Genomic DNA, 230,686 nt, shown 5'->3' on the forward strand with positions numbered 1-230,686 from the left:
TGGAAATGGAAAGAATATAGCCAATGAAATAATGGATACATTAAATAAATAATACTGTAGAATAAATAAAAACTGTCCCTTCAGCAAAATGGAGGAACAGTTTTTATTTATTTTATTTGAATGGAAATTGTATTGTTTTTTGCATTGTTTTCTTTTATTGTTAATATTATTTCTCCAGACTCTTTAAATGAATACGGTGATAGTTGATAAATATCTTTTATATCAAGTTTTTCTTGTAATTTATTTACAGGTATTGATACGATATTTGGCTTCCATGTTTCTTGTTTTCCTGAAGGATATTCTATAAGTATTACCGGATTTTTTAACTTTATTGTTTTCCAAGAGACGAAATATAGTTGTACTTCTGTATCTTTTTTTAATAATTCTTCGGAGAAATAACCGAATTCGCCTACATTACCGAAAACAGTATAGTTTTGATTTTTTAATTTAATATCTAAATAACTAGGTTGATATGTTACTGCATGATAAGTTCCATATGAAAGTGAGAGTATGGCAGCGATTAAAATACCGATTGAAAATGTCTTAAAGCTATTGCCTTTAAAGCTAGTCATCATGAATGAGTTTGGTGTGAATTTTTTTGCGAATAAAAAAATAAGTAATATGAGTAAGAGGGATAAGCCGATGAATATATACATAGATTTTTACACCTCCATAGCGTAAAATGGATTAACTATATTTTACCATAAATGTATGGGTTAGGGTGGTTGTTTAGAAGGAAAAATGAAGGAACAAATTCTTTACAGTTCTTGATAATTTAAAATTTGATTTATGAAAATTATAGCGTCATGTTTGAGTCGCAATCAGAAGGTATCCAATTCGTGTATATAGAATAAAGAGGGAATGCGCCATTAGAAATGTTTGACTTATGGAACAATAAGGACTTTACTAATTATACATATTTTTTCTGATATAATGAATGAGTAGAGAGAAAGGAGTGATCCTATGGCATTTCCTATATTAGAAACAGAACGCTTACGTTTAGTTGAAATAGAACAATCTTATTGTCAAAAAATATATGAAATCTTTTCATTGGATGAAGTGACGTGTTATTACGGTATGAATTCTTTTACGGAGTTTGGACAAGCTTCACGTATGATCGAATCTTTTTCAAAAAATTACTTTGAGAAAAAGGCAATACGATGGGGAATTGTGTTAAAAGAAACGAACGTTTTAATAGGAACAATTGGACTAAACAATTTACAATTATGGAGTAAACGATCTGAGATTGGATATGATCTGCATCCTCGTTATTGGGGAAATGGTTACGCTTCGGAAGCAGCTCGAGAAATTATTGATTATGGATTTAAAGATTTAGGTTTGTTTAGAATTGGAGCTATTACATATCCTGAAAATGATACTTCTTGTAGAATGTTATCTAAAATTGGCTTCCAAAAGGAAGGTCTATTGCGTGGATATATTCATCAAGGAAATAAGCAACACGATGCATTATTGTATTCTATAGTACGAACTGATATTGAGGACATAAATTTATAATAAAAAAAACCTCTTAATTAAAAGAGGTTTTTTTTATTATAAATTAACCTAATTTAGGTAATAAACGTTCTCCGCTTTTCATGCTACTTTTACATAAAGGGCATTTAGGCTCTTCTTCAAATGAAAAGTTCTTTCTCATCCATCCTAAACAATCCTCTGATTCACATTCCCAAACAGGGGTTTGTTCTGGTGGTACTTCTGCTACATCGTTCTTTCGATTGCGATACATGTAACCACTCCTTTTATGTAAAAAATTTTAGTTATATATTAAAAAGGTTGTTAACCTTGCTGGTAACAACCTTTTTATTGTTTGAATTATAGCTTTACAACGTTTTTAGCTTGAGGTCCGCGGTTACCTTCTTCAACTTCGAAACTAACTTCTTGACCTTCGTCAAGAGACTTGAAGCCGTCGCCAGTGATAGCTGAGAAGTGAACGAATACATCGTTACCGTCTGCAACTTCGATGAAACCGAAACCTTTTTCGCTGTTAAACCATTTTACTTTACCTGTTAATGTCATGGTAATGCCTCCTAAAAGTAGAAAAATTACAATATGATCGGCCTTATTTGAATGAAAATAAAAGTTCACATATTATCAAAAACCCATAAGGAATACAAAATGTCCCTGATTGATACTTGATAATATGCAAAGAAAATATAGTGTTAAATTGACCTTAATTACTATCTTACAACAAATGGTTGGAAATAGCAAGTGCTGGTAATACCACTGAGTAATCTGGGTGATAATAGTAAAGGCACAAAGGCACCTCTTTTATTTATATATTATTCCTAATTTGGATTTATGCAAAATCATGTAAGAAAAACTTAGAGTAAATATTAATATTGCATTTTTTATGGTAAAATATGGTTGTTAACTGTTGGTAGTTAAATATTATAAAAGGAGAAAAGAAAGTGAAAAATAATTCATTTATAATAATTGAAGCAGCAAAAGCAGGGAGAAAAAAGGTGCATCCAGTCTTTGCTGTAATATTAGCCATTATATTTTTGACTTTAGGCGAACTTTTTATGTTATTTATGTTATTTTTACCAAAAGCTGAAACGATATTCATGAAAGGTATTTATGACAATGTTAGAATGGTGTTAACGTTTGGCGGAGCTATATTTATTTTATTTATATGGGTTCGTTTTGTAGAAAAAAGACCTTTTTCATCCATTGGCTTTTGGAAAGAGAAATGGATGAGAAAGTATTTAAAAGGTGCGTTAATAGGGTTTGTATTTATTTCAACGCCAGTTATTCTACTATTATTAATGGGGAGTGTGAAATTGCAAGTACAACATATTACCTCAACAGTAATAGTAGGAATAGTAGGATCTCTAGTTGCATTTTTAATACAAGGGGCAACGGAAGAAATTATTGTACGAGGTTGGTTATTTCCGGTTCTTTCTGTTAGAAGTCGTATATGGGTTGGAATAATTGTAACTTCATTTTTATTTGGATTTCTTCATCTACTTAATCCGGGAATTACAATATTATCTATATCGAATATAATATTAGTGGGTGTTTTCGCAGCTTTATACGTATTGAAAGAAGATGGTCTGTGGGGAATATGTGCATGGCACTCAATTTGGAACTGGGCTCAATATAATGTATATGGCTTTGCAGTTAGTGGCACAACTGTATATTCTACTCCAATTTTTAAGTCTATAACAAATGGACCAGAAACATTGCATGGAGGCTCGTTCGGAATTGAAGGTAGTATCATTACAACAATCATGCTCACTATCGCTTCAATTGTTTTATGGAGAAAGTTATGGGGAAGAAAAGCGAAACAACGAAATTTTAGTTAATGAAAGAGGGGGAAACTATGGGGATAATAGCATTTGAGGGAGCAAGCGCTGTTGGTAAAAGTACCACGTGCAGTGAATTAGAAAAGAATTATGGTGCTTATATAATACCTGAAGTGAATTCTTTATTTGAAAGGCCAAAAAATGAACATAGAACATGGTATTTTGAAAAACAAGTTGAGCGCTGGAATATAGCTGTTCAGAAGTCAGAGCAATATGAATTAGTAATACTCGATGGGGATATATATCAACCACTTAGTTATAATTGGTGCTTTCATTTTGGTATATTTAATCAGCCATTATCTTTAATAGAAAATTTTTATAAAGAAAAGATGATAAATAGGGAAATTGGTTTTCCGGATCAATATTTTTATTTATATACGAACGATGAAGAACTTAGAAAGCGGAAAGTATCTGATGAGACGAAAAGAAGAAGAAACTTTGAAAAACATTTACATATATCAAAATCGTTTCAGCGTTATTATGAAAATTTAAATACTGTTACAGATGGGTATTGTAAATTAATTGAGGCGAAAAGTGTAAGAAATAATGAATTAGAAATAGTGAGAAACTCAAAAAATTTGAATGTGTGTGAAGAAAGACGTTTTGATGTTTCGAGGTTAGATGCGATTACGAAGTGGTTAAAAGAAAATCGTGCATAAAGTAAAAACAACGAGTGTTGTAGAACGCGCTCGTTGTTTTTTTGTTTCTTTATAAATATAAAGGAAAAATTTGTAGAATATTTTCATTATTTAACAGAATAATCTTTCAATTTTAAAGAAAAAGAAATACAATATGAGGAAGTATATATAAATAATATGATAGGGGATGCGATATTTTGAATGAAGTAACAGTTTTTATATAAGAAATAATTAGGTAGTCAGAACAGAGATATTTGGGAGGAAACAAGCGAGATGAAAACATTTTTGAAAATAATAGGTGTTATAGCTGGTATGGCGGTAATCGGAGTAGGTTTAACATATGGTATGCTGCATTATTTAAATAATAGTAAACCAGCTGCGAAAAAGGCATCACCAGCTGCTCCAGCAGTAGAAGTATTAGCTGATAGTAACGTAAAAGCAGAAGATGCAAAGCTTTTAGAGAATGGCAATTATTCATTGCCAAATAGTGGTTTTAATAAAAATTTTAAATGGACAGATGAGAACATACAGACAGCATTACATGAAATGGCACATCAAAAAGCGAAAGCTGATCAAAAGTGGGGCTATATTTTTATTACACAAGAGCGGATTGAAAGCTTAATTGATATTGTAAAGAGTAATGATCTTGTACAGGGAAGTACATATGTAGAAATTTTAGAACGATGGAAACAAGGAAAATATGAAAAGGTTGATGGGGATCACAATAAGATTTGGAAATTACAAAGTGGGAATTTAGGAGAAGGAAAAGGAGTAATGTCGGAAGCTGAGCAAAAAGAATTAATTAATCAAGTGTTTATGAACAAAGGTACATATTCAGGTAGTAAATTAATTGCAGGTGGCGGACAGACTAATAAATAATATACTAATTAATGTAAGAGAGTAATTGCTTATTAGGCAATTACTCTTTTTAAATGTACTTCTTAATATCTTAATCTCGTTCAAGTAAGGAAAGAAACGACTGTAACACCGGGGAAATCCATCTGGATTTATGATAGATTACATGACTTTGAATAACGGATGGAGTTTCGATAGGCTGAAAACATAGTTGTTCTTTTTGACAACTTTCCTGTACAACGATATAAGGAAGAATTGAAATGCCTAACTCACACATGACGGATTGTTTAATGACTTCAACATTGGAAGTTTCAAATGTTTTAGCTGGAATATTTCCGCTTTGACGTAAAAAACGATCTACCATTGTCCTATAGCCGCAGCTTTGTTCTGTAAAAATGAACTGGGTTTCCTGTAATAACTGGAATGGATTTGTATGTGCAGCGGAATAAGCTGGTAAAATCCATCCAAATGTTTCATTACTAAAAGTATGCGTAATAAAATCATTATGTTCTATACTTTCTCCAATTATGAAGACAACGTCTGTTTCTCCTTCACGTAATTTTTGTAATGCTTGTTCATTTGTGTTTGTTTCAAGTACGATATTTACTTTCGGATTTTTCTGTTTGTAAGTACGTAATAATTGTGGTAATCGGTATACTGCTAATGATTCATTAGATGTAATACTTAATGTACCTTCTAAATAATCTGTATTTTGGGGGATTTCTTGCGCTTTTTCATATATTGAAAGTAATTCTAATGCATAAGGATGAAATTGATGACCGGCTTTTGTAAGTAGCACTTTTTTCCCTAACCGATCGAAAAGAGGAATATGTAAATCGTTCTCTAAAGCTTTCATATGTGCTGTAACAGTAGATTGCGTATAACCTAGCGCGTGCGCAGCTTTAGAAAAATTACCATACTTCACAATGGCGCAAAATGTTTTAACATGTCTCATTTCCATAAGCGATCCCTCTTTTATTATCATGATTTGTGAATGATTATATCATGTATTTTAATTTTCCAAATGATTAAATTCTGTATAAAATGAAATTGTAGAAATATTCATTCAGGTAATATTGGAGGAGAAAAGATGATCAAAAAGGGCTATCATGTAGCTGTTGTTGGGGCTACAGGTGCGGTAGGGCAAAAAATTATTGAACTGTTAGAGAATGAAATGAAGTTTAATATAGTTGAAGTTACATTGCTTTCGTCAAAACGATCCGCTGGTAAGAAAGTAAGATTCAAAGGACGAGAGATAATTATACAAGAGGCAAAAACAACTAGCTTTGAAGGTGTAGATATTGCCTTTTTTAGCGCTGGGGGAGAAGTATCTAGACAATTTGTAACTCATGCAGTTTCTAGTGGTGCGATTGTAATTGATAACACAAGTGAGTACCGAATGGCACAAGGTGTACCGCTCGTTGTTCCGGAAGTGAATGCGCACACTTTAAAACAGCATAAAGGTATCATTGCAGTTCCAAATTGTTCAGCACTACAGATGGTAACAGCACTTCAGCCGATTCGAAAATCATTTGGTTTAGAAAGAATTATCGTTTCAACATATCAAGCTGTATCGGGTTCTGGCATTCATGCGATTCATGAATTACGAGAGCAGGCTAAGTCTATACTTGCAGGTGAAGAAGTGAAGAGTGATATATTACCGGTGAAAAAAGATAAAAAACATTATCCAATAGCATTTAATGTACTGCCTCAAGTAGATATATTTACAGACAATGATTTTACTTTTGAAGAAGTCAAAATGATTCAAGAAACGAAGAAAATATTAGAAGATGAAAACTTGAAAATGGCAGCTACTTGTGTACGTGTTCCAGTTGTATCGGGGCATTCAGAATCGGTTTATATAGAACTGGAAAAAGAAGCAAGCGTTGCGGAAATCAAGGGAATACTAATGGATGCACCAGGTGTTATTTTGCAGGATAACCCTAGTGAACAGCTGTATCCAATGCCATTATATGCAGAAGGGAAAATAGATACATTTGTCGGAAGAATACGTAAAGATCCTGATACGCCAAACGGATTCCACCTCTGGATTGTTTCCGATAACCTATTAAAAGGTGCGGCTTGGAATTCAGTTCAAATTGCAGAGACTTTAGTGGAAAAGGGGATACTTTAATATAGTTTAAAAAACTGGGGAATCGTTAATGACTCCCCAGTTTGTATTTCATAATTGTTTTCTTTATTTCGGCCGACTTTAATTAAAATTAGTCGTTATTGAATTTTTATAAATGTCTACTTTATGTGCAGTGAAGCTTAAGGTTTTGGATTCTGCATGAATTGTAAGATTAATAATAATCGATAACGGCATTTCGACCGTTTTCACAATATCTTCTATAGCAATATACTCATTTTTTGCTTCCTTATAATAAACAACAGAACGAATTACGGCCTCGTCACCTTCAATATCAATTTCACACATCATAGGGAATTTTTCACCATTATGTAAGAATAATTCGCCTAGTACGATTGAACCGTTTAATTCTTCTGTAAAATTAGTAGTTGCCGCTGGTTTTACCCATGTTTCGTCATGTTCTTCGTTTTCCTCTTCATCTATTGCCCATTCCCAAATGGGGTTTTGTTTTAGGTCCTCAATAGTTAATTTATCAATTGGTTTGCAACTACTCATACATAAATTCTCCTTTTATTTTGATAAATAAGTTTTTTGATTTCATGAATTAGATGATTGCTTATAAGTGGGTTTAACAAAGTATTTTGCTCATTTGATATCCAAACTACTTTATTTTGAAATAAAGCTATTACAGCAATATTAACAAAACTTTAATTGTCTAGTAAATAATTATTAGTGGAGATATTAAAATGGGATGGTGTTAAAGAAAGATAGTAAAAAACATCAAGGATGAATGAAATCCATTTGGTACGATATGGATATATCCAATGTGAGGGGGAGTTTGATGTATCAAGTAAAGGGGTATTTTTCATCATTAAAAGGAAGTTATTATGAGATTGGAAAGCAACAAGGGGAATTCGTGAAACAAAATCCGTATCTCATCCCGCAATTTATACACGAAGAAAATGTAATATCTAATAACCATTGGACAGAATCGAGAAATATACTAAACAAACATTGTCCAGGCATAAATGAAGAAATTGAGGGGTTTTGTGAAGTGTTAAAAATTCCTTCAAAAAATATGATGTATTACTATCAAACACTATTGAAAGCAGGTTGTAGTCATTGTGCAGTATTACCTAAAAAGACCGATTTAGAGCACACATATGTATTAAGGAATTATGATTTGTCACCAGTAATAGATGATATGCGTTTTTGTTCAACTCATGTTGAAGGTGCGTATGCACATAGTGGCTTTTCTACTCAATATTTTGGCCGAACGGAAGGGATAAACGAGCATGGATTAGCTGTTACATTTTCAGCATGTGGTCAACCAGTAGGAAATATTGCAGGTTTAAGAAAGCCAATGGTGAGTGGTTTACAATGTTTTGCGGTAATTCGATTGTTGTTGGAGAAATGTAAAAATGTGCAGGAAGCTAAGTTACTAATAGAAGAAATCCCAATTGCTAGTAATATTAATTTAATAATAGCTGATCCTTTAAATGCAGCATATATTGAAATATTTGACGGTCATAAATCCACAATAATGATTGATGATGAAAAACAAGCTTTTATTGTATCAACAAACCATGCAGTTAGTTCATCAATTCAGAAATTAAATAATAGGAAATTAGAACAATCAACAAAGAGATATTACCTTTTACATGAGCATTTAAATAGATGTGAACAAGTAAGCATAGAGTCTTTAAAAAAGTTAGTAGAAGAAGAATATCCTGCTGGACTTACTGTGCATAACTATGAAGAATGGTTTGGAACTTTACATTCTGTATTATTCGATTTACATGATCGTACAATGAAGATTTGTTTCGGATCACCACTTTTAAACGACTGGTATTCATTGAAAGTTGGAGGAAGTATGCCGTTTTCTGAGGTGAACGTGAACTTTAAAAATAAAACTTATACTGACTTTTGGAAGGAAGATAAGAATGAATTGATACCTAAAAGATAAATGGGATAAGATGGTGATGTAAAGAGTGCATTTATACTGGAGGGATTATCAATACTAAAGGTTATGTTACCATTTGTTCTTATCTTTTTTCTTGTCATTGCGATGTATATTGCTTATCGAAAGAGAAAAAAGTCTGGGATAAAAGGATTGAAAAGTGCGGTAACTTCTATTTGCTTCTTTTCACTTGCAATCTTAAATATGTTTGCATATTGGTTTCATTTTGGCGGTGCTTTTACTTGGTTATTTTCAATTGTATTATTGCTAGTTGGTGCATATTTTACTAAATATATTCCAATATCTAAAAAGGTACATTAAAGTTTATAAGAGTTAAATATAATGTTTACTTTGTTTTGAAAAGAGATTATTCTACTAAATTGTTGTGAAACGGTTTCATAGGATAATCTCTTTTGTTTAGTTTTGGAAAGAACGTACTGTGATTTTTAGTTGCTCAATAAATTCTCGAGTTGCAGCACACATATATTTATCTTTTCTATAAATTAGCCCTATTTCAATTATTGGAGTAGGGTTTTCTATTTTAATAGCTTGAATGTTTTTATTTTGTAAAAAGTCTATATATGGTTTGGGTAACACTGTAATTCCCATTCCTTTGGAAACCATTTGGATTAAAGATTCCATCGTACTAATTTCTAAAATTGGCCTTGGTTTAAAGTTTAACTTTTGACAATGAGATGTAATTAGTTCGGTTAAAAAGAAATTTTTAGGTAAAAGAATTAAAGGGTAGTTCTGTAATTCAGCAATAGATACATGATTACGTTCAGCTAATCGATGACCAGTGGGCACGACCAATGTAAGATCGCTTTTGTATAGAGGGATGGAGATAATCTCTTTATCTTGCACCGGGAGAAATGTAATTCCAATATCTAGTTCGTTTTGTAATAATTTTTCACGAATATCTCCTGTACGAAGCCCTAATACAGAAAGCTCTATATTAGGATATAAATTATTAAAATTTAAAATAGCTGGTGGTAGTAAATAATTTACGACGGTTAACAAAGCCCCTATTGTTAAGGAACCTTGCTGTAATCCGTTTAGGTCTTGAATAGCTGAACGAGCTTGTTCGACTTCATGAAAAATTGTTTTACTATGTGATAATAAAACCTTCCCTGCTTCAGTTAAAGATATTTTTTTACCAATTCGATCGAAAAGTGGCATTCCTACTTCATGCTCTAATGCACGTATTTGTTGACTTAGTGAAGGCTGTGAAATATTTAATTTCTCAGCTGCTTTTGTGAAATGTAATTCTTTTGAAACAGCTAAAAAGTATTCAAGTTGTCGTAATTCGATTGGAATCACCTCAAGTATAATAATAGGTTATACCTATCATTATTATATAAATAATTGAATTGAACAATGATTTTAGAGGTTTTATAATCATCTTTATATAACAGAGAGGTTTGTAAAAATTAATCGAGAGAAAATACATATAACACCTTTAAAGGAGGAAATAGAATGGCTAATGAATATCAATTATTATCTTTAAATATAGGATTACCAAAAGAGGTTACATACGGCGGAAAAGTAATTCATACAGGCATAAATAAGAAACAAGTAAAGGAACCGGTATATTTATCCTTTGTAAAATTTAATGGGGATGGACAAGCTGACTTAGTTCATCATGGAGGAGTAGATAAAGCAGTTTGTGTTTATACTGGTGATCACTATCCATATTGGGAAAAAGAATTGAATCAAGATTTTGTATATGGGGCTTTCGGAGAAAATATAACAGTTAGTGGTATGCGCGAAGAGGATGTTTGTATTGGTGATACGTTTGAGCTAGGACAGGCAATCGTACAGGTAACACAACCAAGGCAACCTTGTTTTAAATTAGCAAAAAAATATAATATTCCAAAGTTACCACTATATTTTCAAGAAACAGGATATACAGGATTTTATTTTCGTGTATTAAAAGAAGGATGGGTATCATCAGTCGATACCTTAAAAAAACTACAGTCTGATCCAAAAGGTGTTTCAGTAGCGTTTGCTAATCGTATCATGCATAAGGAAAAACAAAATATTGAAGGGGTAAAAAGGATATTAGAAGTAAATGCACTTTCATGTAGTTGGAGAAAGTCTTTTGAAAAGCGTATAAGTGGAGAAGAAATTAATACGAAGGAAAGACTTGAAGGAATAAAAGACTAAAAATATTTTATTATAAATAGTGTATTTCTATTAGTAAAAGCTAATTAGAAAGCGCTATTTTTGTATAATAAACTAATTAATATCCAAAAATCTTAATATCGTTTTATTCGACTTATTTTCAAATAGTCAAAACATAAAATTAATTAGACTTTTTTTTTATGTTTTGTGATAGTATATTGATTGGTAAGACCTCTATTTTTAAGAGTAGGTCATATAAGTATATCTAATTTAATGGAATTTAACATTTGGAGGTACAACATGGGGAATGTTGAAAAATTGGCAAGTCTTCTAATAGAAGAACCGAAAAGAGAGCAGTTATTTCCTTTATTTGAAGAAGTGTTTGGAATTACAACTCAAACATTGAATGATTTTTCGGATAAAGGATATTGGGATGATACATATAAAGCTTTATCATTTTTACAAGAAGATAAAGTGATTGCAAATGTTGCGGCATTTTCACTCCCATTATTAATTAATGGTGAAAAAATAAATGCAGCGGGTATTCAATCAGTAATGACACACCCTAATTTTCGTAGACAAGGGTTAATGACACAATTAATGGGTAAAATGATAGAAGAAATCGATAAGAAATGTGAATGTGCATTATTGTTTACGGAAAACCCTGAACTATATACAGCATTTGGATTTAAAGTTGTGCAGGAATATTTGATGACTATACCATATGATAAAAATATTAATAATAACGATTCACTACTTAAAAAGTTAGATTACTATAATATAGAGAATAGACAGTTAATACATGAAACTATTGATAGTAGCCAAAGACTTTCAAATAGTTTTTCAACTTTAAACTTCCATCCTTCATTTTATTTGAATATGTATGATTCGGAATGGAATGAGAAATTGTATTATTCAGAGAAACTAGATGCTCTAATCGTTTATGAAGTAGAAAATGAAAAGTTGAAATTATTTGGAGTATTTGCGCCAGTACTTCCGGTTTTAGATGAATTATGTGGAGAAATCAATGAAAGGTTTACGGAAATCGAATTTTATTTTTCTCCGGATCAATTAGGGGTTGAGGAAGTACAGTTTACAGAAGTACAGTCTAGCAAGTATTTAATGGTTCGAAGTGATAAAGAGTTAGATTTTAAAGGTTATAAATTCCCAGTATTAGCGGAGTTTTAAATGTCTATATAAATGCTTTATTATGGAGGAGCTATGAATATATCGTATATACCAGAACATATTGAGCAACTCACTATAATGAATGTACCTGAATACTATAAAATTAATGATAATCATGCGTTTATTGTCCGTTCGAAAGCAGAAACTGATTTTTGGCTTAAAACACATTATGGTTTTGAAGTAATGAATGGTCATGTATTTTATAATGAGATGATGACAGACTTTCAAGCTGAAGTTCAGTTACGTATGAATCCAAATTCAAAATTCGATCAAGCAGGTCTTTTTGTTATGATTTCGGAGAACTGTTGGCTAAAAACATCTTTAGAATATATCCCCGAAGGGCCATCTCACTTAGGTGCTGTCGTAACGAATAATGGATATTCTGATTGGTCAACGCAAGATTATCCAACTGAAGCAGCTAAGCAACAACTTCGTTTTCGAATTATTCGAAAACGCGGTGATTATACAATATATGTGAAAAAGAGACATCAATGGGAACAAATAAGAATCGCTCATTTAATGGAGGATATAGGAAATGAGCCTATTAAAATAGGTTTTTACACGTGTAGTCCTTCTAAAAATAAGGGATTTGAGACTGAGTTTTTACATTTTACAATTGAAGAATTATAGATGAAAAACCGTATTCTTTTCATTAAGAATGCGGTTTTTGTATTTACATAATATAAAGCATATGTATTGACCAGAAAGTCATTAATACTTATCATTTAATAATGTTAAATATTAATTTACATAATATAATAGAAGTAATGAAGAAATTACAAAAAATATCGCTTAAATAAGGAGGGATATGAATTATTCAGTGGTAATTTCATGGGAAAAGGAGACTATGTATGAAATCATTTCGTAAGTTATTACAGTATTTAAAACCATACATGTTCTTCGCTATTATTGGACCGCTATTTATGGTACTTGAGGTTGCGATGGACTTAATTCAACCGACTATTATGCAACATATCATTGATGTTGGGATTGCAAATCGGGATTTAAATTATGTAATAAAAATGGGGCTTCTTATGATAGGAGCAGCAGCACTCGGTTTAGTTGGAGGGCTTGGGTGTATGATGTATTCTACAAAAGCAGCTGTTAATTTCGCTACTGACATACGAAAAGATGTGTTTGCGAAAATAGAAACATTTTCTAGTAATAATCGTGATTCATTTGGAACAGGTAAATTATTAACGATCGTGACGAATGATATCACTTCCATTCAATCAGCAATGACGATGACATTACGTGTTCTCGTTCGTGGTCCGCTGTTATTTATCGGAAGTATAATTATTGTTTTTGTAACAGCAAGAGAGTTATTTCCAATATTACTTGTAGTTGTTCCGATTTTATTACTTGCGATTATTTTAATTGCAAGTAAAGCAAGTGGTACATTTAAAAAGGTGCAAGAGGCATTGGACAAAGTGAATACAAAGTTACAAGAAAATTTATCTGGTGTACGTGTTATAAAAGCGTATGTAAGACAAAAATATGAAATCGCTCAATTTGGAAGTGTAAATACAAATTTAACGAAGATAAATATTCGAGCTGTGCAGCTTATTTCTTTAATGATGCCAATCATTATGCTAGTTGTAAGTGGCGGGATTGTCGCAACATTATGGATTGGTGGAGAAAAAGTATTCAATGGAACGCTTCAAGTAGGAGCGATTTTGGCATTTATTAATTACTTGAATATCATTTTAATGTCACTTATGTCGATTAGCATGGTATTTATTCAAATTGCGAGAGCTTTTCCATCTGCGGATCGTGTACAGCAAGTGTTAAATACCGAGGTTGATATAATAAGCGAAGCGAATGCAATCGAACCTGAGAAAATCGAGGGGAATATCGAATTTAAAAATGTTAGTTATAGCTATACGAAAAATAATGAATACGTTTTAAAAGATATTTCGTTTAACATACAAAAAGGTGAAAAAGTAGGGATTATTGGATCAACTGGAAGTGGTAAATCTACCTTAGCGAAACTGTTACCACGTCTATATGATGTGGATCAAGGTGAAATATGTATAGATGGAATAGATGTTAAAACATATGATTTGCAAAAACTCCGTGCTTCAATAGGGTTTGTACCTCAGAAGGCTTTGTTGTTCTCAGGTAGTATAGAAGAGAATTTACGTTATGGTAAAGAAAATGCAACACATGATGAGCTGGAAGTAGCAGCTGCATCAGCTTGTGCGACTGAGTTTATCAATAAGCTGGAAGAATCTTATCAATATAATTTAACACAAGGTGCGACAAATCTATCAGGTGGACAAAAACAACGTGTATCAATTGCAAGGGCACTTGTGAGAAAACCACCGATTCTCATATTAGATGATTCTACATCAGCAGTTGATGCAAAATCAGAGGCTACTATTCAAACAGCTTTAAAAACAAAATATAAAGGCACAACGACTTTATTAATCGCGTCCAAAATTTCTTCCATAATGGATGCGGATAAAATACTTGTATTAGATAATGGTGAATTAGTTGGCAATGGTACACATGAACAATTGTTAGAACGAAGTGAGGTTTATCAGGAAATTTATCTTTCCCAAGGTGGTAATTTGCATAAAGAAGGTGGGGAAGAACATGCGTAATTTTCAAGGGCAATTTGCTAATAAAGGTGGACGAAACACGCCAAAGATGGGGAAAGCTAAAAATGCTCAAGGAACTGTAATGCGGATATGGAACTATATGGGCTACCAAAAAGCTGCTCTTATGTTTGTTATATTTCTAGTCGTTGTTACTACTTTACTTGGATTATTAGGTCCCTATTTTATGGGGGTCATTATTGATCAATATATTGTACCGAAAGATTTAAGTGGTACAGCAAGAATGTGTATGTTACTTATCGCAATTTACGGTGTAACTGTACTTTTAACATGGTTACAAACATTTGTCATGATTAACGTTGCATTAAAAACAATTCAAAAAATACGACAAGATATTTTTGAGAAAATCCAAACGCTTTCTTTACGGTTCTTTGATGTGCGTACCCAAGGTGATTTAATGAGCCGTGTGACAAATGATATAGATAATTTGAATCAAGCTTTGACACAAAGTGTTGTACAAATTATTTCATCAGCGTTAACTTTTATAGGTGTAACGATTGCGATGTTCGCTTTAAATTGGATTTTAGCAATTGTAACTTTAATTACAGTACCTATTATGTTTTACGTTACAAAAAAACTAGTTGCATATAGTGGTAAAAACTTTGCGAAGCGTCAAAAAGATTTAGGTGAATTAAATGGATTTATTGAGGAAGCAATTACAGGTGCGGATGTTACAACGTTGTACGGAAAAGAAAAAGAAACTGTACAAAATTTCAATAAAATTAATGAACAGCTAAGAGTTTCAGCTACGAAGGCTGATACATTTTCAGCTTTTATTTTTCCAAGTATGAACTTTATTAATAATTTAGGTATGGGCCTTGTCATTGGGACTGGATCAGTTATGGTCTTAAACGGAATGACAACAGTAGGAGTTATTGCGGCTTTTATTAATTATTCTCGTCAATTCTCAAGACCGCTAAGTCAATTTGCGACTTTAATGAATACAATTCAAGCGGCAGTTGCTGGTGGAGAACGTGTTTTTGAAATTATGGATGAGGTACCAGAAATTCAAAATAAAAAAGACGCATTCGTTGTACAAAATTTACAAGGGCATGTTGCACTTGAGAATGTTTCATTTGGCTACGCAGAAAATAAAACGATTTTAAAAGAAGTGAGTCTTAAAGCGCAGCCAGGAGAGACAATTGCTTTAGTTGGTCCGACTGGATCAGGGAAAACAACAATCATTAATTTATTAACTCGCTTTTACGATATACAGCAAGGACAAATTCATATTGATGGAAAAGATATAAAAGATTATGATATTAATTCTTTACGAAGTAAAATAGGAGTAGTTTTACAGGATACGTATTTATTTGCTGGTTCGATTATGGATAATATCCGTTATGGACGCTTAGATGCTACTGATGAAGAAGTTATCACTGCAGCTAAGGCAGCATCTGCACATTCTTTTATTAAGCATTTGCCAAATCAATATGAAACAGAAATTACTTCAGAAGGATCGAATTTAAGTCAAGGACAAAAACAACTTCTAGCGATTGCACGAGCAATTTTAGCAGATGCAGATATATTAATTCTCGATGAAGCGACATCAAATATTGATACAAGAACAGAATTACAAATACAAGCAGGACTAAATAATTTAATGAGAGGTCGCACAAGTTTTGTGATCGCTCATCGACTTAAAACAATTGAAAAAGCAGATCAAATTCTTGTTATAAAAGATGGAAATATTTTAGAAAGAGGGAATCATGAATCTCTCATGGAAGATAGAGGGTTTTATTTTGATTTGTATACGAGTCAGTTTAAAATATAGTAAAAGCATTGATATGTTGCGGTTTCTCTTGAGAGGAGAAACCGCATTTTTTATATTTGCAAATATTACTATCCAAATGGTCTTTCACTACATATTTTAACAGCATCCACCTGCATTCCAGGCAAAACATGTGAATAGCGATTTAATGTTATGAACATATCTTTATAACTGAAGTGTTCACTTACAGTCTTTGGATGTATACCTTGTTTCAAAAGTAGCGTAGCATGTGTATAATAATGTAAATCATAAAATCGAACTTTAAAAATCGGAGTTTAAATAAAAAGAGCGCTGTTAAAAGCGCTCTGAGACAAACCATACATTTAGAGAGGAATCAAGATAATATATGGATATTGTGTGAGGATGTTGTAGGTTTTAATTAAAAATAAAGCACACATATAAGTGTGCTTTTATGAACGCTTTAGATTTGTATGACTATATAGTCATACAATAAAATATGCTTGTTTAATATAAATGTGTGTCAAATCTATAAAAAGATATTGTGTATAAGGAACAATAAATATTAATTAGCTAAGTCTTTTGTTTTTATCCTGCTATTTGCCGGACAGTAAGACCCCCACCTTAAAATTTAGCGGAAGCAAAGAAGTTAGGTGGGGGCTGGACTGCCCATAAAAGCCCATTGGTGAGGGCTGATTAAAGTTTCACTTTATTAACGAATTTGCACAACTGTTAACGCTGCAGAACGAATATCTACTGTACCTATTACTTCAACGGGGACAATTTGAATTAAATCACCAGGGTTTAAGTTAATTAGAATGACCCCACTTGATACATCGACTTCACCAGTTCCGATAATATTAGAACGGACTGCGGATCCGGATCCTGCAATAATATTAGTCGATGAATTTAATGTCAAGAAAAAGCGAGCTGCTTCCGGGGCTAATGGGACGTTATCAAGGCTAATCGTTAATGTATAGCTAATTTGATAAATACCAGCTACCTGAATTTTAATACCAGTTCCAGTACTAATTGTATCATTAATTACAGGGACAGTAATGTTAGGATTTGGGCCTGTACTAGGTAATAGTAGTGGTGTAAATAATGTTGCAAATTGAGGTGAAGTAGCATTGAAGGCAAAACCTAGGGCAGGTAGTGAACTAGGTGCTTGTGCTTCACAATTAAAATTAGCGAATTTACGAATGGATGAGCGCATATTTTCACTCCTTTCTTGTATTTAGATTTCGTGAGTATTAACTTCACATTTTGGACAAGCATAATACAATATATGAAAATTTATAGTAGATAGTGCACAAGCATTACTATTACGGATAAAGCTATGAATAATAATAAATACTATATGGAAAAAGCAGTTAGCTAATTTAACTAACTGCTTAGTCGGTTCTCCAAGAGCAAATAGGCGAAAAATTATTGCGCTATATAAAAGATCGCTATAGATAAGTGCTCTTTTTGAGAGTGAGTATAAAATTCTATCATTCTATCTAGTATGTGCACTGTATTATGTAGTTGCTACTAAAATTGATGTGAATTTTTAAAATTAGAGGTTTCTTTCAATGAAACCTCTAAAAAGACAACTAAATTTACGTTATAGTAAATTCAATTGCGATAGGAGTGCCTCCATCTAGGACTGCTCCTCCTACAATAGTAGCAGCTGTAGTAGTCACACCAGTAATAGTATCACCTGTTTGAATAACACCATTAATATAAAGTGTTAAAAAGGCATAAGAAGCAGGGAATGTTGTTACAGCACCAGTGTCATCAGTGAAGTCTGTGTTAGCAAAAGTTAAATCTGCTCCAGCAGCAGTTCCTGTTGCTGCTGTACTTACAAATCGTCTTCCTGCTATAAAAGGTTTAACGATAGGCATTTATATTCACCCCTTTTTGAGAATTAACTTAGACAAGTTTTTTGAAAGTTTTGTCCTGTATCGTATATTATGCTGTGCTTCTACTAAGAGATACGGCTTGTATACTAGTAAATAAATATAATTATTATGCGTTTTATAAGTTAGGTTCTTATAAGTAATTAAGTGGTTAAGGTTGGATTTTGTATATGGTATGTTTATGTTAAAAAAGAGAGCTCTTTTAGAAAGAGCTCTTAATCAAATTATTATCTTAGTGTTGGAGGGAACTGGCGGCCTCAGTGACAGATGGTAGAAATAATTTACGTGGTATTGTAATAAATTCAAGTGCAATTTGCTTTGGATAAAAAAGTATTTGAGTTAAATCTAGAGCATGTATTAATAGTATCATGAAGCTTGTAAGAATGATAAAACTACCCCAAAAGAAACTTTTTGAAGTGTTGCGGAAATCTTTTATTAAAGAAAAGAATGAAAAAAATGCGGTAACAATGAGAATAAAAAATTTATACTTATCAGCCATTGTGATCCTCCTAAAGAACAGTAATTTATATTATATCGTATTTTTCAATATTATTATAAAAAGATTTTAAAGTGAATAATAAGAAAAAAATAAAGCCATAACTTAAAATCTTAGTTTAGGTTCTATTGTTTGAATTCTTTGTTTTAGAAGGTATAAAATCTGAAATTGAAAATTTTCCAAATGAACTACCATTTTTTATTTCTGATCCAACATCAAGTGCTTAATGAAATGGTATGAAAGATTATAGGCTAGTGATACGAGATTAAATAAGAGGAATTTCCGTGCAGCAAGAGTTCTAGCTCAGATTTCTACTAGAGAAAAGTATTTAGTTGGAGTTGGTATGTTAATAAAAAACGGATGGATGTCGAAACTAAATATTCATGACATTAAGGACAAAGATCAGGAAATATAATTTGGTATTCTGGGAATAACCGGAGATCCGTAGTTAAGGTTGCATAGTATTTGTATTTTTTTTCTAATTTTTCAATTGTTGTTAAGTGATGAGAACCTAATCCGCGTCGTACACTATGTTGAGAAAGAGTAGGCCCGATTTGTAATTTTCGTTTTTTCATTGCATCGTTCCATGGACTATAAAAAAATTTAAAAATAAAAGCAGGTTCCATGTAAATGCTATAAGGATAATGCGAACCATGTCTCCCGACTCTATAGTTCCCGTGCGAATTATTGTGAATTAATCTACCGTTAAGATATAGTTGGTTTGGATTAGGTTGAATTATTATGCCGTGATAACGTTGTTTAACAAGCGGAGAGCTATATCTTGGATTAGTGTAGCCATGAGTCGGTTCATCAATCATCATAATCATTCTTATTGAAAACATATTGCCGCCCATAGTGTTAAGTGATTTGAAAAATTGTTCTTTATTATAACAGCACAGGAATTCTGTCGTATTCAATACCATTTTCCATCCTGTAATTTCTCTTTCAATTTCCATAACTTCTTGATCAACTAAATAAGCATCAAATTCGAATGATTTTGAGTTTCGTATTTCCCAATTAGGAGCGAATGTTTTACAGATTTCAACTGAACGATCAGTGGATCCACGGTTAATAAGAATGCCATGATCAAATAGCTTTGTATGGTGCATTAACCACCACGGAAGTAAATATTCTTCATTGTAAAAATGAGAAATTAAAGTAGTCTTAATCAAAATCACCTCCGTATTTAACCTGCTTCTTATTTAATATAATATGGAAGGAAACCTATTGTTAGAAGGTTTCCTCTTAAAAGTTTTAAACCACATAGGGTATGTGGATGGATTAGTATGTAAAGTAGTCTGAATGATAAAGAGTGGTATTAAAAAGTACAAAATCTAAAATGAGCATCGAATTAGTGTATAACGATTGAAACGGCACTGAAAACTAATAAAACAGCCATAATGATGTTAAATAATTGATTATGTTTTAATAAAAGTTTTTGGAACATGGAACCAAAAAGGCTCCAACTAAATGTACTCAGTAAACCGACTATACTTAGAAATAATGAGAAAAGTAGAAAACTTGAATATGAATTGTAGTAAGGGAGTATAAAAGTAGAGACTACTGTGAGTCCGAATAATATTCCTTTAGGGTTAATAAATTGAAGGAAAATACCCACTGTAAATAAGTTTTTATTATTTTTTTCATTGTGACCGGCACCGCCTTTACTAGTAATTATTTTAAAGGCTAAATATAGCATATACGCGACACCTAAAATTTTTAAAGGAAATTCAATTATAGGGATAATATTAATTAATACAATATTAAAGAAACTGCATAAAGAAGTGAGGATGAAAAAACCGAATGCCACTCCAAAGCAAAAGTTTATGCTTCTCTTTAATCCATGTTGATTTGCGTATGTCATAGCTAAGAAATTGTTGGGACCAGGTGTGAAGCTACTTATAAATACAAATAACAAAAAAGAAAATATAGGCATTTCAAAACCCCCTATTTTTTGTGTGTTATAATGACCGAAAAGAACAATATAACGTGTGCTTTTTATTATACATAACGGTCGTTATATTGTATACAGTGTAGGAGTGTTTTTTATGGAAGAAATTCAACTTATTCTGGCAAAAAATTTAAAATCAATACGTGAAAAAGAAAAATTAAGTTTAGAAAAGGTCTCTCAATTAACAGGTGTAAGTAAAACAATGATTGGACAGATAGAAAGAGGAGATTCAAGCCCGACACTAACAACAATATGGAAAATTGCTAATGGTTTGAAAGTATCATTTACCTCTTTAATTAATAATCCACAGCCTGATACGAAAGTAGTTTTACGAAATGATGTTCAAGTATTGTCTGAAGACAATGGGAGATATAAGGTGTATCCCTCATTTCCTTTCCAAGATAATAGGAATTTTGAAATCTATATGGTTGAAATTGATACAGAAGGGAAATTAAGTTCAGAAGCGCATAAAGAAGGAACAGAAGAGTTTATAACGGTATTTGAAGGGAAATTGACAATAGACATAAACGATTGTCAATATACGTTAAATAATGGAGACTCAATTCGCTTTAAGGCGGATAGACCGCATACTTATACTAATTCAGGAAGAACATTAACGCGGTTAAGTATGACTATTTATTATCCAGCTTTATAAGCTGGCAATAATATAAAGAGTAAATGTGTATTGTTAAAACCATCTATAAGAGATGGTTTTATTTTTTGAATATAAAAAAAGACACTCAATTGAGTGTCAATATAGTATTGCTCTCGCGTATAGGATTGGAGATGTTCCTCAAATACATATTGAGATGGTCTGTAAAGAAGAAACGATCTTCATCTTTAATGTAACACCGACATGGGGGAAGTGTAAATTGATAATATATATACGGAAAATTTAGTATAGATGTTTTCTACTATGGATATAGTACAATTTATTTTTATTACGTCATCACTCTCGTAATATTTACCAATTGAGTATTTAGATTGTTTATTATAAAAAGAATGAATCATTTTTTAATCAATTCGTATAATTGTAAGAGAGGCACCTGTTGATCCACCTCCAACTAAATTCACGACAGATAATATACCAAATAATTGTAGTGAAATTGTATTACCAGCATTTAAATTAGTAATTAAATTATTACTATAATTTGAAGTTGATAAAGCGGGAGAAAAAATAGAGCCAGGAATTGGCGTAGAAGCGTTTAATAGTAGTCTAGTTCCAGCAAGTAGAGCGGTTGTCGTATTAACTTGATAGGTTAAATGATATCTTCCAGTTACAGGAATTGTAAATACGTCATTTGAAGCGTTAACTGTAAAATTACCAAGACTTTGGTTATTTGAAAGTGGAATGTTTGTTCCTCCTAATATGACTGAAACAGGACCACCTGATGTATTATTAGCGAACATAGAGTTTGTTGTAACGATAGACCCAGTACTTCCGGTAGGCCCAGTACTTCCGGTAGGCCCAGTACTTCCGGTAGATCCAGTACTCCCGGTAAGCCCAGTACTTCCAGTAGGCCCCGTAGGTCCAGTAAGCCTGTAAGGGAAAATAATGTCAAGGGCCATTGACATTATTTCTTTTTTTCTAATTTCATTATTATCTTGAATATAAATCACCTCATCTTTTTAAATAAGAATGTAATAGATTTAGTACTTTTTAAATAGAATGATTAATTTATTATATTAATTAAAGCGGTTATAGCAACGGTAAAATGTTTAATATATGTAATAATTCTTTGGGAAGAAAAAAGAGAATAGTTATAAAGTTATTCTTTAATGATAGGGTCATAATGATGTGTATGAATTAAAAAACATGTGGAATGAGGTATTAAATTGAAACGCAATGACAATTTATCATTGAATAAGGGGATGATAGGCCCAGAAAATATTGGACCTACATTTCCGATTCTTCCACCAATTTATATTCCAACCGGAGCAACAGGCCCGACTGGAATAACGGGGCCGACCGGAGAAACGGGGCCGACCGGAATAACAGGCCCAACCGGAGTAACAGGCCCAACCGGAATAACGGGCCCGACCGGAGCAACAGGTCCAACTGGAGAAACGGGCCCGACTGGAATAACGGGACCAACCGGAGCAACAGGCCCAACCGGAATAGCGGGCCCGACCGGAGCAACAGGTCCAACTGGAGAAACGGGACCAACCGGAGAAACGGGGCCGACCGGAGTAACAGGCCCGACTGGAATAACAGGCCCAACCGGAGCAACAGGCTCGACTGGAATAACGGGCCCGACCGGAGCAACAGGCCCAACCGGAATAACGGGCCCGACCGGAGCAACAGGTCCAACTGGAGAAACGGGCCCGACTGGAATAACGGGACCAACCGGAGAAACGGGCCCGACCGGAGTAACAGGCCCGACTGGAATAACAGGCCCAACCGGAGCAACAGGCCCGACTGGAATAACGGGACTAACCGGAGTAACCGGGCTAACCGGAGAAACGGGACCAATTGGAATAACGGGACCAACCGGAGCAACAGGTCCTACCGGGGGGATTGGCCCTATAACAACCACCAATTTGTTATATTACACTTTTGCGGATGGAGAGAAGCTTATATATACAGATGCTGACGGGATACCTCAATATGGTACAACGAATATTTTGTCTCCTAGTGAAGTTTCTTATATTAATTTGTTTGTTAATGGAATACTGCAGCCACAACCATTATATGAAGTGAGTACTGGTAAATTAACTTTATTGGATACGCAACCACCATCGCAAGGATCTTCAATTATATTACAATTTATTATTATTAATTAAAAGGACAGATCCTTAATGAAAAGGAATCTGTCCTTTTTGTTTTATATTTAAATAGTTAAAATTAAGTGAAGGTACATTCAATTTCTAGCTGTCATAAATGGTTGAATGATAGGAATTTTAACTTCAATTCTTTTCATAGTGTATTGGAATAAAATATAAAATGAATTTTTCAATATAGTATATGAGAGTTCTCTATAATACAAAGGGCTTCATGTTAAAAAAGAGAACACAATCTTAGTAAAGAAATAATGTATATTTATATGAAAAAATGGCACTGTTAATTGTTGAGTATATTCAAATTAATATGTGTATTTAAACCTAAGAGATAAACGTGGAAAAATAAAATAAACCCGTAAGTTTAGGTATTTAATCTAAGCAGTCAATTATTAAAAACATATAATTAATATGTGAGTCATGAACATAATTAAATAACGTTTTTAAGTTTAATTATATTTCATGTTTCCTATTTTAAGTCAATATATAACACATACTCTTTTACAACTTTATGATCCTTATAATAGGAAAAACTCAAATATAAAACAAGTAAGGAGGACATAAATGACAAGTAATAATTGTTTCGGTCATAACCACTGCAATAATCCGATTGTTTTCACTCCAGATTGTTGTAACAATCCACAAACAGTTCCGATTACTAGTGAGCAATTAGGTAGATTAATTACTTTACTAAACTCTTTAATTTCGGCTATTGCAGCGTTTTTTGCAAATCCAAGTGATGCAAACAGATTAGCTTTACTCAATTTGTTTACTCAACTATTGAACTTACTAAATGAATTAGCACCTTCTCCAGAAGGGAATTTCTTAAAACAATTAATTCAAAGTATTATTAATTTACTACAATCTCCTAACCCAAATCTAAGTCAATTACTTTCTTTATTACAACAATTCTACAGTGCTCTTGCACCATTCTTCTTCTCTTTAATTATTGACCCTGCAAGTTTACAACTTTTATTAAACTTATTAACTCAATTAATTGGTGCTACTCCAGGAGGCGGAGCAACAGGTCCAACAGGTCCAACAGGTCCAGGAGGTGGAGCGACAGGTCCAACAGGTCCAACAGGTCCAGGAGGCGGAGCGACAGGTCCAACAGGAGCAACAGGTCCAACAGGAGCAACAGGAGCAACAGGCCCAACAGGAGCGACAGGTCCAGCAGGTACTGGTGGAGCAACAGGTTTAACAGGAGCAACAGGCCCAACGGGAGCAACAGGTTTAACAGGAGCAACAGGTTTAACAGGAGCAACAGGCTTAACAGGAGCGACAGGTCCAACAGGAGCAACAGGCCCAACGGGAGCAACAGGTTTAACAGGAGCAACAGGCTTAACAGGAGCAACGGGTGCAACTGGTGGCGGAGCTATTATTCCGTTTGCTTCAGGTACAACACCAGCAGCGTTAGTTAATGCGTTAGTAGCTAATACAGGAACTCTTCTTGGATTTGGATTTAGTCAGCCTGGTATAGCATTAACGGGTGGAACAAGTATCACATTAGCATTAGGTGTAGGTGATTATGCATTTGTAGCACCACGAGCAGGGGTTATTACGTCATTAGCAGGTTTCTTTAGTGCAACAGCTGCATTAGCTCCATTATCACCTGTTCAAGTGCAAATACAAATATTAACTGCACCTGCAGCAAGCAATACGTTTACAGTACAAGGCGCACCTCTATTATTAACACCAGCATTTGCTTTAATAGCAATTGGTTCTACAGCATCAGGAATCATACCTGAAGCTATTCCAGTAGCGGCTGGGGACAAAATACTGTTATATGTTTCATTAACAGCAGCAAGTCCAATAGCTGCAGTTGCTGGATTTGTAAGTGCAGGTATTAATATCGTTTAATTTGTTACATTTAGTAGGAAATTAAACAGGGGTTTGTATATAGTCCTTCCTAATAAATTTAGGAAGGACTATATTTTTTTGAGAAATAAGTAATAAATCCATTGAACAATTACTCTTTGTTAAGTTCGTATAAAAAAGTATAATTTACCCTTTCTCATTTAAGGAATAAGTTATGTAACTTTAAAAGTTTCCGATCAGCAAAAAAAGATGAATTCTTTTAAAAGAATTCATCCATAAAATAAACTATTTATTTTTATTACAGTTACATCCTTTTTTCTTTACATAGCCTTGCTCGGCTAAGTCTCTTTGCGATTGAGAATTGGAAGATTGAGAGGATGCTGAAGAGCTACTATTTTTATTATAAGAGTAGTTTTTTCGATAGTTATAATTACTCATAGTACTATCACCTCCAATTTAATATATAAATATTATATGTATGTACACTATTAATTGTTACTATTTTTAATAGGAAGAGAAGATACAATAAAAAAATCTCCTTGGTATTTTCCTAGGAGATAAATGATGATTCTTTTGAAAATTTACAAATTAATAGCCCCAGTAAAGAGGAAAGTAATAAGAATCTTGGTGATACGGATTCTGTTGTTGAGCGAGGGGGTGGGTTGGATAATTTTTCATTTCACGGTTTTGATTGCAGTTTGCCGGAGGACCAATTACGGTAGTTGATTGGATAGGGGAAACCGCTTGTTTCCATTGTTGTTCATTGAGACAATAAGTATGGGCCATCATATGAGCTGGAGTTAACCTTAAAATGTCAGAACCGAAAATAACTTCTGGAGTTGGAGCATTGAAAATAGCTAATAAATGAGTATTATCTGCTGTAGCAATTTCATAATGCCACCACGCTTGTGGAATGTTGGCAACTTGCCCGGGTTTTATCGGTAAGTTTAATATTTGATTCGTAAATGGATTAAGTAAAGAAACAACAGCAGACCCTGAAATACAATAAACAAGTTCAGCTGCATTTTGATGAATATGTGGTTCTACAACATTTCCTGTACTTAAATAAATATCTAATAAAGAAGTATTTTCTAAAGTATTTAATTGTTTAATACCAAGTACATTTATATAATTTTGGGCATCTTTCCGAAAAAAATTACTTTTATTTACATCATAAGTAAAATTGGTTGAGGGGGAAGTATAGTCGATGTTGGCAGTCAATTGTATTACCCGCCTTTCTATAGGTAAGTTAGGTTACAAAATTAGGATATGTGTCTAGTCTTTGTTTTGTGCTGTTATCGGTAGCTTAATAAATTCACTTATTCCATAAAGAATAAGGTGTTAATACCAAACTATATTCGTATTCCCATTCATACTTTGGATTGATGGAAAAAAGTAATGAAAATGTTAATTTAAAATTACATCAATCATTTATAAGGAGTGAATGTTCATGTCATTTAGTGAAATGATTAGAAATGAAGTACTCAGCTGGGCGGGTGTTTCTGAAAAACCGCATCGATTTGGTGGTATTGAAATAAATTATGGTAAGAAAGAACTTGGGCATCTTCATGGTGATAGATTAGCTGATTTACCATTTCCGAAGTTAAAGCGAGATGAATTAGTGAAGCAAGGATTGGTAAAACCACATCACGTATTACCTGAATCAGGATGGATCAGTTATTATTTAAAGAGTGAAGAGGATATTCCATTTGCAATTGAGTTATTTCGTATGCAATATGATCGAATTAAAAAGTAAAGAAACAAAGTAGGATAATAAAGATTTATTTTTATGTCACATCCCTCCTTAATCGTTCGTCTTGTATGTAGAACGATTAAGGAGGGATTTTATTATGAATACATTTGATATAGCAATTGTTGGCGGTGGGCTTGCTGGATTAACAGCATCTATATATTTAGCGAAAGTTGGAAGGAAAGTGATTGTATTAGAAAAGTCCAGTCAATTCGGTGGCCGAGGGATGACTACAAATAAAAATGGAATCTGCATGAATCTTGGTGCACATGCTTTATATAGAGGCGGGGCAGCGTTTATAACTTTTAATGAGCTCGGTATGACTCTTCCAGGTGGAATACCATCTACAAAAGCACATGGAATATGGAAAGGGGATATATTCACCATCCCAACAGATTTTCGCTCAATTTTATCAACACCACTACTTTCTTGGTCTGCAAAAGTACAATTCTCACGTCTTATGATTCGTTTAGGAAATTTAGATGTAGGAGAAGTTCCGAAAATGAGTCTAACTACATGGGCAGAAAATGAAATAAAAGATCCAATGATTCGCAATATATTTTATGCGCTATGCCGGACAACAACATATACGTTTGCTCCTACAATACAATTAGCATCATCTGTACTAAAGCAAATACAGCTTTCTATAAAAGAAGGAGTGCTTTATGTAGATGGTGGTTGGAAGACGATAATAACAAAATTAAGAGCTATAGCAAATGATATCGGGGTGCAGTTTTTGGCTAAAAAGCATGTTGTGGAAATTGAGCATTCCGAAGGTAAACAAAGAATACATTGTGTTGATGATGAGGTTTTTGAAGTAGGTACAGTCATCGTGACGACTCCGCCGAAAGAGGCTTGTAAAATAATAAAAGGTGCAGAAGGAACAAGTTTGCATAAATGGGGTGAACAATCGGTACCGGTTACTGTTGGTGCATTAGATATTGGCTTGAGACAATTACCCAATCCTACACATCAATTTGTATTAGGATTAGATCAACCTATATTTTTCACAAATCAATCGAGAGCAGCTAAATTAAGTGAAGACGGATCAATTGCAGTGAGTCTAATTAAGTACCATAATCCTGTGCTAGAGATGAATCATATTCATGAAGATAAAGAACAGTTGGAAAGTACGATGGAGTTGTTACACCCAAATTGGAAAAGAGAAGTTGTTGCACAGCAATATTTACCGAAAATAACAGTAGTACATGATTTTCCTCATATTGACCGTGTTGAAAAGCCGGGTCCTAATATACCTGAAATGCCAGGTGTTTATGTTGCAGGAGATTGGGCAGGGCATGATGAAATATTAGCTGATGCTGCGGTAGCAAGCGGGAAACGTGCAGCGTTACACATTTTAAAGCAATATGAAAGTGAGGCAGTTCATCATGGAAACGGAGCAGTTATATGAAGCGTATCAACCATTATTATTTTCGTTATCATACAGAATCCTTGGGAGTGTTATGGATGCTGAGGATATCGTTCAGGATGTATTTATCTCGCTAAATAATATAGAAGATCCACAATCTATAGAAAATATGAAAGCATATTTATGTAAGATGGCGACAAATCGTTCAATTGATAAATTACGATCGGCAGCGCATAAACGTAACGTGTATGTAGGGATGTGGTTACCAGAGCCACTTGTAGAAGAGAGTGATGAGCCATCAAAGTCATTTATAATGAAAGAATCCCTTTCCACCGCATATTTATTACTTTTACAACAACTATCTGAGATAGAAAGGATTGTTTTCATATTAAGAGAGGTTTTCAGTTATGAATACGAAGAAATAGCTTCAATTGTTAATAAGAGTAGTGTGAACTGCAGGAAGATCTTTCAACGTGCACGAAAAAGTATGTTGGAGAAACCGAAGCAATCAAAATTAAGCACGGAGAAAATGGCTTCTTATGTTGAAAAGTTTGTATCATCATTACAGTGTGGGGATGCGGAAGGTATGTTAGAAGTATTAAAAACAGATGCTATACTCAAAGCTGATGGTGGCGGTAAAGTTACGACTGCGATCAATCCGATTTATTCTGCAGATCGAATTATACGTTTGTTCTTTGGGATTGCACAACGATTGACAGAAGAGTACACTGTTGATTTCAAAATGATAAATGGTATACCAGGAGTTATAGTTACAATAAATAATAAAGTAACTTATGTTCTTTCGTTTGCATTTGAGGATGAGAAGATTTCAAATATTTATATGATGGTTAATCCTGAAAAACTTATGCATTTAAATGTAAAAATATAAAAAAGCGCATTTCTTCAGAAATGCGTTTTTTATTATTTTTCTAACATTTCAAGAGGTACATCTTTTTCGCCAGCTACCTCAAATTTAATTTCCCCGTCTTCTTCATAAATACGTGTAATAATCGGTATAGTAATCATTAATTTTTTATGCTGCTTTCGTTTTCGAGCAGCATCTAAGCTAATCACGTTCATTTGTAAGCATCCTTTCTTCTGGAAATATATAAACAAAGAAAATGCGTCCGAAAAGGGCGCTTAATTGAATTTGAAATACCGATTCATTTAAATGGGGTTTATATAATTTAATAACTGCAATTTTTATATGAAATAATATGAATGGAATAATTGCACGTAGAAATTAACTTTACCAAAAAACGAAACAATATGCTATAAAAAATTATAAATCTTTGTCATATAACAGGAAAAAGGTTTTTGTTTCGCATATAATAAAAAGTAGACGGGCAGCAAGAGCTTTTTCATCATATTGCTTGGAAAGGCGATGAAAAGAATGGATACAGTAGATTCATTATTATTACAACTTGAACAATATGGAGAAGAGCATGATCGAAATAAAAAAACAAGGGAAGAAAAATTACGGAATGTTTCTCGTGAGATGGGGCAATTTTTATCAATTTTAGTAAAAGGGTGTAATGCAAAAAATATCTTAGAAATTGGAACTTCTAATGGTTATTCTACATTGTGGTTGGCTAATGCGGTAGAAGAAACAAATGGAAATGTAACAACTGTAGAGCTTTCTTCAGAACGAGTTGGAGAGGCACTTGTCAATTTTGAAAAGGCAAACCTTTTACAAAGGATTGATGTTCACAAGCAAGAAGCAGGGGCATTTTTAGATTCCCAATTAGATCATTCATTTGATTTTATTTTCCTAGATTCAGAGCGCACGCAATACATGTGGTGGTTTGAGCATATAAAACGTATGTTACAGCCAAAAGGTTTTCTTGTTGTTGATAATGCAACTTCTCATGCAAGTGAATTAGATGAGTTTATAAAAATGATTGAAGAAGATGATACGTTTGAAACAGTGTTATTAGCGTTTCAAAAGGGAGCATTTGTAGCTCGCAAAAATAAATAGAAGTGAGTGTAATAGAATTATCACATTGAAAACGGGTGAATGTCAAAAGATTGAGTGTAGCACGATTAAAAGAACGTAAATTATTTAGGAAATATATGAAGAATCCGCCTTCAGCATGTAGTTCTCTAGGTCTTAAGTCTGAGGAAAATTATGTTGATTACAGGTATACTTATAGTAAGAAACAGGGAATGACTGCATAAACAGACATTTCTAAAAAAATCGATTTCAAGCAATCAGAATGTGTATGAAATACGATATAATTGATGAAATATAGTGCATATAAATTCGCACATATAAATAAAGGAGCGATTTTGTTGACTGAACTCGAGAAAAAAGAACCTGTATCCATTGTGAAAGATAATAATGTAGAAGTAGTGGTTGATACAGTTATAAAAGATGAAGAACTTGATGAATTAAATAAAGAAGCCGATCTTTATGTACAAAAGTTAAATAGCGAGCAAAATACAGATTTATCGAAAGTATTGTCGCAGCTAGGAGATTTGGGGGATAAAGAACAACAAGCAGCAGGACAAACGTTATCAGCATTAAAACGTCCTGTCACAGCGATGATGAATGGAAAGAATGAAGAAATTCCAAATACATTGTTAGAATTACGCAAAGTAGTATCAGAGCTTGATCCGAATTCATTAAAAGCAAGTGGTATGAAGAAAATTATGTTTAAAGTATTTAAGAAAAATCCACTTGAAACATACGTGCATAAATATCAATCTATAGATAAGCAAATTGAGGAAATTATTAGATCCCTTCTAATTGGTCGTGATAACTTACAAGAGGATACAGTTGGTCTTGAAATGTTAAAAGAACAATCGCACGATAAAATTCATGCTCTTGATAAACAAGTATACTTAGGGAAAAAGCTTGCTGGCATGCTTGAAGCTGAGAAACAAAACCCAGAGCGTCAAAGGGATATTCCGTTAATTAACGATGCATTAGAAAAGATACTTGTACGTACACGTAATATGCAGCAAGCGAAAAGTGTATTATTACAATCTATAGCTTCTGTAGACATCATTAAGAAAAATAATGAAAAATTAACAGAGGCAATACGTAATGCAATTACGATGACGCAAAACGTTGTAACAGTTTCAGCTGCTATTCAGCTTGCATTAACGAATCAACGTAAAACAATTGATGCGGTAAATGCAACGAATGAAGCAATTGAATCGATGGTATTAAGTAATTCTCAAGCGTTAAAACAAAATACAGAAGAAACGACGAAATTGCTTGAAAACCCTGCTATTAGCATGGATAAATTACGTGAATCATTCCAAAATGTGTTCGCTGCAATTGAAGCATCTGAAAAATCGTCAGAACGTATTATTGAGTCAAGCAAGAAGTTCGTTATTGAACTAGACACATTTAATGATGAGATGAAGCAGAAACTCATTCAGCGTCCAAGGAAATAACGGATTATTAGAGGAGGTGAACAAATGAGTTTCATTCAAACAGTACTATTACTACTCGGTACATTGCTTTTAATAGCATTTACTGTCGTTGTTTTAGTCGTATACTTCGGGCGGAAACTGTATTTTTCATGGACGAAGCCATATAAAAGAGCGCAAGATTCTTTAGATAAGATATCAAACAAATCAATACCGTTTCTACAAGAATTTACACAACATCCACTGTTTTATCGCTGGATTCGCACCGAAGGAAAGAAAGAACAAAATACATTAAATACTCTATTTTGTGCATCAGGTCAACGTACGAGAGAGCAAGTCTTCTCGATGTTACCGAAAGAAAAGCAGAAAAAAGTGCATGTAATGGCAAAAACTACGAAAAAGCTTACGAATGAAGATATTGATGTGGCTACGATGAAAGTGAAAGATTTCTTAAGACAAGAAGCGCAGCAAACTGTAAAACCGACAGACTTATCATTTTACAAATTGTATTTTTATGACCGTTATCCAGACGCATTAAATACAATTCAAGCGTATAAACGCTCAATAAATCCTTCATTACAAAGAACGGTTGATGATATTACAATTTCAGTATTAAATGCACTTCCGTACTATCAAGAGCAACGCATGTTTGAACAACAACATAAACTTGAAACATTCTTAATGAAAGATTTAACGGCCATGTTATCGCTGGTAGTACAATTACCACCTTCACAAAGACCAGAGAAGGAAGAAGAACTGAAAATCTACTTGGAAAATTTCCAAAAAGAAATGGAAGTAGTAGAGCGAGATATTCGCGACTCAATTGATCACGATTTAAATGTGAAGATGAGAGCAGCGACTGAGAAGTTTAAGAATAAATAGAAGAGATCGCCTAAAAAGTTGAATGTTTCAGCTTTTAGGCGTTTTTTTTTTTGTAAATTGAGAGCGTTTAATCTTTTGTAAAATTGTATATGCAAACGTAAATAAATGGTAAAATATAGAGTGGTTTTTTGTACTTTGTGTAAATAATTATTATAAAAGGGGTATGGTATTGTGTTATTTGAGTTAGTCATCCTATTTGTAATTTTATTTTTATTTCTGGGCTATCCCATTAGTAAAGCTTGGGATAGTTTCCAATCGAAGAAGGAAAATTCCTCAAGTATACTAAAGTTCGAGCCACAGGAAATATTATCACTGGGTTTGAGTTATTTTATCTTTGGTTTAGGTATTATGTGGAATGCAAATGATGTAAGAGCAGGAATACCATTACATAAATTTGAAAAGAACGGAATGATGTCTGATCAATATGCTTCTTTAGCCCATGACCACATTACGATAGTAGTTCTCTTAGTTATTTTAGGTGGAGTTTCGTATTGGAAATTAACAACAGGCTTAATAAAACTTTCACCAATATTTTATATTTTTTATAGTACTTTAATGATAGTAAACATTGTATATACATTCATCTATATTACCCATACAGGCTTTGCCTTTTATACGGAACTCGGAGGATTGAGATACATTCCAGTCTTTTGTATTCAAGTTGGAATGGTTGCCTTTAGTCTATTATTCTTAGCTAAATTAAGAAATACATTAGGTTATTTCATACAATCTCAGAATGAGAAAGATTATACGCAGAGCAACAGAATTATATTATTGCTGTATCGTATTTCTTTTGGATATCAAAAAATGGCTACAGTCTGGATGATAAGTTTATTTCCTGTCTTGTTAATTGTTCAATTTATTTTAATACTGTTTGGCCAAAAACCAGATAGTTTTATAAGAGTGTTTATGGAAACAAGTAGTTTTAATTATTCTAAGATTCCTGCCCCAAGTCCTCAAATTGTCTCCGGGGATGGGCATTATTTATGTACAGTTTCTGTGAAAGGCCATAAAAACATCGTTAAGCCATTACGAGCAGGAATTAGGCATGGGGAAAGAATTACAGTTAATCGACAGTTATTAATTGCGAACGCTTTTGAAAATGTAATTGAGGAGCGGGTACCAAAATGTCATAAAGTGATTCGTAATTTTTATGATAAATACGGTTATCCAATTAGTAAACATATTAATACGAAATGGTCGGCTGATTTTGTTTATATTTTAATGAAGCCACTAGAATGGTTCTTCTTATTTGTACTTTACACAGTAGATAAAAATCCTGAGAATAGAATTCATATTCAATATAGTGAACTACGAAAATAAAAGTAAGAGCCCGCATTCAAAAAAATGGGGGCTCTTACTTTTATTTTGCTTGAATAGTAGATTTACTAGAAGCCACACTTTCATTATGCAATCGATCAACTGCAGTTACGACATAGGTATACGTTTCTCCGGAAATAGCGGTTTTATCTACATAAATTTCTCCAAGTTTTGTTTTTCTTACAGTAGTAAGTAAATTCTTGGGATTTTGTATATCCACTTCATTTTTCCCATTCACGCGGTAAATAGCGTAATAAGCAGAATCATTATCTCTATTGTCAATGATACCGATTGCAATACCTTCATCTCTTGGAATGGCGCCTTTTAAAGTCGGTTGTTTTGGTGGATCATGATCAAGCCAAGGCATAGGCGGGATTAATGCAGGATGTTTATATATGTTTTTTGAAAGTCTATCTTTAACTCCGAGTGGATTGTTATTAATATCTTTTAAGCTAAAATGCATACTACCTTTTATATCAGGATATAGCCGGTTTAATGCAATTTGTTTTGGATATTCTTCTGGATCAGACCAAGCAGGGACGGAGTTATTATTAATTTTATAGGCCGCTTGACCGATGTATAGGTGAAGCGGTTTGTTATTTGTTTCTTTAACCCACCAATCTACTAATATGTCATATGCAGCTGGGGTGAAACCTATATTCCAATATATTTGCGGTGTAATGTAGTCAATATATCCTTTTTGTATCCACTCACGTGTGTCAGCATAAAGGTCATCATAGTTTCTTTGGCCTGCGGTTGTGTTAGAGCCAGTGGGATCGTCAGCTATATTTCGCCATACGCCGAACGGACTAATGCCAAACTTTACATATGATTTTTCTTGTTTTATAGCAGTATTTAAATCTTTTACAAGTTCATTTACATTATTACGTCGCCAATCTTCTATATTTGTAAATCTACCATTATTATATGTTTCGTATGTTTTCTGATCTGGAAATTCTTCACCGGCTACTTTATATGGGTAAAAATAATCATCCATATGCAGCGCATCAATATCGTAATTTTGTACGATTTCTAAAGCGCCTTCTGTTATAAATTTTTTCACTTCCGGAATACCGGGATTGTAATATAACTTTCCGCCATAAGTGACAACCCAATCGGGATGTTGCCTTGCAGGGTGATTATTTGATAATCGATTTATATCGGTGTGATTCATCGTTATTCGGTATGGGTTAATCCAAGCGTGGAATTCTATATTTCTTTTATGAGTTTCTTCAATCATAAATGCGAGCGGGTCATAACCAGGATCTTTTCCTTGTGTTCCTGTAATGTATTCAGACCAAGGACCGTAATTTGAAGGATAGAAAGCATCAGCGGTTGGTTTAATTTGTACAACAACTGCATTCATACCAGTGCTTTTTACATCGTCTAATAATCTTATAAATTCTTGCTTCTGTTTTTCAATAGGTAAGCCAGTTTTTGAGGGCCAATCAATATTCAGAACTGATGCGATCCATACAGCACGTAATTCATGTTTTTTGTACGTAGTATTTACTTCAGCATAAGTAGAGTGAGGGGGAATGAAAGAGAAAGGGATGAACAAGATAACGATACAACATATCATTAATAAACGTTTAACGATCATTTATACGCCTCCCTATCATATGATTATTTAAAATAATATCTGAGGCGAGGTTGACCTTGCAATAGAGAAAATTGCATATTGAAACATTAATTTAATAGGAAAAATATTTTTAATGAAATTTACTTTCATTATAACTAAATTCATTTACTACTTCATATGCTTGTTAGTAAAGTGAAACTTCCTTTTATTTGAAGGGTAATAAATTATAAGTATAGGAGGATTAATAAATGAAAGTTTTGTTCGTCTGTTCTGGAGGAATGTCCAGTGCAATTGTTGTAAACGCTTTAAAAAAAGAAGCGGAGAAAAATGGTGTGAACATGGAAGTGCATGCAATTGGAACGAATGAGGTAGAGGAAGAAGTAAAGAATGGCTGGGATGTCGTAATGGTGGCACCTCAAATAAGACACCGATTTGACTCTGTAAAAAAATTTGCAGAGGAGGAATCTATTCCGTGTGGCATCATACCGCCGCAAGCATACACACCGCTTGGCGGCCCGACTTTATTAAAAACTGTAAATGAATTAATCAGTTAGGGGGAAACGTTATGAATAAGTTTGTCACGTTTCTTGATAAAAACTTATCTGGACCGATGGCAAGGCTTTCTGAGCAGAGACATTTACAAGCAATCCGTGATGGAGTTATTTCGGCGTTACCATTTATTATAGTAGGAAGCTTCTTTTTAATAGTAGCATTTCCACCACTGCCGAAAGATAGTTTTATATCAGTTTGGGCATTAAAGAATCAAACAAGTATATTGATACCATATCGTTTAACCATGTTTATTATGTCCTTATATATCGCATTTGGAATAGGATATAATTTAGCGAAAAGTTATAAATTAGATGCTTTATCAGGAGCACAGCTCGCGGTATGTTCACTACTTTTAACATTAACGCCTGAGTTAATTGATAAAAAAGGATTCATGCTTCCGATGACAAATCTCGGAGGTCATGGATTATTTGTGACGATGATTGTTTCTATTTTATCCGTAGAGATTTTAAGGTTTTGTAAGAAGAAAAATGTAATGATTAAAATGCCAGAACAAGTACCGCCATCTGTATCGCGTTCATTTGAAGCACTTATACCTGCAGCATTCGTTATTATTATAATGAGTCTAGTAACTGTCGTTTTTAGCATTGATTTACACCATGTTGTTGATAAATTAGCAGCACCATTGGTAAAAGCTGGGGATAGTTACTTCGGTGTAATGATTCCAGTGTTTTTAATTACGTTTTTTTGGTCATTCGGAATCCATGGTGTGTCGGTTGTTGGAACTGTTGCTCGGCCATTATGGGAAGTATACCTAGGGAAAAATGGTGAAGCAGTTGCTAGTGGAGCAGATCAGTTGCCATTTATTTCACCAGAGCCGTTATATCAATGGTTTATATGGATTGGCGGTTCTGGTGCGACGTTAGGGCTTGTATTAGCTATGATTGTATTTGGTCGATCGAAATATTCGAAAGCATTATCAAGAACTTGTATTGTTCCGGGTATTTTTAATATTAATGAACCAGTCATATTCGGATTACCGATTGTACTAAATCCAATTTTAATTATCCCATTTATCATTACACCACTTGTAACAGCAACTGTTGCATATTCAGCAACTGCGATGGGATTTGTAACACCAACGCATATTATGCCGCCATGGACATTACCTGCTCCAATTGGTGCATATTTAGCAACAGGTGGAGATTGGCGTGCGATTGTATTAGTTTTTATAAATATAGCAATATCGTTCCTTATTTATTTACCATTCTTTAAAATGTACGACAAAAATATGCTTGAAATTGAAAAAAATGGTGACGGGGAATCTGTTAATCCTTAATCTGCACGCTGTTATTTTGAGTGATAGACTTTTTGTCTATCACTTCTTTCACATTAAAACTAGAAAGGGGGAAATAGAATGAATATAAAATTTAGTTATAAAGGCGTATTTTTATTATTATTTGGAGTGATTTGTGCAAATTTACTTTTTGTCCCTTTATTAGGCATGCTAAATCTATCACAAATGCATAGTATCTGGCTTGTTACAAGTATTGCGGCAAGCGTTTTGCTTACGGTAGTTGTTTCTTTCATTGATGGATCGTTTGCATCGAAATCTCAGTTGTTTTTTAGATTTATATTGTTTTCGATTGGTTGTACGTTCGTTACTTACATGATTGTTTTTTAGTAAATAGGAGGTCATGCACGTTATGTATATTGCAGGGGTAATGTCTGGTACTTCATTAGATGGAATAGATGTAGCGCTCGTTCATATAGAAGGAAGTGGTGTAGATTCTAAAATCGAACTCATCCATTTTACTACTGTTCCATTTTGTAATGATATGAAAAATGAGATCCAACAAGCGTTATCAATTGAAACTTCGAATGTCCAACTTATATGTAGTTTAAATTTTAAACTTGGTTTATGCTTCGCCAATGCTGTAAAGGAAGTTTGTAAAGAGGCCAATTTTCCTTTGAGACAATTAGATTTAATAGGCTCTCACGGACAAACGATTTATCATCAGCCAAAGCAAGAAGGGAATATTATTTCTTCAACATTGCAAATTGGGGAACCAGCAGTAATAGCATATGAAACGAACACGACGGTTATCTCGAATTTCCGAACGATGGACATGGCGGCAGGGGGACAAGGTGCACCACTTGTACCATATTCAGAGATTATTTTATATCGGCATCAAACTAAAAATAGACTACTACAAAATATTGGTGGGATTGGTAATGTTACAGTGGTTCCAAGTAAACGAAGTAAAGAGAGTGTTATTGCTTTCGATACTGGACCAGGCAACATGGTAATCGATGAAGTATGTCAAAGATTATTTCATGTACCATATGATCAAAATGGTTGGATTGCAAAGCAGGGGGTAGTTGTAGATGAAATTTTAACATACTGTATGAACCATCCATTTTTGAACATGAAACCACCAAAATCAACAGGTAGAGAACAGTTTGGAGAAGCGTTTGTGACTGAATTATTGAATCGATTTAAAAAGCATAGTAAAGAAAATATATTGGCAACTGTCACGATGTTTACAGCATGTTCAATTGTTCATCATTATAAGGCGTTTATTTTGCCGTATTATGAAATTGATGAGGTGATTTTAGGTGGTGGTGGAAGTTATAATAATACACTTGTTGAAATGTTACGGAATGGATTAAGAGAAGAGAAATGTAGCATATGTATACAAGAAGATATTGGTCATTCTTCAGCAGCGAAAGAAGCAATTGCATTTGCTATTTTAGCAAACGAAACGTATCATCGTAATCCGAGTAATGTGCCGAGCGCAACAGGTGCTAAGAATTCCATAATTTTAGGGAATATAACATTCCCTCCATACGCAAATGAAAATGAGGCGAACATATGAAGTATATGATTGGAGTAGATGGCGGGGGAACGAAGACCGAGGCAATTGCATTTGATAAAGACGGAAATGAACTTGTAAGAGCTACCAGTGGTTTTGGAAACATATTAATAGATTTTGAAGAAGCTCTTGTGCATATTATGGAAGCAATTAATCAATGCCAGAAGAGTTTAATAAATGGGCATTGTGTTTGTGTTTGTTTAGGATTAGCTGGTATAAGCGGAGCGAATACAAATGAATTAACATTACGTTTAAAAAAGAAATACGGAACAAAAATTGAAATTTTTAATGATGCAATGATCGCACATGCAGCTGCTTTAAAAGGTAAGGATGGAATATTAACTATAGGTGGTACAGGTGCAATTTGTATAGGAAAAAAAGGAGAAGTATATCAGTATAGCGGTGGATGGGGACATATTTTAGGAGATGAGGGGAGCGGATATTGGATTGCATTACAAGCTTTAAAGAAAATGGCAATTCAGTTCGATCAAGGAATCAGTCTTTGTCCATTGAGTTTGAATATTCAAAGGCAGTTTCAACTTTTGATACCGTCTCATATAAAAAGCTTAGTATATACTTCTTCTAAAGATAAAATTGCAGCAATCGCCCCATTAGTTATTCAGGAAGCGAGAGATGGCAATGATGATGCGCATGAAATTATGATGCAAGCTGGAAAGGAATTAGCAAGGATTACAGTAAATGTTTATAACAAGTTGAACTTTAAGCACTCAACGCCAATTGCAGTAAGTGGCAGTATATTGCGTTTAGTTCCTGAAATATTTGCTGTATTTAAGAAATGGTGTGAAGAAAGTATGAAAGAAATTACATTCGTATCACAAGCAGAAATGGCAGTGAAAGGAACATATTATTTAATGAGGGATATATATTTTTAAAAATAGGTATGAGAATTTTTGTATGATTTGTAAAAATATGATGTTAAAATGTATAAAGGGATGTATGTTAAAAACGTACAATATACGTAGTAATTGAATATTGTATATGTATTCCCATGTAGAAAGTGAATGATTACATGATTAATAGTATGCAGTTTTTATATTTGGTGGCTTCTTATTTAATTGGAAACATATTGACCGCTTATATAGTAACAAAATTGAGACATAACGTTGATATTAGGGATGAAGGAAGCGGAAATCCTGGCGCAAGAAATATGGGGCGCGTATATGGAAAAGGGTATTTCATCGCTACATTTTTAGGTGATGCAATTAAAGGGGCAATCGTTGTTGCTGTAGCAAAATACCTTTTTGAAGATCCTACATTCGTAATGTTAACATTATTGACCGTTATTATTGGACATATTTATCCAGTTTTATTTAAAGGCAAGGGCGGTAAAGGTATTTCAACATTTATAGGAGGACTAATCGCATTTGATTATTTGATAGCGCTTACCCTCTTATGCATTTTTATTGTATTTTATTTAATATTTAAAGGGTTTACGAAGCCAGGACTAATTACGATTGCTTGTTTACCAATTTGTATGATTCTTTATTCTTATTCTATTGTTACCACTATATTAAGTGGAATAATTATTGTACTCATTCTATATGTAAATCGAGAATAAAATGAATGTTTAATAAGTGGGGATAATCTCCACTTATCATTTTTTATTAAATAGATAAAGGAGATAAGGCATGGGGTTAATTTATAAAGTTGCTGATCAAGATTGGGAATTTGAAAGTATACATAAATTGAATTATAAAACTTTTGTAGAAGAGATACCACAACATGAAGAAACGAAAGAACGGTTTCGTATAGATCGGTTTCATAAAGAAAATACATATTTAATTTGTTTAGATGAGGATAGATTAGTAGGTATGGTCGCAGTGCGGGGAAAACGACCATTCTCGTTAGATTATAAAATTTCAAATTTAGATATTTATTTGCAAGAGCATGGAGAAAAAGTGTATGAAATTCGTTTACTTTCAGTAGAACGTGAATATAGAAATGGAAGAGCGTTGTTAGGATTAATTCGTTTTCTACATCGTTATTTGCTTCTAAATGGATATGAATTAGCACTCATTTCTGCAACAACACGTGAACTAGCTTTATATGAGCAAATGGGATTCAAATCTTTCCATACGTTAGTTGGTACAAAAGAAGCAGCCTTCCAGCCAATGTATGTTACCCCTGCTATGTTTGAAGAGTCGAGTGTTGGGGGGATTATGACGAAAGAATATACGTTTTTACCTGGTCCAGTAGATATTGAAGAGAACGTTCGAAAGGCATTTTCTACGCGACCTATTTCCCATCGCTCTAAGTCATTTCAAGTGATGATGGACAATGTGAAAAAACGGTTACTTCACATGACAAAAGCAAAACATGTACAGCTTATGTTAGGAACAGGGACGTTAGCAAATGATGCGATTGCTTTACAGTTACGTTCTTTAAAAGGGAAAGGACTAGTATTAACAAATGGGGAATTTGGTAATAGATTAGTTGGACATGCAAAACGAGCACGGTTACATTTTGATACGTATAAAAAGGAAATGGGAGATCCATTTATTTATACCGAATTAGAAGAAATTATGACAACTGGAAATTATGAATGGATTTGGTTTGTTCATCATGAAACATCTACTGGAATGTTAAACGATTTAAACGAGCTAAATACTCTTTGTAACGAGAATCAAATGAAACTGTGTGTAGATTGCATAAGCTCAATTGGAGCAATACCATTAGACTTGAAGGATGTGTATTTTGCAAGTGGTGTTAGCGGTAAAGCGATTAAATCATATACAGGAATTTCTTTCGTTTTTCATAACCACATTGTAAAAATAAACGAGGCTGTGCCGGCCTATATGGACATTGGCATGTATGAAGAAAATGAAAGTATTCCATACTCACAATCATGGAATTTAATTTATGCATTGCAAGAAGCGTTGAAGAGATTTGAAGATGAAAAGGCATTTGTAAAAATTAAAGAGACATATGATTATGTTGAAGAAGTTATTACTGATATGGGTTTAAAGCTTGTTTCACCTAAAGAACATGCCGCGCCAATTATACTTACTATTGTATTGAGCGAAGATTATTCTTCTAAAGTAGTAGGCGATACATTAGCATTACAAGGATACATCGTTCATTATGAGTCATCTTATTTACAAAAGAATAATTGGATCCAAATTGCATGTTTAAATCATTATAAAGAACGCGATATGAAGAGGATGTTAAATTGTTTGCAAATGTGTTTATTTCAGAGTGGGGTACATATATAAAGACTTTTTCTTTTCGTATAAAGGAGCTACGACTTACGAAAACTTAGGAATAGAACATTGGAAGAGGTGTCAGTATGATAACTAGAAAACTACCATTACATATAGACGATATTAAAAAAGCTCACAAAATTCTAGATAGAAATGCTCGTAAAACGCCATTAGTAAAATCTTTTTACTTGACTAGTAAAACGGGTGGAGAAATTCATTTGAAATTAGAAAATATGCAATTAACGGGTTCTTTTAAATTTCGTGGCGCATTTAATAAAATGTCGCGGCTCACGGATCAAGAAAAAGAAAGAGGTGTAATTGCATGTTCAGCAGGTAATCATGCACAAGGAGTTGCATTATCTGCTCATTTACTCGGTATTAAGAGTAAAATTGTTATGCCAATTTCTGCACCTCAGGCAAAAGTTGAAGCAACTAAAGGATATGGATCTGAAGTGATTTTACATGGTGAAACCTTTGATGATGCAAAGGCAAAATGTGAAGAAATTATAAGAGAAACAGGTGAAACATACTTACATCCATATGATGATGTAGAGGTAATGGCTGGTCAAGGTACAATTGGATTAGACATTCTTGATGATATGTGGGATGTAGATACTGTCATTGTACCAATTGGTGGAGGCGGAATTATTTCTGGCATTTCTGTAGCATTGAAATCTTTTAATCCATCCATTAATATAATTGGTGTCCAAGCAGATAATGTTCATGGAATGAAGGCATCTTACGATAAAGGAGCAATCGTAGAACACTATGAGGCGCCTACTATTGCAGATGGTTGCGCAGTTAAAATACCAGGTGAATTAACATTTGAAATTGTAAAAGAATTAGTAGATGATATTGTAACTGTATCAGAAAAAGAGCTGGAAGTAGCGATGAAAGATTTATTACAACGTGGGAAAGCTGTTGTAGAAGGTGCAGGTGCATTAGCAACTGCTGCACTTCTTGCAGGAAAAGTTGATAGTTATATAAAAGGGAAAAAAGTAGTGGCTGTTATATCTGGTGGGAATGTGGACTTACAGCGCATATCAAGTGTATGTGAGCACTTTTTTGTCGCTAATGAAGTGAAATAGTTTTATGAAAGAAGAGCTAAGAGAAAGGATCTTAGCTCTTACTTTTTGTCTACCGTTTACTGTAAGTAGAAATAAACTTGCAAAATTTGCTGTTTAAAAATTATTTTATTTAAGCGCCTATTTTTACACATATCTTTAATGTTATAATAATTATTTCAATATTGTCGAAACGTAAGCAGAAATTTAATATAATAGTTTTAATGTGCTAATGAGCGGTGAGGAGGGCAGGGCATGAATAAAGAAGAACAGGTCATGAACGGTTTCAGGGAATTATATAATAAGCTGGTTTGGCTTAATAAAGATAAGATGGAAGAGGGTCTTAAAGGTTTTAAGTCTTCTGAAGTCCACTGCATTGAATATATTGAAAACAATGCAGATTCTAACGTGACACAACTCGCAGAGGCTTTTTATGTGACTCGCGGTGCTATAAGTAGAATGACTAAGAAGCTCATACAAAAAGGCCTTGTTGAAAGTTACCAAAAGTCAGAAAATAAGAAAGAAATTTATTTTAGGCTTACCGAACAAGGGAAAGAAATTTATAAAATCCATGAAAATTTGCATAAAGAGTTTCAAGAGCGAGATAAAGCTGTATTTGAACAAGTGACTGAAGAAGAATTCAACAGTATAATTAGCTTTGTGGAAAAGTATAGTAGACATTTGGATGCAGAAATAAAGAAACAAGGTATACATATTAAATCGTAATATATTTTAATAATAAAGTGAAACTTTAATCAGTGAGGGGCTTCATCTCCACTGATTATCAGTCCTCACCAATCGGGCTTTTACGGGCAGCCTTACTCTAATGAGAATAGGCTGCTTTTTTATTATTTTATTTTTGTTGACTAATCAACAAAATAGAGTTATTATTTTGTTGACAAAGCAACAATTTTTTTAGGAGAGAAGTTAAATGTCTATATTTAGATTGAAAAATGAAAGGGGAACTGAAAAAAGCATAGATAAACATGCTTTACTATTCGGACTTATTTCTGTATTTCTTTGTGGTATAGGTTTCAGTATCATCATGCCTGTAGTCCCATTCTTAGTACAGCCATATACAAGTAATCCGGAAGAACAAGCATTGGTTGTTACACTACTAACTTCCGTATATGCGGCCTGCGTGTTTTTAACTGCACCAGTACTCGGAGCTTTAAGCGATAAGTATGGCCGTCGTCCATTACTTTTAATATGCTTATTTGGTTCTGCAATTGGGTACTTAGTTTTGGGAATAGGAGGAGCTTTATGGGTACTATTTGCTGGACGCATAATAGAAGGTATAACAGGTGGGAGCATAAGTACTATCTTCGCATATTTTGCAGACATCATTCCAAAAGAGCAGAGAACGAAATACTTTGGATGGGTGAGTGCAGTTGTAGGTGCGGGAACTATCATTGGCCCAACCATTGGGGGGGTACTTGCCAAGTTTGGTGATACTGTACCTATGTATTTTGGTGCAATCATAACGTTAATAAATGTTGTATATGGGATCAAATATATGCCTGAGAGCCTTGACAAAAATAATAGGTTGAAAGAGATAACGTTTGTAAGGTTAAATCCTTTTGCGCAGCTAGCAAACATACTTTCCATGAAAAATTTAAAGTGGTTACTTGTCTCAGCGTTTTTACTTTGGATACCTAACGGATCTTTACAATCAATTTTCACGCAATTTACAATGGATACTTTCAGTTGGAAACCTGCATTAATCGGACTTATGTTTTCAATTTTGGGCTTTCAAGACATTGTTTCACAAAGTTTTATCATGCCAAAGCTTTTGATCAAGCTTAGTGATAAACAAATAGCAATTCTTGGGATAGTTTCGGAGATTATAGGATACAGTTTTATTGCGGCATCAGCTTTGTTTTCACTCTATCCACTACTTATCGTTGGGATGCTGATGTATGGTTTTGGGGATTCAATTTTCGGACCTTCATTCAACGGGATGCTTTCAAAGTCTGTCAGTTCTAGTGAACAAGGAAGGATTCAAGGTGGAAGCCAATCTATTCAAGCTTTAGCAAGAATGATTGGTCCTATTCTTGGAGGACAAATCTATGTATCACTTGGTCATGCCGCACCTGCTTTTATGGGTATGATTCTTATAGTAGCGGCAATAGCAGTTTTATATAAGGGAACGCATGAAACTGTATAACAGATAGATATAAGAATAAATAAAAGGGAGTCAGAACTTAGGAACAAGTGCTGATTCCCTATTTGTTTACGGTTTGAGGACTAAGAGAAATTCTTTTACTGTTTAGGAATTTATTCTGCAATGCTCTCATGGTAAATGACTAGATAGTTTCATTATGCTTGTGCTGAAGTAAATAATGACTCCATCTTTACTTTGCTCTTCTCTCGAATTTCAGCATCTACGTGTCTCATCACGTATTTATGCGCTACAGCGATTGCTAAAACATCATCTAATAAGCCGATCCCAATAATAGCAGCTATATCTGGAATGAAATCAATTGTTAATACGTAATAAGATAAAGCGGCTAATATTATGAATTTCGCTTTATTAGGTAATTCTTTCTTTTTCATTGTATAGAATAAAATAATACTTTCATATACGCTGGATTTACCGAGGTTTACAGAGCTTTTTTTGAACTTTTTCCAAAGGGTCTGTTTCTCCATATAAACACTCCTTTTACAAAAACATAGATTTTTTAAAAGGATGGACAAAGAAGAGAGAGATTAATCAATTTTATTGTTTTTCTTAATTATATATTTCCATAAAAATAGGGGAATACCTGTTCAAAATAATATAATGTGGATTATGTAACGATTCACAGTGTTCCGCTAAATAGTATATATATTGTAAGATGTATGTGGATGATTTAGTTATTATTATGCATTTTATAGCGGTATGGGGGAAGAAAAATGAAAATAATAGAACTACCAATTGAATTCGAATTTAACGGGCAAAAACAATGTATTTATCCAAGTTTAATTATATTACATAATGAATTAACGTTAGTCGATACAGGATATCCAAGTTTTTTACCTTTAATTGAAAATGCAATATTAAAACATGGATATGAGATGAAAAACTTAAAGAATATAATTATTACCCATTATGATGACGATCATATAGGGGCTGTATATGATTTTAAAGTGAAATACCCAAATATTAATGTTATTGCTAGTGAAATTGAATCTAACTATATTAGTGGTGATATAAAATCAGAGAGGTTAGTTCAAGCTGAAGAAATGTTAGAACGTATGCCAAATGAAGAAAAAGAATTTGGTAAATGGTTTATACAACAGTTAAAAAATATAAAACATATTTCCGTCGATGAAAAAGTGCATGATGGTCAAATGATTTTGAATAATGAATGTCAAATAGTAGCGACGCCAGGACATACTTCGGGGCATATTTCATTATATTTTCCGAATTTAGACTGTGTAATTACGGGAGATGCGGCTGTTCAAGAGAATCGTGAGTTAGTAATAGCTAATCCGAATTTTTGTTTGGATATAGAAAAAGCGAAACAGTCTTTAAATAGGATTAAAAGTTTTAAAGCAGCACAGTATTATTGCTATCATGGAGGAAAGCTTACTGTATAAATTAATGAAAACCGGTCTTTCCTAAATCGAAAAGATCGGTTTTTTAGTTCATATATTTTGCGATTTCAACCAAATCAGTAACATTATATTTCGGTAAAATTGAAATATATATGTAAAGAAGAATATATATAATTTGAGCAAGGGTATAGGGGGGAGAAAATGGGTTCGTTATTTGATGTAATAGCAGATATCATTTTATTTTATCCTCGAAATGACATGAAATTGAAACACTATATCGCAAAATTAAGTGAATTAGAGTGGTTTCGAAATCTAAATGAAGATCCGAAGTATACAAGTTTAATTTGGAGTAATAGAAAAATTAAAAAGTATATTTTGTCTTCTACTAACATGGAAGCATTAATAAAATCTGAGAAAAAGCAAAAAGAATTTGTTCATCTAGTACAGGATGAATATAAAAAAAGAAGATAAGAATTTTTTTATTTTTCATATTTGGCGAAACAAATGGTACAATGAAAGCTAATGTGAAAAATAAGGAAAAGAAGTGGTCTATTTGAAAAACTTTTTAGAATTAGGAATTAGTGAAACTTTTAATCATACATTACGTGAAAATGGAATTACAGAAGCAACACCAATTCAAGAGAAGGCAATTCCAGTTATTCTGTCAGGTAAAGATATTATTGGGCAGGCGAAAACAGGAACGGGTAAAACGTTAGCATTCGTGTTACCGATTTTAGAAAAAATCGATCCAGAATCTAGTGATGTTCAGGCCTTAATTGTTGCACCAACAAGGGAACTAGCTCTGCAAATTACAACTGAAATTAAAAAAATGCTTGTTCAAAGAGAAGATATTAATGTACTAGCGATTTATGGTGGGCAAGATGTAGCACAACAATTGAGAAAATTAAAAGGTAATACACATATTGTTGTTGCAACACCAGGACGATTATTAGATCATATACGACGTGAAACAATTGATTTAAGTAATCTTTCAACGATTGTACTAGATGAAGCGGATCAAATGCTTTATTTTGGTTTCTTATATGATATTGAAGATATTTTAGATGAGACACCAGGTAGTAAACAAACGATGTTATTCTCAGCAACGATGCCAAAAGATATTAAAAAATTGGCGAAGCGTTATATGGATGAACCGCAAATGATTCAAGTACAAAGTGAAGAAGTAACGGTTGATACAATTGAGCAGCGTGTCATTGAGACGACAGACCGTGCAAAGCCAGATGCACTTCGTTTTGTTATGGATCGTGATCAGCCATTTTTAGCTGTTATTTTCTGTCGTACAAAGGTTAGAGCAAGTAAGCTTTATGATAATTTAAAAGGACTAGGTTATAATTGTGCTGAACTTCATGGTGATATACCTCAAGCGAAACGTGAAAGAGTTATGAAGAGTTTCCGCGAAGCTAAAATTCAGTACTTAATCGCAACGGATGTAGCAGCTCGTGGACTTGATGTAGATGGTGTAACGCACGTATTTAACTATGATATCCCTGAAGATGTAGAAAGTTACATTCATCGCATTGGCCGAACAGGACGTGCAGGTGGATCAGGTCTTGCAATTACGTTCGTTGCAGCGAAAGATGAAAAACATTTAGAAGAAATTGAAAAAACGCTTGGTGCACCAATACAAAGAGAAATAATCGAACAACCGAAGATAAAACGTGTAGATGAAAATGGAAAACCGGTACCAAAGCCGGCTCCGAAGAAATCAGGTCAAAATCGTCAAAGAGATAGCCGCGAAGGTTCAAGAAGTGAATCAAGACGTGATTCGAGAAATAGCTCGAGAAGTGATTCAAGAAATAGTTCGAGAAATGAAAATAACCGATCATTTAATAAGCCAAGTAATAAAAAAGGTAGTACAAAGCAAGGTCAGCAAAGACGTGGTCGTTAAATAGTTATAATTGTAAAAGAGTCCCGAAATATTGTGGCTCTTTTTTTGTTTGTATACAACAAGGATGATGGCAAGAAAAAATTTCATTCACCGTATTTGAAATTTATAAAGGGAATTTTATAGTTCAAAACCAGTAGAGAAAGGGTATTACTGTCATTCAGCAGAACACTTTGGTTAAAAGAAAAGGTATTGAAGCGAGCGAGTATTTTCATTATACATTCCGCAATTATCGAAATAGAACAAGAGAAGTTTATGAAGGATTAAACTCGTATTGGTGTACGATCGTTGGAAACTGGAAAACTAATTTGTTAGTTTTTATCGATGAGGAACTCGAGAAGCACCACTGCCATCCTTATGGGGAAATTGCTTACGACGACGATGAAGGTAATGTAGTGATAATATGCGAAATAAGAAAAAAGGACTAGCAGTCGTACCTGCCGTCCTTTAATAGGAGAAAAAGTAATCTTGTTTAGAACTACGCATAAACAGAAAATCTGCTTGTAATTAGTTTTACCCTAAATATACGTGTCTATACAAAAAAGGGATAAGTAAAAAATACTTATCCCCGGAAGGGAAATCCCAAGTACCAAAATGGCTCGTATTGGTCTGCAGGTTCAAAAGTAGTATATGTAAAACGAAAAATCTCATACAAAAAGCAGACAACGATTTTGGTTGTCTGCCAGTGAGTTCAATGAGTTAGCTAATTGTGATAATTTGCATCCCCATTGCGAGAAGAGTGAAGCTGCTAGTTCAAACAGCTTGTTGGTATTATTTTCGATTTCTTAAAAAATATACATCAAAAGAAAGAGGTATTAGCCATGGACACGGCAGCTTGAAAGTAGTATGTATTTTTATTTGAAAAATATTCAAGGGGTGAAGAAACATGGAATGTTTAATAAAGGTGTTTGTTTTATTAATCAGTTAATTAATAAAACAAAATAGTTATTTGGGAGAAAGGGAAAATGAATATGAGATGAATTGAAGCTGTTGAAAAATTACTTGAAGTGATGAAAGAATGCTTTTGGAACGGAACATCTTTAAAGGGTGAAGCTAATGATTTTAATATTGTATCTTGGCTGATTGAAGAAGCGACGCGTAAAACAAAATAAAAATTTCATTTTGTAGCAAAGGGGAATAGATATGTGTACTTATTGGGGAAAAGTAGATAAAGAGTTCTTTAAGAGGCAAGAACCGGAACAAAATAAAAGAGCAGCTAGCAAAAGCTAACTGCTCAATACAAGGAGATACAGAGAAGACTACTTTAAATGAATGTTGGCATACAGCCCACATTCAGTATTGACCGAATATTTATTTTAAATTCAATTTATTTAAAGTAAACATCCCAACAGATAAAATGGTTGCGCCTGCTACAGAACCTAGCCAGTCTCTCCAGCCTAATATATTTAAAGATACATATGTTAAATCCGTAATTAAGAAGATAGCAAACATTAATACACCAAATGCTAAGCATCCCCAAAATGTTTGCAAATATTTAATCATCTTCTTTCGGAACTTGCTCATATAAATCACCCTTATTAATAATTTATATTTTTATAAATAAATTATTATATATAAAAATATAAAAGTACGAAATATGCAATATTACATATTGGAACTCAACAAAATACTCCATTGATAAGTACATAGATCGAACGGAGGCATCGTTCTTTTCCTAAAATGAAAGGTGACGATAAGAAACATGAGATACGTTTTAAACAAATTGAGCGGACGTTAAAAAATAAAAATTTATAAAGGAAATAGAAAGTATGGTGTTGTATATGTACGATAATAGGAAACTTTTTGCAAACTAAACATATAATTTTAATAGACCGACAGTCGGTCTGGTAGGAAGGAGAACTTGAATGCGAATTGTAAAGGAGTATGAGGAGCGTAGAAAGGAAATTTTAGAAACAGCTGAGCGTTTGTTTCTTACGAAAGGTTATACGAAAACAACCGTGAATGATATTTTAAAAGAAATTGGTATAGCAAAGGGGACGTTTTATCATTATTTTAAGTCGAAGGAGGAAGTAATGGATGAAATCATTATGAGGATTATTAAAGAGGATGTCACTAAGGCGAAAAGGATTGTCTCCAATCCCGATATCCACGTTTTAGATAAGTTATTTAAAATTTTAATGGAACAATCACCAAAATCAGGAGATGTCAAAGAAAAAATGATTGAACAATTCCATCAACCAAATAATGCAGAAATGCATCAGAAAAGTTTAGTGCAATCCATTATACATTTATCTCCTGTATTAACGGAAGTTTTAGAGCAAGGAATAGAAGAAGGCATATTTTATACTCCATACCCACAAGAAACAATTGAATTATTACTCTCTTCAGCACAAGTCATATTTGATGATGGTTTATTTCAGTGGAAACCGGAAGAAATGATGAGAAGAGCTAAGGCTTATATTAAAATGATGGAAGTATCTGTTGGAGCGAAAGAAGGGTCCTTTGATTATATGATCGAGGTTTTAATGAAACAGAAATAGCTTTTTTCTGTTTGGGTGTTATAGACCGGCAGTCGGTCTAGACTAAATGAAGGATGTGATGAGGATGCCAGCAAGTATTCAATCTTCCTTGAAAGATTTTCACTTAATGGTAAGTGGTCAAATTATTACTATTTTAGGTTCAACACTATTACGTTTTGCACTGTCTTTATATGTGCTAGATATAACAGGACGTGCCGATATATTTGCAGGGTTATATGCCATAACGAGTATCCCGTTTTTGTTAGCTCCTCTTGGCGGAGCGATAGCAGATCGTTTCAACCGCCGTAATGTAATGGTCATTTTGGATTTTATAAACGCTGCTATTGTATTAAGCTTTATAGTTTTGTTATTAACTGAATCGGTATCTATTTTATTGATTGGAACAATTATGTTTTTACTAGCAGTCGTTAGTGCAATGTACGCACCAGTTGTTATGTCAAGTATTCCGCAATTAGTTCCAGAGAAAAAGTTAGAACAAGCAAACGGTATCATAAATGGTGTGCAAGCATTATCTAATATAGTTGCACCTGTACTAGGAGGAATATTATATGGCATAATTGGTTTGAAAATGCTCGTCATAAAAAGTTGTCTTGCTTTCTTTTTATCTGCAATTTTAGAAATGTTTATTACAATACCTTTTATAAAAAGAGCGCAAGAAAGCCATATCATACCGACAATTATAAAAGATATGAAAGAAGGTTTTCTTTATGTTTTAAAGCAACCTTTTATTTTGAAGGCTATGTTACTTGCAGCTTTACTAAACTTAATTTTGACACCGTTATTTGTTGTTGGAGGACCTATTATATTACGAGTAACTATGCAGAGTAGCGATACGATGTATGGAATTGGAATGGGATTAATTGATTTTGCAACCATATTAGGGGCATTGTCAATCGGTTTCTTTGCTAAAAAGTTACAGATGAAAACATTATATAATTGGATGCTTATCATAGCTTTATTAGTTATACCAGTGGCACTATCAGTTACACCGTTTACTCTTAATTTAGGATACTATCCACCATTTATCCTCTTTATACTTTCTTCTCTTCTAATCGCAATGATTATGACAATTGTATCCATCTATGTGATTACTGTAGTCCAAAAGAAAACACCAAATGAAAATCTAGGAAAAGTAATGGCAATTATAACAGCGGTATCTCAATGTATGGCACCAATTGGGCAAGTCGTATATGGTTTTATGTTTGAAGGATTCAGTACGAAAATTTATTTACCTATATTAGCTATAAGTTTCATAATGATAATAATAGCGGTGGTGACGAAGAAAATATTAAGAAATGAAGGGAACTAGCTTCATATGCTTAGAGTATTAGCGAAACCCAATCCTAATCAATTCTTTATCATTTATTTCAATTACGAATCTATATTCTTTGTCTAATATCCAGTAATAAAAACTGACTGCATCAACGTCAACTAATGATTGGAATACTTTATCAAGATTTGTACTTACTACAGGGATTTCATAGTTATCCCATATTATAAAAATCTGTTCGTCAAAATCTAGTTGGTTTGCTCTAATCAGGGAAATTAGTTGTTCTTTGTTCGAAGCTATAAATTGGTTATCTATCTGTTCCCAATCTATTCTTCCCGAGACAGTTATAGGAAATGAATTCATTAAAATAATAGCAATCTGCTGGCTTTTTTCTTGGGAGAAAATGAGAGTTTCGTTTCCTAGGGATTCAAGGCATTCACTAAACAAAGGGTTTGTGTCATTGTTGTTTTTGGTTTTCAGTGCTCTTAACTTTTGTCGCAATTTCCATTGTCTTGACGATCTATCATCCATTTTTAACATTCCTTATACAATTATTTAATAATGAGTATAGCATATAAGGGAAGTCTTTATGAAAAGGAACTTTTTAAATATAAATTAAATAAAAGCGTTATTTGAAAAAAAGCCTTTTAAGGAAAGATAAGAGGCCATCAAAAAATATAACAACATGAAAATTTTATATTATGTATATACAATTTAAAGAGTTAGTGGAAATAATAAAATGTATAAAATTCTTATAAAAAAGCCCTAGGATTAGGGGATCTAGGGCTTCCTCTGTTGGTATATCTCACACGACATTATAAAAAGAAAAGAACTTAATGAAGGTAACACATGAATGTTTCGTAAATGTATCAAAAAAGTGAACAAAAGCGTTATTTTATTAGAAAAGTATGATTGTATGAAATAACATGTATGAAAGAAGAGGCGTTAGCAAAAATATCCCTTAACGAAATCGGCTTTATTTTTCAGCAAAGTAACCTTCTTAAGTGACTCATGTTGTATAGGTAGCAGAGAAAACAGAAAGAGTTCTTTTTATGGAGGACGGAGAAGTTGTTAGTGAAATACAACTAGGCAAGTTTAGGAATGATGATTTAAAAGCGCGAGAAGAGAAATTGTTAAAATGGTTAGCTGTACTCGGATTTTAAAGACAAAAACTCCTATTGAATATAGGAGTTTTTTCTTTGTTTGAAAGTTCGAAAAGATATATAATAATTTTCTGACTATTAATTTGTGGAGGGGTATTAATGAAAACTGAAACGTTACACACACAAGAAGACATTTTAAAAATGCTTGATTCATTATTAAGACCTGCAGAACCATTTTGGAATGATTTTTATGAGAATAGAGAAAAGGATGTTCCGTTTTTTGAAAATGTTCCAGATGAGAATCTAGTTTCGTATATACAAAAAGAGAGAGTTTCAAAAGGGAAGGTATTAGAACTTGGATGTGGTCCAGGTAGAAATGCCATTTATTTAGCGACTCAAGGATTTGATGTAACAGCAGTGGATTTATCTGTAGAAGGCATTAATTGGGCTAAAGAAAGGGCATTGGCAAAAGGGGTAGCAATTCATTTTATTTGTGATTCAATTTTTAATTTAGAGGTTCAAAACGAATTTGATTTTGTATACGATTCGGGCTGTTTGCATCACATTCCACCGCATAGAAGAATAAATTATGTGGATTTAATTAAAAACTCATTAAAATCGGGTGGTTATTTCGGATTAACATGTTTTGCGGCAGGCGATTTAGATGAGCGAAATGGATCGGAAATAACAGATTGGGATGTATATAGAGGATGGAGTCTACAAGGTGGTCTTGCATACTCGGAAGAAAAGTTAAGAGAGATATTTAAAGAATTTGAGGTAATTGAGATTAGAAGGATGAAACAAATGAAACAACCGAAAGAAATGTTTGGAGAATCATTTCTTTGGACAGCATTATTTAAGAAGAAATAATAAAGTAGATAATTGACAAACTCATCGTTTTTATAGACAATACACTTATAGGAATGTACGTTCGGTTTTTTGCCGACTTATGTTTTACATAAATATATAACAAGGGGCTGTCTCCATATGAGTAACACAAATCAAAAAATTACTACGTTTTTAATGTTTGAAGGCAAAGCTGAGGAAGCAATGAATTTTTATACGTCGCTATTTGATCAATCGGAAATTGTAAGTATTTCTCGCTACGATGAAAATGGACCTGGTAAAGAGGGAACTGTAATTCATGCAACTTTTACGCTAAATGGCCAAGAGTTTATGTGTATTGATAGTTATGTAAATCATAATTTTACATTCACTCCAGCTATGTCTCTTTATGTAACTTGTGAGACAGAAGAAGAAATTGAAACGGTCTTTCATAAACTAGCGCAGGATGGAGCAATTCTCATGCCTTTAGGTTCTTATCCGTTTAGTAAAAAGTTTGGCTGGTTAAATGATAAGTATGGTGTATCTTGGCAGTTAACTCTTGCTGAATAAAAAAGAAAAAGCATAGCTTATTTGTTTAATGGATTTAGTTAAAAGCTTGAAAAATGAAATAACATAAAAAAGCGTTCCAACTGTCAACAGATTTGGAATGCTTTTTTTGTGTCTTTTTAGAATTTTTAGTAATTATTAGTGTTTATCTGTTAATATAAATATAGACAACTATGTATGAACTATCAGGCCGGTTAATAGAAAAAGGAAAGCATAAATAGTTAATAAGTTTACACTTAAAATCCAACTAGATCGTTAGGAGGACTAATCGCAATGGATATTACACAACAAAACAGTAATGCATGGGATAAGAAGGTTGAAGAAGGTTCTAGATACACGCAGCCTGTAAGTAGCGAGGTTATTGAGAAAAGCAAATCAGGTGAATGGGAGATTACAGTCACTACGGAAAAATCAGTTCCTAGAAAGTGGTTTCCAAAGTCATTAGATGGATTAAAGATACTTTGCTTAGCATCAGGTGGCGGACAACAAGCACCTGTTCTAGCTGCTGCTGGAGCAGATGTAACAGTTACTGATATATCTAAGAAGCAATTGGAACAAGATGAAAAGGTAGCAAAACGGGATGGTTTGACTTTGAAAACAGTACAAGGAGATATGTCAGACCTTGGTGATTTTGAGGATGAATATTTTGATATTGTTATAAATCCTGTTTCTAATTTGTTTGTAAAAGATGTTCATCTTGTATGGAATGAAGTTTCTAGGATTTTAAAGAATAAAGGTATTCTTATTGCTGGATTTACAAATCCGTTACTATGGATTTTTGATGATAACCAAGAGCAAAAAGGTATTCTTGATGTTAAACATTCAATTCCTTCATCAACATTGGATTATTTACCAGAGGATGAAGTTCAAGATTACATCGATTCAAATCAAACAATAGAATATGCGCATACTTTAGAAGACCAAATCCAAGGCCAAATTGAAGCTGGTTTTGCTATAACAGGTTTTTATGAGGATGATTTTGGTGGGACAAGGATATTAGATAAGCATATTAAAACATTTATTGCGACAAAAGCTATAAAGTTAAAGATGGATTAAGAATTTTTGCTTGTCATACGGGGCGTCAGTCGAAGAATGCTCTTAAAATAGAAAAGGATGGTGCTTTCCATCCTTTTCCTTATGTATTTTGAGTGTCGAAACTATTCTCAAAACAAGTTTTACACTACCAATTGTATAATTAGGTTATGCTTTTATATTAAGAATTTTGCTGACCAAATCTTTTCCCGAGTTTAGCTAACAATTCAGGTTGATCGCTTTGGCTCATTATAACTTCAATAAAGATAAGTTGATTCTTATTAAAAGTTATATTTGTTAAGACTTCTGCTAATTCTGCTTCATTTTCTACTTTAAATGTTAGACTTTTTTCTTCTGACCCAAATACCATTGATAGTTTATTGTAATCCCACATTTGTATATCATTATAAGGTTGGTTTTGGCCGTGAATGGCACGTTCAACGGTGTATCCGTTGTTATTGATTAAAAATATAATCGGTTTTAAATTTTGACGTAGTATAGTTGATAACTCTTGGGCAGTTACTTGGAAAGAACCATCACCAATAATTAAAATGTTGCGCCGTGATAAATTGGCGAGCTGTGTACCAAGTAGAGCGGGCAGTGTATATCCGATAGATCCCCATAACGGTTGTCCTACATATGCAGTGTTATTAGGTAGAGGGATAGCAGCACTACCAAAGAAAGGTGTTCCTTGTTCTACAATTAAGATGTCGTTTTCTTGTAAGAAATGGTACATTTGCTGCCAAAAACGTTTTTGTGTGACCATTTGTGCTTTTGGATTGAACTCTTCAGTAAAAGGTGATGGTGCTGAAATAAATGGCTTAATTTCAAGAGTATCTTTATTACGATGCGCAATTGAATCACTTAAATGTTGTAAAACATCCTGCATTACAACTGGACCGTATTTTTTATCTATAATTTTCACAGTGTAGGGATGGATTTCTATAACTTGTTCTTTTGTAAAACCTTGTGTGAAGCCGCCTGTAATAGTATCAGTTAACTTCACACCAATACTAATAATACAATCAGATTCATCAATTCTTTTTCGCAAGTACGGAGAACTTACATCACCAGTATAAATCCCTATAAATTGAGGGTGTTTTTCTGGGAATATTCCTTTTCCCATACTTAACGTCGCGATGGGAAACCCAGTTTTTTCTACAAATTGATGTAAATTTTCTTTAGCGTGAAATCGATCTACTTCAAAATCAGCTAAAATTACAGGTTTTTTGGCGTTATTTATTATTGAAGTAGCATGTAGTAGCATTTTATCCAACGCTTCTTTATTACTTAAAATCGGTTTATATAAAATTGGTTCTGTAGGTTTATTAATTGGTTTATTATATACATCAATCGGCAAATTAATATGAACCGGGCGTTTTTCATTCCAACATGCACGTAAAACACGGTCAATTTCCTCAGCAGCATGCTCAGGTTTTACATTTGTTTGTGCCACAGTGATTTCTCGATACATATTGGAAAAGTGATCGAACTTTCCATCTCCTAACGTATGATGGACGATTGCTCCATTTTCCATTACTTTTGTTGGTGGCGTACCCGTGATTTTTATAACTGGCACGTTTTCCGCATATGAGCCAGCAATACCGTTAATAGCGCTTAATTCTCCAACTCCGAAAGTAGTAATAAGAGCAGCGATTCCTTTTATGCGAGCGTACCCATCTGCTGCATATGCAGCATTTAATTCGTTACAATTGCCAATCCACTTTAAATTTTCATGTGCTACCACATCATCTAAAAAGGCAAGATTATAATCACCAGGAACCCCAAATATATGTTCAATTCCTAATTCATGTAGTCTATCCAATAAATATGTACTTACAGTATATTGTTTTTTCAAATGAATCATCTCCTAATTATGCAATGAATGTTTCAATAGACTAAATAAGTTCTAATGCGTTGATTAAAATATTCATTACTAGATTGTGGTATAATTTACATACAGGGGGAAAGTAGATGACACAACATAAAGAAGAACAGATGAATGAGGCATTAGCATTATTTTATTTTGCATATAAAACATTTACTGAAAAGCCAGATGAAATTATAAAAGAATATGGCATTCAACGAGTACATCATCGAATTTTATTTTTTATCGCACGTTTTCCAGGGATAAGTGTAAATGAGTTATTATCACTATTAGAAATAAGTAAACAAGCTCTCCACGGACCGCTACGTCAACTTGTGGAAAAGGGCTTAATTGAGAGTAATGAAGCTATGCATGATCGACGTGTGAAACAGTTGTCTTTAACAGAAAAAGGTACAGATTTAGAGAAAAAACTGAGTGATGTACAAAGACAACAAATGGGTGCTATTTTTTCAAAATTTGGTGAATCATGTGAGGACAATTGGCACCAAGTTATGAATGAAATGGCAAATAGCCGATCAGGTTTTGATGCTTGGATAACGAAACGTGAACTACCAGTCGATCAAAAATAATGAAAAAACTTCTGTTTTTATCGTTTGAAAAAGAACAAATTTTATCCATACATTTGGCAACTATGATTTGGTCATAGAGTGAATGGATAAAAAGATACATTACTAGATACTTTATACGTGTACGCAATGGAACAATAAAATTCACATTTCCGAAAGGGGAATTATAATGATAAAACTTGTACTTATTCGTCACGGACAAAGTTTATGGAATCTTGAAAATCGCTTTACTGGATGGACAGATGTTGATCTATCAGAGAATGGATTAAGTGAAGCGAGAGAAGCAGGAGCAATATTAAAGAAAAACGGATATACTTTTGATGTGGCTTATACATCAGTATTAAAACGCGCAATTCGGACGTTATGGATTGTACTTCATGAGATGGATCTTACTTGGGTTCCAATACATAAATCTTGGAAGCTAAATGAAAGACATTATGGTGCATTGCAAGGGCTGAATAAAGATGAAACTGCACAAAAATATGGTGAGGAGCAAGTTCATATTTGGAGAAGAAGTGTTGATGTAAGACCACCGGCTCTCACTGAAGACGATCCTCGATATGAAGCGACCGATCCAAGATATAAAACACTCAAAAAAGGTGAATTTCCATTAACTGAATGTTTAGAGGATACGGAGAAGAGAGTACTTGCTTATTGGCATTCAGAAATTGCGCCGACATTAAAAAGTGGTAATAAAGTAATTATTTCATCACACGGTAACACAATTCGCTCGCTAGTAAAATATTTAGACAACCTTTCAAGTGATGGTGTAGTTTCATTAAATATTCCCACTAGCATTCCGCTTGTTTATGAATTAGACGAAAACTTACGTCCGATTCGTCATTATTATTTAAGTATGGATGGAGAAGTACCTGAAGGGGAAATTCCGAAACATATTTCTTTTTAATACGAAAATTTGAAATGAATGCTTGTCTACATATACAATATAGACTCATGGTAAAGTGAAATTTTAATCAGTGGGGGTCTTATTTCCCACAAATAACAGGATAAAAGACGTGGTACTTTCTAATATATATGCGATGTAGCTAATTTTAGAAGCTTGTCCACGTCTTTTGTCATAAAGAGAGCAGCTTGCGCATGTAATGATATCGTGAGTAGTTTTTGAATGGAGGGTGATGTGATTAATGATCTCTAACATTCGAATTGGCTTATTTGTTTTAGCGATTGTCTTTGTAGTCCTTGTTTTCTTTTATTGGAAAAATGAGGAGTTGTACGAGGAGAAAAAGCAACGTATTAGAAAGACTTGGTATGGTTTGTTTATCATATCTGTCACCGTGTATTTCATGATAAAAGGAATTGATTTAACCCTCTGGAAAAATCTTTTAATGTTTACTGCAATGGTTATTTTTGTTGATATTGCGTTCATTTTAACGCCTAATATTTCAGAAATATGGGGTGCGAAATTTAGCGATATTGGCAAGACAGTTCAATCAATAAAACGATCATTAATTGCATCTAAAGCGAGAGGGGAAATATACACGACAATTATTCAAAATGTTAATCCAGCAGTATTCGGTACGATGGAATGGCATACGGAAGAGGAATATACAAAGAGCTTAAATGCATTTTTAGATTCATATGGGGAAAAGATTGGCGCGAAAATTGTTGTTTTTGAAGCCGCGAAGGAATTAAATACAAACTTTCGTGGTATTCGCTCGCAATTTAGTATTATCGTTCCGTTAGAACATATCGAGCAATTGAATGAGCAGAAAGCGGTGCAAGTAGAAAATGTCGGGATTATACCAGCAAAAATAGTAAGTGACGTTTTCATTGTTATTGATGGAAAGAAAAATAACCTGCAAGATCGGGATTTTGAAAATGTATATAATTTAACAATACATCATAGTTATTTTAGTAAATAAGGACAGAATCTTTTTCTGTCCTTTTCTTCTATACATAAATTAAAAACAAAATCCGACAAAGTTGAATAAAATTGGACAATCATTCCTACACTAGCATGTAGAGGTGATTGTAGTGGTAAAAGATTATGACAATGATTTTTTTAAAGAAGGTAACGAAGATACAACAGATTTCTCTTTAATAAAAGGGGATACGTTGCAGCAAGTAGAAGAATTAGAAGAAGAATTAAAAAGAAAATCATAAGTGTACACTCTTTCTACATTTGCTATATAATATAAATAAAAGGTTGTATCTTTTTGAAAAGGGGGAGAAGAGATGGCTGAAGTCAATGTGCAAAAGTCTTCGTTTTTTAAAGAAAAAAAAGAAGAATCAAATACAGATTTCTCTCTTGTGAAAGGTGCATTAACGGAGAATATAAATCGGTTAGAGAAACTGATGAATAATAGTAGTTCAAAATATATACAGGTGAAAAGAACAAAAGAAAATGCATAGAGCATTTTCTTTTTTTTTTTTATTTAATAGTAAACTTTTCTCTTATTTTTTCAGGCAAATCTGCTTTCTGAATCTCTTCATAGGACTTTACTTCAATTGATGATATTTCATTTTTATTATTATCATCTTGATCTACATAAAGGCGTAAAAACGCGTCTGCATTTAATTTATGATTGTTTTCTTTTTTTGTACTTCTAAATGTAATTTGTTTTTTGACGCCATCTTCATCATATGCGGGCAGCGTATAGTTTCGTAAGTTTCTACCATCTACCTTTTCGATAGTTCCTTCGCCTTTTATCTGCATGTAATATACATCTTTACCAATTCTATTTAGTGACGCTCTCTCACAGCCAATAGTAAAACTAGAAAATAATAAACATAGTGTAATAATTGCTAAAAACTTTTTCATTTTCTTTATCTCCTTTAATGTGTTTCTTTAAAAAGTATACGGCTATTATTAAATGAGAAAAATCGATATAGATTACAATGCCCTTACAATGTTGTAAGAGTGTTTTACATAAAATGAACAATAAAAGTTAAAAGAAAGGTAAAATAATGAATCATGGTATAATGATATGAGACTTACATATTATTTTGTCATTTGGAGAGGAGCTTGAAAAATGTATTCTACCTTAGAACAATTAACAAAGCACCCTGTATTTTATCATTTTGCAGAAATTTCAAAGATTCCTAGAGGATCAGGTAATGAAAAGGAAATTAGTGATTATTTAGTGGGCTTTGCAAAAGAGCGTAACTTAGAAGTCATTCAAGATGAAGCATTAAATGTCATTATTAAAAAAGAAGCAACAGCTGGTTATGAAAATGTACCAGCTATTATTATTCAAGGTCATATGGATATGGTTTGCGAAAAAAATCAAGCAACAGTACATGATTTTGAAAAAGATCCAATTGAATTAAGAATCATTGGGGATATGTTATATGCAAATCAAACAACTTTAGGTGCTGATAATGGTATTGCAGTTGCGTATGCATTAGCTTTATTAGATTCAAAAGAAATTACGCATCCAGCACTTGAAGTCGTTATCACTACTGAAGAAGAAACGACAATGGGCGGGGCTTTTGCTATTGATCCAAATCATTTTGAAGGAAAGATATTTATAAATATTGATTCTGAAGAAGATCATAAATTACTTGTAAGTAGTGCAGGTGGTGCGAAAGCTGTTGAAACAATTCCCGTAATTTGGGATGAAACGCCAGCGAATATGGATGCATACCGTCTATATGTTGGTGGTCTAAAAGGCGGACATTCTGGTATGGAAATTGATAAACAACGCGGTAATGCGAACAAAGTATTAGGACGAGTATTACGTGATTTATCAGCACATACGGAGTTTAACATAAGTGAAGTTCACGGCGGATTAAAAACGAATGCAATTCCGCGTGAAAGTGTAGCTACAATTTTAATTCGTACAGAAGATGTAGGACAAGTAGAAGAAAAACTAGAATCATGGACACGTGTATTACAAGAAGAAATGCGTGCTGTTGATCCAGATGTTCATGTTACACTGACAAAATTGGATGAAACAGTTGAAAAAGTATTTGCTAAAGAGACACAAAAGCAGCTTATTTCATCATTATTCTTAATTCCAAATGGCATTCAAAGTATGAGCATGGATATTAAAGGTCTTGTAGAAAGCTCAACAAATTTAGGCGTTATTGAAACGTTGCAAGATGAAATTAAATTACGTAACGAAGTGCGAAGTTCTGTAAGTAGTTTAAAACAACATGTTGCAGAAGAAATAAAATATATTGCTGAATTAGTTGGTGCTACATTTGAAATAGAGTCAGAGTATCCAGAATGGCCATACAATCCAAACTCACAAATTCGTAATTTATTTGAAAAAGTGCATCAAGAAAAATACAATAAAGAAATTGAAATCTTCGCTGTGCATGCGGGGATTGAGTGTAGCGCATTCGTTCAAAAAATGCCTGAATTAGATGCAATTTCATTCGGACCAGATATTTTTAACGTCCACACTCCAGATGAACATATCAGTATCTCTTCTGTAGTGAATAACTGGGGATTCTTCATTGATGTAATGAAGGGTACAAAAGAATTAGCTAAGTAATAACGACGAAATAAAAAGGAGCCTATAAAAATTTATAGGCTCCTTTTTTGTATTGGAATTTATCCCGCTATTTGCAGAGCAGCCCGATTGGTTTAACTAACAATCAGTGGGGGATGAATAAAACCACTACTGATCAAAGTTTCACTTTATGAGAAGTCATTTTTCGTTAGTATGTAATATTAAGCTTGAACAATTAATAAGGATGAATTGTTGATGTTTTTTAGTACTGATGAAGGGGTGGAGAAATGAAGGGAAGAAAGCATTTTATTGTTTGTATGTTTTTATTGTTCTTCACATTTAGTTTTATTGGTGTTCAGAAAATAATAGCAGAGGAAGTTGAATTTACAGGAACAACAGCTCCATTGAATGTAAATGTTAGAGGGGCAAAAAGTTTGAATGCAAATATTGTAGATGTGATTCCCGGAAATACAACAGTATCTTTTAAAGGATGGGAGTATGGTGAAGCGGTTAAAGATTACTGGACAGGAAATTTAGATAATCGTTGGTTTTATTATTTTAAAGATGGAAAAAAAGTATATGTAACGTCAGCGTATATTAATGGAAATCCTCCAAATACATCAATAGATCGTAAATTATCTGTACCTAACATATTACAAGAAAGATCAAATTGGTGTTGGGCAGGCACTTCGGTTTCAGTTTTAAATTATTTTGGGAAAACTCCTTCACAAGATCAGTACGTTAGGTATGTTAAGGGTGGATCATATAATAATCCTGCAACTTCACGTGAAATACAATATGGATTATCAGGATATGGTGTTAGCTCAGCTATAAGTTCTGGAGCAAAATCATATGATTGGTTCAAAAGACAAATTAATAGTAATCAGCCGATGATTGCACTCATTATGTGGCAAAATGGAGCTAACATCGGACACTTTCTAGTACTTGATGGATTTTATAAAGGGACAAATGGAACAGATTATATAACGTACATGGACCCTTGGTATGGTGATCATTATAATCATAATTTCAGTACGTTCCATAACAATAATAATTTTTGGTGGAGTGAAACTGTTTATAATATCCATGCAAACTAATAATATTAAAAGCGGGGGTTCATAAATGGGAAAACTACTTAAGCTTGTGATACCGTGCATGTGCTTAATGACCGTTATTATTTTCGCTAGTAAAATTAGTTATGCATCAAAAAATAAAAGTGAATCAGTACAATCGATCGCATTAAAAGATTATCAATATAGTAAGGGAAGTTCTTCTGAAAATTTAAGTTTTGAAAAAATAACAACATCTCCATTTTCGTTACCAATCTATGCAACAATTCCAGCACAGCAAATTTTAAATAGCTCTGAATTTAAGAATTTACTATTACCAACAAATGAAAAGCTGTGGTTTATTATGAAGGGTGAGCAGCCAGAAGGACTAATTGTTGCGAATGATATTGAACCGATTCGAACGGGCGGAGAAAATAGAAGTAAAGATTTATATGGATTATATACAGCAATAAAGAATAATACAAATGAAACAAAAGATATTAGTTATTTCGAATTTGAAGGGCAAGGAATATTGGTAGTAAATCAAAATAATGATCAAGAAATATACCTTAGTAAAGGTGCCGCTGCCATATTAAAACTTCCTACTGGTCAAAAAGTATTGAGCAGTGAAGTATTACAGAAAATGAAAGAGAGAATTGTAACTGGTTTTGAATAGTGGTAATGTCTGATTCTTTTTTGTGTTTATACAGGGTTGAATAGGGAACAGGATCAATGGTAGCATTAGGGCATCTTTACTGTTTGAAACCTAATAGTGTATATAAAAAGGTTAGAGAAGTTAATTCTCTAACCTTTTTATATTAATGTATGAAATTTAAAAAGTGATGGAGTAAACCAAATAATAAAAATTTGTCTGCTCTTCTATTTTTATTTGCAATTTAAACTCGTTATATTCCGCTATCTATTGTACAACCTTTTTACATAGCTGAATTTTTTTATTTGAAAATAAGGGTGCATCTATAAAACCATAATGATAAACTAAAATACCTAATTCCACTCTAGAATTAATATGCCATTTTTCTTTAATATGATTAATTATCGTTGAAATTCTTCGAGGGGTAACATATATTTTTTTGGAAATTTCTGCATCTGTATATCCTTTTGCTACATAAATAGCTACTTCTAACTCTCTTTCGGTCAACATTCTTTTCATAAAATACGCTCCTTCGAAATTATTTATATAAAAATCAAAAGAAACTATTAAAAGAAATAAAGGTGAAAAATCATATTTATTTTAATCAGGCTATTTGCGGATAGTAAGACTCCCACCTCAAAATTTAGATGTGGCAAAGAAGTCGAACTCCCTGTAAAAGCCTGCCTGGAGTGGACTAATAATCAGTGGGGGGATAAAACTCCCATTAATTATTAGTGAACCATATTTTAATAATTTCTCGTATTGTAATACAAGTTTGTAAAAGAAACTATAAATCCATATAATTAGTAATTGTAACTATATTAATTTTACATTACATTAAAAGTTGGGAAATATTCTTATACTCATAAAGTGTTACATTTGAGGGAGGAAAGATGGAATTCTACAATCTTGGTATTATTATTAAAGAACTTAGAAAGAAAAAAAACATGTCACAATCTGAATTATGTCATGGAATATGTTCACAAAGTCAAATTAGTAAGATAGAAAAAGGTATTATTTATCCATCTAGCATATTGTTGTATCAATTATCTGAAAGACTTGGTATTGATCCAAATTATATATTCGCACTAACCAAAAATAAAAAAATAAAATATATTGAAAATGTAAAATGTGTAATGAGAGATTGTGTGAAACAAAAACAATATAATGAGCTTTACGAAATAGTAAAAAAAGAGAAAGATGAGAATAATTTTCAATCAAAAGAAGATAAACAATTTCTATTATGGCATGAAGCGATTGCTATATATTATGTAAATGGAGCAACAAGTAATGCCTTTGACATTTTAAATAGAGCACTAAAACAAACCTTAAGTAGTAGTAACTTTTTATCAGAAAAAGAAATAAGCATAATGAATTCAATTGCTATAATACATGCAGAAAATGAAGAGTATGAGAAAAGTATAAATATATTAAAACAAAGTTTAATTAATTTTAATAAGATAGAATTTCCTAGAGAAAAAGAAATCAAATTAAGACTCATTCATACGTTAACAAAATGTTTACACCTTGCAAATCAATATGAAGAAGCAATAAAGTATAGTGAAATAGGTATAAAATTAGCGATAAATATGAATACTTTATACTTATTAGGTGAATTATTTTTTGAAAAAGGTGCAATTTTATTGAAAGTTCAGCACTCTAATGAAGTTGGTTTAACAGACATAAAAAAAGCATTATTTATATTTGAACTAACTGAAAGAAAACAATATATAAAAATGATCAAGGAAAAATATATTAAAAATCAAGAATAAACAAGAAAGAATTCTAACATAAACTATTCCTAATTGTTATTTTTTTCTAAAAAAAGTACTGTAATACGAACTATTCCTAATTGTTGTTTATTGCTAAAATAAATACCGTAATATTAGATAAATATAAAGGGTGGCATTTTATGAAATCAAGAGGAATTACTCGTAAAGCAGATAGCATGGGGCGTATTGTTATTCCAATGGAAATAAGACGGAGTTTAGGAATTGTAGAAAAAGATTCTCTTGAAATTTTTATAGAAGAGGACCAGATTATTTTACGAAAATATCAATCTCCAAGAGCTTGTGCACTTACAGGGGATATTTCAGACAGCAATATTTCGTTAGCGAATGGAAAGATTATTGTAAGTCCAAACGGGATGGAACTGTTAATAAAGAAGTTACAGCAATATCTTTTAAAATAAAGTGAAACTTTAATCAGGGGGAGTTTTGTTCATCCCCACTGATTATCAGCCCTCACCAATCTTGCTTTTATGGGCAGCCCGAACCCCCACCTAACTTCTTTGCTTCCGCTGTATTTTAAGGTAGGGGTCTTACTGCCCGGCAAATAGCGGGGTAAAAGGTAAGTAAGAACTTTAAAATAGAATATACTTGAAAAAAATTCCTCTATCAATTTAGGGGTTTTTTTATTGTTATCAATAAAATTGAGGGGCCGTAGTTCGTTCAATGGAATACGAATTACTTCATAAATAGTCTGACTATTTTTTATAAAAAAACTATTCATTTACATTTTTTGGTTTCGTGTTATATTTTTAATGTTAACATATTTGTATTGAAAATTCTGATTTTAAAATTAGGAAAACTTTAGAAAATGAAAGAGATTTTTAAATTAAATTTACCAATTCAATAGAGGTTCGTCGGGGAAATGTACCTAAGAAGAAATCTCTTATAATCCACGTTTTTTATTTGTAAATCGGTAGTTCTAATAGCTCTGACGAAAAGCGAAGGAGCAAAAAAGAAATGGATAGTTTGTTTAATAGAAGATAGGGTATAAAAAATAAAACAACGGAGGTTTTATAATGAATAAAGGAATACTGCAGATTACAGAAATTGAAGAAATTAGCATTCCTAATGTATTGAAGGATAAAATGAAGAATCTGATAGAAAATGAATTGAAAACTCATAATCCTTATACTTGTGATCAAGAAATAGCAGCATATTTTTCAAAAGAGTGGCTTAATTGTTTGATTGACTATTCAAAGAAAAATCCGAATTCAGATATGAAAAACCTACTACATATAATAAAAATAGCGAATTGTGGCGGAAACGTACCACCTACTCTTATTAAAAATACTCCATGTGATCCTATGGAAACACTATTACCTGGGGAAAATCGCAGAGGTTTTAATTATGGCGAAGACGAACACGATAGAATGAAAAAATATTTTTATGCAGAATGGGTCACATGGCTTTTTGCCACACTTTTTAATTATGATGCTTTAATTCACCCATCCGAACATGCAGGGAAAAATAGATTTCATCTTATTTCACCTTTAAACAACGATGAAGTTTTGCGAAATGTCGGTGCAAGCACCGGTGGCGGGAACTTTTATCAACATAACGATGCCACAGTGTATACAGATATGAAAGACCAATCAGATATTGAAGCAAGATTGAAAACATTCAATACGAATTTAGAAATTGTATCAAATAGACTTAATAAATCCGTGGAACGAATAGTGTCTGAAATTACTTGTGGAAAATTTACTAGAGTTGATGCTCTTTTATTAAAAGGAGTGTTAAATTTAAAAACTCAAACTCATATTGGAACGCCAAAATTACTGCAAAAGCATCTTGAAGAAAATCACTTCAGTAAAGATGACATATTGGCGGTAAGTAAAATGCCTATTGCTCATATCTCAGGAATGGCTGATGGTGAAATATCGGGATTTGTAGGAGAAATAAACCAAATTATATTTTTAGATGATAATGGTGATATTATTGCAACTTGTTTGAATGGAGCGGAAAATAGATTAATTTATGTGGGAGAAAGTGAAGAAGAAAAATTGAAATTTGACATGTTTTTAGAACTCTTACGAACAACGCCTACTTATAAGGTTCCACTTACATCTGAAGATTTATTACTTATACCAAATTCATACTATGGTAAACAAACAAATGTAACTCATGGTAGGGAAAGGTTATCTGAGGAAGAATATAAAATCCCGATTGGAAACAATAAATATGGAAGAAGAATTGTTTGCAGACAATACGTTTCCAGTCGATTACGTGATCAAAAAGAAAGTTACTTTACAGATTTAATTAACTAGTTTAAAGAGAGGAGGGACGATGGGGAGGTTTGGGTTATAATAGCTCAAGCCTCCCCATATTCTTTGTATGGATTTTACTATTGAATTACTTATACTACTATTTTTAGTAGCTGTATTAGCAGGATGGATAGATACGATTGCTGGGGGCGGTGGTATGATAACTATCCCGATAATGTTATTAGTAGGTATGTCTCCTTCTGTAGCGATAGCGACTAATAAACTACAAGGGAGTAGCGGAACTCTCATGGCAACAGTGTTTTTTATTAAGAAGAAAGAAATTAATCTTAAAGAAATGCGTTTGTCCATCTTAATGACCTTTTTGGGATCAGTTTTGGGTGGATGGCTTGTTTTACAGATACGAGCAGAATATTTAATCATGATATTACCTTTTTTACTTATTATTATTGGTCTTTATTTTCTATTATCTCCAAATATAGCAAACGAAGATCGACCGAGAAAAATAAGTATGTTGTTGTTTGCGTTAACAGTGGCTCCATTCCTTGGATTTTATGATGGTTTCTTCGGCCCAGGAACAGGTAGTTTAATTGCTTTAGCGTTCATTCTTTTATGTGGATATAGTGCTACGAGAGCAACTGCAAATGCTAAAATCTTGAATTTTACAAGTAATTTCGCTGCTTTGTTATATTTTATTATTTTTGGCCAAATCGATTGGACAATTGGGTTGATTATGATGCTTGGTCAAATTATAGGATCGTATATTGGAGCGAAGATGGTGCTTACAAAAGGGACGTCATTAATACGACCAATAGTGGTTATTGTTTGCTTTGTCATGGCAATTAAAATTTTTTTACAAAATATAAACTAAATGTAATCAATATATTATTTGGATCAAAGTTAGAGTGTTTTCATGTTCTTATTGCAGTATTACGCTGTTTAAGATGTGTTCAAAATTACACAATTTGACTAGTGTAATATATTGCGTTATGCTTTTTTTAGTATAAAAGAAAGGCTTGAAGATAATGATTCGTCGTTTGAGAAAGCTAAAAAATGTAGCAGTCGTAGTAAGCTTCTAAGTAAATAGCAAAATATATAATACTTAGAAGCGAGGAATAAAGTTATGAAGTATCCATTATTTAATCATTGGTCAGAAACAAAGTATATAAAAGATATAGTAACAAATCCACTCATTGAAGTAGGAGAGTACTCCTATTATTCAGGCTATTATAGCCATCAAAATTTTGAAGATGGCTGTGTAAGGTATTTGTGGGGAGATGCTAAGTCTCAAGCACTTTTCAATCCAATTGAACAGATGGGATGGCATCTTGATAAACTCATTATTGGGAATTATGTTTGCATTGCAAGTGGGGTAGTCATTTTAATGGGTGGTAATCATAATCATCACTCAGAATGGATTACAGTATATCCATTCGCTGAGCAAATCAAACAATCATATGAACCAAAGGGCGATACAGTCATTCAAAGTGATGCTTGGATTGGAATGAATGCTATAATAATGCCTGGCGTTACTATTGGTGAAGGGGCAATTGTTGCTGCAGGATCTGTCGTAAGTAAAGATGTTCCGCCGTATACAATAGTTGGTGGAAATCCTGCTAAGGAAATAAAGAAACGATTCACTGATATAGAGACAAATATGTTAATGGAAATGCGTTGGTTTGATTGGGATAGGAAATTGATTGAGAAGGCAATTCCGCTGTTATCTAGTCCATCCATCGAACCATTATTTGCTTTTTATAAAAATGAAGTGAAAAATAAATAAATCAGTTAGAAAAACTACATCCAGTATAGGGTGTAGTTTTTTTATTACAAAAAACTAATAGTTTAGACTAAATAAAATTCATCTCTAATATAGGTCTAGCAAATAGCTGAATTGAATAATTAAAATCCTTGATAGCTAATAAAGCATTAACGGGCAGTAAGACTCCCACTGATTAAAGTTTCACTTTATTTTTTGTAAATATGGAACAAATGTAGCATCTAGATTGTCTATTAATTGTAATCCTAAAAAATATGAAAGTGCGAATCATTTTGAAAAATATAAGGGGATTAAAAATAGGGATATGTGTGGGAGTACAAAGTATCAGGGCACCTAAAAGTGTCGGATGAGATGGTCTATATGAAAGCGATCCTAACGTCTAATATGTATATATAATTTGAGAACACTGTCTATTTTTTTGAGATTATGTTAGAATAACGGTTTTTTTGAGTACAAAGGTATTGGAGGTAACAGAAGTGAAAGGTATGTTTTGCAAGAGATTTATTGCAATAGTAACAGTGCTTACACTATTTTTTAGCATGTTCGTTACATTTGGAAGAGCAGCAGCGGAAACAGTTTCTGCTATAGACGTTGAAGCGGGATCAGCAATTTTAATAGAAGCAAATTCCGGAAAAATTTTATATGAAAAAAATGCAGATGAATCATTGGCAATTGCTAGTATGACAAAAATGATGAGCGAATACTTAGTTCATGAAGCGGTGGATAAAGGAAAACTTAAATGGGATCAAAAAGTTAAAATCTCTGAATATGCACATAAGATTTCGCAAGATCGTTCATTATCAAACGTTCCATTAGAAAATGGTGGCTCTTATACGGTAAAAGAGTTATATGAGGCAATGGCAATTTACTCTGCAAATGGTGCAACAATTGCTTTAGTTGAACAGATTGCTGGTAAAGAAGTCAATTTTGTAAAAATGATGAACGATAAGTCGAAAGAGTTTGGAATGAAAGATTATAAATTTGTAAACTCTACAGGCTTAACAAATCAAGATTTAAAAGGATATCACCCAGAAGGGACAACTCTAGACGAGAAAAATAAAATGTCTGCAAGGGATTGTGCAATTTTAGCGCAACGTCTTATTCAAGATTTCCCCCAAATATTAAATACAGCAAAAATTCCTAAAAAAACATTCCAAGAGGGTGGTAAATATCCAATTGATATGGCGAACTTTAATTGGATGTTAAAAGGTTTAATTAAGCAATATGAAGGTGTAGATGGTTTGAAAACAGGAACGACTCCAGAAGCGGGAGATTGTTTCACTGGTACAGTAGAAAGAAATGATATGCGCCTAATTTCTGTAGTGATAAAAGCAAAATCTCATACGGCACGTTTTGATGAAACAAAGAAATTATACGATTATGGATTTGCGAATTTTGAAGTGAAGAATTTCTATGGAAAAGATTCAGTAATAAAAGGATATGAAACAGTTCGAGTGGCAAATGCAAAAGACAAAGATGTAGTAGTTCAAACGAAGCAAGCTGTTTCACTTCCAATGTCGAAGGGCAATAAAGACATTTATAAAAAAGAATTTAAAGTATTGAATAAAGAACAAGAAGCGCCTATTAAAAAAGGTGTAACAATTAGTAAAATGATTATCTCGCCTAAAGATAATACAGATCCTGGGTTCTTATCAGGTAAATCATTACAAATAGACCTTGTAACAAAATCTGATGTGGAACAAGCAAAGTGGTTTACACGTTTTATGCGTAAAACAGGATCTTTTTTTAGTGGTATGTGGGATAGTGCGATTGATATAATAAAAAGCTAATTTTATAGGATACAACTAAATGTTTCACTTTATAAAAATTTAATAAAATCTTTTCTTTGTATTAAATGTTTTGTTTTAAATTATGTATATAAAGAAATGGAGGTAAAATTAACTTTGTACTGCTTATATTAGAAATTTAAAGAAACAATATGTACAATTCTACACTACATTCTTATAGTGGCCTTTATGAACAGCAAGATTTATATTTTACAAGGAGAACATTTTATGAGTAAGAGAATAAAAGAATTAGATTCGATACGAGGGTTAGCGGCACTTACTGTGGTATTTGGACATTTTTGTTTAATGCTACCATCGTTGCCTAATTCTATTAAATTTTCCCCGCTTAGGTTTTTATGGGCGGGTGGGGAAGCTGTTATCGTTTTTTATGTACTAAGTGGTTTTGTGTTATCTATGGCACTTTATCATTCAAAAACAAATTATTGGGGATATTTAATTAAGAGATTTGTAAGAATCTATATTCCTTATTATTTTTGGATAATCGTTACCTTTGTTTTATTTATTTTATTTTCGTCGTATGAAGTGGTAGGATTACGGGATTGGTTCTATGATAGGTGGCAAGGGTCTATAACAAAATTAGATATTCTAAACCACTTTGTGCTTCTTAATAACTTTTTTACGGAAAATTATAATCCAGTTATTTGGTCATTGGCTCAAGAAATGCGTATATCTATTGTGTTTCCTTTGTTATTCCTTCTTTTTTATAAACTGAATTGGAAGAAAACGATACTATTTGCTTTGAGTTTTTCATTAATTAGTGTTGTTCTTAATATGTTGCATATTGGGAAAGCTGAAGGATTTTATAATGGTTATGCTGATACACTGCATTTTACATCTATGTTTATGGTTGGAATGTTACTTTTTAAGTATCAGGAAAAACTTATCTACTCATATAGGAATATGAAAAAATTTAAAAAAGGATTTCTTATTGCATTAGGGGTTATCCTATATTTATATTCCATTTTAATTTATGGTTTTTCCCGTAATGATACAACTTTCTTATTAAAAGATTGGGGTGTCGTAATGGGGGTTAGTATATTTATTATAATGGCTATGAGTAACCTAAAAGTAAAAGCATTTCTAAATAAGAGTGTATTTGTATATTTAGGAGAAATTTCATACAGTATCTATTTGTGTCATTTTCCAATCATGATGGTACTATTTAAACTATTGTATACAAAGATACCTATCTTTTTCCTTCTTACTTTGTGCATTGCAATGACACTACTTTTTTCTATAGTTTCATATCATTTAATCGAAAAGAAATGTATCAACTGGGCAAAACAAAGAACAATAAATTTTTTGAAAAAAGTATAATTTCTAGATAGATTTTATCTCTTTAGTAAATTTATGAATATGACCGATTCTTAAGTATACTTAGGAATCGGTCAATTTTGGATTCTAAATATAAATATAGTAAAGTGGAATATAATTGAAATCGAAAACCACTTAGAAATAACAATTACGGTGTGAGCTATTGTATAGTATAGATATGGTTAATAATAAAGGGGGAATACATATGTGGAAGCGATTTGTAGCAATTGGCGATAGTTTTACAGAGGGGATAGGGGATGAAGTTGAGGGAATTGCATTAAAAAGCTGGGTAGATTATTTTGTTCAACTGTGTGAAAACGATATAGAATATGCCAATTTTGCAAAGCGTGGGTTAGTAACTAAAGAAATTCGCTCGCAGCAATTGGAAAAAGCGCTAACTTTTAATCCAGATTTGGTTAGTCTCATTGCAGGGGCAAACGATGTTTTAAAAGGACGTTGGAATCACGATGCATATAAGAACGATATGGAATTTATAATAGATACATTAAGTAAAGCAGGGGCTGATATTATTATAGCAAACCTTCCAGATTTTACAGTTAGGCTTCCTTTTGCTTCTGAAAAAAAACAAGTAATAAAAGAACAATTATTAGAGGCAAATGAAGTTATACATTCACTGAGCAGAGAGTATAAGCTTCATCATGTTGATTTTTGGAATCATCATTTAGTTAATGACAATACGCTTTGGTCTAAGGATTTAATTCATCCAAACTCAAAAGGATATGTAAAAGTTGCTGAATTAATTTTTAGTAGTTTGCCTGTACAGAAGACAAAATAATAGTTTGCAATGTAACGAATATGATATTAAGTGTATGAAGCTATGTTTTTTAGTAAATGGAAAGAACTAAACATTTAGCAAACAAAGCGTTTCTACGATATATTTCTACAGTAGTGCACAAATACAGAATCACAAAGAAAGATCACTTATGGAAATAGGTGGTCTTTAAATGTTTTTATAACTAAATTAGTATATACTGTATTACTAACAGTTTCGTACTACATAAAAATTAAGTTCTCTTATAGAAAAACTGATTTTATATTATCTTAAAATATAATAAAACGTTCAAAACATATTTTGGGTATGTATCCTAATTGTGAATGATGTGTAATTTTTTGAAGTATAAATATCCAATAAATAAAATAGGTAGTAGGTGCAGAAGTATTAATACTATATTATTCAATTCTTGTTATGAGTACATTAGTGATTGGTAATATTATATTTTTATTATCAACTTTAGTTATTGGGATTAATTTGCATAGAAAATATGTAGGATAAGAAAAAAATATACTTTATTGTATATTTTTTTGTTTAGTAGGATTTACGGTCTCTTTAAACTATTATGTTAATAAAATTAAAAAACTTAATTCTTGATACCCTTATGGTTAAAGCTATCTATAAAATGAAAATATAAATAAATAATAGTTTGTTATGATTTGTGGATTTGGTTTTTTATCCGAATTTTCTGATTCAAATATTTCAACTTTATGAATATAGTAGGTGAAATATTTGTGTGATAGTATTTGAGATAGAAAAAAGCCAACTTTAAAAAGGATGTGAATTGAATGTGTAAACGACTGTAAAGGGTTATATTAAGGCAACGTTTAGCTGTTATTAGTGTAAGGTAAAGATATATTTTGTAACAGTTGATATAAAAATGAAGAAATAGGTACGCTTTCGTTTGTCTGACTATTTTAAATAAATGAAAAATAAGACCGGTTTGAGTTTTGGCGAAGTTAAATTCTAGGTGAGATGTCAATAATGATTAATTAGGTTTAATAAAGAGGTACCTTATACGCAAAAGCGTTTATATTAGTAACCTAAGGAGCTTGCTTTTATGAAAACTACTGATTCAAAAGGCCTATTAGGAAATAGGGTTTATTTACAAGTTTTCTCTGCCTATTCATTGCTTATGCTTGGTGTTTTTATTGATATGTTAGCGATTATGACTATAGTTGGGTTTGAATGGGAAGTAGATCCTACTATGATTGGATTGATTCCTGTTGCATATGCACTTCCTGGAATTATTTTTGGCTCATGGGCAGGTGTTATTGCAGATCGTTTTAGAAAAATTCCAATTATGATGTTCTGTAATCTAATGGTTGGTCTAATAACAATTGCTCTTTTATTTGTACAAGATATCCACTGGCTCTTAGTGGCATTAATGATTCGTTCCATTTTTATTGTTTTCTATTATCCTGCACAGCAAACACTAACAAGACAGATTGTATCCCCGGACTTGCTTACTAAAGCAGTAAGTATCAACGGAATAGTAGAGCAGGGTACCAAGATAGTAGGCCCCCTTATAGGGGGCATGTTGTTGAGCTGGTTTCAACCAGAGTTCTGCCTCATTATAAGAGCTATAAGTTGTTTATTAGCTACCTTAGTTCTGATACCCACAATAAAATTTAAAGAAACTATATCGAAAGAATTTGTTGAAAAGCAAAAACAAAGTACTTGGACCGCTTGGGTACAAGGGTGGGGTTATGTGTTATCTAATCGGATAATATTATCAACCATGATTTTCGTTACAATAGCCATGGCAGTATTACAATTAGTAGACTCACAATTCCCAACTTTATTTAAGAGCTTATTCCCACATGATAAAAGTAAAATGGGATATATCATTTCTATTATTGGTCTTGGCGGAATACTTGGTGCATTACTAACTCAGAAATTAAAACAATTTCAATATGGCTGGGTAGTATGTGGAGGTATGGTTTTAATGGGAATTGGTTTTGGGGGGATTGGTTTGATAACGCCCGGTACGGTCTTCGTTTTAGCTTATTTAATTAGTTTTATCGCTGGTATCGGAAGTGGGCTGATGCTTGTATCTAATCAAGTCATTTTACAAATAGAATCCGATCAAGATCAAGTAGGAAGAGTATTTGGTATACAAAGCAGTTTAACAAACGCAGTTCTAATTATTTCTCCTGCTATGAGTGGTCCATTAGTGCATTTGTTTGGAGTAACTCAACTCTATGTTTATGGAGGGATTGGGCTTGTTATTATTGGAGTAATTGGAGTTTCACTGCAGAAATATTTATGGGCTAAACATAAACACGAACCTATAAGAGCAAATAATTTTTGAAGGGAAGATTTTTATGACCAATGAGGAATGCTATCCATTAAGCCATCCGCAGCGAAGAATATGGTATACAGAAGTCGTTCATTCTGATAAAGGGATATGTAATTTAAGATTTTTATTTAAACTTCATCGAAAAATGAATTATTCAAAATTAAACCAAGTTGTGAATCGCGTTATCAGTGAAAATGACGGTCTGTGCATTAGGTTAAAAGAAAATGGGCATCAGGAACCGAAACAATATTTTACTAAACATGAAGAACAAGAATTTGAGTTTTTTGATTTCAGTAATGTGGAGAATACAAATTTGCTTGAGGAATGGATTGAGCAGAAAACAAAAGAAACGTTTACATTATTTAATTCAAATTTATACTATTTCGCTTTAATAAAATTAAACGATAATGAATGTGCAGTCTTTGGAAATGTTCATCATATTATTATGGATGGTTTATCAATTCAAATATTTACTGAGCAGATTGCAAAATATTATTATGACATGCATAACGAGAATGAGGAAGGCGAAATTAAAAATTCATATGTTCAATTTCTGACCAACGAACAAACATACTTGAATAGTAGTCGCTTTCAAAAAGATCAAAAATTTTGGTTAGAGGAATTTAAAACACTGCCATCTGTGACTGGATTGAAGCCTTATAATACGTACCAAGTTAGTACAAAAGCATCGCGTGAGACGTTTATATTAACGGAACATTTGAAGAGAAAGATAGAAAAATTTTCTGAAGATTACAAAAATAGTTTATATACTCTTTTTGTTGCTGCTTTTTCGTTGTCCATGTATCGGTGGACCTCATCGCTTGATATTGGTTTAGGAATGGCTTACGGCAACCGTATGACTAAAATGGAACGAAAATTGATTGGAATGATGGTGAGTACAGTTCCTTTAAGAATGGATATTGATCCAGAAGAAGAAGTACTTTCATTTATTAGTAGAGTGTCCAGAAAACAAAGTAAATCATTAAGACACCAGAAATATCCATTTGATTTGTTATTAAAGCAGATTAATAAAGAGAATAACAGTAATGTGAGACTTTTCGGAACTACGATTGATTATAGGGATCGTGATGAAAGTGGTGACTCACTATGGATTCCAAACCGTGAAGAAGTACAAGATTTTGCAGTTCATATTGAAAATCTAATTGATATAGACTCTTTACATGTACATATTGATTATCGTGAGGAGCTATTTTCTAAGGAAGAGATAGAACGATTCTTTAACGTTATGCTAGTGATACTGGAAAATATTTTTGAAAACCCAAAGCAGAAGGTGGCTGAAATAGAAATCATTTCTGAGGAAGATAAAAGAAAAAGTTTAGTTGAGTTCAACAATCCTAAACTGGATGTCCCACCTCAAGTAACTATTCATGAAATGTTCGAACGGCAAGCGATGATTTATCCAAATGCTATTGCAGTTACGTATGAAAAAGAAAAAATTACTTATAAGGAGCTTAATGAACGTGCAAACCAGTTAGCTCATTATCTGCAGAAAAAGGGAGTAGGACCTGATACTTTAGTTGGACTGTGCGTTGAACGTTCCCTCGAAATGATTGTAGGTATTTTAGGAATTTTGAAGGCTGGTGGGGCTTATGTTCCACTTGATCCAACATATCCAGAGCAGCGACTTCAATATATTTTAGAAGATGCTAGCATTCAGTTATTCGTAACGCAAGAAAGTTTAAAAGAATTGAACTGGTTACCAGAAAATGTTGAGTCGATTTGCCTGGATTGTGATCAAGATGAGATTGGGAAAGAAAGTAAGACTTTGCCGGTTTCTAGTGTCGGTCCCCAAAATCTGGCATATGTGATCTATACTTCGGGATCAACAGGAAATCCAAAAGGTGTTATGATAGAGCATCACAATGTTATACGGTTATTTAAATCGACGGATTGTTTGTATCAGTTTAATGAAAAAGATACTTGGACGCTTTTTCATTCGTATGCATTTGATTTCTCAGTATGGGAAATTTGGGGAGCGTTATTATATGGTGGAAAATTAGTTGTTGTTCCGTACTGGATTAGTCGATCACCTAAGGATTTTTATCAATTATTGGTGGAGGAAGAAGTCACAGTTCTAAATCAGACACCTTCCGCATTCCGCCAATTAATACGAGTGTGTGAACAAGAAGATAAGAATAAAAATTTGCAGCTGCGTTACGTGATATTTGGAGGAGAAGCGTTAGAACCTATTGGCTTGTTACCGTGGTTTCAAAGGTATGGGGAGAAAAAACCACAGTTAATTAATATGTATGGAATTACAGAAACTACAGTTCATGTTACATATTATCCAATTACTCTAGATGATGTGCAGCATGCTTCAAGAAGTAATATTGGAAAGCGGATTCCCGATTTAGAAGTGTATATACTAGACGCTTATCAACAACCTGTTCCTATAGGTGTTGATGGTGAACTTTATATTGGTGGAGCAGGATTGGCACGTGGATATTTAAATAGACCTGAATTAACAGCAGAGCGTTTTATATCTCATCCATTTAGTAGTAATCCGAAAGCAAGATTATACCGGACAGGAGACTTAGCTAGGTATTTGCCAGATGGGAATCTAGATTATCGTGGAAGAATTGATCATCAGGTTAAAATACGTGGTTTCAGAATTGAGATTGGGGAAATTGAGTCTACTTTAAATACATATGCATCTGTAACAGAGGCAGTTGTAATTGTAAGAGAAGATCAGCCGGGCGATAAAAGATTAGTAGCATATGTTGTAGGAGATGGAAATGTAGATGCGTGGAGAGAGTATCTTAAAGCGAAACTACCAAGTTATATGGTTCCTTCGGGATTTGTGGCGATGGAAGCTATTCCACTTACAGCTAACGGTAAAGTTGATCGTGAGGCCTTACCTATGCCAGAGGAAAAGCAGATTAATAGTGAATGTGTTGGCCCTCGGAATAGTAACGAACAGATACTGACTACCATTTGGAAGCGAGTATTAGGTGTTAAAAAGGTGGGAATCTATGATAATTTCTTTGAAATTGGTGGCGACTCGATTCTCAGTATTCAAATCATATCTCAAGCAAGTCAAGTGGGGTTAAAACTTACTCCAAAGCAAATGTTTGAATGCCCAACTATCGCTGAGCTGGCACAAGTGGCTATAGAAACGCAGGGAGTACAAGCGGAGCAGGGAATTGTGATAGGTGATGTGCCTCTTACTCCAATTCAGTGCTGGTTCTTCGAGCAAGAACATCCACATACAGAGCATTGGAATCAATCAATGCTTTTAAGAGTAAAAGAAAGATTGAATGTGAAATTACTAGAGGGAGCGATATTAAATTTACTGAAACATCATGATGCTTTACGTTTCCGGTACGAACAGTTACCAAACGGAACGTGGAGGCAGAGAAATGAAGGGACTGATGAGCTGTCAGTACTCCATGTTGTAAAACGTAATCAAGTTAATGAAAAAGAGTGGAATAAAATAATACAAGAAGAGATGAACATTAATCAAGCTAGTTTCAATTTAGTTACTGGTCCGTTAATGAGAGTAGTGTACTTTGAAGATAACTTGACTGGAAATGATCGAATATTCTGGGTGATTCATCATTTAGTAGTAGATGGAGTGTCATGGAGGATTCTATTGGAAGATTTACAGGTGGTATATAACCAGATGAAACAAGGTCAAGAAGTTCGCTTACCTGCGAAAAGTACATCTTTTAAAGAGTGGTCTGAACGACTCCAGACATACAGTGATTCGGGGATTTCAAAAGAAGTACAAAATTATTGGAATGAACAAGTAGAAAAAGAAACGATGAAAATTCCAATGGACTATCCAATACAAGAAACAACAGAAGAATCGATTGATCAAGTGAAGAGGACTTTAGGAATAGAAGAAACACAAACATTGTTACACGAAGTTCTAGTCACTCATAAGACAAGGATTGACGAGGTACTATTAACGGCATTAGGACAAGCTATCGTTGATTGTATAAATCAGCAAACCGTTTCTATTCATCTAGAAGGACACGGAAGAGAAGAGATGATTGAAGGTATTGATTTATCAAAAACAGTGGGCTGGTTCACGAGTATTTATCCCGTTCATCTCAATTTTCAAGGAACTCAGACACCTATTGAAGGGTTAAAGGCTGTCAAAGAACAATTACGTCGAATTCCAAATCGCGGAGTTGACTATGGTATTTTACGTTACTTGAATAAAGGATTACTTCCGTTTTATCAGCAAAAGCCTTCAATAAGCTTTAACTATTTGGGCCAATTTGATCAGGTGTTTTCAAGGGACTCTTTGTTTATGCAAGAGACAGGATTTACATTTTTAGATCATGCTCCAGATTCCAAACCATCTCATCTAATTGAAGTTATCGGAATGGTGAAAGATGAAAAGTTACATTTTATTTGGATGTATAGTAGGGAACAGTTTTCTAAATTAAAAATTCAAGTGATAGCAGATGGTATGTTAAGGCATCTCCGTCAACTTATAAATAAACCAACAACAGAGTCTGCTTTTACGGTATCAGATTTTGCTGATGCAGAGGATCTTACGGAAGAAGGCTTAAGCAAAGTATTACTTAAATTAACAAAGAAGAGGGTGTAAAAATGGGAGACGTTATTGATATATATGGTTTATCACCTTTGCAAAAAGGAATACTGTTTCATACTTTATACGATCAAGATGATGAACATTCTTTTTCCTATATTGTACAAGTAGGTTTCTTGCTCGGGGGGCAATTGGATGTTGCTACTTTTGAAAAAGCTTGGGAATATGTTATTCAACGACATGAGGTTCTGCGCTCAGTATTTGTTTGGGAAGAAGTAGAAAAACCTCTACAAGCAGTTTACGAACGTCTTCCTTTTACTATTCATCAAGAGGATTGGAGTACCTATTCGCATGAGGAGAAGGAGAAGAAATTACAACAGTTTTTGACTGCAGATCGTAGGAAAGGATTTTTATTGGATGAAGCACCATTGATGAGAGTCACTGCGATTAAAGAAGCAAAAGAGGAAACGAGAATTATCTGGACACATCATCATATTTTGCTAGATGGATGGAGTGTGTCATTGGTCTTTAGTGAAGTGATGGAAGTTTATCTCAAGATGATAAAGGGAGAATTGTTGAATCTTCCTAAATCTCTTCCTTATAAAAAATATATTCAATGGATAAATAAACAAGATCAAAGTCAAGCAGAGGAATTTTGGAAAGAAGAATTAAAAGGATTCTATGCACCTACTCCATTAGCAATGGAAAGAAAGGATCAAGGACAAGAGAAGGGTTATGGGGAGTGTGCTTATCAAGTATCTGAGGAACTTACTGAGAATTTACAAGAGTGGGTACGAAATAGTCGATTAACGTTGAATACGTTAGTACAAGGTGCATGGGCTTATTTGATGAGTAGGTATAGCGGTGACAGTGACGTCGTATTTGGCGTAACTAGCGCTGGACGTCCTACTGATTTAATGGGAGCAGAGAATATGGTGGGGCTATTTATTAACACATTACCTACCAGAATTCGATTAGCGGATAATACATCAGTAGTAGATTGGCTTCGTAAAATACAAATGAAAGAAATGGAACGAAGACAGTATGAGTATAATTCGTTGATAGATATTCAAGGCTGGAGTGAGGTTCCGCGAAATAGCTCCTTATTTCATACCTTGTATGTGTTTGAAAATTATCCAATTCAAGGTGAGAGAAATGATGATTTAAGATTACTAGATGTTACAAGCACGGAACAAACAAATTATCCTTTAACACTCATTGTAATGCCCGGTAAGAAAATTACTTTAAAGTTGATGTATGATCGAAGCTATTTTAATGAAGAAGCAATAAATCGGATTCAGAATCACTTATTGCAAATATTAATTCAGATGACGAAGAGCCTAGATTCAAAACTATTTGAAATTACTTATTTAACAGAAGAAGAACAGATACAGTTACTAGAGGAATGGAATCATACTCAAGTTAATTATTCGGCTGAAGGCATGATTCATACGATGTTTGAGGAGCAAGTTAAAAAAACACCGGAAGCAATCGCGGCTAGTTACGAAAATGAACAAATTACCTATAAAGAGTTGGAGAAGCGTGCAAATCAGCTAGCTCATTATTTACAAAAGCATGGTGTAGGCCCAGAGTCTCTAGTTGGGGTATATATGGAACGTTCATTACAAATGATGATAGCGTTATTAGGTATTCTAAAATCAGGAGCAGCGTATGTTCCACTTGACCCTACTTATCCAGAGAGTCGACTTCGATATATATTAGAGGATGCTGGAATCGAAGTACTAGTGACGGAAGAGAATTCTAAAAATTTGTTTGTATCTGAAAATATAGAAACGATTTGTATGAATAAAGATTACACTGCAATTGAAAAAGAAGAAACAACCCCATGTATAAGTGGTGTAACAGGAGAAAATTTAGCGTATGTTATGTATACTTCAGGATCTACAGGGAATCCAAAGGGAGTAATGATTGAGCATCATTCAGTAATTAATTATCTAGAATGGATGCAACATAAATATCCGCTTTCTGAAAAGGATGTGGTCTTGCAGAAAACGCCATTCTCATTTGATGTCTCTGTTTGGGAATTGTTTTGGGGCATTCACGTTGGTGCAAGTGTATCTTTCCTACCTCCAGGTGGAGAAAAAGATCCTTCTATTATAGCTGAAGTGATTAAACAACATCAGGTTACTATAGTTCAATTTGTACCTTCGATGTTATCTGTTTTCTTAGACCACTTCAATCATATTGAATTGAACATGAATTGTTCGTCCGTACGCCATGTATTTTCTGGTGGAGAAGAACTAAGTTCAGGGTTAGTTAGACGTTTTCAACAGAAATGGGATTATAGTGGACAAGTGAAATTAACCAACTTTTATGGGCCAACTGAAGCCACTATTTATGTGAATGCATTTGATATTCAGCCTAATCAAGAATTTGTTTCTATTGGGCAACCAATACAGAACACGCAATTATATGTATTAGACCAAAATCAACGCTTGCAATCAATAGGAATTGAGGGTGAGTTATATATTGGTGGTGCTGGTTTGGCACGTGGATACTTAAATCGTCCGAATCTTACTGCTGAAAAATTCGTTTCGCATCCATTCCAATTGGGAGAACGACTATATCGAACAGGAGATTCAGTAAGATATCTAACTGATGGAAATATAGAATTTATAGGTAGAATGGACCATCAAGTCAAAATACGTGGTTTTAGGATTGAATTAGGAGAAATTGAAGCCACTTTAGAAAAATGTTCGTTTATTAAAGAGGCTGTTGTATTAGTTAGAGAAGATCGTCCAGGTGATCAACGATTGGTTGCATATGTAATAAGCGATGGAAATACCCAAGAGTGGAGAGAGTATTTACAAAACCAATTACCGAATCATATGATTCCAGCGCACTTTATAGAGTTAGAACACTTCCCGCTTACTCCGAATGGGAAAATTGATCGAAAGGCCTTGCCAACACCTGATGAGCAAGCTATTGAAGATTTAAATGTGCTACCTCGGACGCCATCGGAAGAGCTTATTGCCTCGGTTTGGAGTCAAGTGTTAGGAACGGAAAATATTGGTATTCAGGATTCCTTCTTTGAACGTGGTGGGCACTCACTACTTGCTACTCAAATCGTCTCTAGATTGCAAGAACTGTTCCAAATTAAAATTCCATTACGTGAACTTTTCAAGCACGATACAGTGGAAGCATTGGCGAAACGAGTGGATCAGTTACGAAAAGAAGATAAAAAACGAGAGGTTGCTCCTCTTGTACCTATGAAACGAGAAGAAATTATCCCACTTTCCTATGCGCAGAAACGTCTATGGTTTATTGATCAATTAATGCCAAATAGTGCTATGTACAATATTCATGCAGCGTGTCGCTTAACAGGTAAATGGTCAATTGAAGCATTGGAGGTCGGATGGAATCAATTGTTGGAGCGTCATGAATCATTAAGGACGACAATTCTAGAACAAGAGGGTGAACCTTTTCAACAGGTTCAATCTCATGTGTTCAGACATATTCCTCAAACGAATCTAACAGATCTTTCTTTGGAAGATAGGGAAAAAGAAATGCAACGCCTTATTCAAAACGAGGCGGAGGAACCATTTCATTTTGGACAAGATCCTCTGATTCGAACACGAATATTGAAAGTGGACAGGGAAGAATGGGTTCTCATTTGTACGATGCATCATATTATTTCAGATGGATGGTCAATGGGAATCTTACTTGAAGAATGGATGGCTTTTTATGAAGGAGCACTAACCGGAAAACCAGTGGAATTGAAGGAGTTATCTATCCAATATGCAGATTTTGTCATGTGGCAGAAGGAATGGCAAAAAGAGGAGAATTTGAATCAGCATCTTCAATATTGGAAGGAAGAATTATCTGGGGAACTACCGGTTTTACAATTACCGATGGATCGTCCTCGACCTGCAGTTCAAACCCATCGTGGTGCAAGTCAGTCCTTAATAGTGGCGAATTCCCTACAGGAAAAGCTCAAAGATTTAAGTCTGCAAGAAGGATGCACTTTATTTATGACATTGATGGCAGCGTATCAAAGCTTCCTTTCTCGTTATACAGGACAGGACGACATTATAGTTGGAAGCCCAATCGCTAATCGAAATGTGAAAGAGATTGAGGGATTAATTGGATTCTTTGCAAATACGTTGGTTTATCGAGCTGATTTCAGTGAAAATCCGACGTTCCAAGAACTTTTGTCGCAGGTAAGAAAAAAAGCGCTAAAAGCATACGAGTATCAGGACATCCCATTTGAGAAAGTGGTAGAATCCGTAAAACCTGAACGGAATACAAGTCATTCACCAATATTCCAAACTATGTTTACTTTACAGAATACGAAACAAGAGTTTCTTCAGCTATCTGAAAGACAAATGGAACTCATGGAAAGCCATGCTTCTGTTGCCAAATTTGATTTGAGTTTATTTGCTTCTGAGACGGAAGAAGGATTATCACTAACCTTTGAATATAATACTGATTTGTTTAATGATACAACCATTGAGCGTATGGCAAGTCATTTTAAACATTGGTTAAATCAAATTGTCTCTCATCCAAAATGTGTACTATCAGAACTGAATATGTTATCGAAAGTAGAATATAAGCAACTACTAGAGGAATGGAATAAATCGCGTGTTATAGATATGGAAGAAAGTACGATTCATACAATGTTTGAAGAACAGGTGAAAAAAACACCAGAAGCAATTGCAGTAGTGTGCGAAGATGAAGAACTAACATATCGAGAGTTGGACGAACGCTCGAATCAGTTGGCACATTATTTACAGAAAAATGGTGTAGGTTGCGAATCATTGGTTGGGATTTGTGTTACACGTTCATCTGAGATGATTGTAGGCCTCTTAGGAATTATGAAGGCAGGAGGAGCATATGTCCCAATTGATCCAGCGTATCCGGAAAGTCGACTGCAATATATTTTAGAGGATACTCAAATAAAGGTACTGGTGACACAGGAAAAGTTACAACAAAAAATGGTTATACCTAAATTTGTTGACGTGATTTGTATTGATCGTAATCGAGCAGAAATAGAACAAGAAGTAACTACGGTATGTATGAGTGAAGTGACGGGCGATAACTTAGCCTATATTATCTATACTTCAGGTTCCACTGGAAATCCAAAGGGAGTAATGATTGAGCACAGGAATACAGTAACAATGATTCATTGGGCGCATCGCACGTATTCCCGAAAGGAATTAGCGGGAGTGTTAGCTTCAACTTCGCTATCTTTTGATTTATCCGTTTTTGAATTATTTGTTCCCTTAACGATGGGTGGTAAGGTGATTGTCACTGAAAATGCTCTACATCTAGAGAAGTTGTCTACCAAAGGTGTAACTTTGGTTAATACTGTGCCATCGGTAGCGAAGGAACTGGTTCGAGCAAAAACAATCCCTTCTTCGGTAAAGGTGATGAATTTGGCTGGAGAACCATTGCCATATTCGCTTGTTCAAGATTTATACGAGAGAAGTACAATCGAAAAGGTGTACAACCTATATGGACCGTCCGAAGATACTACGTATTCCACGTATATGGAATTAGAAAAGGGTGTCATGCATAGGGTACCACCAATTGGTAAACCAATATTCAATACAGAAGTATATGTACTAAGTGCCGAACAAAAAATGGTTCCAATTGGTGTAGTTGGTGAGCTATACATTGGTGGATCAGGGTTAGCACGTGGATATTTAAACCGCCCTGACTTAACGCAAAATCTTTTTATATCGCATCCGTTTAAAGAAGGAGAGCGAGTATACCGGACTGGAGATCTAGTAAGGTATTTACCAGATGGAAATTTGGAGTATGTTGGACGAATTGATCATCAAGTAAAAATTCGTGGGTTCCGGATTGAACTAGGAGAAATTGAAGCGGCATTACAAAGGCATATATTAGTTAACGAAGCTATTGTAATGGTGCGGGAAGATTATCCTGGCGATCCACGTTTGATCGCCTATGTTGTAGGAGACGGGGATGCTCAAAAGTGGCGTGATTATCTCAAGGATCAACTACCAAATTATATGATTCCATCCTATTTTGTTGGATTAAATGCATTTCCACTCACTCCTAATGGGAAAATTGATAGGAAGGCTTTACCAGCACCAGAGAAGCAGGAGATAGCGAGTTGTTATATTGCCCCTCGTACGTCTACGGAAAAAACAATTGTTTCGATATGGCATGAAGTTTTAGGTATGGAAAACATCGGAATTCAGGATTCGTTTTTTGAAATTGGTGGACATTCATTACTTGCTACGCAAGCTGTTTCCAATCTTAAAGAGGCTTTTGGAATCGAGATACCATTGCATGATTTATTTATATTTCATACGGTGCAGCAATTGGCAGAACAGATTGATCAATTGCTCTATAACAAAAATCAAGAAATGCAGAATGATAGTAAGGAGAATGTAAGTCTTCAAGACTATATTCAAAAAGAAGCAGAAGTCAGTAATGATGAAGAATTATTAGAACTGCTTAAGCAATTAGAAGAGCTATCAGAGGAAGAAGCACATGGGATATTCGAGAGTAATTTGATTGAGGAAGGGGTAAAAAAATGAGAAGTGATTTACTTGCAAAGCTGAGTTCACTTTCTCCTGAGAAGAGAGCATGGCTTCAGAAGCAAATGCAAAAAAAGGAGAATAAAGAAGCACTCCCGTTGTCTTATGCACAACAACGTTTGTGGTTTATGGACAGATTTAACCCAAACAGTTCTTTATATAATATTCCAACAGTATGGCATCTAAAAGGAAATTGGATACCTGAAGCATTAGAGAAGGGATTCAATCGACTCATTGAACGTCATGAATCATTACGAACTGTTTTTAAAGAAATAGGAGAACAGCCTGTGCAACAAATTGTCGAATTCCTTCCTAGCGCATTATCTGTAAGGGATTACTCTCAACTTCCTCTAGAAGTAAAAGAAAAAGAGGTAGATAGTTTAATTGCGAGAGAAGCGCAAGAACCATTTGATTTAATGAATGGTCCTTTAATTCGTAATCAGCTTGTTCAATTAGAGAAGGATGAATGGTTATTACTGTGTACGATGCATCATATTATTTCTGATGCTTGGTCCATTGGTATATTCATGAATGAATGCCTTGCTTTCTATGAAGAAGAAACAGGCGGAAATCCTGCTAAATTAAGTTCATTATCTATTCAATATGCAGACTTTGCGAAGTGGCAAAAGGAGTGGTTGCAAGGTGATGTGCTAAATCGTCAGCTTACGTATTGGCAGGAAGAATTGTCTGGTGAGCTTCCTATCTTACAACTGCCAGTGGATCGACCTCGACCGGTTAAGCAGACTTACTCTGGGGCTGCGCATCACGTGATTTTTCCTTATAAATTGCTCAGTCAATTGAAGGATATAAGTCGACAAGAAGGATCCACTTTATTTATGACTTTAATGGCCGCATACCAGAGCTTTCTCGCTCGTTATACGGGACAAAAAGATATTCTAGTTGGTAGCCCGATTGCAAATCGGAACCATAAGGGAGTAGAAGGATTAATTGGTTTCTTTGTTAATACATTGGTTTATCGATCAGATTTGAGTGGCACCCCTACTTTTCGGGAGATTTTGAACCAAACAAAGAAAAAGGCGTTAAAAGCTTACGAATATCAAGATATACCATTTGAAAAAATGGTAGAAGCTGTGCAACCTGAACGAAGCATGAGTCATTCCCCTATATTTCAGACCATGTTTACGCTACAGAATATAAAACAAGAACGACTAGATTTGCCTGATAGAAGTATTGAAATGGTAGAAAGTAATATGTCTATTGCTAAATTTGATTTGAGCTTAACTGCCTATGAAGTGGAAGAAGGTCTATTCGTCTCATTTGAATACAACACGGATTTATTTGATAGTAGTACCATTGCACGTATGGCAGGACATTTTGAGAACTGGCTAAATGAAATCACGTATCATCCAGATGAATCATATACAAAGCTGTCAATGTTATCGGATACTGAGCAAAAACAACTCTTAGAAGAATGGAATGATACGGACGTAGTTTATGGTCATGATTGTATGATTCATGAGCTATTTGAGCAACAAGTTGCACGGACACCTGATGCAGTGGCGGTAGTTTATGAGGGTGGAAAGCTAACGTATCAAGAACTAAATGAAAAATCGAATCAATTGGCACATTTTCTACAAAAACGAGGTATCGGACCTGAATCATTGGTTGGTATATGTATTGAACGTTCTCCTGATATGATTATCGGTCTCTTTGGGATTTTGAAGGCAGGTGGGGCTTATGTCCCACTGGACCCAAGTTATCCTGAAAACCGCCTGAGATATATTTTGGAGAATTCACAAATTCAAGTGCTGTTAACAAAAGAGGCACTACAGGACTGGTTACCTAAAGATATTCAAGCAATTTGTTTAGACCGGGATCAAGTGATGATTTCTAAAGAGAGTAATTTAGCTCCGGTAAGTGGAGTAACAGCAAATAACTTAGCCTATATTATATACACTTCGGGTTCGACGGGAAATCCAAAGGGGGTAATGATTGAACATCATTCCGTTATCAACCGCCTACAGTGGATGCAGAAAAAATACCCATTGTCCGGGGAGGATACAATCCTACAAAAGACACCGTTTTCATTTGATGTTTCTGTATGGGAATTATTTTGGTGGTCATTTGTAGGAGCACGTGTTTGTTTACTTCCACCAGGAGGAGAGAAAGATCCTGCGGTGATTGAGGAGTATATTGAACGATATCGCGTGTCCACCATGCACTTTGTTCCGTCGATGTTATCTACTTTCTTAGATTATATGGAACTATATAATTCGAAAAGGGATGTATCGTCTTTAATTCAAGTTTTTACTAGTGGAGAAGCGTTAAACACTGAGCAGGTTCGCCGGTTTAAGGGGATCTTTTACAATGTTCAGCAAACAAAGTTAATTAACTTGTATGGTCCTACTGAAGCAACTGTGGATGTGACTTATTACGATTGTGATTTAGAAAAAGAACCAATGCTTATTCCGATTGGTCGTCCGATTGATAATACAGAGTTGTATGTGTTAGATCAATATCAACAAGTCGTCCCGATTGGTGTGGCAGGGGAACTTTACCTTGGAGGAGTAGGATTAGCACGTGGCTACTTCAATCGACCGGATTTAACTACTGAACGTTTTATTCCGCATCCCTTTAAGGATGGGGAACGATTATATCGAACGGGTGACTTGGTGAGATATATGAATGATCGTAACTTAGAATATATTGGAAGAATAGATAACCAAGTTAAAATTAGAGGATTCCGAATTGAATTGGGAGAAATTGAAGCAGCTTTACATGATCACTCATCTGTAAAAGAGGCAGTCGTGTTGGTGAAGGAAGATCGACCAGGAGATAAGCAGTTAATAGCTTATGTAGTGGGTGAAGGCGATACTGGGGAGTGGCGTGAATATCTCAAGAAGCAACTGCCACATTATATGGTTCCGGCATACTTTTTCAAAATTGAAGTTATGCCACTCACTCCAAATGGTAAGGTGAATCGGAAAGCCTTACTGGAATTAGAAGAACAGTTCATAAGTGAAGATATTACTTCATCACGAACACCAGTGGAGGAGCTTATCGTTTCCGTTTGGAGCCAAGTGTTAGGAATAAAAAATATTAATGTTCAGGATTCCTTTTTTGAAATCGGTGGTCATTCACTACTAGCTACTCAAGTAGTTTCACGTTTACAGGGAATTTTTCAAATTGAATTACCAGTACGTGAACTATTTGAATATACAACGGTGGAGTCACTGGCAAAGCGATTAGATCAGTTACGTAAAGGAGATAAAAAACGAGAGATTCCGCCGCTGATACCAATGAAACGAGGAGAAGCTATCCCACTATCTTATGCCCAACAACGCTTATGGTTCATTGATCAATTTACACCTAATAGTGCCCTTTACAATATACCAATGGTATGCCGCCTTACAGGGAATTGGCTACTTGAAGCATTGGAAACGGGATGGAATCAACTAATAGAACGTCATGAATCACTGCGGACGGTCTTTCACGAAGTGAACGGTCAACCCGTACAGCAAATTGAACCGTATGCTTTTCAATCAATTCCGAAAACGGATTTAACTATGCTTTCTTCTGAAGACCAAGAAGAAGAAGTTAAACGTTTAATTCAACAAGAAACAGAAGTGCCATTTGATTTAACAGAGGGTTCATTAATCAGGACAAGTATTTTGCACGTGGGAGAGGAAGAATGGATACTCCTTTGTACTCTACATCATATCATTTCAGATGGATGGTCAATGGGAATCCTACTTGAAGAATGGATGGCATTTTATGAGAAAGCAACGGATGGAAAGGTAGCGGAACTTGAACCATTACCGGTTCAATATGCCGACTTTGCTCAGTGGCAAAAAGGATGGCTAAAGGAGGAGGTGCTTGATCAACAACTCCAATATTGGAGGGAAGAATTGTCTGGGGAGCTTCCTGTACTCCAACTTCCTGTGGATCGCCCGCGTCCCGCAATACAAACTCATCACGGGTCGATATACACTCTGGTTCTGCCAAGCACGCTACATGATAAATTGAATGAACTTAGTCGAAAAGAAGGGGCTACACTCTTCATGACGCTTTTAGCTGCATATCAAAGTTTTCTATCTCGTTATACGGGACAAGAAGATATCCTGGTCGGAAGCCCAATTGCGAATCGGAATTATAGAGAAATTGAAGGACTAATTGGTTTCTTCGTTAACACGCTGGTTTATCGAGCTAATTTAAGTGGTAGACCGACATTTCAAGATGTACTGTATCAGGTTCGTCAAAAGGCATTGAAGGCGTATGAATATCAAGATATTCCATTTGAAAAAATTGTAGAAGTTGTGCAACCGGAGCGAAGTACAAGTCATTCGCCAATCTTCCAGACTATGTTCATCTTGCAAAATATGAAACAAGAATTACCGGTGTTGTCTAGTAGAAGTATTGAAATGATAGAAAGCTATAGTCCAATTGCAAAGTTTGATTTAAGTGTAATGGCAGTTGAGACGGAAGAGGGATTACTTTTTACTTTTGAGTACAATAAGGATTTATTCAATGCTACTACTATTGAACGGATGGCAGGACACTTTGAGAAATGGCTACATGAAGTTTCTCATCGCCCACAAAATCCGTTGCATGACCTGAGCATGCTATCAGAACCCGAACGTACTTTGTTATTAGAAACATGGAATGACACTGTAATGGAAATGTCTCATCAGGGTCTTGTTTGCGACAAATTTGAGGAGCAAGTAGCAAGGCGTCCTGATGCGATTGCGGTAGTTGATCAAACAAAACAGTGGACTTATGGTGAACTGGATGCACAAGCAAATCAGTTGGCAAATGTTTTACAGCGAAAGGGAGTAGCCCCAGAGTCAGTGGTAGGAGTTTATCTTCCGAGGTCAGCTGAGCTGATGGCAAGTTTACTAGGCATTTTAAAAGCTGGTGGAGCTTATGTCGTTTTAGATCCGTTGTATCCAAAATCAAGGTTAGAATACATGATTGAAGATGCAGGAATTCAATTTGTAGTGACGGCGGAAGGGCAAGAAGGACATTTCGCACACGTCGAAATGGTGAGGCTAGAAGAATTAACGGTGGAAAGCGTAATCGCACCTACACGTCAAATAAATCCAGAGAACTTAGCCTATATTGTCTATACCTCTGGTTCTACAGGAAAACCGAAGGGTGTCATGGTTGAATATCGCTCATTAATGAATATGGTTTCTTGGCATCAGGAAGTTTATCATATTTCAGCAGAGGATCGTGCGACTCAGATTGCAGGGGTTGCTTTTGATTCGGCTGTCCAGGAGATTTGGCCGTATCTAACTGCTGGCGCAGCACTCTACTTGTCAACAGAGGAACTGAGAATTAATCCAGAAGCACTAAGGGACTGGCTCATCGATTCACGAATAACAGCTAGCTTTGCACCTACGCCTATTCTGGAAAGGCTCTTGAAATTATCTTGGCCAGATAAAACGGATCTTCGTTTTATCATTACTGGTGGGGATCAATTAACGCAGTACCCATCTAACGATATTCCTTTTGCGGTAATTAATCAGTATGGTCCATCGGAAAATACCGTTGTTACCACAGATTGTTATGTACCTGTAGGAGTGACAACAGGTACGCCATCGATTGGTCGACCGATTGCGAATACAGAAGTTTATGTGTTAGATCCTCATCTTCAGCTAGTACCAATTGGTGTAATTGGAGATCTCTATATTGGAGGGAAGAGTCTTGCACGTGGATATGCTAATCGTCCGGATCTTACAAAGGAAAAATTTATTCCACATCCTTTCAAGTCAGGAGAACGTCTCTATTATACAGGAGACAAAGCAAGTTATCTTTCTGATGGTAATCTCCAGTTCCATGGACGTATAGATGACCAAGTGAAAATTCGTGGTTTCCGGATTGAATTGGGAGAAATAGAAGCTGTTTTGCAGGCACATTCTTCTGTGAAGGAAGCAGTTGTATTGGTACGAGAGGATAATCAAGGTAACAAGAGATTAGTAGCTTATGTAGTTGGTGAAGGAAGTTTACATGAATGGCGAGAACATCTACAAACACATTTACCTAATTACATGGTTCCAACAAACTTTATTGAGATGGAATTTTTACCACTTACACCGAATGGAAAACTTGATTTGAAGGCATTGCCTATACTTAGTGAACAATCCGTCGAAAATACTGTATACCTACGAACTCCGCTGGAAGAACTTATCGCTTCAGTGTGGAGTCAAGTGCTAGGAATAAAAGAAATTGGTGTTCAGGATTCTTTCTTTGAGCTTGGTGGTCACTCTCTACTTGCTACACAAGTGGTCTCACGCTTACAGGAAGTCTTTCAAATCAAATTACCGGTACGTGAACTGTTCGAATATTCAACGGTCGAGGCATTATCGAAACGAATAGATCAGTTACGTAAGGGGAGCGAAAAACGAGAAATTCCACCATTGGTGCCGATGGAACGCGGAAATAATATTCCACTATCTTATGCCCAACAGCGCTTATGGTTTATTGATCAATTTGCACCTAATAGTGCACTTTATAATATGCCAATGGCATGCCGCCTTACAGGGAATTGGTTACCTGAAGCATTGGAGTTGGGATGGAATCAGTTGATAGAGCGTCACGAATCTTTGCGGACTGTATTTTATGAAGAGGATGGCTATCCTGTGCAGCAGATTCAACCGTACGTTTTCCGTCCGCTTCTCCAAATGGATTTAACTAAGCTTTCATTAGAGGAGCGAGAAAGAAAGTTGGAGCAATGGATTCAAACTGAAGTCGAATCTCCATTTGATTTAGAACAAGGGCCATTGTTCCGTGGGAAACTCATAAGAATTTCAGAAGAAGAATGGGTTCTTCTGTGTAATATGCATCATATTATCTCAGATGGATGGTCGATGGAAATCTTACTTCAAGAATGGATGGCATTTTATGAGAATGCGATTGGTGAAAAACAAGCAGAGCTGGAACCACTACCAGTTCAATATGCCGATTTTGCTCAGTGGCAAAGAGAATGGTTGAAAGATGAAGTACTATATCAACAACTTGCATATTGGAAGGAAGAATTATCTGGTGAGTTACCAGTCTTAATGTTGCCAATGGATCGTCCGCGTCCGCCAGTGCAAACCCATCATGGATTAACTCATAATGTTTTGTTGTCACGCTCATTACTGGATAAATTAAACGAACTAAGTCGTCAAGAAGGGGCCACACTTTTCATGACCTTATTGGCATCGTATCAAAGTTTCCTTGCTCGTTATACGGGACAAACGGATATTATTGTTGGCAGCCCAATTGCAAATCGAAATTATCGAGAAATTGAGGGGCTAATTGGTTTCTTTGTCAACACCTTGGTTTATCGAGCTGATTTAAGTAATGCACCGGCATTTCAAGAGTTGTTATCTCAAGTACGGATAAAAGCATTGAAGGCGTATGAGTATCAAGATGTTCCGTTTGAGAAAATTGTAGAGGTTATCCAACCTGAACGAAATACAAGCCATTCTCCGATTTTCCAAACCATGTTTACTTTGCAAAATACGGGACAGAAGCTACCAGAACTACATGGAAGAAATATAGAAGTAATGGAAAGTAATGCTCCAATCGCTAAGTTTGATTTAAGTTTAACAGCTGCAGAAGTGGAAGAGGGTTTATTACTTACTTTTGTTTATAGAACTGATTTATTTGACAGCTTAACTATTGAATCCATGGCTGAACATTTTGGAAACTGGTTGAATGTAATCGTGGAGAATCCTGATAAATCATTAGCTAAGTTGCCTATATTATCAGGATTACAGCAAAAACAGTTGGAAGAGTGGAATAATAATGCTGTAGCATATCTACGGGAAAGTACGATTCATCAGTTGTTTGAAGAGCAAGTAAATCGTACACCTGATGCGGTAGCAGTGGTAGATGAAAAACAGCAGTTAACATATCGAGAGCTGAATGAAAAAGCTAATCAATTGGCCCACTATCTTCAGCAATGTGGGATTGGGACTGAATCATTAGTTGGAATTTGCTTTGAGCGTTCAGTTGAGATGATTGTTAGTATTATGGGGATCTGGAAGGCTGGAGCAGCATATGTTCCATTGGACCCATCATATCCAGAAAGTCGCATACAATATATTTTGGAGGACACTGAAATTCAAGTATTAGTTACGAATGAGTCATTAGAAGGTTGGATCCCCAAAGAAGTCAAGGCAGTTTGTCTAGATAGGGATCAGGCAATGATTTCAAAAGAAAGCATTCTTTCACCAAAATGTGAAGTAACAGGAGAAAACCTAGCGTATGTTATCTATACTTCGGGATCGACGGGGAACCCAAAGGGTGTCTTGATACAGCATCATTCTGTAATAAACTTGTCGCATGGTTTACAAAAAGAGGTTTTCGAACATGAGATACCATCTAACATGCATGTCGGTTTAAATGCGTCAATTGCCTTTGATGCATCTATTCAGCAATTACAAATGCTGCTTTATGGTTCAAGTTTGTATATTATTCCAAGCGAAGTACGAAGTGATCCGGAGCAGTTTGTAGCTTATATTAGGGAGAACAAGTTAGAAATCTTTGATATAACACCTTCATTGCTTCAATTACTTATAGATGTCGGATTGTTAGAAACGTGCGATTGCGTTCATGTTCCAAGTAAGGTACTGGTTGGTGGTGAAGCAATTATGCCGTCATTATGGGAACAGCTAGTAGAGACTGATAAAATCCAGTTTTATAATGTATATGGTCCTACAGAATGTACGGTTGATGCAACATGCTATCATATCAAAAAAGATAGTAAGAGAGTAACAATTGGGCGTCCATTGCCTAACATCCAAACTTATGTATTAGATAGAAATAGGTTGCCAGTTCCAGTTGGTGTGATGGGGGAACTTTATATCGGAGGAGCAGGTCTAGCAAGGGGGTACTTGAATCGTCCAGAGTTAACATCCGAACGATTTATTTCTCATCCATTCAAAGAAGGCGAGAGGTTATATAGAACAGGTGATCTTGTGAGATATCTTCCTGATGGTAATATAGACTACTTGGGAAGAATGGATAATCAAGTGAAGATTAGAGGATTTCGAATTGAACTTGGAGAGATTGAGTCGACTTTACAAGAGCATGACTTGGTAAAAGAGGCAGTTGTAATGGTTAGGGAAAATCAGTCGGGAGATAAGAGGCTGGTAGCTTATGTAGTGGGCGAAGGCAATTTAGAAGAATGGCGAGAGTATCTTAAAACAAAGCTGCCAATCCATATGATACCTTCCTACTTTGTCGAAATGAAAGAATTACCGCTAACCATAAATGGAAAGATTGATCGGAAATCGTTACCTATACCAGATTATCAAGGAACACAAGAAGGATACGTGGCCCCAAGAAATGAACGTGAACATAAGCTTTCTATCATTTGGGAACGTGTGCTAGGTTCAAAACGTATTGGTATGAATGATAACTTCTTTGAAATTGGTGGAGATTCAATTCTTAGCATTCAGATTGTCGCGCGCGCGAAGCAAGCTGGTTTACAATTGACACCAAAACAAATATTTGAACACCAAACGATTGCTGAGTTGGCGCAAGTAGTCAAAGAAGAACAAGGTGTACAAGCTGAACAAGGAATTATAACTGGAGAGACGATACTTACACCTATTCAGCAAAGGTTTTTTGCACAAAATCATCCTAACCCACATCATTGGAATCAATCCATGTTCTTCAGAACGAAAGAGAAATTGGACATAGGATCACTGGAAAAGGCGGCAGGTAACCTTCTACTTCATCATGATGCTCTGCGTTTAAGATATGAACGTTTACCTAATGGGGTTTGGAAACAGTGGAATGAAGGAATAGAAGAACAATTGATGCTTACTGTCATTTCATTAGACGAAGTGCCGGAAGCGGATTGGCATCAGGTTATTCAAAAAGAGATTAATGTTGCACAAGAAAGTTTGAATTTACATGAGGGTCCGCTAATGAGAATGGTGTATTTTGATGAAGGTGAGCACGCTGGCCGATTATTTTGGACAATTCATCATTTAGCCGTGGATGGTGTTTCTTGGCGAATTTTATTGGAAGATTTGCAAACAGCATATACGCAAGTAGTCCAAGGTCAGAAAATTCAATTACCTATGAAGAGTACATCTTTTAAAGAATGGTCGGAGAAATTACATCATTACGCTGAAACTGGACTATCAAAAGAAGTGCTACATTACTGGGAGGAGCAGGCTGAACAAGACGTAGTTAAATTGCCGGTAGATGGTACTATAAGTAATCCAGTAAGCGCAGTAACTGAGGAAATTACTGTGGTGTTAAATGAGAATGAGACCCGTATGTTATTGCAAGAGACTTTAAGCATTCACCGTGTCCAAATCAATGAAGTATTATTAGCAGCATTAGTACAAGCTACGGCAGCATGTACGGGGCAGCCGATATTGAGCGTAGATTTAGAGGGACATGGTCGAGAAGAGATTATTGAAGATGTTGATTTATCGAGAACTGTGGGATGGTTTACAAGTATTTACCCAGTTCATTTAAATATTACTAGTGCTAATACCCCAATTGCAGCATTAAAAGCAGTTAAAGAACAAGTTCGCAAAATTCCTAATAAGGGTGTTGATTATGGGGTGTTGCGTTACATGAACACAACAATGTGTGAGCCATTAAGCTCCCAATATACACCGTCTATTAGTTTTAACTATCTTGGACAATTTGACCAAATGTTTTCTAGCGATGCAATGTTTATTCCGGAGAACGAATTTAAGCGTTTAGATCATGCTGCCGGTTCCAAGCGATCGCATGTAATTGATGTAATTGGGGTTGTAACGGATGGAAAACTTCAGTTCACTTGGGTATACAATGTTGGACAATTTGCCAAATCAACGATTCAAAGTATTGCACAGAATATGATATATCAACTGAGTACATTGATTCAATTTTCAGATAGAGAATCTGCACTGATCATTTCGGATTTTGCAATGGCTAATCTTAGCCAAGAAGGTTTGACAAATGTACTAAACAAAATGCATCGCGGAAAGAACAATCAGATTACTGATTTATATCCACTATCACCTTTGCAAGAAGGTATGATTTTCCACACATTGCATGACCAAGGGGATGAACATGTTGCACCGTATATAGTGCAATTGAGTTTTATGATTCGAGGAAAAATGAATATTTCTACATTTGAGCAGGCGTGGAAATCTGTAATTCAGCGGCATGAAATTTTTCGTACAGCATTTGTATGGGACGAAATTGAAGAACCTGTACAAGTGGTTTATGAAAATATCCCATTTAAAGTGAACAAAGAAGACTGGCGTACAATGACAAGTGAAGAGATAGAGGAAAAAAGAAAAGTCTTTTTGGCATTAGATCGAAAACAAGCCTTCCAATTTGATGAAGCACCATTGATGCGGGTAACAGTCATTCAAGAAGGTGAGGAAGAATATCGGATTGTTTGGACCCATCACCATATTTTACTGGATGGATGGAGTTTACCATTAGTATTTAATGAATTACTTACAGTCTATCAGAAGAGAATGAATGGAGAAGCTGTGAAGTTACCTAAGTCCTCACCATATAAGAAATATATCCAATGGTTAAGAGAGCAAGATAAGGAGCAGGCGGAACAATTCTGGAGAGAGAAGCTAAAAAGTTTTACTGCGCCAACTTTGCTGGGCTTAGAAAGTAAAGAGGAAGAAAAAGGTTACACAGAGAAGGTTACGTATTTATCAGAAGAGCAGACTCAAGCGTTACAAGGATGGGCGAAACGCAATAAACTTACTTTGAGTACAGTAATTCAAGGTGCATGGGCATATCTCATGAGCCGATATAGTGGAGAAAATGACATTGTTTTTGGTGTAACAAGCTCAGGGCGTTCTACGGAGATTATTGATGTTGAAAACATCGTAGGTCCTTTCATTACAACGTCACCGACGCGAATTCAATTGATGGATGATATAAAATTAATAGATTGGTTGCAGAAGATACAAGAGGAAGAGATAGAAAGAAGACAATATGAGTATGCTTCTTTGACAGAGATTCAGGGGTGGAGTGAAGTTCCTAGAGGAATACCGCTGTTCAATAGTTTATATGTGTTTGAAAATTATCCAGTGAAAGAGGAGTCTTCAGAAAATCTGGAAATTGGTGAATTGGAAGGGGTAGAACAAACCCACTACCCATTAGGGTTAGCTGTAGTTCCAGGAATCCAGTTATCGTTAAAGTTAATGTATGACCGTAGTAAGTTTAATAGAGTAACCATTGAACGAATGCTGGGTCATTTACACCAAGTGTTAATGCAAATGCTCAAAAACATTGATCAAAATCTATCGGAGCTAGTATATATTACGGAAGCTGAACAAAGAAAGCTATTGGAAGAATGGAATAATAATACTATATCCTATCCACGTGAGAATGCAATCCATCAACTATTCGAAGAGCAAGTAAATCGTACGCCTGACGCGTTGGCAGTGGTAGATGAAAAACAGCAACTAACATATCGAGAGCTGAATGAAAGAGCTAATCAATTAGCCCATCATTTACAGAAATGTGGAATTGGGACAGAGTCATTAGTTGGCCTTTGCTTTGAGCGTTCAGTTGAGATGGTTGTTGGTCTCATGGGAATTTGGAAGGCTGGAGCAGCCTATGTTCCATTAGATCCATCGAATCCGGAAAGCCGCCTGCAATATATTTTAGAAGACACGGGAATTAGAGTGTTAGTTACAAATGAGGTATTACTAGGATGGATACCTAAAGACATCAAGACAGTTTGCCTAGATAGGGACCAAGCAATGCTTTCTCAAGAAAGCAAACTTTCACCAATATGTGAGGTAACAGGGGAAAACTTAGCGTATGTTATCTATACTTCTGGTTCGACAGGGAATCCAAAGGGGGCTTTAGTACAGCACCATTCTGTAATAAACCTATCCTATGGTTTACAAAAAGAAGTTTTCTCACATGACATACCTAGTAATATGCGCGTCGGTTTGAATGCGTCAATTGCCTTTGATGTATCTATTCAGCAATTACAAATGCTGCTGTATGGTTCAAGTTTATATATTATCCCAAGTGAAGTTCGCACTAATCCGGAACGATTTGTGTCTTATATTAGGGAGAATAAATTGGAAATGTTTGATATGACACCTTCATTACTTCAATTACTTATAGATGGAGGATTACTAGAAACAAGTGCTGATGTTCATGTACCAAGTAAGATATTAGTCGGTGGTGAAGCAATCATGCCGTCATTATGGAAACAGCTAGTAGAGACTGAAAAAATTGATTTTTATAACGTATACGGTCCTACAGAATGTACGGTTGATGCAACGTGTTATCATATCGAAATAGATAGTAAGAGAGTTACAATTGGACGTCCGTTGCCGAACGTTCAAACTTATGTATTAGATAAAAATTTGTTACCTGTTCCAGTTGGTGTAACAGGTGAGCTATATATTGGTGGTGCAGGTATAGCGCGAGGATACTTGAATCGTCCAGAATTAACAACAGAGCGATTCATCCGTCATCCATTTAATGAAGAAGAGCGTTTATATCGTACGGGAGATTTGGTTCGTTATTTACCTGATGGTAATTTAGATTACTTGAGAAGAATTGATAATCAAGTGAAAATTAGGGGCTTTCGTATTGAACTTGAAGAGATTGAAGCGAGTATAGAGAGGCATCCATTGGTAAAAGAAGCAGTAGTTTTGGTAACAGAGGATAAATTAGGAGAGCAGAGATTGGTTGCTTATGTAGTTGGAGATGGAAGTATGCATGACTGGCGTGAATATCTCAAGACACAAGTACCGAATTATATGGTTCCCGCACACTTTATAAAGGTAGACAAGATTCCTCTTACACCGAATGGAAAAGTTGATCGAAAGGCATTGAACAGTTTAACAATTCAAAGAGAAAATAATTTGTCTACACCAATCATTCCAAGGGATGAAATTGAATATCAGTTGATTAAAATCTGGCAGGATGTGTTACAGATAGAAGATGTCTATGTAAATGATGATTTCTTTAATAGAGGGGGACATTCTCTCCTTGTAATTAAATTGATTTCAAAAATTAAGGAGAAGTTTGGAAAAGAGATTAAGGTGTCTACATTGATTAAGAATCCAACAGTGGAAGGAATCGCATGCCTTATTCGTGATAAGCATGATATGACGAAATCAGTAGTAGCGCTAGTTCCACTACAAGAATCAGAGAAAAGACCTTTCTTCTGCGTTCATCCGTTTATGGGGAATGTATTCTGTTACATTCAACTAGCAAGATTGCTTAAGAACCATTGTTCATTTTATGGTTTACAGAATCCTCTTATAGAAAAGAAAGAAATTGACGAGTTAACTTTGCCGGAAGTAATTCAACTTTACATCGAAGAAATCAAACGTGTTCAGCCAGAAGGTCCATATCGTCTTGGAGGATGGTCTTTAGGCGGTGCAATTGCTTATAAAATCGCAACTGTACTAAAGAATCAAGGTGAGGAAGTTGAGTTGTTGATACTAATGGATACTAAAGTACCTTCAGAGCAGGACTATAAAACAAGAGAAGAAATGCTCTCATATATATATGAGCATTTCATTCCTAGAGATTTTACTGAGCAGGAAGAAGGCCTCATCCATAAACAAGATATGCTTGTGGAGCGATTAATTATGGAGGGAGTACTCCCGCCTGATGCAAATCTTATGAATTTGAAGCAAGTTATCAATGCTCATAGGAAATGCCTGAACTTAATGGCAGAGCATGATTTAATACCATACTCTGGAGAAGTTCTCTACTTTAGTGCTGAGGAAGGAAAAGAGTTGTTTACAGATTGGGGACCTTTATTAAAAGGTAGAGTAAATAGGTATTCAGTCCCTGGATCACATGAGGAAATAGTAGATTCACCTGCAGTTGAAAAAATAGCTATGTATCTACTAAATGAATTTGAAGGAATAAAAGAGAAGTCCATTTTATTAACGGAAAAGTAGAGAGTATAAAAGATGCAAAGCAATGAACGAAAAGGGGAGACCAATACCTGCATATCAAGTGTAGGGAATAATGAATATATTAAGAGCATTACTTTTTAAGGGGATAATGTAAAAAGTAATTGGTAGAGACATAGAAATCTTTGTAATAGAAGCGAATGCCTGATGATATTACTGAGGGAAGGTGCATATTTTCATTGATATGTAAATATGCACCTTTTCTATTGTATATGCAATTTAATAAAGTTAATTTGAGTTTCTGTAACGTTCATATATGAAGCCATTCTTTAAAAAAGGACGTGATTTATCATACAAATTCACGCTGTGAAAATACCAAAGAATATTGAAAGTCATTTGTTTAAGAAACTTAGTAACTTGGTTTCAAACGGGAAGAAAGAGCGAATGAAGCGATTATTAAATTCATGCGACATTAATAGGACCCTGATAGGGGATTTACTAATCCGATCTCTAATCTGCCAAAAGTATAAAATTAATAATGAAGAAATTAGATTTATATATAATGAGTATGGAAAACCTTTTGTTGAAAACTTTTCTGACTTTCATTTTAATGTGTCTCATTCAGGAGAATGGGTGGTTTGTACTACTGCTAATTTTAATGTGGGTATTGATATAGAAAAAGTTTCAGAAATAGAGGCTTTTAAATTAGCAAAAGAATTTTTTTCAGCGGAAGAATTTTATGATATATCTAATATGAATTCTGATGAACAAATTAATTATTTTTATGATTTATGGACATTAAAAGAAAGCTATATAAAAACGATTGGAAAAGGGCTTTATACCCCATTAAATTCATTCTCTATAAAAAAAGAATCACGAACTTCAATTTCATACAAGCATATACCTAAAAACTTTTACTTTAAACAATATAACATTGATCCAAATTATAAGTTATCTGCTTGTGCAACAAGAGATGAATTTCCTCAAGAGATAATAATTAAAGACATTTATACAATTTGCCAAACTATATACAAATTTGAAAGTAAGGAGAAAATCAATGCAGAAGACTAAACTTTTTTGCTTTCCACATGCTGGGGGATCTGCGTTTAGTTACGCAAAATGGAAAAATCACTTTAATCCATATATTGAGGTAGTCCCGGTAGAGTTAGCTGGTAGAGGATATAGAATTGAAGAAAACTTGTACCAAAGTATGGAAGAGGCAGTAAATGATGTCTACAATAAAATAGTTATGCAGATAGATGATTCGCCCTACATTCTATTCGGGCATAGCATGGGAAGTTTGATCGCCTATGAAGTAGCCAGAAAAATAAAAGATTCTAAAAACGTATCGCCTGAATTTCTTGTTTTGTCCGGTAGAAATCATCCAAATAGTAAAATAAGAAATATCCGACATAATCTTTCTAATGAGCAATTTAAAAGAGAAGTTATTGCAATGGGAGGTACACCATCTGGGGTACTGCAATCAGAAGAATTAATGGAGATCTTTCTCCCTATTCTAAGAGCAGATTTTAAAATCGTTGAGACGTATATTCATGACAAAAATACACAACCATGTGATATTGATTTTCTTATATTTAATGGGGAAAATGATGAATTTACTACATATGATCAAGTAATAAAATGGGAACGATACACAAGTAAAACGTGTACTTTTCATTCTTTTGAAGGTAATCATTTCTTTCTAAATGAAAATATTGAAGAAATAGCAAATAGTATTAAAAGAAAGTTAGATTCTAAAAGATTATCAAATAGTTTTTAGAGTTTTATAAGTATGCTCATAGCTAAAAATATTAAAGGGTTTGAAGTATACACTTCTTGTGCAGATATGCATGGCAAAAAGACAATCGAGTACATTCGGTGGTCTTTTTCTATTTTTATGGAGTTTGTGGCGAAATGCTAGACTTGCTAGATTGTGGATCTAGTAGCCGTTGAATGTGCGGGTTCAAGTCCTGTCATTCCGACCACGAGGGGGTATAATTTAAGGGTAAAACAGGGGCCTCCAGAACCTCTGATGTGGGTTCAATTCCCGCCATCCACTTATACTTGTTCATTAAAAGGTTTCACAAACAATATGTAATATGTTATGGGTACTTACATAAATTTATTGATTTTCAGTTAAAAAGTATTGTGCGATTATACACGTTATGTTACAGTAATATTACTAAGTTGTTACAATATATCATAAATGTTTCGGTATTATTTCTTGTTATTTCCGTAATGTTACAAAAACTATAAATATTGTTATGTGTATAGGAGTGTGTGTAGTAAAAAGTCTGAGTTGAAAGTACGTGCACACTTTAAATTTCCTTTTTGTCTGAATGAAGAAGACTACCAACTAATTAAGGGCTTTAAAGTAACCACTTTAAATAAAATGTGCTTCCTTTCCCACACACAATTGAGTACATATTTAAAGTACAGTCTAATTGCTACACAGACTCTTGTACATATAAACATTAAGGCGAAATAGAGATAAGAATTCATTACATAAAAAGCATTACCAAGCTAAACGTACAAAATATCATCTGTGCATTTTGATGAAATGTTAAAATGCCTAGATGATATTTTTTTGAAGAATTCTTGGATATGTTTATGAATAACAATTCCTAATACTTAATGATTCTCTACTACTAAAACATCCGATAATTTATGTAATTAGATTTATAGGGTGTATGTACATTCACTTATATAGGGAAAATGAGGTTTTTCATATGAAGTATAGTTATAAAGTGTTTATATTTATTTGGACAATTATTTTATTGTTTTTTCTACTTTATTTTGGTTACAGTGAAATTTCCGAAAACGAGCAAATGCCAGTCATAACAATCAAACAATAAAAATAAGAAATACTACAAAAGCAAAACATAATAAAAATAGATACCCGAAAATGTTTAAGAACAGGAACAATTACATGCATAAACAACCTTACGATTTCCATGCATACCCCACGTCATTTGGGCAATAGGGGAAAAGTATTATTATTTGGCGTGCGCAATCTTCCATCACTAGTAGAAACGGAAAGTTCCGTATACCTGCTGAAGGAGGAAGATGTCTACCTGCCAGGGGGCGGATCTATTCAGCATCTAGAAATCTTGGAATTAAAAGTGTAGAAAACAAATAGTGAAAAGGGAACATATCTTGTGATTCCTTTTTTATTCTTGTAGATAAGTCTGGGGAGAAAACGGGGATTTCTGCACGCAACATAGATCTCATCGGTATACTAATTGTGTTTTACGTATAGCTGGGAGTTGGTGTGATGGTATTTGCAATGGATGTGAGATTCCGTCATTCTTTTCATGAAATTGAATCATTAGACATTCCAAATATATTGTTTCCGAGTCAGTGCAGGAAATTGTATCAAGTGATTGGAATCGGCATTCAAGAAGAATTCCGCAATCCCTATGTCATTATAAAAGAGCAACATGGTTCCGTTACATTCCGATTACCAGAAGAATTATCAACATGGGTGCAGAACAAATTATTACTTGTTAAAGGGGGCCAGTTTGTTTCCATACTGCATTTCAGTTAGCCATGCGAAGTTTTGTGCCATTTTTTGATCTCGGATATAAAAAGAATAGTCTGTCAGGTTAGGTGAGGAGATGCCACCTCTGACTTTCACATCATACGTAGGATGTGGTGTAACTTGAATCAATTCAGATTTATGATTCTGAATAAACATTCTAAACTTTTCAAACTTGTTAATTACGGGCTGTATCTCCATTTTAAACCGATCATAGGGATATGTTTTATTTTTATTGTAATACCTATCCAGTTCAATCAACTCTGACACTGCTGTATCAAATTCACTCTTTACTTCAGGATTTACTTTTTGCAACCATTCTTTTGCATAAGAGCGGAATGAAGATCTATAAAACAAATTCATATCAAAATCAGCTAATGTGAGTGGCTTTCCTTTTTCTTTTTGTTCTTTCATATAGGTAAATAATTGTTCAAGTTCCTCAGTTTTCCATACAGAGTATAAGGATTGTTTCATCGCTTCTGTAGCGGTTGAGTTATCAAAATTTTGCTGAACAGCTGCTGCTTCCCAAAGCCCTGTTTCAAATGCAATCACATTATATTCCAGGTGTAACAGCTTGAGAGGAAGTGCTGGAAGACGGGATCCCTAAGAAAGCAAAAAAACTAGGTGTGAAATAATCAGTTATTTGTGATGGTGGATTCTCCTAGGTGGAGGGTTCGCCGTTTTTTATTATATGTTATGTTGTGGTTTTTATATAAAGCATATTGAAAAGATGGATTAAATCTTCTGGAATGATGTCTCCATAATTAATAACTTGTACAATAACCTTTCAATTATCACTAAATCCATTCATATCAACAAGTTGTCCCATATATCCCTTTGTAGCAATATCTTTTAAAGTACGCTAAAAAATACCCTTTATTTTATCTTTATCTTATCTTTACCTTATCTTTAAATTTTTATATTAAACTTAAAACCTTAAAGTATTGATGTTTGAGTCTAAAAAGGGCGGGAGATAGATGTTCATTACATAGTTTGTAAATAACCAATTACCTTTGAAAAATTTAATTTTTTATACGAGGAGGAATATATGAAGGATACAAGTAAAAAACAAATTATAAAAGTGTTCCTTATTAGTATTTTAGGCTTAGTAATAATACTTGGAATGCTATATTTTAATCATAAAACCAATATTCAACAAAATAAAGCGCAAGCCACCGAAAAACGTGTATTGCAATATGAGTCTACCTTAAAAAAAGAATTAGAAAAATATAATTTAGGAGAGAAAACACCAATTTTATTAGGAATTATGTATCAAGAGAGTAGAGGTGAGGGAAACGATCCTATGCAGTCATCTGAATCACTTGGATTAAAGCCAAATGAAATTCAAGAGACAAGCTTGAGCATTGAACAAGGGGTAAAACACTTTGCTAAAATGTACAAATATGGAACGGACAAGGATGTTAGCATGGATACAATTATTCAAAGCTATAATATGGGGCCAGGTTATATTGATTTTGTTGCTAGTCAAGAAGTTAAACAACACTCGGAGGATTCAGCCAAAAAGTTTTCTAAGATGAAAGTTGATCAAAATCCAGCGATGTATACTTGTGGTGGAAATAAAAATAATTTTAGGTATCCATATTGTTATGGTGATTTCACATATGCCACAAAGGTAAATGAAAAAACAAAACTTATTGAAGAACTTCTTCGAAATGTACATAGCTCTTCTAAATAAGTTGCAGAATAAAATATAATGATACCGTCAGTTAATAATAATAATAGCTAAGAAAAAACTACTTCCTTTCTTAATTCACATAATTTTCAAAAATAAATCCTGTGGATGTTAATATTTGTTATATAATATATTTGTCAAAGCATTACCCCTAAAGTTTCTACAGTCAATCTGTAAGATAGTTTGTTTGGCTCGTATATTCACCTTAAAACAAAAAGAACTTGTAGAGAGTCCTACAAGTTCTTTTTGTTTTAAGGGTTAAATGTGGATTTAAAATATAGTTGCAATTTTTTGAGGGGGAAAAGTAAATGTTTATAAAAACAGAAAGATTATTAATACGGAAATTTGAGTTCAAAGATTGGCAAGCTGTTCATGAGTATACATCAGATATCAATGTTATGAAATACATACCTGAAGGGGTTTTTACTGAAGAAAATACAAGAAACTTTGTGAATGAAAACATTGGTGAAAACGCTAAGAACTTTCCTGTAGTATTAATTCATAAAGATATTCTGATTGGTCATATAGTTTTTCATAAATATTTTGGTGAGCATACATATGAGATTGGTTGGGTGTTCAATCCTAAATATTTCAATAAAGGATATGCTTCTGAAGCAGCACAAGCTACATTGGAATATGGCTTTAAGGAAATGAAATTACATAGGATTATAGCTACATGTCAGCCACAAAATACCCCATCATATCGAGTAATGGAGAAGATTGGAATGAGAAGAGAAGGCTATTTCAGGAAGTGTATACCACATGGGAATGAATGGTGGGATGAATATTATTACGCTATTTTAGAAGAAGAGTAGTGTTTCAGAATGCATTATTTAAATTGACACTCTTATTCCTAAATAGGCAAGTTGACTATCTTTATTGGGGATTCTTGCTACTAAAGGCGAAGTTTATTTCCGGTATCGCTGACGTGCAAAACTTTGTATAATCCGATCTTATCTCTAAATCACAACTGTTACCCCATCACAATCAAGTTAAAGTTTCGTTTTATTTTGCTAACTTGATGGTGATGTGACGTAACCTTAATTATTTAAAAATTTTAAAAAGGCCCATTAGTCATGTTAAAGGGACCTTGATCACGCAAATGATCTGTAAACCAATTCATTTTTGATATACAGATCATTTGTATAATAATTTTTATAAATAATTGCTAAATAGTGAATTTACATAAATGCTTTTAGTAGTTCTTGAATTAATGGGATTGCTCCACCTATAAATTTTAAAACTGCCATTGCGATTTCCATATTATTCTCTCCTCTTTTTCGTATTAAGATGTAATAAATCTTTATAACCTTATTATAGTAAGCGCTTACAATTATAACAATACATTTTCGTATGCAATATTGCATATTTATACATTAGATCTCTATTATTCATTTTTTAATGGTACTATAGCGAGGTGAGAGTCTTTAAGGGTTCTGCTTAATAGGAGGAAATATGGAAAGAGTGCAAGCGATTTACAGTAATCAAAAATTTAAGAGTTGGGTAAAACAGGTATTAGCTGTAGGAGGAGTAATAGGGTGCTGTTATTTGGTGTTATATGTTTTCTGTTTCTTAGTTATCATGTAAATAGTATACAACTAAACTAGTAGAGTCTTGCCTAGAAAGGTAAGGCTCTTTTATTGTAGTACCTGGAGATGAGCAAACTACATACAATATCTCTCAGGTTTTTCAGATCACTTTGTACGGTTTCTTGTTTAGAACACTAATTCCTATCATTGAAAACAGAATTCTATGGATAAAAAATATGTTTTTACTAAATACATATTAAAAAGACAAGCATAAATTATATTAGATTTTGACAAAGTCTTTTTGATTTCGAAAAGGATTTAAATCTTACTTATAGATTTGATTCCTTTTTATATAATATAATCCTTATATTGATACGTAAATATAATACAGTAATAATGATTTAAAAGCAAGAATTTTAGTAGCGGTACGTTCACACATCCATCAACTTAAGATTTTAAAGTAGCTCTTAAACAAAAAAAATTCTTTTTTTAATTGATTAATAGTAAACAAGAAAGATTGGCAAATTAACAAATAAAGAGATTTATTCAGGTAAAATCTATCAAAAGGTCCTTTACAAAATTTATACATAATTCAATTACAAAATAATGTAAAAATTATGCATTTTTGTAAAAGAAATTCATTGACACTTGTGTATATAAGTAACTATACTCGTTACATTAAATTGAATGCGTGATAATACGATTTTATTATTATTACAAACATGTAAATATAAAAATAGAAAATTTCAATTTGATAAATACAATGGTAGAGGTGTTTATTTTAATGAAGCATAAATTAATTGCAACAGGTATCCTTGCAGGAGTTATATTATCCTATTCTTCTAATATTTTAGCAGATACTCATAAATTCCCTGATGTTCCTACATGGGCTGATAAATCCGTTAACTATTTAGTTGATAAACAGGTATTAAATGGTTATCCAGATGGAACTTTTGGTTCAAATGATTCCTTAGACAGAGCTTCGGCTACAAAGATTATGACAAAAGTTTTAGGGATACAAATTGACCCTAATGCAAAACCATCTTTTACAGATTCACAAAATCACTGGGCTACTCCTTATATTGCTGCTGCTGAAAAAGCTGGGATTGTTAAAGGTGAAGGTAATGGAATCTTCAATCCATCCGGAAAAGTAACTCGCGCTGCTATGGCTACGATGCTAGTAAATGCATATAAACTACAAAGCACACCAAATCATAATGATCAGGTTAGATTTGAAGATTTAAAAGGGCATTGGGGAGAAAAATATGCCAATATTTTAATAGATTTAAAAATCTCTAATGGTACCGAGAACGGTTGGCAACCAAATAGATTTATAACACGTGCTGAAGCTGCTCAACTTACTGCAAAAACAGATATGTTACAACAAAATTTAAACGATGAAAAAGAGATTACTACTGCTACCTCATATGAAGATTTAAATTTAACAGTGGCTTCGAAAATTACAGCTCAAGAGATTGATAGTTTTATTGCAAAATATCATTCAGATAGTCCCTTAGTTGGACATGGACAAGATTTTATCAATGCGCAAAATCAATATGGCGTGAGTGCTCATTATTTAGCGGCGCATGCGATTTTAGAATCTGGATACGGAAAATCAGAAATTGCATATCAAAAACATAATTTATTCGGTCTACGTGCATATGATGGAGACCCGTTTAAATATGCGAAATATTTACCAAGCTACGGCGATAGCATTGCTTATAACGCTAATTATGTACGAGAAAGATATTTAGAAGAAAGTGGTATGTATTATAACGGGTCAACATTAACTGGCATGAACGTGAAATATGCATCAGATAAAGGCTGGGCTAAGAAAATTGCGGGTATTATGGAACGTATTAAACCGTTTCGTGTAGAAGACTATACATATGCAAAAAAATTACCAAAGAATCCTGAAACATTAGATGTCGACGCGTTATCTAATGAAATTCCATATAAAATGTATGCAGGCGGTTCAAGCTCAAATGTTGTATCATCAGCTACTTACTATCAGGTACCTTATCCATTTAAATTAAAAATTAAAAGTAGACCAGATGTAGCTGTCGAGGAGAATAAAGTTGGTACAGTAACTCCTGGAACAACCATCTTTATTTATCGTGAAGATCCGAATGGATGGGTAGAATTCTCTTTTGAAGCTAATGGAGAAAAATATTGGACATTAAAAAATAAATTAAGTATGTAATTAAAAAGATCTATTTCACTAGTTTTAAAAGTATGGGATTGGACAATTGATTCTCTAGATTGGAAATACAATAAATTACCCGTTGATGTAGCAGCTGCAAAGATTATTCAAAATGTCTTAGCAGGTGCGACATCCGCATACTTTTTCGGGAAAATGTTGCGCAAAGTAGGTTCATTTTCAACACTATCTCCTGGTTCACCGTAATCTTCAATGATGTAATATTCCTTATCTTTAATGTATATATTGAATATACAAATATATTGTGTTATGATGTGAATTAGAAACTCGCGTGTTTCAAATACAACATTTTTATCTTTTTGATGACCTCTTATCTTTCCGTAAGAGGTCCTTTTTTATCCCTCCGTATTGCATAGCCGCTAAAATACTATGAAAAGATACTAGAGACTACTACAATGTGATATTCTCTAGTATTTTTTCTTTATCCATATTATCTATTGTTGGGTAATTGATGAATTATTAATTTTTGTATAATTTTCACAAAATAACTTTGAACCATTATTTATTTCAATATAAAATAATAAAGGTATATATATGAATAGGTATGTCCTTTTTATGTGATGATAATGCGAATTGAAGCGTAATACTGAAACGGTAAACGAGAAGAATCAGGGCCGAAACAGATAGTAAGGAGCAGACAATACTTATAATGAAAACGTTCATAATGGACTGTCTATGGATGGAGAAAAAATACGAAAAGATAAAAGGGGCAAATGAATATGAACAGAGCCTTTAAAGGTACCGTATTAGCAGGGATAAGTGTGGGTTTCTTGCTAGCTGGTTGTACAATAGAAACATATGTCCTAACGCAGTCCAGAATATAAGCAAGTAGATTAAGTATTCTAAGCAGATAAATGAAGACTATAGCGATGAAGAAATTGAAAGACAACTAAGAGGTATAGCATCCTGACTTTCTAAATAACATGAGTGTTTCTATAGAATGAATCCTTAGGAGGGCTATTGTGGAACCTTTAATCAATGCTATTTTATACTTTGTATTTTTATTTGGAGCACTGTTTCTTATACTGGGTACTGCATTGGTTTTATTAATCGTGGCTGCATTACCAGTAATCTGGAAGAAAAATCTATCATTCCTAATGATTAGCTTAGGTATAAATATACTTGTCATTCCATTGTCTTTTTTTATTGGCGGGATGGCAACAGATTCCCCTGGTAGTACGATGCACGATTTTTGGGAAGTATTTTTGTTTATTCAGATATTTCCGTTTCCCCTAGTACTGCTATCTTTAGTTTGGTGGCTTGTGCGTCGAAAAAAAGAAAAAGTTCATGTGTAGCGTTTTTAATGCAAATAAGCTGTCCGTTTGGGCAGCTTATTATATTTATTACTAAGCGTGATTATTTCCAAAATGAATGCAATACCACTATACAGTTAAATTGAAGGTGAACCATATTGAAATCTTATCAAACTTTAGCCCACTTGTATGCATTAGGACTAGGCTGCGGACTTTGGAATAGAGAGGAGGTTATTTCATGGTGCGATAGGTTGATTGAAGCAAATGATCACCCGCCATATGAAATTATGGAGATATCTTTAATGTCTAAAGCAAAGCTGATATATATAGAATCGGCTTTACTGTCATATAGCCGCATAGTTGATGAAAACCCCTCGGTAAACATCCTTCTTTCAGTCTTAAATGAAAAGTTAGTAGCTCAGAAATGGAATATTAAACAAGCTATTACTTGCTCTACTCGATTACTAGTAAATAGAGGCCTGTATTGGGAAGAAGAATATTTTGATTTATACAGCCTTAATGATAGCTATGACTTAGCACAGGAAGGTATCCATTTTAATGAAAAAGATATGATTTCTGCTTATATCGATACATTAGGTGTTTTTCGCGTCCATTTTAACGAGTTTGAAGATCTCTATTTACAAGTCATGAAACAGAAGTGGCAAGGGTAGAAGGCAGGAAAAAGAATCATTGAATCGTAAGAGTTACTTCCTGTATTTATCACCAAATTTATCTAGCCAAGACAAATCTGTCTTCGTGTTGATGAATTTTTGTCTCTTAATAACTTAATGCTATCGTTTTTATTTTTTCCGACAGCAAGCTAAGTTAGCATGTTTAATGCATAATGAGACGCCTGTAAATGAGCATTACTATTTAAATTTTTACCAGAGAGTAATTTAGTTAATTAGTAGAAAAAGGAAGGGGCCTATTTGGCTCCTTCCTTTTTCTCATACATACATAACGCTTGTTGACAACTTATGAAATAATAGCATTCATCGCTATTAAAATATAACATTAAAAGCAATTAATTAGATATGTAATTTTGCATATATTGTACTATTTCATGAATAGGAACAAAACTATTTATCTCTTTCTGTATGGAGACAAATAGATTTAGGTTTACTTAAGTTAAGAAGATCTGATCATTGATTACTGGTTAAACCATATTTCTACGTATTTGAAAAAAATTATATTTGATGACGGATCTATTGTCTTTAAGACGGGAGATAAAGTAACAGAAGAAAAAATTAAGAGATTATATTGGGCAGCCAAGGAAGTAAAAGCACAATATCACCGTGTAATTGGAAATGATAAAGCACTAGAACCGGGTAATGCTGATGATGTACTAACAATAGTAATTTATAATAATCCAGATGAATATCAATTAAATAGACAATTATATGGATATGAAACAAACAACGGTGGAATTTATATTGAAGAGAAGGGGACTTTCTTTACATATGAGCGTACGCCAAAGCAGAGTATTTATAGTTTAGAAGAGTTGTTCCGTCATGAATTCACTCATTATTTACAAGGAAGATATGAGGTTCCTGGTTTATTTGGAAGCGGAGAAATGTATCAAAATGAACGGTTAACTTGGTTCCAAGAAGGGAATGCAGAATTTTTTGCAGGATCTACACGTACAAACAATGTTGTTCCACGTAAAAGTATAATAAGTGGCTTATCATCTGATCCAGCAAGCCGTTAACTTTGTTCGCCAAATATGGATCTTGGGACTTTTATAAGTATTCCTTTGCACTACAGTCTTATTTGTATAATCATCAATTTGATACATTTGATAAGCTTCAAGATTTAATCCGTGCAAACGATGTGAAAAATTATGATGCGTATCGTGAATTATTAAGCAAAAATACACAATTGAATACACAATTGAATGCAGAATATCAAGCATATATGCAGCAGTTGACTGATAATCAAGATAAATATAATGTACCTCAAGTAACAAATGATTATTTAATTCAACACGCACCAAAGCCGTTAGCTGAAGTGAAAAACGAAATTGTAGATGTAGCAAATATAAAAGATGCAAAAATTACAAAACATGAGTCGCAATTCTTTAACACATTTAGCGTGGAAGGCACGTACGTTGGTGGGATATCAAAAGGTGAGTCTGAAGATTGGAAAACGATGAGTAAACAAGTAAATCAAACTTTAGAGCAGTTATCCCAAAAAGGGTGGAGCGGTTATAAAACAGTTACATCCTATTTTGTAAACTATCGTGTGAATGCAGCTAATCAATTTGAATATGATATTGTTTTCCATGGTGTTGCGACAGAGGAAAAAGAAAAAACGACTACTATAGTAAATATGAATGGACCATACAGCGGGATAGTAAATGAAGAAATTCAATTCCATAGCAATGGTACAACAAGTGAAAATGGAAAAGTTATTTCTTATCTATGGAACTTTGGGGATGGTATAACAAGTACAAAAGCGAATCCTACCCACATATATGGAGAAAAAGGAACATATACTGTGGAACTAACTGTGAAAGATAGTAGAGGAAAAGAAAGTATAGAACAGACAAAAGTTACTGTAAAACAAGATCCGCAAACAGGCGGGTCCCTTGAAGAAGAGAAGATACTCCCGTTTAATACGCTTGTAAAAGGAAATCTGGTTACTCCTGATCAAACAGATGTTTATACGTTTAATGTTACAGATCCAAAAGAAGTAGAGATTTCTGTGGTAAATGAACAAAATATTGGGATGACATGGGTACTTTATCATGAATCAGATATGCAAAATTATGTAGCTTGTGGTGAAGATGAAGGAAATACTATAAAGGGAAAATTCGTAGCGAAACCAGGGAAATATTATCTGAATGTGTATAAATTTGATGATAAAAATGGTGAATATTCACTATTAGTAAAATAAATTCATTTCCGATATGTATACGAGAGTTGTATTTTAGGAGGAGTCTGTCACGATAGGCTCCCCCTATTTTTTTATTTATAAGGATGAAACTAAGCTTCCAACCTGTGTTCCGATTGGGAGGCATACAGGTGACACTCCAGGATTTAGTACTTTTGCTGAAGTACACTTGACGGAGAACGCATGCTTGTTATCAGGTTTGAGTAATACGAAAAGCGCTAACAGTCAGGATTCTTCTTCCATTTGGTGAAAAAGAAAAAATTTCCACGGAACAATAATTTCTCAAGTAGAATATTTTGTTATGTGGAAAATAAATTAAAATGAATATTTACGTTATAGAAGAAGCGCTGTAAAATATTGTTTATATTAAGATTTTTTGTATATTTCAATAATTAATTCTATTGGCTTTCATTCCAATCAAAAAACTGTCATAAAAAAAGAGGGGGAAGACATTGTTTGCTAAAATTTGTTTGTAAAAGCTTTTAACCTGTTAAGAGCAATCCTAAGGTAGACTATTAATTTCTTTAATAATTTTTGCTTTCCTTTAGTACTTGGCATAATGCATTAAAAAGTTTAAATTTTGAAAGGAGAATTTGACATTTTATATATATAGTATTTTTTATTGTATTCCTAACCATTCAAAGAGAAGGGGATGTGATTAAGGTGAATAATACATATAATGAAAAGACGCATACATTGATTAAACAATTATTAAAAAAGTTTTCACCAAAAGTTCCTGGCTTTGCATATATGGCCAGTTTTGATAGCGGAGTAACGTATAAAGGTGCAGTTGGCTTAGCTTCTATAGAGGAAAATCTACCGATAACCACAAAGAGCGTTTTTAATATCGCCTCAGTTTCTAAACAATTTACAGCGTTTTCTATATTACTCTTAGAACAAGAGGGAAGATTGAGTTTAGATGATTCAATTGTAAAGTTTGTCCCTTCTATAGGAACATATGCTGAACCAGTAACATTGAGGCATCTAATTCATCATACTGGCGGACTAGTTGATTATATGGAATTGGCTCATGCAGAAAATATTAAATTTACTGATATATTAACTGTGGAACAATCGCTAAAACACCTTAATGGTCATCAAATTGCAAGGTTCCCTGTTGGCACAAAATTTGAGTATAGCAATACAGGATATTTTTTATTGTCATTGGTGGTAGAGAAGGTAAGCGGGAAGTCTTTACGTCAGTTTGCAAAAGAACGTATTTTTGATTCTTTAAATATGAAAGACACAACAATTGTAGATTGCTACCCAACTACTATATCAATTGCTAGGGGGTATTCAAAGAATGAACAAGGAGCATATATGGTCTATGAAAGCCCTTGGGAACATACAGGTGATGGGGTAGTTCATGCAACAGTCGAAGACCTGGTAAAGTGGGAGAAAATTTAACTACAGGTACCGTTGGCGGAAAAGAACTTGTTAAAAGAATGAGCGAAATAGGTCCGGAAATTTCTCCAACTGGGGAAACGATTATTGACAATGAAGATTATGCTTTTGGGCTAAGGCTTGCAGAAATTTTTTAACTGTCGATACTTGGAACATTCAGGTAGCTGGGCAGGTTATCGTTCATACTTCATGCGGTTTCCAAAAGAATATTTGACTGTTGTAGTACTAAGTAACTATGATGGATTTGACTCTAAAAAATATGCTAATGAAATAGCAGGAATTATTTTAGAAAAGTAAAAAATAGGGTGTAGAAGAGTATCTGGATTTGGTTAACCACACGTTGTTTTAGGGTGTAATTGATTTTGGGAACGGAAGGCAGGCATATATTTATGCCTGCCTTTTTTGTATTAAAATGAACATAGATATTAATTTTTTTGTAAATATGGAACAATGTCATTACTTACACTGTCTATTAAGCGTTAAAACATTTTTTATTAAATAAATTACGAAAGGAATCATCATTTTTAACTAAGGGAGAAGATTGAATTGAAAAAATTATGGATGCTGCTTTTCGTTTGTTTCGCAGTTTTGTTGGTAGGATGTAATAAAAACGAACCACCAAAACAAGCATTTGAAGAATATATCAATTTATGGAATGATAGAAAATTTGCAAATATGTATGATCATTTATCAGACCATGCCAAAAAATCGATTTCTAAAAAAGAATTCACAGAAAAATATCAAAAAATCTATGAGGGGATTGGAGCTAATAATTTAAAAGTTAAAATGAAAGGAGAGAATACGAAAGATAAAGAGCTTTTTCTTTTTGAAGTTAAGATGGATACGGATGTAGGACCAGTTTCATTCATCCATGAAGCAAAACTTGTGAAAGATAAAGAGTCTTGGGAAATAGATTGGACACCAGACTTCATCTTCCCAGGTATGAAAAAAGATTACAAAGTACGTATGCAAATAGAGCAAGGAAAACGCGGAGAAATATATGATCGAAATGGAAAAGGGCTTGCAACGAATGGTAAAGCGACTGAGGTTGGAATTATTCCAGAGAAACTAGGCGAAACAGCAGCGCAAACGAAAGAAATAGTAGCACAATTACTTGATATGTCTATAGAAGAGGTCGAACAAAAGCTCACAGCGAAATGGATAAAACCAGACTCCTTTGTACCAATTGGCATTTTAAAAGAGGGAACTAGACAGAATGATTATATTGAATTAGAAGGAGTTTCATCTCACCCAGTAAATATTCGTACGTATCCATTAGGTGAAGCAGCGGCACACTTAACTGGATATATAGGAAAGGTGAATGCGGAGGAGTTAAAATCACTTCAAAAACAAGGTTATCAAGCAGATGATTTAGTAGGTAAGACTGGTTTAGAGAAAGTGTTAGAAAATAAATTGCGTGGTGAAAAGGGTGGACGCGTATTTATAGAAGATGAGAAGGGGAAAGAGATTAAAAACGTAGCAAAAAAAGAAGCAAAAGAAGGAGAAAATGTTACGTTAACAATTGATGCTGCAATTCAAGAAAAAATCTTTAATGAGATGAAAACTGAAGCAGGGTCTAGTGCAGCGGTCAATCCTAAAACAGGTGAAACAATCGCACTTGTAAGTAGCCCTGCTTATAATCCAAATATAATAGTTAGAGGAGCATCGAAAGCCCAACGAGAAGCATGGAGTAACGACTCGAAACTACCAATGACGAATCGCTTTACACAAGCATTTGTACCAGGTTCCGTATTTAAAACGATCACAGGTGCAATTGGTTTGGAAACAAACACAATAAATCCGAAGGAAGAATTTAAAATTCAAGGATTGAAGTGGACAAAAGATTCATCTTGGGGAAATTACTATGTAACGCGTGTAAAGGATGCAAGTCCAATTGATTTTGATAAGGCAATGAAGTATTCTGATAATATTTATTTTGCTCAACAAGCTTTGAAAATGGGAAAAGATCAGTATGTAAAGGAATTTAAAAAGTACGGATTTTATGAAAAATTACCAATCGAATACGAATTTCCTATTTCAATCATTGCAAAAGATAGGATAAAAAACGATATTCAACTAGCAGACACGGGCTATGGACAAGGACAAGTATTAATGACGCCACTTCATTTAGCATTAACATATGCACCGATTGTGAATGAAGGGAATATTCCGTCGCCACATCTTTTAAAAGAAGCAAAAGTAGCAGGGAATTGGAAAGAAAATGTGGTTTCTAAAAAGAATCAAGAAATATTAAAGAGTGCATTAATCAAAGTCATTAATGACCCTGATGGTGCAGGGAGAATTGCAAAGGTTGATGGTGTAACGCTTGCTGGTAAAACTGGTACAGCAGAACTGAAAGAGTCGAAAGAAGCAGACGGAAAAGAACTGGGATGGTTCGCAGCTTTCGATGCAAATGCGCCAGACATGATTGTTACAATGATGATTGAAGATGTAAAAGGAAGAGGGGGAAGTAACGTTCCAGGTGAAAAAGTAAAACATGTATTTCAGAAATAATACTTAATTATAAGGTGAATTTTTTGACTACATTTATTACATGTTTGCTTAACTCAAAGATATAAATTGGGGAAAATATAGAGCAATGAAATTTCAAAAAAGCATTCTTTCTAATCGAGAATGCTTTTTTGTTGCGACTCTAGAAAGTTAATACCTTATCTTAATTTTCATTTCTGAAAAGTTGGCATTGCTAATGATAAATAGAAGAGTATAGCAAGTTGAAATGGACAAGTGGAGTGTTACGTTAAATTCAAAAAACAGATTTTCATGAGTAGAATTTTATCATTGTATGCTTTACTTGTTTTTTAGTAGTATTATTCTGCTTGAAAAAAGATAAACAATGGAACAAATGAAACTTGTATCTTGTCTATATATTGAAACCATAATAAAAGTGAGGGCAGTTTTTATGTTTATTCAAATAAGTTTGAGGTGTGGAAATGGAACAGACGTTTATTGAAAAGTGTAATCATGATGAGCTGGACTATGTTATAAAAGACTATTGGCAAGATGTATGGAATTATTCATTTATTATTACGAAAGATCCACACTTATCAGATGATATCACGCAAGATGTATTTATAAAGGTGTTTAAAAATTGGAATTCATTTCGAAAGGAGTCATCTATTAAAACGTGGATTTTAAAAATCACAAGAAATACGGCAATAAACTATTTGAAATCCTCCTATTTTAAAAGGATATCTTTAATAGGATTTTTTAGTGACGATAAGCAATCCCTGTCAGCAGAACAAGAATTTTTTAACCAAGAAGAGATGAATGAGGTGTGGAAGGTTGTATTAAAACTACCTAAAAAGCACCGTGAAATAATTATATTGGACGCAAAATATGAATTATCATATGAAGAAATGGCTGAAACATTAGGAGTATCCATTGGAACTGTAAAATCGAGATTAAGTAGAGCGAGAAGTAAGGTTTCAAAATTAATAGGGGAGGGTAGTAGTGATGAACAATAAACAAAATCCTGACTGGTATAGAAAAATAAAAAAAGGTCCAATGGAGAATCGTAAAGATGAAGAAGAATTTATTTCTAAAATAAAGCAATCGGTATATCAAAATAGTGAAGTGGATTCTGTAACAAATAAGAGACCATTTCGTAAAAAAGTATTGCCTGTTGTAGTTGTGTTGATTTGTACAATGTTATTTTTTATTGTTCAACAACCTTGGCCTGATGATAATAAATCACCAGTACAAAGTAGTACTCAAATTAAGCCTAAAACAAAAGATGAGTCTGCTCAAGATCCATCACTAAAACAATTTATGAATGAACTATATCAAAGTACGAACTCAAAAAATGAAAATGACTTGTACAAAGCGTTAAATGATGAAGTTCTATTTAAAGGGAAGAGTTATAAGAAGGATGAATTGAAGCTTGATGAAGATATTTTTCATGAGTTGCAAGTCGCCCTTGCAATGGGGGGAGAATTTGTAAATGATAAGAAGAAAGTTTACAAAGTGCCAAGTGGAATGACAGAAAGTAATCAATTAAAGCAAGAACACTTTATATATGCAACTGTTACTGGAAACAAAACGAAAATTTTAGCTGAACCAAACCGAGAATCAAAAGTTTTATATGAAGTATCTAATGAAATGGTAAAAGCTTGGATCCCGGAAAAAGTGCAGAATGATGGATATATAAAAATATCGACTATTAACGGTGATACTACTGGATATGTACAAAAAAAGTATATTTTAACTGATATTAAATATTCTTTCATGTTCGAAAAGAATCATGAAGGTATATGGGAAATAACGAATATAGAATCTATATGGTAAAAGAGGAAGGTTCACTTTAATGAACCTTCCTCTTTATCTTTATCCTTCTTTTGAAGTATATTCCAAGACTTTAAAACTTCTGATGTAACGAGAGCAGCGATGTTTTTTTCTGAATTACTACCAGGAATAACGACAGAAACGGCAATTTGTGGATCTTCGGTAGGAGCATATGCAATGAAAAGAGAATGATTTATCATTCTTTCTTGCTCATTCGGAAAACCTGTAATACCTGTTTTACCTGCGACGTCAAAGGGCAACTTTTTAATTTCCTCTATATTTTGACTCATTCCACCTTGTACGACACTCCAAAAGTTCATCGGGTAACGATTTGAACTTTCTAAAATTGGTTTAAACTTTTTTGTTTCCTTACCGTCCGGACTAATAATTGCACTTACAGTTTGAGGTTTATATTTATCACCTTTATTTGCCAAAGTTGCTGCATATTGAGCGAGTTGAAGAGGGGTATGAACTTCATTTCCTCCCCAAGAGGCGTTTAATAAAGCGGAGATTCCATTTTCAAACTTATTAGATGGATGGAATTCATATTGTCCGTCTTCTTCAAAGGGTAAATCAATCCCGGTTTTAGAACGTAGGCCGAATTGCATTAAATAATCTGTCCATATATGTGCCACTTTTTCTATATTCCCATTATTTTGGTTGAATAGGGGCAGAGCTACTTTTGCTGTCATAAATGTGTTAGATGAATTAATGATAGCCTGCCTCGGTGTAATCTCACCTGTTGGCGTTCCAGGTGCATTCGTAATGTTATTTTGATTATCATACTGAAAAGTCCCTTTATCTAAATAAGTATCTTCGGGTTGGAAAAGCTTTTCGTTTAATCCAATTAAAATAGTGAGTGGTTTTATAGTAGAAGCCATATTTACATAAGATTCACCATACTTTAATTTTTGAATTGCTTTATTTTGCGAAAGAGAGTTAATGTTTTCTTTTCTAGAAGATACACGTGTATTTAATATATTTGGATCAAAAACTGCCGTGTTGGCCATAGTTAAAATTGCGCCAGTTTTTGCATCGCTTACTACAGCATAACCAGCTTTAGCATCAGGTGTTTTCTTAATTTGAGATCTTAATGCTTCTTCTGCCTTTTGCTGCAACTCAGAGTCTAAAGCTAGCCGTACATCTTTACCTTTTTGTACTTTTTGAATATTCCATAAGAATTTTTTATTATTCAATTTAAAAATAAGAGTTTTACCTGGTTTTCCTTTTAAATCATTTTCATATTGCAGCTCAATCCCGCTTTTTCCAACAGCCTTATGCTTTGAATTAAGGTCATTTTCTACATACCCAATTACTTGTGAACCAATTTCGTGTTTAGGATAATATCGAATCCATTCATCTTTAATTATTACATTATTGGGTTTGTTTTTGTTTATGAATGCAAGTTCATTCTCAGTTATATCAGAGTATAACGGTATATCATTCATAGTCTGCTTTTTACAAGATTGTTGTAATTGAGATTTTATGTTCTCTGTAGAAATATCATGTTGAAACTGGCTTGAAAATTGATTAAAAAAAGCTAATGTGTTTGATGTATCTTGTTTCGATAGCTTTTCGTCATTAGAAGTGCAATATAGAGACTTAACTTTTTTATTTGTAGCTAGTATTACACCATTTTGATCAAAAATCTTTCCTCTTTCAGCTGAAGAAGTTGCGATAGTAATTGAAATGAAGTTGATTTTTAATAAAATTAGTAAAATCAAACCTACGATAGAAAAAACCGCAAAAAATCTCCATCTTTTTGTATGTAACATATAACCCTCCCTTATGTAGCCTATTTCATCTTATATTTAATTATTTTTTTTGTAAATGTGGAACAACTGTATTGTTTAGGTTGTCTATTAAGTATTACAGCATGAAGAAAGGAATAATTAGCATGAAAATTTACTAGCAAGTTTATATGTAAGTTTAATAAGAGTCATTATACAGTTTAGCACTTCTCATGCAAGTGGCAAAAAAATAGAGAGAAAACAGGAAGGGAGAGTTATTAATTCCGTAGCTAAACGAAAAGGAATGGTTGCTTACAAGGATTAAGCAAAAAATTGAGGCGATATTTATAACCGATTATCGGTATCTAATATAGAAGGAATGCTTTTAGTATTTGTAGCAATTTCTGAAAGGATTAAATGGAGGATTTATGAAAGAACAAAAAGGCAAGAAGCAGAAGACATATATATCTATTCGATTAAATATAATGTTCCTTTGCATATTTGTACTATTCTCAGCTATTATTATGCAGCTAGGAAAGGTACAAATCGTTGAGGGAGAGGCTTATAAGAACCAAGTGGAAAGTAGTCAAAATGCAATAACTAGTATTCCAGTTCCACGTGGACAAATTTTAGATCGAGAAGGGAAAACAGTTGTTAATAATAAATCTCTTCGCACAATTACGTATACAAGGGTGAAGGGAATTACGAGTGAAGATATTTTAAAAACAGCAAAAGACTTGGCGAAAGTACTTGAAATGCCTGAACAAGATATAAATAAATTAACAGATATCGATAAAAAAGATTTTTGGATGCAGTTGAATTCGAAACGTGCGGAGACAAAGATTACTAAGAAAGATATAGAAAAGTTTAAAGAAAAGGGTATAGAGGGAAAAGAGTTAGATAAAAAAATAGAAGACTTAAGACGAGGTCGTGTTACAGAGGTAGAATTAGCAGAATTAACAGCACAAGATTTAAAGGTGTTAGCTATTAAAAGTAAAATGAGTTCAGGTTATCAACTAACACCACAAATCATTAAAAAAGATGTAACAGATGAAGAGTATGCGCGGATAAGCGAAAATCTTGCGGATTTTCCAGGAGTAGATGCAACTGTTGATTGGGAACGTAATTATATAAACGGTAATTTATTTCGTTCTGTATTAGGAAATATTACGAGTAGTGAAGAAGGATTACCGAAAGAAAATTTAGATTCTTATTTAGTACGTGGATATAACCGTAATGATCGTGTTGGAAAAAGTTATATTGAACAACGATATGAAGATGTATTACACGGCACAAAAGAAGAAGTGAAAAATATTACTGATAAATCAGGAAACATTGTTAGCACAGAAATAATCTCTAAAGGAAAAAGTGGTAATAGTTTAACATTAACGATTGATATGGAATTACAAAAGAAAGTGGAAGAAAGTATAGAGAAAAACTTGAGAGCTTTTAAGAGTTCAGAGCCACTGCTCGATCGAGCTTTTGTTGTCATGACGAATCCAAATAACGGACAAATTTTATCAATGGCAGGCAAAAAGATTGTAGAAAAAGAAGGGAAAATAGAGGTTGAGGATTTGGCATTAGGAAACATGACAACTTCGTATGAGCTAGGGTCAGCTGTAAAAGGTGCTACTTTATTAACTGGATATGAGACAGGCGCAATACATCCAGGAGATCAATTTTATGACGCGCCGATGAAATTTAAAGGTACACAAGCTAAGAAATCGTGGAATGTATCCGGATTTGGTAATATTAATGATTTACGGGCTTTACAAGTATCTTCAAATGTATACATGTTCCAGACAGCTTTAAAAATTGCGGGAGTTAATTACGTACCAAATGGCTCATTGGATATTAAACAAGGAGCATTTGATACGATGCGCTATTATTTCAAGCAATTTGGTTTAGGTGTCCCAACAGGTATTGATTTACCGAATGAAATAATTGGACAAACGAGAAAAGTAGATAGTCAACCTGGGTTTTTACTAGATTTTTCTATCGGTCAGTATGATACGTATACGCCGTTGCAATTAGCGCAATATATTTCAACGATTGCGAATGGTGGTTATAGAATGCAACCTCAAATTGTACAAGAAATACGAGAACAATCAATAAAAGAAGAGGTTGGCAAAGTTATACGTTCCATAGAGCCTGTCGTATTAAATCGAATTGATATGAAGAAAGAACATATTGATCGGATAAAAGAAGGGTTTAGATGGGTATTCCAAGAAGGTGATGGAACTGGCGTGAAATATTTCAAAAACGCGCCATATAAACCAGCAGGAAAGACAGGAACAGCCCAAACTGTATATGGTGGAGATGACCCGATTGGTAGAAATGCAAAAGGAGAACGTATGGAATGTTACAACTTAACGTTAGTTGGATATGCTCCATATGATAATCCAGAAGTAGCATTTTCTGTAGTAGTTCCATGGCTTCATGATGATAAAAATGGAATTAATTCTATAATTGGAAAGGAAGTTTTAGATGTATACTTTGATTTGAAACAGCAACGTATACATGGTGAAGCTACTAGTACAGGTAGTTCTAAGCAAAATTAGAGTACTTTTCTCAGGGAAAGACCCTGTTCATATAAAGCCATTTATAAGTAAAAAAATGAAATATGAAATAGGAGATAGAGGCGTCGTAGCTACTATCTCTTATTTTGTTAATAACTCTCATACTAGCTATAATTTTTTTAGTTTATGGAACAAATTTGGTTAGGTGATTGTCTATTATGTGTACGTATAAAAAGGTGCTAAAAATTTGGAAGGAATGATGATTTTGAAAAATAAGAGGATGCTAAAAATAGGAATATGCGTTGGTATATTAGGTTTAAGTATTACAAGCCTAGAAGCTTTTACAGGAGGGGCACTGCAAGTTGAAGCGAAAGAAAAGACTGGACAAGTGAAACATACAAATCAGGCGACGCATAAAGAGTTCTCTCAACTTGAGAAAAAATTTGATGCTCGGGTAGGTGTATATGCGATTGATACTGGTACAAATCAAACAATTTCTTATCGATCTAACGAAAGATTCGCCTTCGCATCAACCTACAAGGCTTTAGCAGCAGGAGTATTACTACAGCAAAACTCAATTGATACATTAAATGAAGTAATCACATTTACGAAAGAAGACTTAGTGGATTATTCACCTGTTACAGAGAAACATGTAGATACTGGAATGAAACTAGGAGAAATTGCTGAGGCTGCTGTTCGTTCAAGTGATAATACTGCAGGGAACATTTTATTTAATAAAATAGGCGGACCTAAAGGATATGAAAAAGCGCTTAGAAAGATGGGGGATCGGGTTACTATGTCTGATCGCTTTGAAACAGAATTAAACGAAGCTATTCCAGGAGACATTCGTGACACTAGTACAGCGAAAGCAATTGCTACGAATCTTAAAGCTTTTACGCTCGGAAATGCACTTCCAGCTGAAAAACGTAAAATTCTTACAGAGTGGATGAAAGGAAATGCTACAGGGGACAAACTTATTCGTGCAGGCGTACCAACTGACTGGGTAGTTGGAGATAAATCAGGTGCTGGCAGTTACGGGACAAGAAATGATATTGCTATCGTTTGGCCTCCAAATAGAGCACCAATTATCATCGCAATTTTATCTAGTAAAGATGAGAAAGAGGCTACCTATGATAATCAACTCATTGCAGAGGCAACGGAAGTTATAGTTAAGGCTCTTAAGTAATAATCTTTCAATTCTTTATGTAATATAATTAAAAATAAGAACTTGGAAAGCGATTCTTTTTAATGTGAAAAGAATCGCTTTTTTTATAAGCATGTAAACTATTTATACCTATTTATACCTATGTATTATAAAGATATAATTAATGTAGAAAAGAGGGTGAATAGCTATGGAGAATGACAATCAAGTCTTTGGGAGAACAGATTGTCTTGTTTTGAGAAGGTTTAGTATGGATGACACTAACTACTTTCATTTTTATCGTTCTAATCCAGAAGTGGCTAAATTTCAGTCATGGGTTAATTATCAATATCATGAGGCTAAAACGTTTGTAAATGAACAAGTTAAAAATAATCCTAATCTACCAGGTACTTGGTTCCAGTTCGCAATTGCTTTAACTGAAAATAACAAAATAATTGGAGATTGTGCACTTCACACACTTGTAAATGAACCTCGCATCGTAGAAATCGGATTTACTCTTTCTCCAGAATATCAGGGAAAAGGCTATGCAACTGAAGCTGTTTGTGCCTTATTGAGTTACATATTTCATTCATTAGGAAAACATAAGGTGATTGCATTTTCGGACGTTCGAAATAATAAGTCTATTTCTGTACTAGAACGAGTGGGGATGAGGAGAGAAGGTCATTTATTGCAGAATTACATGCTAAAAGGCCAGTGGATTGATGAATATCAATATTCAATATTGAAGTCTGAATGGAAGGACGCTACATAATTATAAAATTTAGAAACAATGAAGGAACTTATTCATGAAATTGATGAAAATGCCTTTGTCAATGTATATGATGTTGCGGAAGTACAAGGCGGAAACTTTAAAAAGCATGATATCCATTAAGGGTATTAACTAACTTAAATATTTTATACATAGTTGATTATTGAAAAAGATAAAAACCTCACCACATATAGATATTCAACTGATATGTACTAAGTTGTATAACTGCAAGGTACATAGAACTAAAACTAAGATATTCATACGAACTCAAAAAGCTGAAATTCCTTAACTTGGGAATTTCGGCTTTAATGTTATATGATAGAGTTACGATTAGAACAGAACCGGGCATGTTTACTTCAACAGAGTGATATAAGTTCTTCAGTTCCTAAAATTAGAAACTTGTACTTGATTATCGTAGTTAAATCGATTTCACTTTAAAAGAGAACCGTTAGATAAAAAGAATAATCTATTGAAATGTTTTTGAGAATTGTAGTATTGATGAAGATTTTAGGAGGGAATATGAGCAAGAAGATTAAAAGAAGTATATTACTTATTGCTACATTAGTAGGTTGTAGTATCTTTTTATTTTTACAGAACAATTTAATAAGTATAACTGAGATTAAAATAACCTCTAGTAAAATACCATCCTCTTTTAAAGTGTATAAAATTCTACAAATTTCAGACTTACACAATAAAAAATTTGGCGATAATCAAGATGTGTTAATTCAAAAAATGAAAAGTATAGACCCAGATATTATTGCAATTACGGGTGATTTAATTGACAGTAAATCATACGATGCAGAAGTTAGTATGCAATTAATACGAGAAATGGTAAAGAAGTATCCTGTATATTTTGTGACAGGAAACCATGAACAATGGTCTGGAAAGTATAACAGTTTAGAAAAAGAGTTGAAGAAATATGGTGTCAATGTTTTAAGGAATGAACATGTAGTCATTCGAAAGGGTGAGCAAGAGATAAACTTGCTAGGTATTGATGATCCAGAGTTTGGTACTGGAAACCGTGATGAAGGAAATATTATAATAGATGAAATTAAAAAAGCAAAAATTGAAATGCAGCCAGATAGATATAATGTATTATTATCCCAAAGGCCTGAATTTATAAAGGAATATACGAATGAGCGGTTGGATTTGGTTTTATCGGGACATGCTCATGGAGGGCAAGTTAGATTGCCATTTATCGGTGGATTAGTTGCTCCAAATCAAGGTGTTTTACCTAAATATACAGCGGGTTTATATGTAGAACAAAATACATCAATGGTAGTGAGTAGAGGATTAGGAAATAGTATCATTCCGCAAAGGATTTTGAATAGGCCAGAAATTGTAGTCGTGCAGCTAAATTAAGCTGTACGATTTTTTTTATACAAAAATGAGTAAAGGGGCTTTCTGTATTTTGCAGGAGTAAACATTACAATTTTGTTAAAAATTTTCTACGTTACATAAAGTAACAAAATTTGACCCTCAGTGTTTGTTATAGTGTAAATAATCAAAAAACTTAAAATTTGTCGAGTGAAAATTGTGATAAGTAATTCATATAAAAAACTTAAAGGGGTGTACACATGCATAAAGAATATGAAATTGAAGAATACACGGCGATTGAGGAACAAATCCATTATTATTGTAAATGTTTATTAGTAAGTCATCCTGATCAAATAATAAAGTATTTAGAAAAAAGGTTAGAAAAATATGCAGAAACATTACAATATGCACATTTATATCCTGACACAGTTATTTTACCGTTACAGCAATTAGTTATCGAATATTCTTTAGACGTTGCTAGAATTCGGAAGTATATGAATTTAAAAACGTAAAGTGAAATTTATAGTTTAAATGAAACAGAGTCGACTTTAGGAAATGAAATTCTAATGTCGACTCTGTTTCATTGTTTAATATCGGTGATTGAACATACATACTAATCAACGAAGTTTGACATATAATTAAGCAAGAGTAAAATAAAAGTGAGTACTCACTCATTTTTATTAGAAAAGGAGGATGAAACGTGCAACAACCTTCAATTATTTTACGGACTGTATCAAAAAGTTTTGGAAAAAAAGAAGTGTTACACAATCTTTCATTGCAAGTTGAAAAAGCAGAGATTTTTGGTTTTGTTGGACCTTCTGGATCGGGTAAAACAACGCTCATTAAAATGATTGCAGGTATTAATGAGGCAACGAAAGGTGAAGTGCTTGTTAATAATACTAATATGCCTAATTTAAATGAGATGAAACGAATTGGTTATATGGCCCAGGCGGATGCATTATACGAAGAATTATCAGCATATGAAAATGCAGATTTTATAGCAACGATGTATGGACTAAAGGGAAAACGTAAAAAGACAAGAATTGCAGAGGTTTTTGAACTTGTACAATTGTCACAGTATATGAAAAAGCAAGTACAACAATTTTCAGGTGGAATGAAAAAACGCTTATCATTAGCAATAGCGCTCCTTCACGAACCAGAAATATTAATTTTAGATGAGCCTACAGTGGGGATAGATCCGCTTCTTAGAAAAACGATTTGGGAAAAATTTTATGATCTTAAAAAGAAAGGCACAACGATTATTGTAACGACGCACATTATGGATGAAGCTGAATTTTGTGAGCGTCTAGGGTTAATTAGAGAAGGGAAACTAGTTGCGGTTGGAACAACTGAAGAATTGAAAAAACGCGTGTCATCTGGACGGATTGAAGATGTCTTTTTGCTAGAAGAGGTGGTGCCATCATGAGAGTTACTGGTGTAATCATACGTATTATTCGTCAATTTTTTCGAGATAAGCGTTCGTTAGCAATGATGTTTGGAGCACCGATGTTATTACTTTGGCTTTTGTCACTAGTGTTTACACAGAAAGACTATATACCGCAAATTGCTGTTGTTGATATGCCCGCTCAAATAGTAAAAGTGATGAAAAATCAAGAAGCGTCAATTTATGAATACAGTAAGGAAAAGGCGATTTCTGAGTTGGAAAAACAAAAGGTAGATGCAGTATTTCGAATAGAGAATGGAAAAATGAAACTTCTGTTGGAAGGTAGTGATTCGTCAAAAAATCGTGCTGTACTTCAAGTATTGCAAAAAAGCACAGAGAAGAATGATGTATCGATTATGAAACCTGAAGTAAATTATTTACATGGCTCTAAAGACTTTACGATGTTTGATGGGCTTGGTCCTGTATTAATTGGTTTCTTTACATTTTTCTTTGTATTTATATTATCAGGTGTATCTTTCGTAAGAGAACGTTTAAGTGGTACGCTAGAAAGGTTATTATCCACCCCAGTAAGAAGATGGGAAATAGTCGCAGGTTATATTATTGGTTTTGGAATCTTTGCCTTTATACAATCCATTATTATCGTAAGTTTTTCCGTTTATATTTTAGATTTATACGTAGCTGGCTCCATATGGCTAACGTTACTTATTACATGTATGCTCTCTTTAACTGCACTAACATTAGGTACGTTTTTATCGGCATACGCAAATAATGAGTTTCAAATGATTCAATTTATACCGCTTGTTATTGTGCCACAAATCTTCTTTTCTGGATTGTTTCCAATGGAATCTATGAACAAGTGGCTACAAATGTTAGGGAAAGTATTTCCACTCACATACGGCGCTGACGCAATGAGACAAGTGATGATTCGGAATCAAGGGTTTACAGAGATTGTATTAGATCTTACTGTATTATTACTTTTTTCACTATTATTTGCAGTAGGAAATGTATTTGCTTTAAAGAAACATCGCAAAATATAATAATGACAAAAAGGAGCTTTATAAATGCAGAAGGATTGGCTGGAGGAATTAATAGCTGCAACTAATACGGATAAACGAAATGAACGTCAAATGCGAATATTAGAGGCGGCTGTTGATATGTTTGGAGAAAAAGGATACGCTTCAACTTCAACAAGTGAAATTGCAAAGCGTGCTGGTGTAGCGGAAGGAACCATCTTCCGCTACTATAAAACAAAAAAAGATTTATTACTAGCGGTCGTAATGCCAACTTTAACTAAGTTCGCTGCACCATTTTTCGTACAAACCTTTGCAAAAGAAATATTTAAATCGGATTATGAATCATACGAAGGACTTTTAAGGGTTGTAATTCATAATAGGTTTAAATTTGCTCAAAAACACTTTCCTATGATAAAAATATTAATTCAAGAGGTGCCATTCCAACCAGAACTGAAAAATGAAATACAGCAATTAGTAGAAACAGAACTGTTTTCACATTTCAAAAAGTTGATTGTGAAATTTCAAGAAGAAGGGGAAATTATTGAGATACCACCATCTTCCGTACTACGTCTTACTTTATCAGCTGTATTAGGTTTATTATTAACACGATTTTTATTATTGCCTGAAGAAAAATGGAATGATGAAGCGGAAATTGAAAATACGATTCAATTTATATTGTATGGATTAACTCCACGATTTTAATCGTTGAAGTGTGAATTACATACATTACTTTTTAGTAAAAATAAATCGCCTTTAAAAAGGCGATTTATTTTCATTATATATTTTTGATAAATAAGTACTTGTTTACTAAAAACATTCTAAATCAGCGTGTTTCTTTGTCTCTTCTTCTAAGACCTAATAATCCTGCTAGTCCTAATAAACCAAGCCAAGCCCAATTATTATTTTTATCACGATTATCATTTAAATCATTTGTTGTATTTACATTTCGAGTTCTTACATCATTATTAACTCTGTCTAAGTTATTGTCATTTACTCGAGTTGAAATATCAGTGTTATTAACTCTATTCATATTATTTCCATCGTATTCAGCTTGCGTAGATGTACCTAAAAACATAATAGATAGTGCTAAAACACTTAAAATAGATGATAATTTCTTTTTCATAACAATCCCTCCTTTCTTAATCATTAATTTCTCCGAAGCATGTGTGTATTATTCATTTCACAATATCTAAACCCTCATTAATAGGGCGCACATTTATAGAAAATAGAGTTGAATGATTGTTAATATATCATTGGATATATATTTCTCATAAAAATAACTGAATCAAACTTTGCTTAAAATGTTAATCTTAGTACAATTTATATTATACGGGCTAGCAATAAGGAGGTAATAAGATGCGACAATTTGCAAAACCTACAATCGTCGTAAGTAAGTGTTTAGAATTTGATGCTTGTCGTTATAATGGAGAGATGATTCCAGATGTAACAATACGAAATTTGCAGCCATTTGTTACATTTATACCTGTTTGTCCAGAAGTGGAGATTGGATTGGGGACTCCTCGTGAAACGATACGAATTGTAGAAGAAAATGGTGAGAATAGACTTGTGCAAACGTCGACACGAGAAGATGTAACTGAAAAAATGGAGCAGTTTTCAAATGACTTTTTACAAACGATACCGGATGTGGATGGTTTTATTTTAAAGAATCGTTCACCAAGTTGTGGTACGCGTGATGTGAAAATTTATTCTGGTTTTGAAAAAGCGCCAGCAAAGGGAAAAGGAGCTGGCTTATTTGGCGGAGCAGTAGTAAAAAAATTTTCGCATCTTCCTATTGAAGAGGAAGGTAGATTGTCGAATTTTATTATTAGAGAGCATTTCTTTACAAGGTTATTTACAATCGCATATTACAAAATGATTAAACACAATAAAAATATGAAAGAACTTGTATCGTTTCAGTCGGACAATAAATATTTATTTATGGCATATAATCAGGTGAAACAAAAGGAATTAGGGCGTATAATTGCAAATCACAAAAATGAAAAGATTGAAGTGGTATTTGAAAACTATGAGAAGACTTTATATGAATTATTTATGCGTGCGCCCCGTTATACATCGAATGTAAATGTATGCGAGCACATTTTTGGATATTTTAAAACAAAGTTAAAAAAACAAGAAAAAGATCATTTTATAGAACTGTTACAAAAGTATGCAGAAAAGAAAATACCACTTAGTAGTTTACTTACAATATTAAAATCATGGGCTATTCGATTTGATGAAAAGTATTTATTAAGACAAACGTATTTCGAACCATACCCTGAAGCATTAGTAGAAATTTCTGATTCGGGAAAAGGTAGAGATTATTAAACAATAAATTACATAATTCGACACAAAATCTCCTATGTTGTTGTAGAACAATGTAGGAATTTTTTTGTGCATTAGTACAGAATCTGTTTTAAAATTAAGTTATGACAGAATTGTAGCAATTGTCTAACTAATATTCTTGTCTTTTAAGTTGTTATGTTTGTAGTAGAAACTCGCACGCTGTCGAAACTCAATATTCGATAAGGGGTGTGTAGCGGAATGGAATTTACTCTAACTCGCGAAAAACAAATGATTAAAGAAATGGTACGTGACTTTGCTGAAAAGGAAATCGCACCGAAAGCTGTATATTATGACAAAACTGCAGAGTTTCCATATGAAACATTTCAAAAAATGGGCGAACTAGGATTATTAGGCATCCCATTCCCAGAAGAGTATGGAGGTTCAGGTGGCGATACGGTATCGTATGCGTTAGCAGTTGAAGAAATTGGTCGCGCTTGTGGTGGCACCGGTTTAAGCTATGCTGCAACAATTTCATTAGGTGCTTCTCCAATTTATTATTTCGGTACAGAAGAACAAAAACAAAAGTATTTAGTTCCAATGGCGTCAGGTAAAACATTAGGTGCCTTCGGATTAACGGAGCCGAATGCTGGATCAGATGCAGGTGGTACTCAAACGAAAGCGGTATTAGATGGTGATGAGTATGTAATCAGTGGTGAGAAGTGTTGGATTACAAACGCAGAGTATGCAAATACAATTATTGTAACCGCTGTCAACGGTATTGAAGAGAATGGTAGAAAACGTATTTCTGCATTTATCGTGCCTACTACGAGTGAAGGATTAACGATTTCAAGTCCTTACGATAAGATGGGTGTTCGCGCTTCTAATACTTGTGAAATCGTACTTGATGGCGTTCGTGTACCGAAAGAAAATATTCTTGGTGATGTAAATAAAGGCTTTAAACAATTTTTATATACACTTGATGGAGGGCGTATTTCAATCGCAGCATTGGCAGTTGGTATTGCGCAATCAGCCTTTGAACGTGCATTACAATATGCGAAAGAACGTCAACAATTTGGAAAGTCAATCTCTAATTTCCAAGCGATTCAATTTAAATTAGCTGATATGGCGACTGAAGTAGAGCTAGCACGCAATTTAGTACATAAAGCAGCTTGGTTAAAAGATAACGATAAACCTTTCGGCAAAGAAGCGGCAATGGCAAAACTATTTGCATCGGAAGCAGCAAGCCGTATTGCGAATCAAGCAGTACAGATTCATGGTGGATATGGTTATATGCGTGAATATGAAGTTGAACGACATATTCGTGATGCGAAACTATTAGAAATTGGTGAAGGAACTTCTGAAATTCAACGTCTCGTAATTGCTAGACATTTAGGATGTAGATAAAAGGGAGGAATCACTATGTTTCAAAAAATATTAATTGCGAATCGCGGGGAAATCGCTGTTCGTATTATGAAAACTTGTCAAAAACTTGGCATTCGCACTGTTGCTATTTATTCTGAAGCAGATGAAAATGCCCTTCATGTGAAAATGGCAAATGAAGCTTACTTAGTAGGTGGACCGCGTGTTCAAGAAAGCTATTTAAACCTTGAAAAAATTATTGAAATAGCTAAGAAGACAAATGCAGAAGCCATTCATCCGGGTTATGGTTTATTATCAGAGAATCCGTCTTTTCCGGTTCGCTGCAAAGAAGAAGGAATCGTATTTATCGGTCCTTCAGAAGAAATCATTACGAAGATGGGAAGTAAAATTGAATCACGTATCGCAATGCAAGCAGCAGATGTCCCAGTAGTCCCAGGTATTACTACAAATATTGAAACTGCTGAAGAAGCAATTGAAATTGCAAAACAAATTGGTTATCCATTAATGCTTAAGGCATCCGCAGGCGGCGGAGGCATTGGTATGCAGTTGATGGAAACTGAGCAAACGCTCACCAAAGCGTTTGAAAGTAATAAAACAAGAGCGCAAAACTTCTTCGGTAACGGAGAAATGTATTTAGAGCGATATATAGCAGATGCGCATCATATTGAAATTCAGCTTTTAGCAGATACACATGGTAACACAGTGTATTTATGGGAGCGTGAATGTTCGGTACAGCGCCGAAATCAAAAAGTAATCGAAGAAGCACCTTCACCATTTTTAGATGAAGGTACACGAAAGGCGATGGGAGAAGTTGCTGTACAAGCTGCCAAAGCACTTGGCTATACAAATGCAGGTACAGTTGAGTTTCTTGTAGATAATCAGAAAAATTTCTATTTCTTAGAAATGAATACGAGATTACAAGTAGAGCATCCAGTGACAGAAGAAATTACGGGATTAGACCTTGTAGAACAGCAACTCCGTATCGCAAGTGGAGAGAAACTATCATTTACTCAGGATGATGTAAAACGTAGTGGTCATGCCATTGAAGCTCGTATTTATGCAGAGGATCCGAAAACATTCTTCCCGTCACCTGGGAAAATTACAGATTTAACATTACCGTCAAATGTACGAATTGATCACTTCTTAGAAAATCATGTAACGATTACACCTTTCTATGATCCAATGATTGCGAAAGTCATTGCACATGGCGAGACTCGTGAAGAAGCAATTTCGAAATTACATGATGCTCTAGAAGAATTAAAAGTAGAAGGTATTAAAACGAACACGCCAATGCTACTGCAAGTTTTGGAAGACGAAGTGTTCAAAGCGGGTATTTATACAACGGGTTTTGTAACGAAACAACTCGTTAAAAAATAAGATCTAACAATATTAAGGGGGAAAAAATGATGACGAAAGTATACGCATCGATGGCAGGAAACGTTTGGAAGATTGTTGTAGGAGTAGGAGATACAGTAGAGGAAGAGCAGGATGTCGTCATTTTAGAATCTATGAAAATGGAAATTCCAATCATTTCAGAAGAAGCCGGCACAGTTATGAAAATTAATGTGCAAGAAGGCGATTTTGTAAATGAAGGAGATGTATTATTAGAAATTGAATAGGGAGATATAGGGGGAAGCGAATTGAAACTACCTAATTTTGCTGTCATTAAAGAAGTAGGACCACGTGATGGTTTACAAAATGAAAAAAAGATTGTTGGCACAAAAGATAAAGTAAAATGGATTCAACTACTTACAGAAGCAGGATTGTCGTATGTTGAAGTTTCCTCATTCGTTCACCCAAAATGGGTCCCAGCATTAGCGGATGCAAATGATGTGTTTTCTGAGCTGAAAAGGGATCCAAATGTTACATATGCTGCGCTTGTTCCGAACCAAAATGGTTTGGAACGAGCTTTTTTGAAAAATGTAGATGAGGTGAATGTTTTTTTATCAGCAAGTGAATCTCATAATAAAAGTAATATTAATAAATCGATTAAAGAAGCGTTAGTAGTAATCGAAGATATAACAAAACAGGCATTATTCGAAGGGAAAAAGGTAAGAGGTTATGTTTCTACTGTATTTGGATGTCCTTATGAAGGGGATATAAGTGTCACAGCAGTTGACGAATTATGTAATCAACTATTTTCATACGGCATTTATGAAGTTTCTCTTGGGGATACAATCGGTGTAGCGAATCCATTACAAGTAGAACAAGTATTAGAACATCTATTAAAGAAGTATGATGCTTCGCAGTTTGCCATGCATTTTCATAATACGTATGGAATGGCTCTAGCAAATGTAGTTAAATCATTAGAATACGGTATTACAACATTTGATAGTTCTTGTGGTGGACTCGGGGGCTGCCCTTATGCACCAGGAGCATCAGGTAATGTTGCTACTGATGACCTAGTACATATGCTCCATAAATTAGGAGTTCAAACGAATATAGACGAAGAAAAGTTATTGCGAGCTAGTCAATTTATTCAAAGTAAGCTAAATATCCAATTACCGAGTCATGTGTATAGAGCGCTTCAACATAAAACGATAAGTAGGTGAGAAGATGCTACAATTACAAAACATTTCAGTTGATTATGTAACACCTCACGTTGTAAAGATTTCGTTATATCGTGAAAGACAAGCAAACTCATTATCTTTAGCGTTATTAGAAGAGTTACAAAACATATTAACTCAAATAAGTGAAGAGTCCAATACGCGTGTAGTTATTCTAACAGGTGCTGGTGAAAAAGCATTTTGTGCTGGTGCTGATTTAAAAGAACGTGCTGGTATGAATGAGGAACAAGTTCGCCATGCTGTTAGTATGATTCGCACGACTATGGAGATGGTTGAACAATTACCACAGCCAGTTATTGCTGCTATAAATGGAATCGCACTTGGTGGTGGTACGGAATTAAGTTTAGCTTGTGATTTTAGAATTGCTGCTGAATCTGCAAGTCTTGGTCTTACTGAAACGACACTTGCAATTATACCAGGAGCGGGTGGTACACAGCGCTTACCGAGATTAATTGGTGTTGGTAGAGCGAAAGAATTAATTTATACAGGTAGACGTATTTCAGCGCAAGAAGCAAAAGAATATGGTTTAGTAGAATTTGTTGTACCAGCTAATTTACTTGAAGAGAAAGCGATTGAAATAGCAGAGAAAATTGCTAGTAATGGACCTATTGCTGTTCGATTAGCAAAAGAGGCAATTTCAAATGGTATTCAAGTTGATTTACATACCGGATTACAAATGGAAAAACAAGCGTATGAAGGTGTAATCCATACGAAAGATAGATTAGAAGGATTACAAGCATTTAAGGAAAAACGCACACCAACGTATAAGGGGGAGTAAATATGTTAGATCAAAAACAACAATCTAATTCATTTGAAGAACGAGTTGAAACGATTAAACAAGGCGGCGCACCAAAGTATCATGAACAAAATAAAGCAAAAGGAAAATTATTTGTTCGAGATCGTTTAGCGCTTCTATTTGATAATGGCGAATATGTAGAAGATGCATTATTTGCTAACTGTGAACAAACAGGCTTACCTGCGGACGGCGTTGTAACGGCAACGGGTAAAATACATGGTCGTACTGCATGTGTAATGGCCAATGATTCTACTGTAAAAGCTGGATCATGGGGATCACGCACAGTTGAAAAGATTTTACGTATTCAAGAAACAGCTGAAAAACTACGTGTTCCGTTATTTTATTTAGTCGACTCTGCTGGAGCGCGCATTACAGATCAAGTAGAAATGTTCCCAGGGCGCCGTGGTGCAGGAAGAATCTTCTATAATCAAGTGAAATTATCAGGTAAAGTTCCTCAAGTATGCTTATTATTTGGACCTTCTGCAGCTGGTGGTGCCTATATTCCAGCCTTTTGCGACGTTGTAATGATGGTAGAAGGAAATGCATCTATGTATTTAGGATCTCCTCGTATGGCTGAGATGGTTATCGGTGAGAAGGTAACTTTAGAAGAGATGGGCGGAGCTCGTATGCATTGCTCTGTATCAGGATGCGGAGATGTTTTATGCAAGACAGAAGAAGATGCGATTACACAAGCAAGACAATACATTTCATATTTTCCAAATAACTACTTAGAAAAGACTCCATTGGTTACACCTCAAGAACCGAAACAATTCGATAAAACGTTAGAACAAATCATTCCAGAAAATCAAAATGCTCCTTTCAATATGAAAGATCTCATTAATAGAGTTATTGATGAAGGTTCATTCTATGAAGTGAAAAAATTATTTGCTCAAGAGCTAATTACAGGCTTAGCACGTATTGATGGTAAGCCTGTTGGTATTATTGCAAATCAGCCGCGTATGAAGGGCGGCGTATTATTCCATGATTCAGCTGATAAAGCTGCTAAGTTTATTAATTTATGTGATGCATATCATATTCCATTATTATTCCTTGCGGATGTACCAGGATTTATGATTGGAACAAAAGTAGAGCGTGCTGGTATTATTCGCCATGGTGCAAAAATGATTTCTGCAATGAGTGAAGCAACTGTACCGAAGATTTCTATCGTTGTTCGTAAAGCATATGGTGCTGGTTTATATGCGATGGCAGGTCCAGCATTTGAACCAGATTGTTGCCTGGCATTACCGACAGCCTCTATTGCGGTAATGGGTCCAGAAGCTGCGGTTAATGCTGTATATGCAAATAAAATTGCAGCTTTACCAGAAGAAGAGCGTGCTAGCTTCATTGCTGAAAAACGTGAAGAGTATAAGAAAGATATTGATATTTATCATTTAGCATCAGAGATGGTGATTGATGGTATTGTTCATCCAAACAATTTACGTGAAGAATTAAAAGGACGTTTCGAAATGTATATGAGTAAATATCAAGTATTCACGGATCGTAAACATCCTGTATATCCAGTTTAAAAGCCCTATTTAGGGCTTTCTTGCTCAAAAAGTTAAGGAGGGGAAAACATTGAAACAAGCAGTTTGGTTTCCAACAGAAGAGTACAAGGAAAAAACACGTTTATATGGTTGGATGAAATCATTGGGATATGAAGATTATGGAACTTTTTATAATAAATCTATCGAGGAAACAGCTTGGTTTTGGGGAGAGGCAGAAAAGGCAGTAGGCTATCAATGGATGAAACCTTATACAGACGTGTTAGATTTAGAAAATGGTACACCGTTTGCACAGTGGTATAATGGCGGAACATGTAACGTTGTAGAATCAGCTTTATCCCGCTGGCTTGCGGATGAAGACACGAGAATACAGCCAGCACTTCAGTACGAAGGGGAAAATGGAACTTCAAAATCATTTACATATGAAGAGCTTGACAACTGGGTAAGTCGTGTTGCAAATGGTTTGAAACACGCGGGTATTGAGAAAGGTGACCGTGTAACAATTTATATGCCGATGATTCCAGAAACAGTTGTTGCGATGCTAGCTGTAATGAAAATCGGAGCAATTATTTCACCAATATTCTCAGGCTTTGCGTCTGATGCAGTCATGACACGTGTGCAAGCGGCAGGTTCAAAAATGATTATTACCGCAGATGGATTTTCACGCCGCGGTAAAATTGTTTCTTTAAAAGATGAAGTAGATAAAGCTTGTGAGTATTGCCCAACTGTTGAACAAGTTGTTATCGTTCGTCATGCAGGAAATGATTTTACACCACATAACTATGATTTTTCGTGGAGTACGCTAGAAAAAGAAAAACCATTCATACATGCCGAGGAAATGCAAAGTGATGATCCATTAATGCTTATTTATACATCAGGAACGACTGGTAAGCCGAAAGGAACAGTACACACGCATGCAGGATTTCCTTTGAAAGCAGCTTTTGATGCAGGATTTGGAATGAATATTAAACAAGGTGATCGTGTATTATGGGTAACTGATATGGGCTGGATGATGGGGCCGTTTCTATTATTCGGTTCACTCATTAATGGAGCAACGATGGTTATGTACGAAGGTGTTCCAGACTTCCCAGAAGCAGACCGGTTATGGGAGACAGTTGATAAATATGAGATTACTCATCTAGGTATTTCGCCAACGTTAATCCGAGCATTGATGGCAAAAGGTGATGAGTATGTCAATAAACATTCTTTAAAGAGTTTGGAAGTATTCGCATCAACAGGAGAACCTTGGAATCCTGATCCATGGATGTGGCTGTTTGAAACAGTTGGAAAAGGAAATGTCCCAATCTGTAACTACTCAGGTGGAACTGAAATCTCTGGTGGGATTTTCGGTAATGTTCTTATTAAGCCAATAGCACCGATTAGTTTTAACGCATCTTTACCAGGAATGGCAGCTGTCGTACTGGATGATCAAGGTAAACCAATTCGAGATGAAGTCGGAGAATTATGCTTAGAGAAACCTTGGGTAGGTATGACGAAAAGCTTCTGGGAAGATGATGAACGTTACGTAAACACATATTGGTCGCGTTTTGAAAATAAATGGGTCCACGGTGACTGGGTCATTTACGATGGTGAACAATATATCATCACAGGGCGTTCAGACGATACGTTAAATATTGCAGGTAAACGTATTGGACCTGCTGAATATGAATCTATTCTTGTGAAACATAACGATGTAATCGAAGCTGCTGCAATTGGTGTACCTGACGAAGTAAAAGGTGAAGTTTGTCATTGTTTTGTAGTGTTAAGAGATCATGTAACATTCACAGGAGAATTAAAGAAAGAATTAATGAGTTTAGTAAACTCTCATATTGGAAAAGCGTTGTGTCCTAAAGACATCCACGTTGTAGAAGATTTACCGAAAACACGTAATTCTAAAGTAATGCGCCGTGTTATTAAAGCAGCTTACTTAGGAAAAGAATTAGGTGATTTATCATCGCTTGTAAATCCTGAGGTAGTTCCGTTTATTCAGGGGTTACAGTCTAGTAAATTATAAAGTTAGAAAGGATCTCTATATAAATAGAGATCCTTTTTTTTATGTTTATAAAAAGAAAAGAAGTGAATTTGATGAAGAAGAAAAATTTTACTATTAGTGTTAAGTATGTTTTTTAGTTTTAATCAAAATACGATATTATGGAATGTCTATTCAATGTAGAAATACTAATTTACAACAACAAGGTGATGACAAAGCGTGACTGCTTATATGTCTGTTTAAACCTTTACGTGTTAATATATAAAAAGCTGACTATAAGCAGTCAGCTTTTTATATATTACATTCTAGTATTTGCCGGGCAGTAATGCCCCCATCTAAAAATTCAGCAAAAGCAAGGAAGTAGGTGAGGGATCAACTTTCCGGAAAAGTCCGATTGGTTCCAAAAGACATATTCTTTCCTTTACGTTGACATTAAAAATATTACCAATTTTTTCTTTTACAATGGCAACAAATAAAGAAACATTTACAACGACACTTATTTCGTTTAGAACTCCAATCATCATCACGATGACACTTTTCTTTAGATTTCCACCAATCATCATTACAATGTTTTTCCTGAGAACTCCAATCGTCATCACAATGACACTTTTCTTTAGATTTCCACCAATCATCATTACAATGCTTTTTCTGAGAACTCCAATTATCATCACAATGATGCTTTTCTTTAGATTTCCACCAATCATCACAACAATGCTTTTTCTGAGAACTCCAGCAATCATTTTTCCAGGACATTTATTTCTACCTCCTTTCAATAGTGTTCATATTATTCTATGTTTTAATAAAAAAATGGCTTGTTTATTAACCTACTATTTTATCTTTATATGATAGAGTGTCTTCTACTCGATATAGAATTCATACAAACTATGCTAATTTTTAAGAGAAAGTGGAGAGAACTACTACTAGTTATGGTATTTTTCAATAAACACTTGTTGAAGAAAATGTTCTGATTACAAATAATATCTTATTTTCGAGTACGCTTTTTAAATGTATATTTCACAATGAAAAATGGGAAATCCACAAATAAAGTCTATGTATATGTGAGTTAATGGGGAAATCTAGTGTGTTTTTAAGGGGCGTCTTATTTAAAAGAAAAAAGGTTTGTTTTAGAAAGTGGTGTCTAAACATTAAATGGAGTAGGACTAAATTCACGGCCGCTCATTAAAAAGCTTTTAATTAGGAGAAGTCTGTTTTTATAATGAATAATGAAAAGAAAGTTTGGTACAATTGTTTGTTTTTTTCTTTTTATGTGTTTGCCTCGTACCCTTTTAAGCTAGTGGACATACTTTACTAATAGAAAGGATTAGGGGGTGAGGTATTGGGTTCTCGATTTAATAATTGTAAAAAGAAGTGTACATGTAAACAAGATGATTGTTGGGAAGTATTCGAAGAGTGTAAAAAAGAACAGCATGAGAAATGTGATAATTCTTGTGTACAAGGAATTAGAGATGAACTTAAGAAATTAATTAATCGAACAGTTCAAATTAATACAGAGGGACGTACTTATGTAGGTACTGTTTCGTCTGTAAGTTGTGATGTAGTTAGGCTTGCGGCTATTCCTGGATCGGTTGGAGTAATTATTTCCATTTGCAAAATTGAAGCAATTTTCCCACCGGTTACAACGGTTACTGCTGACTTTGATTTTAATGGTATTGATGTAGCAAACAAAGCATAATTATGCTGCTTTTTTGTAAAGCCATTCACATGAATGGCTTTATTTTAATTTTATATAAAAGGAGAATATATTCTTTATATAGAAATAAGTTTGAGGTTATAAAGCATGATGTACGAAAGGAGCAAGGAAGTGATTAAACTAGAAAGCTTTAAGAAATCTGATTTTAAACAATTAATAAATTGGATTAATTCCGAAGAATTTCTAATACAATGGTCAGGAAATGCATTCACATTTCCTTTAGACGAACAGCAATTAGAGAAGTATATAGAAAGTGCAAATACACTCGCTTTCAAAGTGGTAGATGAAGAGACTTCAGACGTTATTGGACATATTTCGCTTGGGCAAATAGATAATATTAATAAGTCCGCTAGAATTGGAAAAGTATTAGTTGGTAATACGAAGATGAGAGGACGTTCTATAGGAAAACATATGATGAAAGCAGTACTTCATATTGCTTTTGACGAATTAAAACTACATAGAGTAACTCTTGGTGTGTATGATTTTAATACATCGGCCATTTCATGTTACGAAAAAATAGGGTTTGTAAAAGAAGGCTTATTAAGAGAGTCAAAAAGAGTAGGAGAAACGTATTGGAATTTATGGGAAATGAGTATGTTAGAATATGAATGGAAGAAGTAGCAACGATAGTAATTTATAATTATATTATGTTAATAAAGGGGTTTGGTGGGTATAGTGGATAATAAAACAAAAATAATTTCAATTGCAGCTGTTTCGGGAGGAGGTAAAACTACAATTACAGAAAGATTAAAGCATAAGTTTAAAAACTCAAAAGCTCTATATTTTGATAGTTATACATTTGATAACTCTCCTGCTGATATTTGTAAATGGATTGATGATGGGGCGAATTACGACGAGTGGGTATTAACACCATTAATTCATGATATTGAGCAACTTATACAAAATAATACCTTAGACTATATTATTGTAGATTATCCTTTTGCATACTTAAATAGTGAGATGCGAAAATTCATTGATGTAACTATATTTATTGATACGCCTTTAGATATTGCGATGGCTAGAAGGATTTTGCGAGATTTTAAGGAAGGTACAATAGATGAAATACATAATGATTTGGAACATTACATGACATATGCGAGAAAAGCTTATTTAGAGGCAATTCATACTGTTAAGCCGAATTCAGATATCATATTGGATGGTTCTTTATCTGTAAGTGAAATAATTAATCACGCTGTAGAGGAACTTGGCCGAAGAGAAGTGATTGTTAATGGTTAAATGTATAACAGATGCTGTTAGGTGGATAATTGAAGTAAGAGAGAGATAAATGTGTACACTTTATTTCAATATAATTGGCAAGTAAGAGATGATTGGTTTAAGTGGTGTGAACAACTTTCAGAGGAAGATTTACTTTGCAAACTGGGGGTATGTTAGAAACATTATTTCATATTGTAGATGTAGAGTATAGTTGGATTAGTGCTCTTCAAGGATAAGAAGATAGAGAACCGCAATTTAAAGATTATCAATCGATTCAAAAAGTGAAAGCGTTATCTGATTTATATAAACGAGAACTTGAAGTTTTTTTTGCAGTCATGATCATCTAGCCTAGAATGCTAGCACACTTAAAATAAGCCGTATAAAAAGTTAATCATTGTGTGCTTTGATTATATAACGTCGGCGAAATAAATAGTGTGAGGGACAGCTATTCTAACAAGTATTTTATGTAACGTTCGTATATTTAAATTTTCTTGTAATTAATCGAATTCTAATTTTTTAGAAACGGATAATGAGGTATGGGTGGAGCTCTTTTTTATTGAATAAAATGGGTTAATTTTTCGGATTTTCATTACAATATAAAAAATAAAATTTAAATTTTGTTTGTTTTTAAGAAAAGGTGAGAAGAAAATAAAAAAAGAGGGCTAATGCCCTCTTTTTTTATTAATTTGGTAATTAATCACAGATTGGTATCCCAAGCACTCTTAGAGCTAATGCTACTTGAAGGGAAATCTCTAATCTAGCAATTTCAATACCAGCTACTGAAAGAACTAAAAAAGGTTGTCCGTTTACAAATACAACGCAACTATCCATAGTTAAGCCTCCTTTCTAGTAATCTACTATAGTATATGAGTAGAACTTTAAAGTGTAATAGTTCAATTGTTGGATTTAATAGAATTAATAGATTAACCCATTTAAACTAAACAAACGAACACAACGAAAGGAAACAGAGATGGATGTATGCCTCAAAAAACATAGGTTTTAAGACATGTAATGGGATATTAAATTTATCATATTGGTCAGCTATCTATATGGGCGAGAGAGTTAAACTTGCAACCAGTTTCAGCAAATTTGCTTGGAAGAGGATGATAGAATTAAAAACCGACTTGCATCTCAAGCGCAAGTCGGTTCTATATATAAGAAGATTTCTTAATTGAAATCCTCGGATTTTTTCTGACGTATATGTAAAAACATTAAGGTGGTAATGATTAAAAAAATCATTATAGTTTGTATAATTAAATTTTTAAACTGAAGCAATATTGTCCAAGATGTAAGGGCGTCTTTAAAAGCTTGGAGTGCAGAGTACGAGGAAGGATCAAAACCATACTGTAGCAACTTTTTTGTTTCAATAAATGAAATGTTTTCTTCATCTGCATCTAATATTACTGAAATTAGTCTAGTATCTCCAAGTTTTGCTGTACTGACAAAACTATAATTACCGTTAGTTGAAAAACTAGTTTGTAAGCCATCAACACCTTGAAGTTTAATGTTTTCATTAAGGGAATATATCATTTTATTCGTATTGAAAACCTGGGAATCTTTGAAGGTAAATTGGTAAGAGGTTAGTTTCGTAATATTCAATACATCTGGAAAATCTTTTACTAATCGTGCTGCTAGTTTAGCTGCGTCTATCGCTGTTGTAGTTGATTGTTTATTTGTATTATTATTAATTCCAGTAGAGTTTAGAAATGGAGATGGTTGTAATAACTTTAGTTCTTTTGCTTTTTTATTCATTAATACTGTAAAGTTATCTTCATTTCCAGCAATGTGTTCTGCTAGAGCGAGTGCAGAACGATTATTCCCTGCCAGTAGCAATGCATGAAGTAAATCACGAACCGTTGTTTTATCATTCGATGTTACTTGTATAGGGCTTGTTTCTACTCGGAAAACTTCGTTACTTATTTGTACGAAGTCATCTAACTGTATCTTTTTATCATTTAGTTGCTCCAATACGATATATTCTGTCATTAATTTAGATAAAGCAGCTGATTGTACTGGGGTTTCTTCATTTTTTTTATAAACAATTTCACCTGAATTAGCATTTATTAAAATAGCTGATTTAGCTTGAATAATCGGACCATTTACATAAAGATAAAAATATAAAACGATAAGTGCAGTAATAAAAAAAGATAATAATAAAATAGCGAATTTCTTTAAGAATTGCATAAGCGATCCTCCTATTATGACATCAATAATAGTATTGTAAAAAGGAATGCTTAATTAGGAAGAAAGAAAAGGTAAAGAATTTCTAAAGAATTATAAAGGATTATTAAATTTAGGGTAATTATGGAAAAAGTTCAATTTCTTATATGGTAAGAAATTGAACTTTTTATTTGTAACATTAACATTTGTATGGGAGTAGTTTTACAGTGAATGTTGTTTTTTCGTCATCACTATATACTTCAATTGTTCCTTTATGCAATTCGACTATACTTTTTGCAATTGCTAATCCAAGTCCAGATCCACCAGTGTTTGTAGAGCGAGATTTCTCAACGCGATAAAAACGTTCAAAAATATGAGGTAAATCCGTACTAGGAATAGGTTGTCCGTAATTTGTTATATCAATTGTAATCATATTATTACTTTCATAAGCAGTAAGGTCAATATAGCGACCTTCGCTTCCATAAGCGATAGCGTTTATAATAAGATTTTCAAACACACGCACTAATTTGTCACCATCAGCTAATACCATGAGCTTTTGAGACGGGAAAGAAGGCCGACATTCTATATTAGCTTCTTGAACCTGTATGCGGAATTGAACAGTTAATTGTCCAAGTAACTCTACAATATCAATAGGAACAGAATACAAGCTTAATTCTTTATTTTGAACACGTGTATATTCGAACAAGTCATTCATTAATGCATTAAGACGAGTTACTTTATCGTAAATGACTTGAATATAGTATCGCAATTCCACTTCATCTCTATAATTATCATGATGGATTAAATTTACGTATCCAACTATAGAAGTAAGGGGAGTGCGTAAGTCATGTGATACATTTGTAATAAGTTCACTTTTTGCTTGTTCCGCTTGTCTTTCTTCATCAATTGAGACTTTTAATTGTTCAACAATTTCATTGACCCCGATTGCTAATTCTTCTAGATAATTATGATTTACAATAGAAACTTTATGATTGAAGTTTCCATTTGCAATATAACGAATTTCTTCTATCATTTTTTTTATACAAGTTTCATAATAAAGTTTTTTCTCGTGACGATAAAAAATGTAAAGATAGGATGAAAAAATAGAAAATAAAAACAAATAAGATACAATCATCATCCATAAAGACTCTTTAATCCCTTTATACTTTTCATAACCAAAAATTCGAATGAATTCTTTACCGAGTTCGGTTAGAGTAAGTGAACTTTCAATTACACTCGTAACGAGGCGATAAATAATTAGTTCAGTAATAGGAGTGAGTGTGATAGCTAATAAAAGCCAAAAAATAAGTTTCCATTTAGGAATATCTTTTAATATATCAAATGCTTCATTTCTCAATTTTATAGCCAACTCCCCAAACAGTATGAATAAATTTTTCTCCATTTATTACTGTTTCAAGTTTATCTCGTAAGTTGCTAATATGGACCATTACCGTCTTATTTGAACCATAACCATCTTCATTCCAAACGCGTTCGAAAATTTCTTCTGAACTAAATACTCTTCCTGTATTACTCGCAAGTAAATATAAAATATCGAATTCAATAGAGGTTAGTTTAATGTACTCTCCATTTACTTTAACTGTATGATTATGTTTGTGTATTTCAACAGAGCGAATACGAATAATACCATCTTCATTCTTTTGCGAAGTAGCATTTTGGAAAGAGGATCTTCGTAATAAAGCTTTCACTCTAGCTACTAATTCTAATGGATTGAATGGTTTGATCATATAATCATCAGCACCTGTCATAAGGCCTAATATTTTATCCATATCTTCTGCTTTTGCACTAAGCATTAGAATTGGTACAGTATTATTTTCACGCACTTCCTGACAAACTTCTAATCCGTTTCGTTTTGGCATCATAATATCCAAAATCATAAGGTCAACTTCATATGTAGAAACCTTTTGCAATGCTTCATCGCCATCATAAGCTTTATAAATGTTATAGCCTTCATTTCGCAAATAAACAGCAAGTAATTCAACAATTTCTTTATCATCATCAATAATTAATATATTTTTATTCATTGTGTAGTTCCTTTCCTTACAAATCATCAACATTACTATAATATCAAACATTTATGTACTTGTAGCGATGATTCTGTATAAAATTTCATGTAACGTATTAAAAAGGAGTAAAAAGATTAATAACGAATATAAAATAACAAGGATATTTAGATTCTACATTATAATGAAAGTTAGTTATAAGGGGGATTTTCTATGTTATGTAATGATATATATTCATTTACTCCAACTGGAAAAATAGACAATGATATTAAAGCTTTTCTACTAAAATATAATAAAGAGTTTACATATAAACATTCAATTCGTGTGGCAAATGAGGCAAAAAAGATTGCAGAAAAGTTTCACGTAGATAAAGAAAAAGCAGCAATTGCAGGATATTTACATGATATTAGTGGCATTTTTCCAAACGAGGAGCGGATTGCAGTTGCTGAAGAATTTGGTGTAGCAATAGTGGAAGCGGAAAGAAAGTTTCCTATGATTATTCATCAAAAATTATCGAGGGTAATCGCAAAAGAAATATTTAAAGTCGAAGATGAAGAGATTTTAAATGCAATTTGTTGCCATACAACGTTGCGTAAACATGCAACGAAGATGGATTTAGTATTATTTGTTGCAGATAAAATAGAATGGGATCAAAAAGGGACACCACCATATTTAATAGAAATAAAAAAAGAATTGGGAAAATCTTTGGAAAAAGCAGCTTTTGTATATATTTCATATTTGTGGGAAAGGAAAGATACATTGAAAGTTATACATCCGTGGCTAGAAGAAGCATATTGGGATTTAAAAAGAATTGTACAGTAGAAAGGACAAGGAAATGCAGTTAAAAGAATATATGAATCAAACATTTCCAGGAGTTACATTAGGATCCTACTTATATTCTCAGTGGGAAAATCATTTACATTTTGATTTCGGAAAAGATAAATATCAAATTGTAGAAGGAACCGACGATTTAAATATGGAATACTTTTCTCAACTTTGAAGACATATTTTCAAAAGAAAATGTAGTGTTTGTAGTGACAAATGTTTATAGATTTAAAAAGGAAAACATAAAAACTCCACAGAAAATAAATATATACAATAAATATATTAAGAAAAGAGATTTAAGATTTCATATAAGATAAGAAACGTTACCGTTTTTATTTGAAGATGAAGAAGCAGATTTATCCCGCTATTTGCCGGGCAGTAAGAGCACCACTGATTAAAGTTTCACTTTATATTGTACATATCAATTTTCTTTTAAATGTCTTGCGAAAGATATTAAATATGAACCGCTGATACAAGCTGCTAATCATGAGGATTTTTCTGATCTGTATCTTCGATTTGGACGAAAAAAAGAAATCTCTTATCCAGATGTATTTCTCATAAATGCAAAGAAAGATATTGTGATGTTTATGTATGATGATAGAGGATGTGAAGTAATTGCGAAGAATAAAGAAATAATACGAGATTCATATAAGAAATACAAAGAATGGATTCCAGATTATGAACGAGAAAGTATAGATAACTTATTTAAATGACAATAGGGGAAGTGAAGCGTGTAATGAAACGTATTGCAATTGTATCTGCATGGGAACCAGAACTGACGTATTTGCATCAACATTATCCGAGTGAACGTGTTGAAAAAAGAGCAGCTTGGGAATTTCATTTTCATACTATTAATGAGCTGGAAATTATATCAGTTGTTACTGGTGTCGGTAAAGTAAGCTGCGCTAGTTGTGTACAATTGTTAATTAGTGAGTTTCAGCCAGATGAGTTGTTTATGACAGGAATATGCGGAAGTTTATCAAACAAGGTGAAAAACGGTCATATTGTAGTGGCACTAAACGCAATACAACACGATGTTACTGCAGCTGGCTCAGGGGAAGATGTTTTTAATTTATATAACGGTAGAACAGCACCTATTGAAACAACAAAATCACTTGTAAGAAGAATAAAAAAAATACGATCATATGATCCAATACATTTCGGTACATTTTTATCCGGAGATCAACGTATTCGTAGTTCAGAAATGAGATATTTACTCCATACCGTATATGGAGCATTGGCAGTTGATCAAGAGGTAGCAGCTTTCGCCTATGTGTGTCAAATAAATAAAAAACCATTTCTCTGTTTAAAAGCTGCTTCAGATCAAGCAAATGATAAAACGAAAGAAGAACAAAAAATCTTTAAAATGCTAGCATGCGAAAGAGCATGTGAGCATTTAATTGCCTTTTTACGTGTTTATGAGATTAATGTAGTAAATAATAGATAGTTAGAGGGTTTTAACATAAGTAATTGGAGGCATAATTATATTATGATTCAATATAAAAGGTGTAGTGATGTAAATATTGATTTAGTATATGAAGCTTTTAAAGTTGGATTTTCAGATTACATTATTAAAAAGGAAGTTTCAAAAGGGGATTTTATACAACGTTTTTTGGGACCAGAAGGTAATTTGCTAGAACATTCTTTTCTTGCTTTAGAAGAAGGCAAACCTGTTGGCGTAATACTAGGTGGTATAAAGGATTATGAAAGTATTAAGACTATGCGCTGTGGAACATTAGCGGTTCATCCTAATTACCGCGGTATTGGTGTGAGTCAAAAATTATTTGAACTGCATAAAGAAGAGGCGATTCAACATGGATGTAAGCAACTTTTTCTCGAAGTCATTGTAGGAAATGACCGAGCGATTCATTTTTATAATAAGTTGGGCTATGAAAAAGTGTACGATCTTTCTTATTATAATTTAAATGATTTGACTAAAATAATGAATAAAGATTGTAAGGATATTGAAGTAAAACAATTAGAATTTCCAACTTTTAAAGATGAAATTCAGAAATGGTTAAACTTCCATATAAATTGGCAAAATGATATTGATTATATCAAAAAAACAAATAATGTATTTTATGGTGCATATGTCGATAATGACTTAAAGGGCTCTCTATGTGTAAATAAACAAGGTAAAATTAGTTTTATTTTCGTAGACAAAGATTATAGAAATATTGGTGTTGGGATGAAATTATTACAAGTAGCAAGAGAAGAATTAAATTTATCAAGTTTATCAATTGGGTTTCCTAACAATAATTTACTGGAAGGTTTTCTTAAGAAATGTGGATTTGAAAAGAATTCTTTAGCGCAATATGAAATGTATTTATTACTCTAAGAGCGGAAAGATTTATTCTTTTCGCTTTTTATTTTGCTGTTATGTTGGTAAATGCTCCGCAACTATAATTTATAATGAGAGGGATTTTGTTTATCCTTAAGTTATTTTTTAAATTGTCAATTTCATGCTAATAATTTTCTTTGTATAATATTCTAATTTTATGTAGAATAGATACGATGGGAGGGGATGAAATGAATAATGGATTAAAGTTTAAGATTTTTGAATTGCATTGTCTCGTTCAAAAGACTTATTCTGATATTAAAATAGCGTGTGATATTGCTATTTATCAAGAAAACACTTCTAAATATTTAATTTCATTAGGATTTTTAAATAAATCATATATGACTTATATAGAAGCAAAAAGATTCTATCGCGAAAATGAAGAGCTTGTAAGTGTAGAATTTGATAATTTCTTTGATATGTATGAAAAATTAGAAAACGAATTAAAACAAGTTATTTCAACTGAAGATAAAAATCCTTCATTGCTACATAGCAGACTTGATCAGTTTCAGCAAAAAGTTGAAAATATAAATGACCTAATAAAAGTATTGCAAAATGCTCGTTAATGAATGCTTTTTTCTTTTTTGTATAGAAATTATGTATTAAAAACATTTTAGGGATATTACATATTAAAGAGGTGGCTTTTGTTGATTACAAAAGTCATCTTTTTATGTTAGGAATAGATTGTATACATTTTAGCAGTTTTATATAAATAATAGAAATTTATACGAGGTAAATATCATGGGAAATAAAAAAGAAATAGCTATAGTTGCATTAACTACAGGATTCGTTTTAACAAGTGTAACACCATATGGAGTAGGTCATGCAGAGGAACCTGGTCAAATGCAAGTTGAAATTCAAGAGGATTCGTTCCGTACAGGTAATCTGACACAACCATCAAAAAAGGTACCAGAGAATGTAGTGAAAGATGCACTTAAGGAAAATACGGAGCATGCTTTGTCTCCAAAACAAGTTAGTGCAGAAACAGGAGTAGATTACAAGGTTCTTCAAAAACGTGGTTCTTATGATGGAACTACACTTGTGCGCATGCAACAAATATATGAAGGAAAAGAAGTATATGGCCACCAGTTGACTGCTCACGTAGATAAAAAAGGTATTATTAAAAGCATTTCAGGAGCTAGCGCACAAAATTTAACACAAGAAGATTTAAAGAAACCTATTAATTTATCAAAAGAAGAAGCAAAACAATATATTTATAAAAAGTACGGAAACGATACTAAATTTATTTCTGAGCCAGAAGTTAAGGCAGTTATTTTTGTTGATGAAAATCATGGGCAGGCTAGCAATGCATATCAAGTTACATTTGCTGCTACAACACCAAATTATGTATCTGGAACTTATTTAGTGAATGCTCATAATGGTGAAATGTTAAAAGATATGGTACAAGAATCAAGTTTGAAAATAAGTGAAGAGTATGTTGAATCCGTTAAGGAAAATAAAACTAGCAATTTTACATCATTAACTGGAACAGGAAAAGATGATTTAGGCGTAACTCGTACATTTGGTATTTCTAAACAGACCAGTGGGAATTATGCGCTTGCTGATTACACAAGAGGACAAGGAATTGAGACATATGATGTAAATTATAGAGATATTACAAATGAAGAAAGTTATTATCCTGGTATACTAGCAACTAGTGTTTCAACAACATTTAATGATCCAAAGGCGGTAAGCGCTCATTTCTTAGCAACAAAGGTATACGATTTTTATAAAGAAAAATATAAGCGTAATAGTTTTGATAATAAAGGAAAAAAAGTAGTTTCAGTTGTACATGCATGGGATTCTGGAGGAACAAATGATCCTGAAAATTGGGAGAATGCATTTAGTACTAATATTAATAACATTAGTATGCTTTTATATGGAGATCCCATGGTAAAAGCGTTCGATATAGCCGGTCATGAATTTACACACGCAGTTACATCAAGTGAATCTAACCTTGAATTTTCAGGAGAATCTGGGGCAATTAACGAGGCATTATCTGATATTATGGGAACGGCTATAGAGAAATACATAAATAATGGGGAATTTAACTGGACAATAGGAGAACAAACTGGATCGACTTTTCGTAATATGAAAAATCCAACTGCAATTAATTTTTCAGAAGGACTACCGTATCCGGATGATTATAGTAAATATAATGATTTAAATGGAGAGGATTATGGAGGCGTTCATTTTAACTCAAGTATTATTAATAAAGTTGCGTATTTAATGGCACAAGGTGGTACTCATAACGGTGTAAATGTAAATGGTATTGGTGAAGATAGAATGTTTGATATTTTCTATTATGCAAATACTGATGAATTAAATATGACTTCTAATTTCTCTGAATTGAAATTGGCATGCCTTAAAGTGGCAACTAATAAATATGGAGCGAACTCAATTGAAGTTCAAGCAGTCCAAAATGCTTTTGATGCGGCAAAAATTACAGGAACGGTGAAAGAGAACGAAAAAACAGCAGAAAACCAAGCTCCAGAGTTAACTGTACCGTTTACGATTACACTACGTGTAGGTGATACGTTTGATCCAATGAGAAATGTAAAAGCTGTTGATAAAGAAGATGGTGATTTAACAAATAAAGTAAAGCATAAAGGCGATGTAGATACTTCAAAACCAGGTACATACATTGTGGAATACATGGTTGTTGATTCTCAAGGGCGGAATGCAACGGCAACACAGACTGTAATTGTAGAGGGAAATGGAGAAACATCAGATTTAGAACCTAAATTAACAGTGCCTGTTGGAGCGACAATTCATGTAGGAGATTCATTTGTTCCAATGGCAGAAGTATTAGCTATCGATAAAGAAGACGGTGATCTCACTTCTAAAATCAAAGTTGATGGTGAAGTAGATACAACTAAAGCCGGTACTTACGTATTAACGTACACGGTTACAGATTCTAAAGGTCATGAAGTAACGGCGAAGCAAACTGTAACGGTCAAAGTTAGAGAAGAAGTTAAAAATGATAAACCAATACTAAAAGTACCTGCTACAACTTCAATTACAGAGGGTGATCAATTTGATCCATTGGTAGGGGTATCAGCTACGGATAAAGAGGACGGTGACCTTATTTCTAAAGTAGCGTATGAAGGAACTATAGATACAACTAAAGCTGGTACTTATGAAATAATATATAGTGTTAGAGATTCCGTGGGTAATGAGGTAAATGCAATACAAAAAGTATTAGTGAAAGATAAAGAAACTAGCAAAGCTAATGGCCTTGCTAATAAGGAAAATAAGAGTAATATCTCAAACAACAGTAATAGCGATAAAAAAGAATATACATATAAGGAGCTGCCAAAGACGGGTGTAAGTACAACTAACAGTGCAGCAATCGGCATATTGATGATTATTACAGGCACAGTACTCACTTTTGTTCGCAAATTTAGAAAGATACAAAAATAATAGTAGGGATCATTCGTTTGAAGAAAAGAGTTCATTATTCAAAAGAAATAAAGTAGAAAGTAAGTAAAACAAAATATGGATTTTTTACTTAATAAGATTTTAGTAGTTAAGCGGTGCATTTGGCTTCTATAAAAATTTGTAGTTGGATCATGTTCTGTCTACAAAACTACATTACATAAAAAAACACGTTACTATTCTCATTAAAATAAAAGAATAGTAACGTGTTTTTTGGTTTGGAAAAAGCATAAATCCTATAGTTCATGAATCTGGGAGTGCTTCTAATCTGCCATTGATGAGTTACTGAAAACATTTTGTTTTAATGGAAGTTTCACTCTAAATGACAACATGAGATTTCCGATATTTACCAGGTGTTTCATTGGTGAATTTTTTAAAAATTTTAGTGAAATAACTTTGATCGCTAAAATTAAGCGAAGCGCATATGTCTGATAAAGGATAGGTGGTGAAAGTTAATAATTTCTTTGCTTCTTCGATTCGTTCACGTTGAATGTACTCAATTAATGAAATACCGACTTCTTTTTTAAATAATATAGATAAATAATCTGAATTCACATTTGCAAATTTAGCAAGTTGTTTAACAGATATTGGATTGTAAATATTTTTAAAAATGTAGTTTTTGCAAATAGCGATAGTCTGTGAATGTTGCTGTGTTTTTTGTGCCTTTACACGGTCTGCAAAGGTACAAAAAGCATTTTTTAATAAATCCCAAACAGATTCTTTGTCTTTTAAATCTTCTGTTCTTTGAATATGTAAATCATAAATTTTGTAAGCAATCCCAGATGGAAGTCCCCCTTTTATCGCATATCTAGTAGCGAGCGTGATGGATGAAATACAAATGTTTTTATGACGTCTTAATTGATGGAATGAAGATAAAGATGAAAGAGTCTCTTGTTGGAATTCGTAATAATATTTGAGTACGGTTTCTTTATCCCCGTTTTCTATAGAACCAAGCAGTTGCTGCTCTATATATAAATTATGATAAACGGATTCGTCTTTTTGCATTGAAATATATACATCTTCGTTTAAGATTCTGCTATGACTTATATGAAGTGAGTCACTGTTATTTGAAAAGGTGCTTACATCTGAAATTTTTTTATAGAAAATGTTATAGAACAATATTGCCATATTTACAAAGAAATTTTGATCTTTGACTGACAATGAAAAATAATGGTTTCTTGTTCTTTTATAATTTGGAATGAAATTAAGGTTACTATCCGTTTTACTTGTAGAAAAATTTACATGTGCCAAGGGCCCAATAATAACAGTACCGTTCACCATATAATCGCTCTTTATGTGAATTAAAATGAAGTGCCCTAGATGTTCGTGAGTTCTGAAGATGGGGAAATTATATGTATCATTTCTCTGAAAAAGCACATGTAACTGTTCTATTTTTGATGTATACAACGAATGTGAATCACTTTTTGATGTGAATTCTAAAAGAATATTTTTGTTACAATCTAAAAAACAAACTGGAATTTCAAAATATTGGAAAAACATATTGCAAATGTACTCTATCTCAACTAGACTGAGCTTTTTAGTCATATTCTTCCTCCTTACAGTTATGCGTAATAGTTAAATAAACATATATTCCTTTTTTCATAAGTAGAAACGGAAAATCTTTATTAATAAAAAATATAAATAAAAGTTATAAACTTCTAAGAATAATACCATAATTTAACATGAATAGCACATATTATTTGAATATACAGGTAATAGTTTTGGACAGTAGCGTAAAATATGAATCGTCACACTTATTTGTTGGTTATTACTTATATGTATTAAAAATGATTAAGGTTGGATTTTAAATAGGGATAGGAAGTGAGAAATGAATAGATTGACAGTAAGTGACTAGTCGAAATTAGCAGTGAAAGCTATTATGTAACAAATGTAATGATTTTTGAAGTAGAGATATACGTGTAATTTAGGGGAGAAAATTACATATATCATGTGGAGAGACAACGTAATAATAGAAGATAAGAAAAGTGAATAAGTGATTGTAAACAATGGATTGTTGGACGACTATGTTTTATGTTATTCGTTTAAATCTGATACTTGGCACACTATTGCTTTTAAGAAGGTAATAGTAATAAAGAGATTTTTAAAATGATAGAAGTAGTAAAGGGGATAAGAGAAATGAAAAAAATATTTAGTGTGCTTTTAGTGTTATTCTTAACATTTTCTACATGGTCTAGTGTATTAGTAAAGGCAGATTCACCATCTAAAGGTACTTTAACGATTCATAAGTATGAACAAGAAAAAGATGGAGCGCAGGGACCAGAAGGTGACGATTCTGCAAATCAAGAGGTGCCAAAAGATGCGAAACCATTAAAAGGTGTAACGTTTGAAGTGAAAAGGGTTGCTTCTTTTGAAAAAATTTCAAACGATGGGAAAATCGTGAAAGAAGATGTGAAACCTGTAATGGGAGCCACTCCAAATCAAGTAGTAACAGATGATAACGGACAAGCTGTATTAAAAGATCTTCCGCTAGGACGTTATGAGGTGAAAGAAGTGGCAGGACCTCCACATGTTAATCTAAATCCCAATACGTATACAGTGGATATCCCATTAACGAATAAAGAGGGTAAGGTGCTAAACTATGATGTTCACATGTATCCTAAAAATGAGGTTAAACGTGGTGCAGTGGATTTAATAAAAACTGGTGTAAATGAAAAAGCATTAGCAGGTGCAGTATTCTCTTTATTTAAAAAAGACGGTACAGAAGTGAAAAAAGAGTTAGTAACAGATGCTAATGGTCATATTCGCGTGCAAGGATTGGTGTATGGAGAATACTATTTCCAAGAAACAAAAGCTCCGAAAGGCTATGTAATAGATCCAACTAAACGTGAGTTTTTTGTTAAGAACTCCGGAACAATTAATGAAGATGGAACTTTTACTTCTGGTACAGTAGTTAAATTAGAAGTGAAAAACTATGAAGAACCAATAATTGATAAAAAGATTAACGGAAAATTGGAAGCGTTACCAATCAATCCGTTAACTAATTATAATTATGATATTAAAACATTAATTCCAGAAGACATTAAGGAATACAAAAAATATGTGGTAACAGATACTTTGGATAATCGTTTAGTGATTCAAGGAAAGCCAATCGTGAAAATTGATGGAGCAGAAGTAAATGCAAGCATTGTAGAGGTAGCTATAGAAGGTCAAAAAGTAACAGCTACAGTAAAAGATTTCACAAAATTAGATGGTAAAAACGAATTTCATTTGCAAATTAAATCTCAAGTAAAAGAAGGAGTACCATCTGGTTCGGAAATTTTAAATACAGCAAAAATTGATTTTACAAATAAAAATGATGTAATTGGAGAAAAGGAATCTAAACCTGTAGTTGTTGTTCCGACAACTGGAATAATTGAGTTAACAAAAATTGACGGTGCTAATAAGAATAAATTAAAAGGTGCAGAGTATGTACTTAAAGATAAAAATGGAAAAATAGTTGTTGTAGCAGGAAAAGAAGTAACAGGTGTATCAGATGAAAATGGTGTTATTAAATGGTCTAACATTCCATATGGAGACTATCAAATTTTTGAAACGAAAGCACCAACATATACAAAAGAAGATGGTACAAAAGCTTCTTATCAATTATTAAAAGATCCCATTGATGTAAAGATTAGCGAAAATAATCAAACGGTTAAATTAACGATTGAAAATAATAAAAGTGGATGGGTTCTTCCGGTAACGGGTGGCATAGGAACGACTCTTTTTACTGTAATAGGCCTTACGTTAATGGTTACAGCGGCATTTGTTTTCTTTAGAAAAAAGTTTGCTAATAATTAAGATTTTAGGAACATGTAACTATGGGAAAAGGGGAGAAGCAAAATGCTTCCCTCTTTTCGATATTTAAGCATATACAGAGGTGGAAATATGAAACGAAATCTTGTTTTGGGAGGTATTTTTTTATTTGGATTAGGTGTTTTTTTATATCCTACTATTAGTAATTGGTTGGCGACTCGTGCACATTATTCTGAGATTAGCTCTTACGATAAGAAGATCAAAGCGCTACAAAAGAAAGAAGTCGAACGTAGGGAAAAAGAAGCAGCCGAATATAATAAACAAGTTCACACTTCCACGAAAACATTTACTGATCCATTTTCTGAAAAAAAAAGTAATCATCAAGCATATGCTGATGCGTTAAATTTAGGAGATGTAATGGGGTATATTGAAATATCGAAAATTAATATAAAACTGCCAATCTATCAAGGGACATCTGAGGAAGTATTGAGCCGCGGGATAGGTCATTTAGATTTTTCTTCGCTCCCGATAGGTGGAGAAAATACGCACACTATTTTAACAGGGCATCGTGGTTTACCATCAGCAAAATTATTTACAGATTTAGATAAGTTGAGCGAAGGAGATCTCTTTTATATTCATTCTTTAGACAAAGTTCTTGCTTATAAAGTAGATCAAATTAAAGTAGTATTACCACACGAAACGGACGATCTACAAATTGTAGAAAATAAAGATTATACAACTTTAATTACGTGTACGCCTTATGGAGTAAACACCAATAGATTGCTAGTTCGAGGTGTGCGTGTGGAGTTAAACGAGAAAGAAAAACAAAAAATGACTACAGAGATATTTATATTTAATAAGTGGACTGTAATAGTTCCAATCCTATTGTTATGTGTGTTTCTAGTCGTAATTTATAAGAAAAGGTTAACTCGATAGAATGTATTTATTTATCCTGCATTAATGGACATTGGGACCGGAAATTCAGAGATAAGTAAAGAAGGTATATAGGGAATGAAGTAAATCCTCATTGATAAACATGTCATTTTATTCGACTATAGAAAAAATACGGTAAAGGTGGGAACAAAGGAATTGAGGCTACGATTAAAGCTGGTAAGTATTCATTTTATTGTTTTGTTAATGTTAAGTGTAAGTTTTGTCGTATATGTACCACAAGAAGCATATGGATCCACGACAAACTTAGAAGGTCTAGGTGATATATCGCGTTATAATGCAGTTGTCTTTGGTAACCATAAAGCAATAGGTGGCGACATTGAAGGAGCAATTGCAGTTCAAGGTGATATGGATGCATCGGGGTATACAATTGTAGGTGCTGCAGCGGGAACATCTAATATAGTAGGTGAAAAATGGGTTGATGAGGGATATCCGTCCTTGTTATTGTCTGGAAAATTTAAGAAATCAAGAGAAGAATCTTTTATCATTCAAAACGGAATAGTAGTAATGACAAAAGAGAGTGATCCAGATCGCATCATACAATCCTCTTATGATCGTATCGTTTATAAAGAAAAACTAGAAATTGACGCGAAATTTAATGAATTTCGCAATATAGTGAACCAAGTCAGTAAAAATGCAGGTCAATATCAAACAAATACCCCAATTCCAAATATGAGTCATGGAATCGGAAAAGATATAAACAATCCTAATATTTATGTTTCATCAGAATTGACAGGGAAAATTAATTTAGATATAAGAGATGTATTTTTACCAAATGCTAAGGACAAAGATTTTATTGTTATGTATTCGGATGCAACAGAGGTTACATTTAAAAATGGATCTATTCTATATGACACGAACAATATTGGAAGGGCTACAGATATAGTTCCTACATCACAACCATATTCTCCTAATTCCTCGTTTACTGAGCTATACGGGAAAGTGATTTGGGTTTTTCCAAATGCGAAAAAAATTACAACAGAGGGATATGGTGTCGTTGGGAGTGTGTTTGCCCCAAATGCTGTATTAGAAACAAAAGGCGGCTCGATTAATGGACAAGCATTTGTCGGCGCGGTACAACAAACTGGTGGATTTGAATTTCACAATTTCAAATTTAACTGGCAACATTGGAACAAGCCTAGTACTGGAAAAGTAAAAATAAAAAAAGTTGATAGTAATAATGATAATAAAAAATTGGTGGGAGCAAAGTTTCATATAGAAGATTCAAATAAAAAAGTAGTTGGAGAACTAGTAACAAATGAAGAAGGAGAAGCGATATCAAAAGACTTACCAAAAGGAAACTATACCCTTGTAGAAATAGAAGCGCCAAAAGACTATGAATTATTAAAAGATAAAATAGCTGTAAAAGTAGAAAAAGATGCAGTAGTAGAAATTAAAATAGGAAATAAGAAATTGCCAGATCCAATGGGAAAAATGAAGTTAGTGAAAGTAGACATAAGTGATAAAAATAAAAAGCTAGCAGGGGCAAAGTTTCATATAGAAGATTCAAAAGGAAAAATAGTTGGAGAACTAGTAACAAATGAAGAAGGAGAAGTAATATCAAAAGACTTACCAATAGGAAACTATACCTTAGTGGAAGTAGAAGCACCTAAAGGTTACGAATTATTAAAAGAAAAAATAACTGTAAAAATAGAAAAAGATGCAGTAGTAGAAATTAAAATAGGAAATAAGAAATTGCCAGATCCAATGGGGAAAATGAAGCTTGTGAAAGTAGACATAAGTGATAAAAATAAAAAACTAGCAGGGGCAAAGTTTCATATAGAAGATTCAAAAGGAAAAATAGTTGGAGAACTAGTAACAAATGAAGAAGGAGAAGTAGTATCAAAAGACTTACCAATAGGAAACTATACCTTAGTGGAAGTAGAAGCACCTAAAGGTTACGAATTATTAAAAGAAAAAATAACTGTAAAAGTAGAAAAAGATGCAGTAGTAGAAATTAAAATAGGAAATAAGAAATTACCAGATCCGACTGGACAATTTGAAATTGAGAAAGTTGATGATAAGGATATCAATTTAAAACTACAAGGCGCTATATTTCAAGTCTTAGATAAAGAGGGTAAAGAAGTGGCTAGATTAACAACGGATGAAAAAGGAAAGGTGATTTCCAGTCAATTAGTACTTGGAAAATATACGATAAAAGAAATAAAAGCGCCAAACGGATATATGTTACTTAGGGATCCAATAGAAATAGAAATTACAGAAGCAGTAAAGACACAAAAAATAACAGTGAAAAATGCGAAGAATAATTGGGTAATTCCTAATACTGGTGGGAGCGGAACAACAATTTTTTACGTAATTGGTATTATGCTAATGTTTGGTGTGCTATATTTCTGTAAGAAAAATCGTATATTATGAACTAATTTTATAGAGTTAGACAGATCGTTACGTTAGAGAGTTTTTAGGACATGAGTTCGGTATTGTACTGGACTCATGGTACTAAATTTGTTAAAGGAGGAAGGATAATAGTAAACATAGAATATATTAATGAATTAAAATATTTAAGAGGTGAACATGGTGGCAATAAAACAAGACGAAATTAAAGTAGTTGTCGGAGCTGGAGTGTTTAATAATAATCCAGGTTGGATTCAAACGCAAGAAGATGAACTTAACTTACTAGATAAAGCTACGTGGGAAGAAAGATTTGAATACAACTCTATTTCAGCTATTTTAGCTGAGCATGTATGGGAACACCTTACTTTTGAAGAAGGTGTAAGAGCAGCTGAAATTTGTTATGAATTTTTAAAACCATCTGGTCATATTCGGTGCGGAGTCCCTGATGCATTCTTTCAGGATGAGGCATATCAAAATATAGTTCAAATAGGGGGCCCCGGTCCGAAAGATCATCCAGCAGCAAGTCATAAAATCGTTCATAATTATATAACATTAACGAAAATGTTTGAAACTGCTGGATTCGAGGTAGTTTTACTTGAATATTGTGATGAAAATGGTCGGTTTTATTACAACGAATGGGATGCAAACGACGGTGTTATTTTCCGTTCGAAAAGGTATGATTCTAGAAATAAAGGCGATAAACTTGGTTTTCCATCGCTAATTGTCGATGCGATTAAGCGCTAATCATTCAACAAAAAAAGGAGTTAATCCTATGATTTCATAAGTCGCAAATGCGGCTTTTTTATTTGTACATAAATCTATATTTAATTTTCAATATTATATAATTCGATTTAGAAAATATTTAAGTTTTTCTCAGCACCATTCACTTTAAATTAACACTTCGTTGACATAAATATTTATTTTATATTTATATTCGTGTAAAATGAAATGGGAACATATATTCTATATAAGGAGACAATCAAAATGATAGCTGAAATTAGGAAACTAACTGATGGATATATTGTAAAATTTGAACGCCAATTTCCATATACGGCAGAAGAAGTTTGGTCTGTATTAACAGAAAACAGTAAGCTGAAAAAATGGATGCCCAATTTACAGATTGAAAGCCTTAAAACTGCTGGAATAATAAAGTTCGACATGATGGACGGTTCATTCATAAATATTGATATTTTAGAGTGTCAACTAAACTCAGTACTTGAATTTACTTGGGATAAAGACCGTGTCAGATTTGAAATACATAATGAGGAAAATGGTACTCTTTTACTTCTTAAAGAGTACATTCATGAATTAACAGATCATACACCGAGAGATGTAGCTGGTTGGCATATTTGTTTAAATCTTTTTTCTTTCGTTTTAGAAGGAGAAGAGAAAGAATTTTCTAAAGATGAATGGCAACTGTGGTTTGAAATATACAAGGATAAGATTCATGAAGTGAGAGGATAATTGCATAATAGGTAATATTCATTATGTAATTATTATATTGTAAAAATGCTTTTGTGAATAAATAAGAATAGAGGTTAATATGAAAGTAAATCAATTAATTGCTAATAACATAAATAAATTAGATGCAACTATACCGTTTAATAAATCGTTTGGAATTGCTGGTTTATCTGGATCGGGTAAAACAACTTTTTGCCAAACAATTGGTGAAGAATCAAAAAAACGATTAGTTTCTTTATTACCAAAGGCTGAATATCAATATTTATTTCCTAACATTATGGAAACAAATTTTAGTGCCATTAAGATGGAAGAAATGCCTTTAGTACTTTTTCTAGGAAAATCATCGATTTCGTCTAATCCGCGTTCAACGATTGGTACTCATACTGGTGTTTTTACAGAGATTCGGGAAAAACTTGCTGAAGTTTTTAATCTTTCTCCAGAGGTCTTTTCATTTAATAATCAATTAGGCTGGTGTACTGGTTGTAAAGGCCGTGGTACTACAAAAAATGTTGAGTGTAAAAAATGTAAGGGAAAACGTTATAGTGAAGAAATTGAACAATATGAAATTGATTTGTTGGCCAAGCCACATTCAATTTCAAATATTAATGATTTAAGTGTTGAATCTATTCTTTCACTAGCAAAAGAGTTAAATATTAGTGAAGAAAAACAGCATATACTGCAAAATATTATTAATATGAACATTGGTTATTTAACATTAAATCGAATTATGGGTACGTTATCAGGTGGAGAGTTAACACGACTTTATTTGGCCGAATTCATGGCAGTAAGTGAAAATGCTGTAATTATTATTGATGAGATTTCAGTTGGACTTGATCATGAAACTTTATTACAAATTTTAGAAGAGATTAAACGATTAGGGTGTAAAAATCAAATTTGGCTTATTGATCATTCAGATACAGTACTAGATACATCTGATGAGCAATTGTTCTTTGGACCTGGTAGCGGAAAATATGGCGGGAAAATTGTGGAAGAATCACCAAGACCAAAGTCAATACTGTGGGATCGAAATAAAGAAATACCAACAGAATTTTATACATTCTATGATTTATATTGCCGTAATATCCAAATGGAGGAGTTTCAAATTCCTAAAAACAGGCTTGTAACAGTTACAGGAGAATCAGGATGTGGGAAATCTACACTTGTCAACGAATGTCTAGCTACAGATTTTTTGAAACGATATCCAAAAGATAAATTAGTTATGGTAGGACAAGACCGAAATCAATCAATTACAAGTCGATCAACTGTAGCAACTTTCCTAGATATTAAAAAGAAACTGACAAAGTATAGTGAAGACATTGATGATATTTTTGAGCGCTCGATTGAGGATATTATTGATGAACTTCCAAATGAAGATATCGCTTATAAACGTTTGAGCCTACTAATTAAATTAGGACTTGGCTATTTAACATTAGAGAGAAAAACACAAACATTATCGACAGGTGAGTTTCAATGTGTTCATTTAGTTTCGGAATTATTTGCAAACACTAGAAATCCACATACATTATTCATTTTTGATGAGCCTTCAAAAGGTTTATCACAAAATATTTTAAATCAATTTATCGATAGTATTAGAGGTATTCTGCAAGATGAATCAGTTTCTATCATTATGATTGAGCATAATCGTTACATGTTAGAAAGCTCTGATTATATAGTTGATTTTGGAAAAAGGCAGAATGAATCTGTAGAGCATTTGGATGTTGTTAATCATGAGGATTACTATCGTCAAAAAAGTAATGTGAATAGCACAAAGAAAATAAATATCTCTTCAATGCTTAAGCAGAAAAAAGGAGTTCACTATTTAGAAGAAAATCATATTAACTATTTTAAAAATGCCGAAAATGTTTATAAGGGCGGTATTTTAAAAAGTTTATCATCAATGGCTAGGTTAATTTATGGTGAATATGAATCTGATACAATCGCACCTGTTATTGCTATTGATCTTGAAAGACATTTATATAGTCAATATAGTTTCTTATATGAGATTGGTGGATTAATTAATCATATTGTAGCTGCTCATCCAATTAATAAAGATACGAGAAGTTTTGATTTCTATTCACAGGACAATCATTGTCTATCTTGTTCTGGACGTCTTCAAATTGAAGTTTTTGATAAAGATATTGCCATTCAAGATAAAAGTGTTCCATTTTGGGATGGGCTATTCGATCCAGAAATCATGAAGGTATTAAAATTTTATCAGCATGAAAAAATAGAATTTCTATTCGAAGAAATAAAAAATGAGCTTGGTCACGATTTGTCAAAGAGCTATAATGATATGTCAGAAGAAGAAAAGCATACGTTTTGGTACGGATATTTTGAAAAATCATTTTATGATAAAAAAGGAAAGACACGCAGAACATGGGTAGGATTTAATACAATTATTGGTGGATATATTGTTATTTCAAAAGCACCTATTAAAGAAGAAATTAAGAGTTCAAAAAAAATGATGAAATGTCCAATTTGTGAGGGGACGGTTTTAAATCATCATAAGCCACTTAAATTTGGTAACGTAGATATTCGTGAAATAATCAATCAGCCTATTAATAAAGTATTGAAAACAGTTGGTGATTTACCGGCACTTGTTACATTGAAGTCTATTGTTGGTGGCGATATGGTATTGACGGAAGATGTTTCTTTATTGCCAAGAAAAGCACAAGTTGCATTGAAAATGTTTGAATTAGAACAAGCAAGCTTTTCAAACTATGAAATGGTGTTACAAAATGTCTTACCATTCTGGAGCGAAATAAAAGGAAATATCGAATCCATTAGTGTTAATAATCAGGTAACTGTTTGTGATTTCCCTAATGTTTATGAAACGAGAGAAGCCATTATAGATAAGTATTTCACAAATGGTAAATATAAAAAACTTACGTATGTATACGAAGCGTTTGGATACAAAAAATTAGTTACTCAAATTAATAAAATTAAAAAAAGTAATCCATGTCCATTTTGTAAAGGTAAGAAAGTGATAACCGAAGATAATCTACATGATGGTGTCTTTAAACTAACAATTCCATGTGTAACTTGTAATGCAAGTGGTATTAATGACGAAGGGTTAAAAGAAGTTGTTGAGGGCGTGGATGTACAAACGTGGTTAACTGGAAAAGTAAGTGATGTTGTGGATGAAAGCTTATTAACAGAAGCTGTTGCGCAAATATCAATTTTTAATCGCATACGTGAGTTGGATAAACGAGATATGATGGCGGTTTATGAATGTCTGGAGAAAAATAACTAGTGATGGATTGTCAATTGCAGTAGTCATAAAAACAGGAATATAGGTTTTTAATTATATAAATATAACATGTTAAATTGTTATTTAAATCGTTAAAAATAGTTGACCCTCACATAATGTCATTGTTTATGATGAAGTTGAGCTTCAAAGTAGATGTAACTTATAGGAGGAAATCATGTTTAAAATAGGGGATTTTTCGAAACTATCTTCCATTAGTATACGTATGTTGAGACACTACGATAAAGTGGAATTATTACAACCAGTAAAAGTCGATGAGCAGAGTGGATATCGATTTTATTCAGCTGACCAATTAAAAAAGGTAAATCAAATTCAAACATTAAAAGCTATGGGGTTTAATATTGCTACCATCAAAGAAATAATAGAATGCGATAATATAGATAGCATAAAAGAGCAATTTTTAAATCGTAGTGCTCAAATTAAAGAAGACATGAATAACCTCCAAAAACAATTACGTCTCCTCGAAGACTCAATGAAAACGATGAGAGAGGATGTTGTTGAGATGAATTATCATGTTTCAATAAAAGAAATTCCAGAAAGAACTGTAGCTAGTGTTAGAAAGATTATTCCATCGTATAATTGCGAAGGTGATTTATGGAGTGTATTAATGCAAGAAATTCAAATGAAAAATATTAGTATTGCCCAACCGAGTTATAGTATTGCAGTTTTCCATGATCGTGAATACAAAGAAAATGATGTAGATATAGAAATACAGCTAAGTATTCTAGGTAAGCACGAAAATACAAAAGACGTTACATTTAAAAATATGGAATCGACTAATGTAGCTTCTATAACAGTTAATGGAAGTTATGAACAGATGACAGCTGTAAATGAGGCTGCGGCAAAGTGGATTGAGACAGAAGGTTACAAATTAGCAGGCCCGATGTTTAATATTTATCATGTGAGCCCAGCGATGGAATCGGATCCTAATAAGTGGGTTACAGAAGTTTGTTATCCAGTTAAATGAAGATAAAGAAAAAAGGCATTATTTATATGTCTTTTTTCTTTATAAACTTATCCATAAATATCAAGATAAATTACTTCTTGATTTGATTCGTCAACTACTAGCACGATTGAATTTGCAAATGTACAAAATGAGCGGATTATAATGGATTCCTTTAATGAATCTTCTAAAAACCAACCTGTTGGTAATAAAGAAATGCAACCATCTTTTTGGAAATTTCAGCAATGTTTACATTAGCAACAAAATCCACCGGAATAAGGGGCTTTTCTCTTAAATAATTTAATGGTATGTGTACCCTCCATCAGGAAATAATACATTACCCGTAGTAAAACTATTTTGCATTAAATATAGGACAGTATGTGCAATTTCATCATTATATCCAGCTCGCTGTACAAGTGAAAGAGATTTATAAGCTTCGTAAGCAACTAGTCTATTTTCATTTTGTTCATTTTCTCTTTGTATTGTTCCAGGAGAAACAACATTAACTCTTAAAGGAGCTAATTCAACAGCTAAAGCTTTCCCTAAACTTTCAATAGCACCATTGCAAGCGCCATAAGCAGGTGCGCCTTTAAGTGGTCTTTGACTAAATGCACCGGACATTAACACGATTGATCCAGATTCTGAAAGAAAAGGAATTGCATATTTTACGGCATAATATTGAGGCCAAAACTTTCCGATGAAGCTACTTTCAGCAATTTCCTCTGTAGAGGTAATTGGTCCAAGTGTGTAAGAGGCTCCCGGTGTGAATAAATGATCAAAGTTCCCAACTGTCTTGAAAAAATTTTGTAATTGCTCTTTATTTTGATTATCCAATACGTAAGTTTGGAGACGATTGCTATTTATTAATTTTTTAGCAATCTTTAATTTTTCTTTCGAACGCCCTGCAATAATAACATGTGCTCCTTGTTCAATTGCTTGTTTTGCCGTTGCAAATCCAATACCAGAACTCCCACCAATGATAACAATACGATTGTCTTTTAATGTAGTAATAGACATATTTTAGCCACTCCTTTAATAAAAAACTTTAGAATATAACTGTGCTATGCTTTTATTATTCGCTAAAAGGGAGCAAGTGAAAAGTACGCACTTTATATGTACATAGTCGCAAATTTCGTACTAATTGCTATTTATGCGGATAAGTAATACGAAAAATTTCTAAATATGGTTTATCCCGCATTAACGGGCAGTAAAACTCTCAGCTCAAAGTTAGGAAAATGCAAGGAAGTTAGGTAAGAGATCAACTGCCCGTAAAAGCTCGATTGGTTCAACTAATAATCAGTGTGGGATGAACAAAACCCCCACTGATTAAAGTTTCACTTTATGATATCTGAGGAGAGGTGAGAAAAATGGATTTACAAGAACCGAAGTTAAAAGGGGTAATAGCAACATTACAAATAATCGGTGGGAAATGGAAGTCACTCATTTTGTTTATTTTGCTAACAGATGGAATGAAACGTTTTGGTGAATTAAAGCGATTGATACCAGATATATCTCAAGGGACGTTAGCGAAGCAATTACGTGAATTAGAGCAAGATCAACTAATAAAACGCGAAATTTATCAAGAAATACCACCTAAAGTAGAATATAGCTTAACTGAACATGGAAAAACAGTCAGTACTGTTTTGGATAGTATGTGTAGTTGGGGAAGAGGGCATTTAGAATATATAGATAAAGATAAACCATAAAAATGTTATGTAAACTTATTGTGGTGTGAAGGGAAATGTTGTTTTAATAATTTGTATTTTATAATATATAATTAAGGAGTGTCGTAGGTTATTATACATATTTAATTTATTTTTACAAAGGGGAAGTAATAAGATGAACGAATTAGAGTATAAAAGCTTCTATGATAAAGTAGGAAGATTAAATGGATGGGATTTTAGCAAAATAAAATGTGAAACTGTAGGAGATACATGGGACTTTTATAGTGAGGTAAAAGAAAGGTGTAAACCATCACATATTTTACTTGATGTTGGTACAGGCGGAGGAGAAAATGTACTATAGCATCATCAGCTAAATTGTTGATTGGAATTGATAATTCTAACGGCATGATTGCAACGGCACATTCTAACTTGAAAAAATCAGGTGTACAAAATGTTGAGTTTCTTCAAATGGGTTCTGAAGCTTTAACATTTCCACATGCACATTTTGATATTGCTTCAAGTTGTCATGCCCCGTTTCTGGCATCTGAGTTAGCGAAAGTAATGAAAAAGGGTGCCTTTTTCTTAACACAACAAGTAAGTGAGAATGATAAATTAAACCTGAAAGAAGCATTTGGTAGAGGACAATGCTTAGGTGAACGGGATGGTACTTTAAAAGAAAATTATATGAATGAACTTATTAGTGCAGGATTTGATCTCGTGCAAGTACGTGAATATGATGTTACTGATTATTACAGTAGGTCTGAAGATCTCATTTTCTTATTAAAACATACCCCTATTATTCCTAGATTCGGAGAACAGGAAGAGGATTTTACTATTTTACAAAAGTTCATTGATACGTATAGTTCTGAAAAAGGGATTCGTACTAATTCAAAAAGAATTATGATTATTGCTGTTAAATTATAATGTATTTTAGTGTAAAAGCTGCTTTTCATTTAAAGAAAAGCAGCTTTTTGTGTGGAAAAGAATACAGGAAATACTTGAAAATAATAGAAATAAATAAAGTGTAAATTAAAAAATCAAAATATGGAGGATAAATGTTTTGAAACGTTACTATATTAGCAATGAAAAAATAAATGTACATATTACTGAATGGGGGAATAATGAGAAGCCCGTTATCTTTTGTTTACATGGATTAGGTAGTACGAGTTTAAGTTTTATAGAAATTGCTGAGGAATTAAAAGAAGAGTATAGATTTATCTCCGTTGATGCACCTGGACATGGTAAAACCCCCCCATTTGAAAGAACAGAAGATTATGAGATGCACAATTTAGCAAATTGGTTAAATGAAATAATAAATGAATTGAGAATCGAATACTTCTATTTTCTATCACATTCATGGGGAAGTTTTGTAGCGTTATTTTATTTGTTAAATCATCCAGAAAAAGTACAAGGAAGTATTCTTATTGATGGTGGATATCAAACAAAAAGGCTTAAAGAAGAAACGTTGGAAGAAGAAATTGCTTATTATGAAAAGGACTTTGATGAATACGTTTTTAATAATTGGGACGAATTTTTCAAAAGTGAAAAAGCAGCTTATACTAGGTGGTCTTCATTGTTAGAAGTTGCTGTAAAGGATCTAGGGATCGAAATGGATAATAAAGTATGGTGGCATGCCAGGGGAAATACAGCTAGTAATATAATAAGAGGTATGCATAAAGATGAAACAATAGATATATATGAGAAGCTACCGGCTAATATTGTATTACTTCGAGCTACAGTCCCACAAGTTTGGGCGGATTATAGAGATAAGACAGCAAATGTTTTTAAAGAGAAAACGGACAGTATAGTAAAAGTAATTCCTGATACTACACACATGTTGCACTGGGATAAACCAGAAATTGTTATAGCGGAAATAAAAAATAATTGGAGCTAACATATTCATACTAAAGTTGTAGTTTCTATATGAAAAATCCATCCTTCCGTTTGATTTTATCTATTTATAAGTGTAATACAATACGAATAGATAATAAGAAATGAGGGGGAATGTAAAGTGATTACACATATATCAGATATAAAACTACAAACGGTTTCCATAGAAGGGGTAAAACAAGTTTATAAGGACATATTATCTTTTCCAATAAAAAAAGAAACAGCATCCTTCATTCAATTTGAAGTAACACCTTATACAACAATTAGTTTTCAAGAAGTGTATGAACCAATTGCACCTGCACATTTTCCTTTTGAAATCCCATATTCAAAATTTCATGAAACAGCAATATGGCTTGAGGAGTCTGGATTACTCATTGTGAAATGGAAAGATGGTCATATAATTGATGAAGAGGATGAGCGATTCAATTTATACTTTAAAGACGGAGATGGAAATCTACTCGAAATTATCGCGCATAGTTATGTTAAAGAAGATGTATTAGTACCGCAGTCACCTTTAAACATTTTATATGTAAGGGAAATTGGTCTTCCTGTTAAAAGTGTACCTATTTTTAGGGAATGGCTGAAATCAAATCTAAATATGAAAACGATGGAAGACGGGGATATTTTTAACTTTGTAGTTGGTGGCACTGCTTATGTCGTCGCAACTTGGTGGCAGCGACCTTGGATTCCAATCGCGATGAAAGCTCTATCACCGAAAGTACACGTTTCTTTCGGAACACCAGACGTCGCATTTTTACAGCGAATCCAAAATAACTTTAAGAAAAATAGTGTATCATTTGAATGTAAACGTAATGAAGTATCATTTATTGAGCAAGGATATACATTTTCAATTGTGCATACATCAGAGTTTCATTCTGATATTCCTAAACAATTAAACTTACCGCTTTCTATTTAAGGATGAAAAGCGGTAAGTTTTTTGTATATTCGTGAAGAAGGTTTTAGCTAGGGTTACAGTGAATTTAAAGAGAAGTACAAGGTGTTATTTTAATTTATGTTAAGGGGAGAAATGAAGTGGTTTTAGGTAATCCAATTGCAAAAGGGAATACTGCAGAAATTTATTTAACTGATGATAAGGTTGTAAAATTATTTAAAGATTACCTCCCAGATACAGAGTCTATGAATGAAGCAAAAAAACAAAAATATGCGTATTCATGCGGGCTGCCAGTTCCAAACGTATTTGAAGTAATAAAGATACAAAATAGACAGGCAATTATTATGGAACATGTAAAAGGGGACAACATTGGTGATCTTCTGCTTAATAATTTAAATGAGGCAGAGCGTTATATCGGCCTTTGTGTTAATGAGCAAAAAAAAATCCATGCTATACATGTAAATACAGATGAAATGGAGTTAATGAGGGAAAGGTTAGAGAGTCAAATTAAATCTGTACATAAATTGGATGAAAACAAAAAGAAAAACATATTACTAAAATTAGATTCTATTACATTTGATTTTAGGCTATGTCATGGAGATTTCCATCCATTTAATTTAATTTTGAGTAAGGAAGAGAAAGTGAAAGTTATAGACTGGGTAGATGCTAGTTCAGGGGATATTCGCGCAGATGTATTTCGAACATATTTGTTGTACTCACAATCTTCGGTAGAATTAGCTGAGATGTATTTACATATATATTGCAGTCGTACCGGCATATCAAGAGATGAAGTTTTTCAATGGGCTCCTATTATTATTGCAGCTAGATTTTCTGAAAAAGTATCACCGCAAAATGAAGTGTATTTGAGAAGATTATTGAATCAGTATTTATAAGTCATAAAAAAGGTTGTCAGCTAATTAATAAATGCTGTTGTTTAACCAAAGTTTCCTTGCAGTTAAACAACGGCATTCTTAAATATTGATATAGGTATTCTTATTTTCGATCTTCATCCTATAAAGGTTCATAATCCGTACTTGTTCCTCCGTTAATTCTTCTTTATCCCAATACATATGCATTAAGCTATATTCAAAAATCTCCTTTAATTTAATAAATAACGGAAACTTGTCTTTCATCTCTTTTGGTAGCTCATTTTCCTCTTGGTAGCCTTCAAATAGTGCTTTTGTAATAGAATACTCATAGTCAACGATATTCCCATTTCCAGCAAATGAATATTCTATCGCACTATAAATAGGAACGGCTAAATCGAATATGTAAAAATGTTTTTCGCAGTCTTGAAAATCTATCATTGTTAAGTTTGAATTATTTTCGACTAAAATGTTTTCTAACCATAAATCTCCGTGTATTAAGCCGTAATTTGAAGGGGATTTTGGTAGCTCTTTTATGGAAGTTAAAACGTCAGATGCAATTTCTCTTATTGTATTTTCTTCTTTAGGGATATATTTAAGAAAATTATATTCTTCATTTTCATACCAATCGTTTATATGTTTTACTGGTTTAATCTTTTCAAAGCTTTTAGATATACGATGTAATTTTCCAATTTGTTTACCAAGTTTTTTAAATATATTAGAATTCCATTCAGACCTTGGTAAATGTATACCAGGAGCAGCTTTATATAATACAGCAAAAATCTCCTTGTCTAATGTGAATTTTTCTACAAAATTCCCTTGTAATGAAGGGATTATTGGTGGAACACCTAAACCATTTTGATATGAAAAATTTGTATATAAAACTTCCTCTATCTGTTCTTCATATGTTTTGTAGTTTGTAATTCTACTGAAGTATGTACCTTGTTCTGTAAGACATTCATACATCTCATTTGTTATTGGCTTAATGTTAATAAAATTCAACGGATACTGTTCATTTATGAATTGAAGTATTTCTTTTTCTAGCTTGTTCATTGAAACGTCCTTTCCAAACCTTAATTTTTTAACTTGGGAATTAAAAGAATTTTATTTTATAAAATTCGTGTTTAATTTTTGAAATCCTTTAAAATGAAATATGATGTAAATTGACCTTTAATAATTAGTAAGGTGTTGCCAACATACTCATTAACGCTAAATTGAAAAATGAATAGAAGGTATGACAAAATAAGATAGATGAAAAAATATAAAATTAATACTTATATATAGATTATAAAGATTTTAGAGAAAGGCTCATGTTATAAAACACAAGAAATATCAAAAGAAAGAAACGCACTTCTCCTATACTTTTAAATAAGGAGTGAAGGAAATGAATGAACATATACAGCAGATGATTAATTGGATTGAGAGCAATTTAAAAAAGAGATTTTCATTAGATGAATTATCTCGTTACATGGGGTATTCTCCTTATTATTGCTCTTTTAAATTTCATCAAGTAACGGGTTTCAGTATTAGACGTTATATTCTTCTTAGAAGGTTGTATTTATCTACAGAAGATTTAAAGAATGGTAGGAAGATAATTGAGGTAGCGTTGGATTACGATTACTCTTCCCAAGAGGCTTATAGTAGAGCTTTCAAAAATGTTTTTGGAATGAATCCAAGAGAATACCAACTTAACAAAATGCCTATTCAATCATTTGTTAAACTAAATTTAAATAAAGAAGGGGCGTTTAAAATGAATATTTCTAGAAAAATAGAGGTTGAACAGTTACGAGATAGGAAGAGTGAGCTATTTGATAAAGAGGTACTTAACATATTAAATGGTCAAGTTATGTATGAAGAATTTAAAAACGAAAAGCTAATGGGTGATTCTGATTATGCACCATTTAATGAGGCAATGTGTGTGAACTCGGCTACTACTCAAGTTTTTAATGAAGAGTTTATTAAAACAAGAGCGAAAGGACATAACAGTTCAGTAGAAAGTTATATAAAAAAGGTTATAGATCCGTTAGAAAACCTTTTTACGAAAAAGTATAAATGTATTGTTCTATGGTTTGGTGAAGATATGTTTTGCCAAATGAACCTACTTACCATACTTTCTCACCTTGAACAGTCTGCTTATGAAGGGAAGGTATACTTAAATAGCTTTAGAGAGGATGAATTTAAAGTAAATCAAATTGAACTTGAATTGGGGAATTATTCTTCTATATACAATGAAGTATTAGTAAACCATAAAAAGACCTCTCATAAGGTACCACCTGTAATGTATCAGGCTATAGACTTATTTTTAGAAATGTTAACAGAAGATAATGCAGTAATGAAATTCATCTCTAAAAATAAAGATTTATCAACTCGTGAATTATTAATAAAGTTGTTTTATCTTTTTCCAACAATCGGATATGGAGATACTCAGTACATAGAGCTGATTAATAAAATAAAGAAGAAAGCTACACCAAAAATATAGGTGCAGCTTTCTTCTTATAATTGCTCAAGTAATTCTAATTCTTTTTCTACAAATAGCATTAGTTCTTTAATTGTTTCACCAGAAAAATCAAAACGAATATCGGCTGCATCATACACTTCTTTTATAGATTGCGAGCTTCCTAGTGATAATGACTTTTTATAATTTTCTAGTGCTTGCTTAGGTTCCTCTTTATATTGTTTATACATTTGTAAAGCGCCAAGTTGGGCGATCGCATATTCAATATAATAAAATGGTACTTCAAAAATATGGAGTACAGGTAACCAACTCGTTGCTATCCAGTTTTCGTAGCCATCAATATGTATGACGCTAGACTGATAATGTTTTTGAAGTTGTAAGTATTTTTCATTTCTTTCTTCAGAAGTATGGCTTGGATTTTCATACAGCCAGTGTTGAAATTGATCGACAATAAGCATAACAGGTAAATATGAAATAACATCTTTAAAGAAGTTAATTTTTGCTTGTTTTAAATCTTTTTTGTCTGTATAGAAGGTATCCCAATAATTAAGCGAGAATAATTCCATTGTCATACTGGCTAGTTCAGCTGTTTCAGCTGGAATTTCTATATACTGTCGTAATTTTAATGGTTTTATGAGTTCGTTATGAATGCTATGCCCCATTTCGTGTATAAAAGTTATAATATCATCTTGTGTATAATTTAAGTTCATAAAAATATAAGATAATTGTGAAGCGGGTAAGTACTCACAAAAGCCACCAGCTGCTTTTCCTTTGCGGCTTGTTAAATCAAGACAATTGTGTTTATACATTCGGTTTAAAAGTGCTGAAAATTCAACATCTAGTTTATTAAAGATATGAGTGCTTTTTTCAATTAAATCATTTTCATTTGCAATTGGTTTAAGTACTTTTTGATCTGGAGTTACAGCTGATACATCCCACGGGCAAAGCGTATCCACTTGCAGTTTCTCTTTTTTCTCTAGTAATATTTTATCTTTAAGAGGCACAACATACTTACGTATAGATTCAGCTAGTTCATAGCAATCTTTCGCTGAATAATCAAAACGCTCGTATTTTTTGAACATATAATCGCGATAATTCTCTAGTTGAATATTTTTTGCTTTTTGATGGCGAATTTCAATTAATTGATTTAATATGTTTTGGAGTTCTTTTTCAACAGATAAAAACTGTTCAGAAATAATGGTTTTTGCCTTTTTACGGATGTCACGATTCGAATCTTGTAAATAGGATTGTAATTCTGTTATCGTTTTTTCTTCTCCGTCCCAAATGGCACTTAATCCTCCAGTGATTTCAAAGTACTCTGTGACTAATTTGTCTTCCTTTATTTCTAATTCGATATTGTCCTCACAAAATAACTTTTGAGCATTTTTTATTTTTGTATCTAATAAACCATATACGTTAGAATCTAATTCCATTCGAAAAGGTGACTCTAAATATTTATTATCCAATAAATTTTGGTACCGTTTTAAAAGTGGCTTTACAAATTGTTGATCATGTTCAAAAGTATCCTTTATTTTTTCATCATCCGTATTACATTGAAAGGCGATATAATGTAATCTTAATTGTTCTTCGATGTCCCAAATTACTTTTGATTGCTCATTTAACCAGTTTTCAAGGTCTAGCCTTGAAGAAATCTTTTTATTTAATAAAGTCGAAAGTGTTTTTTCCAATTGTAGTACATTACTAATATCAATCGTATTTACACGTTGCATTATATATCCCTCACTTTTTATGTATTCATGGAGATATTCTATTTATTAATTGTAATTCCCTTTTTAAGAGGAGAAAATGTGAAATAATGTTAAATTATAGAAGGTATTTATATGTGAAAGTAAAGTTTATCGTAAATGAAAATTTACGGAGGGAAGTGCAATGAAAGGAGGAAAGAAGTTGATTGTATTTTTATTTTCAATTGCTTTATTGTGTGCTTGTGAGCCTGAAATGGAAGAATCTAAAAGTGAAGATTCTATAGTGATGGATATTGCTACAGCAGCTGTAAAGGAGGAATCTTTTTTTAGTGCTGCTATAAGAGATGAAAAAGCAAGAATAGTAGATTTAGAGATTGCTGATAGCGAAAATGCTAACGAAATAAAAAAAGAAATTAATAAAAGATTGCAAATTCAAGGCGTTATGTCCTATAAAGTAAATATATCGCAAAGAAACAAGGAGATTGTAAATGCAGAACATAGATGGGAGTTAGTTTTTGGACATATATTTGATGACGTATTCAGAAAAAATGGAAATGAAGGGTTTGGTATTCAGCAAATAAATTATAAAAAGAATCAACCTGTTACCATTGATATAAAAACTAAGATTAGCGATGATGAAGTAGGGGCGAGAGAACTTGGACAGAAAATAGAAAAAGAAGTTGAAGTTGTACTTAAAACAGAAGCAGTAAAGAAATGGATTGAAAATGATTCATATGCTATTGGGATTTACGATATAGATGATCGGAAAATTAACTAATTGAGGAATGAATGCTATATGAATAGAAAACCGATGGAATCAAATATAGAATTGCTGGAGGAGGTGTAATATGTATAAGTATTTACATATTTTAAATGACATTGAAAATAAGATTCAAAATGGAGATATAAAAGAAGGAAAGAAATTACCGTCTATACGGTCACTCGTTACGCAATATGAATGTAATAAGGCAACAGTTATACGTGCGCTTCATGAATTAGAAAAGCGTCACATTATATATTCTGTCCCTCAAAGTGGATACTACGTTGTTAAAAAATCAGAGAGTACTATAGAAAATAACGAGATAATTGATTTTGCCTCCTCAGCACCAGATCCAGATGTTTTTCCGTATTTAGATTTTCAACATTGTATTAATAAGGCTATTGATACGTATAAAAATGATTTGTTTGTATATGGAACGCCGAAAGGCTTACCATCTTTAATACCAGTTATTCAAAAACAACTAGCAAATTATCAAGTCTTTACAAAAGAAGAAAATATTTTTATAACATCAGGTGTTCAGCAGGCACTTGCTATATTAACTTCTATACCATTTCCGAATGGAAATGAAACTGTATTAATTGAACAACCAACATATCATCTATATATTGATTATCTAGAAATAAATAAAGTTCCTGTAATCGGTATTAAACGTACGAATGAAGGTATCGATTTGAATGAATTGGAGCAAATATTTCAAACCGGAAAAATAAAATTCTTCTATACGATACCGAGATATCATCATCCGCTTGGAACGTCTTATTCTAAAGATGAGAAAGAAAAAATCAAACTATTGGCTAAGAGATACAATGTATTTATAGTGGAAGATGATTATTTAGCAGATTTAGAAACTGATTCAAAAGCAGATCCATTATATAGCTTGGATAATTGTAGTCATGTCATATATTTGAAAAGTTATTCGAAGATTATTTTTCCAGGTTTACGGGTTGGAGTTGCGGTCATTCCACCATCCATTGCAAATGCGTTCTATACATACAAAAAGATACTAGATATTGATAGTCCGATGATTTCTCAAGCGGCTTTAGAAATTTATATAAAGAGCGGTATGTTTGAACGTCATAAAAGTAAAATTAATTCTTCCTACTATAATAGATCAATAAAACTAGCAGAAACATTAGAAAAAGTGCAAAATGAAGATCCATCATTATTTACATATAATAGACAAAACACATTTGGAATACACACTTGTTTAGAAATGCAGAAAAACACAGTTACAGAAACACTTATACAAAAATTAGGTGACAGGCAAATAAGTGTCGATACTATTGATAAGAATTATATGAGGAATTTTCCTAAAGAAAAACTGTTAAAGTTAAATGTTTCGAATGTAAAAGAAGATAAGATTGAAGAAGGTATTCGTAAAGTAATTGAGGAAATCAAGCAATTAAGACAGTTTAATTTTCAGTTTAGAAAAGAATAATTTGAATTAGGAGGTTCGTTGTGAGGCGCAAAATCATTCTCTTGTTTGTATGTAGCGCTATAGTGGCAGGTGCAATTGTTGTGATTACATATTATAAAAAAAGAGGATTAATGCATAGCAGTTGCAAAGTATTCAAGAGGTATTATCGTAGATTAAAATAACGAACCTATAACTAATGTGAAAATTTATGAAGATTCAATTGAAAGTAAGATGCGTAGTATTTCAAATGCACAAGGTGAATTTGAAATACCACATGGAGTTTGTGGTGAAATTGCATTAAAATTAGTTACTCAGAATGGGGAAGTCTATACGAGAAAATATGATAAGAATCATGTGTAAGAAGAAAACTAAAGGTGAATAAAATGAAACCATTACAGAGAAAAGTAGCAGTTGTGGACGGAGCAACTATATATGTAACTGAATAACTATATGTTTTTTAAGAGCGCTCTTAGAAAAGAGTGCTCTTTTTCATTAATGTAAATATTTACATAGCATCTTTTTAAAATGATTTTTATCATAATTTACATATTGCGTAGCTGTATTTCGTATTGGATCTCCGGCATAAAATCTTTCATACAATTCGTGTCTAGATCCTAATGGACTTCCAATGATATCCCAGGCTAACTTAAATAATTTTGTGCGTTGTTCGGCATCTATATTCGTTCCTTTAAAGTGCTTTTTCAATAAATTAGCTATCGGACTTTGGAAGTCATTCGAGCTCGAAGGAAGTTGAATGAACCCACCTGCTCCAATTAATTGTAAAATTTCTATTGCACGGGGATAATATTTGGAACCAAGATTCTTTGCAGTTTCGATATATTTAAAATTCGGCAAATAAGTTTTCGTTTCATTTGTAGTACCTTCAACTTCTGCAGCAATTAAAAGTGCGCGAATTGTTTCGATTTGCATAATTAATTCCCCAAGCTTCTCTTGAACATGCAAATAAGTAGTAGCACCGATCGCTTCAGCAATTTCACAAGCAATTGCAGTTATAAATTCTAGCTTTACTACTAATCGTACAATTGCTTGGTGATAAGCTAAACTACTAGAAGCTACATCTGACTTTATTGCCCATAACGCTTCAGGGTTGTTATATAGTAAGACTCGTTCCCATGGTACAAATACATTATCAAAGATTAATAGTGCATCCATTTCATCGTACTGTGAGCTAAGAGGGGAATCAACTGTAATTGAATGTGTATTCGCAAATGGTTCTCTACAAACCATATGTAATCCAGGGGAATTGGCTGCCACGATGAGAAAGTGAGCTAAATCTTTTTGAGTATCAGTCAGTTTTGCTAATGGATAGATTAATAAATCATTTGAATAAGGAGAAGCAGTACCAATCATTTTAGCACCACTTAAATAAATTCCATCAGAAGTTTTTTTCGTAACTCTTAGTAATCCTAAGTCGTTTGTATTCAACATTGATTCTGTAGATCGATTTATTTGTGGATCACGTTGAACTACGCTTAAGAATAAGTGATTATCTCTTGCTTCTTCATAATAAGATGTAATTTTATCTGGAAACTGTGCATCGAATTTTTTATAAAAATATTTTGATACGTACCAGCCAGTAAGTCTCGATCTTGCGTAATCAGATAGTCTACTCATTACACCGTCTGTAGCATAACTCCACGTTTCAAAAGCGGTTCTCCTCATTAATAATTCGTTATAGGAATTCGGAACTAAAAAGGCTGTATGGACAAATTCTTTCGTTTTTGGACTAACATATCCAACAGAATCTCTTCGTATTGGATCATCAAACAATGTAAATAAATTAGAAATGGTACTTAATGTTCCTGCAAAATGTTTGTCTGTAGTTACATCTACTTTTTGTCCATAGAGCCAAACGTTACGACCATCTTGTAAGCTCTTTATATAGTAATCTTTCAAATTTTGCATATTTCCTCCTTCTAAAGACTATTCATATATTTGGACATCTTTTAATGGTGGGGAATATACGTGGAAAGTTATTACTGCTGAATCTGTTATACATTTTATGCACAGTATCTTTTTTTACTGTGAAAATATTTCCCTCTGTAAACTCTTCAATCCGCTCGCTATTATTTTCGTACGTTATATTTTGTAACGTACCATTGACTATTAGTATACATCCTACAGATATTCCATGATCGTGCACAAAGGTCTTTGCTTTGCTGGGGAAATTTAATACTAAAATCTCTACGAATTCAGACTGATAGATAACGTTCCTTCCGTATTCAAGATTAACTGGTGAAGTAATAAAAGGAGCTATTTTATGAAGTGAAATATTTAATGATTGAATAGTGTGTATTAAATTGAACGTATCGTAGTTACATAGGTTATTAAATGCCTTTCTTATGTTATGAATCAATTGCATGTACAACTTCCTCCTAAGCATTTGCAGTGAAAGAAAGTAATCTCCTATTATATCGTGTGTAGTTGATTACATAACATTGTATTGAATAAATTCAAAAAGGTGACTGGTTTTAATTGGGTAATATTTGCTCTGGACTACATGGTAATTAATTCCTTTTTTATGGTATGCTTGAACTATAGCCCGCTTTCTATTGGAAAGGTGATGAAATAAATGGCAGTTCTTTTAGTGGATAATCTATATCAAATGTCTATTGTTTTACTGATCTTATGTTCATTTTGTTTTTATAGATATTTAAAGAAAATAAAAAGGGAAAGAAAGCTTACAGGTTTTGAAATTACGATGTATATCGTGACGCAACTTGCGTATTTCATTTGGGCGGCAACGACTTTTCTTAAAATGTTATCAGAATAGTAATCTTGAAGTATTAGACGCTGAACAGAAAGGTACAGGAGCATTAAAGGTATAAACGTGGGCAAGGGTAATCTATCATCTATTAGGTAAATAAATTTAGTCGAAATTTAGATGGATAACAATATTACTTATAACATCTTTATAAAAAGAGAGGATATAAATGGAACAATATAAGTTAATTGTAAAAGGGCCTAAACAACTTGAGTGGGAAACAAATGAAATTAAGGACATACAGGACGATGAAATTATCGTTAAAACAATCGCAGGATCGATAAGCATTGGGGCCGAGTTACCACAGTATAATGGATCCGATGTTACAGATCCGCATCCTTTTTATCCAAGAAAAACTGGATATGAAAGTTATGGTGAAGTGATTGAAGTTGGTAATCAAGTAACACATGTAAACGTAGGTGATAAAGTAGTTTCTTTTTATGGACATGAAACGATAGGGATAGTTAAGGCGCATAAAGTAATTCGAGTGCCTAGTTCTATACAACCTAAAATTGCTTTATTATCTATTCTTTCATGTGATGCCGCTAAAGGAGTATTGAAACTAAACCCGCGACAGGATGAAAAAGTACTTATAATTGGAATGGGAGTTATTGGTTTACTCGCTTGTTATTTCTTAAAATACTATGTAGGCATTGAGCACGTGGATGTTGTTGAGCCTAATAAAAATAGAAGAGATTTTGCAAAGAAGTTTGGTACGAAAAACATATATGATTCAGAAGAGAAAATAATAGAAACATATGATTATGGTTTCGAATGTTCTGCTACAAATAGTGGGTTCCATACTTTGCAAAAAGCTCTTAAAACTAATGGTAAAATATGTATACTGTCTGATGGCAATATAGAAGAACTAACATTAACTGCTAACTTTTATCAGAAAGAATTGCAAATCATTGGATCAAGTGATGGATACGATTATCAAAAGCATGCAGATTGGTTTTTTGAAGAAATAGGAAAAACACCATTTATAGAAGAGATCTTTCAACATGAAATACATTATACTTCACTCATACAATGCTTTGATGAATTGAGTTTAGGGATAATTAAACCATTAAAAGTATATGTTTCATATGAATAACGAAAAAAATGAGAAAATATTTGTCACATACCTTACAAATGTTTCGTCACATTTATGATTACTAAATGAGGAGGAACATATATGAAAATATTTGTAGCAGGTGCAACGGGTGTAATAGGACGTTCTTTATTGCCAATGTTAATAAAAAATGGGCATACAGTTTTTGCGATGATCCGTAATACTTCGCAAGTAGAAGCAATGAAAAAGGTTGGTGCCATACCAGTAATAGCTGATGTATTTAATAGAAAGGCTGTATTTTCTGTATTAGAAGAAACAAATCCCGATGTAGTTATTCATCAATTAACGTCATTATCTTCATGGGATTTTGAGGATAATGCAAAAATTAGAACAAAAGGCACTCGTAACCTTGTCGATGCAGCTAAAAATGTAGGGGTACAGAAAATAATCGCTCAAAGTATTTCATGGGCGTATGAACCAGGGGATACATTTGCGACTGAAAAAGATTCACTACATATTACTGCTTCCATGCCTCGACAAGTCACTGTTAATGGCATATTGAAATTAGAAGAAGCTGTTACTGAATTACCTGAATCGGTAATACTTCGTTATGGCACATTATACGGACCAGGAACATGGTATGCGGAAAACGGATTAATAGCAAATCAAGTTCGTAATAATGAGATTATTGCATCAGACGGGATAATCTCGTTTATACATGTCGAAGATGCTGCAAGAGCTACTATGCTATCCCTTAATTGGCCTTCAGGAATCGTAAATATTGTAGATAATTATCCAGCAACTAGTAAAGAATGGTTACCAATATATGCAGCAGCGATAGGGGCACCTAAGCCTAAAGTTCAAGATGGGAAAAATAGTTGGGAAAGAGGAGCTTCCAATAATAAAGCACGTAAAGAGTATGGTTGGATACCTTTATTTCCATCATGGTCTGAAGGATTTAACAACTTAATAGGTAAGTAAAACACACCTTTAATGGGAATGATAGTAAAATACACCATTAAAGGATTGGGTTATTATGAATATAATTTGGGAAAGTATTATATTAACTTTTACTGGAATAATTGTTTTGAAAATGACAGGTAGTACATCTGTCAGCCAAATGACAAGAGCTGAAATCATTATAGTTGTATCAATTGGCCGTATTATTGTAGAACCTGTATTAAGTAGAAAAGTAGTCCCATCTATATTCGCGGCTATCATATTTGCAAGCATATTACTTATCATTCATTTCTTTGAATTGAAATTAAGGAAGGTGGAACAATTTTTAAATGGAAGTAGCATTATAATTGTTGAAAACGGAGAGATTGTAAAAGAGAATTTGATGCAGGCAAAAATGTCGGAACAACAACTTTATATGCAATTAAGAGAAAAAGGGATTCATGACGTAAAGAGTTTACAGCAAGTTACAGCGGAACCGAATGGTCGTATTGGTTATCAATTAATAAAAGAAGCAGAACCAATAACTTTAGAAATGTTAGAAAAATTATTAGATCGGTACAATATAAAAAGATAATTTCTCGTGAGAAAAAGCCAATACTATAACGGAAGTATTGGCTTTTTTATTTTTCTACAAACGTAAGGATTAATAAAATAGGGTGGATTTTAAACCAATCATTATAATAGATATAGGCTTATAATTGTGCTATATTCAATGGACTTATAGTGAATGTGGTAAAAAACTAATTTGGCATAGGTAGACGCAGCGTTAAAATTTATAAGTTTTTAATGTGATACTAAAAATGGATTGAAAATAAGGAGATAGATACATAATGGAATTTTGGGAATCAAGTTTTATCGAAAAACAAACGATGTGGGGATTTGAACCTACAGAATCTGCAATTTTGACAAAAGATTTTTTTCTTGAAAAGAACGTTAAGAATATATTAGTTCCGGGTATTGGATATGGAAGAAATGCAAAGGTTTTTATCGATAATGGTATAAATGTAACAGGTATTGAAATTTCGAAAACAGCGATCGATTTAGCAAGAGAAAACGGACTAGAAGATGTTAGTATGTATCACGGTTCAGTAAACGAAATGCCTTTTGATAATAAACTGTATGATGGGATATTTAGTCATGCACTTCTTCATTTGTTGAATGAACAGGAAAGAGAGAAATTTATTGAAGATTGTTATAATCAGTTAAAACCAGGCGGATATATGGTTTTTACAACTGTTTCTAAAAAAGCTCCCATGTACGGAAAAGGAAAACAGTTGGATAAAGATTATTATGAGATAATGGAAGGTGTAAAAATGTTCTTTTATGATTCTGAATCTATAAAAAAAGATTTTAATCAATATAGATTAGTAAAAGTTTCGGAAATTGATGAACCAAATAAGAACATGGCAAATAAACCTTCAATCAATTTCTTAATGATAAAATGTAAGAAAGAACGATAACTAAAAGTTATTAAGAATGATTAAAGATGTTTATATATTGATTATGCACAAATAAAAAGGACAAGCATATAATATAAATACCTTTTAACTTTAAGTAACCTTAACTTTCGTTAATAGGGTATCTCAAAATCCCCAAAAGAGCACTTGCGGAAACAAGTGCTCTTTTATTTTTTGTTTCATAAATATTTATAGTTGCAAATTTCGTGCAATAAAAATAAATCTGAGAGAAATAATCATATCTTTATTATACGATTATTTCTGAACTACAAACGATATAGCATTTGTTTTTAATTGAATGTGTCTTTCATTTCGAACAATATCATAAGCTAATTCTTTTATTTCAACTTTTAGTTCTTTCCATTCTTTATAAATGCTTTTTAAAGTACTTATCATTTCTTCGGTTGAAAGATTAATTTCAATTAAAGCTTCTAATTCTTCATTCGTTATTGAATCAATTTCTTGTATGTTAGAGTTAATAATTAAACAATTAATACCGCCGTTTTTTGTACCTCTTTTCATAGAGTGGAGTACATTTTTAAAATCTTCTTCTGATCTGATATGTTCTAAACTTGATACTGCAACGATATAATCATAAGCGTTAGAGTCAATATGATAGTTTTCAATTGCTGCTTCTTCTGTTTTTATAGCCTCGAATACATCATGTTCTTTGCTATAAATTTGTAGCTTTGTTAAAGCGGAATTAAGTAAATCAACACATGTAACGGTGCCGCTAGTATTTTTTATTTTTTTTTGCAATTGGAATGCTATTTCTCCCAACGCCAGAGCCAAGGTCAAGTACTTGCAAGTTGTTTTGTCCGTCAAAGTGGTTCATCAAGTCCATAACCGTTTTAACTGGTTTGAAAAGCCAAGAGCCAGCTTCAAACAGTTTATATTGTTCATAGCAAAGGTCGTGATATTTCTTTTCTTCTTGTCTTATGTAATCGATACGGTTCACATTGTTTCAGCTCCAATATTTTTATTGCAAAATGAATAGGTGGGACAGCCTTTAACATTTGTTTGAATTCGAAAAATACCACCAGCATGTGGATACTCTTTTAATTCGTTATCACTCATTCTTGTTCTGGCTGTTGTAACATATAAATCTGTTAAATTAGGCCCACCAAATGTACATGATGTTACATATAACGCGGGAATTGGAATGCTTAATATTTGTTTTCCAGTAGAGGGATTCCATCTAGTTATTTTTGAACCTCCCCAATGTGCAATCCATAAACAACCTTCTTCGTCAATTGTCATACCATCAGGTAGACCATCATTTTCAGAGAAATTGATTACATCACTTGGATTATGAATGTCTCCAGTACGTATATTATATTGATAGCGAACCACTTTTTTAGTAGGTGTATCTATAAAGTAAAAGTATGTATGATCAGGTGACCAAGCAATTCCATTTGATGTATTTACATGTGAAACTTTTTTCTCTACACTTAAATTATGATGTAAACAATACAAGGAACCTGCAGCATTCATACCGTATGTATCTGTAGAACCTGCCCAGAAACGACCAGCTGGATCACATTTTCCATGATTGAAACGATTTTCTATTAAATGTGGTTCAGGGTCAAAAATATGTGTTAGTTTTTCGGTATTTACATTAATAGAATAAAAGCCTTTTTCCATAGCTAAGAGTAGTACATCCTCTAAATATGGAACAACACAGCCAATTTGTTGATTGAGAGCAATTACTCGGTTCGTATTAGCGGTAGGATTGTATATGCATAATTTTCTCTCCATAATATCAACCCAATATAAAAGTTGCTTTTTTCCATTCCAACATGGTCCTTCAGCTAAACTTGCTTTAGCATCTAAAACTAATTCTATATTACTGAACAAGATGTTCACCTCGCGTTATAAGATATTAATATAATTCGATAAGAATAGAGGTAAACCTTTTAGTCAAAGGATATTAAAATTTATACTGTAGAAAAATGACCTTCTCACAAGTGATTAAAAAAGTGTATAAACAAGGAGAGGAAAATGCATATGATGTTTTATGAGATTGTTTGCTTTTCTTGTAAGAATATATTTCGTGTTTACGAAGGCAGTGAAAAATATAAGCGATTTAAAGAGAAACCAAACGGGGTATATTGTTGTGATGAGTGTAGTCATAAAATTCAATTAGAAGCGATAAAGAATTTTTTTAGGTAATTATATGTTTTTAATTCGGAAAAGTTTGACAATAAAAGTGTTATAAATTATCATATTAAAAAACTAATATTTAAAATGGCATGGAAGAGAAGAGTAGTTAAGAAAGAATACGTACAGAGAGCTCTGGTAGCTGAGAAAGAGCGGTATACATCTTAACGAAAAAAGACTTGGAGCTGCGCAAGGAACTAATTTATTTAGGGATGGTGTGACGGATTCTCCCGTTATAGAGATAGGGTATAAGCATATTTCGCCGTACCTGAAGAGGTTAATATGGTGACATATTAACAAACTGAGGTGGTACCGCGAAGCTAACAACTCTCGTCCTCAAGATGAATAATCTTGGGGGTGGGAGTTTTTTTATTGCATAAAACTGAAAATGCGAAAACAAAAAAATAATCGAGGTGAGTAATATATGCATTGGGCGTATGAAGTAGCACATGAATTAATTAGGAAACATCCAAATAAAGAAACGTTTGTTTGTGCATCAGGAATTAGTCCGTCAGGTTCTGTTCATATTGGGAATTTTCGTGAAATCGTAACGACTTATTTCGTAGTAAGAGCACTTCAAGATTTAGGGAAAAAGACTCGTTTTATATTTTCGTGGGATGATTATGATAGGTTTAGAAAAGTTCCCCAAAATATTGATCCTTCTTTTGCGAAGTATATTGGTATGCCATACTGTGATATTCCAGATCCGTATGGATGTTATAACTCGTATGCGGAGCATTTTGAAAAAGAGTTTGAAAAATCGCTTCAAGCATTTGGAATTGAAGTGGAATTTATTTATCAACATGATGAATATAGAAGCGGAAGGTATAACAAAAATATTTTAGAGGCTTTGTATAAACGAAAAGAAATATATGATATTTTAATGGACTTTAAAACTGGAGAGTGTAGTGAAGAAGAGCGAAACAATTTTTATCCAGCTGCATTATATTGTGAGAGGTGTGGAAAAGATACAACAACTATTACACATTTTGATGAAGTATTAAAAACAGTCCGGTATGAATGTGAATACGGAAATGAAAAAGAATTATCCGTATTAAATACAAATAAAATGAAACTAAACTGGAAAATCGATTGGCCGATGAGATGGATGATAGAGGATGTTATTTTTGAACCGGGTGGAAGAGATCATTCATCAGAAACGGGTAGTTATAATGTATCAAAAGAAATTGCAAGGAAAATATTCAATCGTGAAGCGCCTCATTACGTTGCTTACGATTTCATTGATATTAAAGGAAATCATGAAAAAATGTCTAGCTCTTCAGGGAATAGTATTACACCAAGTAATTTATTGAGAGTGTATATACCAGAAGTAATTCTCTTTATGTTTGCAAAATACAAACCAGGCGCTGCTTTTCATATTGGGTTAGATGAAGATGTGATTCGCAATTATACAGAGTATGAGCGATTGAAAGATAGCTATGAAAATAAAACGCTCAAAAATGAAGATTTATTTGATGCAATTAAAATCTCTAAAGTTGATAGCGAGTTTAAAGAATATCCGAAATTTAATCAAGTAGCAGGAACGTTACCATTATTAAATTTTGATTCTACTATTTTACAGGGGATATTAAAGAAAATAGATAAGAGCTATGCATTAGATGAAATGAGAGCGATAAGTAATCGCGCAGAGTAGTGGATAAGAAACTTTCAATCTGAAAAATTAATTGCGGTAAATCAGGAGAAACATAAAGAGTTTTACTATACATTAGATGAAAGGCAGAAAGAATGGCTAGTAGAAGTTTGTAAAATACTTCGTTCTAATAAAGATTACTCTAACTTAATAGAGCAATTGTATTCGATTTGTCATCACGAAAATAAAAAAATAATGAAAGAAAATCAAAAACAATTATTTATTATTATTTATAAGCTCATTATGAATCAGTCTAGTGGCCCACGTATATCGTTATTAATACATGTGGTGGGCATCGAAAAATTCATCTCATTACTAGATTTCTAAAATAAAGCTAAAAGAAACGCAAGTACTTAGAGGTCTAAGTACTTGCGTTTCAAATTTTGCTAGCGTGAATACATTTTTGGACATTCATCACCACTTGGCTCATAAAAACAATGGCTTTTAAACTGTCCTACAAATGGCTGATTATACCATTCAGGTGGACAAGCTCCAACTGGACGGAAATACCAAAGAGCCCATCGTGCAGGCCAGCGCCATTGACCTTGTAAAACTTTTCGTGCGATTTCTTTTTCTGATTCACGAGCGCGTTGATAAAAATATCCATATTGTACTGCTTCAAATCCGCCGGGGCTTTGATATACAGCGTCTCGTACGGTACGGAGTTGTTTAAAATCTAAGCAATCACAAAATACACGGTTTACTACAACGCATCCAACTAACTCCTCACCTTGGCGACCTTCGCCTTCAGCTTCAGCACGAATTAATCGAGCTAGTAAATCAACATCACTTTCGTTGTATGGAATAAGGGGCATAGTGATACCACCTTTCTGTTATAGTAAAGAGTGTATGTTATAAAACAATCTGCGTGCTTTTTTACATAAAAATAACATTTAATTTTAAGAGGAGCTTGTATAAAAAGAGCTAATTAGTAATAGTAGATAAATATAAAAGGGAGAGGTATTATGTATCGAATTCATAAAGACCATATTATTTACGCGATGTCATCAGAGAATAAACCATGTATGGTGTAGTTTTGAAATAAAGTTGCGATGCTGTATCTCTTTAATCAAAGAATTGTAAATATATGATCAAACTTTTTTATAAAACATAAACCTGCTGGATAAGAAACCATTTGGATTAAACTTTTTTCAAAATGGTTTCTTTTTATTCAACATAGAATACGGTTTAACACAATATTTTTAATCAAACTTTATTTTAAAGCCACACATTGCTTTTTCTTATGGTGAATTTGTTTCTTAGTTATTTCCTGCATTTTATATCATTCACCAATCATGTAATGTTAAGGGAGATGACAAAAGAAAGGAAGGATGTACAAATGAGTTTAGTAAAAAACGGAACATTGCAAGTAATTGGAGCAAGCATCTATTATGAGGTGCGTGGCTCGGGTCCAATTCTTCTTTTGATTCATGGTGGGGGTGGTGATGCCGACAAGTTCCATAATATTGCCGACCATCTTGCTAAATGGTATACCGTTGTTACTTACGATCGTCGTGGTCATTCCCGTAGCAATCTCGTCAATAAAACTGAGGATTACCTTGTGCAAACACATAGTGAAGACGCTCACCGGCTGCTAGCCAATTTGACCAATGAACCGGCTTATATATTCGGAAGTAGTTCTGGTGCTGTCATCGGACTTGATTTGTGTATACGCCATCCTGGGCAGGTACAGTTACTAATCCCACACGAACCGGTTTTATTACAACTTTTACCTGAAAATGAGTTGAAGCAGGCTATAAATTTCATGGAAGACCTTAAAGGGAATCATAAAAGTGAGGTCATGAAGTTATTGTCAAATATCGATGATAGCAATTCCGGACTATCGAAGGATATGCTAACAAAGCGACTACTCGGCAATTCGTTTTATTTCACTGAGTATGAAATCCCGGGAATTCTCAGCTATACTTTAAACATCGATGCATTAAAGCGCTCATTAAAACCTGCATCGATACAGGTACGTCCAGCCGGTGGAAGTATTTCACGAGAATTTTTTCCTTACCATTGCGCATTCAACTTGGCAGAACACCTCGGAACAGAATTCGCAGAGTTTCCAGGAAACCATGTGGGCTATAACACAGTGCATCATAAAGAGTTTGCTGAGAGGTTACACGAAATTCTTGAGAATTAATCCGGAAACGTATCAATCGGTAGTGTATGAGCACACCAAAGAGTTATAAGACACTTCGTAATTTAGGGTTTTGTCTTTATGTCTAAATTATAATACGATGCATGTTGTTCAAGAAAAGGGCGCGTTTGTTGAAGAATAAAGATAGAAAATGACCAAACTTTTTATAGTATAGAAACTTAAATTTGTTAGATAAGAATTCATTTTGATCAATCTTTTTTTCAAAATGAATTCTTCTTGTTTACCATAAATTACGAGTCTGTGAGGTATGTTTAATCAAAGTTTATTTCAAAGCAACATATGGAAGTAGAAATTGGGAGTCGTCTTATATTTGGAACATATGATTGCTTTGAGAATCAAATTGACTCTGAAGATGTTGCGTTTCAAGAATTTGATTGAAACCGAATTAATCCGACGACTGGACCTGTATATATCAGTGGTGCAGAACCTGGTGACATATTAGCTGTAACGATTGAAAAGATAAAAATTGCAGAGCAAGGTGTTTTAACTACAGGGGTGAACCTTGGCGTAATGGGTGAAGATCTACATGAAAATACAATAAAAATCGTCTTAATACATAATGAACATGTTTTGTTTTCAAATGAACTACAAATTCTGATTAATCAAATAATTGGTGTAATTGGTACTGCACCGAAAGAAGAGAGCATTTCATGTGCCACACATCAGCTGCCGGTGATTTAAAAGTTTGTCAAGTTGTGGATCCACTTAAAACGGCACGAATGGAACTAAGTATGGATTATGTGGAGAAGCTAGGTTTTAATTGCAGTAACTTTCATATTAAGTAAGAATAATAGAAGAAGGATACTTTTGTATAAAAGCATCCTTTTTTTAATTTACGGATTTTGTGAAAAGAGGTAGTATTTATTTTATATAAGTATATTTGAGATTGTGGATTAAAAAGGAGTTCAATAATGGTCAAAATTATGATTGTAGAAGACGATATGAAAATTGCAGAACTATTATCAACATATGTTGCGAAATATGGTTATCAAGGAGTTATTGTATCGGACTTTCAAAATGTATTAGACATTTTTTTAGATGAACAACCAGAGTTAGTTTTATTAGATATTAATTTACCGAGTTTTGATGGTTACTTTTGGTGTCGTCAAATTCGTAGTGTTTCTACATGTCCGATACTATTCATTTCGGCTCGTGAAGGTACGATGGATCAAGTTATGGCGTTAGAAAACGGTGGCGATGATTTTATTCCGAAGCCTTTTCATTATGAAGTTGTAGTGGCGAAAATTCGTAGTCATTTAAGACGTGCATATGGAGATTATGCACCGAAACTAGAAGAGCGAATGATTGAGCAACAAGGCCTTTGTTTATATCCTGAAAGACTTGTATTGAAACTTAGAAACGAAGAGATTGATATAACGAGAAACGAAGCTATTTTATTAGAGACATTAATGAAAAATTATCCGCGTGTTGTGAGTAGGGAAGTGTTGTTAAATAAATTATGGGATAGCGAATCTTATGTTGATGATAATACATTAAGTGTAAATACAACACGTGTGCGTAAAAAGTTACAAACGTTACATATAGAAGGTGCGATTGAAACGATTCGTAGTGTTGGATATAGATTGCATATTACTTGGGATACTGGTATAGAAAAATGATAAGGTTGTTTATACGTGATCATATACCACTTATTTGCTTTACTATAATTCAACTACTAGCTATATTTCTCGTATATTGGTTTGATGGGCATAATCATATTACAACGGCGTTATATGCAATGTTTCTAGGTGTTTTCTTTATGGGAAGTTATTTAGTGTTTCGTTATTTTACACATCGTTCTTTTTATGAGCGCTTAGCAAACCCGATGCAATCTTTGGATGAATCTGTTCAAAAATCTGATTTTGCAGCTGTATCGGCTGCTCTTCAAGAACTACTTGAAGTGCAATATCGACATTATCAAAATCAGCTGCAAATGCAAGAGAGAAAAAATAATGACCATTTAACCTTTATGAATCAGTGGATTCATCAAATGAAAACACCGTTATCTGTAATAGAATTAATTACACAGGATGAAGTAGATTCACGTTTTGAAAGTATAAATGAGGAAACTGATCGATTAAAAAAGGGATTAGAAATGGCTCTGTATGTCGCACGTTTAGAAGCATTTACACAAGATTTTTATGTAGAAAGAGTACAACTACATAAAATAGTGAATGATTCGGTACATGAGCATAAACGTTTCTTTATCCGGAATTTTGTATATCCAGAGCTTGAAATTGATAAGGACATTACTGTAGAAAGTGATGCGAAATGGTTACAATTTTTAATCGGACAAATACTATCGAATGCGATTAAATATTCATCAGGTAGTAGAGAGAAAATTAAAGTGAAAGCTTGTAAGGAAGGTAATAATGTTATACTTGAAATTGCTGATAATGGTGTAGGTATACCGAAGCAAGATTTACCAAGAGTATTCAAACCTTTCTTTACAGGAGAAAACGGTAGAGATTTTAAAGAATCAACTGGAATGGGGCTATATCTCGTATATGAAATTACGAAGCAATTAGGACATAGTGTAGAAATCTATTCAGAAGTTGGTAAAGGTACCGTTGTACGTATTATATTTTTTAATGTGTAAAATGACTCAGGCTAAAGAACTTTTGAAATAAGTTTTTTAGCCTTACTTTATATGGATTAAATGAAATGATATACAAGACTGGTATGATTCTAATAAAAGGTCGTGTAAGTATGTGTAATGACACAATAATAAATAAGGCTGTTAAATGAGAGGGATTTAATAATTTATTAATATATAAATAGTTTATTGTAAGAAAAAAGCTCGCCCTTTAAAAGAGCTAGCTTTATGAATTTTAATTAAGTAAACAAACTTAATAATTTATATCCAATTAATCCCAAAATAGTGATAGGAATCATCATTAAGAAAGAAGAAATTCGATGAGCATTAGAGCGTTCTAATACAAGAATCAAGATAATCCCGACTATGACTTCGGTATATCCAACAGGTAACATGTGACTATAGTCTTCAAAATTTAAAAGAATGTGAAGTCCATCCGTTACAAAAACTCCACTAATAAGTGAGCTTCCGAATTTATGAAGTGGATTTGTAGTATCTTTCCATAGAAAACCTGCAATTCCAAAGATAGTTCCTCCTATACATGCACATACAATCCATACAGATATAAAATAAATAGAGTGAGCTATATTTTTAATAACTATTGCATAACCATAGTAGCCTAATACCATTCCGAATAGTGCAAGGATACCAGAAAGTATAGCTGTACGCTTAGAATAACTAAAGCTAGCCACAAAAAAGGATGGAACTAACCAAACGCTTCCTAGATTAGCTAATGAATTCCAATGTCCAGGAAGTATACCTTGCCCCAATTTAGTTAGTATACCAACAATTATCCCTACTATAATCGGGACGAGAAAAATCCTTAAAAACATATTTAACTTTGTGATTTTTAATGTCCTGTCCATAAATTCAATCCTTACATTAATATTTTCTGTAAAAATATAATAGCTTATTACAAGGGAATAATCAATAAAAATTTATCGAAAAACAATAAGTGATTATTGGATAATGAATAACATTTTGTTTTTATACAAAATTTATCCCGCTTTAATGGGCAGTAAGACCCCCACCTCAAAATTCAGCGAAAGCAAAGAAATTAGGTGGGGGTCGGGCTGCCCATTAAAGTCCGATTGGTTCAACTAATAATCAGTGGGGATGAAGAAAACCCCCACTGATTAAAGTTTCACTTTATATAATAGAGAGTGCTTAGAAGTTTACTACTGGGGAAATCTAAAGGACGTATTACAATCAATGTAACTTGTGCTTATTCAACATGAAGTTAAGGAATGATAAATAAACCTAAAAGAAAGCAATCTTTTTAACAGCACATATAATTGCATTTACTCATACAGTACTAGTATGGTACAATATGGTTATTAACGACGGAAAGGAATGATGGGTGGACGATGATTAACTAATCTTATTTTTAAATGTTGAAATTCAATAAATTTCAATTTCTAAAAAATAGGATTAGTCTGCCCAATTTCCATACAACGGTATTGCTATTTATATTGCGCAATAGCTTATTTGGGTATAAATAATGTAATGACTAATCCTGCCAAATTTATTTGGGAGGATTTTTTATTCTCCCTTAATGAAAGGGATCGGTATTTATGAAAGAACTATTAAAATTAAATGATGTTTATGTTGAAATAAAAGAAAATATGTTGTTAGAGAAAATGAATGTGACAGTAAAACAAGGGGATGTTATCGGATTAATCGGTAAAAATGGTGCTGGTAAATCAACGTTACTTCAATTAATAAATGGGAAGATTGAACCTTCAAAAGGTACTGTTGAATGGATGCAAATGAATATGACAACAGCATATGTTGAGCAAGAAATAGAATCTTTTATTAGTAATGATGTAATTGCAAAAGAAGCAGAACTTCTTGCAAAATGGGGCGTGCCAACGAACGATTTTCATACTTTAAGTGGTGGTGAAAAGCTGAAAATTCGATTAGCAAAAGGATTTGCTGAAAATCCTAATGTCTTAATATTAGACGAACCGACAAATCATTTAGATGAGATCAGTACGGGATTTCTCATTAAACAAATAAAAAACATGAAAGGTACAGTTATCGTTGTATCGCATGATCGATATTTTTTAGATGTTGTCGCAACAAAAATATGGTCAATTGAGGACAAAAAATTAATTGAGCATAGTGGTAATTATACGAGCTACATGAAAGCACGTGAGCAAAAAAGAAAGTCGCAGCAGCGTGAATATGAAAAGCAGCAAAAAAAGATAGAACAAGTAGAAACACATATAAAAGAATTGAGTTCATGGTCACAAAAGGCACACGCGCAGTCTACAAAACAAGAAGGTGTGAAAGAATTCTATCGTGTAAAAGCGAAGCGAATGGATGCACAAGTGAAGTCAAAACGAAAACGACTTGAAAAAGAGCTGGAGAAAGCGAAAGTAGAACGTGTGAAAGAAGAGTATTCAGTTGAGTTTTCTATTCAAGCGAACAAAAAAGTAGGAAAACGTTTTTTAGAAGTGAAGCAATTAAAAAAAGACTTTCATGGGAAAGTATTATTTGAAAACGTTAATTTTACAATTCAGCACGGTGAGAAAGTTGCGATTGTTGGACCAAACGGTAGTGGGAAAACAACATTACTGAAGATGATTATGGGAATGGAAACTGCTGAAGGAGAAATATGGATTTCACCATCTGCGAACATCGGCTATTTAACACAAGAAGTTTTTGATTTACCGCTTGATAAAACACCAGAAAATTTATTTTTTAAAGAGACGTTTGAAGAAAGAGGAAAAGTCCAAAATTTAATGAAACATTTAGGGTTCCAAGCTTCTCAATGGAAAGAGCCGATTGAGCATATGAGTATGGGAGAAAGAGTAAAATGTAAGCTAATGGCTTATATTTTAGATGAAAAAGATGTACTCATTTTAGACGAACCGACGAATCACTTGGATCTACCTTCACGTGAACAACTTGAAAATACATTAGCTGAGTATAACGGAACATTAGTAATTGTATCTCACGATCGATATTTTTTGGAGAAAACAACTAACACAAAACTCGTGTTTTCAAACAATACGATACAAAAGCAGCTAGAAGAACCTACGAAAACAAGAGATGATATTGAAGAGCTACGTTTAACGTTAGAAACAGAGAGACAAGAAGTACTAGGGAAATTAAGCTTTTTAACTTCTAACGACAAAGAATATAAAGCACTGGATGAACGGTTTATGGAACTTACGAAGCAGATTAAGGAGCTTTAATGTAAGTAAGGGGGATTAACATGGATGAAGAGAGATTCACTAAGTTATTTAAAATAGATTGTGGAGATATATACCTACAAGAGTTTACGGTCAAAGATGCAGAGAGTATTTATAACATATCCAATCAACCGGAAATAGAAAAATTTTTACCGGACTGGAAATCGATGAAAGAACAAAGGGTTAATTGGGTTGTAAATTATGAAATACCAGAAAATAAAGCGTTTCTTCATGCAGTGAGAACTACGACTAACATAGATGATCACATATTAAGACTAGGAATATTTAAGAAAACCACAAATGAATTTATTGGATGGTGCTGCACAGGTATGAAAGAAGAACTCTCTTCACCAAACAGAGAGATAATGTATGCTATCTCAAATGAACATCAAAATCATGGCTATGCTACAAAAGCGACTAAAGGTTTAATTGACTTTTTGTTTAAAGAAACAAATTTAAATGTCCTTAACGCAATTGCTTTAATTAACAATGTAGCATCAAATAAAGTTATTGAAAAATGCGGGTTTATTTATAAGAGCCAACAGAGGATAGAAAATCAAATATATAATCATTATATATTGAGAAAATCTGAGTGGATAAAAATATAACGTTGGGTAGTAAAAGACCGTTAGCAATCGGTCTTTTACTCATTTATATAATAAAGATTTATTATACATTGTATTTCCTACTACTATACAATTATTATAAGATAGTTATGCGCTAATTTTAGTTTGAAAATAGTTTTATTATCAGTTTTTTTCAGAAAACTTACAAGCGTGTAAGATAAATGAAAGACGAATCAATATGAGCTGTAAGACAATTCATTTACACTCTGTTATGAGACGTGCAAATGAAGGGAGAATATACATGGAAATTTTACATGCAAAAAGTATTAGTAAAGTATATAAAGGGAAAGTACCTTATAAAGCATTAGTTGATATTGATTTATCAATTCAAGAAGGTGAATTTGTAGGGATTATGGGGCCATCTGGTAGTGGAAAAACAACGTTATTAAATATGGTATCTACTATTGATTCTCCATCATCGGGAGAAATTTTAATAAATGGTACAAATCCTTTCCAATTATCATCAGAAGATTTAGCGTTATTCCGCAGAAAACAATTAGGATTTGTTTTTCAATCATTTAATCTTCTTAGCACACTTACTGTAAAAGAAAACATCGTATTGCCGATGACTTTAGATGGTGTTTCCGTGCAAGAAATGAACAAGCGATTGGAAGAGATTGCAGAGAAGTTAAATATTACAGATATCTTGAATAAAAGAACATTTGAAATATCAGGGGGACAAGCTCAAAGAACAGCAATCGCTCGTGCGATCGTTCATAAGCCGCAATTATTACTTGCAGATGAACCAACAGGGAACTTGGACTCTAAATCTTCAAATGATGTAATGGAGATGCTTGATACTCTTAATAAAGAAGAAAAAGCAACGATGATGTTAGTTACACATGATCCGTATGCTGCGAGTTTTTGCAGTAGAGTAGTATTTATTAAAGATGGTCAACTATATAACGAAATTTATTGTGGTGAAAGCAGACAAGCCTTTTATCAAAAGATTATGGATGTTCTTTCTTTGTTAGGAGGGAAAAGGCATGACTTTTCGTCAGTTCGCATTTAATAATATTTTTCGTAATAAGCGTACATATGCTGCCCATTTTTTAAGTAGTACATTTTCTATTATGGTTTTCTTTACGTATGCTCTTTTATTATTTCATCCTGATTTACAAGGGGAATTAAAATCAACAAGTGCAACAATGAGTGCATATGGTACGATGGGATTTACAATTTCGCAAGGTTTGATTTTTGTATTTTCATTTTTCTTTATTTTATATTCAGTTAGTTCATTTTTAAAAACTCGTAAGAAAGAATTTGGCATATTAATGATGCAAGGTATGTCAATGAGACAGTTTAAGAAATTATTATTAATTGAAAATATGTTGATTGGACTTGGTTCAATTTGTATAGGGATTTTCATTGGACTCATATTTTCTAAACTAGTTTTATTGATAAGCGCAAGTGTATTAATGATTAATAATGGTTTGCCTTTTTATACACCAGTGAAGGCTGTATTATTAACAGTTATCACTTTTCTTTTCTTATTTTTCATTGTTTCACTATTTACATTTAAAATGGTAAAAATAACGGAACTTGTCGAACTTATTCGAGCAGAGGAAAAACCAAAACCTGAACCGAAATCTTCAATTTTATTATCACTGCTTTCTTTAATTAGTATAGGATATGGATATTTCTCAGTATTTCGCTTTATTTCAATTTCCAGTTTTACTACACTTGGAATGGGTGTCTTACTAGTAATTATAGGAACGTACTTTTTATATAAACAGTGTAGCGTTTATATATTACATCTTGCTAAAAGGAGAGAATCTTTCTTTTTAAAAAGAACAAATATATTAACGTTTTCTGAATTAATTTACCGTATGAAAGATAATGCAACGATGTTTTTTATTGTATCTATTATTTCAGCAGTTGCATTTACAGCTATTGGTACAACAGCTGCTATTGGTAATAGAAATTTAGTGTGGATGACAAACCCATATACATTTCTGTATGAAAGCTCTGAAAACAACAAATTGGTAGATAAACATCTCTCTATTATAAAAAAACATCTCTTGGATGCAAATATTCCGTATCGAATGGCTTCATCTTCAAGTAAATTTACAGAAAGTAACGTAAATGTATTGAAATTAAGTGAATATAACGAACTTACGAGAGCACTCGGGTACCAACATGAAACGATTGAAAAAGAAGATGAAATTTTACTAATCCCTGGGAGGGTGTCACAAAAGCAAGAATTTAAAAATGGTGACTACAAAAAAAATATTGAAGTCATTCAAGGAGATTGGACAAAGACATTTCGTGTGAAGAAAACTGTAGAGAATTTAGTTTTACCACATGATTCTAGTAGTATTTATATTGCTGTTCAAGATCATGTGTATGATGAAATTCCTCTGACGAGTAATCCAGAGGATGAAGATATTCAACATCGTACTTACGGATTTGTTGTAGATGATTGGATAAGAACGAAAGAGATTTCAAATCAATTAAAAAGTATATTCGATAAAGATCTTAGGGACAGTGATTTCTACTTTGAAGCTTTAACATTAAACTTGTTGGAGGCAAAGCAAAAAAATGGTTTATTACTTATGGCAAGTGTTTTAGTCGGAATCGTTTTCTTTACATTTGCTGCTAGCTTTATTTATTTCCGATTATATACAGATTTGGACCGTGATCAACAACAATATAAAATGATTTCGAAAATGGGATTAAGTAAACAAGAGTTAAAAAAAGTTGTAACGAGACAGTTATTATTAATGTTCTTCTTACCGATTGCTGTTGCGGTGATTCATACTGTAGTAGCGTATACGGCACTGCAACAATTAGTTAGTTTTTCTATTTTAAATAGCTCGATTTTTATTTTAATTTCATTTATATGTATACAAGTTTTATATTTCTTTATTACTCGTTGGCGTTACCTACAAAAGCTTTATAAGACTATGGAGCAATAAAGGATATCAACTAATAAAATTACAGAAAAGCATGTAAAAAATGATATGAATTATGAAAGGAACCGTGATGAAAAGAACTTTAACTATTTTTATGTTAGCTATAATACTTTTAATAAGCTTTAGTTCATGCTCTAAAAAGGATAACTCATTTCCTGCAAACGGTGTATTAATTATTGGAGATGAAAATAATATTTCACCAATTATTAATCGTTATAAGGAAATTACGAAAGAAAATGAAGTGTTTTCTGTGAAAAAAGGTGAAGTTGGAAATGGACATGTATTAATTTTAAATGAATCTACAGCACTAGCACTGATTAAAGAAAAAATTTTTCATAAACGAGGTAATGGCTCCAATTATATTTTAGATACGTTACCAAAATTCCCAAAAGAAGGATCACTATTGTTTACAAATGAAGACGAAAAGAATATGAAAAGTATTAAAATAGAAGGAAATGAGATTCCTGTTACATACGATAGTGACACTTGGATAGGAAACACTCGTAAATATCCAACGCAATCGTATGTGATTGTAGCAAAAAATAGCGTATATAAGGAAATAAAAGCAAATGAAACGAAAATGCACCTTCTTCAATTAAAGAAATCTCTAGGTGATGAAAGACCTAAAATGTCGACAGATAATACAATGGTTAATGAAAATGTCAAAGTAAAAAAGCTAATTAAAGGTTTGGAAGGAGAAGTATCTTTTCAATTTGTAACGATTGGCGAAAAACCTTAAAAAAGAGTTCGGAGTTGATAAAAATTTCATCAGCTTCGAACTCTTTTTAGTTTATAGACAAATCAATTATTATGCTTTACATTACTTCATTTAATCGAGTCTCGTTTGTTTCCTCAATCCCATTTGAATTTTGAACTGAATTATTTTGGGCTTCTTTTTCTTTACGAGCCTTTTGTAGCATTTCAAGGATGATCCATAAGGGAACACCTTTATCCTTTAACATCTTCCATAAATCTAATTCATTAAATTTATGCTCAGGCTGTTTCATTTCTTTTTCAGATAAACGAATATCAAACTTGATAGGATCACTTATTTTCTTACTTTCAAGTTTAGTAGAAGAGATAGTATTATGCTCAAGATTAGATGGAGTTATTTTAGTAGGTTGAGACAATGTATGAATATTTGATCCGATTTGCATGATTTTTCCTCCTTTTCAAGCAATGAGATTAGTTTTCTTATGGTTTTTAAATCTTTTTAACATGAGGAAACTATATCTAATTATAAATCTAAATAAATAGATTTACAAGTTATATTGTAAAAAGTAAATACTCACTTGAATTAATATTTATCAACATTTTTATATGTTTTCTATATATACAACGTATATAAAATACTTTACATTATGTTTAAGTTGTTAAATTATTCTGTTAATTTTTTAAAAAGAAAAATGTAAACGTTTTATTAGGGGGAGAAAGTATGGGGAAGTTATTTTTAAAAATATGTTTTTTTGCATTAGTGACCGTATGTTCATTCGCAGCGAAAATATCATACGCTGAAGAGAGGCAACAAAATAATTATCCTATCATATTGGTGAATGGATTTGCTGGATGGGGTAGAGAAGAAATGCTTGGCGTAAAATATTGGGGTGGTGTTCATGATATACAGGAAGATTTGAAACGAAATGGTTATACGGTACATACCGCAGCTGTTGGACCTGTTTCTAGTAACTGGGATCGTGCATGTGAATTGTATGCACAAATTAGCGGTGGGACAGTAGACTATGGTGCAGTCCATGCTGAGAAACATGGACATAATCGTTTTGGCAGAACTTATAGTGGTTTTGCGCCGAATTGGAGTGAAACAAATAAAGTTCATTTAGTTGGACATAGCATGGGTGGACAAACGATTAGAACATTAGTACAGCTATTAAAAGAAGGTAGTTTTGAAGAAAAGAATTATGTAAAAAATCACCCAGACACCAAAATATCACCACTATTTGAAGGCGGAAAATCATACGTTCATAGTGTTACAACATTAGCAACCCCTCACAACGGTACAACACTTGCGGATGGTAGTCTTCTACTGCCGTTCGTTAAAGATTTACTCATTACAGCTGCAAGCTTTGGAGGAAACAATAATTTATCATTATATGATTTTAAATTGGATCAATGGGGTATAAAGAAGAATGCTGGAGAGTCCTTTTTCCAATATAGTAATCGTATTCTAAATAGTTCACTTTGGAAAAATACAAAAGATATAAGTCAATGGGATTTAAGTACAGATGGTGCAAAGGAGTTAAATAATTGGGTAAAGACGCAACCAGATGTGTATTATTTATCCTATAGTGGACATGCATCACAAGCAGCACCTATAACAGGTTTACATTTGCCTCATATAACGATGAATAAAGTGTTAATGGGAAATGCATTTTTCTTAGGTTCTTATGCGAGATATGAAGAAAACCGTCCACTAGTTGATACTTCTTGGTGGCAAAATGATGGTGTAGTAAATACAAATTCTATGATTGCACCCTCTTCTAATGTTACTGTAAATAATAATGAGTCATTACAGATTGGAAAATGGAATCATATCGAAACGAAAGCGAATTGGGACCATCTCGACATGGTAGGGTTAAGTGTTTCAGACTCGTTAGGTTTTTCTAGCATTCAAGAGTTTTATAGAACAATTGCTGAAAAGCTATCACGTTTACCGAAATAGGTAATAATAAAGCGCTCTCGATGGAATTCGAGAGCGCTTTATATTATATTGAAAGAGGGATTTGGTAGAAAAATATGGGGGGATATTATGAAAATTCAAGTTGTATTATCAGGATACGGAACAGTAGGCAGAGAGTTTATAAAATTATTAAATGAAAAATATTCATATATATATGAAACATATGGGATTCAATTAGTTGTAAGCGGCGTATTAGGGAGAAATATTGCAATACATAATGAAGACGGCTTATCACTTCATCATTTATTAATGTATGGTGGCGGTACCGCTGCAATTGAAAAATATTTAGAGTATCATCCGAAGGAACGTGCAACAACTAGCATAAGTGGTACTGTATTGGTAGAATCAACAGTTACAAATCTTAAAGATGGAAATCCAGGGAAACAATATATGAAACAAGCGATTGAAAAACAGATGGATATAGTAGCAATTTCTAAAGGTGCGCTCGTTACAAATTGGAGAGAAATAAATGAAGCAGCAAAAGGCGCAAATATACGAATTCGATATAGCGGTGCAACAGCCGCTGCACTACCGACACTAGACATCGGACAATCTAGTTTAGCCGGTTGCAGTATTGAAAAAATAGAAGGAATATTAAATGGAACAACTAATTATATTCTTACGAAAATGTATGAGGAAGATATGACATTTGAAGAAGCACTGAAAGAAGCACAAAATAAAGGAATTGCTGAGACAAACCCTATATTAGATATAAGTGGTTCAGATAGTGCGTGTAAATTGTTACTTTTGACAAACAGCTTAATGGAAACAGAGAAAACACTTACTGATATACATATAAAAGGAATCGAGCACGTTACAAAACAGCAAATTCGAAATGCTAAGGAACAACATAAAATTATTAAATTAATAGCATCAACATATAAGGATGAGGGAGGCAATGTGAATTTAAATGTTGAACCGTGCCAAATAGAAAAAGATCATCCGTTAGCAAAAGTAAATGGAACCGAAAAAGGAATTACGTTCTTTACAGATACGATGGGACAAGTTACTACAATTGGTGGGGCTTCTAATCCAAGAGGCGCTGCAGCTGCAGCTTTAAAAGATGTAATAAACTTATATCGAAAAGATTTGTAAGACCGTACCGCCCTTTATAAAAAATACATATGCCGTGGACCTTTTGAGAATGAAATAAATATGCAAAAATGATTGCAGGGGGTAAGAAATTGTTTAAGGATTTTAAAGTTGTTAAAGAACGTCCCGTTTATATTCAATTGAAAGATTATTTGAAGAAAATGATTATGAAAGGGCATTTGCTCGGGGATCAAAAAATCCCATCAACAAGGGAACTAAGTGAATTACTAAGTGTGAGTAGAAACACTGTACTCGCTGCTTATGCAGATTTAGAGCAAGAAGGACTCATTTATGCAGTTAAAGGAAAAGGGAACTTTGTTGCCAAGGTGGATATATCTAACACTTCGTCTGTTGAAATAGATTGGAAAAATAAACTTAATACAGTGACCGCATTAGCGGACGAATTAGATTTAATGAAACATGGTGTTCGTTGGGAAAAGGGAATGATTGTTTTTAATAGTATAGCCCCGGATGAGAAGCTATTTGATGTTGAAAATTTCAAAAGAGCTTTTCTTACTCGTATGTCCATTGAAGGGGACATCGTATTGAACTACGGATATGCAAAGGGATATAGACCGTTAATGAATTATTTACTTCATTACATGGAAATGAAAGGTGTAGACATTTCGAATAAAGATATTCTAATTACAAATGGATTTACAGAAGGATTGGATATTGTACTCTCTTCTTTATCAAAAAAATCCGGTCGTGTCATTTGTGAGAATCCAACTCACCATGCTGCACTTAAGCTTTTCCGTTTACATGGACTTGAAGTTCATGGGATTGATATGCATGAGGATGGTATTGATACGAATGAAGTTGAAAAAAGTTTGCGTGAAAAAGATTTTGATTTTGCTTATTTAATTCCTTCTTATCATAATCCAACCGGTATTGTTACGAGTTCAGAGAAAAGAACGGAATTGATGAGGTTATTCTCAAAATACAACGTTCCTATTATAGAGGACGGATTTAATGAAGAATTACGTTATTCAGGTTCACATTTAGCTCCATTATTAACTTTTGCGGGAGCTGGCAATAATGTGATTTATATTAGTAGCTTTTCAAAGGTGCTTTTCCCTGGTTTACGTGTAGGCTGGATTATTGCAGATAAAGAGCTGATTCATTATTTAGAAAGCGTAAAAAGAGCAAGAACGATTCACACATCTACGCTAGATCAAGCTGTTCTGTTTCAATATTTACATGAGGGATATTTTGAAAAATATTTAAAAAAGGCAAGATCTGTTTATAAGAAAAAATATGAGTTAGCTGTCGGGGCATGTAACCAGTACATTCCTTTTAAAAGAATGACTGGAGATGGTGGACTTCATTTATTTATAGAGCTAGAAGAGCATATGAATGCCCGCACACTTTTACAAAAGTGTTATGAGAAAGGCGTTACGTTTTCACCTGGAGATGTTTTTTACTCTGATGGAGAAGGAGCAAACACTTTCCGATTAGGGTTTTCGCGCTTGAAAGAAGAAGAAATAGTTCGTGGAATTAAAATAATTGGTGATACATTAAAAAATGAAATTTGGAGTTGAGAAAATGAAAATCGGTGTTATTATGGGCGGGGTATCGTCTGAAAAACAAGTTTCAATTATGACGGGGAATGAAATGATTGCTCATTTAGATAAAAATAAGTATGAAATAGTTCCAATTACATTAAACGAAAAAATGGATTTAATTGAAAAAGCGAAAGACATTGACTTTGCATTGCTCGCATTACACGGAAAATACGGAGAAGATGGGACAGTTCAAGGAACACTGGAGAGTTTAGGGATTCCTTATAGCGGAAGTAATATGTTATCTAGCAGTATATGTATGGATAAAAATATTTCGAAAAAGATTTTACGTTATGAAGGTGTAGAAACACCAGATTGGATTGAACTTACAAAAATGGAGGATCTAAATCTTGATGAGTTAGATAAGTTAGGATTTCCATTAGTGGTAAAACCAAACTCTGGCGGATCGAGTGTCGGGGTGAAAATCGTTTACAATAAAAATGAATTGATTTCAATGCTAGAAACTGTATTCGAATGGGATTCTGAAGTAGTAATTGAGAAGTATATAAAAGGTGATGAAATTACATGTTCTATTCTGGATGGAAAACAGTTACCTATAGTTTCAATTCGACATGCAGCCGAGTTCTTTGATTACAATGCAAAATATGATGATACTAGTACGGTTGAGGAAGTTATCGAACTTCCAGCAGAAATTAAGGAACGTGTAAATAAAGCTTCACTGACTTGTTATAAAGCATTAAAATGTAGTGTTTATGCAAGAGTTGATATGATGATGAAGGACGGAATTCCATATGTAATGGAAATTAATACATTACCAGGGATGACACAATCAAGCCTATTGCCCAAAAGTGCAGAAGCAGCGGGAATTAGTTATAGCAAACTATTAGATATGATTATTGAAACATCATTAAAAGTTAGAAATGAAGAAGGGTTTTAAGGAGATTATATTACGAATTCTTTTGACAGTTTCACGAAGTATGCTATGATGAATACATTATAAAAACAAAATATTTATCCACTAGGGGGGCCTTTTATAGGCTGAGATCAAATGTGATTTTGAGACTCTTAGTACCTGATCTGGTTAATGCCAGCGTAGGGAAGTGGGAAAGACGTTGCTATTTAATGAGTAAATAAATACTGTCAATTTCACTTTCTTTACGCCTGTAAAGAAAGTTTTTTTATTTTACAGCTTTAATAATTGTGGATAAATACTTATATTTTATACATTATTGGAGGGATTTAAATGACTTTTTCACAATCATTACGTAAAGAAGTAGATTCAATTTGGGAAGCGAGTTTTAACCATCCTTTTGTAAAAAAACTTGGTGAAGGAACGTTAGATTTAGCTAGTTTTCGTTATTATGTGCTTCAAGATTCATATTATTTGAGTCATTTTGCTAGAGTACAAACTTTAGGAGCTGCAAAAGCTCTTGAATTAGAGACGACAGCTCGTATGGCACATCATGCTCAAAATACATATGAAGCAGAGTTATCTTTACATGAGAATTTTGCTAAAAAACTAGGGATAACGAAAGAAGAAAAAGATAATTTTATTCCTGCGCCAACTGCATATGCGTATACTTCACATATGTATCGTGCTGCGTATGAAGGGCATTTAGGAGATATCATTGCAGCAATTTTACCTTGCTATTGGTTGTATTATGAAATTGGCGAACGCTTAAAAGAGTGCCAGCCGGAAGAGCCAATTTATAACGAATGGATTTCTGCTTATGGATCTGATTGGTTCCGTACGCTAGTTGAAGAACAAATTACACGTTTAGATACTATCGCTGAAAAAGTAACAGAGGCAGACCGCAAACGTATGAAACAGCATTTTATTATTAGCAGTCAATATGAATATTCATTTTGGGAAATGGCTTATACATTAGAAAAGTGGCCAGTGGATACAGACGTAAAAGACGTAATTGGATAAAGAATAGAAGTAATGTTATAGATAGGTCTGGATCATACCTATCTATATATTTTTTCTTGTCAAATTTGCGTAAAGTCATTAGTGCTACGGATATGGCGAAATAGAATATCGATAATTTAGCTCATTTACTTGTCTACGCATTAACTGGATAAACTTCTGCCACATTTATTTTACAATTAAAGAACGTAAATGTTGGTGGTATGAAGTTAAATAAGAAAAGAAACCCGAGCTATTAGCTGTAACGGAGTTGTTTTTTCTTTGCAGGAATTTCTAAATTATCATGGAGTGTTGTTAATACGATATGCAAATATGCATATCGTATTTTTTTGAGCTCTTTATGTGTTAAAATCAGATATAGAGATATGGAAATATAAAGAAGCAAAAGCAGGAATATCCAATGAATTTTGAGAGGTGTTATATGTTTACAAATAAGAAATTAATTCGATTTGGTTTATCGTTATTTGTATTTTTAGGGATAATTAATTTTACAATCAGCTATTTCCAAGCATATCTTGAAACAGCGGCAGATATTAAATGGGTAATTCCAGAAATTTGGAAAACTATTTTGCTAGATGCTCCTCAAGGGATACTTGTTCTTTTAGGCGCAATTGCTTTATATGATTTCACAAAAGAGGCATCACAAAAAGACGCATCAATCTAAATGTGTCTTTTTTCAATTAGCAATTTCATAGAGAGTTTTGCTGGAGAAATAGAATGAAAAGCCCTAATTAGGGCTTTTTTTGTTGGAATTTCTTATCCGTCATAGAAACCGGTCACTTGGAGGTGTTATAGCGAAAGCCATTTACAGTACAGAAAAATCTAAGCAGCAGACGGAAATATATAGGATATGGCATCATAATTATTGAGAAATTAATTGAACTTAGTAAGTATGAAGATATGACGCTAGAATTCATATTTTTTAATTTTTATTTATCCCGCTATTTGCCGGGCAGTAAGCCCCCCACCTCAAAATTCAGCGGAAGCAAAGAAGTTAGGTAGGGGATGAACAAAACCCCACTGATTAAAGTTTCACTTTATAAAAATGAGCCCATAGTAAAAATAGGTATATGAACAAGGTGCATCATCTAGTGATAAGTCATACTTTGTTGGTGTACGTATTGAACTTAGTTTATAGCGTTATTTCTACTTAGATGTAACGAACAGGAATATAGGGAAGTATCGATGAGGTTGTATTTTATAAACGGAGGTTATGAAAATGAATCAGTTTCAACAAGAACTACAAGCGTTAAGCCTTAATGATTACCGGTCTGGAAATATTGTCTATTGGGACCAGCAAAACCAATATCCATATTACTATATTGAAGATGCTGCTCGTCGCTGTGGCGGTTGTGGTCGTTGTGGCGGTTGTGGTGGAGGTCGTTGTGGCGGCTTCCGTTGTGGTGGCTTCCGTTGTATTGGTTGCTTCGGTTGTTTTGGTTGCGGAGGCTGTGGCGGTTGTGGAGGCTGTGGTGGTTGCTCTAACTGTTTTGATGGTTTTACTGATACTACCGGTACTATTGTAACGTATGAATATTGATAACATCTATCTTGCTAGTTGCGGGCAGTAACATCCCCAAAAAAATTCAGCGAGAGCAAAGAGAAGTTAGGTGGCGGACTACCCATAAAAGCACAATTGGTGAGGGCTAATTAAAGTTTCACCTTATCAATTAAAAAACATTAGTTTTATATATGTACGTGCCGACAAAGAATATAGCCATTTTTAATGGATATATTCAATCATTCAAGTGAAAGAGTAACAATAAGATATATAGATGTAATCAAGATGTGATGGATAAAGCAATGACTAGATTTAAAATCTAATCATTGTTTTTTTCTTATGGTTTTGTTATTAAATATCTGTCTAGTTTAGGCATTGCTTCCTTCTAGCTAATGATTTTATTACAACCGTGTAAGGTTAATGTAATGTTAATCGATAGTAAATGAAGTTGCTTAAGTGTATTTTAAATAAGATTAAAAAGTACTGTTTATCTACAAAATAATAGGGTAAATACTATGTAATTAGGAAGTGTATGAATATGGTTGAACTAAAATCTATTTTCCATTCGTATAAACTAAAGAGAAAAATAGCTAAAGATTTATACGGAAAAAGAGATGAATTATCACTGTTATTAAATGAATTTAATAATATGAAATGTACAGTAACATCTGAAAAGAAGAAAAATAATATATTATCTCGTTTGCAACTAATTTATCAAAATATGAAATTAGATAAGCAGTATCCTCTATCAGTTGCTTTTGATAGTAAATTATTGGAGCGATTAGAAAAAGAACCTCTACATACTATTGAGGATGGTGTAACATGTTTACATCTAATGTTAGATGTGAATTATGAGAAAATAAAACAATATGGTTCGAGTACAAGTAGGTCATTTGTTCCATTATCGCAGTCTTCTATTTGTCTTGCTGATTGTATTTGTTTAACAGGAGTTGTAGTAGGTTTACTAGGAGCAATTTCATTTGGGGGATTACTGTTATCTATATGTTCAATTACATAAAGGTTGATATTTGTAAAAAGGGCACCGAATTAAGGTGTTCTTTTTTGGTTTTTTTGTAAAGATATTGTAAATGAAAAGTACAATGCATTAAGTATAATGTATAATTCGAATGTATTGAAATTCAAATATAATAGAGGTGTTATACATGATAATTACTTTGAATTTTTAAATGAGTCGGTTTGATAATAATTTATGTAGATAAACAGTTTTTACGTTTCTTTTAAATACTTGGTTTAAATGGATTAGATTAAGTAACTATTGTTCTAGCTTTTTGATAATCAAGACAACTGAAGAAAGGAAGCAATCATTTTATGAAAAAATTAAGGCTGCTAACATTTGAAAATATAGTAGAACCCCTTTTAAATGAAAAGGTATCATTTATATACTTTCCTATTGAATGGCTGGACATCGTAGAGATACATTATAAGACATTTTTATTAACGAGTAAGTTGAAACGTTTGAATGAAAGATTGTATGATATGTTTTCGGATATATTGTTTATTCAGCATAACCCGTACGTATTAAATGAAAATACACCATGGATTGTATCGAAAGAACCTATTAGACAAGAGCAGCTCGATTATATTTTTCAAAGTTGGTATGAGATTATTCATGATTGGAAACCAAATAGATTAGTAGAACCACCAAAATATGAATGGCAATCCGATTTGATTTCTCATTTGCCAGTACTACATGATAATGAAACGTATTCTAAGTGGGTGCCCGCTTTAATCTCACATATTTTTTGTGAGCGTCCTATATATTTAGAAAATACAAATGCAGAAGAAATCTATTTTTCCCCTCTTAGATCACAAAATATTTGTGAGGCGATGTCAGGGCCGATAAAAGATGAAAAAACACAAGATTTTTTCTCCTATGTATATCGATTCGAATGCATAACCCGCGGTGGTGAGAACGCTCCATTATTAAATATTTCAATAGGGATTCGGAGATTTTATCAAGAATATAAGATGATAGGTCAAACAAACCTTGATATGACAACGTTTGTTTGACTTTTTTTGATAAAATGCAAACATTTTGCAAACATAGGTTATCCAAAGATACTTTTACCGAAGTTTTTAACTGCTTCTTCCTGCATATTCGGTAAAACATGAGAATAGACACTTAATGTCATTGAAATATCTGTATGACCTAATCGCTCACTGATGATTTTAGGGTTAACTCCTTGTTTCAATAGTAGAGTGGCGTGTGTATGTCTTAAATCATGGAATTTAATTTCTTTTATACCTACTTTGTGTGTCATCCTAATGAAACTTTTTCTGAAATGTGCTCTTTTTATGATTTTTCCAAACTCATTACAATTTATTAAATCTTGATCTAGATAAGCAGAGCCAAACTTTAATTTCTCTTTATTGATTAAAATTTTATGTTTTTTTAAGGCTGCTATTGTTTCATTAGGTACAGGAATTGTACGTTTTGATGAATTTGTTTTTGCAGTTTTTTTGATTTTATTGTCATGACCAGATGTTTGATTTATTGTAACAGTATGTTTTTCAAAATCAATGTCCTGCCATCGTAACCCTAGAACTTCTCCCAGACGCATACCTGTAGTTATTGCAAGTAGATACCCAATGTGATATCGTGATTCTTGTGAATGAGCTAAAAACTTTTTTACTTCTTCCTCTGTCCAAGTCTGGATAGGGGTTTTTTCTTTTTTAGGTATCTCAGCAAAATCTGCTGGATTTCGAGAAATAATATTTTGTTTTACGGCTAGGTTTAAAGCGCTCTTTAAAATTCTATGCATAAGCAGAATAGAATTGTTTGCAATCCCTTTATCTATCGCAGTCTTATAACATTTTTGAATGTGTATAACATTTAATTTATGGAGCGCAACCATTCCTATACTAGGTATAACATGTTGGTTGATAAATGCCTTATAGCCAGCAAAGGTACTCCTTTCTATGCTCATACTTTTAATTTCTAGCCAATGATTTAGGTAATCTTTTAGTGTAACTTTAGATGGCTCTATAAAAGTTCCTTCATTCAACTCTGTAATTTTCTTTGCCACATCAGCCTGTGCTTCTTTTTTTGTCTTATACCCAGAAAACCACTTTTGTCTTCTTTTTCCTGTCTCTGGATCAGGACCGATATCAATAACGATACAGTATTTATTTCCTCTTTTTCGAATATGTCCTTTCACTTAAAACACTCCTTCATTTGTTTTGAATCATGTTGTATAAGTCTAGTTGTAATTTTGCTGCTATGAAAATTACATGTTTGGACATATCAGCGATGGATATATTTTACCATATAAAAATAAATTCAGTTATAGTGTAGGGGGATTCATCTGTTGTTAAACAATAGTGAAATGTCTACTCCGATTATTAAATGCAATATTGCATATTTTTTTAGGAAGTTTACAAAACAAGGAATATATTAATATTTTTAACTTTCTCAAGTATTTTCAGAATATGAGAGAATAGATGTTTGGGTTATTTGTGATAGAATATTCTTAATAATATAATTTGAAGGAACGAAAAAGACCCATAGCGTGTGTAATTGTGCTGGGAACACTTTTACACCGTTTGCCCTAATTGTAGTAGGGAAAACATTTGCCATGAGCCTTTTAGTTACGACTATGCGTAACATATACGGCTAGTATAACACAACTTTTAGATGTAATTCATCATTAAGGTGCGTTTTCATGATAGGGAAGTGTGTCTTGTTCCAATAAGGGGGACAAAACATGTGGAAAGCTCTAAATCAAATTGAAAAAGAGTTATGTGCAGCTGGAATAAGGAAAAATAAACTAGCAAATTATTGGGGAGTTAAGCCAAGTACTGTTACAAAAGTTTTTAAAGGTAACACAGACATGAGTTTTGGCTTTCTTTCTAAGACAGTCATCCTATTAAACAAAGGCATACAGGTTCAAGAAAATTTATTAACAGATTATATAAATATTACGAAACCAAAATCAGAAAACTTACGTGAGGCAATGGAGGATTTAGCTTTAAGGGGAAAGTTTAATCTATTAATTAATATTATAAATAGTGAATCACAATCAAAGGTAGCAGAAAATAGAGAATTTGCTAATGTGTATCGAATTATATATAGACGATATATAGGTGAGATTGATGCTATACAGTACCATAAGGCATTAAGCCTCGAAAGTAAATCAATAAGAACCTCAGAGATGGAAGTGTTAATTGAGATTTTATTATGTCAAGCGCAATATCAATCGGGTAATTTTACTTCTTTAAATGAGCGATTAAAATCTCTTGAAATAAAACTAAATAAAATAAGTAATAGGTACATTCGAGAATGTTATAAATTACGATATAAAGAAGCCATTGCGGTTACTTCGTTGCAGGGTGGTGAAGTCATTGAAGCAAGGCATGTTAGCATGGAACTATTAGATGATCTTGAATGGGATAACTTTTTTTCTTTTCCAAAAGTAAATGCATATTTAAAGCTAGGAGAATCGTATATTTTTTCAGCGAATGAATATGAGAAAGCAAAATATTATTTGGAAAAGACTCTTGAAGTGCTTGGGGATAGTAAGATTAATGGAATTGAGAGAAAAAGAAAAATGGTGCAGCATACATTATCATTTTTAAAGATTCATCATGATAAAGAAATTAGTAGCATAGATGTTGTTCATCCAGGTGAACTAGCATATTTAAGGATTAAACAAGGTAAGAGGATTGAAGCGAGAAAACTATTGATTCAATTAAAAGAGAAGAATGGAAGGTTAACAGACATACAGACTGCATATTTAGGTTTAACATATGAAGGTACTAAAAAAGAAGAGTTAATGAAACGTTCTCTTTTGATGTGTCAAAAATCAGGGAATATATTTTATTCGAATTTACCAAAAATACACTTGGGTTTAATTTGAATAATTGGTATAATTGTCTTCGGAAAGAGGTGAAATTATGAAAAAAATAATTACAATCATTCCTGCGCTATTAATAGCTGCTACATTATTCATTAACACTGATTCTATAAAAGAAAAACCTAGTACAAATGATTTAAAACCTACAATTCAACACATGATGGTTGACCCTGGTGGCGGCTGGTAAAATACATAATAAGTTTATATATATTACAAATGACATCGTCTTAATTGACGATGTCATTTGTAGTTTTAGGAGAAATTTCTTTTTTTGCTGAAAGAAGAAAAAAGAAATTATTGTAAAAAAATACCAAAACTCAAAGAGGGAGATTGAAGAAGATGAAGAGCAAAGAAGGGGAAGTTAATTTAATTAAACAAGCTTTATTACTTTTGCAAGAAGAGGATAATCCAAAAGAGAAATTATTTTCTATCTGTTTGAGTGAATCCAAAAAAGAAAAAGTTATGTAAAAAAGACTATCTAACTTTTTGGATAGTCTTTTTACACTACATATTTCCTTTAGATTTTTCGTAGTTCACAAACATCTCTAATTGCTCTAACGCTTTTTTTCGTTGTTCTTCAGGTAAGTCATTAATGATCTGAAGAATTTCGTGTGCTTCTTTTGTTAACTGTAAGTCTTCGCCCGCTGTTAAATCTGGTGAATCAGATAAACCTAACAAATAATCTGTGGTTACTTTTAAATAATTTGCTATCTTCTGAAGTGTACGTGTACCGGGTGCTTTTTTTCCCTCAACATAATTATAAACAGAAACATGACTAACACCAATTGCATCAGCTAACTGTTGTTGGGTGATGCTCTTCTTTTCAATTAATGATTTCAATCTCTCATGACTAAACATAATAAAAAACACCCCAAGTTTATTTTATATGAAATTATTTTTTCTTAATTACTATTATGGTGTCACACTGTCATTATATATTAACTATCAGTTAAGTGGAAAGGTAATTTTTTCGAAAAAAGTTTTAGGAAACACTTGAACTTAACTTTAGGTTAAGTTATTATGTAATTAACAACAAAAACGGAAGAGAGGAGTTGTTTATGAAAACTCTAAAGCAGCTACGTGTAGAACAGGGATATACATGTAGGGAAGTAGCTGAAGCCGTTGGTATTACTGAAGTTTATTATTGGTATATAGAAAACGGGAAGCGTCGACCTTATTATGATTTAATTGTGAAAATTGCTGAGTTTTTTAAAGTGAAGTTAGATGCAATTAAAATTTTTTGTCCATAACTTAACCTTAAGTTAAGTTATGTTTGGTTAAGTAAATTAGAAAGGAGCAAAAAAATGGGATTAGATCAAATCATTAAAGAGTCAATCCGTGAAGTTGTTCGCGAAGAAATTCAAGCAGCTTTAGCTTCATTCCAACAACAATCACAACCAAACAAGGTAATGAGGGTGAAAGAAGCAGCTGCTTACCTCAATATAGCAGTTTGTAGAATGTATGAATTAGCAAATCACCCACATTTTCCAGTGATTAGGGAAGGTCGTAAATTACTTTTCTTGCAAAAGGATTTAGAAGCTTGGCTTGAAGCACAAAAGGAAGTGATTTAGTGGAAGATACAACATCATTAGCTATATTAGCGATATTAATTGCATGTGGTTCATGGTTGTTTTACATAACTTATGAGCCGATAAAACACTGGGCTTGGAGTGATGTGAAGCAAAGTAAAAAGACCCATGGCAGTGGGTCCTTTTCGAAAAATAAGTTGTTATAAGTATACCACGGAAAGTAGGGAAATAGCACATTGGTTTTATGAAAAGGAGTGAAAGCTATGAACAACAAGGTATTACAAATAGGGCAGATAAATTTTCGTGGCAATGTTATAGATCATGGATGGTTTAAAACACTTACATTAGATAATGGTAAACCTAATATTGTTGCAATTACTATCTTAGGAGAAATTGTTTATTGGTATAAACCTACTGAAGTAAGAAGTGAAGAATCTAGTCAAGTTCAATATAAACAAAAGTTTAAGGCAGATACGCTTCAAAAGAGTTATCAACAATTAGCCGATTCATTTGGGTTTACAAAAAGACAAGTAAAAGAAGCATGTGACTTTCTGAAAGAACGTGGACTTATAAAAATTGAATTTAGGACGATTCTTGTTAACGGAACTAGGTGTAATAACGTTATGTATGTTGAACCTGTACCTGAAATGATTCAGAAAATATCTATTATATATTGGGGAAATGGTAACCCTCCTACACTGAAAAGTAATAGCCCTATTACTTTAGAAAGCAAGAGGGTCTTACATTCTAAAGCAATACCCCCCTACGATAAAACGGAAGAGTCTCTTACACTAGAACGTAAGACAAATACAGAGATTACTACAAATATTACTACAAATATAAATGATGATGATAATGCTACTTCATCTCAAAAATTAATTGATCAAGAATTTAAAATCAGTTACAACTTTTTACTTAAAAAGGGTATTCCGTTAAGTGAAATTGCAATCCAAGAATTAGGTGAGTTTTGTGATAGATTCGGTAATGAATTAATTACTCACGCTGTTAATAAAGCAATTGATGAAAATGTACCAAAGTGGAGATATATCCGTAGTATTTTAAGTAGTTGGGAAAAGGCAAAAGTAAAAACATTAGATGATGTTGCTGCTTTAGATACTCGATTTGAAATGAGCAAGCAAAATAAAAAGCGTACTGGCAAAGGAATTGCTAATCGAACTGAATCTGTACCAGATTGGTTACATCAGCAGGAAGAACATGAACCAGTGCAACAACCGCAGCAAATCCCAAACGAGGATGATAGGAAACGTTTGGATGAGATTTTAAACAAATATAAAAATACTAAGGGGGGGTAAGGTATAAAAAATACAACGATTATGAAAGCTGAACAGTTTCAAGAGGATTTGTTAAAAGGTAAGAAATCCTTAAATGATTTAAGAGAAGAAATTGGTTTAGAGAAGTTAAATGAACCGGCATTCAATACTTTATTGAAGGTCAAAATAGAAAATAAAAGAGTTGTAAATTTGATTCATCTGAACAGAGAAGAATTTAGTACGGAAACCATTCATACAAGGGCAATGCCAGCAATTAATGATTGTTTTAATGAATTAAGAGTTTTTAACTACGGATGTGCAAATACGTTTGAAGAATATGAAAAGTTGGTACATGAGGATTGTGAAATGATAAAAAAAACAATCAACAACTACATTGATGCAATGGGAAAAGCGATGATCCATTTGGGTGAATCTGTAGAGAAATGGCAAGATTAACCCCTCGCAGCGCCAACTACGAAGGGTTAGAATTAATAAATTTTTATAACTTTAAATTTTAAAAGTTTGTTATTTTCGGCAGGGTTTCGTTTTACAACACAACGAATTTTACCTAATTCAATTAATTGATCTACAACTTTAAGCATGGTGTCAGATGAAAGATGTTGGAGTCTTCCATCTGATAATAAAAAGTTCATATTCAAGTGTTTTTGAGAATCTGGATGTAATAAATCCCTATTTTCATTAATGATTTGAAGAATTAGTTCTTGGGTAGATTCATAAGCCATAGTTTTACCTCCTTTCCAAATATATGTTTATTTTACATGAATTTAGCAATGAAGTTGTCTGAAAAAAATACTAAGGGGGAGTTAAAGATGAAAAATACAGGTATTGTAAGGAAAGTCGATGAGTTAGGTCGTGTAGTAATTCCAGTAGAGTTACGCAGAACTTTGGGTATTGCTGAAGGTACATCACTAGACTTTCATGTTTATGGAGACAACATCCTTTTGAAAAAACAAGAAAAGTCATGCTTTGTAACGGGGGAAGTGTCTGACTCTAATATTGAATTGTTAGGTGGCCGAATGTTTTTAAGTAAGGAAGGGGCAAGTGAGTTGCTGAACCTTCTTAAAAAGAGCGGGATGGCCAATGTCTAAGCAATTAAATATTTTCGATGTAGCTCCAGACATTTGTGAGTTTGATGTCATGAAAGCAAACGTGAAGAAAGGAACTGGACGAAATACATATGCTGATGTACGCGTCCAAGTTCCCAAGGATGCAAAGTGCACGGATGAATTACCGCGTACCACTAAACAAGATGATCGTTATGACATCTTTGAACAATATACAATGGCAATTTGGAGATTTCAACGAGCTGTAGATAAGTTTTTTAATTGGGATGCAGCCGAAGAATTGTGTAAGGCAGCAAGAGATAAAAAAGAAATAATTCCGGTACGGATTTACTTAGGAAGTGGATTTAAACCTGATGTTGTCGAGTACATGAAGTGAGGAAAAGGGAGAGGAACATATGAAGAAAGAAATCGATGTTACAAGTAATAAAGTATATGTGGTTACGGATGGAAAAATCCTTTCTTTTGAACCACCGGCAAGCGGTTTTGGTGAACAAGTTGTAATTTGGGTTAACGGTAAAGTTGGTCATGTTAAAACTACCTCCAATGAAATGATAAAGTAATTAGCTTTTTAAGGGAGTGTTTGAAATGTCGGCTTTTAAAGTTCGAATTGTCTTAGAAGAAGTGGATTTCTTATGGGATCTAAGAGAGGTTTTCCAGTTTCGAGAACTTTGGAATAGTAACTACACACTTTTAGAGATTTCGAAAAGGTTTAAAAGAAAGCAAATAGAAGTAGCGGCACTTATTTTGGATCAAGTGGATAAGTTTAAGATCCACAAAAGAAAAATGGGTTTAGGAGAAATTGGCGACAAAAAAGTTCGGAATAAAAAGAAAAAAGAAATGCCATTATACGTCTACATTGCTTTAGAAGAGGTAAATTTTATCTGGAATGAGGACGATGTAGAACTTTTTAAGGATTTATGGATGAAGCAGCTTGGCATTGAAGAAATAGCAAGCAAATTAAGAAGGCATCAAATTGAAATAGCAACATTAATACTGGATCAGTTCGGTTTAGAATACATGCTTAATTGTTTAATAGATACGAAAAAAAGAGTTGCTTAATTAAATTAGTGAGGGAGCGAATGGAAATGAACTTAACTAAAATATTTGGAATGCAAAAGGTATTAGATACAAGAATCATCAAGGAGCACGGGCTGGAAGGCCAAAATTTATTTTACAATATGATCCTTGCTTTACAAGTTGAAATTGGAGAACTTGCAAATGAAACTAGATGTTTTAAGCATTGGAGCAATAAAGGGCCAAGTGAAAAAAAAGTTATTTTGATGGAATATGTTGACGGTTTACATTTCATAGCCTCATTAGGCAACGGTATTGGCTTTAATCCTAATGGATATAGTGCGGAATTTCTAAATCACAACGCAAATGTTTTTTCTGCAAGTTCTTTAGTCAGTCAATTCAACAATGTATATGAAGCTGTATCGGAATTCCGTGCAACTCAAGACATTGATCTTTATGAAGAATTATTGTACTCGTTCTTAGGTTTAGGTAAGAAATTAGGATTCACATTTGAAGAGATGGAGCAAGGTTATTACAAGAAGAACGAAGTAAATCATCAACGTCAGAATAACGGGTATTAAGCAATGAAAGGTATGTGCATAGATGTGGATCATTCAGCTTTACTGGGAATAAATGAAGAATATTTTTTATTCCCAGCTAAGCCTAATCATTACTATGTCAGCAAATTTGATCGTAAGGAATCGCATTTTGGATGTTATCCAGTAGAGAGATTTAAAGTGGTGGAAAACGAGGTTTGGACACCAGAACCGCAAATCAATATGCCGAATTTAGATGAAAGTAAATTCTATAAAGCTCAATTGATTTGGCGAACAAAAGGCTATCAAGATAAACCACTTAAGGAATACATTCTAAGGCCTAAAGGTACACATTGTTTCTTCTGGCATGATCAAGAACGTGAAAAATTATGCGGATGTTTTCCAATACATTGGTTTGCTAATTTTGAAGAATTAGCAGCGGAACGAGAAGAAGTTAAAGAAACGCCAAAGCAGGAACTTGTTTCATTGTTGGAAAGACCTGGTGGACAACTAGCTTTCTTTTAAAATCAGAATGTTATTAAGAAATGGAGTTTGTAATGAAAAGAGCCATGAGTTGTGAAGGCTCATGGCTCATTGTATAAGGGTAAAGTCGTAATGACTTTATAAGTAAATAATATCACGAATATCCAAATAAATACAATAAAAGTAAATTAAATGGTATAAAATTTGAATTTTGTTAAAAAGGAGAATGAGAGATGTACGTTTATATAGTCACATTAACACATTTCACGGATGAAACTTATCATGAAAATGTTTGTGTTTGTCCAACGAAGGAATTGGCGAAAGAACAAGCAGATAAATTACAAAAGGAAAAAGATCCTACATTTAATGAGTGGAAATACAGTTGGGAAATGGTGAAGGTAATAACTGAATAAAAGCGTTATTTGGTCGGAAAGGGGAGGACAGGAATGGAACTAAATAAAGTTTATCCAGGACATTGTTTAGACGTACTAAAAACTTTTCCGGATAATTTTGTGAGTACCGTGGTCACGAGTCCTCCATATTGGGGATTACGTGATTACGGGGTAGATGGCCAGATTGGATTAGAGGCAACGGTAGAAGAATATGTATCGAATCTTGTATCTGTATTTAGAGAAGTAAAGCGTGTGCTAAGGGATGACGGAACACTTTGGCTAAATCTTGGTGATGCATACGCTGGAAGTGGACGTGGAAGAAATGCAGATGGGAAAGGAAATCCAGGTAACAATCATTTTCAAAGTGTTGGCCAAGTTACTGGAATTGTTTCAGTCACAAAAACAGTAGATGGATTAAAACCAAAGGATTTGATTGGTTTACCTTGGCGAGTAGCTTTCGCATTACAGCAAGATGGTTGGTATTTAAGACAAGATATCGTTTGGAACAAGCCAAATGCAATGCCAGAGAGTGTAAGGGATAGGCCTACTAAGTCGCATGAATACATTTTCTTGTTAAGTAAGTCGCCTAAATACTATTACGATCACGAAAGTATTAAGGAGCCAGCAGTTTATGGCCAACAAGATGTTCGAGGTTCAGAAGGCGCATTTGGTTCGCCACAAAGAGCAAAAAGAGTAAACAAAGAGAAAGGTGCTTTTAACGGTAAATATGGACATGAAGCATTTAGAGCAATTCGAGATAAAAGAAATAAAAGATCGGTATGGACAGTATCAACAAAACCATTAAAAGAAGCACACTTTGCTACATTTCCAGAAGCATTAATTGAACCGTGTATATTAGCTGGGGCTCCAGCTGAAGGAATTGTTATGGATCCATTCTTCGGTTCAGGAACAGTTGGTCGTGTCGCTGCAAAGCATAATAGAAATTTTATTGGTATTGAATTGAATCCTGGTTATATAGAGATATCTGATAGATTACTAAGCAATGTTCAGTTGGAATTAATAAATCATTTTTAAACAAAATAGTTATTTTATGGAGGGATAGAAGTGGAAAATGAATGTCAGCATTGGTTCAGAGAATTTAGAGTTGAAAGTAGCAACGGAAGAGTTTCATGTATTTGGTTTTATTGTCAAAAGTGCTTAAAGATCGAGAAAAGATCAGTATAAAATTCTTATTTCAACAGAAAAAAGAGCGCTATCCCGTGCGCTCTTTGACCAAGTTTAAAATCGAAAAGTATCGGCAATTAAATCTTATGTATGTTTTTAGTTTATGTGCAAGTTTGAATCAAATCTTTATTTGAGAGGGGAACGAAATCGTGAAATATGATAAACAAGAATGTCCGAAATGTAGCAAGCCAGTTAAAACTTTATATAGACCATCAATGAGTCATAAAGGCCCAAATCTTTGCTATTGGTGTAATAAGAAACGTGTTAAAGAAGAAAAAGCAATGAGCGCACAAAAATAATACAAAATCTCTATTTGAAAAACGAACAAAAAGCACTACTGGATCCAGTGAAAGTTCGTGATTTAATACAAAATCGTTATTTGAAAGGGGAATGAGTAATGAAGGAAATATCAGAATTAGAAGATCGTCTTAGAAATGAAATGGTAACTCGTATGGATGACGCTGACATAGTTGATATATTAGTTGTTTTGGAAAAAGCGAAAGAAGAAATTGACGGTTGGAAACAAAGTCACAACAAGCTTATGAAAACTTTAGTGAAAACTGAACATGAACACCGAAAGGCGTTGGAACTACTACAGAAGGATGCAAATAAAACCATTAAAGAATGGGAACGTATTAGCAACAAGCAAGTTGAACATTTAACTCGGAATGGAAAAGAAATTATTGGTTTGACTGAAGCGTATTTTGATACGCTCGTGTATTTATCTACATTGGAAGATATTGATGCAGTTCATAAAGCAATAAAAGATATTGTTGAAGATAAACAAATTTCTTAACCAAAACGCTATTTTAATTGCAAGAAGGAGTCGTGATAAATACAATCAATATTTACAGACTAGTCAAGTAAAGGAGTTTATTAAAAAACAGTAGAAAAAGAGAGTGGTAACTGATAAATGAGTATGTTAATAATCTTTAATATTGTAGAAAAATAACAAAAAATAAATTTTTGCATATCCTGAATCCGTATATAAAAAATTGATGGTAAGGGTGAGGATGATGAATCAGTTTTTTTATAATTACCCATATTTCTATAATACACCTAGACAGCCTACTATTTATAGGTTAAGTAGTCCAATGAAGTATGTTTTTATAAATAAAATTTTTGAAGAAATTAGAGATACCAGTTGTATTAAATGGGAGCAACAAAATGATTTTTGCTATACAAAGGTTATTAGTTATATTCCATATAAAACTAAGGAAGTCTGTGAGCCAGGTGTACCACATAAAGTAAAATATCCGTGCAAACAAAAAAGAATCACAAATTTGTATGGTGAGATTGAAGTATATCTACCTGAGAGTTTATCAAATAATCCCGTTATAAATCAGTGCTTGAGTAGTAGTGTTTCTGCTGCGACAAAAAGGTTTGAAGAAGTAGTAGGAGGGAACATTTCAAAAGAAACTATAATACAGGCTGACAGAGAGGTTGAAAAATTATTTAGGGAACAAGTATATTTTTGTTTAAAAAAAACATCTATGTCAGAAATAGATATTGATATTTTTTGGAATGGGGCAAAAATAAACGCAAGTGCTTATGGAACTCTAAAACAGGATTGGACTGAAATGGTATAAGGTATTAAGTGTATGTTGTGAAAATTCTTAGCGAATTTCAATTGTTTACTAATAAAAGCGTTAAAAATTTATTGGTACTATGTTTTGTATTCTTTAGACCAAAATTTTTTTGTTAAAATAATCCTTTAAAGTAAAGCAAACAGAATATAGTCCGGCTAGAAAACTAGAGGACACCAATTCATTAAAGCAGCAATTTGAGCTGTTTTAGGAATAGGTGTCCTTTTTATTTTGAAAAGGGAGATGGGGAAATGAAGGGGTTAAAGGATCAATTGCGTGAATGGAAAAAGCAATCAAAAAAAGTAAATAAGAAAAATAAGAAAAAACAAAAAGAGAAATTAAGCACACGCGACATTGAGGATTTAATGGGAATTTATGGTCCACGTTATGAACGAAGACGTGGGGCAGTAAGACAAAAATAATAACATTGGAGGAATTTAATATGAATAAACAACTATCATTTAAGATGCCAATTGTGGATGGAAAAAGAACAAAACAAGAAATCGAAAAAGTATTTAATGAGTATCGTAGATATTTAGCAACTATGCCATGTGATATGCTGCCAAAAGTGACAGCGTCGTATTCTATTGTTCCTCCATCGAATACAAATGAGTTTAATAGTTCGACTGAAAATATTGCAATAGAAAGAATAGAGTATGAACAAGAACGAAATAAATTTATGAGTTGGTTGTATGACGGTGTGAATCGTCTAAGGGATGATGAACGTGAAGTGATTGTGAAATTTTATATGGAACATGATTCTGGATATGATCAAGATATCTGGATGGATTTAGGTATAGGTAAAACAAAATATTATAAGTTAAAAGGACGAGCGATATTACGTTTAGCTTTCAATCTAAAGAAAGAGGTGTTTCAAAAAACGCGTAGACAAAAAGAGGGGCAAAGTATATGAATATTGTACAGCCGATTCGAGATAAAGAAATAATACAAGAAATAAAAGAGTTTTATAAGGAACAGAATGAGAGGAACTACATTCTGTTTCTTCTTGGTATTAATACAGGATTCAGAATATCGGATATATTACGTTTACGTGTTCGTGATGTAGAAGGCTGGAATATTGTGATACGCGAAAAGAAAACAAGGAAGATCAAAGATGTGAAGATGCCTTCAGAGCTGAAGAGAGCTATTAGAAATTATACTGAAGGAAAGCCAAAGAATGAATACCTGATTAAGAGTAGAAACGGAAAAAATAAACCGATTACTCGTGCAATGGCATATGTAATATTGAATCAAGCTGCAGAAGAGTTTGGGTTGGAACGTATCGGTACTCATTCACTTAGAAAGACATATGGTTATCATCATTACAAACAATTTAAAGATGTAGTTGCCTTGCAAAAGATGTTAAATCATACAGATCAGAAAGAAACATTGAGATACATTGGAATGGAGCAAGATACATTAAATGATTATCAAAGGAAGTTTAGAATTTAGCTCCTTTATTTTTTTATCAATTATTGAATTAGCTTTAAACTGAAAGTGTCAAATTCATTTTTATAAAATGCGTAAGAGATTGGTATATCTAAGGTTAAACGGAATGGGTGAATTTAACACAATCTAGTTTATAGCTAATTCATTTTTAAAGATTATTAGACGTAAATAACAGAAATATGGTAGAAAACCATTGATTTTTTGTCTAATTTTTAATGGTTGCTTTATTAAGGTATGATATACATAATTTAATATGTAAATAAAAAAAGGGGGAGAAACAATGAGTAAACTGAGTAAATTGCCGAAGTTACATGCAGAGGTTTTTGATTGTCCGCATTGCAAATGTACATCTAAACATGATTGGCATTTTTTAGCTTGTAGAGATGGACAAATGTCATTTATTAATTGGGAGTTGTATAGTTCACGTCCTAGAATGGTTTCAAAACAGGTTGATCCAGATGGATATACAGTTACAGAGACTATTAAAAAAGTTGAAAAGGATAATATGGATAAAAACTGGGAGGTACATATAAGTACTTGTTCTATTTGCAAGCAGTATGTGCTATGGAGAGATGGAAATATAATTTACCCTAATAAACATGGTATAGATGACCCTAATCCTGATATGCCAGAAGCTGTGAGTGATTTATATAATGAGGCAAGGAGCATTGTACAGCTTTCACCTAAATCAGCATGTGCATTGCTTAGGTTGGCATTAGAAAAACTTCTTGTACATTTAAAATGTCCTGAAAAAAATAATATTTATAATAATATTAAACTGCTAAAAGAAAGAGACAATATCAATGATGTTGTTTTTGATGCACTAAACGCAGTAAGGATAGTTGCGAATAATGCTGTACATTCAGGAAAAATAAATATAGATGATAATCCTAAAATGGCTGGGACACTATTTTGGTTGGTAAATTTCATTGTAGAAGAACTTATTTCTAAACCGGCTAAAGTAAGTGAATTTAAGAAATCACTGTTTTAATTTTACTAAAAGAAAATACGCGAACTATTCGCGGACTATTTGCGAACTATTTACGGACACGTTTTGGTTTTTAACATGATATATTTGTATTGTGAGAAGTTGCGGAAAACACAACTCACTATGTTGTTTCTGAAATTCTAAACGGTTCATAATGACGGCACATAAAATCCGAAACCCGCAGATGGTAATGATTGAGTGATACCGTTATTAAGGAGAGCTTTTGCTCTTCTCTCAGGAGCTTGGTACTGTATAGTTGCAGTTGTATAAACAACATCGGGCTCTTGAGAAAATAACAAAAACTTCATTTACCGTAAATAAATTTAAAAAAAGAATATTACAAGTCATAGCACCTATTCGGGTGCTGTTTCTCTAAATAAAGGATGTTTTGTATGTTTTGTCGAAATATTAGGGATTGAAAAGGAGCTGAATTTAATGAGTTATTTAGGCGGAAACTTTAATAACAATTCATCACTAGCTGCCATGGTTTCTAACCCAAATCATGCAAGTGAATTTTATGAAAGGTTAGTCGAAATGATTAATAATTTCGATGAAGACTTAGATCATGAACATGAGGTTGGGATGAGGCTAGTCTCATATGGTCAAACGGTTCAATTTCATATTGAAGATTTGGGTTACTACAATCCTAGCTTAATACGATTTTATGGAAGAATGGACAACGGTTCAAGGGTAGAATTAATTCAACATGTTTCACAAATAAGTTTTTTATTAATTGCCGTAAAGCGATTAAATCCAGAAGAACCGAAAAGGCCTATTGGTTTTAATAATTCAGATGAAGAGTAATCATGCGATTACTCTTTTTTATTTTGTAAGGGAAGTGGTGGATGGATGGATTTGTTAAAAAATTTTTTTATGAATGGAACGAAACAGTAGCATGAGAACTGATTATCTTATTCAACTCATAAAAGAAGATAAGCTTATGAAGTTCTATAAGTCTAAAGAGTGGAAAGCGTTAAGATTAAAAGCAATCCAACGAGCTAAAAATGAATGTGAGCATTGCAAACAGAAAGGGAAGGTAACAACACGGGATACAATTGATAAACGTGGACGTAAGCTGAAGATGGATGTGAACCATATTAAACCAGTTAAGACGTATCCACATCTTGCCTTAGATTTAGACAATCTTGAATACCTTTGTGTTCGCTGCCATAACATTGCTGATGGTAAGGACAAGATGATTAGCAATAGTAAACCTAAGTTCGTGAATGAGGAACGGTGGTAGCTATGATAATTGTGGACGGTAGTTGGACATTCGATACTGACTTAATGATTCAATATGCCGAGAAGGACGAGCGTACATCGTATGAGCGTGACATGCTCAATCAGTTTAGAAAGTATTCTTATTGGCGTTACTGTCAGATAAGAGACTGTGTGAATCCAAGAAAATGCAAGCGACTTAAGCTTACTGATGTAAGAGAAAGATTACAAGAAGAAGAGAATTTAATATTTACAAAAGATATCTTAAAGGTTTCTATTGAAGAAGTCTTTTTTATTTTGAATTTTATTGAAGGATACTTTGAATTAGTTTCTTAAACACCCCCCGGTCAAAAAGTTTGGCTTTTCCTTGGAGGACCATTCAACGGGGGGAGGAGAGCGGTTAAAACATTTTTGCGAATTAAAAAGTAAGAGGGGGGGGGTACTTGTGCGGAAACTATCAAAAAAAGCACAGATAAAGCAAGATTTATTACAACAATTGGAAAACAGTGGTTTGTATGGTATGCACTACATTGATCTTGTTGATGATTACATGACGATGTTTGATGTGAAAAATAAGTTAGCAAGAGAAATGAAAAAGAATGGACCAATGATTGAATGGCAAAATAGTGAGAGTCAAAAGGGAGTCAAAGCGAATCCAGCTACAAAAGAATTTCGTGAGACAAACAAGCGCATGACAGAATTATTAAAAGTGCTTGGTTTGAAAGAACCAGTATATGAAGGTAATGATGATGATGACGACATCTAGAAATTCAACTACATATAAGTATCATCCTTACATCGACGAGTATATGCGTATGGTTGAAAATGAGGAAATACAAAGTTGTAAAGAACAAAAACAACTCATGGAGTTTCTTCGTTGGAAGTTAGATCAACCTGGTGTAGTGATTGATGCAGATGCTATTGAAAAATCAGTGGAAAAGCCAGCCCCCTATTTTTCTTTTTCATTATTTGCTTGGCAAAGGTTCTGTAATGCATTTTTTTATGGTGTGCGTTATGATGACGGCCGTCTTATGTTTGACAGATATCTATTATTACTTGGTCGTGGGGCAGGTAAAAATGGATATATCAGTTATGACTGTTTTTATATGCTAAGTGGTCATCATGGGATTAAGAATTATGATATAGACATTGTGGCAACTTCAGAAGATCAGGCTAAAACCTCATTCGAAGATGTTTTAAACATTTTAGAAACGCCCAAATTTGCAAAGAAATTAAAAAAGGTTTTTTATAAATCCAAAAAACTCATTAAACATTATAAAACTAAATCTAAATTTGAATTTAATACGTCAAATGCTCGTACAAAAGATGGTAAGCGAAGTGGAACTGTTATATTTGATGAATTACATGAGTATGAAGATTATTCAAATATAAAAGTTTTTACATCGGGTTTAGGAAAAAAGAAAGATCCAAGGATTTTCTATATTACAACAGATGGAAATGTCCGTGGTGGAGTATTGGATGATATGAAAGACGAAGCTCAGATGGTGTTGAATAAAGAATTACCACATTCCACACTGTTTCCTTTCATATGTAAGCTTGATGATGAAAAAGAAGTCCATGACGAGTCTAAATGGGAAAAAGCAAATCCTTCATATAGATACAATGAAAATTTACAACATGAAATGCGAAAAGAATACCATGATATGAAACGTAACAGTGCATTACGTATTGAGTTCATGACAAAAAGAATGAATTTACCTGTCGAAGATACGAGGAAAGAAGTTGCTACCTATGAAGAAAGATTAGCTACAGAGCAGCCGTTCCCTGAAAATATTCAAGGGATAGAATGCATTGGAGCAGTTGATTTCGCGCAAATTCGTGATTTCTGTTCGGTTGGAATTTTATTTAAAAAAGATGGGAAACGATATTGGAAGCAGCATACCTTCATGCATCATACAGCGCCTAAGTTGCAAGATATTAATCCAGATATCATTCGAATTGCAATTGAAAAGGGATTGCTTACTGTTGTTTATGACAAATCAATTAGTGCGGAACATGTAAGAGATTGGTTCGTAATGATGAATAAAGAATACCGAATAAAAAAAGTCAGCATGGATTTATATCGTTCAGCTATTTTAAAAGAATCGCTTGAAGAGGCTGGTTTTGAAATTGAAATTGTTCGTCGTGGTCCAGCGACGCATAGTAAGCTTGCTCCACTTGTAGAAGAGATTTTTATTAAACATACCATTGTTTTTGGTGATGATCCGTTAATGCGTTGGTATGTGGGAAATGCCTATAAAGAAGAAAAAATGAATGGCAATATTGAATATAAAAAGGTTGATAAAGAGAAGCGAAAAACAGATGGTTTTTTCGCTTTTTTACATGCGCTTAATTGTGATAGTGAGTTAAAAGAGTCGAATACTTTAACGAAAGAAAATGTTAGAAAGATATTTAAATCATTTAGTGTATAAAAGGTGGTGAGAATGTGGGATTAAGAGATTGGGTAAGAGGTTTTTTTGGAAGCAAGAAGACACTGACTTTAGATTCATGTTTTTATGAATTAGGAGTTGACTACTTCTATAAAAAGTTGGCTGTAGAAAGTTGTATTGATTTAATTGCAAATGCTTTAACAAGGTGTGAATTTCAAACCTTTGAAAAAGGAAAAGAAAAACGTGGTGGGAATCATTTTTTATTAAATGTACAACCAAATCAGAATCAAAATGCAACGGAGTTTATGCATAGTTTAGTCAATCATTTAATTATGGAAAATGAATGCGTTGTTATTATGCAGGATGAGCAATTGTATAT

Annotated in this window: 208 protein-coding genes, 16 pseudogenes, 1 riboswitch and 1 other annotated feature (2 of these 226 cut by a window edge); of the genes and pseudogenes, 175 read left to right on the forward strand and 49 right to left on the reverse strand. The window is 33.3% G+C overall.

The window, feature by feature from the left end:
* Positions 1–52, forward strand: the end of a protein-coding gene (locus tag V7S45_RS11595; RefSeq protein ID WP_342761821.1) for a protoporphyrinogen oxidase. Its footprint begins 1,340 nt before the window's first position; 52 of the gene's 1,392 nt are visible here — the last part of the coding sequence; its start codon lies beyond the left edge, outside the window; the stop codon is at positions 50–52.
* Between the two features lie 55 nt (positions 53–107).
* On the opposite strand, the gene V7S45_RS11600 is transcribed toward V7S45_RS11595, so the two are convergent.
* The gene (locus V7S45_RS11600) at positions 108–656 is read right to left on the reverse strand and encodes a hypothetical protein (protein WP_000275239.1); all 549 of its coding nucleotides are present in this window, start codon (positions 654–656) and stop codon (positions 108–110) included.
* 307 nt (positions 657–963) lie between these two features.
* Between V7S45_RS11600 and V7S45_RS11605 the strand changes: the two genes are divergently transcribed.
* The gene (locus tag V7S45_RS11605; protein WP_000885396.1) at positions 964–1,515 is read left to right on the forward strand and encodes a GNAT family N-acetyltransferase; all 552 of its coding nucleotides are present in this window, start codon (positions 964–966) and stop codon (positions 1,513–1,515) included.
* A gap of 43 nt (positions 1,516–1,558) precedes the next feature.
* Here the strand turns inward: V7S45_RS11605 and V7S45_RS11610 are convergent, their stop codons facing one another.
* Together V7S45_RS11610 and cspD are read right to left on the reverse strand one after the other, a co-directional pair.
* On the reverse strand, positions 1,559–1,744 hold the full coding sequence (locus tag V7S45_RS11610) for a cold-shock protein (protein ID WP_000286203.1): 186 nt from the start codon (positions 1,742–1,744) through the stop codon (positions 1,559–1,561).
* Positions 1,745–1,830: 86 nt separating this feature from the next.
* Positions 1,831–2,034 carry a cold-shock protein CspD gene (gene cspD / locus V7S45_RS11615; protein WP_000176366.1) on the reverse strand — a complete coding sequence of 68 codons (204 nt, stop codon included), beginning with the start codon at positions 2,032–2,034 and terminating at the stop codon, positions 1,831–1,833.
* Between the two features lie 392 nt (positions 2,035–2,426).
* On the opposite strand from cspD, the gene V7S45_RS11620 reads away from it, so the two are divergent.
* The 3 genes from V7S45_RS11620 (at position 2,427) to V7S45_RS11630 (ending at position 4,840) form a co-directional block, all read left to right on the forward strand.
* Positions 2,427–3,323: a type II CAAX endopeptidase family protein gene (locus V7S45_RS11620; protein ID WP_025689405.1), complete on the forward strand. Its 897-nt coding sequence runs from the start codon at positions 2,427–2,429 to the stop codon at positions 3,321–3,323.
* Positions 3,323–3,982, forward strand: a complete 660-nt coding sequence (locus tag V7S45_RS11625) for an AAA family ATPase (RefSeq protein ID WP_025689403.1) — start codon at positions 3,323–3,325, stop codon at positions 3,980–3,982. Before V7S45_RS11620 ends, V7S45_RS11625 begins: the two co-directional genes overlap by 1 nt.
* A 252-nt stretch (positions 3,983–4,234) precedes the next feature.
* A complete protein-coding gene (locus V7S45_RS11630; protein ID WP_000846982.1) occupies positions 4,235–4,840 on the forward strand; it encodes a PRK06770 family protein in 606 nt (201 codons plus the stop codon).
* Positions 4,841–4,910: 70 nt separating this feature from the next.
* Here V7S45_RS11630 and V7S45_RS11635 read toward each other — a convergent pair whose 3' ends face one another.
* On the reverse strand, positions 4,911–5,777 hold the full coding sequence (locus V7S45_RS11635; protein WP_342761822.1) for a LysR family transcriptional regulator: 867 nt from the start codon (positions 5,775–5,777) through the stop codon (positions 4,911–4,913).
* 129 nt (positions 5,778–5,906) lie between these two features.
* Here V7S45_RS11635 and V7S45_RS11640 point away from each other — a divergent pair, with 129 nt between their 5' ends.
* Positions 5,907–6,950: an aspartate-semialdehyde dehydrogenase gene (locus tag V7S45_RS11640; RefSeq protein WP_000591709.1), complete on the forward strand. Its 1,044-nt coding sequence runs from the start codon at positions 5,907–5,909 to the stop codon at positions 6,948–6,950.
* 78 nt (positions 6,951–7,028) lie between these two features.
* Here the strand turns inward: V7S45_RS11640 and V7S45_RS11645 are convergent, their stop codons facing one another.
* Positions 7,029–7,460, reverse strand: a complete 432-nt coding sequence (locus V7S45_RS11645) for a hypothetical protein (RefSeq protein ID WP_025689399.1) — start codon at positions 7,458–7,460, stop codon at positions 7,029–7,031.
* 286 nt (positions 7,461–7,746) lie between these two features.
* Between V7S45_RS11645 and V7S45_RS11650 the strand changes: the two genes are divergently transcribed.
* Entirely contained in the window at positions 7,747–8,871 is a 1,125-nt protein-coding gene (locus V7S45_RS11650) for a C45 family peptidase (protein WP_000285228.1), read from the forward strand.
* A 63-nt stretch (positions 8,872–8,934) separates the two neighbouring features.
* Complete coding sequence (locus tag V7S45_RS11655; RefSeq protein WP_342761823.1) at positions 8,935–9,186, forward strand: hypothetical protein; 252 nt, start codon at positions 8,935–8,937, stop codon at positions 9,184–9,186.
* A gap of 96 nt (positions 9,187–9,282) precedes the next feature.
* Here V7S45_RS11655 and V7S45_RS11660 read toward each other — a convergent pair whose 3' ends face one another.
* Positions 9,283–10,185, reverse strand: coding sequence for a LysR substrate-binding domain-containing protein (locus V7S45_RS11660; RefSeq protein WP_000612248.1), 903 nt, complete (start codon positions 10,183–10,185; stop codon positions 9,283–9,285).
* 156 nt (positions 10,186–10,341) lie between these two features.
* On the opposite strand from V7S45_RS11660, the gene V7S45_RS11665 reads away from it, so the two are divergent.
* From V7S45_RS11665 to V7S45_RS11685, 5 genes are all read left to right on the forward strand, one after another.
* Entirely contained in the window at positions 10,342–11,031 is a 690-nt protein-coding gene (locus tag V7S45_RS11665; protein WP_001262990.1) for an MOSC domain-containing protein, read from the forward strand.
* 258 nt (positions 11,032–11,289) lie between these two features.
* Positions 11,290–12,177, forward strand: coding sequence for a GNAT family N-acetyltransferase (locus V7S45_RS11670; RefSeq protein WP_000528674.1), 888 nt, complete (start codon positions 11,290–11,292; stop codon positions 12,175–12,177).
* A gap of 33 nt (positions 12,178–12,210) precedes the next feature.
* Positions 12,211–12,807, forward strand: a complete 597-nt coding sequence (locus V7S45_RS11675) for a DUF1349 domain-containing protein (RefSeq protein WP_001027672.1) — start codon at positions 12,211–12,213, stop codon at positions 12,805–12,807.
* A 221-nt stretch (positions 12,808–13,028) separates the two neighbouring features.
* On the forward strand, positions 13,029–14,783 hold the full coding sequence (locus V7S45_RS11680; RefSeq protein ID WP_000834783.1) for an ABC transporter ATP-binding protein: 1,755 nt from the start codon (positions 13,029–13,031) through the stop codon (positions 14,781–14,783).
* Positions 14,776–16,572: an ABC transporter ATP-binding protein gene (locus tag V7S45_RS11685; protein WP_342761824.1), complete on the forward strand. Its 1,797-nt coding sequence runs from the start codon at positions 14,776–14,778 to the stop codon at positions 16,570–16,572. Before V7S45_RS11680 ends, V7S45_RS11685 begins: the two co-directional genes overlap by 8 nt.
* Before the next feature lie 667 nt (positions 16,573–17,239).
* On the opposite strand, the gene exsF is transcribed toward V7S45_RS11685, so the two are convergent.
* The 5 genes from exsF to V7S45_RS11710 all read right to left on the reverse strand — a co-directional run bounded on the left by exsF (position 17,240) and on the right by V7S45_RS11710 (position 20,860).
* The gene (gene exsF, locus V7S45_RS11690) at positions 17,240–17,743 is read right to left on the reverse strand and encodes an exosporium protein ExsF (RefSeq protein ID WP_001257871.1); all 504 of its coding nucleotides are present in this window, start codon (positions 17,741–17,743) and stop codon (positions 17,240–17,242) included.
* A gap of 385 nt (positions 17,744–18,128) precedes the next feature.
* Positions 18,129–18,413 (reverse strand): DUF4183 domain-containing protein, encoded by a 285-nt coding sequence (locus tag V7S45_RS11695; RefSeq protein WP_001123247.1) that lies wholly within the window; start codon positions 18,411–18,413, stop codon positions 18,129–18,131.
* 247 nt (positions 18,414–18,660) lie between these two features.
* Positions 18,661–18,927, reverse strand: a complete 267-nt coding sequence (locus tag V7S45_RS11700; RefSeq protein ID WP_000774117.1) for a hypothetical protein — start codon at positions 18,925–18,927, stop codon at positions 18,661–18,663.
* Positions 18,928–19,313: 386 nt separating this feature from the next.
* Positions 19,314–20,096, reverse strand: a complete 783-nt coding sequence (locus V7S45_RS11705; protein ID WP_000598280.1) for a glycosyltransferase family 2 protein — start codon at positions 20,094–20,096, stop codon at positions 19,314–19,316.
* A 179-nt stretch (positions 20,097–20,275) separates the two neighbouring features.
* The gene (locus tag V7S45_RS11710) at positions 20,276–20,860 is read right to left on the reverse strand and encodes a LysE family transporter (RefSeq protein WP_342761825.1); all 585 of its coding nucleotides are present in this window, start codon (positions 20,858–20,860) and stop codon (positions 20,276–20,278) included.
* 55 nt (positions 20,861–20,915) lie between these two features.
* Here V7S45_RS11710 and V7S45_RS11715 point away from each other — a divergent pair, with 55 nt between their 5' ends.
* Positions 20,916–21,530 (forward strand): XRE family transcriptional regulator, encoded by a 615-nt coding sequence (locus V7S45_RS11715; protein WP_113732221.1) that lies wholly within the window; start codon positions 20,916–20,918, stop codon positions 21,528–21,530.
* Positions 21,531–21,889: 359 nt separating this feature from the next.
* On the opposite strand, the gene V7S45_RS11720 is transcribed toward V7S45_RS11715, so the two are convergent.
* A complete protein-coding gene (locus tag V7S45_RS11720; protein ID WP_000639404.1) occupies positions 21,890–22,495 on the reverse strand; it encodes a collagen-like triple helix repeat-containing protein in 606 nt (201 codons plus the stop codon).
* Between the two features lie 216 nt (positions 22,496–22,711).
* Here V7S45_RS11720 and V7S45_RS11725 point away from each other — a divergent pair, with 216 nt between their 5' ends.
* Positions 22,712–23,659 carry a DUF4183 domain-containing protein gene (locus V7S45_RS11725; RefSeq protein ID WP_088345779.1) on the forward strand — a complete coding sequence of 316 codons (948 nt, stop codon included), beginning with the start codon at positions 22,712–22,714 and terminating at the stop codon, positions 23,657–23,659.
* A 558-nt stretch (positions 23,660–24,217) separates the two neighbouring features.
* Positions 24,218–25,513, forward strand: coding sequence for an exosporium glycoprotein BclB-related protein (locus V7S45_RS11730; RefSeq protein WP_088345781.1), 1,296 nt, complete (start codon positions 24,218–24,220; stop codon positions 25,511–25,513).
* A 243-nt stretch (positions 25,514–25,756) separates the two neighbouring features.
* Here V7S45_RS11730 and V7S45_RS11735 read toward each other — a convergent pair whose 3' ends face one another.
* Entirely contained in the window at positions 25,757–25,909 is a 153-nt protein-coding gene (locus V7S45_RS11735; RefSeq protein WP_002100980.1) for a hypothetical protein, read from the reverse strand.
* A 150-nt stretch (positions 25,910–26,059) separates the two neighbouring features.
* Positions 26,060–26,692 carry a cupin domain-containing protein gene (locus V7S45_RS11740; RefSeq protein ID WP_025688142.1) on the reverse strand — a complete coding sequence of 211 codons (633 nt, stop codon included), beginning with the start codon at positions 26,690–26,692 and terminating at the stop codon, positions 26,060–26,062.
* 229 nt (positions 26,693–26,921) lie between these two features.
* On the opposite strand from V7S45_RS11740, the gene V7S45_RS11745 reads away from it, so the two are divergent.
* The 3 genes from V7S45_RS11745 to V7S45_RS11755 all read left to right on the forward strand — a co-directional run bounded on the left by V7S45_RS11745 (position 26,922) and on the right by V7S45_RS11755 (position 29,479).
* Entirely contained in the window at positions 26,922–27,227 is a 306-nt protein-coding gene (locus tag V7S45_RS11745) for a luciferase family protein (protein ID WP_025688144.1), read from the forward strand.
* Positions 27,228–27,321: 94 nt separating this feature from the next.
* Entirely contained in the window at positions 27,322–28,632 is a 1,311-nt protein-coding gene (locus V7S45_RS11750; protein ID WP_025688146.1) for an FAD-dependent oxidoreductase, read from the forward strand.
* On the forward strand, positions 28,610–29,479 hold the full coding sequence (locus V7S45_RS11755) for a sigma-70 family RNA polymerase sigma factor (protein ID WP_342761826.1): 870 nt from the start codon (positions 28,610–28,612) through the stop codon (positions 29,477–29,479). Before V7S45_RS11750 ends, V7S45_RS11755 begins: the two co-directional genes overlap by 23 nt.
* 32 nt (positions 29,480–29,511) lie before the next feature.
* On the opposite strand, the gene V7S45_RS11760 is transcribed toward V7S45_RS11755, so the two are convergent.
* Entirely contained in the window at positions 29,512–29,670 is a 159-nt protein-coding gene (locus tag V7S45_RS11760; protein ID WP_001100984.1) for a hypothetical protein, read from the reverse strand.
* Between the two features lie 304 nt (positions 29,671–29,974).
* Here V7S45_RS11760 and V7S45_RS11765 point away from each other — a divergent pair, with 304 nt between their 5' ends.
* The 4 genes from V7S45_RS11765 (at position 29,975) to V7S45_RS11780 (ending at position 34,176) form a co-directional block, all read left to right on the forward strand.
* On the forward strand, positions 29,975–30,568 hold the full coding sequence (locus tag V7S45_RS11765; protein WP_342761827.1) for a class I SAM-dependent methyltransferase: 594 nt from the start codon (positions 29,975–29,977) through the stop codon (positions 30,566–30,568).
* 314 nt (positions 30,569–30,882) lie between these two features.
* Positions 30,883–31,995, forward strand: a complete 1,113-nt coding sequence (locus tag V7S45_RS11770) for a toxic anion resistance protein (RefSeq protein WP_000137402.1) — start codon at positions 30,883–30,885, stop codon at positions 31,993–31,995.
* A 24-nt stretch (positions 31,996–32,019) separates the two neighbouring features.
* Positions 32,020–32,853 carry a DUF3974 domain-containing protein gene (locus tag V7S45_RS11775; RefSeq protein ID WP_342761828.1) on the forward strand — a complete coding sequence of 278 codons (834 nt, stop codon included), beginning with the start codon at positions 32,020–32,022 and terminating at the stop codon, positions 32,851–32,853.
* Positions 32,854–33,024: 171 nt separating this feature from the next.
* A complete protein-coding gene (locus V7S45_RS11780; protein WP_088345788.1) occupies positions 33,025–34,176 on the forward strand; it encodes a DUF6688 family protein in 1,152 nt (383 codons plus the stop codon).
* A gap of 40 nt (positions 34,177–34,216) precedes the next feature.
* Here the strand turns inward: V7S45_RS11780 and V7S45_RS11785 are convergent, their stop codons facing one another.
* Positions 34,217–35,776: a family 10 glycosylhydrolase gene (locus tag V7S45_RS11785; protein WP_025688153.1), complete on the reverse strand. Its 1,560-nt coding sequence runs from the start codon at positions 35,774–35,776 to the stop codon at positions 34,217–34,219.
* Positions 35,777–36,003: 227 nt separating this feature from the next.
* Between V7S45_RS11785 and V7S45_RS11790 the strand changes: the two genes are divergently transcribed.
* From V7S45_RS11790 to V7S45_RS11835, 10 genes are all read left to right on the forward strand, one after another.
* Positions 36,004–36,309, forward strand: a complete 306-nt coding sequence (locus V7S45_RS11790; RefSeq protein WP_000865907.1) for a PTS sugar transporter subunit IIB — start codon at positions 36,004–36,006, stop codon at positions 36,307–36,309.
* Positions 36,310–36,320: 11 nt separating this feature from the next.
* Positions 36,321–37,604, forward strand: a complete 1,284-nt coding sequence (locus V7S45_RS11795) for a PTS sugar transporter subunit IIC (RefSeq protein ID WP_001032280.1) — start codon at positions 36,321–36,323, stop codon at positions 37,602–37,604.
* Positions 37,605–37,682: 78 nt separating this feature from the next.
* Complete coding sequence (locus V7S45_RS11800; protein WP_025688156.1) at positions 37,683–37,949, forward strand: hypothetical protein; 267 nt, start codon at positions 37,683–37,685, stop codon at positions 37,947–37,949.
* A gap of 22 nt (positions 37,950–37,971) precedes the next feature.
* Positions 37,972–39,144, forward strand: a complete 1,173-nt coding sequence (gene anmK / locus V7S45_RS11805) for an anhydro-N-acetylmuramic acid kinase AnmK (RefSeq protein WP_000274965.1) — start codon at positions 37,972–37,974, stop codon at positions 39,142–39,144.
* Positions 39,141–40,034, forward strand: coding sequence for a BadF/BadG/BcrA/BcrD ATPase family protein (locus V7S45_RS11810; protein WP_025688159.1), 894 nt, complete (start codon positions 39,141–39,143; stop codon positions 40,032–40,034). The genes anmK and V7S45_RS11810 overlap by 4 nt, the downstream gene beginning before the upstream one ends.
* Before the next feature lie 137 nt (positions 40,035–40,171).
* Positions 40,172–40,720: a glycerol-3-phosphate 1-O-acyltransferase PlsY gene (gene plsY, locus V7S45_RS11815; protein WP_025688161.1), complete on the forward strand. Its 549-nt coding sequence runs from the start codon at positions 40,172–40,174 to the stop codon at positions 40,718–40,720.
* A 70-nt stretch (positions 40,721–40,790) separates the two neighbouring features.
* Complete coding sequence (locus V7S45_RS11820; RefSeq protein WP_342761829.1) at positions 40,791–42,374, forward strand: aminotransferase class V-fold PLP-dependent enzyme; 1,584 nt, start codon at positions 40,791–40,793, stop codon at positions 42,372–42,374.
* Positions 42,375–42,448: 74 nt separating this feature from the next.
* A complete protein-coding gene (gene tdcB, locus V7S45_RS11825) occupies positions 42,449–43,450 on the forward strand; it encodes a bifunctional threonine ammonia-lyase/L-serine ammonia-lyase TdcB (RefSeq protein ID WP_000632955.1) in 1,002 nt (333 codons plus the stop codon).
* Positions 43,451–43,681: 231 nt separating this feature from the next.
* Positions 43,682–44,152, forward strand: coding sequence for a MarR family transcriptional regulator (locus V7S45_RS11830; RefSeq protein WP_001030904.1), 471 nt, complete (start codon positions 43,682–43,684; stop codon positions 44,150–44,152).
* A gap of 205 nt (positions 44,153–44,357) precedes the next feature.
* Entirely contained in the window at positions 44,358–45,593 is a 1,236-nt protein-coding gene (locus V7S45_RS11835; RefSeq protein ID WP_342761830.1) for an MFS transporter, read from the forward strand.
* Positions 45,594–45,745: 152 nt separating this feature from the next.
* Here the strand turns inward: V7S45_RS11835 and V7S45_RS11840 are convergent, their stop codons facing one another.
* Positions 45,746–46,075: a DUF1232 domain-containing protein gene (locus tag V7S45_RS11840; RefSeq protein ID WP_025688168.1), complete on the reverse strand. Its 330-nt coding sequence runs from the start codon at positions 46,073–46,075 to the stop codon at positions 45,746–45,748.
* Between the two features lie 246 nt (positions 46,076–46,321).
* Between V7S45_RS11840 and V7S45_RS11845 the strand changes: the two genes are divergently transcribed.
* From V7S45_RS11845 to V7S45_RS11855, 3 genes are all read left to right on the forward strand, one after another.
* Positions 46,322–47,008, forward strand: coding sequence for an MBL fold metallo-hydrolase (locus tag V7S45_RS11845; protein ID WP_025688171.1), 687 nt, complete (start codon positions 46,322–46,324; stop codon positions 47,006–47,008).
* A 159-nt stretch (positions 47,009–47,167) separates the two neighbouring features.
* Positions 47,168–47,437 carry a hypothetical protein gene (locus tag V7S45_RS11850; protein WP_025688172.1) on the forward strand — a complete coding sequence of 90 codons (270 nt, stop codon included), beginning with the start codon at positions 47,168–47,170 and terminating at the stop codon, positions 47,435–47,437.
* Positions 47,438–47,510: 73 nt separating this feature from the next.
* Positions 47,511–48,875 (forward strand): DEAD/DEAH box helicase, encoded by a 1,365-nt coding sequence (locus V7S45_RS11855; protein ID WP_025688173.1) that lies wholly within the window; start codon positions 47,511–47,513, stop codon positions 48,873–48,875.
* Positions 48,876–50,183: 1,308 nt separating this feature from the next.
* On the opposite strand, the gene V7S45_RS11860 is transcribed toward V7S45_RS11855, so the two are convergent.
* A complete protein-coding gene (locus tag V7S45_RS11860; RefSeq protein ID WP_025688175.1) occupies positions 50,184–50,396 on the reverse strand; it encodes a hypothetical protein in 213 nt (70 codons plus the stop codon).
* A 341-nt stretch (positions 50,397–50,737) separates the two neighbouring features.
* On the opposite strand from V7S45_RS11860, the gene V7S45_RS11865 reads away from it, so the two are divergent.
* Together V7S45_RS11865 and V7S45_RS11870 are read left to right on the forward strand one after the other, a co-directional pair.
* Positions 50,738–51,373, forward strand: a complete 636-nt coding sequence (locus tag V7S45_RS11865; protein ID WP_001223578.1) for a TetR/AcrR family transcriptional regulator — start codon at positions 50,738–50,740, stop codon at positions 51,371–51,373.
* A gap of 64 nt (positions 51,374–51,437) precedes the next feature.
* A complete protein-coding gene (locus V7S45_RS11870; RefSeq protein WP_342761831.1) occupies positions 51,438–52,682 on the forward strand; it encodes an MFS transporter in 1,245 nt (414 codons plus the stop codon).
* A gap of 18 nt (positions 52,683–52,700) precedes the next feature.
* Here V7S45_RS11870 and V7S45_RS11875 read toward each other — a convergent pair whose 3' ends face one another.
* Complete coding sequence (locus V7S45_RS11875) at positions 52,701–53,174, reverse strand: hypothetical protein (RefSeq protein ID WP_000342724.1); 474 nt, start codon at positions 53,172–53,174, stop codon at positions 52,701–52,703.
* 387 nt (positions 53,175–53,561) lie between these two features.
* Here V7S45_RS11875 and V7S45_RS11880 point away from each other — a divergent pair.
* The 4 genes and pseudogenes from V7S45_RS11880 to V7S45_RS11895 all read left to right on the forward strand — a co-directional run.
* Positions 53,562–53,806, forward strand: a pseudogene (locus tag V7S45_RS11880) (hypothetical protein); the annotation flags it as partial.
* Between the two features lie 99 nt (positions 53,807–53,905).
* The gene (locus V7S45_RS11885; RefSeq protein ID WP_025688183.1) at positions 53,906–54,616 is read left to right on the forward strand and encodes a class I SAM-dependent methyltransferase; all 711 of its coding nucleotides are present in this window, start codon (positions 53,906–53,908) and stop codon (positions 54,614–54,616) included.
* Between the two features lie 117 nt (positions 54,617–54,733).
* Positions 54,734–55,141, forward strand: a complete 408-nt coding sequence (locus V7S45_RS11890; RefSeq protein ID WP_000072495.1) for a VOC family protein — start codon at positions 54,734–54,736, stop codon at positions 55,139–55,141.
* 270 nt (positions 55,142–55,411) lie between these two features.
* Positions 55,412–56,194, forward strand: coding sequence for a class I SAM-dependent methyltransferase (locus V7S45_RS11895; protein WP_342761832.1), 783 nt, complete (start codon positions 55,412–55,414; stop codon positions 56,192–56,194).
* A gap of 157 nt (positions 56,195–56,351) precedes the next feature.
* On the opposite strand, the gene V7S45_RS11900 is transcribed toward V7S45_RS11895, so the two are convergent.
* Positions 56,352–58,028: an alpha-keto acid decarboxylase family protein gene (locus V7S45_RS11900; RefSeq protein WP_141435937.1), complete on the reverse strand. Its 1,677-nt coding sequence runs from the start codon at positions 58,026–58,028 to the stop codon at positions 56,352–56,354.
* A gap of 116 nt (positions 58,029–58,144) precedes the next feature.
* Between V7S45_RS11900 and V7S45_RS11905 the strand changes: the two genes are divergently transcribed.
* From V7S45_RS11905 to spoIISB, 5 genes are all read left to right on the forward strand, one after another.
* Positions 58,145–58,627, forward strand: a complete 483-nt coding sequence (locus V7S45_RS11905; RefSeq protein ID WP_000191889.1) for a MarR family winged helix-turn-helix transcriptional regulator — start codon at positions 58,145–58,147, stop codon at positions 58,625–58,627.
* 166 nt (positions 58,628–58,793) lie between these two features.
* Positions 58,794–59,531: a 2,3-diphosphoglycerate-dependent phosphoglycerate mutase gene (gene gpmA, locus V7S45_RS11910; RefSeq protein WP_000594152.1), complete on the forward strand. Its 738-nt coding sequence runs from the start codon at positions 58,794–58,796 to the stop codon at positions 59,529–59,531.
* Between the two features lie 238 nt (positions 59,532–59,769).
* A complete protein-coding gene (locus V7S45_RS11915; protein ID WP_000624977.1) occupies positions 59,770–60,507 on the forward strand; it encodes a type II toxin-antitoxin system SpoIISA family toxin in 738 nt (245 codons plus the stop codon).
* A gap of 112 nt (positions 60,508–60,619) precedes the next feature.
* Entirely contained in the window at positions 60,620–60,748 is a 129-nt protein-coding gene (locus V7S45_RS11920) for a hypothetical protein (RefSeq protein ID WP_000237819.1), read from the forward strand.
* A gap of 72 nt (positions 60,749–60,820) precedes the next feature.
* A complete protein-coding gene (gene spoIISB, locus V7S45_RS11925) occupies positions 60,821–60,997 on the forward strand; it encodes a stage II sporulation protein SB (protein ID WP_000852629.1) in 177 nt (58 codons plus the stop codon).
* Between the two features lie 19 nt (positions 60,998–61,016).
* Here spoIISB and V7S45_RS11930 read toward each other — a convergent pair whose 3' ends face one another.
* The gene (locus V7S45_RS11930; RefSeq protein WP_000713869.1) at positions 61,017–61,406 is read right to left on the reverse strand and encodes a YxeA family protein; all 390 of its coding nucleotides are present in this window, start codon (positions 61,404–61,406) and stop codon (positions 61,017–61,019) included.
* A 211-nt stretch (positions 61,407–61,617) separates the two neighbouring features.
* On the opposite strand from V7S45_RS11930, the gene pepD reads away from it, so the two are divergent.
* The 3 genes from pepD (at position 61,618) to V7S45_RS11945 (ending at position 64,770) form a co-directional block, all read left to right on the forward strand.
* Positions 61,618–63,087 (forward strand): beta-Ala-His dipeptidase, encoded by a 1,470-nt coding sequence (gene pepD / locus V7S45_RS11935; protein ID WP_000287548.1) that lies wholly within the window; start codon positions 61,618–61,620, stop codon positions 63,085–63,087.
* Positions 63,088–63,332: 245 nt separating this feature from the next.
* Entirely contained in the window at positions 63,333–64,142 is an 810-nt protein-coding gene (locus tag V7S45_RS11940) for a papain-like cysteine protease family protein (RefSeq protein WP_342761833.1), read from the forward strand.
* A 25-nt stretch (positions 64,143–64,167) separates the two neighbouring features.
* Positions 64,168–64,770 (forward strand): hypothetical protein, encoded by a 603-nt coding sequence (locus V7S45_RS11945; RefSeq protein ID WP_000517271.1) that lies wholly within the window; start codon positions 64,168–64,170, stop codon positions 64,768–64,770.
* Positions 64,771–65,013: 243 nt separating this feature from the next.
* Here V7S45_RS11945 and V7S45_RS11950 read toward each other — a convergent pair whose 3' ends face one another.
* Positions 65,014–65,265 (reverse strand): LuxR C-terminal-related transcriptional regulator, encoded by a 252-nt coding sequence (locus V7S45_RS11950; protein ID WP_000827560.1) that lies wholly within the window; start codon positions 65,263–65,265, stop codon positions 65,014–65,016.
* Between the two features lie 374 nt (positions 65,266–65,639).
* Here V7S45_RS11950 and V7S45_RS11955 point away from each other — a divergent pair, with 374 nt between their 5' ends.
* The 15 genes from V7S45_RS11955 to V7S45_RS12025 all read left to right on the forward strand — a co-directional run bounded on the left by V7S45_RS11955 (position 65,640) and on the right by V7S45_RS12025 (position 106,191).
* Positions 65,640–66,518, forward strand: a complete 879-nt coding sequence (locus V7S45_RS11955; protein ID WP_000397979.1) for a helix-turn-helix domain-containing protein — start codon at positions 65,640–65,642, stop codon at positions 66,516–66,518.
* A gap of 140 nt (positions 66,519–66,658) precedes the next feature.
* The gene (locus V7S45_RS11960) at positions 66,659–66,937 is read left to right on the forward strand and encodes an AbrB/MazE/SpoVT family DNA-binding domain-containing protein (RefSeq protein WP_025687553.1); all 279 of its coding nucleotides are present in this window, start codon (positions 66,659–66,661) and stop codon (positions 66,935–66,937) included.
* A 615-nt stretch (positions 66,938–67,552) separates the two neighbouring features.
* Positions 67,553–68,803: a hypothetical protein gene (locus V7S45_RS11965; RefSeq protein ID WP_025687554.1), complete on the forward strand. Its 1,251-nt coding sequence runs from the start codon at positions 67,553–67,555 to the stop codon at positions 68,801–68,803.
* Between the two features lie 67 nt (positions 68,804–68,870).
* A complete protein-coding gene (locus V7S45_RS11970; RefSeq protein WP_000347994.1) occupies positions 68,871–69,629 on the forward strand; it encodes a TSUP family transporter in 759 nt (252 codons plus the stop codon).
* Between the two features lie 252 nt (positions 69,630–69,881).
* Positions 69,882–70,541: a CatB-related O-acetyltransferase gene (locus tag V7S45_RS11975; RefSeq protein WP_025687555.1), complete on the forward strand. Its 660-nt coding sequence runs from the start codon at positions 69,882–69,884 to the stop codon at positions 70,539–70,541.
* Between the two features lie 473 nt (positions 70,542–71,014).
* Entirely contained in the window at positions 71,015–72,328 is a 1,314-nt protein-coding gene (locus tag V7S45_RS11980) for a D-alanyl-D-alanine carboxypeptidase family protein (protein WP_342761834.1), read from the forward strand.
* 186 nt (positions 72,329–72,514) lie between these two features.
* Complete coding sequence (locus tag V7S45_RS11985; protein WP_025687556.1) at positions 72,515–73,663, forward strand: acyltransferase; 1,149 nt, start codon at positions 72,515–72,517, stop codon at positions 73,661–73,663.
* Positions 73,664–73,865: 202 nt separating this feature from the next.
* A complete protein-coding gene (locus tag V7S45_RS11990; RefSeq protein ID WP_142292967.1) occupies positions 73,866–74,456 on the forward strand; it encodes an SGNH/GDSL hydrolase family protein in 591 nt (196 codons plus the stop codon).
* A 1,057-nt stretch (positions 74,457–75,513) separates the two neighbouring features.
* On the forward strand, positions 75,514–76,767 hold the full coding sequence (locus V7S45_RS11995) for an MFS transporter (RefSeq protein ID WP_000858613.1): 1,254 nt from the start codon (positions 75,514–75,516) through the stop codon (positions 76,765–76,767).
* Between the two features lie 13 nt (positions 76,768–76,780).
* The gene (locus V7S45_RS12000; RefSeq protein WP_342761835.1) at positions 76,781–81,337 is read left to right on the forward strand and encodes an amino acid adenylation domain-containing protein; all 4,557 of its coding nucleotides are present in this window, start codon (positions 76,781–76,783) and stop codon (positions 81,335–81,337) included.
* Positions 81,338–81,339: 2 nt separating this feature from the next.
* A complete protein-coding gene (locus tag V7S45_RS12005) occupies positions 81,340–87,810 on the forward strand; it encodes an amino acid adenylation domain-containing protein (protein ID WP_342761836.1) in 6,471 nt (2,156 codons plus the stop codon).
* Entirely contained in the window at positions 87,807–102,689 is a 14,883-nt protein-coding gene (locus tag V7S45_RS12010; protein ID WP_342761837.1) for a non-ribosomal peptide synthase/polyketide synthase, read from the forward strand. Before V7S45_RS12005 ends, V7S45_RS12010 begins: the two co-directional genes overlap by 4 nt.
* Before the next feature lie 399 nt (positions 102,690–103,088).
* Positions 103,089–103,715 (forward strand): 4'-phosphopantetheinyl transferase superfamily protein, encoded by a 627-nt coding sequence (locus V7S45_RS12015; RefSeq protein ID WP_002182762.1) that lies wholly within the window; start codon positions 103,089–103,091, stop codon positions 103,713–103,715.
* A complete protein-coding gene (locus V7S45_RS12020) occupies positions 103,702–104,424 on the forward strand; it encodes a thioesterase domain-containing protein (protein ID WP_001172947.1) in 723 nt (240 codons plus the stop codon). Before V7S45_RS12015 ends, V7S45_RS12020 begins: the two co-directional genes overlap by 14 nt.
* Before the next feature lie 1,494 nt (positions 104,425–105,918).
* Positions 105,919–106,191, forward strand: a complete 273-nt coding sequence (locus V7S45_RS12025; protein ID WP_002164541.1) for a hypothetical protein — start codon at positions 105,919–105,921, stop codon at positions 106,189–106,191.
* Here V7S45_RS12025 and V7S45_RS12030 read toward each other — a convergent pair.
* Both V7S45_RS12030 and V7S45_RS12035 read right to left on the reverse strand, forming a co-directional pair.
* Positions 106,144–106,734 carry an erythromycin esterase family protein gene (locus V7S45_RS12030; protein ID WP_342761838.1) on the reverse strand — a complete coding sequence of 197 codons (591 nt, stop codon included), beginning with the start codon at positions 106,732–106,734 and terminating at the stop codon, positions 106,144–106,146. The genes V7S45_RS12025 and V7S45_RS12030 overlap by 48 nt on opposite strands.
* Positions 106,735–106,894: 160 nt before the next feature.
* Positions 106,895–107,017 (reverse strand): annotated as a pseudogene (locus tag V7S45_RS12035) (vancomycin resistance histidine kinase VanS); the annotation flags it as partial.
* 213 nt (positions 107,018–107,230) lie between these two features.
* On the opposite strand from V7S45_RS12035, the gene V7S45_RS12040 reads away from it, so the two are divergent.
* Both V7S45_RS12040 and V7S45_RS12045 read left to right on the forward strand, forming a co-directional pair.
* On the forward strand, positions 107,231–107,878 hold the full coding sequence (locus V7S45_RS12040) for a lysozyme family protein (protein WP_000655735.1): 648 nt from the start codon (positions 107,231–107,233) through the stop codon (positions 107,876–107,878).
* Positions 107,879–108,183: 305 nt separating this feature from the next.
* Complete coding sequence (locus V7S45_RS12045; protein WP_000470150.1) at positions 108,184–108,690, forward strand: GNAT family protein; 507 nt, start codon at positions 108,184–108,186, stop codon at positions 108,688–108,690.
* A gap of 366 nt (positions 108,691–109,056) precedes the next feature.
* On the opposite strand, the gene V7S45_RS12050 is transcribed toward V7S45_RS12045, so the two are convergent.
* Positions 109,057–109,242 (reverse strand): hypothetical protein, encoded by a 186-nt coding sequence (locus tag V7S45_RS12050; protein ID WP_001987408.1) that lies wholly within the window; start codon positions 109,240–109,242, stop codon positions 109,057–109,059.
* 946 nt (positions 109,243–110,188) lie between these two features.
* Between V7S45_RS12050 and V7S45_RS12055 the strand changes: the two genes are divergently transcribed.
* Both V7S45_RS12055 and V7S45_RS12060 read left to right on the forward strand, forming a co-directional pair.
* On the forward strand, positions 110,189–111,607 hold the full coding sequence (locus tag V7S45_RS12055; protein WP_074047716.1) for an S-layer homology domain-containing protein: 1,419 nt from the start codon (positions 110,189–110,191) through the stop codon (positions 111,605–111,607).
* Between the two features lie 24 nt (positions 111,608–111,631).
* Positions 111,632–111,745 (forward strand): annotated as a pseudogene (locus V7S45_RS12060) (polysaccharide deacetylase); the annotation flags it as partial.
* On the opposite strand, the pseudogene V7S45_RS12065 reads toward V7S45_RS12060, so the two are convergent.
* Positions 111,733–111,840, reverse strand: a pseudogene (locus V7S45_RS12065) (peptidase M56); the annotation flags it as partial. The pseudogenes V7S45_RS12060 and V7S45_RS12065 overlap by 13 nt on opposite strands.
* A gap of 747 nt (positions 111,841–112,587) precedes the next feature.
* Here V7S45_RS12065 and V7S45_RS12070 point away from each other — a divergent pair.
* The 7 genes and pseudogenes from V7S45_RS12070 to V7S45_RS12100 all read left to right on the forward strand — a co-directional run bounded on the left by V7S45_RS12070 (position 112,588) and on the right by V7S45_RS12100 (position 121,479).
* Entirely contained in the window at positions 112,588–112,920 is a 333-nt protein-coding gene (locus tag V7S45_RS12070; RefSeq protein ID WP_000433525.1) for a hypothetical protein, read from the forward strand.
* Between the two features lie 116 nt (positions 112,921–113,036).
* The gene (locus V7S45_RS12075; protein ID WP_342761839.1) at positions 113,037–113,549 is read left to right on the forward strand and encodes a protein kinase; all 513 of its coding nucleotides are present in this window, start codon (positions 113,037–113,039) and stop codon (positions 113,547–113,549) included.
* A gap of 521 nt (positions 113,550–114,070) precedes the next feature.
* Positions 114,071–115,773 (forward strand): annotated as a pseudogene (colA, locus tag V7S45_RS12080) (collagenase ColA); the annotation flags it as partial.
* Positions 115,774–116,433: 660 nt separating this feature from the next.
* Positions 116,434–117,471: pseudogene (locus V7S45_RS12085) on the forward strand (serine hydrolase domain-containing protein).
* A 249-nt stretch (positions 117,472–117,720) separates the two neighbouring features.
* Positions 117,721–119,688, forward strand: coding sequence for a penicillin-binding transpeptidase domain-containing protein (locus tag V7S45_RS12090; RefSeq protein WP_088344623.1), 1,968 nt, complete (start codon positions 117,721–117,723; stop codon positions 119,686–119,688).
* 437 nt (positions 119,689–120,125) lie between these two features.
* Entirely contained in the window at positions 120,126–120,659 is a 534-nt protein-coding gene (locus tag V7S45_RS12095; RefSeq protein ID WP_000438330.1) for a sigma-70 family RNA polymerase sigma factor, read from the forward strand.
* Positions 120,649–121,479 (forward strand): hypothetical protein, encoded by an 831-nt coding sequence (locus tag V7S45_RS12100; RefSeq protein ID WP_025689279.1) that lies wholly within the window; start codon positions 120,649–120,651, stop codon positions 121,477–121,479. Before V7S45_RS12095 ends, V7S45_RS12100 begins: the two co-directional genes overlap by 11 nt.
* Positions 121,480–121,490: 11 nt before the next feature.
* Here the strand turns inward: V7S45_RS12100 and V7S45_RS12105 are convergent, their stop codons facing one another.
* Positions 121,491–123,251 carry a penicillin-binding protein 2 gene (locus tag V7S45_RS12105; protein WP_342761840.1) on the reverse strand — a complete coding sequence of 587 codons (1,761 nt, stop codon included), beginning with the start codon at positions 123,249–123,251 and terminating at the stop codon, positions 121,491–121,493.
* A 383-nt stretch (positions 123,252–123,634) separates the two neighbouring features.
* Here V7S45_RS12105 and V7S45_RS12110 point away from each other — a divergent pair, with 383 nt between their 5' ends.
* Both V7S45_RS12110 and bla read left to right on the forward strand, forming a co-directional pair.
* Entirely contained in the window at positions 123,635–125,767 is a 2,133-nt protein-coding gene (locus V7S45_RS12110; protein ID WP_342761841.1) for a penicillin-binding protein 2, read from the forward strand.
* Positions 125,768–125,984: 217 nt separating this feature from the next.
* Complete coding sequence (bla, locus tag V7S45_RS12115) at positions 125,985–126,911, forward strand: class A beta-lactamase Bla1 (RefSeq protein WP_025689286.1); 927 nt, start codon at positions 125,985–125,987, stop codon at positions 126,909–126,911.
* 28 nt (positions 126,912–126,939) lie between these two features.
* On the opposite strand, the pseudogene V7S45_RS12120 reads toward bla, so the two are convergent.
* Positions 126,940–127,047: pseudogene (locus tag V7S45_RS12120) on the reverse strand (undecaprenyl-diphosphatase); the annotation flags it as partial.
* Between the two features lie 30 nt (positions 127,048–127,077).
* Here V7S45_RS12120 and V7S45_RS12125 point away from each other — a divergent pair.
* The 7 genes from V7S45_RS12125 to V7S45_RS12155 all read left to right on the forward strand — a co-directional run bounded on the left by V7S45_RS12125 (position 127,078) and on the right by V7S45_RS12155 (position 132,072).
* Positions 127,078–127,638: a GNAT family protein gene (locus V7S45_RS12125; protein ID WP_025689288.1), complete on the forward strand. Its 561-nt coding sequence runs from the start codon at positions 127,078–127,080 to the stop codon at positions 127,636–127,638.
* Between the two features lie 18 nt (positions 127,639–127,656).
* Positions 127,657–127,758 (forward strand): DUF2179 domain-containing protein, encoded by a 102-nt coding sequence (locus tag V7S45_RS12130; RefSeq protein WP_011110109.1) that lies wholly within the window; start codon positions 127,657–127,659, stop codon positions 127,756–127,758.
* Between the two features lie 396 nt (positions 127,759–128,154).
* The gene (locus tag V7S45_RS12135; protein WP_342761842.1) at positions 128,155–128,997 is read left to right on the forward strand and encodes a metallophosphoesterase; all 843 of its coding nucleotides are present in this window, start codon (positions 128,155–128,157) and stop codon (positions 128,995–128,997) included.
* Positions 128,998–129,212: 215 nt separating this feature from the next.
* A complete protein-coding gene (locus V7S45_RS12140; protein ID WP_000548621.1) occupies positions 129,213–129,464 on the forward strand; it encodes a hypothetical protein in 252 nt (83 codons plus the stop codon).
* 188 nt (positions 129,465–129,652) lie between these two features.
* Positions 129,653–130,378 carry an ABC transporter ATP-binding protein gene (locus V7S45_RS12145; protein WP_001187071.1) on the forward strand — a complete coding sequence of 242 codons (726 nt, stop codon included), beginning with the start codon at positions 129,653–129,655 and terminating at the stop codon, positions 130,376–130,378.
* Positions 130,375–131,394, forward strand: a complete 1,020-nt coding sequence (locus V7S45_RS12150) for an ABC transporter permease (protein WP_025689303.1) — start codon at positions 130,375–130,377, stop codon at positions 131,392–131,394. The genes V7S45_RS12145 and V7S45_RS12150 overlap by 4 nt, the downstream gene beginning before the upstream one ends.
* Positions 131,395–131,418: 24 nt before the next feature.
* On the forward strand, positions 131,419–132,072 hold the full coding sequence (locus V7S45_RS12155) for a TetR/AcrR family transcriptional regulator (protein ID WP_001168184.1): 654 nt from the start codon (positions 131,419–131,421) through the stop codon (positions 132,070–132,072).
* 121 nt (positions 132,073–132,193) lie between these two features.
* On the opposite strand, the gene V7S45_RS12160 is transcribed toward V7S45_RS12155, so the two are convergent.
* Entirely contained in the window at positions 132,194–132,493 is a 300-nt protein-coding gene (locus tag V7S45_RS12160) for a WGxxGxxG family protein (protein WP_000728157.1), read from the reverse strand.
* Between the two features lie 233 nt (positions 132,494–132,726).
* Between V7S45_RS12160 and V7S45_RS12165 the strand changes: the two genes are divergently transcribed.
* The 8 genes from V7S45_RS12165 (at position 132,727) to V7S45_RS12200 (ending at position 141,912) form a co-directional block, all read left to right on the forward strand.
* The gene (locus tag V7S45_RS12165) at positions 132,727–133,695 is read left to right on the forward strand and encodes a DUF523 and DUF1722 domain-containing protein (protein WP_088344632.1); all 969 of its coding nucleotides are present in this window, start codon (positions 132,727–132,729) and stop codon (positions 133,693–133,695) included.
* 216 nt (positions 133,696–133,911) lie between these two features.
* On the forward strand, positions 133,912–135,057 hold the full coding sequence (locus tag V7S45_RS12170) for an acyl-CoA dehydrogenase (protein ID WP_000397279.1): 1,146 nt from the start codon (positions 133,912–133,914) through the stop codon (positions 135,055–135,057).
* Positions 135,058–135,072: 15 nt separating this feature from the next.
* Entirely contained in the window at positions 135,073–136,410 is a 1,338-nt protein-coding gene (locus V7S45_RS12175) for an acetyl-CoA carboxylase biotin carboxylase subunit (protein WP_342761843.1), read from the forward strand.
* Positions 136,411–136,436: 26 nt separating this feature from the next.
* Positions 136,437–136,652, forward strand: a complete 216-nt coding sequence (locus tag V7S45_RS12180) for an acetyl-CoA carboxylase biotin carboxyl carrier protein subunit (RefSeq protein WP_001987345.1) — start codon at positions 136,437–136,439, stop codon at positions 136,650–136,652.
* A 21-nt stretch (positions 136,653–136,673) separates the two neighbouring features.
* Positions 136,674–137,585, forward strand: a complete 912-nt coding sequence (mvaB, locus tag V7S45_RS12185; RefSeq protein WP_342761844.1) for a hydroxymethylglutaryl-CoA lyase — start codon at positions 136,674–136,676, stop codon at positions 137,583–137,585.
* A gap of 4 nt (positions 137,586–137,589) precedes the next feature.
* On the forward strand, positions 137,590–138,378 hold the full coding sequence (locus V7S45_RS12190) for an enoyl-CoA hydratase (protein ID WP_000939818.1): 789 nt from the start codon (positions 137,590–137,592) through the stop codon (positions 138,376–138,378).
* A 2-nt stretch (positions 138,379–138,380) separates the two neighbouring features.
* A complete protein-coding gene (locus V7S45_RS12195) occupies positions 138,381–139,922 on the forward strand; it encodes an acyl-CoA carboxylase subunit beta (protein ID WP_000886744.1) in 1,542 nt (513 codons plus the stop codon).
* Positions 139,923–139,971: 49 nt separating this feature from the next.
* A complete protein-coding gene (locus V7S45_RS12200; RefSeq protein ID WP_025689312.1) occupies positions 139,972–141,912 on the forward strand; it encodes an AMP-binding protein in 1,941 nt (646 codons plus the stop codon).
* 311 nt (positions 141,913–142,223) lie between these two features.
* Here V7S45_RS12200 and V7S45_RS12205 read toward each other — a convergent pair whose 3' ends face one another.
* The gene (locus tag V7S45_RS12205) at positions 142,224–142,661 is read right to left on the reverse strand and encodes a hypothetical protein (RefSeq protein WP_170879447.1); all 438 of its coding nucleotides are present in this window, start codon (positions 142,659–142,661) and stop codon (positions 142,224–142,226) included.
* Positions 142,662–143,224: 563 nt separating this feature from the next.
* On the opposite strand from V7S45_RS12205, the gene V7S45_RS12210 reads away from it, so the two are divergent.
* From V7S45_RS12210 to V7S45_RS12225, 4 genes and pseudogenes are all read left to right on the forward strand, one after another.
* Positions 143,225–143,581: a hypothetical protein gene (locus V7S45_RS12210; protein WP_000535577.1), complete on the forward strand. Its 357-nt coding sequence runs from the start codon at positions 143,225–143,227 to the stop codon at positions 143,579–143,581.
* 105 nt (positions 143,582–143,686) lie between these two features.
* Positions 143,687–144,220: a GNAT family protein gene (locus V7S45_RS12215; protein ID WP_000990082.1), complete on the forward strand. Its 534-nt coding sequence runs from the start codon at positions 143,687–143,689 to the stop codon at positions 144,218–144,220.
* A 54-nt stretch (positions 144,221–144,274) separates the two neighbouring features.
* On the forward strand, positions 144,275–144,835 hold the full coding sequence (locus V7S45_RS12220) for an AAA family ATPase (RefSeq protein ID WP_000369206.1): 561 nt from the start codon (positions 144,275–144,277) through the stop codon (positions 144,833–144,835).
* Between the two features lie 51 nt (positions 144,836–144,886).
* Positions 144,887–145,134 (forward strand): annotated as a pseudogene (locus V7S45_RS12225) (DinB family protein); the annotation flags it as partial.
* A gap of 373 nt (positions 145,135–145,507) precedes the next feature.
* Here the strand turns inward: V7S45_RS12225 and V7S45_RS12230 are convergent.
* Entirely contained in the window at positions 145,508–145,645 is a 138-nt protein-coding gene (locus V7S45_RS12230) for a DUF3956 domain-containing protein (RefSeq protein WP_000376554.1), read from the reverse strand.
* A gap of 165 nt (positions 145,646–145,810) precedes the next feature.
* Between V7S45_RS12230 and V7S45_RS12235 the strand changes: the two are divergent.
* Positions 145,811–145,921, forward strand: a pseudogene (locus tag V7S45_RS12235) (damage-inducible protein DinB); the annotation flags it as partial.
* A gap of 60 nt (positions 145,922–145,981) precedes the next feature.
* Here V7S45_RS12235 and V7S45_RS12240 read toward each other — a convergent pair.
* The 3 genes from V7S45_RS12240 to V7S45_RS12250 all read right to left on the reverse strand — a co-directional run bounded on the left by V7S45_RS12240 (position 145,982) and on the right by V7S45_RS12250 (position 149,016).
* The gene (locus tag V7S45_RS12240; RefSeq protein ID WP_001160045.1) at positions 145,982–146,998 is read right to left on the reverse strand and encodes a serine hydrolase; all 1,017 of its coding nucleotides are present in this window, start codon (positions 146,996–146,998) and stop codon (positions 145,982–145,984) included.
* A 175-nt stretch (positions 146,999–147,173) separates the two neighbouring features.
* Positions 147,174–148,331 (reverse strand): HAMP domain-containing sensor histidine kinase, encoded by a 1,158-nt coding sequence (locus tag V7S45_RS12245; RefSeq protein ID WP_001243312.1) that lies wholly within the window; start codon positions 148,329–148,331, stop codon positions 147,174–147,176.
* Complete coding sequence (locus V7S45_RS12250) at positions 148,321–149,016, reverse strand: response regulator transcription factor (protein WP_001038807.1); 696 nt, start codon at positions 149,014–149,016, stop codon at positions 148,321–148,323. The genes V7S45_RS12245 and V7S45_RS12250 overlap by 11 nt, the downstream gene beginning before the upstream one ends.
* A 192-nt stretch (positions 149,017–149,208) precedes the next feature.
* Between V7S45_RS12250 and yqeK the strand changes: the two genes are divergently transcribed.
* From yqeK to V7S45_RS12280, 6 genes and pseudogenes are all read left to right on the forward strand, one after another.
* Complete coding sequence (gene yqeK, locus V7S45_RS12255; protein WP_025689453.1) at positions 149,209–149,817, forward strand: bis(5'-nucleosyl)-tetraphosphatase (symmetrical) YqeK; 609 nt, start codon at positions 149,209–149,211, stop codon at positions 149,815–149,817.
* Between the two features lie 13 nt (positions 149,818–149,830).
* A pseudogene (locus tag V7S45_RS12260) lies at positions 149,831–150,533 on the forward strand (DUF3885 domain-containing protein).
* Positions 150,530–151,267, forward strand: a complete 738-nt coding sequence (mtnN, locus tag V7S45_RS12265) for a 5'-methylthioadenosine/S-adenosylhomocysteine nucleosidase (protein WP_000151939.1) — start codon at positions 150,530–150,532, stop codon at positions 151,265–151,267. Before V7S45_RS12260 ends, mtnN begins: the two are co-directional and overlap by 4 nt.
* A gap of 42 nt (positions 151,268–151,309) precedes the next feature.
* Positions 151,310–152,158 carry a GNAT family N-acetyltransferase gene (locus tag V7S45_RS12270; protein ID WP_025689564.1) on the forward strand — a complete coding sequence of 283 codons (849 nt, stop codon included), beginning with the start codon at positions 151,310–151,312 and terminating at the stop codon, positions 152,156–152,158.
* A 191-nt stretch (positions 152,159–152,349) separates the two neighbouring features.
* Positions 152,350–152,724, forward strand: a complete 375-nt coding sequence (locus V7S45_RS12275; RefSeq protein WP_001059024.1) for a hypothetical protein — start codon at positions 152,350–152,352, stop codon at positions 152,722–152,724.
* A gap of 175 nt (positions 152,725–152,899) precedes the next feature.
* Positions 152,900–155,581, forward strand: coding sequence for a M4 family metallopeptidase (locus V7S45_RS12280; protein WP_088344636.1), 2,682 nt, complete (start codon positions 152,900–152,902; stop codon positions 155,579–155,581).
* A 333-nt stretch (positions 155,582–155,914) separates the two neighbouring features.
* Here V7S45_RS12280 and V7S45_RS12285 read toward each other — a convergent pair whose 3' ends face one another.
* On the reverse strand, positions 155,915–157,141 hold the full coding sequence (locus tag V7S45_RS12285; RefSeq protein ID WP_025689561.1) for a helix-turn-helix domain-containing protein: 1,227 nt from the start codon (positions 157,139–157,141) through the stop codon (positions 155,915–155,917).
* Between the two features lie 591 nt (positions 157,142–157,732).
* Here V7S45_RS12285 and V7S45_RS12290 point away from each other — a divergent pair.
* The 7 genes from V7S45_RS12290 (at position 157,733) to V7S45_RS12320 (ending at position 168,348) form a co-directional block, all read left to right on the forward strand.
* Complete coding sequence (locus V7S45_RS12290) at positions 157,733–159,394, forward strand: SpaA isopeptide-forming pilin-related protein (RefSeq protein WP_342761845.1); 1,662 nt, start codon at positions 157,733–157,735, stop codon at positions 159,392–159,394.
* Between the two features lie 87 nt (positions 159,395–159,481).
* Positions 159,482–160,285: a class C sortase gene (locus V7S45_RS12295; protein ID WP_088344674.1), complete on the forward strand. Its 804-nt coding sequence runs from the start codon at positions 159,482–159,484 to the stop codon at positions 160,283–160,285.
* 153 nt (positions 160,286–160,438) lie between these two features.
* Complete coding sequence (locus V7S45_RS12300) at positions 160,439–162,676, forward strand: SpaA isopeptide-forming pilin-related protein (RefSeq protein ID WP_342761846.1); 2,238 nt, start codon at positions 160,439–160,441, stop codon at positions 162,674–162,676.
* A gap of 156 nt (positions 162,677–162,832) precedes the next feature.
* Positions 162,833–163,396, forward strand: coding sequence for a hypothetical protein (locus V7S45_RS12305; RefSeq protein ID WP_000225721.1), 564 nt, complete (start codon positions 162,833–162,835; stop codon positions 163,394–163,396).
* Positions 163,397–163,636: 240 nt separating this feature from the next.
* Entirely contained in the window at positions 163,637–164,116 is a 480-nt protein-coding gene (locus V7S45_RS12310) for an SRPBCC family protein (RefSeq protein WP_025688578.1), read from the forward strand.
* Between the two features lie 79 nt (positions 164,117–164,195).
* Positions 164,196–167,366, forward strand: a complete 3,171-nt coding sequence (locus V7S45_RS12315; RefSeq protein WP_342761847.1) for an ATP-binding cassette domain-containing protein — start codon at positions 164,196–164,198, stop codon at positions 167,364–167,366.
* A 172-nt stretch (positions 167,367–167,538) separates the two neighbouring features.
* A complete protein-coding gene (locus tag V7S45_RS12320) occupies positions 167,539–168,348 on the forward strand; it encodes a MerR family transcriptional regulator (RefSeq protein ID WP_025688582.1) in 810 nt (269 codons plus the stop codon).
* A gap of 276 nt (positions 168,349–168,624) precedes the next feature.
* Here V7S45_RS12320 and V7S45_RS12325 read toward each other — a convergent pair whose 3' ends face one another.
* Entirely contained in the window at positions 168,625–169,341 is a 717-nt protein-coding gene (locus V7S45_RS12325; protein WP_025688584.1) for an SDR family oxidoreductase, read from the reverse strand.
* Positions 169,342–169,691: 350 nt separating this feature from the next.
* On the opposite strand from V7S45_RS12325, the gene V7S45_RS12330 reads away from it, so the two are divergent.
* The 5 genes and pseudogenes from V7S45_RS12330 (at position 169,692) to V7S45_RS12350 (ending at position 173,663) form a co-directional block, all read left to right on the forward strand.
* On the forward strand, positions 169,692–170,030 hold the full coding sequence (locus V7S45_RS12330) for a winged helix-turn-helix transcriptional regulator (RefSeq protein WP_000365537.1): 339 nt from the start codon (positions 169,692–169,694) through the stop codon (positions 170,028–170,030).
* Between the two features lie 133 nt (positions 170,031–170,163).
* A pseudogene (locus tag V7S45_RS12335) lies at positions 170,164–170,912 on the forward strand (class I SAM-dependent methyltransferase).
* Between the two features lie 136 nt (positions 170,913–171,048).
* Entirely contained in the window at positions 171,049–171,882 is an 834-nt protein-coding gene (locus V7S45_RS12340) for an alpha/beta hydrolase (RefSeq protein WP_000833454.1), read from the forward strand.
* Positions 171,883–171,999: 117 nt separating this feature from the next.
* On the forward strand, positions 172,000–172,794 hold the full coding sequence (locus V7S45_RS12345; protein ID WP_342761848.1) for a glyoxalase/bleomycin resistance/dioxygenase family protein: 795 nt from the start codon (positions 172,000–172,002) through the stop codon (positions 172,792–172,794).
* A 116-nt stretch (positions 172,795–172,910) separates the two neighbouring features.
* On the forward strand, positions 172,911–173,663 hold the full coding sequence (locus V7S45_RS12350; RefSeq protein ID WP_088344646.1) for an aminoglycoside phosphotransferase family protein: 753 nt from the start codon (positions 172,911–172,913) through the stop codon (positions 173,661–173,663).
* A gap of 78 nt (positions 173,664–173,741) precedes the next feature.
* Here the strand turns inward: V7S45_RS12350 and V7S45_RS12355 are convergent, their stop codons facing one another.
* On the reverse strand, positions 173,742–174,689 hold the full coding sequence (locus V7S45_RS12355; RefSeq protein WP_342761849.1) for a phosphotransferase: 948 nt from the start codon (positions 174,687–174,689) through the stop codon (positions 173,742–173,744).
* Positions 174,690–175,020: 331 nt separating this feature from the next.
* Here V7S45_RS12355 and V7S45_RS12360 point away from each other — a divergent pair, with 331 nt between their 5' ends.
* On the forward strand, positions 175,021–176,115 hold the full coding sequence (locus V7S45_RS12360) for an AraC family transcriptional regulator (RefSeq protein ID WP_025687945.1): 1,095 nt from the start codon (positions 175,021–175,023) through the stop codon (positions 176,113–176,115).
* A 14-nt stretch (positions 176,116–176,129) separates the two neighbouring features.
* Here V7S45_RS12360 and V7S45_RS12365 read toward each other — a convergent pair whose 3' ends face one another.
* Complete coding sequence (locus tag V7S45_RS12365) at positions 176,130–177,821, reverse strand: M3 family oligoendopeptidase (protein WP_342761850.1); 1,692 nt, start codon at positions 177,819–177,821, stop codon at positions 176,130–176,132.
* Between the two features lie 160 nt (positions 177,822–177,981).
* Here V7S45_RS12365 and V7S45_RS12370 point away from each other — a divergent pair, with 160 nt between their 5' ends.
* The 3 genes and pseudogenes from V7S45_RS12370 to V7S45_RS12380 all read left to right on the forward strand — a co-directional run bounded on the left by V7S45_RS12370 (position 177,982) and on the right by V7S45_RS12380 (position 180,355).
* Positions 177,982–178,575, forward strand: coding sequence for a DUF4030 domain-containing protein (locus tag V7S45_RS12370; RefSeq protein ID WP_088344648.1), 594 nt, complete (start codon positions 177,982–177,984; stop codon positions 178,573–178,575).
* 70 nt (positions 178,576–178,645) lie between these two features.
* On the forward strand, positions 178,646–180,016 hold the full coding sequence (locus tag V7S45_RS12375) for a PLP-dependent aminotransferase family protein (RefSeq protein ID WP_342761851.1): 1,371 nt from the start codon (positions 178,646–178,648) through the stop codon (positions 180,014–180,016).
* A gap of 20 nt (positions 180,017–180,036) precedes the next feature.
* Positions 180,037–180,355, forward strand: a pseudogene (locus V7S45_RS12380) (hypothetical protein).
* Between the two features lie 132 nt (positions 180,356–180,487).
* Here V7S45_RS12380 and V7S45_RS12385 read toward each other — a convergent pair.
* Positions 180,488–181,921 carry a 4-hydroxyphenylacetate 3-hydroxylase N-terminal domain-containing protein gene (locus tag V7S45_RS12385; RefSeq protein ID WP_025687949.1) on the reverse strand — a complete coding sequence of 478 codons (1,434 nt, stop codon included), beginning with the start codon at positions 181,919–181,921 and terminating at the stop codon, positions 180,488–180,490.
* 18 nt (positions 181,922–181,939) lie between these two features.
* Positions 181,940–182,378: pseudogene (locus V7S45_RS12390) on the reverse strand (cysteine dioxygenase family protein).
* Positions 182,379–182,588: 210 nt separating this feature from the next.
* On the opposite strand from V7S45_RS12390, the gene V7S45_RS12395 reads away from it, so the two are divergent.
* The 5 genes from V7S45_RS12395 (at position 182,589) to V7S45_RS12415 (ending at position 186,254) form a co-directional block, all read left to right on the forward strand.
* A complete protein-coding gene (locus tag V7S45_RS12395; protein WP_000279689.1) occupies positions 182,589–182,789 on the forward strand; it encodes a hypothetical protein in 201 nt (66 codons plus the stop codon).
* A gap of 160 nt (positions 182,790–182,949) precedes the next feature.
* Entirely contained in the window at positions 182,950–183,876 is a 927-nt protein-coding gene (locus tag V7S45_RS12400) for a zinc-binding alcohol dehydrogenase (protein WP_000438848.1), read from the forward strand.
* Between the two features lie 81 nt (positions 183,877–183,957).
* Complete coding sequence (locus tag V7S45_RS12405) at positions 183,958–184,815, forward strand: NAD(P)-dependent oxidoreductase (RefSeq protein ID WP_000689433.1); 858 nt, start codon at positions 183,958–183,960, stop codon at positions 184,813–184,815.
* A gap of 55 nt (positions 184,816–184,870) precedes the next feature.
* A complete protein-coding gene (locus V7S45_RS12410) occupies positions 184,871–185,368 on the forward strand; it encodes a YetF domain-containing protein (RefSeq protein ID WP_342761852.1) in 498 nt (165 codons plus the stop codon).
* A 256-nt stretch (positions 185,369–185,624) separates the two neighbouring features.
* Positions 185,625–186,254 carry a class I SAM-dependent methyltransferase gene (locus V7S45_RS12415; RefSeq protein ID WP_000397611.1) on the forward strand — a complete coding sequence of 210 codons (630 nt, stop codon included), beginning with the start codon at positions 185,625–185,627 and terminating at the stop codon, positions 186,252–186,254.
* Positions 186,255–186,506: 252 nt separating this feature from the next.
* On the opposite strand, the gene V7S45_RS12420 is transcribed toward V7S45_RS12415, so the two are convergent.
* The 3 genes from V7S45_RS12420 to V7S45_RS12430 are packed head-to-tail and all read right to left on the reverse strand — an operon-like array spanning position 186,507 to position 188,108.
* Positions 186,507–187,076: a class I SAM-dependent methyltransferase gene (locus V7S45_RS12420; RefSeq protein ID WP_342761853.1), complete on the reverse strand. Its 570-nt coding sequence runs from the start codon at positions 187,074–187,076 to the stop codon at positions 186,507–186,509.
* Complete coding sequence (locus tag V7S45_RS12425) at positions 186,985–187,209, reverse strand: methyltransferase (protein WP_342761854.1); 225 nt, start codon at positions 187,207–187,209, stop codon at positions 186,985–186,987. Before V7S45_RS12425 ends, V7S45_RS12420 begins: the two co-directional genes overlap by 92 nt.
* Positions 187,206–188,108: an SMP-30/gluconolactonase/LRE family protein gene (locus V7S45_RS12430; protein WP_088344656.1), complete on the reverse strand. Its 903-nt coding sequence runs from the start codon at positions 188,106–188,108 to the stop codon at positions 187,206–187,208. Before V7S45_RS12430 ends, V7S45_RS12425 begins: the two co-directional genes overlap by 4 nt.
* 144 nt (positions 188,109–188,252) lie before the next feature.
* Between V7S45_RS12430 and V7S45_RS12435 the strand changes: the two genes are divergently transcribed.
* On the forward strand, positions 188,253–188,423 hold the full coding sequence (locus V7S45_RS12435) for a DUF2197 domain-containing protein (protein ID WP_000551048.1): 171 nt from the start codon (positions 188,253–188,255) through the stop codon (positions 188,421–188,423).
* Between the two features lie 72 nt (positions 188,424–188,495).
* Positions 188,496–188,752: a binding site (T-box leader), on the forward strand.
* An 83-nt stretch (positions 188,753–188,835) separates the two neighbouring features.
* Positions 188,836–190,389: pseudogene (lysS, locus tag V7S45_RS12440) on the forward strand (lysine--tRNA ligase).
* A 59-nt stretch (positions 190,390–190,448) separates the two neighbouring features.
* Here the strand turns inward: lysS and V7S45_RS12445 are convergent.
* Complete coding sequence (locus tag V7S45_RS12445; protein ID WP_001128402.1) at positions 190,449–190,877, reverse strand: cell wall hydrolase; 429 nt, start codon at positions 190,875–190,877, stop codon at positions 190,449–190,451.
* 524 nt (positions 190,878–191,401) lie between these two features.
* Between V7S45_RS12445 and V7S45_RS12450 the strand changes: the two genes are divergently transcribed.
* From V7S45_RS12450 to V7S45_RS12465, 4 genes and pseudogenes are all read left to right on the forward strand, one after another.
* Positions 191,402–192,211, forward strand: coding sequence for an alpha/beta hydrolase (locus V7S45_RS12450; RefSeq protein WP_088344660.1), 810 nt, complete (start codon positions 191,402–191,404; stop codon positions 192,209–192,211).
* Between the two features lie 297 nt (positions 192,212–192,508).
* Positions 192,509–193,014, forward strand: a pseudogene (locus tag V7S45_RS12455) (acetamidase/formamidase family protein).
* Between the two features lie 126 nt (positions 193,015–193,140).
* Positions 193,141–193,848, forward strand: coding sequence for a response regulator transcription factor (locus V7S45_RS12460; RefSeq protein WP_000239008.1), 708 nt, complete (start codon positions 193,141–193,143; stop codon positions 193,846–193,848).
* Positions 193,845–194,828, forward strand: coding sequence for a sensor histidine kinase (locus V7S45_RS12465; RefSeq protein WP_002183605.1), 984 nt, complete (start codon positions 193,845–193,847; stop codon positions 194,826–194,828). Before V7S45_RS12460 ends, V7S45_RS12465 begins: the two co-directional genes overlap by 4 nt.
* Positions 194,829–195,064: 236 nt before the next feature.
* Here V7S45_RS12465 and V7S45_RS12470 read toward each other — a convergent pair whose 3' ends face one another.
* On the reverse strand, positions 195,065–195,691 hold the full coding sequence (locus V7S45_RS12470) for a DUF6518 family protein (RefSeq protein WP_025689175.1): 627 nt from the start codon (positions 195,689–195,691) through the stop codon (positions 195,065–195,067).
* A gap of 708 nt (positions 195,692–196,399) precedes the next feature.
* Between V7S45_RS12470 and abc-f the strand changes: the two genes are divergently transcribed.
* From abc-f to V7S45_RS12495, 5 genes are all read left to right on the forward strand, one after another.
* Positions 196,400–198,028: a ribosomal protection-like ABC-F family protein gene (gene abc-f, locus V7S45_RS12475; protein ID WP_342761855.1), complete on the forward strand. Its 1,629-nt coding sequence runs from the start codon at positions 196,400–196,402 to the stop codon at positions 198,026–198,028.
* Positions 198,029–198,048: 20 nt separating this feature from the next.
* Positions 198,049–198,633 carry a GNAT family N-acetyltransferase gene (locus V7S45_RS12480; protein WP_000343078.1) on the forward strand — a complete coding sequence of 195 codons (585 nt, stop codon included), beginning with the start codon at positions 198,049–198,051 and terminating at the stop codon, positions 198,631–198,633.
* Positions 198,634–198,892: 259 nt separating this feature from the next.
* Positions 198,893–199,663: an ABC transporter ATP-binding protein gene (locus tag V7S45_RS12485; RefSeq protein ID WP_000404284.1), complete on the forward strand. Its 771-nt coding sequence runs from the start codon at positions 198,893–198,895 to the stop codon at positions 199,661–199,663.
* Positions 199,638–201,569: an ABC transporter permease gene (locus tag V7S45_RS12490; RefSeq protein ID WP_342761856.1), complete on the forward strand. Its 1,932-nt coding sequence runs from the start codon at positions 199,638–199,640 to the stop codon at positions 201,567–201,569. The genes V7S45_RS12485 and V7S45_RS12490 overlap by 26 nt, the downstream gene beginning before the upstream one ends.
* A 67-nt stretch (positions 201,570–201,636) precedes the next feature.
* The gene (locus V7S45_RS12495) at positions 201,637–202,305 is read left to right on the forward strand and encodes a lipoprotein BA_5634 family protein (protein ID WP_000831672.1); all 669 of its coding nucleotides are present in this window, start codon (positions 201,637–201,639) and stop codon (positions 202,303–202,305) included.
* A 76-nt stretch (positions 202,306–202,381) separates the two neighbouring features.
* Here V7S45_RS12495 and V7S45_RS12500 read toward each other — a convergent pair whose 3' ends face one another.
* On the reverse strand, positions 202,382–202,723 hold the full coding sequence (locus V7S45_RS12500; protein ID WP_001165495.1) for a DUF3914 domain-containing protein: 342 nt from the start codon (positions 202,721–202,723) through the stop codon (positions 202,382–202,384).
* Between the two features lie 278 nt (positions 202,724–203,001).
* Here V7S45_RS12500 and V7S45_RS12505 point away from each other — a divergent pair, with 278 nt between their 5' ends.
* From V7S45_RS12505 to V7S45_RS12550, 10 genes and pseudogenes are all read left to right on the forward strand, one after another.
* Positions 203,002–204,243 (forward strand): lipase, encoded by a 1,242-nt coding sequence (locus V7S45_RS12505; RefSeq protein ID WP_000517071.1) that lies wholly within the window; start codon positions 203,002–203,004, stop codon positions 204,241–204,243.
* A gap of 87 nt (positions 204,244–204,330) precedes the next feature.
* Complete coding sequence (locus V7S45_RS12510; RefSeq protein ID WP_025687518.1) at positions 204,331–205,356, forward strand: homoserine dehydrogenase; 1,026 nt, start codon at positions 204,331–204,333, stop codon at positions 205,354–205,356.
* An 89-nt stretch (positions 205,357–205,445) separates the two neighbouring features.
* Entirely contained in the window at positions 205,446–206,894 is a 1,449-nt protein-coding gene (locus V7S45_RS12515) for a PLP-dependent aminotransferase family protein (RefSeq protein ID WP_000471644.1), read from the forward strand.
* A gap of 4 nt (positions 206,895–206,898) precedes the next feature.
* The gene (locus tag V7S45_RS12520; protein WP_342761857.1) at positions 206,899–207,813 is read left to right on the forward strand and encodes a D-alanine--D-alanine ligase; all 915 of its coding nucleotides are present in this window, start codon (positions 206,899–206,901) and stop codon (positions 207,811–207,813) included.
* A 73-nt stretch (positions 207,814–207,886) separates the two neighbouring features.
* A riboswitch (TPP riboswitch) is annotated at positions 207,887–207,992 on the forward strand.
* A 127-nt stretch (positions 207,993–208,119) separates the two neighbouring features.
* Positions 208,120–208,809 (forward strand): thiaminase II, encoded by a 690-nt coding sequence (tenA, locus tag V7S45_RS12525; RefSeq protein ID WP_000144509.1) that lies wholly within the window; start codon positions 208,120–208,122, stop codon positions 208,807–208,809.
* Positions 208,810–209,206: 397 nt separating this feature from the next.
* Positions 209,207–209,470 (forward strand): DUF3937 family protein, encoded by a 264-nt coding sequence (locus V7S45_RS12530; RefSeq protein ID WP_088344664.1) that lies wholly within the window; start codon positions 209,207–209,209, stop codon positions 209,468–209,470.
* A gap of 555 nt (positions 209,471–210,025) precedes the next feature.
* Positions 210,026–210,346 (forward strand): heterocycloanthracin/sonorensin family bacteriocin, encoded by a 321-nt coding sequence (locus V7S45_RS12535; RefSeq protein WP_001071364.1) that lies wholly within the window; start codon positions 210,026–210,028, stop codon positions 210,344–210,346.
* 149 nt (positions 210,347–210,495) lie between these two features.
* Positions 210,496–210,630: pseudogene (locus V7S45_RS12540) on the forward strand (site-specific integrase); the annotation flags it as partial.
* A gap of 209 nt (positions 210,631–210,839) precedes the next feature.
* On the forward strand, positions 210,840–211,325 hold the full coding sequence (locus V7S45_RS12545) for a hypothetical protein (RefSeq protein ID WP_025687515.1): 486 nt from the start codon (positions 210,840–210,842) through the stop codon (positions 211,323–211,325).
* 311 nt (positions 211,326–211,636) lie between these two features.
* Positions 211,637–212,338 carry a DUF3962 domain-containing protein gene (locus V7S45_RS12550; RefSeq protein WP_243821005.1) on the forward strand — a complete coding sequence of 234 codons (702 nt, stop codon included), beginning with the start codon at positions 211,637–211,639 and terminating at the stop codon, positions 212,336–212,338.
* Positions 212,339–212,376: 38 nt separating this feature from the next.
* Here V7S45_RS12550 and V7S45_RS12555 read toward each other — a convergent pair whose 3' ends face one another.
* Positions 212,377–213,486 carry a tyrosine-type recombinase/integrase gene (locus tag V7S45_RS12555; protein WP_342761858.1) on the reverse strand — a complete coding sequence of 370 codons (1,110 nt, stop codon included), beginning with the start codon at positions 213,484–213,486 and terminating at the stop codon, positions 212,377–212,379.
* A gap of 546 nt (positions 213,487–214,032) precedes the next feature.
* On the opposite strand from V7S45_RS12555, the gene V7S45_RS12560 reads away from it, so the two are divergent.
* The 3 genes from V7S45_RS12560 to V7S45_RS12570 all read left to right on the forward strand — a co-directional run bounded on the left by V7S45_RS12560 (position 214,033) and on the right by V7S45_RS12570 (position 215,649).
* On the forward strand, positions 214,033–215,184 hold the full coding sequence (locus V7S45_RS12560) for an AimR family lysis-lysogeny pheromone receptor (RefSeq protein ID WP_063264024.1): 1,152 nt from the start codon (positions 214,033–214,035) through the stop codon (positions 215,182–215,184).
* A gap of 37 nt (positions 215,185–215,221) precedes the next feature.
* The gene (locus tag V7S45_RS12565; protein WP_000720921.1) at positions 215,222–215,368 is read left to right on the forward strand and encodes a hypothetical protein; all 147 of its coding nucleotides are present in this window, start codon (positions 215,222–215,224) and stop codon (positions 215,366–215,368) included.
* Between the two features lie 152 nt (positions 215,369–215,520).
* Positions 215,521–215,649, forward strand: a complete 129-nt coding sequence (locus V7S45_RS12570) for a hypothetical protein (protein WP_000836783.1) — start codon at positions 215,521–215,523, stop codon at positions 215,647–215,649.
* Between the two features lie 36 nt (positions 215,650–215,685).
* Here V7S45_RS12570 and V7S45_RS12575 read toward each other — a convergent pair whose 3' ends face one another.
* Positions 215,686–216,039, reverse strand: coding sequence for a helix-turn-helix transcriptional regulator (locus V7S45_RS12575; RefSeq protein ID WP_000491236.1), 354 nt, complete (start codon positions 216,037–216,039; stop codon positions 215,686–215,688).
* A 200-nt stretch (positions 216,040–216,239) separates the two neighbouring features.
* Here V7S45_RS12575 and V7S45_RS12580 point away from each other — a divergent pair, with 200 nt between their 5' ends.
* The 5 genes from V7S45_RS12580 to V7S45_RS12600 are packed head-to-tail and all read left to right on the forward strand — an operon-like array spanning position 216,240 to position 218,437.
* Entirely contained in the window at positions 216,240–216,431 is a 192-nt protein-coding gene (locus tag V7S45_RS12580; RefSeq protein WP_000854271.1) for a helix-turn-helix transcriptional regulator, read from the forward strand.
* Between the two features lie 54 nt (positions 216,432–216,485).
* Positions 216,486–216,752: a helix-turn-helix domain-containing protein gene (locus V7S45_RS12585; protein ID WP_000522030.1), complete on the forward strand. Its 267-nt coding sequence runs from the start codon at positions 216,486–216,488 to the stop codon at positions 216,750–216,752.
* On the forward strand, positions 216,752–216,916 hold the full coding sequence (locus V7S45_RS12590) for a hypothetical protein (RefSeq protein WP_202822734.1): 165 nt from the start codon (positions 216,752–216,754) through the stop codon (positions 216,914–216,916). The genes V7S45_RS12585 and V7S45_RS12590 overlap by 1 nt, the downstream gene beginning before the upstream one ends.
* A gap of 57 nt (positions 216,917–216,973) precedes the next feature.
* Complete coding sequence (locus V7S45_RS12595) at positions 216,974–218,023, forward strand: DnaD domain protein (protein WP_342761859.1); 1,050 nt, start codon at positions 216,974–216,976, stop codon at positions 218,021–218,023.
* A gap of 21 nt (positions 218,024–218,044) precedes the next feature.
* On the forward strand, positions 218,045–218,437 hold the full coding sequence (locus V7S45_RS12600; protein WP_342761860.1) for a hypothetical protein: 393 nt from the start codon (positions 218,045–218,047) through the stop codon (positions 218,435–218,437).
* A 32-nt stretch (positions 218,438–218,469) separates the two neighbouring features.
* On the opposite strand, the gene V7S45_RS12605 is transcribed toward V7S45_RS12600, so the two are convergent.
* Positions 218,470–218,724 (reverse strand): hypothetical protein, encoded by a 255-nt coding sequence (locus V7S45_RS12605; protein ID WP_342761861.1) that lies wholly within the window; start codon positions 218,722–218,724, stop codon positions 218,470–218,472.
* Positions 218,725–218,811: 87 nt separating this feature from the next.
* Here V7S45_RS12605 and V7S45_RS12610 point away from each other — a divergent pair, with 87 nt between their 5' ends.
* The 21 genes from V7S45_RS12610 to V7S45_RS12710 form a co-directional block, all read left to right on the forward strand.
* The gene (locus V7S45_RS12610) at positions 218,812–219,090 is read left to right on the forward strand and encodes an AbrB/MazE/SpoVT family DNA-binding domain-containing protein (RefSeq protein ID WP_324656564.1); all 279 of its coding nucleotides are present in this window, start codon (positions 218,812–218,814) and stop codon (positions 219,088–219,090) included.
* Entirely contained in the window at positions 219,083–219,442 is a 360-nt protein-coding gene (locus tag V7S45_RS12615; RefSeq protein WP_342761862.1) for a cell division protein SepF, read from the forward strand. Before V7S45_RS12610 ends, V7S45_RS12615 begins: the two co-directional genes overlap by 8 nt.
* Positions 219,443–219,461: 19 nt before the next feature.
* Entirely contained in the window at positions 219,462–219,626 is a 165-nt protein-coding gene (locus V7S45_RS12620) for a DUF3954 domain-containing protein (RefSeq protein ID WP_000711473.1), read from the forward strand.
* Positions 219,627–219,651: 25 nt separating this feature from the next.
* Positions 219,652–220,125, forward strand: a complete 474-nt coding sequence (locus tag V7S45_RS12625; protein WP_324656563.1) for a sugar ABC transporter substrate-binding protein — start codon at positions 219,652–219,654, stop codon at positions 220,123–220,125.
* A 20-nt stretch (positions 220,126–220,145) separates the two neighbouring features.
* Complete coding sequence (locus tag V7S45_RS12630) at positions 220,146–220,661, forward strand: dUTP diphosphatase (RefSeq protein ID WP_342761863.1); 516 nt, start codon at positions 220,146–220,148, stop codon at positions 220,659–220,661.
* 3 nt (positions 220,662–220,664) lie between these two features.
* Positions 220,665–221,141 (forward strand): hypothetical protein, encoded by a 477-nt coding sequence (locus V7S45_RS12635; protein WP_324656561.1) that lies wholly within the window; start codon positions 220,665–220,667, stop codon positions 221,139–221,141.
* Positions 221,142–221,332: 191 nt separating this feature from the next.
* Entirely contained in the window at positions 221,333–221,512 is a 180-nt protein-coding gene (locus V7S45_RS12640) for a hypothetical protein (RefSeq protein ID WP_044797250.1), read from the forward strand.
* A gap of 33 nt (positions 221,513–221,545) precedes the next feature.
* Entirely contained in the window at positions 221,546–222,526 is a 981-nt protein-coding gene (locus V7S45_RS12645; RefSeq protein WP_342761864.1) for a site-specific DNA-methyltransferase, read from the forward strand.
* Positions 222,527–222,825: 299 nt separating this feature from the next.
* Positions 222,826–222,975: a hypothetical protein gene (locus V7S45_RS12650; protein ID WP_000872736.1), complete on the forward strand. Its 150-nt coding sequence runs from the start codon at positions 222,826–222,828 to the stop codon at positions 222,973–222,975.
* A 98-nt stretch (positions 222,976–223,073) separates the two neighbouring features.
* Positions 223,074–223,472, forward strand: coding sequence for a hypothetical protein (locus tag V7S45_RS12655; protein ID WP_342761865.1), 399 nt, complete (start codon positions 223,074–223,076; stop codon positions 223,470–223,472).
* 220 nt (positions 223,473–223,692) lie between these two features.
* Entirely contained in the window at positions 223,693–224,265 is a 573-nt protein-coding gene (locus V7S45_RS12660; RefSeq protein ID WP_342761866.1) for a hypothetical protein, read from the forward strand.
* Positions 224,266–224,513: 248 nt separating this feature from the next.
* Positions 224,514–224,684, forward strand: a complete 171-nt coding sequence (locus V7S45_RS12665; protein WP_342761867.1) for a hypothetical protein — start codon at positions 224,514–224,516, stop codon at positions 224,682–224,684.
* Positions 224,685–224,704: 20 nt separating this feature from the next.
* On the forward strand, positions 224,705–225,175 hold the full coding sequence (locus tag V7S45_RS12670) for an ArpU family phage packaging/lysis transcriptional regulator (RefSeq protein WP_061884219.1): 471 nt from the start codon (positions 224,705–224,707) through the stop codon (positions 225,173–225,175).
* Entirely contained in the window at positions 225,172–225,714 is a 543-nt protein-coding gene (locus V7S45_RS12675) for a tyrosine-type recombinase/integrase (RefSeq protein ID WP_001028515.1), read from the forward strand. The genes V7S45_RS12670 and V7S45_RS12675 overlap by 4 nt, the downstream gene beginning before the upstream one ends.
* A gap of 277 nt (positions 225,715–225,991) precedes the next feature.
* Positions 225,992–226,702 carry a DUF4145 domain-containing protein gene (locus tag V7S45_RS12680; protein ID WP_342761868.1) on the forward strand — a complete coding sequence of 237 codons (711 nt, stop codon included), beginning with the start codon at positions 225,992–225,994 and terminating at the stop codon, positions 226,700–226,702.
* Between the two features lie 432 nt (positions 226,703–227,134).
* A complete protein-coding gene (locus V7S45_RS12685; protein ID WP_342761869.1) occupies positions 227,135–227,503 on the forward strand; it encodes a DUF6173 family protein in 369 nt (122 codons plus the stop codon).
* Between the two features lie 91 nt (positions 227,504–227,594).
* On the forward strand, positions 227,595–227,942 hold the full coding sequence (locus V7S45_RS12690) for an HNH endonuclease (protein ID WP_342761870.1): 348 nt from the start codon (positions 227,595–227,597) through the stop codon (positions 227,940–227,942).
* 2 nt (positions 227,943–227,944) lie between these two features.
* On the forward strand, positions 227,945–228,253 hold the full coding sequence (locus V7S45_RS12695) for a hypothetical protein (RefSeq protein ID WP_342761914.1): 309 nt from the start codon (positions 227,945–227,947) through the stop codon (positions 228,251–228,253).
* A gap of 109 nt (positions 228,254–228,362) precedes the next feature.
* The gene (locus V7S45_RS12700) at positions 228,363–228,683 is read left to right on the forward strand and encodes a P27 family phage terminase small subunit (protein ID WP_063537242.1); all 321 of its coding nucleotides are present in this window, start codon (positions 228,363–228,365) and stop codon (positions 228,681–228,683) included.
* On the forward strand, positions 228,667–230,349 hold the full coding sequence (locus V7S45_RS12705; protein WP_342761871.1) for a terminase TerL endonuclease subunit: 1,683 nt from the start codon (positions 228,667–228,669) through the stop codon (positions 230,347–230,349). The genes V7S45_RS12700 and V7S45_RS12705 overlap by 17 nt, the downstream gene beginning before the upstream one ends.
* Before the next feature lie 14 nt (positions 230,350–230,363).
* A protein-coding gene (locus V7S45_RS12710) for a phage portal protein (protein WP_086396586.1) crosses the window boundary here: on the forward strand, positions 230,364–230,686 show its 5' end (the start). Its footprint extends 844 nt past the window's final position; the window shows 323 of its 1,167 coding nt (coding positions 1–323); its start codon is at positions 230,364–230,366; its stop codon lies beyond the right edge, outside the window.

Origin of the sequence: Bacillus sp. BR3(2024), assembly GCF_039134555.1 — a bacterium.
Lineage (GTDB): Bacteria > Bacillota > Bacilli > Bacillales > Bacillaceae_G > Bacillus_A > Bacillus_A cereus.

What these genes read in the sequence shown, in the direction of transcription:
- V7S45_RS12630 (WP_342761863.1), top strand. Translation starts at nt 220,146, where the DNA reads ATGGAAATGAACTTAACTAAAATATTTGGAATGCAAAAGGTATTAGAT.
- V7S45_RS11760 (WP_001100984.1), bottom strand. Translation starts at nt 29,670, where the DNA reads ATGAACGTGATTAGCTTAGATGCTGCTCGAAAACGAAAGCAGCATAAA.
- V7S45_RS12270 (WP_025689564.1), top strand. Translation starts at nt 151,310, where the DNA reads ATGATTCAATATAAAAGGTGTAGTGATGTAAATATTGATTTAGTATAT.
- V7S45_RS12195 (WP_000886744.1), top strand. Translation starts at nt 138,381, where the DNA reads ATGTTAGATCAAAAACAACAATCTAATTCATTTGAAGAACGAGTTGAA.
- V7S45_RS12130 (WP_011110109.1), top strand. Translation starts at nt 127,657, where the DNA reads ATGAAGGAACTTATTCATGAAATTGATGAAAATGCCTTTGTCAATGTA.
- V7S45_RS12565 (WP_000720921.1), top strand. Translation starts at nt 215,222, where the DNA reads ATGAAAAAAATAATTACAATCATTCCTGCGCTATTAATAGCTGCTACA.
- V7S45_RS12450 (WP_088344660.1), top strand. Translation starts at nt 191,402, where the DNA reads ATGAGTTTAGTAAAAAACGGAACATTGCAAGTAATTGGAGCAAGCATC.
- V7S45_RS11965 (WP_025687554.1), top strand. Translation starts at nt 67,553, where the DNA reads ATGAATAAAGGAATACTGCAGATTACAGAAATTGAAGAAATTAGCATT.
- V7S45_RS12705 (WP_342761871.1), top strand. Translation starts at nt 228,667, where the DNA reads ATGATGACGACATCTAGAAATTCAACTACATATAAGTATCATCCTTAC.
- V7S45_RS12610 (WP_324656564.1), top strand. Translation starts at nt 218,812, where the DNA reads ATGAAAAATACAGGTATTGTAAGGAAAGTCGATGAGTTAGGTCGTGTA.
- V7S45_RS11945 (WP_000517271.1), top strand. Translation starts at nt 64,168, where the DNA reads ATGGGAAAACTACTTAAGCTTGTGATACCGTGCATGTGCTTAATGACC.
- tdcB (WP_000632955.1), top strand. Translation starts at nt 42,449, where the DNA reads ATGATAACTAGAAAACTACCATTACATATAGACGATATTAAAAAAGCT.
- V7S45_RS11985 (WP_025687556.1), top strand. Translation starts at nt 72,515, where the DNA reads ATGAACAGCAAGATTTATATTTTACAAGGAGAACATTTTATGAGTAAG.
- V7S45_RS11810 (WP_025688159.1), top strand. Translation starts at nt 39,141, where the DNA reads ATGAAGTATATGATTGGAGTAGATGGCGGGGGAACGAAGACCGAGGCA.
- V7S45_RS12575 (WP_000491236.1), bottom strand. Translation starts at nt 216,039, where the DNA reads ATGTTTAGTCATGAGAGATTGAAATCATTAATTGAAAAGAAGAGCATC.
- V7S45_RS12040 (WP_000655735.1), top strand. Translation starts at nt 107,231, where the DNA reads ATGAAGGATACAAGTAAAAAACAAATTATAAAAGTGTTCCTTATTAGT.
- V7S45_RS11800 (WP_025688156.1), top strand. Translation starts at nt 37,683, where the DNA reads ATGAATATAAAATTTAGTTATAAAGGCGTATTTTTATTATTATTTGGA.
- V7S45_RS12280 (WP_088344636.1), top strand. Translation starts at nt 152,900, where the DNA reads ATGGGAAATAAAAAAGAAATAGCTATAGTTGCATTAACTACAGGATTC.
- V7S45_RS12175 (WP_342761843.1), top strand. Translation starts at nt 135,073, where the DNA reads ATGTTTCAAAAAATATTAATTGCGAATCGCGGGGAAATCGCTGTTCGT.
- V7S45_RS11645 (WP_025689399.1), bottom strand. Translation starts at nt 7,460, where the DNA reads ATGAGTAGTTGCAAACCAATTGATAAATTAACTATTGAGGACCTAAAA.
- gpmA (WP_000594152.1), top strand. Translation starts at nt 58,794, where the DNA reads ATGATAAAACTTGTACTTATTCGTCACGGACAAAGTTTATGGAATCTT.
- V7S45_RS12365 (WP_342761850.1), bottom strand. Translation starts at nt 177,821, where the DNA reads ATGCAACGTGTAAATACGATTGATATTAGTAATGTACTACAATTGGAA.
- V7S45_RS12635 (WP_324656561.1), top strand. Translation starts at nt 220,665, where the DNA reads ATGAAAGGTATGTGCATAGATGTGGATCATTCAGCTTTACTGGGAATA.
- V7S45_RS12105 (WP_342761840.1), bottom strand. Translation starts at nt 123,251, where the DNA reads ATGTTACATACAAAAAGATGGAGATTTTTTGCGGTTTTTTCTATCGTA.
- V7S45_RS12320 (WP_025688582.1), top strand. Translation starts at nt 167,539, where the DNA reads ATGTTTAAAATAGGGGATTTTTCGAAACTATCTTCCATTAGTATACGT.
- V7S45_RS11635 (WP_342761822.1), bottom strand. Translation starts at nt 5,777, where the DNA reads ATGGAAATGAGACATGTTAAAACATTTTGCGCCATTGTGAAGTATGGT.
- V7S45_RS12585 (WP_000522030.1), top strand. Translation starts at nt 216,486, where the DNA reads ATGGGATTAGATCAAATCATTAAAGAGTCAATCCGTGAAGTTGTTCGC.
- V7S45_RS11710 (WP_342761825.1), bottom strand. Translation starts at nt 20,860, where the DNA reads ATGCCTATATTTTCTTTTTTGTTATTTGTATTTATAAGTAGCTTCACA.
- V7S45_RS12310 (WP_025688578.1), top strand. Translation starts at nt 163,637, where the DNA reads ATGATAGCTGAAATTAGGAAACTAACTGATGGATATATTGTAAAATTT.
- V7S45_RS12495 (WP_000831672.1), top strand. Translation starts at nt 201,637, where the DNA reads ATGAAAAGAACTTTAACTATTTTTATGTTAGCTATAATACTTTTAATA.
- V7S45_RS12530 (WP_088344664.1), top strand. Translation starts at nt 209,207, where the DNA reads ATGAATTTTGAGAGGTGTTATATGTTTACAAATAAGAAATTAATTCGA.
- V7S45_RS12445 (WP_001128402.1), bottom strand. Translation starts at nt 190,877, where the DNA reads ATGCCCCTTATTCCATACAACGAAAGTGATGTTGATTTACTAGCTCGA.
- V7S45_RS11730 (WP_088345781.1), top strand. Translation starts at nt 24,218, where the DNA reads ATGACAAGTAATAATTGTTTCGGTCATAACCACTGCAATAATCCGATT.
- V7S45_RS11950 (WP_000827560.1), bottom strand. Translation starts at nt 65,265, where the DNA reads ATGAAAAGAATGTTGACCGAAAGAGAGTTAGAAGTAGCTATTTATGTA.
- V7S45_RS12010 (WP_342761837.1), top strand. Translation starts at nt 87,807, where the DNA reads ATGAGAAGTGATTTACTTGCAAAGCTGAGTTCACTTTCTCCTGAGAAG.
- V7S45_RS12695 (WP_342761914.1), top strand. Translation starts at nt 227,945, where the DNA reads ATGATAATTGTGGACGGTAGTTGGACATTCGATACTGACTTAATGATT.
- V7S45_RS11955 (WP_000397979.1), top strand. Translation starts at nt 65,640, where the DNA reads ATGGAATTCTACAATCTTGGTATTATTATTAAAGAACTTAGAAAGAAA.
- V7S45_RS12595 (WP_342761859.1), top strand. Translation starts at nt 216,974, where the DNA reads ATGAACAACAAGGTATTACAAATAGGGCAGATAAATTTTCGTGGCAAT.
- V7S45_RS12690 (WP_342761870.1), top strand. Translation starts at nt 227,595, where the DNA reads ATGAGAACTGATTATCTTATTCAACTCATAAAAGAAGATAAGCTTATG.
- V7S45_RS11885 (WP_025688183.1), top strand. Translation starts at nt 53,906, where the DNA reads ATGAAAACTGAAACGTTACACACACAAGAAGACATTTTAAAAATGCTT.
- V7S45_RS12640 (WP_044797250.1), top strand. Translation starts at nt 221,333, where the DNA reads ATGTACGTTTATATAGTCACATTAACACATTTCACGGATGAAACTTAT.
- V7S45_RS12615 (WP_342761862.1), top strand. Translation starts at nt 219,083, where the DNA reads ATGTCTAAGCAATTAAATATTTTCGATGTAGCTCCAGACATTTGTGAG.
- V7S45_RS12155 (WP_001168184.1), top strand. Translation starts at nt 131,419, where the DNA reads ATGCAGAAGGATTGGCTGGAGGAATTAATAGCTGCAACTAATACGGAT.
- V7S45_RS11750 (WP_025688146.1), top strand. Translation starts at nt 27,322, where the DNA reads ATGAATACATTTGATATAGCAATTGTTGGCGGTGGGCTTGCTGGATTA.
- V7S45_RS12385 (WP_025687949.1), bottom strand. Translation starts at nt 181,921, where the DNA reads ATGCAAAATTTGAAAGATTACTATATAAAGAGCTTACAAGATGGTCGT.
- V7S45_RS12375 (WP_342761851.1), top strand. Translation starts at nt 178,646, where the DNA reads ATGTATAAGTATTTACATATTTTAAATGACATTGAAAATAAGATTCAA.
- V7S45_RS12670 (WP_061884219.1), top strand. Translation starts at nt 224,705, where the DNA reads ATGAATAAACAACTATCATTTAAGATGCCAATTGTGGATGGAAAAAGA.
- V7S45_RS12545 (WP_025687515.1), top strand. Translation starts at nt 210,840, where the DNA reads ATGAATATGGTTGAACTAAAATCTATTTTCCATTCGTATAAACTAAAG.
- V7S45_RS11860 (WP_025688175.1), bottom strand. Translation starts at nt 50,396, where the DNA reads ATGAGCAAGTTCCGAAAGAAGATGATTAAATATTTGCAAACATTTTGG.
- V7S45_RS12550 (WP_243821005.1), top strand. Translation starts at nt 211,637, where the DNA reads ATGAAAAAATTAAGGCTGCTAACATTTGAAAATATAGTAGAACCCCTT.
- V7S45_RS12435 (WP_000551048.1), top strand. Translation starts at nt 188,253, where the DNA reads ATGCATATGATGTTTTATGAGATTGTTTGCTTTTCTTGTAAGAATATA.
- V7S45_RS11930 (WP_000713869.1), bottom strand. Translation starts at nt 61,406, where the DNA reads ATGAAAAAGTTTTTAGCAATTATTACACTATGTTTATTATTTTCTAGT.
- V7S45_RS12230 (WP_000376554.1), bottom strand. Translation starts at nt 145,645, where the DNA reads ATGGATAGTTGCGTTGTATTTGTAAACGGACAACCTTTTTTAGTTCTT.
- V7S45_RS11745 (WP_025688144.1), top strand. Translation starts at nt 26,922, where the DNA reads ATGTCATTTAGTGAAATGATTAGAAATGAAGTACTCAGCTGGGCGGGT.
- V7S45_RS11830 (WP_001030904.1), top strand. Translation starts at nt 43,682, where the DNA reads ATGAATAAAGAAGAACAGGTCATGAACGGTTTCAGGGAATTATATAAT.
- V7S45_RS12125 (WP_025689288.1), top strand. Translation starts at nt 127,078, where the DNA reads ATGGAGAATGACAATCAAGTCTTTGGGAGAACAGATTGTCTTGTTTTG.
- V7S45_RS12500 (WP_001165495.1), bottom strand. Translation starts at nt 202,723, where the DNA reads ATGCAAATCGGATCAAATATTCATACATTGTCTCAACCTACTAAAATA.
- V7S45_RS11610 (WP_000286203.1), bottom strand. Translation starts at nt 1,744, where the DNA reads ATGTATCGCAATCGAAAGAACGATGTAGCAGAAGTACCACCAGAACAA.
- V7S45_RS12645 (WP_342761864.1), top strand. Translation starts at nt 221,546, where the DNA reads ATGGAACTAAATAAAGTTTATCCAGGACATTGTTTAGACGTACTAAAA.
- V7S45_RS11840 (WP_025688168.1), bottom strand. Translation starts at nt 46,075, where the DNA reads ATGGAGAAACAGACCCTTTGGAAAAAGTTCAAAAAAAGCTCTGTAAAC.
- V7S45_RS12015 (WP_002182762.1), top strand. Translation starts at nt 103,089, where the DNA reads ATGAAGCGATTATTAAATTCATGCGACATTAATAGGACCCTGATAGGG.
- V7S45_RS12295 (WP_088344674.1), top strand. Translation starts at nt 159,482, where the DNA reads ATGAAACGAAATCTTGTTTTGGGAGGTATTTTTTTATTTGGATTAGGT.
- V7S45_RS12680 (WP_342761868.1), top strand. Translation starts at nt 225,992, where the DNA reads ATGAGTAAACTGAGTAAATTGCCGAAGTTACATGCAGAGGTTTTTGAT.
- V7S45_RS12290 (WP_342761845.1), top strand. Translation starts at nt 157,733, where the DNA reads ATGAAAAAAATATTTAGTGTGCTTTTAGTGTTATTCTTAACATTTTCT.
- V7S45_RS11875 (WP_000342724.1), bottom strand. Translation starts at nt 53,174, where the DNA reads ATGGATGATAGATCGTCAAGACAATGGAAATTGCGACAAAAGTTAAGA.
- V7S45_RS11665 (WP_001262990.1), top strand. Translation starts at nt 10,342, where the DNA reads ATGGCTAATGAATATCAATTATTATCTTTAAATATAGGATTACCAAAA.
- V7S45_RS11915 (WP_000624977.1), top strand. Translation starts at nt 59,770, where the DNA reads ATGATCTCTAACATTCGAATTGGCTTATTTGTTTTAGCGATTGTCTTT.
- V7S45_RS11940 (WP_342761833.1), top strand. Translation starts at nt 63,333, where the DNA reads ATGAAGGGAAGAAAGCATTTTATTGTTTGTATGTTTTTATTGTTCTTC.
- V7S45_RS12325 (WP_025688584.1), bottom strand. Translation starts at nt 169,341, where the DNA reads ATGTCTATTACTACATTAAAAGACAATCGTATTGTTATCATTGGTGGG.
- V7S45_RS11820 (WP_342761829.1), top strand. Translation starts at nt 40,791, where the DNA reads ATGGGGTTAATTTATAAAGTTGCTGATCAAGATTGGGAATTTGAAAGT.
- V7S45_RS11835 (WP_342761830.1), top strand. Translation starts at nt 44,358, where the DNA reads ATGTCTATATTTAGATTGAAAAATGAAAGGGGAACTGAAAAAAGCATA.
- V7S45_RS11865 (WP_001223578.1), top strand. Translation starts at nt 50,738, where the DNA reads ATGCGAATTGTAAAGGAGTATGAGGAGCGTAGAAAGGAAATTTTAGAA.
- V7S45_RS11895 (WP_342761832.1), top strand. Translation starts at nt 55,412, where the DNA reads ATGGATATTACACAACAAAACAGTAATGCATGGGATAAGAAGGTTGAA.
- V7S45_RS11765 (WP_342761827.1), top strand. Translation starts at nt 29,975, where the DNA reads ATGAAAAGAATGGATACAGTAGATTCATTATTATTACAACTTGAACAA.
- V7S45_RS12405 (WP_000689433.1), top strand. Translation starts at nt 183,958, where the DNA reads ATGAAAATATTTGTAGCAGGTGCAACGGGTGTAATAGGACGTTCTTTA.
- V7S45_RS12655 (WP_342761865.1), top strand. Translation starts at nt 223,074, where the DNA reads ATGAAGGAAATATCAGAATTAGAAGATCGTCTTAGAAATGAAATGGTA.
- V7S45_RS11630 (WP_000846982.1), top strand. Translation starts at nt 4,235, where the DNA reads ATGAAAACATTTTTGAAAATAATAGGTGTTATAGCTGGTATGGCGGTA.
- tenA (WP_000144509.1), top strand. Translation starts at nt 208,120, where the DNA reads ATGACTTTTTCACAATCATTACGTAAAGAAGTAGATTCAATTTGGGAA.
- V7S45_RS12360 (WP_025687945.1), top strand. Translation starts at nt 175,021, where the DNA reads ATGAATGAACATATACAGCAGATGATTAATTGGATTGAGAGCAATTTA.
- exsF (WP_001257871.1), bottom strand. Translation starts at nt 17,743, where the DNA reads ATGCGCTCATCCATTCGTAAATTCGCTAATTTTAATTGTGAAGCACAA.
- V7S45_RS12685 (WP_342761869.1), top strand. Translation starts at nt 227,135, where the DNA reads ATGAGTTATTTAGGCGGAAACTTTAATAACAATTCATCACTAGCTGCC.
- V7S45_RS12465 (WP_002183605.1), top strand. Translation starts at nt 193,845, where the DNA reads ATGATAAGGTTGTTTATACGTGATCATATACCACTTATTTGCTTTACT.
- V7S45_RS12140 (WP_000548621.1), top strand. Translation starts at nt 129,213, where the DNA reads ATGCATAAAGAATATGAAATTGAAGAATACACGGCGATTGAGGAACAA.
- mtnN (WP_000151939.1), top strand. Translation starts at nt 150,530, where the DNA reads ATGACAATAGGGGAAGTGAAGCGTGTAATGAAACGTATTGCAATTGTA.
- V7S45_RS12160 (WP_000728157.1), bottom strand. Translation starts at nt 132,493, where the DNA reads ATGAAAAAGAAATTATCATCTATTTTAAGTGTTTTAGCACTATCTATT.
- V7S45_RS12485 (WP_000404284.1), top strand. Translation starts at nt 198,893, where the DNA reads ATGGAAATTTTACATGCAAAAAGTATTAGTAAAGTATATAAAGGGAAA.
- V7S45_RS11975 (WP_025687555.1), top strand. Translation starts at nt 69,882, where the DNA reads ATGAAGTATCCATTATTTAATCATTGGTCAGAAACAAAGTATATAAAA.
- V7S45_RS12410 (WP_342761852.1), top strand. Translation starts at nt 184,871, where the DNA reads ATGAATATAATTTGGGAAAGTATTATATTAACTTTTACTGGAATAATT.
- V7S45_RS11905 (WP_000191889.1), top strand. Translation starts at nt 58,145, where the DNA reads ATGACACAACATAAAGAAGAACAGATGAATGAGGCATTAGCATTATTT.
- V7S45_RS11695 (WP_001123247.1), bottom strand. Translation starts at nt 18,413, where the DNA reads ATGCCTATCGTTAAACCTTTTATAGCAGGAAGACGATTTGTAAGTACA.
- V7S45_RS12150 (WP_025689303.1), top strand. Translation starts at nt 130,375, where the DNA reads ATGAGAGTTACTGGTGTAATCATACGTATTATTCGTCAATTTTTTCGA.
- V7S45_RS12605 (WP_342761861.1), bottom strand. Translation starts at nt 218,724, where the DNA reads ATGGCTTATGAATCTACCCAAGAACTAATTCTTCAAATCATTAATGAA.
- plsY (WP_025688161.1), top strand. Translation starts at nt 40,172, where the DNA reads ATGATTAATAGTATGCAGTTTTTATATTTGGTGGCTTCTTATTTAATT.
- V7S45_RS11785 (WP_025688153.1), bottom strand. Translation starts at nt 35,776, where the DNA reads ATGATCGTTAAACGTTTATTAATGATATGTTGTATCGTTATCTTGTTC.
- V7S45_RS11650 (WP_000285228.1), top strand. Translation starts at nt 7,747, where the DNA reads ATGTATCAAGTAAAGGGGTATTTTTCATCATTAAAAGGAAGTTATTAT.
- V7S45_RS11990 (WP_142292967.1), top strand. Translation starts at nt 73,866, where the DNA reads ATGTGGAAGCGATTTGTAGCAATTGGCGATAGTTTTACAGAGGGGATA.
- V7S45_RS12395 (WP_000279689.1), top strand. Translation starts at nt 182,589, where the DNA reads ATGGCAGTTCTTTTAGTGGATAATCTATATCAAATGTCTATTGTTTTA.
- V7S45_RS12665 (WP_342761867.1), top strand. Translation starts at nt 224,514, where the DNA reads ATGAAGGGGTTAAAGGATCAATTGCGTGAATGGAAAAAGCAATCAAAA.
- V7S45_RS12190 (WP_000939818.1), top strand. Translation starts at nt 137,590, where the DNA reads ATGCTACAATTACAAAACATTTCAGTTGATTATGTAACACCTCACGTT.
- spoIISB (WP_000852629.1), top strand. Translation starts at nt 60,821, where the DNA reads ATGGCTGAAGTCAATGTGCAAAAGTCTTCGTTTTTTAAAGAAAAAAAA.
- V7S45_RS11960 (WP_025687553.1), top strand. Translation starts at nt 66,659, where the DNA reads ATGAAATCAAGAGGAATTACTCGTAAAGCAGATAGCATGGGGCGTATT.
- V7S45_RS12580 (WP_000854271.1), top strand. Translation starts at nt 216,240, where the DNA reads ATGAAAACTCTAAAGCAGCTACGTGTAGAACAGGGATATACATGTAGG.
- V7S45_RS12460 (WP_000239008.1), top strand. Translation starts at nt 193,141, where the DNA reads ATGGTCAAAATTATGATTGTAGAAGACGATATGAAAATTGCAGAACTA.
- V7S45_RS11675 (WP_001027672.1), top strand. Translation starts at nt 12,211, where the DNA reads ATGAATATATCGTATATACCAGAACATATTGAGCAACTCACTATAATG.
- V7S45_RS11605 (WP_000885396.1), top strand. Translation starts at nt 964, where the DNA reads ATGGCATTTCCTATATTAGAAACAGAACGCTTACGTTTAGTTGAAATA.
- V7S45_RS12135 (WP_342761842.1), top strand. Translation starts at nt 128,155, where the DNA reads ATGAGCAAGAAGATTAAAAGAAGTATATTACTTATTGCTACATTAGTA.
- V7S45_RS12600 (WP_342761860.1), top strand. Translation starts at nt 218,045, where the DNA reads ATGAAAGCTGAACAGTTTCAAGAGGATTTGTTAAAAGGTAAGAAATCC.
- V7S45_RS12355 (WP_342761849.1), bottom strand. Translation starts at nt 174,689, where the DNA reads ATGAACAAGCTAGAAAAAGAAATACTTCAATTCATAAATGAACAGTAT.
- V7S45_RS11845 (WP_025688171.1), top strand. Translation starts at nt 46,322, where the DNA reads ATGAAAATAATAGAACTACCAATTGAATTCGAATTTAACGGGCAAAAA.
- V7S45_RS12315 (WP_342761847.1), top strand. Translation starts at nt 164,196, where the DNA reads ATGAAAGTAAATCAATTAATTGCTAATAACATAAATAAATTAGATGCA.
- V7S45_RS11680 (WP_000834783.1), top strand. Translation starts at nt 13,029, where the DNA reads ATGAAATCATTTCGTAAGTTATTACAGTATTTAAAACCATACATGTTC.
- V7S45_RS12275 (WP_001059024.1), top strand. Translation starts at nt 152,350, where the DNA reads ATGAATAATGGATTAAAGTTTAAGATTTTTGAATTGCATTGTCTCGTT.
- V7S45_RS12660 (WP_342761866.1), top strand. Translation starts at nt 223,693, where the DNA reads ATGAATCAGTTTTTTTATAATTACCCATATTTCTATAATACACCTAGA.
- V7S45_RS11735 (WP_002100980.1), bottom strand. Translation starts at nt 25,909, where the DNA reads ATGAGTAATTATAACTATCGAAAAAACTACTCTTATAATAAAAATAGT.
- V7S45_RS12170 (WP_000397279.1), top strand. Translation starts at nt 133,912, where the DNA reads ATGGAATTTACTCTAACTCGCGAAAAACAAATGATTAAAGAAATGGTA.
- V7S45_RS12520 (WP_342761857.1), top strand. Translation starts at nt 206,899, where the DNA reads ATGAAAATCGGTGTTATTATGGGCGGGGTATCGTCTGAAAAACAAGTT.
- V7S45_RS11970 (WP_000347994.1), top strand. Translation starts at nt 68,871, where the DNA reads ATGGATTTTACTATTGAATTACTTATACTACTATTTTTAGTAGCTGTA.
- V7S45_RS12020 (WP_001172947.1), top strand. Translation starts at nt 103,702, where the DNA reads ATGCAGAAGACTAAACTTTTTTGCTTTCCACATGCTGGGGGATCTGCG.
- cspD (WP_000176366.1), bottom strand. Translation starts at nt 2,034, where the DNA reads ATGACATTAACAGGTAAAGTAAAATGGTTTAACAGCGAAAAAGGTTTC.
- V7S45_RS11670 (WP_000528674.1), top strand. Translation starts at nt 11,290, where the DNA reads ATGGGGAATGTTGAAAAATTGGCAAGTCTTCTAATAGAAGAACCGAAA.
- V7S45_RS12620 (WP_000711473.1), top strand. Translation starts at nt 219,462, where the DNA reads ATGAAGAAAGAAATCGATGTTACAAGTAATAAAGTATATGTGGTTACG.
- V7S45_RS11600 (WP_000275239.1), bottom strand. Translation starts at nt 656, where the DNA reads ATGTATATATTCATCGGCTTATCCCTCTTACTCATATTACTTATTTTT.
- V7S45_RS12110 (WP_342761841.1), top strand. Translation starts at nt 123,635, where the DNA reads ATGAAAGAACAAAAAGGCAAGAAGCAGAAGACATATATATCTATTCGA.
- V7S45_RS11850 (WP_025688172.1), top strand. Translation starts at nt 47,168, where the DNA reads ATGGGTTCGTTATTTGATGTAATAGCAGATATCATTTTATTTTATCCT.
- V7S45_RS11995 (WP_000858613.1), top strand. Translation starts at nt 75,514, where the DNA reads ATGAAAACTACTGATTCAAAAGGCCTATTAGGAAATAGGGTTTATTTA.
- V7S45_RS12215 (WP_000990082.1), top strand. Translation starts at nt 143,687, where the DNA reads ATGATGTACGAAAGGAGCAAGGAAGTGATTAAACTAGAAAGCTTTAAG.
- V7S45_RS11625 (WP_025689403.1), top strand. Translation starts at nt 3,323, where the DNA reads ATGAAAGAGGGGGAAACTATGGGGATAATAGCATTTGAGGGAGCAAGC.
- V7S45_RS12505 (WP_000517071.1), top strand. Translation starts at nt 203,002, where the DNA reads ATGGGGAAGTTATTTTTAAAAATATGTTTTTTTGCATTAGTGACCGTA.
- V7S45_RS11755 (WP_342761826.1), top strand. Translation starts at nt 28,610, where the DNA reads ATGGAAACGGAGCAGTTATATGAAGCGTATCAACCATTATTATTTTCG.
- V7S45_RS12570 (WP_000836783.1), top strand. Translation starts at nt 215,521, where the DNA reads ATGAAGAGCAAAGAAGGGGAAGTTAATTTAATTAAACAAGCTTTATTA.
- V7S45_RS11655 (WP_342761823.1), top strand. Translation starts at nt 8,935, where the DNA reads ATGTTACCATTTGTTCTTATCTTTTTTCTTGTCATTGCGATGTATATT.
- V7S45_RS12095 (WP_000438330.1), top strand. Translation starts at nt 120,126, where the DNA reads ATGGAACAGACGTTTATTGAAAAGTGTAATCATGATGAGCTGGACTAT.
- V7S45_RS12560 (WP_063264024.1), top strand. Translation starts at nt 214,033, where the DNA reads ATGTGGAAAGCTCTAAATCAAATTGAAAAAGAGTTATGTGCAGCTGGA.
- V7S45_RS12180 (WP_001987345.1), top strand. Translation starts at nt 136,437, where the DNA reads ATGATGACGAAAGTATACGCATCGATGGCAGGAAACGTTTGGAAGATT.
- V7S45_RS12480 (WP_000343078.1), top strand. Translation starts at nt 198,049, where the DNA reads ATGGATGAAGAGAGATTCACTAAGTTATTTAAAATAGATTGTGGAGAT.
- V7S45_RS12415 (WP_000397611.1), top strand. Translation starts at nt 185,625, where the DNA reads ATGGAATTTTGGGAATCAAGTTTTATCGAAAAACAAACGATGTGGGGA.
- V7S45_RS12165 (WP_088344632.1), top strand. Translation starts at nt 132,727, where the DNA reads ATGCGACAATTTGCAAAACCTACAATCGTCGTAAGTAAGTGTTTAGAA.
- V7S45_RS12000 (WP_342761835.1), top strand. Translation starts at nt 76,781, where the DNA reads ATGACCAATGAGGAATGCTATCCATTAAGCCATCCGCAGCGAAGAATA.
- V7S45_RS12050 (WP_001987408.1), bottom strand. Translation starts at nt 109,242, where the DNA reads ATGCAATATTGCATACGAAAATGTATTGTTATAATTGTAAGCGCTTAC.
- V7S45_RS11685 (WP_342761824.1), top strand. Translation starts at nt 14,776, where the DNA reads ATGCGTAATTTTCAAGGGCAATTTGCTAATAAAGGTGGACGAAACACG.
- V7S45_RS12370 (WP_088344648.1), top strand. Translation starts at nt 177,982, where the DNA reads ATGAAAGGAGGAAAGAAGTTGATTGTATTTTTATTTTCAATTGCTTTA.
- V7S45_RS12305 (WP_000225721.1), top strand. Translation starts at nt 162,833, where the DNA reads ATGGTGGCAATAAAACAAGACGAAATTAAAGTAGTTGTCGGAGCTGGA.
- V7S45_RS11795 (WP_001032280.1), top strand. Translation starts at nt 36,321, where the DNA reads ATGAATAAGTTTGTCACGTTTCTTGATAAAAACTTATCTGGACCGATG.
- V7S45_RS12025 (WP_002164541.1), top strand. Translation starts at nt 105,919, where the DNA reads ATGGTATTTGCAATGGATGTGAGATTCCGTCATTCTTTTCATGAAATT.
- V7S45_RS12625 (WP_324656563.1), top strand. Translation starts at nt 219,652, where the DNA reads ATGTCGGCTTTTAAAGTTCGAATTGTCTTAGAAGAAGTGGATTTCTTA.
- V7S45_RS12240 (WP_001160045.1), bottom strand. Translation starts at nt 146,998, where the DNA reads ATGCAATTCTTAAAGAAATTCGCTATTTTATTATTATCTTTTTTTATT.
- V7S45_RS12285 (WP_025689561.1), bottom strand. Translation starts at nt 157,141, where the DNA reads ATGACTAAAAAGCTCAGTCTAGTTGAGATAGAGTACATTTGCAATATG.
- V7S45_RS12100 (WP_025689279.1), top strand. Translation starts at nt 120,649, where the DNA reads ATGAACAATAAACAAAATCCTGACTGGTATAGAAAAATAAAAAAAGGT.
- V7S45_RS12330 (WP_000365537.1), top strand. Translation starts at nt 169,692, where the DNA reads ATGGATTTACAAGAACCGAAGTTAAAAGGGGTAATAGCAACATTACAA.
- abc-f (WP_342761855.1), top strand. Translation starts at nt 196,400, where the DNA reads ATGAAAGAACTATTAAAATTAAATGATGTTTATGTTGAAATAAAAGAA.
- pepD (WP_000287548.1), top strand. Translation starts at nt 61,618, where the DNA reads ATGTATTCTACCTTAGAACAATTAACAAAGCACCCTGTATTTTATCAT.
- V7S45_RS11890 (WP_000072495.1), top strand. Translation starts at nt 54,734, where the DNA reads ATGAGTAACACAAATCAAAAAATTACTACGTTTTTAATGTTTGAAGGC.
- V7S45_RS11790 (WP_000865907.1), top strand. Translation starts at nt 36,004, where the DNA reads ATGAAAGTTTTGTTCGTCTGTTCTGGAGGAATGTCCAGTGCAATTGTT.
- V7S45_RS11640 (WP_000591709.1), top strand. Translation starts at nt 5,907, where the DNA reads ATGATCAAAAAGGGCTATCATGTAGCTGTTGTTGGGGCTACAGGTGCG.
- yqeK (WP_025689453.1), top strand. Translation starts at nt 149,209, where the DNA reads ATGTTATGTAATGATATATATTCATTTACTCCAACTGGAAAAATAGAC.
- bla (WP_025689286.1), top strand. Translation starts at nt 125,985, where the DNA reads ATGATTTTGAAAAATAAGAGGATGCTAAAAATAGGAATATGCGTTGGT.
- V7S45_RS11870 (WP_342761831.1), top strand. Translation starts at nt 51,438, where the DNA reads ATGCCAGCAAGTATTCAATCTTCCTTGAAAGATTTTCACTTAATGGTA.
- V7S45_RS12510 (WP_025687518.1), top strand. Translation starts at nt 204,331, where the DNA reads ATGAAAATTCAAGTTGTATTATCAGGATACGGAACAGTAGGCAGAGAG.
- V7S45_RS12470 (WP_025689175.1), bottom strand. Translation starts at nt 195,691, where the DNA reads ATGGACAGGACATTAAAAATCACAAAGTTAAATATGTTTTTAAGGATT.
- V7S45_RS11775 (WP_342761828.1), top strand. Translation starts at nt 32,020, where the DNA reads ATGAGTTTCATTCAAACAGTACTATTACTACTCGGTACATTGCTTTTA.
- V7S45_RS11700 (WP_000774117.1), bottom strand. Translation starts at nt 18,927, where the DNA reads ATGGCTGATAAGTATAAATTTTTTATTCTCATTGTTACCGCATTTTTT.
- V7S45_RS12045 (WP_000470150.1), top strand. Translation starts at nt 108,184, where the DNA reads ATGTTTATAAAAACAGAAAGATTATTAATACGGAAATTTGAGTTCAAA.
- V7S45_RS12535 (WP_001071364.1), top strand. Translation starts at nt 210,026, where the DNA reads ATGAATCAGTTTCAACAAGAACTACAAGCGTTAAGCCTTAATGATTAC.
- V7S45_RS12490 (WP_342761856.1), top strand. Translation starts at nt 199,638, where the DNA reads ATGACTTTTCGTCAGTTCGCATTTAATAATATTTTTCGTAATAAGCGT.
- V7S45_RS12055 (WP_074047716.1), top strand. Translation starts at nt 110,189, where the DNA reads ATGAAGCATAAATTAATTGCAACAGGTATCCTTGCAGGAGTTATATTA.
- anmK (WP_000274965.1), top strand. Translation starts at nt 37,972, where the DNA reads ATGTATATTGCAGGGGTAATGTCTGGTACTTCATTAGATGGAATAGAT.
- V7S45_RS12675 (WP_001028515.1), top strand. Translation starts at nt 225,172, where the DNA reads ATGAATATTGTACAGCCGATTCGAGATAAAGAAATAATACAAGAAATA.
- V7S45_RS12005 (WP_342761836.1), top strand. Translation starts at nt 81,340, where the DNA reads ATGGGAGACGTTATTGATATATATGGTTTATCACCTTTGCAAAAAGGA.
- V7S45_RS12400 (WP_000438848.1), top strand. Translation starts at nt 182,950, where the DNA reads ATGGAACAATATAAGTTAATTGTAAAAGGGCCTAAACAACTTGAGTGG.
- V7S45_RS12250 (WP_001038807.1), bottom strand. Translation starts at nt 149,016, where the DNA reads ATGAATAAAAATATATTAATTATTGATGATGATAAAGAAATTGTTGAA.